We start from the raw sequence: 223,752 nt of genomic DNA, 5'->3' as shown, positions 1-223,752 counted from the left end.
CGCGTACGGCCCCGCCCGGGCGGGCGGGGCCGTACGCGTGCGTGCCCGTGCTCAGCGGCCGGCGGTCTCCAGCACCGGGGCCGACCCGGAGGAGCCGGACTGGGCGGCGTCCGTCGCGTCCGCCGCGTTCCCTGCGGCGCGGCGTCCGGCCGGGATCACCAGGGCGGCGATTCCGGCGAGGGCCACGACCGCCGAGCCGGTGACCAGCGCGGGCCGCAGTCCGTCCACGAAGGCCTGGCCGGACTCGTATCCGCCCTGGGCGGCGAAGATCGACGACATGATGGCGACACCGAGCGCGCCGCCCACCTCGCGGAGCGCGTTGTTGGCGCCCGAGGCGATGCCCTGCTCCTGCGGCCGGACGCTGGACATGACCAGGTTGGCCGCCGGGGCGAAGTACAGCGCCATGCCGACACCGCTGATGATCAGAGCGGGCAGCTGAGCACTGTACGAGGCGTGGGCGGTGGCCACGACGGCCATGTAGCCGAGGCCGACGGCCTGGAGGAAGAGGCCCGCCGCGACGACCGGGCGGCCGCCGATGCGATCGGACAGGATGCCCGCGATCGGCGCGACCAGCATCGGCATACCGGTCCAGGGGAGCATCCGCAGCCCCGCCTCGGTCGGCGAGTAGCCGAGCACTCCCTGCATGTACTGGCTGAGCAGGAAGATCGAGCCGAACATCCCGAGGAACATCAGCAGGCTGGCCGCGTTGATGCCGGCGAAGGCACGGGAGCGGAAGAGCCGCATCGGGAGCATCGGATTCTTCGCCCGGGTGCCGTGGACGACGAAGCCGACGAGCAGGGCGCCGCCCGCGATCAGCCCGGTCAGGACGAACCCACTGGTCCAGCCGTCGGCGGGCCCGCGGACGAGGCCGTAGACGATCCCGAAGAGGCCGCCGCTGGCCAGCAGGGTGCCGGGGAAGTCCAGCCGGGATCCGGCGCCGAACGACTCGGCCAGACGCAGCCGGGCGAGCGGGAGCACCGCGAGACCCAGCGGAACGTTCAGCCAGAAGATCCAGTGCCAGGAGACGTGCTCGGTGAGGCTGCCGCCGATGAGGGGCCCCGAGGCGACCGCGAGACCGTTGACGGCGCCCCAGATCCCGTACGCCATCCCGCGCCTGGCCGCGGGGACCGCGGCGGTCAGCAGGGTCAGGGTCAGCGGCATCATGATCGCCGCGCCGACGCCCTGGACCGCGCGGGCGGCGATCAGCGAGTCGATGCCGGGGGCCATGGCCGCGGCGGCCGAGGCACCGGTGAAGATGCTCAGACCGACCAGGAAGAGCCTGCGGCGGCCGAACCGGTCACCGAGCGCCGCGCCGAACATGAGCAGGACGGCGAAGGTGAGCGTGTAGGCGCTCACGGTCCATTCCAGGTCGCCGAGCGCTCCCCCGAGATCCTTGCGGATGGACGGCAGGGCGGTGGTGACGACGAGGTTGTCGAGAGCCGCCATGAACCCGGCGACGCTCGTGATGAGAAGGGCCCAACCAGCGCCACCGCGACGCGCGGCCGGTTCCGCTGCCGGTGCTGCTTTCTTTGCCGTCTGCTGAGACATCGCTCCCCCAGAGCATGATGTGATCGCCATTGACGATTAGTTATTGATGACTAACTTTTGTGGACATGAAAAGGCGCCGAACTCCGCCTTCTCCCTCGCGCTACTTCTCCAGCCGGCCCGTGACCCGCGCCGACGGGTAGAGCCCTTCCCAGACCCGGTGCTCGGGCGGGAAACCCATCGCCACCAGGCAGTTGACGAGCATTCCGTACGCCATGAAGGTCGTCGTCTCGCTGGTCTCGGCCCCGAGCGGCACGTGCACGGCGTCCCACAGCCGCATCCAGCCGGCCCGCACCGCCTCGCCGAACTCGTGATCGCCGGCCTCCTCGGCCGCCGCCACCGCTACGTACGTCTGCATCTGCATGAGCAGCCGCTCCGGGTGCTCCGCGATCACCTTGACGTAGGCGTTGGCCATGGCGTGCAGGGCTTCCTCGCCCTCCAGCCCTTCGGCGGCCTCCACCATGGTCTGCCGGGCGAGCTCCATGCAGCGCTCGGTGGCCGCCAGGAAGATCGCCTTCTTGCCCGGGAAGAGCCTGAAGAGATACGGCTGCGAGACGCCGACGCGGCGGGCGATCGCCTCGGTGGACGTGCCGTGGTAGCCACCGCGGGCGAACTCGCTCATCGCCGCGCGGATGACGCTCTCGCGCCTCTCCTCTGCGCTCATCCTGACCATGTAGCTAAGTTAGTACTCAATCACTAACTGCGTCAAGGGTGGGTGTGCGGGTGTGGGCGGGCGTCGGCCCTGGGGGCGATCCACGGCAGGCGTCGGCCCTGGGGGCGATCCACGGCAGGCGCCGGCTCTGGGGCGATCCGGGGTGGGCGCCGGTCCTGGGGACGATCCAGAGTGACCGCCGGTCCTGGAGGTCGGTCCATGGCGGGCGCCGATGCGTAAGGGGCGCCCGCCATGGACGGACGCCCCTTACGAGACTTGCGTGGGTCACGGGGCAGGGATGCCCGTGCTCCGGTGAATTCCGCCGATCCGGGTCAGGCCAGCCGTACGACCGCGCGGGACATCCCCAGGACCTTCTGGCCGCCGCTGGTCGCCGTGAGGTCGACGCGGACGGTGTTGTCGTCGAGCTTGGCGGCGACCTTGCCGCCGACCTCGATCGTGGCGCCCTTGTCGTCGTTCGGGACGACGACGGGCTTGGTGAAGCGGACCCCGTACTCGACGACGGCGGCCGGGTCGCCGACCCAGTCGGTCACCACGCGGATCGCCTCGGCCATGGTGAACATGCCGTGCGCGATGACGTCCGGAAGGCCCACCTCGACCGCGAACTTCTCGTTCCAGTGGATCGGGTTGAAGTCGCCGGAGGCCCCCGCGTACTGAACGAGCGTGGCCCGCGTCACGGAGAACGTCTGGGGCGGCAGTTCGGTGCCGACCTCGACGTCCGCGTAAGAGATCTTCGCCGCCATGTCAGCCCACCTCCGCCGCGCGGGACACGAGCTTCGTGACAGCCGTCACGACGTGCTCGCCCGCCTCGTCGTGGACCTCGCCACGGACGTCCAGGATGTCGTTGCCCGCGAGGGACTTGATCGACTCGATGGTCGAGGTGACCGTGAGCCGGTCGCCCGCGCGCACCGGGCGCGTGTAGGCGAACTTCTGGTCGCCGTGCACCACCCGGCTGTAGTCGAGACCCAGTTGCGGGTCCTGCACGACCTGGCCCGCGGCCTTGAACGTGATGGCGAACACAAAAGTGGGCGGGGCGATCACATCGGGGTGACCGAGAGCACGTGCGGCCTCGGGGTCCGTGTACGCAGGGTTGCTGTCCCCCACGGCCTCCGCGAACTCGCGGATCTTCTCCCGACCGACCTCATAGGGGTCGGTGGGCGGGTAGGACCGCCCTACGAAGGACTGGTCGAGCGCCATGGGCTCGGCACCTCCTGGTTGTGTTCGCTGCGCTGATGGTCTTCGCTGCGCGCCTGATGTCTTCGCCGCGACGGCCGCCTTCGCCACCACGTCGCACGCCTTCGGTACGCCGGGTGCCTTCGGCACACCGGACGTCTTCGGCGGACGGACGGCTCGACCGCGCCGGCTGTCCTCGGTGCGCCGAGTGCCCTCGGTGCGCCAGGTGTCACGGTTGCCGCGGCGGGACCGGCCGTTTTGGCCGGACGGCCCATCTTCGCTCGAAAACGCCCGTACGCCTATGACACCCCGGTCCGCGCCGGACATCGGTTCCACAACGACGCGAGGCCGCCCCCCGTGAAGGGGACGGCCTCGTGTACGAGCCTGAATTATCGCGTTTCGCGGTGCGCGGTGTGCGCGTTGCAACGCGGGCAGTGCTTCTTCATCTCCAGTCGGTCCGGGTTGTTACGCCGGTTCTTCTTGGTGATGTAGTTCCGCTCCTTGCACTCCACGCAGGCCAGCGTGATCTTCGGGCGGACGTCGGTGGCAGCCACAGGAGTGCTCCTTGACGAACGGATGGGACATTAACGCATAGAAGAGTAGCCGATCGAAGGACCGACCCCACAATCGGCTACTGTCAGTAGCGGTGACCGGACTTGAACCGGTGACACAGCGATTATGAGCCGCTTGCTCTACCGACTGAGCTACACCGCTTTGATGGGTTCGGTCCCCGCCTCGCGACGGGAACCTCCCTCACCAGAGCCCCAATACGGAATCGAACCGTAGACCTTCTCCTTACCATGGAGACGCTCTACCGACTGAGCTATTGGGGCGAGCGATGAAGACATTACACGGTCCTCCGCCGATCGCCCAAATCCGTTTCGCGGCACCTGCCCGGGCCTGATCACGAGCGGTTTCCCGGCCGTTCCCACAAGCCTTCGGACGCCTCTCCGGACTCCTGGATCACAGGTGGTGACGGCTTTCGGGCCGCCCAGGGGGCACGGACCTGCGCCGGGCCGGGTGGTGTGCCGGGGCGGCCGCGTGCCGGGCCGGGTGGCGCCTGCGCCGGACCAGATGATGCGCTGCGGCGGGCAACCCCGCACGGAGCCGCCTGGCGGCCCTCGCCGGGCCGGGTGATGTGCTGAGGCCGGAGTGCTCGCCGCAGGCCAGGTGGCGGCACGCGCCGGAGCAGCCCACGTACGAGCCGAGTGTCGGCCCGCACCGGATGGCCCGCACCGGGCCAGGCGAGGGCACGCGCCGGATCGTCCAGGCGACGGCACGCGCGGGAGCGGCCACGCACGGGAGCGGGTGGCGGCACGCGCGGGAGCGGCCACGCACGGGGCCGGGCAACGGCACGCGCGGGAGCGGCCACTCACGGGGGCGGGTGACGGTCCTCGGCGGAGCGGCCGCACCCCCGGCCGGTCGGAACCCGGTCAGCAAGCGGCCCGTTGTGGAACCCTCCCGAAGGGGGCCGGTCTCGGCCGGTCAGCGGACCACGCCGGTACGACTATTGCGCTCCTCCCTGACGTCGACGGGTCGCCGCCCTAGGCTCGACCCACGCTGCGTGATCTTGTGTCCCCACGCCCGCAGTCGTCCCTCCGCAGCCGCCCCCGAGCCACAGGAGCGCGATGCCCGACAGTCAGCAGCAGCCGCCCCACTCCCCCTCGGGACAGACCGACCCGGCCGCGCTCCTGCTGTGCGGGGCGCGGCTCACCGACGGCCGGACCGTGGACGTACGGCTCGGCGGCGGCCGTATCGAGGCGGTCGGCACCGCGGGAAGCCTGGCGGCGGGTGCCTCGGGGGCTCGCGCCGCACGGGTGGACCTCAGTGGCTACCTCCTCCTGCCGGCCCCCGCCGAGGCCCACGCGCACAGCGACACCGCCCTGACGGCCGACGGCGAGGGGCCTCTCGCGTACGACGACCTGGCGGTCCGGCGCCGCGCCACCGAGGCGGCCCTGCTGCAACTCGGGCACGGGGCCACGGCGTTGCGGTCCCATGTTCGCGTCGGTGACGTCCAAGGGCTGGACGCGCTGGCGGCGGTGCTCGAGGTACGGCGGTCGTTGCGGGGGCTCGCCGAACTGACGACGGTGGCGATGCCGCGGGTGCTGACCGGGGCGGCCGGCGCCGACGGGCTCGCGATGCTCCGGGACGCCTTGAAGATGGGCGCATCCGTAGTGGGCGGCTGCCCGGACGCCGACCCCGATCCGACGGGCTACGTCGAGGCCGTCCTGGAACTCGCCTCCGAGCACGGCTGTCCGGTGGATCTGCACACGGACGCCGCCGATCCCGCCCGGCTGGCCCGGCTCGCCGCGATGGCGGGCGGGCTGCGGCCCGGGGTGACCCTCGGCCCGTGCGGAGGGCTCGGCCGGCTGCCCTCCGAGGTGGCCGCCCGCGCCGCGGACCAACTCGCCGCCGCCGGGGTGACGGTGGTGTGTCTGCCGCAGGGCGGCTGCGGCTCGGCCGACGGGCGCGACACGGCTCCCGTACGGCTCCTGCGCGCGGCCGGGGTGCGGGTCGCCGCGGGCGGCGGCGCCCTGCGAGACGTGTCCAACCCGGTGGGACGCGGAGACCCTCTGGAGGCCGCGTACTTGCTCGCCTCCCGGTACGGACTGCACCCCGAGGAGGCCTACGACGCCGTGAGTTGTGCCGCCAGAGCCGTCCTCGGGCTGCCCGAAGTGCGCGTGGAGGCGGGGTTCCCGGCCGAGTTGCTCGCCGTCCGCGGGGACGGTCTGGCGGGGGTGCTGTCCCTCTCGTACAGCCGCATCGTGATCCACCGGGGGCGCGTGGTGGCGCGTACGAGCGCGGTACGGGAGTACTGCGACTCGGCGACCGACACCGGTCTCGAACTGCCCCGGCAAGGACGGGAAGAGCCGTCCTGGCCGGGGTTCTGAACACACTTCCGGCGCCCGGGAACCCACCTCAGGGGCCGGGCTTCGCCCACTACGCCTGCTGGGCCTGCCGGGCCTGCCGGGCCTGCTGCGGTACTAGAACCCACCGCCCATGAAGGCGGTTCCCAGCGGGCTGGAGCCGGGGACCTTGTCGACGGGGATCTCGGTGGCCCCGGCCGGCGCGCTGACGTCACCCGCGGCGGAGAACTTCAGGACGAGAGGCAGCTTGGCCTTCTGCGGGCTGTCGGCGAGGACGGCCAGGTCGACCCTGATCTGCCGGAGGTCGCCGTTCTTCAGGGTGAAGTCGACGGCGGCCTTCCTGTTCGGCGCGTCCTTGAGGTCCTTGGCGGAGGGGAGTTCCGCTCCCGCCGGCAGGTCGCCCTGCAGCGGGCGGAGCTTGTCGAAGACGCCGGTGAGCAGGTCGCGGACGTTGCCCGTGGCGACGACGTGCTCGACCCCGTCGGCGCCGGCCTTGGTCCGGAAGGTGACCTTGTGGCCGATGACACCGCGCACGGCGTCGAGAACCTTCTTCTGGGTCTTCGCGTCGATCTCCCCGTCGCCGGCGGCCCCCTTCGAGCCACCCCCGGCGGCCTTCCCCGCCCGCTCCAGCTCCTTGGTGTTCACCTTCACCCAGTCGCCTTCGAGGACCTTCTTGAACTCCTTCTGGCTCGGCGGGAGCTCGTCGGGCGACGGCATGGGAACGCCCATCGCCCGGCCGATGGCCTTCATGTCGGTGCGGTAGTACATGAAGTCGCCGATGATCCGGTACTCGACCAGGACGCCGTCGGTGCCCGTGATCCGCATGCTCGTACCGACGAGGTCCTTCTCGCCCGAATCGGCCAGTGCCTTCCTGGACTTGACGGAGACGTCGACGCGCAGGCCGCTGACGAACTTGGCGAACTCCGGCGGAAGGGACTCGTCGGAACCGTCCTCGCCCGCGACGGCGTCGATCGCGGCCGCGTCGGCGTCCAGGTCCAACTGGAAGGCGATCGACTTCTGTTCGCCCAGCCGGGAGACGGCGTGGTCCACCTTCTGCCCGGCCGTGAGGTTCTGGACCGTGCCGCAGGCGGCCGCCGCGGTGAGAAGGACAGCGGTGCAGCCGACAGCCGTGGCGGTCTTGCGTATGGCGGTGATGATGGTCTCCTCTTGCAACGCCGTACAGGTCCGCACGGCGTTCCCTCGTTTCGCGTGTTCACTCGTTCCGACGCGTTCTCGCGGTGATCACCCACGCGTTCACAGTGATCACCCATGTGACTCATGAGTTGTCCACAGGGTTGTGCGGCGAACGCGGTCATCCGGGCGTACGGTCGGAAACATGCGCATTGTCATCGCTGGTGGTCATGGTCAGATCGCGCTGCGGCTGGAGCGGCTGCTCTCCGCGCGCGGGGACGAGGTCGCGGGGATCATCCGCCGTGCCGAGCAGGGGGACGATCTACGGGCGGCCGGCGCCGAGCCCGTCCTGTGCGATCTGGAATCGGCATCGGTGGAGGAGGTCGCCGCGCATCTGCAGGGCGCGGACGCGGCCGTCTTCGCGGCGGGCGCCGGACCCGGCAGCGGTGCGGACCGCAAGCAGACGGTGGACAAGGGCGCGGCGATCCTGTTCGCCGACGCCGCCGAGCGCGCGGGCGTGCGTCGGCACGTGGTCGTCTCCTCCATGGGCGCGGACCCGGCCCACACGGGTGACGACATCTTCGACGCGTACCTGCGCGCCAAGGGCGAGGCCGACGAATACGTACGCGGCCGTACGGGCCTGGACTGGACGATCCTGCGCCCCGGCGGCCTGATCGACGACGCCGGAACGGGCCTCGTACGCCTGGAGGCCTCGACCGGCCGCGGCATGATCCCCCGCGACGACGTCGCCGCGGTCCTCGCCGAACTGGTCGACACCCCGGCCACCACCGGCCTGATCCTGGAAGCCGTCAGCGGCTCGACCCCGATCTCGGTGGCGGTGAAGGCGGTGGCGGGCAACTAGCCTCGGGGCTGCCGTGGTGGAGGTCTCTTCGGGGTCTGCTCAGAAGAGGGGGAGCTGGCCGGGGAAGTCGGGAAGGGCGTACCCGTCCAGCGTGGGCTGCGCCGCCCCGATGAACGCCTCCCGGCGCGAACCGGCGCACGAGACCAGCTCCCCGGTCCCCCGCGCGCCGGGCGGATCATGCCGGGCGAACCGCCCCGCGACGACGGCGATCTCCCGACGGCACTCGGGGCAGTTTCTGCGACGCGATGACATGTGATCAGTGTGCCCCGCGACCGCGATTCCGCCCCCACCGGCCACCGACCGAGGCCGGACCTTCCCACCACAAGCCCTAAATTTCCCCCTGCACCGACGGAGGAAAGGTCACCAACGAGAAATTCGCCGCACGAACCCGAACGGAGAACAGACCGAACAGGAAATGCCGGGGTAGAGGGATAGGGATAGGGATAGAGAAATGGGTGGGGAAATAGAGCGGACCGAAACGATCGCACCGGAGAAGCAGTAGCACCATCGCACCCCGCGAAATCAAGGCACCGGCAGCACGCGACGACGGACCACCGCTGGGCTCCTAGGCCTCTAGGTCTCGCTCGCGCCCTCCCCGCAACTCACCGCCCTCACGCGGGCAGTTCATCCACGTACCGCTTGGCCCACACGAGCGAGACGTCGGGATACTCCTCGCGGACCGCCTTGATGGCAGCGACATCGCCCTTGGCCCTGCGGACCCCCAGGATGCGCTCCGCGTCGACCTGGTCGCGGAACCCTTCGAAGGATCCGTACCGGTCCCAGAAAGCCTTCTCGCGCTTCTTCGCGGCCCTGTTCCCGGCGACACCGACGGCAACCGCGATACCCATCACGATGAAACCCACTATTCCCCCGAGCATGGCTCTCCTTCGTCGCTCCTACGTGCGTCACTGAGTACGCCGCCCAATTTACCCACCCCCGGACGGGAGCCACGCAGGAGCAGGCATCCCTTTCCGGCCCACGATTTCCGGCCGGCGCATTCACGGCACCCCGGCCGACCCGACGGGAGGCCCCCGAGAACAAGTACGCCCGCAAGCCCACCGAATGACGCCGGGTCACACCCCACGCCCCTACCTGCGAGGCGGGGGCTCCCCCGGAGGCCGGACCTCAGGTACAGGCACCCCCTGGACCCCTGGCAACCCCCTGGACCCCAGCTACCGGGACGCCCTCATCGGGGGACGCCGGCGCATTTCAGCCCCCGCACCAGGCGCCATGGACAACCACCCAGGCCAAGGGCGACACCGCCGCGGCCACCGGGCCGCGCGCCCAACAAAAAGAAACCCCCTCCGATCTACGTTTCCGCAGATCGGAGGGGGTTCACCTTCATGTGGCGGCGCCAGGATTCGAACCTGGGAAGGCGAAGCCGGCAGATTTACAGTCTGCTCCCTTTGGCCGCTCGGGCACACCGCCGGGGTTGCTGCCCCTGAGCCTCGCTTGCGCGGTGCTCCCTGGCAACGACGTAAACGATACCTGATGCTCGGGGATGCTTCGCCACCCAATTGATCGACGCTTGGGGGGAGGGGGGTGGCTAGGCTTATGCGGATGCGGCCGGTGGCCTACGCCGGGCTCGACGGCCGCCCCTACGCACCCCGATACAAGGAGCCACAGGACATGGCCGACTCCAGTTTCGACATCGTCTCGAAGGTCGAGCGGCAGGAGGTCGACAACGCCCTCAACCAGGCCGCCAAGGAGATCTCGCAGCGCTACGACTTCAAGAACGTCGGCGCCTCCATCTCCTGGTCCGGCGAGAAGATCCTCATGGAGGCGAACTCCGAGGAGCGGGTGAAGGCCATCCTCGATGTGTTCGAGACCAAGCTGATCAAGCGCGGCATCTCGCTGAAGTCGCTGGACGCCGGTGAGCCCCAGCTCTCCGGCAAGGAGTACAAGATCTTCGCGACCATCGAGGAGGGCATCTCCCAGGAGAACGCCAAGAAGGTGGCGAAGATCATCCGCGACGAGGGCCCCAAGGGCGTGAAGGCCCAGGTGCAGGGCGACGAGCTTCGCGTCAGCTCGAAGAGCCGCGACGACCTGCAGGCCGTTCAGGCCCTCCTCAAGGGCAAGGACTTCGACTTCGCCCTGCAGTTCGTGAACTACCGCTAGAACGCCCGGCAGGCGCCATGCGCCGGCGGCCGGCACGGTCGCTGGTACGAGGAAGGGTGGGCACCCGGGGTGTCCACCCTTCTCGTCGTGCCGGCCACGGTCCCGGCCACGCGGGCTCAGCGGCGCGAGTCGCCGAACAGGATGCGGTAGAGGATCAGCAGGACGAGCGAGCCGCCGATGGCCGCGACCCACGTGGCCCCGTCGTAGAAGTGCTTGCTGACGGGGTGGTCGAGCCAGCGGGCCGATATCCAGCCGCCGACGAACGCGCCCACGACACCGATCACGGTGGTGCCGACGAAGCCTCCCGGGTCACGCCCCGGCAGCAGGAACTTGGCGATGGCGCCTGCCAGCAGCCCCAGAATGATCCAGCTGATGATGCCCATGTTCTGAGCCTGCCCTTCCGTCCTGTACTCACGCTGTCGCGGCCCTGTGAATCCGCTCCGCGCGGGTCCTGTCCGCGCTGTCCGTATGCGGTGCGGATCACGTGCACCGAAACGCCGTCTCGGTGCCGTGCCGATGAACAGGACGTCGCTGCGGCTCCCGCCGGTTGCGTCGATCAGTAAGGTGCGGCGCATGACGACGACCGGTCCCGAACTGCGCCGCACGCTGGGCGTCGGAGACGCCGTGGTCATCGGGCTCGGCTCGATGATCGGTGCCGGCATCTTCGCCGCGCTCGGCCCCGCCGCGCGGGCGGCCGGATCCGGGCTCCTGCTCGGCCTCGCCGTCGCCGCGGTCGTCGCCTACTGCAACGCGATGTCGTCGGCCCGGCTGGCCGCCCTGTACCCCGCTTCCGGCGGCACGTACGTCTACGGGCGCGAGCGGCTCGGGGTCTTCTGGGGTTGCCTGGCGGGCTGGTCGTTCATCGTCGGCAAGACGGCCTCCTGCGCGGCGATGGCACTCACCGTGGGCGCGTACGTCTGGCCCTCGCAGGCCCACGCGGTGGCGGTCGCCGCGGTGGTGGCGCTGACCGCCGTGAACTACGGCGGCATGCAGAAGTCGGCCCGGCTGACGCGGGTGATCGTGGCGGTGGTCCTGGCGGTCCTCGCTTCCGTGGTGGTGGGGTGTCTCGGTTCGGACGCCTCCGACGCCGGGCGGCTGGGCATCGGTCTGTCGGACGGCGCGGGCGGGGTGCTTCAGGCTGCCGGGCTGCTCTTCTTCGCGTTCGCCGGGTACGCGCGGATCGCCACGCTCGGCGAGGAGGTCCGCGATCCGGCACGCACCATTCCCCGCGCGATCCCGCTGGCTCTGGGCATCGCGCTCGCGGTCTACGCGGTGGTCGCTGTCGCTGTCCTTTCAGTGCTCGGAACGGAGGGGCTGGGGCTTGCTCCGGCGCCGCTGGCGGACGCCGTACGAGCGGCGGGGCTGCCGGGGCTCGTGCCGATCGTGCGGGTGGGGGCCGCCGTGGCCGCGCTCGGCTCTCTGCTCGCTCTGATCCTGGGTGTCTCACGGACCACGCTGGCCATGGCCCGCGACCGTCATCTGCCGCACGCACTGGCCGCCGTCCATCCGCGCTTCCAGGTCCCGCACCGGGCGGAACTGGCCGTCGGCGCGGTCGTCGCCGTGCTGGCCGCGACGCTGGACGTGCGCGGCGCGATCGGTTTCTCCTCCTTCGGCGTGCTGGCCTACTACGCGATCGCCAACGCCTCCGCCTGGACGCTGAGTCCGTCACCGGCATCGCGTGCCGTGCCGGCGCTGGGCCTCCTCGGCTGCGTGACGCTGGCCTTCGCCCTGCCGGGGGTATCGGTGGTCGTCGGAGCGGCCGTCCTGGCGGTCGGGGCGGTCGTGTACGGCGTACGGCTGTGGGCGGCTTCGCGCTGAGCGCTGTCCTGCGACAGTCCTGCGACAGCGGGGATCAGCTTTGGGTGCGTGTTTCTTGCGTGGCCGGTCGACGGAGGGCGTCCGTGGGCGCTCTGGCGATCGGAAGGTCGGGCGGTCGGGCGGTCGGGCGGTCGGGCGGAGCAGGAAGCCCGGGTCGCCGGGCGGGTCAGGAGGCCCGAGTCGCCGTCGCGCGTATGGAGAAGTCGGGCCAGGCAGGGAGGTCCGCGCCGTCGTTGGACTCCTCGTACCAGCCCGTTCCCTCCAGCCACGCGAGCAGCCAGGTCGCGAGGTCGGGCGCGTCCACGTACCAGGCGTGGTCGGCGCGGTGGGCGTTCGGCTCGAAGAGCAGGACCTTGCCGTCGGGGCTCTGGCAGTCCACGCACGCGTACATTCCGCAGCCCCAGTGGGATATGGGCAGGACGCCCTCGGGCCATGGCCATTCGGGGTCCTTGCGGCCGCTCTCGCGGCTGGCGAGGTACTGCGGAACGGCCGCCGGTTCGCCCGACGGCGCGCCGTCGAGCAGGGGCAACAGGCCGTACTCCGGACCGAATCCGCCGTCCCCTATCCGGAGGTAGAGGGCGGCGAGCAGCGCGGGCAGGGGGAAGCCGAGGACGGCCTCGGCGCGGGCGACCTCGGCCGGGCCCACGGGCGCGGGAAGCGAAGGCCAGCCCCACGGGCGGGTGTTACGGGCCTCCGTGGCGACCCGTGCCAGCAACTGCTCGATTTCGGTCATGGATTCATGATGCAGCGCACCACCGACAATCGGGCAGCCTGTGGAAAACCCTCATGCGAGACGGAGTCGCCCCTGTCTCGCGTGAGGAATGCGGGGAAGTGGTCCGCTTCGGCTAACGCCCGGCGAACGGCTCGTCCGTGCGCACGATTTCGCGTCCCAGCGGGAACAGCGAGATCGGGATGAGCTTGAAGTTGGCGATGCCGAAGGGAATGCCGATGATCGTGATGCACATGGCGATGCCCGTGACGATGTGGGCCAGCGCGAGCCACCAGCCCGCGAGGACGAGCCACAGGACGTTGCCGATGCAGGACGGGGCGCCCGCGTCGTGGCGCTCCACGGTCGTATAGCCGAAGGGCCACAGCGCGTAGATGCCGATGCGGAACGCCGCGATGCCGAACGGAATTCCGATGATCGTGATGCACAGGATGAGGCCTGCGGCGAGGTACCCGAGGAACAGCCAGAAGCCGCTCAGGATGAGCCAAATGACGTTCAGAATTGTCTTCACTGCTGACGACCTGCCATCTGCTCGAGCCGGGCGATGCGCTCCGCCATCGGCGGATGCGTAGAGAACATCTTCGACATTCCCTGTCCCGGGCGGAAGGGGTTAGCGATCATCATGTGGCTCGCGGTCTCGATGCGCGGCTCGGGAGGCAGCGGGAGCTGCTTCGTGCCCGCGTCGAGCTTGCGCAGCGCGCTCGCGAGGGCGAGGGGGTCGCCGGTGAGCTGGGCACCGGAGGCGTCCGCCTCGTACTCTCTGGAGCGGCTGATGGCGAGCTGGATGAGGGAAGCGGCGATCGGGCCCAGGATCATGACCAGGAGCAGTCCGAGGATGCCGGGACCGTCGTCGTCGTTGGACCGGCCGACGGGGATCAGCCAGGCGAAATTGACCAGGAACATGATCACGGAGGCCAGGGCGCCGGCCACGGACGAGATCAGGATGTCGCGGTTGTAGACGTGACTGAGCTCGTGGCCGATGACACCGCGCAGCTCGCGCTCGTCCAGGATGCGCAGGATCCCCTCGGTGCAGCAGACGGCCGCGTTGCGCGGGTTGCGGCCCGTGGCGAAGGCGTTCGGCGCCTCCGTCGGCGAGATGTACAGGCGCGGCATGGGCTGCCGGGCCTGCGTCGAGAGATCGCGGACCATGCGGTACAGGGCCGGGGCCTCGAACTCGCTCACCGGGCGGGCGCGCATCGCGCGTAGAGCCAGCTTGTCGCTGTTCCAGTACGCGTACGCGTTCGTGCCGATCGCGATGAACAGCGCGACGATCAGGCCGGTGCGCCCGAAGAAGCTGCCGATGACGATGATGAGTGCGGACAGTCCCCCGAGAAGTACGGCTGTCCTGAGCCCGTTGTGCCGGCGGTGCACGGTAGCCCTCCAAGTCGTGCGGCGGGGGAACCCTTTGCTTGCTGATGCTCTGCTTCCACTCTTCAGTGGACCCTCCCGTACTGGTCAACGCCAGACGGGAGGCACTAGTTCCCTTGTGCGCACTGCCTGGCGCGTGGGCCGTCCGGGTGATTCGGACGGCCGTTCACACGCGCGCGTGCGCCTCGAAGAGGCCCTCGGGGAGTGGTGCTTCGCAGGAGTGCTTCAGAAGAGCGCGGTCTCCGAGAAGCGGAGGATGATCTGGGGCGCCCCGGACAGGACGACGCCGAGGACGGCCGTCAGGGCGATGGCCGCGGTGAGCGGGACCGGAGCGCGGTGCGTGCCCGGCTCGCCTTCGGGAGCGCGGAAGAGCAGCGCCGTCCACTGCAGGTAGTAGAAGAGCGCGACCACGACGTTCACCGCCATGACGACGGCCAGCCAGCCGAGCCCCGCGTCGACGGCGGCCGAGAAGACGGTCACCTTGGCGAAGAGGCCGATGATGCCCGGCGGCAGGCCGGCGAGGCAGAGCAGGAAGAAGCCGAGGACCAGTGCGGTGAGCGGGCTCTCGGCGTACAGGCCCCGGTAGTCGCTGACGCGGTTCAGGGGGCTCCGGCGGGCCACCAGGGCGGCCACGGCGAAGGCGCCGAGGTTCACGGCGGCGTACATGAGGGCGTACGCGACCGTGGAGCCGATGGCCTGCTGGGCGTCCTTGGAGTAGGCGGCGGCCGCGATCGGGACCAGGAGGTAGCCGGCCTGGCCGACGGACGACCAGGCGAGCAGCCGTACCGCGCTGTACGCGCGCGTGGACCGCTGCCGCAGGGCGCCGACGTTGCCCACCGTCATGGTGAGGGCTGCCAGGGCCGCCAGGGCCGGGCCCCAGACGTCGGCGTACGAGGGGAAGGCGACGACGGTGACGAGGATGAGCCCGGAGAAGCCGACCGCCTTCCCGACGACCGACAGGTACGCGGCGATCGGCAGGGGCGCCCCCACGTAGGTGTCGGGCACCCAGAAGTGGAAGGGCACGGCGGCCGTCTTGAAGGCGAAGCCGACGAGGGTGAGGACGACGCCCGTCTGGGCGAGGGTGTGGAACTGCCCGTCGACGTGCTGGATCCGGTCCGCGATCCGGGTGAGGTAGAGGGTGCCTGTCGTCGCGTAGACGAAGCTGACGCCCATCAGGCTGACCGCGGTCGCGGTGACGGAGGACAGGAAGAACTTGAGGGCCGCTTCCGAGGACTTCTTGTCGCCGCGCTTGATGCCGACGAGCGCGAAGGCGGGCAGCGAGGCGACCTCCAGGGCGACGATGAGGGTCGCGAGGTCGCGGGAAGCGGGCAGGAGGGCGGCGCCGGCGGCCGAGGAGAGCAGCAGGAACCAGTACTCCCCCTCGGGGAGTTCCCGGTCGGCGTCCTTCAGCGCGGTGACCGACAGCAGGGCGACGAGGAGCGCGCCGCCGAGAACCAGGAGCTGGATCACCAGGGTGAAGCGGTCGGCCACGTAGCTGCAGGTGTCGGTCGCGCCGGTCAGGCAGAACGTGGCCCGGTCGCCGTCGCGCAGAGGCAGCAGCAACAGCCCCGACGCGGCGAGGCCCGCCACGGACGTCCAGCCGAGGACGGCCTTGCGCGCTTCGCCGATGAAGAGGTCGGCGACGAGGACGACGAGTCCGACGACCGCCGCGAGGGTGGGCGGCGCGATGGCGAGCCAGTCGACGGACTGGACCAGGGAACTCATCGGGTGCCTCCTGCGAGGAGCTGCTGGACGGCCGGGTCGGTCAGACCGAGCAGGGCCCGGGGCCACAGACCGGCGGCGACGGTGAGGGCGACGAGCGGCGTCCAGGCGGCGAACTCGTAGGTCTGGACGTCGGCGAGCTTCGGCGCCTCCCGCGGTGTCGCGCCCATGCAGACACGGCGTACGACGATGAGCATGTACGCGGCGGTGAGCAGCGTGCCGAACGCGGCGATCGTCATGAACGTCAGATAGGCGCCACGGCTGAGGCCGGCCGCGGGTTCGAAGGCGCCGAACATCGCCAGCATCTCGCCCCAGAACCCGGCGAGGCCCGGCAGTTCGAGCGAGGCCACGGCGGCGAAGGCCAGGAGGCCGCCGAGGCGCGGTGCCTTGCCGTAGAGAGCGGCGCCGGACTCCTCGGCGAGGCTGTCGAGGTCGGTGGTGCCCGTGCGGTCCTTCAGCGCTCCGACGAGGAAGAAGAGGAGGCCGGTGATGAGGCCGTGGGCGATGTTGGCGAACAGCGCGCCGTTCACGCCGGTCGGGGTCATGGTCGAGATGCCGAGCAGGACGAAGCCCATGTGGCCGACGGAGGAGTAGGCGATGAGCCGTTTGAGGTCGCCCTTGGCGCCCTGCTTGGCGAGGGCCAGGCAGGCCAGGGAACCGTAGATGATCCCGACCACGGCGAACGCGGCGAGGTAGGGGGCGAAGGTCCGGAAACCGTCGGGTGTGATGGGCAGCAGGATCCGGACGAACCCGTACGTGCCCATCTTCAGCATGACGCCGGCCAGCAGGACCGAGCCGACGGTCGGGGCGGCGGTGTGGGCGTCGGGCAGCCAACTGTGCAGCGGCCACATCGGCGTCTTCACCGCGAGCCCGAGGCCGATCGCCAGAACGGCGGTGACCTGCACGGATGTGCTCAAGCTGCGGCCGTTGTCAGTGGCGAGTGCCACCATGTCGAATGTGCCCGCCTTGATTCCGATCAGGAGCAGGCCCAGCAGCATGACGACCGAACCGAGCAGGGTGAAGAGGATGAACTTCCAGGCCGCGGCCTGGCGCTGGGCGCCTCCCCACCGTGCGATGAGGAAGTACATCGGGATGAGCACCGTCTCGAACGCGAGGAAGAACAGCAGCAGATCGAGGACGGCGAAGGTCGCGAGTGTGCCGGACTCGAGGACGAGCAGCAGGGCGACGAACGCCTTCGGGGTCGGGCCCGCGGGCATCTTGAAGTAGGAGTACAGCGCGCAGAGGAAGGTCAGCAGCGCGGTCAGGACCAGAAGGGGGAGGGAAATGCCGTCGACGCCGAGGTGGATCCGCACGTCGAGTGCGGGGATCCAGCTGATGTCCGTCGTGGCCTGCATCTTCGACGGGTGGTCGTGGTCGAAGCCCAGCGCGAGGACGATCGCGGCGATGAGGACGACTCCCGTGACGATCACACCGTGCCGCAGCACCGCCTGCTCGGGCGACTTCCCCTTCAGCCCGGGCGGGGCCGGGAGGAGGGCGGCGGCGGCCCCGATGAGCGGGCCGACCACGATCAACGCGAGAAGAATCTGCATCACGGATTCACTGATATCGATCACGCCTGCTCACGCTCCCGTGGCGACGAGGACGGCGGCGACCACCAGGACGACGGTGCCGGCGAGCAGCGCGCTCACATAGGTCTGCACATTGCCGGTCTGCGCACGCCGTACGGCGGTGCCGAGCCAGCGGGGTAGGGCGCCCGCGCCGCGTACGTAGGTGTCGACGACCTCTCGGTCGAGGAACCGGACGAGTGTGGCTCCGGCCTGGACCGGGCGGACGAACAGCACGGAGTACACGGTGTCGAGGTGGAACCCGACGGCCGCGTGCCGGTGCAGCGGGCCGAGCAGCAGCCGGCCCGGGTCCGCCGGGTCGGTGGCCTGGGCGACGTCTCCGTAGGCGGGTTCGTGGGAGGCGATGGCCTCGGCCTCCACCCGTCCGGCGTCGGCGTCCGGGTGAGCCGCGACCGCGCCCAAGGGGACGCGGGACGCCAGGGCCGTGGTGTGCCGCCAGGCTCCGTAGGTGACGATCCCGCCGACCAGAGCCAGTCCCGTGCCGAGCACCGAGGTGGCGAGGACCGGCGTCAGGTCACGTCCGTCGAACCAGTCGGGCAGCGGGCCGAAGGCCAGGCCGAACGCGAGCGAGGGGATGGCGAGCACCCACAGGACGGCCGTCATGGTGACCGGCTGCCTGCCGTGGTCGGGGGCCTCGGCCCCGTGGCCGCGGAAGGCCAGCAGCCACAGCCGGGTCGCGTACGCGGCGGTGAGGACGGCGGTGACCAGACCGGTGACCAGGACGATCCAGCCCGAGGCACCGGGGGCCTGCTCGGTGTGACCGGTGGCGACGTGCTCGGCGGCGCCGAGGACGGCCTCCTTGGAGAAGAAGCCGCTGAAGGGCGGGATCGCGGCGAGCGCGAGCAGCGCCACGGTCATCGTCCAGAAGGCGTCGGGGACGCGCAGGCGCAGGTCCTTCATACGGGACATGGCGGCCAGCGAGTTGGTGCCGGAGGCGTGGATGATCACGCCGGCGGCGAGGAACAGCAGCGCCTTGAAGGCGCCGTGCGCGAGGAGGTGGAAGACGGCGGCACCGCGGTCGCCGACGGCGAGGGCACCGGCCATGTAGCCGAGCTGACCGATCGTCGAGTAGGCGAGGACCCGCTTGATGTCGTCCTGGGCGAGTGCCGCGAACCCCGAACCGACCATCGTGACGCCGGCCATGACGGCGAGGACGACCATCGCGGCCGCGGAGGCCTGGAAGACGGGAAGGAGACGGGCGACGAAGTAGATACCGGCGGCGACCATCGTCGCGGCGTGGATCAGCGCGGAGACGGGTGTGGGGCCCGCCATCGCGTCGGGCAGCCAGGTGTGGAGCGGGAACAGCGCCGACTTGCCCGCCACGCCCGCGAGGAGCAGGAGGGCGACGACGGTCGGGTGGTGCAGTCCGCCGCTCGCCACGGTGCCGAGGACCGCGGTGATCCGGAACGAGCCGGCGTCGGTGGCCAGCGCGAACAGACCGATGAGGAAGGGGACGTCGCCGAGCTTGGTGACCAGGAAGGCTTTGAGCGAGGCGGCGCGGGCTTCCGGGGTCTCCCAGTAGTGGCCGACCAGGAAGTACGAGCAGATGCCCATGATCTCCCAGCCGACCAGCAGCACCATCAGGTCGCCGGAGTAGACGACGAGCAGCATCGCGGAGGTGAACAGGGAGACGAGGGCGGCGTACGAGGGGTAGCGCGGGTCGTCGCGCAGGTAGCCCGTCGAGTAGATCTGCACGCAGGTGGCGACGACGCCGACGAGTACGGCGACGAGGGCGGCGAAGCCGTCGATGTGCAGGCCCAGTTCGATGGGGACCGAGCCGGTCGGGGTGAGTTCGGTGTGCGAGGTGATGGCCAGGCCGCCGCCCTGGTCGACCGCGACCGTCACGGCGAGGGCGAGCGAGGCGAGGACGGGCAGGACGGCGAGCGGGCGCACGAAGCCCGGGGCCGTGCGGCCGAGGAGGAGTCCGGCGACGGCACCGAGGAACGGAAGGAGGGGGACGAGGACGGCGAGAGTGGTCGTGGTCACGCGGTGGCCTCAGCCTTCTCGGCCGCGGGGGCGTCGGGGTCGTCGGGGCCGTGGCCCTCGGCGGTGTCGCGGAGCTTGTCGATGTCCGAGGTGCCGCGGTTGCGGTACACGGCGAGGACGATCGCCAGGCCGATGCCGATCTCGGCGGCTGCGATGGCGATGGTGAACAGGGTCAGGGCCTGGCCGGAGTGCAGGGTGTCGCGGGCGGCCTTGGAGAGCCAGACGTCGAAGGCGACGAGGTTCAGGTTGACGGCATTGAGCATCAGCTCGACCGACATGAGGACCAGGATCGCGTTGCGGCGCGCCAGAACTCCGTACAGGCCCGTGCAGAACAGGAGGGCCGCGAGCACGGCGGGATAGGCGAGGTGCATCAGCGGACACCTTCCTTGTCCTGCTTGCCGTCGCGGCTTCCGGGGACGCGCGGGCCGGCGGCCGACGTGGTCGCCGCGGCGGTGTCCGCCTTCGCCTTGCGGGAGAGGACGATCGCGCCGACCAGGGCGGCGAGGAGGAGGACGGACAGTGCTTCGAAGGGGAGGACCCAGTTCTGGAAGAGGCTGGCGCCGGTCACCTCGGTGGAACCGGCGGCGGCGCCGTCGAGATCGACCCAGGTCGTGCGGAACGCGTCGACGACGACCCAGACCAGGGTGCCGGCCGAGGCGACGGCGACGGCCAGGGCCGCCCAGCGGTTGCCGGAGTCGGCGTCCGGGGAGCGGCCGATCGGGGCCCTGGTGAGCATCAGACCGAACAGAAGGAGGACGACGACGGAGCCGACGTAGATGAGGACCTGTACCCAGGCGATGAACTCGGCCGTCAGCAGGAGGTATTCGACGGCGAGGCCGCCGAGGGCGACCACCAGCCACAGTGCGGCGTGCACGAGCTGCTTGGTGGTGACGGTGACGATCGCGGCGCCGAAGGTGAGCAGGCCGACGAGGAGGAAGGCGATCTCGACACCGGTCGGGGAGAGGAAGCCGTGGTGCTCGGCGGCGACGGTGGTGGCCGTGCGGGCCGCCGTGGCCGTGGCTGCTGCGAGGGTCACGACTGTCCCTCCTGCGGGCCGGACGCCTCGGCCTGGGCCGCCTGTTCGGCCGCGAGTTTGTCGGCGGTCTTGCGGGCGGCGGCGATCTCCTTGGGCTCCTCGGCACCGGGGTCGAGGGCGGGCGGGGCCGGGACGGTCCACATCCACTCGCGGAGCTTGTCGCGTTCGTGGGTGAGTTCGTGGATGTCCGTCTCCGCGTACTCGAACTCCGGAGTCCAGAACAGCGCGTCGAAAGGACAGACCTCGATGCAGATACCGCAGTACATGCACAGGGAGAAGTCGATGGCGAAGCGGTCGAGGACGTTGCGGCTGCGCTCACGGCCGCCCGGGGCGGCGGGCGGGACCGTCTCCTTGTGGGAGTCGATGTAGATGCACCAGTCCGGGCACTCGCGGGCGCACAGCATGCAGACGGTGCAGTTCTCCTCGAAGAGGGCGATGACACCACGGGTGCGGGGCGGGAGTGCGGGCTGGACGTCCGGGTACTGCGCGGTGACGGTCTTCTTCGTCATCGTGCGGAGGGTGACGGCCAGGCCCTTGGCGAGGCCGGAGCCAGGAATGGGGGCCATGGTTACGCGATCACCACCTTGACGATGCCGGTGAGGGCGATCTGGGCGAGGGACAGGGGGACGAGGAGGGTCCAGGAGAGCTTCTGGAGCTGGTCCTCGCGCAGACGGGGGTAGGTGACGCGGAGCCAGATGACGACGAAGGCGAGGATCGCGGCCTTCAGCAGGGTCCACACCCAGCCGAGGCCGTCCGCGCCCCAGGGTCCGTGCCAGCCACCGAGGAAGAGGACGGTGGTCAGACCGCACAGGACCACGATCCCTGCGTACTCGGCGAGCAGGAACAGGGCGAAACGCAGGCCCGTGTACTCGGTGTACGCGCCGAAGATGATCTCGGAGTCGGCCACGGGCATGTCGAAGGGGGGCCGTTGGAGCTCGGCGAGGCCGGCGACGAAGAACACGATCGCGCCGACGATCTGCCAGGGCAGCCACCACCACTGGAAGGCGTCCACGATGCCGGGGAGCGAGACCGTGCCCGCGGCCATCGCGACCGAGGCCGCGGTCAGGAGCATCGGGAGCTCGTACGCGAGGAGCTGGGCGGCGGTGCGCAGGCCGCCGAGGAGGGAGAACTTGTTGGCCGACGCCCAGCCCGCCATGAGCGAGCCGAGGACGCCTACGCCCATGACGGCGAGGACGAAGAAGATTCCCGCGTCGACGACCTCGCCGACCGCGCCCTCGCCCGGGCCGATCGGGATGGCGAGGAGGACCAGGAGGTACGGGAGCAGGGCCACCGCGGGAGCGAGCTGAAAGATACGCCGGTCCGCGCCCGCGGGGACGATGTCCTCCTTCTGCGCGAACTTCACGCCGTCCGCGACGAGCTGGGCCCAGCCGTGGAAGCCGCCCGCGTACATCGGGCCGAGGCGGCCCTGCATGTGGGCCATCACCTTGTGCTCGGTCTGGCCGACGATCAGGGGGAACGTCAGGAACACGACGAAGACGACGAGGAGGCGGAGGGCGACGTCGAGAGCGTCGTTCACTGCGTACCTCCGGAGGGGTCGTCGGGGCTGGGGGCGGGCTTCGATCCCGGTTCGGGCTTCGTCTCGGGGGCTGGAGCGGTCGCGGCCTCGGGCTCCGGTTCACTCTTCGTCTCAGGGGCCGGAGCGGCCCCCGCCTCGTGCTCCGACTCAGGCGCCGGTTCCGGCTTCGGCTTCGGCTCGCGGGCCGGACCAGTCCCAGCCTCCGGCTCAGACTCGGACGCCGGTTCGGTCTTCGCCTCAGGCGCCGGAGTGGCCCCGGCCTCGGCCTCGGGCTCAGACGCCGGTTCCGGCTTCGGCTCGGGCGCCGGAGCGGTCCCCGCCTCCGGCTCGGACTCAGGCGACGGTTCCGGCTTCGGCTCGGGCTTCGCCTTCGGCTGGGGCTCCGGCCGGTCCGGTTTGGGTTCCGAGTTGTCGAACGCGGGCTTCGGCTGGTGCCACGGCGCGTCCGAGCTGCGCGGTGCGGCGGACCTTCCGACGGGCGGTGTGGCCGGAGCGGTCGGCTCGCCCTCGGTCGCCGGCGAGTTCGGAGACAGGGTCGGGGTCGGAGCAGAGGTCGGAGACGGCTGCTGCTCGGTGCGCTGGCTGGCCGAGCCCTGGCTCACGCTGCGGGACCGGCGGGCGGGTCGAGCGGTCTCGGCACCGGAGGCCGCACCCGCCGCGACGGGCCCCGCGGCCGCTCCCGTGGCGCCCGCGCCGGCACCTGCGGCCGTTGGCGCATCGGCCGGAGCGGCGGGCGTCTGGCTCGCCGAGCCCTCCCCCGCCGTGCGGGTCCTGCGGACCGGGCGGTCGCCGGCGGGGCGGGCGGCGCCACGGGCCGGGCGGGACGGAGCCGGGGGGAGCTGGCCCTTGAGAGGGCCCCACTCGTTGGGGTCGGGAACGCCGGGCGGCAGCATCTGGCGGCGCTTCGGGCCGCCGTGCTCGGACTCGCCGGGCTCCTTCGCGCCGGGCCAGGCCTTGGCGACACGGGCGGCCAGGACAAAGTCCTTGCGGAGGGGGTGGCCCTCGAAGCCCTCCGGCAGGAGCAGGGGGTCGAGGCCGGGGTGGCCCTCGAACGTCACGCCGAACATCTCGTGGGTCTCGCGCTCGTGCCAGGCGGCACCCGCGTAGACGGAGACCGCCGACGGGAGCGCCGGGGCGGTGTGCGGGACGGTCGTGCGGACGAGGAGGCGGTGGAGCGGGGACAGGGCCACGACGTGGGCCGAGACGCGGAAGCCCGTGCCGGGTTCGTCGACGGCGCTCAGCCAGTCGAAGTAGGTGCAGCCCAGGGTGTCGCGGGCCGTCTCCAGGGCCGCGATCCAGGAGGCCGGCGGCACGTCGACGGTCAGGACCTCGTACGACTCCTCGGCGGTGGCGTCGGGGCCGAAGAGGTCCTCGGCGGGGCCGGGAAGCCAGCCGACGGTCATCGGTCCTCCTCGCCGGGGGCGGCCGGATCCGTGCCCGGGACGTTCGTCGCGGAGGGGGCCGGCGGTTTCACCAGGCCGCTCTGGAGCGCGGCGGTGGAGGGGCGCGCGGTGTCGGTGCCGTAGCGCTCCCCCAGCGATTCCCGGGCGATCTTCTCCTGGAGCTTGAGGATGCCCTGGAGCAGGGCCTCGGGGCGGGGCGGGCACCCGGGGACGTAGACGTCGACGGGGATGATCTGGTCGACGCCCTTGGTGACGGAGTAGGAGTCCCAGTACGGGCCGCCGCAGTTGGAGCAGGCGCCGAAGGAGATGACGTACTTCGGCTCGGGCATCTGCTCGTACAGGCGCTTGACGGCGGGCGCCATCTTGTCGGTGACCGTGCCGGAGACGACCATCAGGTCGGCCTGGCGGGGGCCCGGCGCGAACGGGATCACGCCGAGGCGGATGAAGTCGTGGCGGGCCATCGACGCGGCGATGAACTCGATCGCGCAGCAGGCGAGGCCGAAGTTGAAGACCCAGAGCGAGTAGCGGCGGCCCCAGTTCAGGACGACCTTCATGGGCTCGGGCGCGAGGCGGGCGAGCGCGCCGAGCCGCTTGGGTTCGGGCAGCGGCACCGGGGCCGGCTGCCCCGGGGCGGTGGGGGTCACGTCCATGTCAGGACGCCCTTCTTGTATGCGTACAGCAGGCCCACGGCCAGGAAGCCGAGGAAGATGAACATCTCGACGAGCGTCGCGGCACCGTAGCCGGGAGCGGCGAAGACCGTGGCCCAGGGGAAGAGGAAGATCGAGTCGACGGCGAAGATGACGTAGAGGAAGGCGTACACGTAGTAGCGGACCTGGGTGTGGGCCCAGCCCTCGCCGACGGGGTCGACGCCGCACTCGTACGTCAGGAGTTTCTCGGGGGTCGGGACGACGGGGCGCAGCAGGCGGCCCGCTCCGAAGGCGACGGCGACGAACAGCACGCCGACGACGGCGAGCAGTCCGACGACCGAGTAGGACTGGAAGTAGTCCGCCGCCACGACGGCCCCGGTCGCCGTGACAACGGTCGGTTCCGGCACGTCAGCCCCTCACTCCCTGACCTCGTTGCGCCCCGTCGTGCGCCGTCGCGCACTCTGTGATGCGCCATGTTCGACGATCTGTACGGACGGGAGTCTAGGGCCTGCTAAAGAGAGCGTAAGCAGCCCGTCACGCCTCGACCATCCCTCGGCCGCCGGTGACGTGTTCACGTCTCACGGTGTGAACACGTTCCTCCTGAGGGTGGGGTTATCCCCAGTGCATCGCGGCGGCCCACCTCATGGCGCGGCGGCGCGCCGCCGGGCAGGCTAGCGGATATGACCGAACGCATCCCGCCCGCCGCTCCGCCGGACGCCCCGTCCGACGGTGACCGGCCGCCCGCCGTACGCCCCGCCCTGGACCCGGGGACGTGGAGGGAGATCGCCCATCTCCTGGCGAATCTGCCGGCCTCGATCATCGGGTTCGTGTACGTGGTGACGATGCTCGCCACAGGTGCGGGGCTCGCCGTGACCGTCGTGGGACTGCCGCTGCTGGCGGCGGGACTGCGGGGTTCGCGGCAACTGGGCAAGCTGGAGCGGGGGCGGGCGCGGCGGCTGCTGGGGCTGCGGATCGACGAGCCGAGCCCGTTGCCGGTGCGCCGGACCGGCTTCTTCGGCTGGCTGTGGTCGAGCCTGAAGGACCCGGTGGGCTGGCGGGCGGTGCTGTACGACCTGATACGGCTGCCCTGGGGCATCGCCACCTTCACGGTGACGCTCGTGTCGCTGATCGTGCTGTGGCCGGTGCTGCCGTTCATCGCGCGCGGGCTGACGAACGTGGACCGGGCGATGGTGCGCGGACTGCTGTCGCCCTCCGACGAGTTGGAGCGGCGTATCGCCGAACTGGAGTCGGACCGCGGGGTGGTGGTCGACACGGCGGCCGCCGATCTGCGCCGTATCGAGCGCGATCTGCACGACGGGGCGCAGGCCCGGCTCGTCAATCTCGCGATGGGGCTCGGCCTGGCGAAGGAGAAGCTCCTGGAGGACCCGGACGCCGCGGCGTCGATGGTGGACGAGGCGCACGGCGAGGTGAAGCTCGCCCTCCAGGAACTGCGCGATCTGGCCCGTGGCATCCACCCGGCGGTCCTCACCGACCGGGGTCTGGACGCCGCCCTGTCCGCGATCGCCTCGCGGTGCACCGTGCCCGTGAAGGTGACCACCGAACTGGAGTCGCGGCCGGCCGCCGCCATCGAGGGCATCGCGTACTTCACGGTCTCCGAGCTGCTCCAGAACGTCAGCAAGCACAGCGGGGCGAGGTCGGCCTCGGTGGACGTCTGGCGGACGGACGAGCGCCTGCTCATCCAGGTGCGGGACGACGGCCGCGGCGGGGCCGGTGTCGACGGCGGTACGGGCATGGCGGGGCTCGCGGACCGGCTCGGCGCGGTGGACGGGCTGTTCGTCGTCGATTCGCCGGTGGGCGGCCCGACGGTCATCACGGCCGAACTGCCGTGGCGGGACCGCCAGGACGAGGCCGTCCGGTGAGCGTCCGTACGAGCCGAGGTTCACTCGATGGAGATCCTCGGCCGCCGGGGTCGGCGGGGTCGCCGGGGTCGCCGGGGTAGGGAAAGCCCCCCGTTCAAGACGCCGATCCGCCGCATGTCCCCCGGGCCTGCCGAACGGCACGCTGGAAGAAGAGGAAGCAGCCGGCTCGCGGAGCAGGTCGAGGCGCAGGACGAGACGAGAGAACGGACGGACCGATGGCCACGGAGTACGGACACGGATACGGGCACCGCGGCGGGTCCCGGTTCGACGAGGCGGGCGCCGCCGGGCCGCGGCACCGCCTCCCGGCCCCGCTGCGGGCGCCGTTCGAGGCCCGTACGTGGCGCGAGTTCGGCTACGTGCTGCTGGGGCTGCCGCTCGGGATCCTCCTGTTCACGTTCGCCGTGACGATGGTCTCGCTCGGCGCGGGCCTGCTGATCACCTTCCTGGGCGTTCCGGTGCTCGCCGCCGCGCTGGCCGGCTGCCGCGGTCTCGGCTCGCTGGAGCGGGCGCGGGCGCGCGCCCTGCTCGGTGTCGAGGTGGCCGAGCCCGAGCCGCTGCGGGTGCAGAAGCACGGGGCCATGGCGTGGATGGGCGCGGTGCTCAAGAGCGGCACGTCGTGGCGGCATCTGCTGTACGCGGTGGTGCAGTTCCCGTGGTCGGTGTTCTCCTTCGTCGTCGCGGTGACCTTCTGGGTGTACGGCTGGGCGCTGCTGACGTATCCGCTGTGGTTCTGGGTCTTCCCGATGTACGGCGGCCAGGACGGGCTCCAGTTGTACGGCGACAGCACGCACTCGATCTATCTGGACAACCCGTTCGAGATCACGGTGACCGCGCTGGTGGGGCTGCTCTTCACGATGGCGACGCCGTGGATCGTGCGGGCGCTGACGACCGTGGACCGGGTGATGGTGACCGGGCTGCTCGGTCCCTCGCGGCTGGCCACGCGCGTGGTGGAGCTGGAGTCCGACCGCGGGGTCGTGGTCGACACGGCCGCCGCCGATCTGCGCCGTATCGAGCGCGATCTGCACGACGGGGCGCAGGCCCGGCTCGTCGCCCTGGCGATGGATCTGGGGCTCGCGAAGGAGAAGCTGGCCGAGGACCCCGAGGCGGCGGCACGGATGGTGGACGAGGCGCACGGCGAGGTCAAGACGGCGTTGCAGGAGCTGCGGGATCTCGCGCGGGGGATCCATCCGGCGGTGCTGACCGACCGCGGGCTCGACGCCGCGCTGTCCGCGGTGGCCTCGCGGTGCACGGTTCCGGTGCAGGTGGAAGTGGATCTGGCGGTGCGGCCGGCGCCGGCGATCGAGGGGATCGCCTACTTCACCGTCTCCGAGCTGCTGCAGAACATCAGCAAGCACTCCCGTGCGACGCGGGCGACCGTGGATGTGTGGCGGGTGGAGAACCGGCTGATGATCCAGGTCGGCGACAACGGGGTCGGCGGGGCGGACGTCACCGAGGGGTCGGGCCTGGCCGGGCTCACGGAACGGCTCGACGCGGTGGACGGGATCCTGGTGGTGGACTCGCCTCCGGCCGGTCCCACCCGGATCACGGCGGAGCTGCCCTGGCGGGGCTGAGACTCCACGGCACGCGCGCGGGGACCCCGGTGCACTCCACCGGGGTCCCCGCGCGCCGCGAGGTCCGTGCCGGCCCGGGCAACCCCACGGGTGCCGCCGGACGTCCGCATGTACACCACCGGGGCGAGACCGGATCGCGCCGGTTCCGCTCCGGGACGAGTCCCGGACCGCCCAGTTCCGCTCCGGGACGAGGCGGGATCACCCCAGTTCCGCCCCGGGGCAAAGCCGGACCGCCCCAGTTCCGCTCCGGGGCGAGGGGGGATTGCCCCCATGTACCCCACTGGGGTGAAGAAGTCGGATCGCCTCGCGTACCCCACCGGGGTGCAGCGGGATCGTCGCCTACCCCACCGGGGTAGGCGACGCGCCTCTTCCCGTCGCCCGGGCGCATCCGGATCCGAATGCTGGAATGCTGGGGGCTGTCGTACGAACGGGCACGAACCCGGTGGAGCCGGGGGCGGCCGGGGGCGGGCTCTGGGGGGACCGAGAAATCGTGGAGGACAGGGTGCGGGTGGTCATCGCCGAGGATTCAGTGCTGCTCAGGGAGGGCCTGACCCGGTTGCTGACCGACCGCGGGCATGATGTCGTGGCAGGGGTCGGGGACGGCGACGCGCTGATCAAGACCATCACCGACCTCGCGGCGCAGGACGCGCTGCCGGACGTCGTCGTGGCGGACGTACGGATGCCGCCGACGCACACCGACGAAGGCGTGCGGGCGGCCGTGCAGCTCCGCAAGGCCCATCCGGGACTCGGTGTGCTCGTGCTGTCGCAGTACGTGGAGGAGCGGTACGCCACCGAGTTGCTGGCCGGATCGAGCCGTGGCGTCGGCTATCTGCTCAAGGACCGGGTCGCCGAGGTCCGCGAGTTCGTGGACGCGGTGGTGCGGGTGGCCCAGGGAGGCACCGCGCTCGACCCGGAGGTCGTGGCGCAGTTGCTGGGCCGCAGCCGCAAGCAGGACGTGCTGGCCGGGCTGACGCCCAGGGAGCGGGAGGTCCTCGGGCTCATGGCCGAGGGCCGGACGAACTCCGCCGTCGCCCGCCAGCTCGTGGTCAGCGACGGAGCCGTGGAGAAGCACGTCAGCAACATCTTCCAGAAGCTGGGCTTGTCACAAAGTGACGGGGATCATCGGCGTGTTCTGGCCGTCCTCACATACCTGAACTCATGACGACCTGACAGTCTGTCAGTTGTCGAGCAGAACCAAAGGGTGAGCGGGGAACGTCTTTCGAGGAAGGGGCCAGGGGCGGGAAAAATCGTGACACATCAGTATGTCAGGACGTCTCACCACAGCGTCCATCATGCGAATGGCCTAAGGAAGGCGACCCTTACCGACGTAGGGTTGAAAAAGGAAGGGTCTGCGGGAAGGCCACTCCCGGACAGCCGCCTCAAAGGAGGTCCAGTTCAGTGACGAGCAAGGTCAGCAGCCCAACGGAACAGGCCGACGAAGCCGTCGTAGGAGAACAGCGCAAACCGCCGGGGGCGAAGGACGTCCGCCGGCTCGACCGGGTCATCATCCGGTTCGCGGGGGACTCCGGTGACGGTATGCAGCTCACCGGCGATCGCTTCACCTCGGAGACTGCCTCCTTCGGCAACGACCTCTCGACCCTGCCGAACTTCCCCGCCGAGATCCGCGCGCCCGCAGGCACACTGCCGGGCGTTTCGTCGTTTCAACTGCATTTCGCCGACCACGACATCCTGACGCCGGGCGACGCGCCCAACGTCCTCGTGGCCATGAACCCGGCGGCCCTGAAGGCGAACATCGCCGACGTGCCGCGCGGAGCCGAGATCATCGTCAACACGGACGAGTTCAACAAGCGGGCGATGCAGAAGGTCGGCTACGCGACCAGCCCGCTGGAGGACGGCTCGCTGGACGGCTACAACGTCCACCCCGTCCCGCTCACGACGATGACCGTCGAGGCGCTGAAGGACTTCGAGCTCTCCCGCAAGGAGGCCGAGCGCTCCAAGAACATGTTCGCGCTGGGTCTGTTGTCGTGGATGTACCACCGGCCGACCGAGGGCACCGAGAAGTTCCTGCGGACCAAGTTCGCCAAGAAGCCCGACATCGCGGCCGCCAACCTCGCCGCGTTCCGGGCGGGCTGGAACTTCGGCGAGACGACAGAGGACTTCGCCGTCTCCTACGAGGTCGCGCCCGCGTCGACGGCCTTCCCGACCGGCACCTACCGCAACATCTCCGGGAACCTCGCCCTGTCGTACGGCCTCATCGCCGCCTCCCGGCAGGCCGATCTGCCGCTGTACCTGGGCTCCTATCCCATCACGCCGGCCTCCGACATCCTGCACGAGTTGAGCAAGCACAAGAACTTCGGGGTGCGCACCTTCCAGGCCGAGGACGAGATCGCGGGCATCGGCGCGGCGCTGGGCGCGGCGTTCGGCGGCTCGCTCGCCGTGACGACGACGTCCGGTCCCGGTGTGGCGCTGAAGTCGGAGACGATCGGGCTCGCCGTCTCCCTCGAACTGCCCCTGCTCGTCATCGACATCCAGCGCGGCGGCCCCTCGACGGGCCTGCCGACCAAGACCGAGCAGGCCGACCTGCTCCAGGCGATGTACGGGCGCAACGGCGAGGCCCCGGTGCCGATCGTCGCGCCGCGCACCCCGGCCGACTGCTTCGACGCGGCGATGGAGGCGGCCCGGATCGCGCTGACGTACCGGACGCCCGTCCTGCTGCTGTCGGACGGCTACCTGGCCAACGGCTCCGAGCCGTGGCGCATCCCCGAGACCGACGAACTCCCGGATCTGCGCGTGCAGTTCGCCCAGGGACCGAACCACACGCTGGACGACGGCACCGAGGTCTTCTGGCCCTACAAGCGCGATCCGCAGACCCTCGCCCGCCCCTGGGCCGTCCCCGGAACTCCCGGTCTCGAGCACCGTATCGGCGGCATCGAGAAGCAGGACGGCAGCGGCAACATCTCGTACGACCCCGCCAACCACGACTTCATGGTCCGCACCCGGCAGGCCAAGATCGACGGCATCGACGTCCCGGACCTGGAGGTCGACGACCCGACCGCGGGCACCGAGGCGGCGGCCGACACCCTTGTCCTCGGCTGGGGTTCGACGTACGGGCCGATCACCGCCGCGGTCCGCCGGCTGCGTACCGCCGGGGAGCACATCGCGCAGGCGCACCTGCGCCACCTCAACCCCTTCCCGCGGAATCTGGGCGCGGTGCTCGGGCGTTACGACAAGGTGGTGATCCCCGAGATGAACCTCGGCCAGCTCGCCACCCTCGTGCGGGCCAGGTATCTGGTGGACGCGCACTCGTACAACCAGGTCAACGGCATGCCCTTCAAGGCTGAGCAGCTCGCCACAGCTCTCAAGGAGGCCATCGATGGCTGACACGTCAACGGAAGGCCCGGGCACGATCGAGGCGCTTTCCCTGGTCCCCAAGGCCGACGCCAGGCAGTCCATGAAGGACTTCAAGTCCGATCAGGAAGTGCGCTGGTGCCCCGGCTGCGGTGACTACGCGATCCTCGCCGCCGTCCAGGGCTTCATGCCCGAACTCGGCCTGGCGAAGGAGAACATCGTCTTCGTCTCGGGCATCGGCTGCTCGTCCCGCTTCCCGTACTACATGAACACCTACGGGATGCACTCCATCCACGGCCGCGCGCCCGCCATCGCGACCGGCCTCGCCTCCTCGCGCCGCGACCTGTCCGTATGGGTCGTCACCGGCGACGGCGACGCCCTGTCCATCGGCGGCAACCACCTCATCCACGCGCTGCGCCGCAACGTGAACCTGAAGATCCTGCTCTTCAACAACCGGATCTACGGTCTCACCAAGGGCCAGTACTCCCCGACCTCCGAGGTCGGCAAGATCACCAAGTCGACGCCGATGGGCTCCCTGGACGCGCCCTTCAACCCGGTGTCGCTGGCGATCGGCGCGGAGGCCTCGTTCGTGGCCCGGACCGTGGACTCCGACCGCAAGCACCTGACCGACGTGCTGCGCCAGGCAGCCGCCCACCCCGGCACCGCCCTGGTGGAGATCTACCAGAACTGCAACATCTTCAACGACGGCGCCTTCGAGGTCCTCAAGGACAGACAGTCCGCGGAGGAGGCGGTGATCCGCCTGGAGCACGGACAGCCCATCCGCTTCGGCGCCGACGGCTCCCGCGGTGTGGTCCGCGACCCGCGCACCGGCGACCTCCAGGTCGTCACCGTGACCCCGGAGAACGAGGCCGACGTCCTGGTCCACGACGCGCACACCGCGTCGCCGACCACCGCGTTCGCGCTGTCCCGGCTCGCCGACCCCGACACCCTGCACCACACCCCCATCGGGGTGTTCCGCGCGGTCGACCGGCCGGTCTACGACACACAGATGGCCGACCAGCTCGACGCCGCCATCGAGCAGAACGGCAAGGGCGACCTCGCCGCGCTCCTCGCCGGCGGCGACACCTGGACGGTCGTCGGCTGACCCCGTCCGCGGACGGTTCTACGAGGCCCGGGGCGCGCGTCCCCGGGCTTCGTCGTACGCGCCGCGGGCCCGCTCGACGTCGGCCATGCGCTCGCTGGTCCACAGCGCCAGCGACCGCACCTGCTCGGCGGCCTCGCGGCCCAGGTCGGTCAGGGAGTAGTCGACGCGCGGCGGGATGACCGGCTTGGCGTCGCGGTGGACGAGCCCGTCGCGCTCCAGGGTCTGGAGGGTCTGGGTGAGCATCTTCTCGCTGACGCCCTTCCCGACCCTGCCGATCGCGCGGCGCAGCTCGCTGAAGCGGTACGAACGCTCCAGGAGCTCGATCAGGACGAGGACGCCCCAGCGGCTGGTGACGTGCTCCAGGACCAGGCGGTAGGGGCACATCGCCTCGTCGGCGTCGTACCCGTCCGTTGCCTTCACGCTGCTTACGGCCATGCCGAAACCTTACTCGAAAGTGGGTACCTTACGTCGAGGTGGGCACCTTACTTCAAGGTGGGTACTTTCCAACAGTTAGTGCAGCTCCTAGGGTGAGTGACATCCGCACCCCACAAGGAGATGTACGCCATGAGCATCGTCGTCACCGGAGCCACCGGACACCTCGGCCGTCACGTGGTCGAGCAGTTGCTGGAGAAGGTCCCCGCCGAGGAGATCACCGCCGTCGTGCGGGACGAGTCCCGGGCCGCCGACCTCGCGGCCCGCGGCGTACGGCTCGCGGTCGCCGACTACAACACCCCCGAGACCTTCGACGGCCTCTTCGCGGCCGGTGACAAGGTCCTGCTGATCTCGGGCAACGAGTTCGACAAGGGCCGCGTGGGACAGCACCGCGTCGTCATCGACGCGGCCGGGGCCGCCGGGGTCGCGCTGCTCGCCTACACCAGCGCCCCCGGGAGCCTGACGGCCGCGCTCGTCGACGACCACCGCGCCACCGAGGAGGTCCTGCTCGCCTCCGGAGTGCCCTACACGCTGCTGCGCAACGGCTGGTACCACGAGAACTACACCGAGAACCTCGCCCCGGTGCTCGCACACGACGCCGTCGTCCAGGCCGCGGGCGAGGGCCGGGTCGCCTCCGCCGCGCGCGCCGACTACGCCGCCGCCGCGGTCGCGGTCCTGACCGGCGAGGGGCACGAGAACAAGACGTACGAGCTGAGCGGCGACGAGGCGTGGGGCTTCGCCGAGTACGCCGCCGAGCTGAGCCGCCAGACCGGCAAGGAGATCGCCTACAACCCCGTCTCCCCCGAGGCCTTCGCCTCCATCCTGACCGGCGCCGGGCTGCCCGAGGCCTTCGCCGGGATCCTCGCGGGCGTCGACGCCTCCATCGAGAAGGGCGAGCTCGCCGGCACCCCCGGCGACCTGTCCCGGCTCACGGGCCGTCCCACCACGCCGATCGCCGAGGCGGTCGCGGCGGCACTGAAGGGCTGAGACCTGGGCGACGCCCGGCGCCCTCCCCGGTGCCGGGTTCCCGGAACGGGCACCCCTGCCTGTCATGACCGTATGGCGATACGGGCATGACAGGCAGGGGTGTGCGGCGCTACCTTCTTTCATGCTGCACGGAAGTTCCCCGACCGCACGGGAGCTCCGGGCCGCGGGACGCGGCAGACGTCCGAGACCGTGGGAGAAGGAGACGCCGGTGGCCGGGAAGTCGAGAGGCGAGCAGCACATAGGACTGCTGAACGGCTTCGCGGCATATGGGATGTGGGGGCTCGTCCCCCTGTTCTGGCCGCTGCTGAAGCCCGCCGGAGCCATCGAGATCCTCGCCCACCGGATGGTGTGGTCCCTCGCGGTGGTCGGGGTCCTGCTGCTGGTGATGCGGCGCTGGGCCTGGGCGGGCGAACTGGTGCGGCAGCCGCGCAAGCTCGCGCTGATCACGGTGGCGGCGGCGGTCATCACCGTCAACTGGGGCGTCTACATCTGGGCGGTCAACTCCGGGCACGTCGTCGAGGCCTCGCTCGGCTACTTCATCAATCCCCTGGTCACCATCGCGATGGGCGTGCTGCTCCTCAAGGAGCGGCTGCGGCCGGTGCAGTGGGCCGCCGTGGGTGTCGGCGCCGCGGCCGTCCTGGTCCTGACGATCGGCTACGGCCGCCCGCCGTGGATCTCCCTCTGTCTCGCCTTCTCCTTCGCCACGTACGGCCTGGTGAAGAAGAAGGTCAACCTCGGCGGCCTCGAATCGCTCGCCGCCGAGAGCACGATCCAGTTCCTGCCCGCGCTGGCGTATCTGGTGTGGCTGGGCTCGCGGGGCGACGCGACGTTCGCCGCGCAGGGGCCGGGGCACGGCGCGCTGCTCGCGGCGACCGGTGTGGTCACCGCGATCCCGCTGATCTGCTTCGGCGCCGCCGCGATCCGCGTGCCGCTGTCCACCCTGGGCCTGCTCCAGTACATGGCGCCCGTGTTCCAGTTCCTGCTCGGCATCTTCTACTTCCACGAGGCCATGCCGGCCGAGCGGTGGGCCGGGTTCGCGCTGGTGTGGCTCGCGCTGTCGCTCCTGACGTTCGACGCGCTACGGAACGCGCGCCGGGGCGCGCGGGTCCTGCGGGAATCGGCCCTCGCGGCGAAGCCCCAGGGACTCTCCGAGGTCCAGGGACTTCCCGAGGTCCAGGGGCCTGCCGCCGAGGTCACGGAGATCGCCGCCGTCGCCGCGGGTACCGCGACCGAGGCCGCGGGGATCGCCGCCGGCACCGTCGGCTCCGCCGGCACCGTCGGCTCCGCCGGCCGGACGGGTGCACACGGCACCTCGTGAGGAACGGACGGCCGCGCCGGGGCTGAGCCGGAGGGCTCGCCCCGGTGCGCGGTGAGGGCCGGCACCGCTCGTACGAGCGGTGAGGGCGGCCCGGCCTGTACGAGCCGGGAAGGCCGGCCCGGCTCTCACGAGCGGTGAGGGCCGGCCCGGCTCGTACGACACGAGGGTGGTCCGGCGAGTGACCTTGCCCCTGTGGCCGGGCAGCCACTATGAGTGGGTCATGACGCCGAATCCCGTGCCCGCACCCGCACCCGTCCACTGGAAACTCGTCATCGACGCCGCCGATCCGCACGCGCAGGCCGACTTCTGGTCCGCCGCGCTCGGCTACACGGTCGAGGACAACAGCGCCTTCATCGAGGGGCTGCTGGGCCTCGGCGCCCTGCCGGCCGACGCCACCGTCGACTTCCACGGCCGCCCGGCCTTCCGGGACCTGATCGCCGTACGGCATCCCGAGGACCCGTACGACAAGGAACGCGGCACCGGCCTCGGGCGGCGCCTGCTCTTCCAGCGCGTGCCCGAACCCAAGACGCAGAAGAACCGGCTCCACCTCGACCTGCACCCCGGCGAGGGGCGCCGCGCCGACGAGGTCGAGCGTCTCAGGTCACTGGGTGCCGGAGTACTGCGCGAGGTGAAGGAACCGGCGGGCGAGTGGGTCGTGATGACGGACCCCGAGGGGAACGAGTTCTGCGTCCACTGAGGCGGGTGGCCTGACCGGCCGGGCGATCGGGCGAGTGGCCCGGGCGAGCGTGCGGCTGACCGCCGGGCGGACGGCCGGGCACCCCGACGACCAGGCGGCCGGGACCCTTGCACGGGGGCCCGACCGCCACTCTCCTCACTCGCCGTGTGCCCGGGGCGTCCGGGTGTACGGGTTGTCCGCTGCGAGACGGGCGCGTTCCGCGAGGCGGACCATGCGGGTGCGGGCCGATTCGAGTTGTTCGAGGTCGTCGGCGGCGGGACCGTCGTCGGCCGCGAGCTCGGTCCACAGTCCGATCAGGTCCCGCCCGAGGTGCAGGCCCTGGAGGGGATCCCGGACGGCGCGCCACGCGGCGGCCGCGCTCTGGACGTTGCCGTAGGCGGCCCCCGCGTCCCGGTGGCGCCGGCGGACCCTCGCGAGATCCAGCGACAGATGGAACGACCTGAGCGCGTCACCGGCCAGGTAGGCGATGTACGCGGTCAGCTCGCGCAGCTTCAGCACCTCGGGGTGTTCCTGGCCCAGCGACTGCGCCGCCTCCGCGACGGCACGCTCCGCCATCCCCGCGGCGGCCTCGATACGGCCCATCTTCACGGCCTCGTTGATCCGCGCGACGGGCTCGGCGAGGAACGCCGACGCGGCGTCCCGTTCCGCGGCCGGCCCCTGAGGACTTGGGGCGAGCACCGCCTCGGCCACGGCGTCGAAGCCGCGGGCGGGAGTGGGGTTGGGGTCCGGTTCCGGGTCCGGGCCCAGCAGCGACAGGGCCTCCGCCGCGGAGGCCCGCTTCCGTTCCGGGGCGACCGCCTCGGGTTCGGGGGCGCGCTCCGGCTCCGGCGCGGAACCGCTCACCGGGGCCGGGCCGAACTCCCCCGTCGGGGCGGGCACATCGGCGGCCGCCGATTCCGGCACCGCCCGCAGAACCCGCGTCGACGCGGCCCCGGGCAACGGCCTCGGTTCCGGTACGGCCCGCAGGACGAAGGTGGACGGCGTGGGAGCACCGGGCTCGGCGGCCTCGGCCGCGGGCACCGGAGCGGGGCCGGCCGCGGGGGCGACAGGACCGCCGCTCGCCGGACCGGTCCCGGCGCCCGTGCCCGAATCCGCAGGGGCGGGGGCAGGAGCGGGAGCGGGAGCAGGGGCGGCCTGCGGCACGCCGGGCGCGGACGCCGGGGGCGCCTGCGGCACGGACCCGGGCTGGCTCTGTGACTGCGGCTGCGGCTGCGGATGCGGCTGCGGCTGCGGATGCGGATGCGGCACGACGAACTCGGCGGTCACCGCCGGTTCCGGCCTGCGCACGGGCGCGGGCCGCGACTCCGGGGCGAACTCCGGACGTACCGCCGGCTCGTGCTTCCACGCCGGTGCGGGCTGCGAGTCCGGGCGAGCCTGCGGCGCGGGCGCAGGCGCGGATTGAGGTACCGGCGCGGGCTGCGAGTCCGGGCGGGTCTGGGACTCGGGCGCGGGCTGGGGTACGAACTCCGCCGTCACCGCCGGTTCCGGCCTGCGCACGGGCGCGGACTGCGGCTCCGGGGCGAACTCCGGGCGGGCCTGCGGCGCGGGTGGTGCCGTGGGCGGGTACGCCGGTGCGGGCGCGGGTGCCGCCTCGGACGTCGTCGCCGGGGTCGACGGGGTCTCGCCCTCCGATCCCGGGATCGGTCGCGCTTCCGGGTCCGGCACCGCACGCAGAACGTACGTCGCCTTGTCCCGGCGCGGAGCGGACGGCGCCTCGGTGGACACCGGGGCGGACGGAACCGGCGGAGCCGGAACCTCCGGACGCCGCGGAGCCGGAGGCTGCGACGCTCCCTGGACCGGCGCCCGCGGAACATCGGCGACCGGATGTCCCGGGCGCTCCTGAATGGGCGGCTGCGGACGCTGTCCCGAGGTCGGCGCCTGCGGGCGCTGCCCCTGGACCGGCGGCTGGGACTGCGGGTGCTGCTCCGGAGTCCGGGGTTCCGGGCGGTACTCCGAGACCGGAGACTGCGGGTGCCGCGGCGGTGCCGGAGGCTGCGGGCGGCGCTCCTGGGCCGGGGCCTGGAAACGCCCCTCCGGAGCCTGGCCCTGGAAACGCCCCTCCGGAGCCTGGGGCTGGGAGCGCTGCTCAGGAGCCTGGGGCTGGGAGTGCTGGGCCGGAGCCGGGGGTTGCGAGGGGCGGCTCTGGGTCGGGAGGCTCGGGCGCCCCTCGGGGTGGGCCGGGGGTGCCACGCGGACCGGCTCCGCCGTGTAGCGGCTGGAGCCGTCGACGTGGACCTGGAGCGGTACGACGAAGCCGATGCGTTCGTCGTGGATGCTGGCCAGCACCGGGTGGCCGGTGGCCAGGGCGAGGCGGTGGAGGTAGTTCAGGATCGCGCCCTGGACCGTCTCGCCGGGCGCGGCCACGACCGGCATCCCGCCGACCGTGGCACAACCCTGCATCCCCGCCACCCCCGCGGTGCCCGGGGTGCCCGCAGCACCCGGCGCCGCCCCGGCGTCCGCGGACGCCGGCACGTGTACCTCGATCGGCGTCATCCCCGCGGCCGGCTGCCCCCCGGCACCGGCCGTCGAGCGCTGCCGCTTGAGTTCCCGCTTCTGTTCGCGGCTGAGTCGAGACATCGGTTCCCTCACGAAGGGGTGTTCGAGGACGGGTTGGAGGACATCATCGAGGCCGAGCCGGAAGGCGACATCGGCGTCGAGGGCGAGACCGACGGCAGCGGAGGCGGATCGGCCGCTTCCACGGTCGTCACTTCGGCGACGCGCCAGGGACGGCCGCCACTCGCCCGGGTGAGCTTGAGGTAGACGTTCGCGCGCGGCCCCGTACCGGTCCAGCCGTCGCGGCCCTGAGCCGTGCCCTCCACGTAGAGGGCACGGTAGGCCAGGACGGCCGTGTCGGCGGGCCCGTCGGCGTCGTCGTCCGGGGTCACCTTCACCGTGGTCCAGGCCCGGTGACCGGCCCAGGTGTTCCACTCGGCGCCCGCCCCGCTCGCCGGGTGGTACGACCGCTCGGCCGCGGCCTTGGCCGGGGTGAACCAGCGGGCGGACCGCAGTATGGCGTCGTGGGGACCGTAGTCGTACTTCGTGTCATAGCCGTACGCCACCTCCGCCCACGCCTCCGATACTTCCGTCGCGTCCGTCCCGTCGACACCCGACGGGCTCGGCACATGTGCGTCCGTGCCCAGCGGCCTGCCCGGCGGGAGCGAAGCCTTCGGTGCCACGGACGGCACCGAGGAGGGCGACGAACCCGGCGCGCCCACGTCTTCACGATGGTCCCGCAGGCCACAGCCCGTCAACGCCAGGATCCCGGCCACGGACACGACCGTCAGCGCGGTGAAGTTCCCGCGCGTCGCGGTGCGGGCCGGTGTACCCGTCCGTGTCGTCCTCATCCTCGCCTCCCTCCTCACTTCAGTCCCAGCCAGGGTGCCGGATCCACGTACGTGCCGTTCCGCTGGACCTCGAAGTGCGCGTGCGGTCCTGTCGAGTAGCCGGTGGAGCCCACCTCGCCGACCTTCTGGCCGACCTGCACGTGCTGGCCGACGTGCACGCTGAGGCTCCGCATGTGGTTGTAGGTCGTCGAGATGCGGGCGCCGTCGATGGTCCCGTGCGAGATGACCACGCGGTTGCCGTACCCGTTGGACCAGCCCGCGAACGTGACCGTGCCGTCCCGGGCCGCCTTGAACGGCGTACCGGCCGCGGCGCCGAAGTCGATCCCGGTGTGCAGCTTGTAGACGTGCAGGATCGGATGCATGCGCATGCCGAAGGGCGAGGTCACCCGCGGGTTGCCGGAGAGCGGCATCGCCATCTGCTGCCCGGCGGGGATCGTGCCCGGCGGGTCGTCCACCGATTCGTACTTGGGTATCAGGGACTTGATGCGGGCGACGTAGTTCCGGGTCTCGGTGTACGGGGGCATGCCGTGGTACTGGTGCACCGCGCCCGGTCCCGCGTTGTACGCCGCGAGCGCGAGGTCGAGGGTCTCGCCGCTCGCCTCGCCACGGTTCTTGTATCCCTCGACCGTCTTGGCGAGGGCGCAGTCGTAGCGGCCCTGCGCCATGATCGCGTCACCGGGATCGAACGGCGAGGCCCGGCCGTTGCCGTCGTCGTCCTTGCCCCAGTTCGGCCAGGTCCCCGGCATGAACTGCGACAGCCCCTCGGCACCCACCGGAGAGCGGGCGTTGGGGTTCCAGCCCGACTCGGCCTCGATCTGCGCCGCGATGACCGCCGGCTTGATGACGTCGCACATGGCGCCCGCCTTGAGCACCCACGGAACGTAACTCGCGGGCACGGCACCGTCCTTCAGTCCCCCGCCCGCGCCCGACCCCGGATCCTCCTCGCTCGACGCCCCACTCACCGCGACCATCATGACCACCGGCAGGATCACGGCGGCCAGGCAGCCACCGACCACCCAGGTCGTGGTGGATCCGCCCCCGTTGGACATCGGCCCCCCTCAGCCTCATGTTCCGGTCGTGTACATGCAGTCGAGTCTCTCGGTTCCCACCCGATTCCCGCGTCACCACGGCGTCACAGGCTCGTCCCAGGAACTCACGCCCCGTTACCCAACCCGCCCGGACGCCGGGAGGATCGGTGCACCGACGAGGAGGGAGAGCACCCATGCAGGGGATCGAGGGGGTGGCGATGCGGGCGGACGAGAGCCAGGCCGTGCGCGGGAGCGCGGGAGCACCGCAACATGGAAGCGGAGGCAGGGTGCCGCACGGGAACGGGTCACGCGGCCCGGCCGGGCCCGAGATATGGATACGCGGGACGGTCGGGGAACCGGAGGGGTCGTCGCGGGGGTACGAGGATGAGCACCAACCCGTCGTACAGGCACGGCGGTTCTCCTGGATCGCCACGCACGGCGGAGCCGGTTCCTCGACGCTCGCCACCGTCTTCGGCGGCCACGACGCGGGCCGCGACTGGCCCCGCCCCGACCGGGGCGAGCCGGCCTCGGTCCTGCTCGTCGGGCGTACGCACGCGGCCGGCCTGGACGCCGTGTCGCACACCCTCGACATCTTCCGCCGGGGCGACGCGCCGCCGGGACTCGAGCTCGACGCCATCGTCCTGGTCGCGGACGCGCCCGGCCGGCTGCCGCGCCAACTCGCCCAGCGCATCAAGGTGATCAACTCGGTCGTCGACGTCTACCGGGTGCCGTGGATGTCGGCATGGCGCACCGGCGACCTCGCCGGGCCGCTGCCGCGCGAGGCCGCCTCCCTGGCCCGCCTGACGGGAAGGACCGCGCCGTGACCGCCCTGCACACGCTCGCCGCGACGCCGCTGGCCGTGGACGCGAAGGTCACCGGCCAGCTCGACTACGTCCTCGGCATCATCGCCTGGCTCGTCACCGCCGCCGGCGTGGCGGGCCTGATGATGGTGGGCTCCCGGATGGCCCTGGCCGTCAAGTCCGGTGAGTTCGAGGAGCACTTGAGCCAGTTCCTGATGGTGCTGGGTGCCTGCGTGATCGGCGCCACGGCGGGCCCCATCGTCGGCTTCGTGCTCTGAGCCACCCGCCGCCCTTCACCTATCAACTAGCCACTGGCGCATGCCGGTTGCGCATCCGTCATCCGTCACCCGCCGGACATCGTCCGCCGCCCGCGCGGTGCGGCGATCCTTCGAGGCACCATCACATCTGATGGTGCCTCAGCTCTTTCCCGCGCCTCCCACCTCGTCTTTCATGACGGTCTCTTCCCGTCTGTCACGGACACGTCACCGACAGGTGCTGGTCTCCTACATCGCTTGGCCCCGGCCCACAGGAGTCGCCAAGCTCACTGTGCACCGGGAACACGGGGCGTCCCACGGATCTTCATCGCCCCCAAGTACCGCTCTCGGCAAGCACGTACCGCTCGTACCGAGCAAGTGCCGCTCAGACCCGGCGAGTTCCGCATCCGTCCCGGACGGGGCGCGCGAGCCGCCGGCCATATCGGGGAGAAACCATGTTCAAGGCGATAGCAGCCCAGGCCCACCAGTACATCTACCTGGCGGACGGCAAGATCCCCAACCCCGACCGTGACGCGCCGGGTGCGCTGACCGGCAAGGTCGACACCGTCCTCGGCATCCTCGCCTGGGCCGGCACCGCGGCCGGCGTCGCGGGTGTGCTCATCACCGGCGCCATGATGGCGATCTCGATGCGCCGCGGCGAGGGCTCGGAGCACATGGGCCGCCTCGGCATGGTGCTCGGCGGCTGTGTCCTGGTGGCCACCGCGGGCCCCGTCGTCACGTTCGTCTTCGCCTGACCGACGCTCCGTCCGAGCCTGAGCGAAGGGAGCGCAACCATGCTGAACTCCGGTCGGCCCCAAGGGGGCAGCGGAGAGTGGGAACAGCCGTTCTGGCAGCAGCGAAGCTGGATCCTGTCGGCCGGGTTCCTGCTGGTGCTGCTCGTGCTCGCCGTCTTCACGATGATCGGCGGGGGCAAGGGGACGCCGACGACCGCGTCGGGCGGTGACGGGCCCACCCCGTCCGCCGATCCGGGCCGGGACCGCGGCGGCCGGCCGGACACCCGCCCCGCCGGCTGCCGCACCGACGACAGCGACCAGGCCAAGCCCGCCCGGGCCCCCAAGGACTTCACGTGGAAGGCCGACGGGACCGGTCTGGTCCCGGTCTCGCGAACGGCCGGCCCGCTCGCGTTCGACGGACCGGTCTGGTCCTGCTTCGCCCACACGCCGACGGGCTCCGTCATGGCCGCCCACTCCATCACCGACCACCTGAGCTACCCGGGCTGGCGGAAGGTCGTCGACCGGCAGGTCGTCCCCGGCGCGGGCCGCGACGCACTCGTCGCGAGCCGTGCCGCGGCGGGCGACAAGCCGACCTCGGGAGCGCCCGACGGGGGCGGCTACGCCGGCTTCACCGTCCTGTCGTACGACAAGGAGAAGTCGACCGTGATGTTCGTCGTGCGGGTCCCCGGCAAGAACGCCTACGGCACCGCCTCGGTGACCCTGCGCTGGCTGGACGGCGACTGGAAACTCGCGCCCGACGCCGACGGGACCGTCTATTCGGGCATGTCGCAGATCAGCGGCACCAAGGGCTTCGTCACCTGGGAGGTGTGAGATGTCGTGTTCCTGGCGGGTGTACGACTGTGTGATCGACGAGGTCGGCACGCAGCTCACCGACAGTGCCGTGGTGGCCTTCGCCAAGGCGATCGGCGACGCGACCGCGGCCGTGCTCAAGGCGCTCAACGGCGTGTGGATGCACGTGGACGTGGGAGACGCCTCCGGGCCCATCGCCAAGATCGACGCCGAGGTCGACTGGCTCGTCGGCTACGTGGCGGTGGCCTCGCTGCTGATCGCGGCGATCCACATGGCGCTGGAGCGCAAGGGCCAGCCCATGAAGCAGGCGTTCATGGGGATGTGGAAGGTCATCCTCGTCGGCGCGGTCGCCGTCCCGGTGGTCCAGGCGCTCACCAGGGCCTCCGACCTGTACGCGCAGGACGTGTACGCGAAGTCCGACCTCGGCGACCAGGCGTCGACGATGCTCGGTGTACTGACCCTCGACCAGCCGGGCCTCATCCTCATCTTCGGCCTGCTGGTGATGCTGTCGAGCTTCGTGCAGATCTGTCTGATGTACATCCGCATCGGCGTCCTGATCATGCTGGTCGGCACCCTGCCGCTGGCCGCCGTCTCCTCGATGACCGGGTGGGGAGAGGGCTGGTGGAAGAAGCACGTCGGCTGGCTCGCCGCCTGGCTGCTGTACAAACCGGCGGCCGCGCTCATCATCTACTCGGCCACGTCGATGACCAAGGACACCAAGAACCTCGACCAGACCATCGCCGGCCTGGGCATGCTGATCATGGCGGTGTTCGCCCTGCCCGCCCTGCTCAAGCTGATCGTCCCGGCGACGGCGGCCCTGGGCGGCACCTCCGGCGGCACGGTCACCCTGAACGCGGTCAACAACGTCGCCACCGGTGCCGTCAGCATCGCCGCGGGCGGTGCCGGCGGTGGCGGCGGCGCGGCCGGTCCGCAGGGCTCGCCGTCCGCGGGCGCCGGAGCCCCGGCGAGCGGTGGCGCGGGCGGCGCGGGTGCGGCCGGAGGCGCCGCTGCGGCGGGCGGCGCGGCCGCCGCGGGCGCGGCCACGGGCGGCGCGACCCTCGCCGTGCAGGCCGCTGCGGTCGCCGTGCAGACCGGTGTCGCCGCGGCGAGCGAGGTGGCCAACTCCCTGAACGACAACGACGGGATGAAGGGCCACAACCAATAGCGGCCACGCGGCCGAGGAGCGACAGAAGCCTCAGGAGCCACAGCGCTCAGCGAGTTCCGGGGCGGCGCACGAGCCGCCGTCACCGGGCCGGCCACCGCCCCGGAACTCCACCCCCGTCACGTATCCAGCGCTTCGAGCCGGAAGAAGGAACCCCATGTCCACCGACGCCATGACGCGTCCCACGTACGGGAACTGGCGCAGGCCCCGCCGTCCCGGACTCGGTCCGCTGGGCCTGCTCGGCACCGTCGTCGCCTTCGGCGGACTGCTGGTGGCGCTGCTGGCTTCGCTGGTCTCGCTGGCCGCCGCGGTCGTCGTCCTCGTACCGGTGAGCCTCTTCCTCGCCCCGCTGGCGCTGCGCACGGTCGACGGCCGCAACGTCTACCAGGTCCTCGCCATCCGCGTCGGCTGGGCGCGGCGCAGGTCGACCGGCTCGCACACCTACCTCTCCGGACCGCTGTCCAAGCGCCCCGGCGGCCGCTACCAGCCGCCCGGACTGCTCGCGCGCACCCGCATGCACGAGGGCCGCGACGCCTACAACCGTCCCTTCGGCGTGCTGCACCACCCGGGCCGCGGCCTGTACACGGTGGTGCTGGCCTGCGAACCGGACGGCGGCTCGCTCGTCGACCCTTCCCAGGTCGACATCTGGGTAGCCTCCTGGGGCGACTGGCTCGCACGGCTCTCGCACGAGCCCGGCCTGCGCGGCGCCCAGGTGGTCGTGGAGACCGCCCCGGACACCGGGACCCGGCTCGCGGCCGAGGTGCTCCCCCGGATCTCCCCCGACGCGCCCGCCGCCGCGCGCGCCGTGATGGAGGAGGTCGTCGAGCGCTATCCGTCGGCGTCCTCCGAGATGCACACGTACATCGCCCTGACCTACGGCCCGACGGGCGGCCCCAAGCGCGGCACGGACGACATCGTCACCGATCTGTCGATGCGGCTGCCCGGACTGCTGTCCGGGCTGGTCGCGGCGGGCGGCGGCAGCGCCTACCCGCTGCCGGCCGACCGGCTCGCCGAGATCGTCCGGGTGGCGTACGACCCCGCCATCGCCCCCGATGTGCTCAGCGCCCGCGCCGAGCACGCCACGACGGGGGTCGAGTGGGGCGACGCCGGCCCGGCCGCGGCCGTGGAGACCGTCACCTCGTACAAGCACGACTCGGGTGTCTCGCGCACCTGGATGCTGACGCTCGCGCCGCGCGGCACGGTCCGTTCCAGCGTGCTGCGCGGGCTCCTCGAACCGGCTCCGGGCACCCGGCGCAAGCGGGTCTCCCTGATCTACCGGCCCATCGACCCGGCGACCTCGGCCCGCATCGTCGAGTCCGACCGGCGCACCGCGCACTTCATGGCGGGCTCGAAGCGCGGTCTCGTGCAGGCGCGGGCCAGTTCGGAGATGCAGGCCGCCGAGCAGACCGCGGCCGAGGAGGCGGCGGGCGCGGGACTCGTGGAGTTCTCGCTGATGGTGACGGTCACCGTGGACGACGAGGAGCAGTTGCAGGACGCGGGCATCACGGTGCGCAACCTCCAGGCGTCCTCGCGCATCCTGATGCGCCCGGCGGACCGGATGCAGGCCGCGGCCTTCACCTGCACGCTGCCGGTCGGCCTTCTCCCGTGGGAGCACACCCTCGTCCCGTACCAGATCAGGGAGGCACTGTGAACGCCCGGCAGCCGCAGGGGAATCAGTTCACCGCACCGCCGCGCGGCTGGTACGGCCCCGCGGGCGGCCAGGTCGGGCACGTCGACCCGCCCGCGCTGTGGCGCGCGACCACCGTGCAGGCGTGCGGGCTGTGGCCGTTCGCGGCCGGCTCCGGCGCGCCGATGACCGGGGTCCCGCTCGGACAGCATCTGCACACCGGGGCGACGGTGTGCGGAGACCCCATCTCCTGGTTCACCCGGGCCCGTTACATCTCCAACCCGTCGCTCTTCATGCTCGGCATGCCGGGCCTCGGCAAGTCCACCCTGGTCAACCGCATGCTCATCGGCATGTCCGCGACGGGCATCACGCCCCTGGTCCTCGGCGACCTGAAGCCCGACTACGCCGACACCGTACGGGCGCTCGGCGGCCAGGTCATCTCCATCGGGCGCGGGGTCGGCGGCATCAACGTCCTCGACCCGGGCGCGATGGGCGAGGCGGCGGCCCGCATCGGCGGCGAGCGCGGCCGGATCCTGGCCGCGGAGGCCCACGGCCGGGTGCTGAACATGGTCGCGGCGCTGATCACCATCGTGCGCGGACGTCCGATGGACGACCACGAGCAGTCGGTGCTGTCCGCCTGTCTGCACCATCTCGCCGAGCGTACGAAGCCGGGGCGGGCGCCGCTCCTGCCGGATCTGCTGAAGGTGCTGGACGAGGGTCCCGACCGGGTCCGCGCGGTGACGCTGGACCGCGGGAACGTGGCCCGCTACCAGGAGGCCGTGGACCCGCTGCACCGCTCGCTGCTCGGCGTGCTCGACGGCCCGCTCGGCGACACCTTCGCGACCGAGACGTCCACCCGGATCAACCCGGCGTCGCCCGCCGTCTGCGTGGACATCTCCCGCATCGGCGAGGCGGACACCCAGCTCACCGCCGCGGCGATGCTGGCGGCCTGGTCGGACGGCCTCGGCACGGTCGCCGCCGCGCACGCCCTCGCAGACGCCGGACTCGCCCCGCAGCGCTGGTTCTTCACCGTCCTGGACGAGCTGTGGCGGCCGCTGCGGGCGGCCTCCGGCATCGTGGAGCGGATCGACGCGCTGACCCGGCTGAACCGCTCGCTCGGCCTCGGCGACGCGAAGATCACCCACACGCTCAAGGACGCCGAGGCCCTCGGCAGCGAGGCCGACCGCGCGAAGGCCCGCGGGTTCGTGGAGCGGGCGGGCATGGTCGTCTGCGCCGGGCTGCCGCGGTCGGAGATGCGGGAACTGGGCGAGATCGTCGGCATGTCCGAGCGCGAGATCGAGCTCGTGTCGTCCTGGTCGTCGCCGCCCGGCTGGGCGAGCACCGGCGGCAACGAGGAGCCGCCGGGCCGCGGACGCTTCCTGATCAAGGTGGGCGGCCGTCCCGGCATCCCGATCAAGGTCTCCATCACCGACACCGAACGGGCCCTGCACAACACGAACACCCGCTGGTCGGAGGCCGGCAAACCGTCCCTGCACAAGAATCCCGGCACGGGCTTCAGCCCGTCCGGCGTTTGAGGACGACGGGCACATACCAGCCCGTCCGGCGTTTGAGGACCCGCGCGGAGCGCGGCCGGGGGGTCCGGGGGCACCACCCCGGGACGGGACGGGCAGGGGCGGCGGGGGCGAGAAACATCCAACGGGGGGAGCAGAGTTGAGCAGCACACGCAAGACGGGACCCGGGGCAGGGGAGGACCTCCTCCCCTGGATCGTGCCGGGAGCCGCGTTCCTCATCGGCATCGCGTTCTTCGGCGCCTGGCTGGGCGGCACCCTGGGCGCGGCGGCGACCGGCGCCGGCTGGCACCCGCCCCCCTTCGCCCTGTCCACCCTCTCGACCCTGGTCAAGGAGGGCCCAGGACCGCTGTGGCCGACGGCCTCCCCGACCGCGCTCACCGCCGGCATGGCCGCCGTCCTCGGCACGGTCGTGGCGGCGATCACCGTCCTGATCGCCCTCGGACGACGCCGGCTCACCGCGCCCACCGGCCTCGCCGGCCGCAAGGAGCTGGCCGCCCTCCTGCCCAAGGGCGCCGCCCGCCGCGCCCGCGAACTCCGCCCGGCCCTGGCCAAGCTCGGCAAGGTCACCCCGGACGACACCGGGAACCTGCTGGGCAACCTGGAACCCCGCGGCCCGGAACTGCGCTCCAGCTACGAGGACGTCGAGCTCGACCTGATGGCACCCCGCGCGGGCAAGTCCACCGGCATCGCGGTCCCGCGCGTCCTGCGCGCCCGCGGCAGCGTGCTGCTGACGTCCAACAAGGCGGACGTGTACAGCGTGACGCGGGCGGAACGCGAACGGGTGGGCCGGGTCTGGACGTTCGACCCCCAGGGCATCGCCCACACCCCGCGCGGCCTGTGGTGGGACATGCTCGCCGAAGCGGCCACGATCGAGGGCGCCCGCCGACTGGCCGGGCACTTCGTCGGCGCCGTCAACGACGACGCGTCCCGCCGCGACTTCTGGATCTCGGCCGCCCAGAACACCCTCACCGCCCTCTTCCACGCGGCCCAGCGCGGCGGGCGGCCGATCGGCGAGGTCCTCGCGTGGCTGGCCGACCCGGCCGACCGCACCCCCGTCGACCTGCTGCGCGACGCCGGGATGACCGCGCTCGCCGACCAGTTGCAGGGCACCGTGCAGGGCGCGGTGGAGACCCGGGACGGCATCTACGAGACCAGCCGCCAGTGCGTGGCCTGTCTGCTCGACCCCGCGATCGCCGCCTGGGTGACCCCGGATCCCGCGCTGCCGCAGTTCTTCCCCGACCGCCATGTGCTGTCCGCCGACACGCTCTACCTGCTCTCCAAGGACGGCGGCGGTTCGGCGGCCGGTGTCGTCGCCGCGGCCGCCGACGCCGTCCTGCGCGCGGGAGTCGTCGCCGCCGAACGGATGGGCGGACGCCTCGAACCGCCGATGACGGCGGTCCTGGACGAGGCCGCCAACGTCTGCCGGATCTCCGATCTCCCCGACCTGTACTCCCACTTCGGCTCCCGGGGCATCAACATCGTGACCCTGCTCCAGAGTTACCGGCAGGGCGCACGGGTCTGGGGCGAGGCGGGCATGGACGCGCTCTGGTCGGCCGCGACCATCAAGCTGCTCGGCGCGGGACTGGACGACGCCGACTTCGTGGAGAAGGTCTCCCGGCTGGTCGGCGAGCACGACGTGTCGACGGTGAGCTGGTCCAGGAGCAGGGACGGACGGTCCCGGTCGACGTCGTACCGCCTGGAACGCATCCTGCCCGCCGACCGCATCCGCGCGCTGCCCAAGGGCACCGCCCTGCTCCTGGCCACCGGCATCCGCCCCGCCCTGGTCCGGCTCCGCCCCTGGTACGCGGAACCCGGCGCCGACCGCATCGCGACGGCGGCCCAGGCCGAGGTGAAGGCCATCACCGCCCGCGCGACCGAGAGGATCACGTACCGATGACATCCGCGCCCACGGCCGGTCGGGGAAGCCGAGGCCGGGTGAAGTCCGCCGCCGAAGCGGCCCGACGCGGCCGACGCCCTGTGCCGCCCGTCGCTGAAAGGAAGCCTTCTCGATGACGATCGACGCGGCCGAGCAACAGCCCGCCGGTGCACCGCCGTTCATCCTCTTCCTCGACGGCCTCGAGTACGCCGGGGAGATGAGCCGGCTGGCCGTCTGGGTGAGCGACCTGCTCCTTCCCGTCTACGGCCGCGAGGTCACCTCGCAACAGCCCTGGTGCCCCCGCTGGTGGGAACACCCGGAGGCCGTCGCCCGGCTGCACGGGCTGTGGCTGGCCTGGCAGGAGCACACCGACCCGGCGGCCGGGGCGTCCGGCCCCGCCGTCTGGCACCGGGACCACCTCGGCGCCGTACTGTCCGAACTGCGTTCCCCCAGCGGCCCCTTCGCGGGTTGCAAGGGCGGAAGCCACCGCCCGAAGACGCCACCCGCGGTCGAGCCGTACGAGGACGCCGCCGCCGCGTCCGCCCACCGGCCCGACCCGGATCCGTACGAGACCAGTCTCTGGTAAGCGAGGAATACTCCGCCCATGAACGACACCCCCGCACCCGACGCGTCCGCGGCCGACTCGGCCCCTTCCCTGCGTGCCTATCTGGGGCTCTACGCCGCCGGCTTCGTGGAACGCGAGCAGATGATCGCGACCGTCGCCGGCTGGCCCTTCGAGGACGAGGAGGGGCAGGACGAGGGACATCCCGAGCCGACCCATCAGGACAACACCCTGTCCGTGCTCGCCGCGGCACGGCTGCTCGGGCAGGTGACCCGCGAGGACGTGGCCGAGATCCAGCGCAGGATCGACAGCCGGTCCGACGGCCCGGCCGACGGCCCCGAGCACCGGCCATGACCGCGGGCGAGCGGCCGGAGGCGGGGCTCAGACCCGAATACCGCGCGTTGTACCGGGAGTTGCAGAACCGGATGTCACCGGGCGGCGATCTCGCGCCGGGCGACGGGGACACGTTCGCCCGCTTCCGGCGCGGCGCCCTGTGGACGCCGGACCGCGAGCGGATGCACTCCGCGATCCTTGAGGAGTTCGCCGCGCGCTGCACCGGCCTGCCGCGCGACGGCCATGCCGCTCTGCTCACCGCCGGGGCTCCCGGCGCCGGGAAGGGCGGCGCGCTGCGCGGGCTCGGCGAGTGGCAGGGGCGCGACGACGAGCTGGGGCACGCGCTGAGGCGGGTGCACGGCATCGACGTACGCGACTACGTGGTCCTGGATCCGGACCAGTTCAAGGTGGCGATCTTCGAGCACGGTGGATCGCCCCATCTTCCGTACCCCGCCCGCGTGTTGTCCGACGGGCGACCGGTCGCGCCGTCCGAGACGGCCTCGCTCACGCACCGGGAGTCGGCCTTCCTCCAGGAGGTCTTCGAGCAGTGGGCACGCTCCGAGGGCTACAACCTCCTCTACGACGCCACGCTGCGCGACCAGCGCTGGAACGAGAAGCTCCTCGGCGATCTGCGCCGCGACGGCTACGACCGGCGCGTCCTGCTGTCGGTCGAGGTCCCCGTCGAGCAGTGCCTCGCCCAGAACGCCGGCCGCTGGCAGGACGGCCGCGCCGCGTTCGACGCGGGCCGCGACCCGTACGGCGGGCGCATGGCCCCCGAGGTCATGATCGAGGACCTGTACGCGCGGGCCACCTCGGGGCGCGGGTTCTCCGTCGGCCGGGAGAACGCGGAGAAACTGGTCGAGGGAGGGCTGGCCACCGCGCTGATCACCTCGGATCGGGGGGTGTTCCCCGCCGGGCGGGGGGCGGGGGCGGCCCCGGTGCCGGGGCTCGGCGCCTCGGAGGGGGCGGTGTCGGGGCCGGGGGTTTCGGCTGGTTCTGTGCCGGGGCCGGGGGGTGCGGCCAGTGCCGTGTCGGGGGCCGGTGTCTCGGCGGGTGCAGTGTCGGGGGCGGGCGTCTCGGCCGGATTCCGGCAGGGGGATGCCACGGTCCGCGTCGCATCGGCGGCACGTCTGCGGTCCGGGGGCGGGAGTGCCTCCCCTACTGCCGGACGGACGACGGCCGTTCCGGGCGGCGGCTCTCCGGCCGCCGCGGCCGTCCCGCGTCCGGCACCCCGGACGCCGTGAGCGCCGGGAGCGCCGGGAGCGCCGTGCAGGGCTTACGTGTTCTGGTGCGGGCCCACGGGGGCGATGCTCTCCAGGATGCGGCGCTTGCGGGCGACGTTCTCCTCGAGCGCGGCGCGCACGAAGCGGTGCGGGGTCCTGTCGTACACCTCGCGGCCGCGCTCCGAGGTGAACAGCTCCTCGGGGACGCTGTCGACGCCCCGCGGAAGGAACTTGAGGACTTCCTCGACCGCCGCCAGCGCGAACGCGGAACCCTCGCGGTGCGCATGCCCCTCGGCGTACGGGGTGTGCAGCAGCCTCAGCCCCGTGTCCGTGGCGACCTGGTCGCTGACCCACAGGAACTCCCCCGGATCGATGATCCGCGAGGGCTCCGACCCGCCGAACGCCGGTGGTGCGGGCGGGAGTTCGTCGGCGAGCCGGAACGCGAAGGAACGGGCGCGGCCGCACTGGGGGCAGACGCCCTCGTACACCGCGACCAGGACACCGTCGCGCTCGTCGAGACGGTGCTCGCGCTCGAAGCTCTCCGCCCCGCACGCGCACGCGTGCAGGTCCATGTAGAGGTGTGCTTCCTGCGTCGAACGGGCGATCAGCATGCCGAGATCTTACGTGCCACGAGGCCGTTCAAGGGGGAAAGTGCCAGTGGAGCAGGAACCGCTCGACCGCGGGAACGGCGGCCGTTCCGACCGGGCGGACGCCCGGCGCGACGCCCGGGAAAACGGCCGGGAGAACGCCGAGCCCGTCGTCATCACCGCGACCGACGTCGCGGGCAGCCGCTTCGTCTCGGGCACCGGCGCCGCGCCCGACCCCGGACGGCAGGCGGCCCTCGTCGCACAGGCGGAGAGCACCCTGCCGATGGTGGTACGGAGCCTGTACGCGCCGCGGCTGACCTCCGTCGAGCAGCGGTCCGGCGCCGCCGGCGACCGCTTCTTCGCGCTCACCGACGACCGGGGCCGCGACCTCACCCTGCGTCTGGACGCCGTACCCCTCCCCTCCGGCACCGTCGCGCGGACCCACGTCAACACCACCTCCGACCAGCACGTCGTCCAGCTCTCCGACCGGATGGACCCGCGCCAGGTGGGCCGGGCCCTGAGTCACGAGGTCGGCGAACTGATCGCGGTGCGCGACCGGGCGACCCGTGCCGCCGCCGGTGACCCCGAGGTCGCGGGCGTCGCCCCGAACCGCCAGGACCTGCTGGCCCGCGGCGGGCTCGGCGGCGCGGACCGGCGGCTGAGCCTCACCGAGGAGGACCTCGGCCGGGTCGGCGAACTGAACCACCTGGCCGCCCGCATGAACGACGTCACCCTCGACGCCTCCCAACGCGCCGAGTCCCGAGGCGAGTTGTCGGCCCTCATCGACCACGTCGGGCTGCGGCCGCAGGCCCCCGCCGACTCCGACCGCTTCACCCCGGAGCTGCGGGCCGCCGACATCCGCCGCGATGTCATCGACCCGCATCTGACCCCGATGGCGGCCGACGCCCTGCGCGAACTGGCCGTTCCCGTCGAGCGGTTGAGCGCGGCCGACGCCGGCGAACTGCGGGAGTTCCGGTCCCGGGCCGAGCACGCCCGGCCCCTCGGGGCCACCGTCGAGGCTCCTCCCCTGCCGGGGTTCCGGCCCGACGGCTCGCCCGTCCCCCGCGAGGAGCTCGCCGCGGCGGCGGCCCAGGCGGCCGACCAGCGCACCCGGGCCGGTGCCGCCACCCTGGAGCAGCTCCGCGCGGAGATCGCCGCGACCGGTGAGTGGCCCACCCGCCAGGTCGTCGTCGGCGGTGGCGCCAGCCTCGTCGGACGCGACCCCGGGGCCCTGCTCGTCGACGCCCGCGGCCGCTGGCACCTGGACCCCGGCCAGGGCATCGTCCAGTCCCCCGACCAGACGCGGGACATGCGCGCCAACGGGATGGGCGACGCCCACCAGTTCGCCGACCCGACCGCGCGGGTTCCGCGTGACGCCGTACGCCTGTGGGAGGACCAGCTCGCCATGCGCGGACCCGTCGTCGACGGCACCGCGGCCCTGGTCCCGGGCCAGGACGGCCATCTCTACGCGCACATCCGGCCCGGTGACGGGTCCCCCGACCTCTACGTGAAGGTCGAGGGCACGCCGACCGTGGCCACCGGGCTGCCGCCGGAGATGGTGCCGGGCGTCGACCGCCGGGACGCGGTGAATCTGCCGGAGGCCCTCGACGCCGTACGCGGACGACTGCCCGCCGGCTCGCCCGCGCACGCCCGGCTGGCCGGGGAGGTCACCGCGGAGCGGGCGCTTCAGGTGCTGCGGGAGGAAGGGGTGCTGGACGGGCTGCGGTCGGGCGGCGGGGCGCGGGCCGCGCTCCAGACACTCGACGCGACCGCCCAGTGGGAGCGGGCGCGGGCCGCCGCGCCCGGACGCGTCTTCATCGGGGACGAGATCGCCGAGGGCAGGTTCGACGCGCGGGCCGCCGCGGCGGAGGGGGCCCCGAAGACGTGGCTCGTCGCGGGCGCCGGCGGCACCGGGGTCGCCAACGCCGAGATCATCCTGGAGGCCGACCCCGAGGCGCGGGTCACCATCTACGGGCCGAACCTTCCGCCGGCGCTGGAGAACCAGGTGCAGTTCACCGCGCTGCGGGAGCGGTTCGTGCGCGAGTACGGCGGGGACGGGCGGCTCACCATCGACATCCACCCCGACAACCGGGTCGGTGCCGTGCAGATGCACCTCGGGTCGGACGGGAGGCCGCGGTTCCGGGAGGGGCGGGTGGAGGCGGACGCGTATGTGGCGAGTCTCGGGCGGACGGCGCCGATGCCGGAGGCTCTTCGGGAGCTGGGTGAGCGGACGCGGGAGGGGGGTGGGCGGGTGCGGGGGGATCTGATGTTCGACCGGGACCGGCAGTACCTCGGGTACGGCGTCACCTTCGAGTCCGGGGGCGGGCAGCACCGGGTCGAGGTGACCGGTGCGGCCTCGCAGTTGCTGCCCCGGGACGTGTTCCCCCGTGACACCCAGGCCGCTCTGGGGGCCATGGCTGTCCGGCAGGTGCCTTCGCAGAGCGGCAACGCGGCGCCGGGGTTCGCTCCCGTGGCCGAGCAGGCGGCTCGGCTGGCGGAGGCGCGGGCGCGGGGTTCCGTGGAGCGGCACGCTTCGGTTCCGGAGAGCTGGCGCCGGCCGGCGGTGGCGGGCGCGACGGCCTCCGGCGGACCCGTGAACCCCGTGGCGAACGCGGCCCGGCTTCAGTCCGGCGGCGGGCGGTCCGCCTCCCCGGGCGGAGCCGTTCCCGGCGCGGGCGCGGGCGTGCCCGGGCAGGTGCCTCGGGTCCAGCGGCCGCCGCAGCCGCCGCAGCCGCCGCGGGCGGCCCGGTGACACCGGTGGGTGGGTCGGGGCCGTGCCGGTGCATCAGCCCGTCGCCGTCGGGTGAGGAGTGACCGTCGGTGGCGACGGCCATTGATGTACCGGCACGGCCCCTCGCGCCGGATCCCGTCTGCGGGCGCAGGGGGGTTCAGCCCCTCCGGCGTTTGAGGAGCGGGGTCTGGGGCGGAGCCCCAGGGGTGATGGGGGTCCCCCTGGTCGAGCGAAGCCGAGACCTTGGGGGAGGGTAGGGGCGGAGGGGGCGAGACAAGCTTGGGGCGGGACAGTCTCACGGGGGGCCATCCCTGTGGACAGGTAGATGCGTGTGCATATATTGTTCGTGCAAGTGATAGAGGCGTCGCATCTCAGGGGGACCCATGAACCGCCGATTCCTGTTCGTGCTCGGCAGCAGCCGGGCCGACGGCAACACCGAGACCCTGGCCCGCAGGGCAGCCGACCAACTCCCCGCGGGCGTGGAGCAACACTGGCTGTCGCTCGCGGAGCACCCCCTCCCCGACTTCACGGACCTCCGCCGGGACGGCGACCACGTACGCCCACCCGCCGCCGGAACGGAGGGCACCCTGCTGGACGCCACCCTCGCCGCCACGGACATCGTGATCGCCTCCCCCCTGTACTGGTACTCGGTGTCAGCCCTGACCAAGCGCTACCTGGACCACTGGTCCGGCTGGCTCCGTACGCCCGGCGTCGACTTCAAGGCCACCCTGTCCGGCCGCACCCTCTGGGGCGTCACCGCGCTCGCGCACGAGGAGCCGGAGGTCGCCGACCCGCTGATCGGCACGCTGAACCACACGGCGGCGTACATGGGAATGCGCTTCGGCGGCGTCCTGCTCGGCAACGGCAGCCGACCGGGCGACGTACTGAACGACACCGCGGCACTGACCCGCGCGAAGACCTTCTTCGCCCAGGAGGCACCGTTCGCGCGCTTCCCCTACGAGGGGTGACGCGCCCGCTCAGGCGGTGATGTCCTTCGTCGTGAACCGCGCCCACGCGGCCGACCCGAACACGGCGACGTACAGGCCCTGGAGGCCGAGGTCGCGGACGAGGTCGTCCCAGTACACGGGGTCGCGCATGAGGTCGGCGAAGGACAGCCAGTAGTGGGAGAAGAAGTACGGCTGGAGTGCGTGGAGCTGGGGGATCTGGTCGAGGATCTGGACGGTGATCAGGAGGCCGACCGTCGTCGCCATGGCCGCGATGCCGCTGTTGGTGAGGGTGGAGACGAACAGGCCGAGCGCGGCCACCCCCGTCAGTGACGCCGCCACGACCAGCGCGATGAGCAGCGCTCTGCCGAGCCCCTCGGCGAATCCGATGCGGGTCCCGGAGATCGTGGTCAGGTCGCCCAGCGGGAACAGCAGGGCACCCACCGCGAACGCCGAGACCGCCACCACCAGGGTCGCCACCAGGCAGAACGTCATCGTCGTCGCGTACTTCGTGAGCAGCAGCCGCGTACGGCCCGCGGGCGCGACCAGGAGATAGCGCAGGGTTCCGGCGTTGGCCTCGCCCGCGATCCCGTCGCCCGCGATGACACCGATCGCCATCGGCAGGAAGAACGGCAGGGTCGCGGCGAGCCCGGTGAACACCAGGAACAATCCGTTGTTGGTGATCTGCGCGATGAAGGCGGGGCCCTCGCCGCCACCACCGCCCGCGGCCGAGCCGCCCTTCGTCTCGATCCTGACGGCCACGCCGATGAGGATCGGCACCGCCGCGAGCACGCCGAGCAGCGCGATCGTGCGCCAGCGGCGGAAGGTGGTGACGAGTTCGTCGCGGAAGAGTCCGAGTGTCCACAGGGGGCGCAGGGGGCTGGGGTGGCGGGTGGTCTCCCGTTCGGCTGTCGCTCCCCCGCGTGGCGCTGTACGGGCCGTCGGCAGCGTCGTGTCGTCTCCCGGCTTCGTCGGTGTCGCTCGCTCCCCGCGCTTCGCCTGGGGGGCAGTGGTTTCTTCCGTGCGCGCCTCCGGCGCGCCTTCCCGCTTCGGCAGACTCTCAGCCCGCGACATCGAAACCCTCCCCGGTCAGCGCCACGAACGCGTCCTCCAGCGAGGCCCGTTCCACTCCGAAGCCGCGGACCCGGACGCCCGCCATGACCAACGCCGCGTTCAGCTCGGCCGGTTCACCGGTGGGTGGTTCCGCGCTCACCCCCGTCTCGGTCACGACGAGATCCGTGACGCCCCGCTCCTTGAGGATCCGTGCCGCGTCCCCGGTGTCCGGTGTGGTCACCACCAGGCGGCCCCGGGCACCGGCCGCGAGGTCGGCCACCGGGCCCTGGACGATGAGCCGTCCCTGGGCCATCACGGCCGCGTGGGTGCAGACCTGCTCGATCTCGTCGAGGAGGTGCGAGGAGAGGAAGACGGTCGTGCCGTCGGAGGCCAGCTCCCGGACCAGTGCCCGGATCTCGCGCATGCCCTGGGGGTCGAGACCGTTGGTCGGCTCGTCCAGGACGAGCAGCCGGCGGGGCTGGAGCAGCGCGGCCGCGAGTCCGAGCCGCTGTTTCATCCCCAGGGAGTAGGCCCTCGCCTTCTTCCCCGCCGCGCCGGTCAGTCCGACCCGGTCCAGCGCGGTTCCGACACGGGTCCGCCGGGTGCGGGGATCGGCGGTCGGGTCCGCGGCGTCGTACCGGAGGAGGTTGTCCCGCCCGGAGAGGAAGCCGTACAGGGCGGGGCCCTCGATCAAGGTCCCGACGTGCGGGAGCACGGCGCGCGCGGACCGGGGCATGGGCCGCCCCAGCACGCTCGCCGTGCCCGAGGTCGGCTCGATCAGGCCCATCAGCATGCGGATGGTGGTGGTCTTGCCCGAGCCGTTCGGGCCGAGGAAGCCGAAGACGCTGCCCGCCGGGACGGTCAGGTCCAGGCCGTCGACGGCGAGCTGTCCGCCGCGGTACCGCTTGCTCAACGCGCGGGTCGCGATCACCGCGTCCTCGGCGGACGCGGCGACGGCGCGCGTCGGATCGGGCTCGTCGGCGGACAGCTCCTGCATGGGCTCCCTCGGTTCGGTTCGCCTGGTCGCTCTACTGGGCCGCGTCGGCCGCCTTCACCAGCGCGGCCTTGGTGACGGCACCGGCGTACACCTTGCCGTCGTCCGTGATCAGCGCGTTGACCAGGCGGGTCGAGAAGACCGTGCCCGAGCCGAACGTGCCCTTGACGTGGTCGCCGAGGGAGTTCAGGAAACCGTCGACGTCACTGTTGCCGGTCGAGCCGGACCCGCCGGACGGCATGCCCTTGCCACCGGTGTCGAGGACGAGGATCGCGTTCCAGCCCTCGCCGATGGTCTTCGAGCCGCCGAGGCCGTCGGGCGTGCCCTCGTGGCCCTTCGGCAGCGCCTTCTCGAAGTCCTTCGGCTCGCCGCCCTTCGCGCCCTTCGCGCCCTTCACGTCGTCGCCCTCGGTGACCTTCGCGCCCTTCGGCGGGGTGAAGGCGAACGTCGAGGCGGCCGGCCGGGAGAAGTCGACCTGGGTGAATCCCGCGTCCACGACGGCCGCGCCGCCGCTCGCCGGGGTCAGGGTGAACTTCAGCGGCAGCCCCGTCTTCGCGTCCACCGCGATGCTGATCGCGCCGACCGTGGTGCCGGACTGCCGGGGCTTGATCACCAGCTTGTAGGCGTCGCGGCCGGCGACGTGGGCGGTGCCGTCGACGGTCACGGAGGTCGTGTCGTCCACGGACTTGAGGACCTCGTCGGCGAAGTCCTTCGGGGTGGCCGGGACATCCCGCGGCGCCTTGCCCTTGGCACCCTCTCCGGCGTGCCCGGACTCGGCGGACGTCGAGTGGAAGACCTCGTTCGACTTGCTGTCGTACCCCCACACGTCCTTGCCGTTGTGGATGACGCTGTACTCGGCGGCGTTGTCGAGCAGGGAGACCTTGCCCCTGTCCGGGCCGTCGGCCGCGACCCGCAGGGTGTGCGTGCCCGAGGCCAGTTCGAGGAGCTTGGACTGCGGGTCGGCGGAGGAACCGTCGTGTCCCCCGGCCGCGCCGGACAGCAGGCCGCTCTCCAGACCGCCCAGGTCGGGCAGCCCCAGATCGGTGCTGATCTTGACGGTGCCGGACAGTCGCTGGACGTCCGACTGGGCGATCTTCTCGATGAGTTGCTGTGCGGTGACCTTCGGCAGGTCGGGGTCTCCGGAGTCGGCCAGCGCCGGGACGAGACCGATCGTCGCGGCCGCCACCCCCACCACCGCGACCGGAACGACGTACCGAGCGGCCTTGCGTCGCCCGGCGAGACTGTCGTCGGCCTCCTGGGCCCTCGCGCTGTCGTCGGATTCGTACGGTGCCATGTGTGCCTTACCTCCGTCGTCGGCGGCGGCCCTGCCCTCGTTTCCGCTCCACTCCTAAGCCGCCATTCTCACCCGGACCGGTGAGGAGTGGTGTTCTCCATCTGACCAAATACGCCGGATGCACGCGTCAACCCGGGGGCTCAACTCCGCGTAGTCCTGCGGTATGACGTGAGAGGGCGGTGCCTCCCCCGGACCCGTAGGGGTCGCTCGCGGGGGGAGGCACCGCCCTGGCGGCGTGTCGGCCGGTGCCCCGCCGGACCGGCCGGAGACCGGCCGGACCGGCGGCTCGGCTCAGCGCTGCACGAACACGTAGTCCGCGTGGTAGGGAACGCCCACCACCGCGCCCGGCGCGCACGGGCCCGACGGGGCCACGCCGCCCACCGTGTTCAGGCGCAGGATCTCCTGCGTGCCCGCCAGCAGACCGTGCTCCCTGCCCGACTGCGTGGCCCTGAGGTCGAGCTCGGGGATGTTCGCCGCGCCGTTCGGGGTCTTCGCGATCAGTGCGCCGGTGACGGCGCTGCGGTCGGGCGCGATCCACTGCGGCGTACCGGAGTTGGGCTTCACGAACGAGTGAGCGATGTGACCGTCGAGCCGTGCGGAGACATCACGTTGGGCGAAGGCGTAGCCACCGCCGTCGGCCGGCTTGCACTCGTAGATCTGCTCGCCCTCGACCACGGACGCCTGGAAGTTGTGCAGGGCGTCGCGGAAGTCGAAGGTGCCCGTCACCTTGTGGAGCTGTCCGCGAACCGCTCCGCCCGGGAACCTCGTGGTGTGCAGGTTGGCGTAGAACGAACCGGGGTCGGTCTTCAGCGTGTCGAGCAGGTCCGGATCCTCGACCTTCACGGTTCCGACGGCGCTGTGGCCCTTGATCCGGCCGAGCAGTCCACTGAAGTCGATCTTCACGCCGCCGTTCGCCCCCTTCGCGCCCTGGTGGATGTGGAGCAGGGTGGGCCGGCCGGTACCGCGCCATTTCACGGCGACGGACACCTTGTCGCCCTCGACCTTGATGAACTCCAGCGCCGCGCCGTCCGGGTCGCCGACGGCGGGGCCGCCCTCGACGGGCACCTCGGCGGCACCGCGCAGGCTCGCGGCGAGGACGGTGCCTCCGCTGCCGCCCATGACCGCGTGACTGGTCACCGCCGTCCCCGCGTCGCTCCCGGAGTGGTGCGCCCCGCCGCTCCGGCTTCCGCTCGTGCTCCCGGTGTGCGCGCCGTGGTCGGCGGCGGCCGCCGGGACGACGGCGGCGGCGACTCCGGCCGCGGCGGCCATCGCGACGCCGCTCAGGATCAGGCTCTGGCGACGCGTCGTGCGCATGGCGTTCGATCCCATGATTCCGTTTTCTCCCCGTAACCCGGCCGACGCCCCCTGCGTCAGCTTCCGCGTGGAATTACGGACCCGGTCCGGCCCGGACTCACCCTCACCCTGTGGCGCCGGTCACATCACTCCGAATCGCTCAGAAGCGGTCAAATGTGGCGAGAAATATGGCGACTATTCGAGCAGAAATCGGCTCGAATCCGTACCTACGGGTGGCAGCGACCGGAGCGTCCAGTACTCCGGGATCACAGGATCGAGGGATCGCCATGGTTGCCATCAGGCATGTCACGGGATACGCCGCCACGGGCGCCGCCGTCCTGGCGCTCACGCTCGCCGGATGCGGAGGGGGAGGCGGTGGCAGCGGCGGCAGCGGGACCAGCACCCCGCAGAAGAGCGACTCCGCGCAGAGCGGCGGCTCGACGCCCAGCGCCGCCAAGGGGTCCGCGACGTCGACGCTGACCACCGCCAAGGTCGCGAAACTGGGCACGGTCGTGACCGACGGCAAGGGGTACGTCCTCTACCGCTTCGACACCGACTCGGCGAACCCGACCAGGGTCAGTTGCTACGACACCTGCGCCGCTCTCTGGCCCGCGGCCACGACCACCGCCAAGAGCGCGGTGACCACGAAGGGCATCGACAAGAGCCTGGTCTCCACGGTGAAGCGCAACGACGGCACCACCCAGATCACCCTCGCGGGCTGGCCCCTGTACCGGTACGCCAAGGACGACGAGCCGAAGGAGCCGTACGGCCAGGGAGTGGACGGAACGTGGTGGGCCGTCACGCCGAGCGGAGCGAAGATCACCACACCGGTCGCGACGAACACCGGCGGCGGAGGCTACTGACGACCACCCCACGCACGGGCCGGTCCACGACCGGGCCCCCACGCCTCGGTCTCCCGGCCGGCCCGTGACCCGTAGCCCTGGCAGCGGCGACCGGTGACCCCGGGTCGGCTCAGCCGGCCCGGTGCACCACCGCGTCCACCAGCTCGACCAGCGCGGCCTTCGCGTCGCACTCGCGCAGCGGGGCCAGCGCGGCGCGCGCCTCCTCCGCGTAGCGCACGGTGTCCCGGCGCGCCTGCTCCAGCGCGGGGTGCTCCCGCAGCCGGGCCAGCGCCTCCGCGTGCCGCGCGTCGTCCGTCAGGTCGGATTCGAGCAGCTCGCACAGCGCGATGTCCTCGGCGAGACCCAGCCGCTCGGCGCGCTCGCGCAGTCGCAGCACCGGCAGCGTGGCGATGCCCTCGCGCAGATCGGTCCCCGGCGTCTTGCCGGACTCGTGCGAGTCGGACGCGATGTCGAGGACGTCGTCCGCGAGCTGGAAGGCGACACCGAGGCGCTCGCCGTACTGCGTGAGCACGTCCACGACGGTCTCGTCGGCGCCCGACATCATCGCGCCGAACCGGCACGCGACCGCGACCAGCGAGCCGGTCTTGCCGCCGAGCACGTCGAGGTAGTGGTCGACCGGGTCGCGGCCGTCGCGCGGCCCCGCGGTCTCCAGGATCTGCCCGGTCACCAGCCGCTCGAACGCCTCGGCCTGGATCCGGACGGCCTCGGGCCCGAGGTCCGCCAGGATGTACGAGGCGCGGGCGAAGAGGAAGTCACCCGTGAGGACGGCCAGCGAGTTGCCCCAGCGCACGTTGGCGCTGTCCACGCCGCGCCGGACCTCGGCCTCGTCCATCACGTCGTCGTGGTACAGCGTGGCGAGGTGCGTCAGCTCGACGACCACGGCCGAGGGCACGACACCCGGCGCGTAGGGGTCGCCGAACTGGGCGGCGAGCATCACGAGCAGCGGCCTGAACCGCTTCCCGCCGGCCCGCACGAGGTGCTGGGCGGCTTCCGTGATGAACGGGACCTCGCTCTTGGTGGCTTCGAGCAAACCCTCCTCGACAGCCGCCAATCCGGCCTGGACATCGGCTTCGAGAGCCTGGTCCCGCACGCTCAGCCCGAACGGCCCGACGACGGTCACGAGAGGTTCTCCTGTCTGCTGACGATCACATGGCGAACTCGGTCGATCATTCGGTCGATGACACGGTTTGTCGATGTGTCGCTGCCATCACTCAAGTCAGCGTATCCGGTCACGTTTCGATCACCGCGAGCGCCCACCGTCCCCCGGCCCACTTCGCTCCGCCAGGAGGTATGCGGGAGTACACCCGGAAGGCACACGGGAAGCACCTGCGTGCCCCAACGACGGGTACCCCCGCTCACGGGCGCCACCCGATCACCGGCGGTATGTTCATGATCAGACGATGTGACCCGACTTGCGACGACATGCGGCGAAGCACCCGGAAGAGGCCACCATGTCCCACAGCCGTGCCCGACCCGCGTACGGCCGGGACCCGACGGTCCCCGCCCTTCCGGCCGTGCCGCACGACGCGTTCCGTCCACCGAGGTGACACTCATGCGCATCCGTACGTCCTTTCCCTACGAGACCACTCACGAGGACGTCCTCGTCCCTCTCTCGGACGGCACCCGTCTGTACGCCCGCATCTGGCGGCCGGTGACCGAGGAGCCCGTACCGGCGCTCCTGGAGTACGTCCCGTACCGCCTGACCGACTGGACGGCCCCGCGCGACCAGCAGCGCCACCCCTGGTACGCCGGGCACGGCTACGCCTCCGTCCGCGTGGACGTGCGCGGGCACGGCAATTCGGAGGGCGTGCCGGGCGACGAGGGGGCCCGGACCGAGACGGACGACGGGGTGGAGGTGGTCTCCTGGCTGGCCGGCCGGCCCTGGTGCAGCGGCCGGGTCGGCATGTTCGGGATCTCGTGGGGCGGCTTCAGCTCCCTCCGTGTCGCGGCCCGCGCGCCCGAGCCGCTCAAGGCTGTCGTCACGGTCTGCTCGACCGACGACCTCTATGACAACGAGACACACCACGCGGGAGGTTCCGTCCTCGCCGTCGACACGCACGCCCGGTCGGCCCGTCTGCTCGCCTTCGCCGCCCGTCCGCCGGACCCAGCGCACGTGGGCGAGGGGATGTGGCGGGACATGTGGGAGAAACGGCTGGAGGCGGTCAGCCCCCGCGCGCACACCTGGCTGGCCCACCAGACCCGGGACGGGTACTGGCGCGAGGGCGGCGTCCGCGAGGAGTACGGAGCCGTCCGCGCGGCGGTCCTCGCGGTCGGCGGCTGGCACGACCCGCACCGCGACACGGTGCTGCGCCTGGTGGAGAACCTGCCGCCGGATCGCGTACGAGGCATCATCGGCCCCTGGTCCCGCCAGTACCCGGACCGGGGCCTGCCGCCGGGACCGGCGATCGGCTTCCTCCAGGAGACGCTGCGCTGGTGGGACCACTGGCTCCGGGACGAGGACACGGACGCGCTCTCCGTCCCCCTTCTGCGCTCGTACGTGATGGACGCACACCCTCCGGCCACCGTGTACGAGCGGATCCCGGGCCGATGGGTGGGCGACCCCGCCTGGCCCTCACCCTCGGTGACCCCGGTCGCGTACGCGCTCCAGGGCGCCCCGCTGCCGGTGCGCTCCCCGCAGCACACGGGGGTCGACGCGGGCCGGCTCTTCCCCTCGGGCGACGACGCCGACCTGCCGCCGGACCAGCGGGAGGAGGACGCCCGGTCGGCCTGCTTCGAGTTCGAGGTGACGGAGGAGATCTGGGTCCTGGGCCGCCCCCGGGTCACTCTGCGGCTGACGTCCGCGTCGCCCCGGGGCCAGGTGATCGCCCGGCTGTGCGACGTGGCCCCGGACGGGGCGTCCACGCTCGTCACCCGGGGCGTCCTGAACCTGTCGGCGCGTCGGGGCCCCGACCAGGCGGTTCCCTGGCGGCCGGGCGACACGGAGCACGTGGTCCTCGACCTGCACGCCATCGGCTACGCGTTCCCGGCGGGCCACCGCATCCGGCTCGGCGTCTCCTCCGCCTACTGGCCCTGGATCTGGCCGCAGCCGGGCTCGGAGGCCGGCTTCACCCTGGAGCCGGTCGGCAGCGTCCTCGAACTCCCGGTGCGGGCGAGGGAGTCGGACCCCTCGGTCGCCTTCGGGGAACCGGAGGAGGCCGAACCCCTCGGCGTGACCGTCTCGGCGACCCTGGACGAGCCCCGCCCGCCCCGCCTGGTCCTGCGCGACGTGGCCGCCGGGACCTGGAGCGTGGAGGTGGACCCGGGGCGCGGCGGGACCCGGGTGTTCCCCGACGGCCTCGAATGCACGGAGGAGGCCCGGGAGACGTACACGATCGGTACGTCGGACCCTCTGTCCGCCCGCGCCCGTTCGGTGTGGTCCATCCGGCTCCACCGGCCCGAGCTGCCGTGGGACGCCCGCGTCGAGACGGTCTCCGCCATCGCCTGCGACGCCGAGGACTTCATCACGACCGACGAGCTCGTCTGCAGGAACGGCGACGAGGTCGTCTTCCACCGGACCTGGGAGAAGCGGATCCCGCGCACGGCCGGCTGACCGGGCCCGCCGGGACGGGAGTTGGCCGTCGACGGGGCGAACTCGGTTGGCATTGAGTCCACTTGACCGCGGCCGCCCGCCCCGGTCCGGCGTGCCGGCCTCCACCTGGGACCTGTCGCGTCGACCCGACGCGGCCCGCCGCCCCTGCCGCTCCCTACTGTGTCCCGCGCCACAAATCCCGCCGCGCCAGGGGCCGCTCGACGCCTTTCGAGGGTCCCGGGAGCGCCCGCCGACGCAGGCACAATGTCCGAATTGGCCCCTCATGGAGCCTTGATGCTCTTTGGTCTCGTGAGTTGGGTCACCGGCCGGACACCCCTCCGCCGGGCGCCCCTTATGGATCAACCCGTTTGCGAAAGGCAAGTTGAGGATCCAATTCCGGCACAATCGGACTTTTTACCCTCGCCTTAACCAGGCCAAAGCGATCTTCGCGGTCAAATCTCGTCTTGTTTCGGACATGTGCTCTCGCATACGTTCTGGTCGACCCCGGGCGGATCGCCGAATCCTGCCGCCGCCCGGCAACCCATCGACCCACGCACGGCAGGAGCGGGGGAACCACAGGTAAGCCGCCGGTCCGGACACATCCGGAACGGCTTGGGGTGAAGCCGCGCCCAGAGCGCGGCCGGGCATCTCCCGCCCGAACCCGACAGCTCACCTCGCAGGCGTCGGAGAGGACATTTCGCCATGCCCGTACGAGCCAAGCACCGCCGCATGAAGACCAACGTCATCACCCGGGGCATGATCGCCGCCGGAACGGGTGGCATCGCCCTCGCCCTCCCCCTCGTGAGCGCGACCGGCGCCAGCGCCGCCACCCCGGCGCAGGCCCCCCAGGTGGCCAAGACCGCCCACACCGCGGTCGTCCCCAACGTGCAGCTCGTCACCTACAAGGTGGTCGCCGGCGACACCCTGTCCAAGGTGGCGAAGAAGTACCCCAAGAGCGGTGGCTGGAAGAAGCTGTACGCGGCGAACCGCGCGATCATCGGCGACAACCCCGCGATGATCCGTCCGGGCATGAAGCTCACCGTGGGCACGAAGACGCTGAAGTCGACGACCGTCCGCACCACGGCGAACGCGACCGCCGCCGTCGCCAAGTCCAAGACGACCACCGTCACCCAGGCCGTCGCCAAGACGTACACCAACAACCTCGACGGCTGGATCAAGGAATCCCTGGACGTCATGGCCAAGGCCGGCATCCCGGGCAGCTACGACGGCATCTACCGCAACGTGATGCGCGAGTCCTCCGGCAACCCCAACGCCATCAACAACTGGGACTCCAACGCCGCCGCGGGCATCCCCTCCAAGGGCCTGCTCCAGGTGATCGACCCCACGTTCCAGGCGTACCACGTCGCCGGCACGTCGTCGAACATCTACGACCCGGTCGCCAACATCACCGCGGCCTGCAACTACGCGGCCGACAAGTACGGCTCCATCGACAACGTCAACGGCGCCTACTGATCCACCCCGCACCACCCGCTTCACCCGCACCCGCCGACGGCGCCCTCCGGCCCGTCGGCGGGTGCGTCGGTGTCGCTAGAAGCCGAAGAGGCGCTCCAGGACGACCGCGATCCCGTCGTCCTCGTTCGACAAGGTGACCTCGTCGGCCACCGCCTTCAGTTCCGGGTGGGCGTTGGCCATCGCCACCCCCCGGGCCGCCCAGTCGAACATCGGGATGTCGTTGGGCATGTCACCGAAGGCGAGCGTCGCACTCGGCGTGAGCCCGAGATGCGCCGCGGCCAGAGCGAGGCCCGTCGCCTTGGTCACCCCGCATGGCTGGAGTTCGACGGTGCCGGGCCCGGACATGGTGACCGTCGCCAGCGAACCGACCACTCCCCGTGCCGCCGAGGCCAACTCGTCGTCCGACAAAGACGGGTGACGGAGCAACACCTTGCTGATCGGCTCCGCCCAGAGGTCGTCCCGACGCGGCACCCGCACGGCCGGCAGCGTCGGATGCGGCATGACGTACCCCGGCTCGATGAGCGTCAGCCCGTCCACGCCGTCCTGGTCGACCGCCGCGTACAGCAGCCCGACCTCCGCCTCGATCTTGCCGAGCGCCGTCTCCGCCAACTCCCTGTCCAGGGTCACCGACCACAGCATGCGGTCCGTGCCCGCGTCATAGAGCTGCGCCCCCTGACCGCACACCGCCAGTCCCTCGCCGCCGAGTTCGTCAAGAAGTGGTCGCACGCGCGGTGCCGGTCGGCCCGTGACCACGAGATGCCGGGCACCTGCCCGGGTCACTTTCGCCAACGCGGCGCGTGTCCGGTCGGAGAGTGTGTCGTCGCCGCGCAGCAGCGTTCCGTCCAGGTCAGTGGCGATGAGTGAATATGCAGTCGGAGCGGCCATGATCCGAAGAATACGGATCGAACGACTCAACGGCCCGGCCTGAACCGGACGACGTCCGGTATCCCGTCAGCAACGCCGTTCACCGCACGGTGGTAAGCGCGTTGCGACCGCTTCGGATCACCGAGGCTCCGCTTCCGCCCACACTCACTTTCCCGCACAGGACCACCCACAACTCCCCAACACCCCTTCCATCAAGGCCCACTGGGCCCGGCATGAGAGTCGCGTGTCACCAAGTCCGTTACGCATCAACTCTGTTGAGGAGAGGTACGGCGAACTTCCTCATCCATCGAAACGCACTCCAGGACCGTGCGCGGCATCCGCTCGGCGTCACGGACAGCCGCCACGGGGGCTCAGATCAGCGGGCGGGAGCGCGGGGCAGCGGACAGTCGCGGGCGGGGGCGCGGGCCGGGCGGACAAGAGCGGGCAGGGGCAGGCACGAACGACGCACGAGCGCACGTGAGCGGGACGAAGGCGCGGAGTGAGGCGAAAGGAGCGGTGGGGGGAGTGCGCGGCGCGAAGGGAAGGGGTGCGACGAGAGCGGGATGAGGGCGCGGTGCGAGGGGAAGGCGCGACGAGAGCGCGACGAGCACGGTCCAAAGCCGGGTGATGCGGCGCCTGTCGACCCGCTTCCGCCCACCGCGGCTCGCAGCCGCCCGCTCCACACCAGGCCAATTCGGACATTGCAACCCCTTTAGGCCCTGCCGTAGTGGGGACACTCCCCCGTAACGTGTGCTCCGACCACATCAAACGCGTGGAACGCATGGCTCACATGGCGAGTACGAATCCGAAAGCGAGGCACCTACCGATGCCCCCCTTCGATGTCCCCGAGGGCGATCCCTTCGGCCCGCACAACCTGCCGTACGGCGTGTTCTCCCTGACCGACCCGGCCGGCGACTCCGAACGACGCGTCGGCGTACGGCTCGGCGACCACGTGCTCGACGCCGGTGCCGCGGCCCGCTCACTCGGCTCCCCCTACGCCGGGCTGCTCGCACAGCCGACCCTCGACCCGCTGCTCGCCGCGGGCCGCACCGCCTGGTCCGACGTCCGGCGCGCGCTGACGGCCTGGGTGACCGTCCCGGCCCACCGGGAAACCCTCGCTCCCCATTTCCACCCTCTCTCCGACGTGACGCTGCACCTCCCGTTCACCGTCGCGGACTACGTGGACTTCTACGCCTCCGAGAACCACGCCCGGAACGTCGGCCAGATCTTCCGCCCCGACGCCGCCGACTCCCTCACGCCGAACTGGAAGCACCTGCCGATCGGCTATCACGGCCGCTCCGGCACGGTCGTGGTCTCCGGCACGGATGTCGTCCGCCCGTCGGGCCAGCGCAAGGCCCCCGCGGACGCCGCCCCGGTCTTCGGCCCCTCGGTCCGCCTGGACATCGAGGCGGAGGTCGGCTTCGTGGTCGGCGCTCCCTCGGAACAGGGCCGGCCGGTGCCCCTGGGCGACTACCGCGACCACGTCTTCGGCCTCTGCCTGCTCAACGACTGGTCGGCGCGCGACGTCCAGGCCTGGGAGTACGTCCCGCTCGGCCCCTTCCTCGGCAAGTCCTTCGCCACGTCCGTGTCGGCGTGGATCACCCCGCTGGACGCCCTCGACGACGCCCTGGTGGCCCCGCCCGAGCGCACGCACCCCCTCCTCCCCTACCTCGACGACGCCTCCGAGGAACCGGGCGGCTACGACCTCCGGATCTCCGTGGCCATCAACGGCCACGTCGTCTCCGAACCCCCCTTCTCCACCATGTACTGGACGGCCGCCCAGCAACTGGCCCACATGACGGTCAACGGCGCCTCCCTGCGCACCGGTGACCTCTACGGCTCCGGAACCGTCAGCGGCCCCACCGAGGGCGAGCGCGGCTCGCTGCTCGAACTCACCTGGAACGGCCGCGACGCCCTCGAACTCCCCGACGGCAAGCGAACGTTCCTCGAGGACGGCGACGAGGTCACCCTGACGGCCTGGGCCCCGGGCCCGGGCGGAACCCGCGTCGGCCTCGGCGAGGTCCGGGGCCGCATCACGCCGGCTGTTTCCCTGTAGAGGTCGCTGAGAGAGCTCTAGGGAGAGGCCCCGGGAGGCCTCCGGAGAAGACGCCCGGGAGCGTCCGGGAGACGTCCGGGAGACGGCTTCGGGAGGCCTCTCCCGGAAGGGACCTCCGGGAGGAACGGGGTCCGTGTCACGGTGACCGGCGGCCTGGCCGGCGGCCCGGCTCGCATCCCGGTCGGCGTCCCGGTCGGCGTCCCGGCTGGCGACCTGGCCGCGTCCGGCCAGCGTGCCCGGCGCAGGCCGGCACGGCCCGGCACCGCCGGTGGGGACCACGGAGCCCGGCGGGCCCCAGCCGGAGTCGGCGGTCCGGCGGGGCCGAGCCGGGATCCGCGGCCCGGCGGCGGCCTAGCCGGGATCGGCGGCCCGGCGGAGTCAGCGGCACCCGGCGGAGTCAGCGGCACCCGGCAGGGTCGGCGGCACCCGGCAGTGTCAGCGACACCTGACGGAATCTGCATTGCCCGGCCGGGCGTCTCCCCTCGTCCCCGGTCTCCCGGTGTCGGGCCCGCTAGGGCTCGCTACATCCAGTCCTCGGGCTCCGGCTCTTGGTCCAGCTCCGGCCAGTCCGGGTCCGGTCCCGGCGCTGCCGCCGGAGCCGCCGGGGCCGGGGCCGCCTCGGGTCTGGTGCCGGACCCCGGGGCCGCGGGCGCACCGCCGGTCAGCGAGGCGAGCACCCCGATGACGCCCTCGCCGTACGTCGCCAGCTTCTTCTCGCCCACCCCGCTGATACCGCCCAGGTCCTTCACGGAGGTGGGCCACACCGTGGCGATCTCCCGCAGCGTGGCGTCATGGAAGATGACGTACGCCGGGACGCCCTGCTCGCGCGCCTGCTCACCGCGCCAGGCACGCAGCGCCTCGAACGCGGGCACGAGCTCGGCGGGCAGTTCGGCCGCCGCCGCCTTGGCCTTGCGGTCTCCCTTGGGTGCCGACGACCGGGACGTGGCCGGCTTCGGCGCCTCCTTGCGCAGCGGCACGTCCCGCTCGCGCCGCAGCACGGTCCCGCTCGCCTCGGTCAGCACCAGCGTGCCGTACTCGCCCTCGACCGCGATCAGCCCCTGGGAGAGCAACTGTCTTACGACGCCGCGCCATTCGGACTCGGCCAGTTCCTCGCCGATGCCGAAGACGGACAGTTGGTCGTGGTCGAACTGGATGACCTTGGCGGTCTTCCGCCCGAGCAGGATGTCGACGATCTGACCGGCGCCGAACTTCTGTCCCCGCTCGCGCTGGAGGCGCACCACCGTGGACAGCAGCTTCTGTGCCGCGACCGTGCCGTCCCAGGTCTCCGGGGGTGTCAGACAGGTGTCGCAGTTGCCGCAGGCCGGGGTGTCGGGGTCCTGGCCGAAGTAGGCGAGGAGCTGGGACCGCCGGCACTGGGCCGTCTCGCACAGGGCGAGCATCGCGTCCAGATGGGCAGCCGCCCGGCGTCTGAACGCCTCGTCGCCCTCCGATCCCTGGATCATCTTGCGCTGCTGGACGACGTCCTGAAGGCCGTAGGCCATCCAGGCCGTGGAGGGCAGTCCGTCACGGCCAGCGCGGCCCGTCTCCTGGTAGTAGCCCTCGACGGACTTCGGCAGGTCGAGGTGGGCGACGAACCGGACGTCCGGCTTGTCGATGCCCATGCCGAAGGCGATCGTGGCGACGACCACGAGGCCCTCCTCCCGCAGGAAGCGGGACTGGTGCGCGGCACGGGTGCCCGAGTCCAGGCCCGCGTGGTACGGCACGGCCTCGATGCCGTTGCGGGAGAGGAACTCGGCGGTCTTCTCGACCGAGTTGCGTGAGAGGCAGTACACGATGCCCGCGTCGCCCGCGTGCTCCTCGCGCAGGAAGGACAGCAACTGCTTCTTCGGGTCCGCCTTGGGAACGATCCGGTACTGGATGTTGGGCCGGTCGAAGCTCGCCTCGAAGTGGCGGGCCGTGGGCATGCCCAGCCGTTGAGTGATCTCCTTGTGCGTCGCACGGGTGGCGGTGGCCGTCAGCGCGATGCGCGGGACGTCCGGCCAGCGTTCGCCGAGCAGCGAGAGCGCCAGATAGTCGGGACGGAAGTCGTGGCCCCACTGGGCGACACAGTGCGCCTCGTCGATCGCGAAGACGGAGATCTTCCCGCGGGACAGCAGATCCAGCGTGCTGTCGAGACGCAGTCGCTCGGGGGCCAGGTAGAGAAGGTCGAGCTCGCCGGCGAGGAACTCCGCCTCGACCACGCGCCGCTCGTCGAAGTCCTGCGTCGAGTTCATGAACCCGGCCCGCACGCCCAGCGCCCGCAGCGCGTCCACCTGGTCCTGCATGAGCGCGATGAGCGGGGAGACCACAACGCCCGTACCCGGTCTGACCAGGGAGGGGATTTGGTAGCAGAGGGACTTTCCGCCGCCGGTCGGCATCAGGACGACGGCGTCACCGCCCGCCACCACATGCTCGATGATCGCCTGCTGCTCGCCACGGAAGGCGTCGTACCCGAAGACCCGGTGGAGGGCGGCCAGCGCCTCGCTCCCGCCCAGTGTCTCCGTCGCGTCCGCTTCGGTCATCACACCCGTCCCGCCCATCGTTCCGTCCCCCGTACGTCGCGCCTCGACCACTGCGTCCACGATAGGGGTCCGCGCCGACAGTCCGAGAGTTGTCCACAGGCTGCGAGGGGCCGGCTTCCCTACGTATCGGCGCCCGTCCCGTCTCACCCTGCTGCACGGCGCGCCCCGGCGGGGTTCAACCCGTTGGCCCCGCTTGCATGGCGGCGCTTCGGGGCCGAGGGCCATGCTGCTCGGGCGGGAGGAGGGGGCCCGCAGCCGACGGACCCGTGCAGTCCGTACGCCTCTCTCGTGTCTCTAGGAGCCTTCGCATGCCCCAGCGTCCCCTCAGGACCGTCATCACCCTCGTGACAGCCGCCACCGCGTCGCTCGCCCTGTCCGCCGGCCCCGCCCCGGCGGCGGAGGGCCCGATCGACCCGAAGGCCTTGCGCGATCTGGTCAAGGCCTACCTCGCCAGCGTCAAGTACCTCGACGAGAAGGTCGCCCTCGCCGACGGATACGTGCCCCGCCAGTGCTCCTCGGACCCCGCGGGGCACGGCAGCATGGGCTACCACTACTTCAACGAGTCCCGCTACGGCTCGCTCGATCCGAGGAAGCCCTCGGCCCTGCTGTTCGAGGACGGCAAGGACGGAAAGCGCAGGCTCGCCGGGGTCGAGTGGATCGTGCTGGACTCCGACCAGAACATGAAGACCAGCAAGGACCGGCCGTCGATGTTCGGCGGGCAGAAGTTCGACGGTCCGATGCCGGGCCACTACCCGGGCATGCCGATCCACTACGACCTGCACGTCTGGCTGTGGAAGCAGAATCCCAACGGGCTGTTCGACCGCTGGAACCCCAGGGTGAAGTGCCCGCCCGCCCCGGCCCACACCGGCAAGACGGACACCGGCAAGACGGACACCGGCCACACGGGCATGACGGGCTCGGGCATGACGGGCACGGGCACGGGCAAAACGAGTACGGGGAAGACGAGCACGGGGAAGACGAGCACGGGCCACAGCGGCAAGACGCCCGGCGCCCACCACGGCTCGTCCGGCACGGCGCACACCGGGTCCGCGGGCGCTGGCCGCACCGCCCACTGACAACGGCTCGGGCCCCGCTCCCTTCGAAGGGAGCGGGGCCCGAGCCGCGTGCGGAACCTCTCAGCGCACGAAGACCCCGGCCTGGCCGGCCAGGTTCAGGAAGTACTGCGGCGCCACACCGAGCACCAGCGTGACGACCACACCGGCGGCGATCGCCGTCATGGTCAGCGGCGACGGCACGGCGACCGTCGGCCCCTCGGGCTTGGGCTCGCTGAAGAACATCAGCACGATCACGCGGATGTAGAAGAACGCCGCGATCGCCGACGAGATCACACCGACCACGACGAGCGCGCCCGCGCCGCCCTCGGCCGCCGCCTTGAACACGGCGAACTTTCCGGCGAATCCCGAGGTGAGCGGGATGCCCGCGAAGGCCAGCAGGAAGACCGCGAACACCGCGGCCACCAGCGGCGACCTGCGTCCGAGACCCGCCCACTTGGACAGGTGCGTGGCCTCTCCGCCCGCGTCCCGTACGAGCGTGACGACGGCGAAGGCACCGATCGTCACGAAGGAGTACGCGCCCAGGTAGAAGAGGACCGACGAGACGCCGTCCGGCGAGGTCGCGATGACACCCGCGAGGATGAACCCGGCGTGCGCGATCGACGAGTACGCCAGGAGCCGCTTGATGTCGGTCTGGGTGATCGCCACGATCGCGCCGCCCAGCATGGTGACGATCGCCACGGCCCACATGACCGGCCGCCAGTCCCAGCGCATGCCCGGCAGGACGACGTAGAGCAGGCGCAGCAGCGCGCCGAACGCCGCCACCTTCGTCGCCGCCGCCATGAAGCCGGTGACCGGGGTCGGCGCGCCCTGGTAGACGTCGGGCGTCCACATGTGGAAGGGCACCGCGCCGACCTTGAAGAGCAGGCCCATGACGACCAGGGCCATGCCCATGAGCAGCAGCACGTCGTTGCCCATGGTGCCGGCGAGCGCCGGGTCGACGTTCGTGACCGTGCCGTCGACGACGTGCGCGATCGTCGCGTACGACACCGATCCCGCGTAGCCGTAGAGCAGGGCGATGCCGAAGAGCGTGAACGCGGAGGCGAAGGCGCCGAGCAGGAAGTACTTGACCGCCGCCTCCTGCGACATGAGCCGCTTGCGGCGGGCCACGGCGCACAGGAGGTAGAGCGGCAGGGAGAAGACCTCGAGGGCGACGAACAGCGTCAGCAGGTCGTTGGCCGCGGGGAAGACGAGCATGCCGCTGATCGCGAAGAGCAGCAGCGGGAACACCTCGGTGGTGGTGAACCCGGCCTTCACGGCGGCCTTCTCGCTGTCGCTGCCGGGCACCGAGGAGGCCTGCGCGGCGAACGCGTCGACCCGGTTGCCGTGCGCCAAGGGGTCGAGGCGCCGCTCAGCGAAGGTGAAGACGCCGAGGATCCCGGCGAGCAGGATCGTGCCCTGGAGGAACAGGGCCGGTCCGTCGACCGCGACCGCGCCCATCGCCGCGATGTGCGCCTTGGTGGTGCCGTATCCGCCCGCCGCGAGCGCGACGACCGCGGAGAAGGCCGCGGCCAGCGCCACGACGGCGACGAAGACCTGTGCGTAGTAACGGGACTTGCGCGGCACGAAGGCCTCGACCAGCACCCCGATGACCGCGGCACCGAGAACGATCAACGTGGGCGACAATTGCCCATATTCGATCTTAGGTGCATCGATCTTGGAGATCGGCTCGGCGGCTGTCGCCGCGGTTGTCCACAGGCTGTGGACGGCTGATGCGCTCACTTGGCCGCCTCCACCTCGGGCTTGGGGTCCGTCTTGTGTACATCTGACATGGTCTGCTTGACCGCCGGGTTGACGATGTCGGTGAGCGGCTTCGGGTAGACGCCCAGGAAGATCAGCAGAGCGATCAGCGGGGCGACGACCAGGAGCTCGCGCACCCTGAGGTCCGGCATCTCGGCGACCTCGGCCTTGACCGGGCCCGTCATCGTCCGCTGGTAGAGGACGAGGGTGTAGAGCGCGGCGAGGACGATGCCGAAGGTGGCGATGATGCCGACCACCGGGTAGCGCGTGAACGTGCCGACCAGGACCAGGAATTCACTCACGAAGGGCGCGAGCCCCGGGAGCGAGAGCGTCGCGAGGCCGCCGATCAGGAAGGTGCCCGCGAGCACCGGGGCGACCTTCTGCACCCCTCCGTAGTCGGCGATGAGACGCGAGCCGCGGCGCGAGATCAGGAAGCCGGCCACCAGCATCAGGGCGGCGGTCGAGATCCCGTGGTTGACCATGTAGAGCGTCGCGCCCGACTGCCCCTGGCTGGTCATCGCGAAGATGCCCAGGATGATGAACCCGAAGTGGGAGATCGAGGCGTAGGCGACCAGCCGCTTGATGTCCCGCTGCCCGACCGCGAGCAGCGCTCCGTAGACGATGCTGATCAGCGCCAGGACGAGGATCGCGGGCGTCGCCCACTTGCTCGCCTCGGGGAAGAGCTGGAGGCAGAAGCGGAGCATCGCGAAGGTGCCGACCTTGTCGACGACCGCGGTGATCAGCACGGCGACCGGGGCGGTCGCCTCGCCCATGGCGTTGGGCAGCCAGGTGTGCAGGGGCCACAGGGGCGCCTTCACCGCGAAGGCGAAGAAGAAGCCGAGGAACAGCCACCGCTCGGTGCTGGTCGCCATGTGCAGGGAGCCGTCGGCCCGCGCGTGGACGATCTCCTGGAGCGAGAAGCTCCCGGCGACCACGTACAGACCGATCACGGCGGCCAGCATGATCAGACCGCCGACCAGGTTGTAGAGGAGGAACTTCACCGCGGCGTACGAGCGCTGCGTCGCCGCCGCCTCGTCGCCGTGCTCGTGGGCCCGGTCCCCGAAGCCGCCGATGAGGAAGTACATCGGGATCAGCATGGCTTCGAAGAAGACGTAGAAGAGGAAGACGTCGGTGGCCTCGAAGGAGATGATCACCATCGCCTCGACGGCCAGGATCAGGGCGAAGAAGCCCTGGGTCGGACGCCAGCGCCTGCTTCCGGTCTCCATCGGGTCGGCGTCGTGCCAGCCCGCCAGGATCACGAACGGCATCAGCAGCGCGGTGAGCGCGACGAGCGCCACCCCGATGCCGTCCACGCCCAGTTGGTAGCTGACCCCGAAGTCCGGGATCCAGGCGTGGGATTCGGTGAGCTGGTAGCGGGCACCGCCGGGGTCGAAACGCACCAGGGTGACCACGGCGAGCGCCAGCGTGCCCAGGGAGACGAGCAGCGCCAGCCATTTCGCGGCGACGCGCCGCGCGGCCGGCACGGCGGCCGTGGCGATCGCCCCGAGGGCCGGGAGCGCCGCCGTCGCTGTCAGCAGAGGAAAGGACATCGGTATCAGACCGCCCTCATCAGCAGGGTCGCGGCGACGAGGATCGCCGCACCGCCGAACATCGAGACCGCGTAACTGCGCGCATAGCCGTTCTGGAGCTTGCGCAGCCGCCCGGAGAGGCCGCCCACGGAGGCCGCCGTCCCGTTGACGACTCCGTCGACCAGCGTGTGGTCGACGTACACCAGGGAGCGGGTGAGGTGCTCACCGCCACGTACCAGCACGACGTGGTTGAAGTCGTCCTGGTACAGGTCGCGCCGGGCGGCGCGGGTGAGCAGGGAGCCGCGCGGGGCGACGACCGGGACGGAGCTGCGTCCGTACTGGAGGTAGGCGATGCCGGCGCCGACGACGAGCAGCACCATGGTGGCCAGGGTGACGGTCAGGGCGCTCACGGGCGAGTCGCCCTCGGAGTGTCCGGTGACCGGCTCCAGCCAGTGCAGGAAGCGGTCGCCGACGCTGAAGAAGCCACCCGCGAACACCGAGCCGAAGGCCAGCACGATCATCGGGATCGTCATGGACCTGGGCGACTCGTGCGGGTGCGGTTCGTGGCCCTCCGCGTCCGGCTGCCAGCGCTTCTCACCGAAGAAGGTCATGATCATCACGCGCGTCATGTAGTACGCGGTGATCGCGGCGCCCAGCAGGGCCACGCCGCCGAGGATCCAGCCCTCGGTGCCTCCCTTGGCGAAGGCCGCCTCGATGATCTTGTCCTTGGAGAAGAAGCCGGACAGGAAGGGGAAGCCGATGATCGCGAGATAGCCGAGGCCGAAGGTCACGAACGTGATCGGCATGTACTTCCTGAGGCCGCCGAACTTCCTCATGTCGACCTCGTCGTTCATGCCGTGCATGACCGAACCGGCGCCGAGGAAGAGCCCGGCCTTGAAGAAGCCGTGCGTCACCAGGTGCATGATCGCCCAGACGTAGCCGATGGGGCCGAGGCCCGCGGCCAGCACCATGTAGCCGATCTGCGACATCGTCGAGCCGGCGAGCGCCTTCTTGATGTCGTCCTTCGCGCAACCGACGATCGCACCGAACAGGAGCGTGACCCCGCCCACGACGGTGACGACGAGCTGGGCGTCGGGCGCCGCGTTGAAGACGGCGGCCGAGCGCACGATCAGATACACGCCCGCGGTCACCATGGTGGCGGCGTGGATGAGGGCCGAGACCGGGGTCGGGCCCTCCATCGCGTCCCCGAGCCAGGACTGCAGCGGCACCTGGGCCGACTTGCCGCAGGCCGCGAGCAGCAGCATCAGCCCGATGGCCGTGAGCTTGCCCTCGGTGGCGTCCCCGGCGATCCCGGAGTGCCCCTCGGTGCCGAGCAGCGGCCCGAAGGCGAAGGTCCCGAAGGTGGTGAACATCAGCATGATGGCGATGGACAGGCCCATGTCGCCGACACGGTTGACCAGGAAGGCCTTCTTGGCGGCGGTGGCCGCGCTGGGCTTGTGCTGCCAGAAGCCGATCAGCAGGTACGAGGCGAGACCGACGCCTTCCCAGCCGACGTACAGCAGAAGGTAGTTGTCGGCGAGGACGAGCAGGAGCATCGCCGCCAGGAACAGGTTCAGATAGCCGAAGAAGCGGCGGCGGCGCTCGTCGTGCTCCATGTACCCGATCGAGTACAGGTGGATCAGCGAGCCGACGCCGGTGATCAGCAGGACGAACGTCATCGACAACTGGTCGAGCTGGAAGCCGACGTCCGCCCGGAAGTCTCCGACGGCGATCCAGCTGAACAGGTGCTGGGTGAAGGTCCGGTCCTCAGGACCCTTCCCCAGCATGTCGGCGAAGAGCACGACGGCGACCACGAAGGAGGCCGCCGCGAGCACCGTGCCGATCCATTGGCCGACGGCGTCCAGCCGGCGTCCGCCGCACAGCAGTACGGCCGCTCCGAGCAGAGGCGCCGCGATGAGCAGCGCAATCAGGTTCTCCACGATTCAGCGACCCCTTACAGCTTCATCAGGCTGGCGTCGTCGACCGAGGCCGAGTGGCGGGAACGGAACAGCGACACGATGATCGCGAGCCCGACCACGACCTCCGCGGCGGCGACGACCATCGTGAAGAACGCGATGATCTGGCCGTCGAGATTGCCGTGCATGCGGGAGAAGACGACGAAGGCGAGGTTGCAGGCGTTGAGCATGAGCTCGATGCACATGAACACCACGATCGCGTTCCGTCTGATCAGGACACCGGTGGCGCCGATCGTGAACAACAGAGCGGAGAGGTAGAGGTAGTTGACCGGATTCACTTGGACGCCTCCTCCGGCTTCGTGCGCTCCAGGCGCTCCTCGGCACGCTGCTCCAGCGCCTTCAGGTCGTTCAGCGCGTCGGCCGACACGTCACGGATCTGCCCGCGGTCGCGCAGCGTCTTGCTGACGGTCAGCTCGGACGGAGTGCCGTCCGGGAGCAGGCCCGCGATGTCCACCGCGTTGTGCCGGGCGTAGACACCCGGCGCCGGCAGCGGCGGGATGTGCTTGCCCTCGCGCACCCGCTGCTCGGACAGCTCGCGCTGGGTCCTGGCACGCTCGGTGCGCTCGCGGTGCGTCAGCACCATGGCCCCGACGGTGGCCGTGATGAGCAGGGCGCCGGTGATCTCGAAGGCGAACACGTACTTCGTGAAGATGAGGGCGGCGAGGCCCTCCACGTTGCCGTTGGCGTTCGCCTTCGCCAGACCGTCGAAGTCCTGGATGGACGCGTTGCCGATGCCGGCGAACAGCAGGATGCCGAAACCGGCTCCGCACAGCAGGGCCAGCCAGCGCTGGCCCTTGATGGTCTCCTTCAACGAGTCCGCCGCGGTGACACCGACGAGCATGACGACGAAGAGGAAGAGCATCATGATCGCGCCGGTGTAGACGACGACCTGGACGATGCCCAGGAAGTAGGCGCCGTTGGCGAGGTAGAACACCGCCAGGACGATCATGGTCCCGGCGAGGCACAGCGCGCTGTGCACGGCCTTGCGCATGAACACGGTGCACAGGGCGCCGATCACCGCGACGGTGCCGAGAACCCAGAACTGGACGGCTTCTCCGGTGGAGGTGGAGTACGCGGCCAGGTTGGCAGTCATGCCTCCGCCCCCTCTCCGGCGGACGTGCCCGACGGACTGGCCGAGGGGTGCAACTCGCCCTTGGAGACGGCCACCTGGCGCTCGGTGCCGGGTGCCGCCTCGGTCACCAGACCTCGGTAGTAGTCCTGCTCGTCGGTGCCCGGGAAGATCGAGTGCGGTGTCTCGACCATGCCTTCCTGGAGTCCGGCGAGCAGTTGCTCCTTGGTGTAGATGAGGTTGGCGCGGCTGCTGTCCGCGAGCTCGAACTCGTTCGTCATCGTCAGCGCGCGCGTGGGGCACGCCTCGATGCACAGCCCGCACAGGATGCAGCGGGCGTAGTTGATCTGATAGACGCGGCCGTAGCGCTCGCCCGGGGAGTAGCGCTCCTCCTCGGTGTTGTCCGCGCCCTCCACATAGATGGCGTCCGCGGGACAGGCCCAGGCGCAGAGTTCACAGCCGACGCACTTCTCCAGGCCGTCCGGGTGGCGGTTGAGCTGGTGCCGGCCGTGGAACCGCGGTGCGGTGGTCTTCTGCTGTTCCGGGTACTGCTCGGTCAGCCGCTTCTTGAACATGGCCTTGAAGGTCACGCCGAAACCGGCGACGGGGTTCTGGAAACCGGGCTTGGTCTCCTTCGGCTCCTCAGCCATCGGACCCCTCCTTTCCGTCACGAGATCCGGTAACCGGTCCATCACTCGCAGTATCGGACCCGCCACTGACAATCAGCTCCCGCTCACGGCGCGGACGGCGCCGCGGTACCGGCGGCAGCTCCTGTCCGGGCAGCGGGGGCACGGGGAATCCGCCGGCCATCGGGTCGAAGGCGGCGGGCTCGGCGGGCGTCTCCTGGCCCTTCCTGTCGCGGAAGATGTCCGCCACGAACGACAGCAGCAGGAGGACGAGGACGCCTCCGCCGACGTACAGGGCGATGTCCGCGAAGTCGTAGTTCTCGTTGCGCAGCGTCCGCACCGTCGCGACGAGCATCAGCCAGGCCACGGAGACCGGGATGAGCACCTTCCAGCCGAGCTTCATGAGCTGGTCGTAGCGGACGCGCGGGAGCGTGCCGCGCAGCCAGATGAAGAAGAACAGCAGGAGCTGCACCTTCACCACGAACCAGAGCATCGGCCACCAGCCGTGGTTGGCGCCCTCCCAGAAGCTGCTGATCGGCCAGGGCGCACGCCAGCCGCCCAGGAAGAGCGTGGTGGACACGGCCGAGACCGTCACCATGTTCACGTACTCGGCGAGCATGAACAGCGCGAACTTGATCGACGAGTACTCGGTGTTGAAGCCGCCGACCAGATCGCCCTCGGACTCCGGCATGTCGAACGGGGCCCGGTTGGTCTCACCGATCATCGTCACGATGTAGATCAGGAACGAGACCGGCAGCAGGAGGATGTACCAGCGGTCCTGCTGCTGCTCGACGATCGTCGAGGTCGACATCGACCCGGAGTAGAGGAACACCGAGGCGAACGCGGCACCCATGGCGATCTCGTACGAGATCATCTGCGCGCAGGAGCGCAGACCGCCGAGGAGCGGATAGGTGGATCCGGAGCTCCAGCCCGCGAGCACGATCCCGTAGATGCCCACCGAGGCCACCGCGAGGATGTAGAGCATCGCGATCGGCAGGTCGGTGAGCTGCATCGTGGTGCGCTGGCCGAAGATCGAGACCTCGTTGTCCGCGGGCCCGAAGGGGATCACCGCGATCGCCATGAAGGCCGGGATGGCCGCGATGATCGGCGCGAGGACGTAGACGACCTTGTCCGCGCGCTTGACGACGAGGTCCTCTTTGAGCATCAGCTTCACGCCGTCGGCGAGCGACTGGAGCATGCCCCAGGGCCCGTGCCGGTTGGGGCCGATGCGGAGCTGCATCCAGGCGACGACCTTGCGCTCCCACACGATGGAGAAGAGCACGGTCACCATCAGGAAGGCGAAGCAGAACACCGCCTTGATGACGACCAGCCACCAGGGGTCGTGGCCGAACATCGAGAGGTCTTCAGCGGCGAGGTACGGCGTCATGCCTCCACCTCCTTGGGGGCCTCGGCGGCGATCGTCGCCGGGCCGATGCGGACGAGTGCGCCGGGCAGCGCCCCGGTGTCGGAGGCGACGCCCCCTCCGGTCGAGTTCAGCGGGAGCCAGACCACACGGTCGGGCATCTCGGTGATCTGCAGCGGGAGTTCGACCGCCCCGGCGGGACCGGTCACGGCGATGAGGTCGCCGTCCTTGACCCCGGCCTCGGCGGCGGTGGCGGCCGACACACGCGCGCGTGCCGCGTGCCGGGTCCCCGCGAGCGCGGTGTCGCCCTCCTGGAGACGCCCCTGGTCGAGCAGCAGCCGGTGTCCGGCCAGGACGGCCTCACCGGCGGCCGGACGGGGCATCTGCACCCCGGTCTCGCCGGGTTCGCCGGCCCGCTGTCCGTCCCAGGCGCCCAGCCGGTCGATCTCCCCGCGCGTGGTGCGCAGGTCCGGCAGCCCGAGGTGGACGTCCATCGCGTCGGCCAGCATCTGCAGGACCCGCGCGTCGGCGGGCGCGAGGCGCCGGGTCATCTGGTCCGGCTTGAGAGCCGCCTCGAAGGAGCGGACCCTGCCTTCCCAGTTGACGAAACTTCCGGCCTTCTCCGCGACCGCGGCGACCGGCAGGACGACGTCCGCGTGCTCGGTGACCTCGCTGGGCCGCATTTCGAGCGACACCAGGAAGCCGACCTCGGACAGGGCCTCACGCGCGCGTGCCGGGTCGGGGAGGTCGGCGACCTCCACGCCCGCCACCACCAGGGCGCGCAGCTCGCCGCCGACGGCGGCCTCCACGATCTGGCCGGTGTCACGGCCGTAGCGGTGCGGGAGTTCGGAGACGCCCCACGCGGCCGCGACCTCGTCCCGCGCGCGCGGATCGGTGGCCGGACGGCCGCCCGGCAGCAGCGACGGAAGCGCGCCGGCCTCGATCGCACCGCGTTCCCCGGCCCGGCGCGGGATCCACACCAGGCGGGCACCGGTGGCGGTGGCGGTCCGCACGGCGGCGGTCAGCCCTCCGGCCACGGAGGCCAGCCGCTCACCGACGACGATCACGGCGCCCTCGGCGCGCAGCGCCTCGGCGGCCTTCGCTCCGTCGCCCTCCAGCCCGACGCCGCTCGCGAGCGCGTCCAGCCACTCGGTCTCGGTGCCGGGGGCGGCCGGCAGCAGCGTGCCGCCCGTCTTCGTCAGACCGCGCGTGGCGTGCGTGGCGAGGGAGAAGGTCTTCTGACCGTGCCCGCGCCAGGCTTTGCGCAGCCGCAGGAAGACGCCGGGCGCCTCCTCCTCGGACTCGAAGCCCGCCAGCAGGACGGCGGGCGCCTTCTCCAGAGAGGTGTACGTGATGCCGGTGCCGTCGAGGTCCCGGCCGCGTCCGGCGACCCGAGCGGCCAGGAAGTCGGCCTCCTCGGAGCTGTGCACGCGCGCGCGGAAGTCGATGTCGTTCGTGTCGAGGGCCACGCGCGCGAACTTGCTGTACGCGTAGGCGTCCTCGACGGTGAGCCGGCCGCCGGTGAGGACACCAGCCCGGCCGCGGGCGGCGGCCAGTCCCTGGGCGGCGGCCTCCAGGGCCTCCGGCCAGGACGCCGGTTCGAGGACGCCGTCGGCGTTGCGCACCAGGGGGGTGTCGAGGCGGTCGCGCTGCTGCGCGTACCGGAACCCGAACCGGCCCTTGTCGCAGACCCATTCCTCGTTGACCTCGGGGTCCGGCGCCGCGAGACGCCGCATCACCTTGCCGCGCCGGTGGTCGGTGCGCGTCGCGCAGCCGCCGGAGCAGTGCTCGCACACGGAGTGCGAGGAGATGAGGTCGAAGGGGCGTGAGCGGAAGCGGTAGGCCGCCGAGGTGAGCGCGCCGACCGGGCAGATCTGGATCGTGTTGCCGGAGAAGTACGACTCGAAGGGGTCGCCGTCACCGGTGCCGACCTGCTGGAGCGCGCCCCGCTCGACCAGCTCGATCATGGGGTCGCCAGCGATCTGGTTCGAGAAGCGGGTACAGCGGGCGCACAGCACGCACCGCTCGCGGTCCAGGAGGACCTGGGTGGAGATGGGGACCGGCTTCTCGTACGTCCGCTTCTTGCCCTCGAAGCGGGATTCGGCGTTGCCGTGCGACATCGCCTGGTTCTGCAGGGGGCACTCGCCGCCCTTGTCGCAGACCGGGCAGTCCAGCGGGTGGTTGATGAGCAGCAGCTCCATCACACCGTGCTGAGCCTTCTCGGCGACCTGGGAGGTGAGTTGAGTCTTGACGACCATCCCGTCCGTACAGGTGATCGTGCAGGACGCCATGGGCTTGCGCTGGCCCTCGACCTCGACGATGCACTGGCGGCAGGCGCCGGCCGGGTCGAGGAGCGGGTGGTCGCAGAACCGGGGGATCTCGATGCCGAGTTGCTCGGCGGCCCGGATGACCAGGGTGCCCTTGGGCACGCTCATCTCGACGCCGTCGATCGTCAGCGAGACGAGGTCCTCCGGCGGGACCGCCGCTTCCCCGCCTCCGGAGGGAGCGCTGGTGGTCACTGTCATGCGTTCACCTCCGTGTGCTTGTCCGCCCAGACCGTGGACCTGGCGGGGTCGAAGGGGCAGCCGCGGCCCGTGATGTGCTGCTCGTACTCCTCGCGGAAGTACTTGAGCGAGGAGAAGATCGGCGAGGCGGCACCGTCGCCGAGGGCGCAGAAGGACTTGCCGTTGATGTTGTCGGCGATGTCGTTGAGCTTGTCGAGGTCGGACATGACGCCCTTGCCGGCCTCGATGTCGCGGAGCAATTGGACGAGCCAGTACGTTCCCTCACGGCAGGGCGTGCACTTGCCGCAGGACTCGTGGGCGTAGAACTCGGTCCAGCGGGTGACGGCGCGGACGACGCAGGTCGTCTCGTCGAAGCACTGGAGTGCTTTCGTGCCGAGCATGGAACCCGCGGCGCCCACTCCTTCGTAATCAAGAGGGACGTCGAGATGCTCGTCGGTGAACATCGGGGTCGAGGAGCCGCCCGGCGTCCAGAACTTCAGCCGGTGGCCGGGGCGCATCCCGCCACTCATGTCGAGGAGTTGACGCAGGGTGATGCCGAGGGGTGCCTCGTACTGGCCGGGGCTGGCGACATGGCCGCTGAGCGAGTAGAGCGTGAAGCCCGGAGACTTCTCGCTGCCCATCGACCTGAACCATTCCTTGCCTTTTTGGAGAATTGCGGGAACTGACGCGATGGATTCGACGTTGTTCACAACAGTTGGACACGCATAAAGGCCCGCGACAGCAGGGAAAGGGGGGCGGAGCCGCGGTTGACCACGGCGGCCTTCGAGCGAGTCGAGCAGCGCGGTCTCCTCACCGCAGATGTACGCGCCCGCGCCCGCGTGCACGGTGAGCTGGAGGTCGAGTCCGCTGCCCAGGATGTTCTCGCCGAGGTAGCCCGCCGCGTAGGCCTCTCGTACGGCCTCGTGCAACCGCCGCAATACGGGGACGACTTCACCGCGGAGATAGATGAAGGCATGCGAAGACCGGATGGCGTAGCACGCGATCACGATGCCCTCGATGAGGCTGTGCGGGTTCGCGAAGAGGAGCGGGATGTCCTTGCAGGTTCCCGGCTCCGATTCGTCGGCGTTGACAACTAGATAGTGAGGTTTGCCGTCTCCCTGGGGAATGAACTGCCATTTCATTCCGGTCGGGAAGCCGGCGCCGCCACGGCCCCGCAGCCCGGAGTCCTTGACGTACGCGATCAGGTCGTCCGGTGACATGGCGAGTGCCTTGCGCAGGCCCTCGTACCCCTCGTGCCTTCGGTAGACGTCCAGCGACCAGGACCTGTCCTCGTCCCAGAAGGCCGACAGCACGGGTGCGAGCAGCTTTTCCGGACTTGTCTCGTTGATCTCGGCTGCCAAGGTCATCACTCCCCCTCCTCTGCCACGGGACCCGCCGGGTGGGACGGGTCGGAGGCCGACGTGTCCTGCGGCGCGTCGTGCGAGCTCGGGTGCTCGGCGGGCCGCTGGTTCTGAGGTGCTCCTCCGCCGCGCGGATGCACCACGCGCGCGGGGGCGCTCTCCCCCTTGGCCAGGCGCAGGCCCACGAGGGACGCGTGGCCCGCGCTGCCGCCGGCCTCCACCGCGCCCTCGCGCTCGTCGGGGAAGCCCGCCAGGATCCGGGCGGTCTCCTTGAAGGTGCACAGCCGGGCGCCGCGGGTCGGCTCGACGTCGGCGCCCGCGCGCAGGTCGTCGACGAGGCGCTTGGCGGAGTCCACGGTCTGGTTGTCGAAGAACTCCCAGTTGACCATCACGACCGGCGCGAAGTCGCAGGCCGCGTTGCACTCGATGTGCTCCAGGGTGACCTTGCCGTCACCGGTGGTCTCCCCGTTGCCGACGCCCAGGTGGTCCTGGAGAGCCTCGAAGATGGCGTCGCCGCCCATGACGGCACACAGGGTGTTGGTGCAGACACCCACCTGGTAGTCGCCGCTCGGCTTGCGCCGGTACATCGAGTAGAAGGTCGCGACGGCGGCGACCTCGGCCGTCGTCAGGCCCAGTACCTCCGCGCAGAACCGCTGTCCCGTGCGCGTGACGTGGCCCTCCTGCGACTGCACGAGATGCAGCAACGGAAGGAGAGCCGAGCGGGAGTCGGGGTAGCGGGCGATGATCTCGCGCGCGTCCGCCTCCAGCCGGGCCCGGACGTCGGCCGGGTAGTCGGGCGCGGGCAGTTGGGGCATGCCCAGGCTGACGCCCTCGGGGGTGGTGGTCACCGGTCGACGCCTCCCATCACGGGGTCGATGGACGCGACGGCGACGATGACGTCGGCGACCTGGCCGCCTTCGCACATCGCCGCCATGGCCTGCAGGTTGGTGAAGGACGGGTCGCGGAAGTGGACCCGGTAGGGGCGGGTGCCTCCGTCGGAGACGACGTGCACCCCGAGTTCGCCCTTGGGCGACTCGACCGCCGTGTACGCCTGTCCCGGCGGCACGCGGAAGCCCTCGGTCACCAGCTTGAAGTGGTGGATCAGGGCCTCCATGGAGGTGCCCATGATCTTCTTGATGTGGTCGAGGGAGTTGCCGAGACCGTCGGGGCCGAGCGCGAGCTGGGCGGGCCAGGCGATCTTCTTGTCGGCGACCATGACCGGGCCGGGCTGGAGCCGGTCCAGGCACTGCTCGATGATCCGCAGCGACTGGCGCATCTCCTCCAGGCGGATCAGGAAGCGCCCGTAGGAGTCGCAGGTGTCGGCGGTCGGGACCTCGAAGTCGTAGTTCTCGTAGCCGCAGTACGGCTGGGACTTGCGCAGGTCGTGCGGCAGGCCGGCCGAGCGCAGGATCGGGCCGGTGGCGCCGAGGGCCATGCAGCCGGCCAGGTCGAGGTAGCCGACGTCCTGCATGCGGGCCTTGAAGATGGGGTTCCCGGTGGCGAGCTTGTCGTACTCGGGAAGGTTCTTCGTCATCTTCTTCACGAACTCGCGGATCTGGTCCACCGCGCCCGGGGGCAGGTCCTGGGCGAGTCCGCCGGGGCGGATGAACGCGTGGTTCATCCGCAGGCCCGTGATCAGCTCGTAGATGTCGAGGATGAGCTCACGGTCACGGAAGCCGTAGATCATGATCGTGGTGGCGCCCAGCTCCATGCCTCCGGTGGCGATGCACACCAGATGGGAGGAGAGTCGGTTCAGCTCCATCAGGAGCACCCGGATGATGGAGGCGCGGTCGGGGATCTGGTCGGTGATCCCGAGGAGTTTCTCGACGCCGAGACAGTAGGCCGTCTCGTTGAAGAACGGCGTCAGGTAGTCCATGCGCGTGACGAACGTGGTGCCCTGGGTCCACGTGCGGAACTCGAGGTTCTTCTCGATGCCGGTGTGGAGGTAGCCGATGCCGCAGCGGGCCTCGGTGACGGTCTCGCCGTCGATCTCCAGGATGAGCCGGAGCACGCCGTGGGTGGACGGGTGCTGCGGGCCCATGTTGACGATGATGCGCTCGTCGTCGGACTTGGCCGCGGACTGGGCGATCTCGTCCCAGTCGCCGCCGGTGACCGTATATACGGTGCCCTCGGTCGTCTCGCGGGGCGAGGCGGCCGATGCCCCGGAAGGGGTCTGCGTGCTCATGAGTACGACCTCCGCTGGTCCGGAGCCGGGATCTGGGCGCCCTTGTACTCGACGGGGATGCCGCCGAGGGGATAGTCCTTGCGCTGCGGGAAGCCCTGCCAGTCGTCCGGCATCATGATCCGCGTCAGCGCGGGGTGGCCGTCGAAGATCAGGCCGAAGAAGTCGTACGTCTCGCGCTCGTGCCAGTCGTTCGTCGGGTACACGGTGACGAGCGAGGGGACGTGCGGGTCCGCGTCCGGGGCGCTGACCTCCAGCCGGATCAGCCGGTTGTGGGTGATCGAGCGCAGGTGGTAGACGGCGTGCAGCTCGCGGCCCTTGTCCTGCGGGTGGTGGACGCCGGAGACGCCGGTGCACAGTTCGAACCGCAGGGCCGGGTCGTCGCGCAGGGTCTGGGCGACGGGGAGCAGGTACTCGCGTTCGACGTGGAACGTGATCTCGTCGCGGTCGACGACCGTCTTGTCGATGACGTTCTCGGGGACGAGTCCCTGTTCCTCGAGAGCCCCCTCCAGTTCGTCGGCCACCTCGTCGAACCAACCGCCGTAGGGGCGGGTGGCCGCGCCGGGCAGCCGGATCGAGCGGACCAGGCCGCCGTAGCCGGAGGTGTCGCCGCCGTTGTTGGCGCCGAACATGCCGCGCTGGACGCGGATCTCCTCGCCCTTGTCGCCTCGCTGGCCGGGAAGGTTGGAGGCGCTCAGGTCCTTCTCGGGGTTGGCCCCGTTGCCGTTCGCGTCGCTCACCGCAGCAGGCCCTTCATCTCGATGGTGGGAAGCGCCTTGAGCGCCGCTTCCTCCGCCTCGCGGGCCGCTTCCTCGGCGTTCACACCGAGCTTGGAGCTCTGGATCTTCTGGTGGAGCTTGAGAATCGCGTCCATCAGCATCTCGGGCCGCGGCGGACATCCGGGCAAATAGATGTCGACCGGGACGATGTGGTCGACTCCTTGCACAATGGCGTAGTTGTTGAACATTCCGCCCGATGAAGCACAAACCCCCATGGAAATGACCCACTTGGGGTTGGGCATCTGGTCGTAGACCTGCCGCAGCACCGGCGCCATCTTCTGGCTCACCCGGCCGGCCACGATCATCAGGTCGGCCTGGCGAGGCGATCCGCGGAACACCTCCATACCGAAGCGGGCCAGGTCGTAGCGCCCGGCGCCGGTCGTCATCATCTCGATGGCACAGCAGGCGAGTCCGAATGTCGCGGGGAAGACGGACGCCTTGCGCACCCAGCCCGCGGCCTGCTCGACGGTCGTCAGCAGGAATCCGCTCGGCAGCTTTTCTTCGAGTCCCATGTCTTAAAGGCCCCTCAGTCCCATTCCAGGCCGCCGCGCCGCCATACGTACGCGTAGGCGACGAAGACGGTGAGCACGAAGAGCAGCATCTCCACGAGCCCGAAAACACCCAGGGCGTCGAAGGTGACGGCCCAGGGGTAGAGGAAGACGATCTCGATGTCGAAGACGATGAAGAGCATCGCCGTCAGGTAGTACTTGATGGGAAAACGCCCGCCGCCGACCGGCGTGGGGGTCGGCTCGATGCCACACTCGTAGGCGTCGAGTTTGGCGCGGTTGTACCGCTTCGGACCGATCAGCGTGGCCATGACCACGGAGAAGATCGCAAAGCCTGCCCCGAGGGCTCCCAGTACGAGGATCGGCGCATACGCGTTCACGCTCCTCGCTCCTCTCAGTCGGCACTGACTGGTGGCGGTTTTCGGCGGGCCCGCACCCCTGCCTCGTCAGCACCGCGAACCCCACCCGTCCCGGCGAAGATCGCGGACATGTGAAGCAGGTCACAAGCCCAACTGCCTCGCATCTTATGCCCGGCGGTCTGTGATCTGCGACACGGGGTATTGCCTTAGCTTTGTGATCTCCACCACCTGACGAACGATCATGAAGTCGGATGAGCAGTGATCTTCACACGCGAAGCGTCAGGTCGATCACCAGACGTGACATTTTCGCTCATCACCGCAGGCCCAGGGGGTCGTCTCCATATCAAGAGACTTCCGCTGCATGCAAATTCGCGCTGGACGCACCCCCTTGATAGAGGACCGCGTTCACACGTCGGGGGGATCAACGGGACCGATGTGGACACGTGCACGCGTTCACGAGCGGGCGCGACGACGAGGCGACGAGGGTTCACGCGCGGGACGCGGGCGCCCGGGTGACCGTTCCGTGACCTGCGCCACATCTACCTATGGGTCAGATAAACCGGGCTTGGCCATCCGCTTCAACCGGTGGTAGGTGGCGGGCAATTCGGACGTAATACTGAAAGGCCATGATCACGGGCCTGGTGGACAGTGTCCGCAATGCCCGTTACGGCGTCAATAAAGAGTGACGCGCGACGAATTCGGCGGCCGATTGAACAACTGTGGCGCACCACACGTTTCTTGAAGGTATGGAGGAGCCCCTGGTACCGCTAGTACCCATGTCCCACACCGCACACATACGAAGCCACCGGAAGCCCCGTCGCAACGCTCCGTCGCTCGCGATGCGCGCCGGAGTTGCCGGTGGCGTCCTCAGCACCCTCGCCGTGGCCGCGGCCGCGGGTTCGGCGAGCGCCGCCGAGCCCGTCACGCAGACCATGGAGCTGCCGACCCTGACGGCCGACCTGGCCAACCAGGTCGCCCAGTCCGCGGACGCCACCCAGCAGGCGGCGGCCGACTACCAGCTCCAGGCGGAGCGCGACGCGGCGGCCGCCAAGGCCGCCAAGCAGGCCAAGGCCGACCTGGCGGACGCCAAGAAGAAGGCCGAGGCCAAGAAGAAGGCAGAGGCCGCGCGCAAGGCCGCGGCGGCCGACGCCGTCTCGCGTTCCTCGGCGCGGACCACCCTGTCGGCGAGCGCGTCCACGTCCACGAACGTCGCGGCCCCGGCCAGCGGCAGTGTCGCGACCGTTGTCGCCTTCCTCAAGGCGCAGGTCGGCGACGCGTACGTCATGGGCGGCACCGGACCCAACGCGTGGGACTGCTCGGGTCTGGTGCAGGCGGCGTTCAAGCAGGTCGGCGTCGACCTGCCGCGTGTCTCGCAGGACCAGTCGGTGTCCGGTACGCCGGTTTCCCTGTCCAATGTCCAGGTCGGCGACATTCTGTACTGGGGCTCGGCGGGTTCGGCCTACCACGTCGGTGTGTACATCGGTAACGGCCAGTACCTCGACGCGGCCAACCCCTCCAAGGGCGTCGTGATCCAGGACCTGTCGGGCTACCCGGCCACGGGCGCGGTGCGCGTGCTCTGACCCCCGGGTGAACAGCCGAAAGGACCGCTTCCTGTGCGGGGAGCGGTCCTTCGGGCTGTTCCGGACCCGGCGGCGGTGCCGACGGCGTCAGGAGCCGCCCCGGTGAGCACCGGGGCGGCGCGTGCGGGTCAGGCCTTCGGGGCGACCTTCGAGAGGCCGTTGATGATGCGGTCCATCGCGTCGCCGCCCGTGGGGTCGGTGAGGTTCGCGAGCATCTTGAGGGTGAACTTCATCAGCATCGGGTGGGTCAGACCGCGCTGCGTGGCGATCTTCATGACCTTCGGGTTGCCGATGAGCTTCACGAAGGCGCGGCCCAGCGTGTAGTAGCCGCCGTAGGTGTCCTTCAGTACGCGCGGGTAGCGGTGGAGGGCCAGTTCGCGCTGGCCCGGGGTGGCGCGGGCGTGGGCCTGGACGATGACGTCGGCCACGATCTGGCCGGACTCCATGGCGTAGGCGATGCCCTCGCCGTTGAAGGGGTTCACCAGGCCGCCGGCGTCACCCACGAGCAGCAGGCCCTTGGTGTAGTGAGGTTGACGGTTGAAGGCCATCGGGAGGGCCGCACCGCGGATCGGGCCGGTCATGTTCTCGGGGGTGTAGCCCCAGTCCTCCGGCATCGAGGCGCACCAGGCCTTCAGGACCTCGCGCCAGTCGAGCTCCTTGAAGGAGTCGGAGGTGTTGAGGACACCGAGGCCGACGTTCGAGGTGCCGTCGCCCATGCCGAAGATCCACCCGTAGCCGGGCAGCAGCCGGTCCTCGGCGCCCCGGCGGTCCCACAGCTCCAGCCACGACTCCAGGTAGTCGTCGTCGTGGCGCGGCGAGGTGAAGTACGTACGGACGGCGACGCCCATCGGGCGGTCCTCGCGGCGGTGCAGGCCCATCGCGAGCGAGAGGCGGCTGGAGTTGCCGTCCGCCGCCACCACCAGCGGGGCGTGGAAGGTCACCTCCCGCTTCTCCTTGGAGTCGGCGTCGCCCAGCTTGGCGTGCACGCCGATGATCCGGCCGGTGCGCTCGTCGAGGATCGGGGCGCCGACGTTGCAGCGCTCGTACAGCCGCGCGCCCGCCTTCTGCGCCTGGCGCGCGAGCTGCTCGTCGAAGTCGTCCCGCTTGCGCACGAGTCCGTAGTCGGGGAAGGAGGCGAGATCCGGCCAGTCGAGCTGGAGGCGCACGCCGCCGCCGATGATGCGCAGGCCCTTGTTGCGCAGCCAGCCGGCTTCCTCGGAGATGTCGATGCCCATCGACACGAGCTGCTTGGTCGCGCGCGGGGTCAGTCCGTCACCGCAGACCTTCTCGCGCGGGAAGGCCGTCTTCTCCAGGAGCAGGACGTCGAGCCCCGCCTTCGCCAGGTAGTAGGCGGTGGTGGAGCCGGCTGGCCCGGCCCCGACGACGATGACGTCGGCGGTGTTCTCGGAGAGTGGCTGGGACTCGGTCACGGCGGGGTCTCCCCAAGACTCGAAATCAACGTGCCGACGGGCACTGGACATGGGCAGTCTATGCAGCGGTACCGATCACCCGGCTGAAGGGCTGCCCCGTGAACCGAGCTCTCCCCGATGTACGCCTGCGTGTCCCCACCGACGAGGACGCTCTCGAGTGGCACCGGGTCTTCGACGACCCCGAGGTCATGGAGTTCCACGGGGGCCGGGCGGCCGAGCGGTCCGTCTACGAGGAACTCACGGCGCGCCAGCGGCGGCACGACGCGGAGTACGGGTTCTGTCTGTGGACGATGGTCGGCCCCGGGGACGAGGTGCTGGGCTTCACGGGCGCGCAGCCCTGGCCGCACGCCTGGGGCCCGGCCGGGAAGATCGAGATCGGCTGGCGGCTGGGGCGGGCGCACTGGGGCAAGGGGTATGTCACGGCGGCGGCGCGGACCACCCTGGAGCGGGTCCGCGCGGCGGGCGTCACGGACGTCGTCGCCATGGTCAACGCGGGCAACACCCGGTCCATCGCGGTGACGAGACGGCTCGGCATGGAGCTCGCGGAGCGGTTCACGCTGCCCTCGTCGCGGCAGGAGGGCCACCGCTACCGGCTGGCCCTGTGACCCCTGCCGGTACCGGCCCCGCACCGGAACCCCGAGCGTCTCCTCATGGCTTTCGGACGGAGTCCCCCGGGTCTCCTCAAGGCCTCCGGACGGAGCCCCTCGCGTCTTCTCATGGCTTCCGGAAGGGCACGGGCGAGGCTTACCCTTCCGGTACCGCTGGGGGTGACGTCTGTGCGCATAACACCCAAGACACCCGAAGTGCGCGTGCCGCGGCTCGTCGGTCTGATGGCCGTGGACGCGCGTGAGACGGCTGAGGCTCGCGGTGTTCTGCTCGCCGCGCCCGACCGGCCCGATTTCCATCGGACGGTCGTCGACTACGTCGTACGGCAATTTCCGCAGCCCGGGGCCGAGGTGCCGCGCGGAGCCGTCGTGACGGTGTGGTTCGACCTGGGGGACGCGGAGGGCGGCGCAGGGGTGCGTGAGCCCCGTCCGCCCCGCCCGCCGTCGGGCGGGCTGCGGCGTGAACTCGACCTGCCCGGCGACCCGTTCGTGGTCCTCAGGTAGCCGGCTCCGGAGTGCCCCCGGGCGCCGAGCGGGGTCAGGCCGTCTTGTAACCCCGGTGGAGGGCCACGATGCCGCCGGTCAGGTTGCGCCACGCCACCTTCGACCAGCCGGCGCCGATCAGCCGCTGGGCCAGTTCCGGCTGGGTGGGCCAGGCGCGGATGGACTCGGCGAGGTAGACGTACGCGTCGGGGTTGGAGGAGGCGGCGCGGGCGACCGGGGGCAGCGCGCGCATCAGGTACTCGGTGTAGACCGTGCGGAACGGCGCCCAGGTCGGGTGCGAGAACTCGCAGATCACGACGCGTCCGCCCGGCTTGGTCACGCGGTACAGCTCGCGCAGCGCGGCGTCGGTGTCCTGGACGTTGCGCAGCCCGAAGGAGATCGTGACGGCGTCGAACGTGTCGTCCTTGAACGGCAGCTTCGTCGCGTCACCGGCGGTCAGCGGCAGCCAGGGGTGGTTCCGCTTGCCGACGCGGAGCATCCCGAGGGAGAAGTCGCAGGGGACGACGTACGCGCCGGTGCGGGCGAAGGGGAGCGAGGAGGTCGCGGTGCCGGCCGCGAGGTCCAGGATCTTCTGCGCGGGGCGCGCGTCGACCGCCTTCGCGACCTCTCTGCGCCACGCCCGGTCCTGTCCGAGCGACAGCAGGTCGTTCGTCAGGTCGTACCGTTCCGCCACGTCGTCGAACATCGAGGCGACTTCGTGCGGCTGCTTGTCCAGGGATGCGCGGATCACGGTCCCCATTGTGGCAGTACGGGCCCGACGGCTCTTCGGCGCCCGGCCGGGAACCGGTCGCCGATCCCGCGCACGGGAAGGCGCCGCGCCCGCCCCCGTGAACCGGGGAGGGTACGGCGCCGTTCCGAGGCCGACGTGTTCCGAGGCCGACGTGTTCCGGCGCGCGCCGGGTGCCGCGTGTCGGGTGCCGCGCGCCGGGTACTGCGTGCCGCGTGCCGGGTGCCGGGTGCCGGGTGCTGGGTACTACCGCGCGGGCTAGGGGACCTCCGCGAACACCGCGTTGATGGTGTGGTTGGCGTTCATGGTGATCGTGTAGTTCGGCGTGGTGTCCGTCTGGCGCACACCGTCGACGTCCCAGCCGACGAGCTGGAAGCCCGGGCTCACATCGGCGGTGACGGTGACCTGCGTGCCGGGGTCGTACGGTCCGTACTCGCTCGGGCTGAGGCTGCCCCCGGCGGGCGGGGAGGAGGTCATGGTGAGGGAGACCCGGTTGGTGACCTGGGAGGCCCGGTAGCCCGCCAGGAACTCGGCGGCCCGCGTCGCGTTGGCGGCGTTGTTGTTGTTCTCGTCGCCGAGGGCCTGGCCGCCCAGCAGGTTCACGGTGTTGGAGTACTGGTTGACGACCGCGCACGGCTGGGTGCAGGCGCTGGAGTAGGCCATGATCGTGTGGTGCCGCTGGTCGGCGGTGACCCACCCGTAGTTGTCGGTGCCCACGGGAGTCGTACCGCCCTGGGACACCACCGTCTTGCGGTCGTGCTTGAGACCGAAGTTGTGCCCGATCTCGTGCGCGAGGTTCTCCCACGCGGTGATGGAGAAGGCGCTGGTGACCGAGAACGCGTTGTTGCTGGTCCCCGGGCCCGCCGGGGTGGGCAGGTTGGCCTGTCCGGAACTGTCCTCCGCCGGGATGGAGGCGATGAGCGCCACCAGGTCCGCGCTGTACGCGAGCCGCTGGGCGGCGGCCGGGGCTCCGAGCGTCACGTTCAGGGGGTTGCTGATCATGCTCAGCAGGGTTCCGGCGTTCTCGCGGGCGACGCCGGTCGCCGCGGTCTCGTATGTGTTCACGACGTGCACGCTGGCGGGCACCTGGCTGGTCGCGAGGGCCCTGTTGAGCTGGTTCACGCCGTACCGGATCCGGCTCTGGACGGCGGCGGTGGAGCCGAGTTCGGTGACGGTGGCCGGGGTGTAGGCGACGACGATGTCGATGGCCGCGGGATTGTCGGGGGTGGCGATCCGCCGCCCCGGCTCGTGCGGCCTGACCGACCTGGTCGGCGGCACGGTCACCGTGTCGACGCCCTGGCCGCTCGGCGGCAGTTTCAGCGCGTCGATCTCCTGCAGCAGGTACCTGCCCGGCCGCTTGGCCACCGGCTTGTACAGGTACTGGCGGAAGCCGGCCTCGATCTCGCCGGACAGCGTGACCGGTCCGGCCGTGCACGCTCCGATGATGGACACGGAGATCGTGTTGTCCGGGTTCTTCGGGTCGTGGCCGGACCAGAACACCGTGCCGTCCGGGTCCTGGCGCTTGAAGTCCTCGATCGCCGTGAAGCCCTTCTGGTGCTCGAAGAGCGGGAAGGTGCGGCGCTCGGGCACGCCGTCGCGCTGTCTGCGGCACAGTGAATGGAAGTCCTTGGGATTCGCGCGCATCACCGCGCTGCGCTTCACCCAGGGCTCGGGGTCGTGGCTGGGCCCGGGTCCGGCGGCGGCGGGTGTGTTCACGGCCAGCGACAGCGCGGCGGCGAGTGCGGTCGCCGCGGTGGACGCGGCGATCAGGGAACGACGCATGAGGAACGTCAGCCTCTCTGTGGGGGTTTCTCCCATGCTCCGTAACCAAGATCGCGCCCGGCTCGTTGTACACGTCCACGCACGGCCAACCGGGGTGAGGTTCACCCTTCAAGCCGCTACGGCAGCAGCCGGGGCCGCTTCCGGGCGGCCACGTCCTCGACCCAGCCGAACAGCGGGATCGCGATCCAGATCAGCAGCCAGCCGACGGCGAACATGAACCACTGGCTCTCCAGAGGCAGCCATTTCTCGAAGGCCGGCACGTTCCAGAACCGGTCGATCAGCGGGACGGCCAGGATCAGTGCCACCTCGTGCCAGAGGTAGATCGTCACCGCCCGCCCGTTGAAGATCGTCACCGTGCGGTCGAGCCTCCTGAAGCGGGCCAGCCAGGCGAAGTCGACGTCGTGACGGGCCTTGAAGTACATCAGCGCCGTCACGAAGCCCGCCGACCAGAAGGCCTGTGCGAGGGGGATGTCGTCCAGGTCGTAGGTGCCGTACTCCGCCTGGTGCGCGAGGGCGTACCAGGCGCCGTAGGCGAGGGCGGCCGCCGAGGCGAGCACCACCGCGGCCGGCTTCAGGCGCCGGAGGGTCCCCTCCCGGTGGGCGAAGCCGAGGAGCCAGCAGAAGAGGTAGGTGGCGAGGTCCGTGAGGGCGCTGCCGAGGCGGCCGTCCGGCGGCTGCCATCCGTACTGGAACACCACGATCGGGACGAGGGAGAGGAGCAGCACCGGTATCGGGGCCCGGCGGAAGGTGTTCAGCAGCAGCGGGGAGAGCAGCACGAACCACAGGTACGTCCGCAGGTACCAGAGGATCTCCCAGGCCTGTTCGCCCCACCGACTGCCCGGAGGGTCGCCGACCGGGACGATCCAGAACACGATCTGCCATCCCGGCATCCAGCCGTGGATCAGCATCGCCATCACGACGAAGAGACCCCAGAACCAGAACGGCGGCAGCAGTCGCCGCAGCCGGCCGCGGACCACCGCGAGCGCGGGGCGCTCCAGGGACTTGGCCATCAGGGTGCCGGCGAGCGCGAACATCACGCCCATCGACGGGAAGACCAGCCCGGCCCAGGCCCAGCCGAAGGTGTGGTACGTCACGACACGGACCAGGGCGACGGCCCTGAGCGCGTCGAAGTAACGGTCGCGGCCGCCCGATCTCCCTCGCGGGGCCGGAGGGGCCGCCACGGCCTCCTCCCCGTCACCGGCCGGCGGCACCTCCGTCGCGACCGTCCCCGGCTCCTCGGGGACGTACGGGCTCGACTCCTCCGGGACGTACGGCCACTGCTCCTCGTACGGGATCGCCTCCGCGTACGGCACCGGCTGCTCGTACGGCGACTGCTCCGCGTACGGCACCGACTGCTCGTACGGCGGCTGCTCGTACTGCTGCCGGTATCCGGGGTCCACCTGGTGCCCGTATTGCCCGTACTGCCAGTGCTGCCCGCCCTGCCCGTACTGCCCGTCCTGTCTTTGCTGTTCGTGTTCCGGCGTCCAGCTCATCTAGCTCACTCCTGCCGGGGTTCCGACCTCGCCCGTGCGTTTGAGCTTCTGCCAGCGGAGGCGGCCGCCGGTCAGGGCCGTGACGCAGGAGTGGATCAGGACCAGGTACATCATCTGGCGGTAGGCGAGTTGCTGCAGCGGCAGCATCGCGAGGTAGCGGTACCTCTCCCGGTCGAGCCGGAACGCGTAGGCGGCGCAGACCAGTTGGATCGCGAGGACGGCCAGCCAGGCGAGCAGCGCGGCCCGGAAGTCCACGAAGATCATCGAGTAGGCGGTGAACACGTCGATGAGCGGCGCGAAGACCGGCGTGACGATCTGGAAGAGCACCACCAGCGGCATGCCCACGCGCCCGAAGCGGCCCGAAGGACCCTTGTCCGTGAGGGACTTGCGGTGCTTCCACAGCGCCTGCATGGTGCCGTACGACCAGCGGTAGCGCTGCGACCAGAGCTGTTGGAGCGAACCGGGCGCCTCCGTCCAGGCCTTGGCGTGCTCCTGGTAGACGACCCGCCATCCCGCGCGGTGCATGGCGATGGTGATGTCGGTGTCCTCGGCGAGCGTGTCCTCGCTCATGCCGCCGACCTCCAGCACCGCGTCCCGGCGGAAGGCGCCGATCGCTCCGGGGATGGTGGGCATGCAGCGCAGCAGGTCGTACATGCGGCGGTCGAGGTTGAAGCCCATCACGTACTCGATGTGCTGCCAGGCGCCGATCACGGTGTCGCGGTTGCCGACCTTGGCGTTGCCCGCGACGGCTCCGATCTCCGGGTCGGCGAAGGGCTGGACGAGCTGGTGCACGGCGTCCGGCTCGAAGACGGTGTCGCCGTCCATCATCACGACGATGTCGTGACGGGCGTGCCGGACACCGTTGTTGAGCGCGGCGGGTTTGCCGGCGTTCTCCTGCCGGATGACGCGGACGTTCGGCATGCCGAGCGATGCGGCGATCTCGGACGTGTCGTCCTCGGAACCGTCGTCGACCACGATGATCTCGATCGGATGGGTGCTCTTCGCCAGTGACCGCAGGGTGTTGGCGATGCATTCCTTCTCGTTGTACGCGGGCACGACGACCGTCACCGGCCGGGTGACCGCGGGTCCCCAGCTGAACCTCCCGCCCCGGCCGCGCCGGCGGTTGCGCTGCCGGTGGTGCCGTCGGGCGAGGACCAGCATCATCGCGAACCGGCCCATGACGGCGACGCCGACGACCACGAGGAACCAGGAGAGCGCCGGTACGACCCATTCGGCGACCGCCACGGCGTAGACGAGCGCCTTGCCCTCGTAGAGGGTCGCGCCGGTCGCCCTGCGCTGGCCCGCCTGCGCCTCGGCGCTCGCGACGGCACCCGCCGAAGGTCCGCCGGCCGTCGCCGCGGCCCCGGACCCGGCGCCGCCGCGGCTCGCCGCCGGTCCCGACCCGGCCTGGTCCGCCGCCGCCCCGGATCCGCCCCTGCCGGCCGCGGCCCGGTTCAGTTCGGCCTGGGCGCCGCTGACCGTGGTGAAGGTGTAGCCCTTCGCCTTCATCTTCTTGATGTACGCGTCGAGCGCCCGGACCGTCTGCGAGCGGTCTCCGCCCGCGTCGTGCATGAGGACGATGGCGCCCTTGTTCTTCTTCGGTGTCGCCCACCGGACGATCTTCGAGATGCCCGGCTTCTTCCAGTCGTCGCTGTCGGTGTCGACGAAGACGCTGGTGTAGCCGAGGCCGCCGAGCTCCTTGTAGACGGGCCAGCTGTAGTTGTCGACGGCGCTGATCTCCGAGGAGTACGGGGCACGGAACAGTGTGGTCTGGACGCCGGCCGCGCCGGCCAGGGCCAACTGAGTCTGTTTCAGCTCACGTTGGAGCCGCGCGGTGCTCTGGTAGGAGAGATCGACGTGGCTGAAGGTGTGGATGCCGACCTCGTTGCCCTGGTTCACCAGCTTCTTCACCACGTCCGGGTAGCGGGAGACCATCGAACCGACCACGAAGAAGGTGGCGTCGACGTCGTTCTTCTCCAGGACCTCCAGGATTTCGGGCGTCCAGGTGGGGGTCGGCCCGTCGTCGAAGGTGAGCACGATGGTCTTGTCCGGTACGGACTGCGTCTTCGCGGTTCCGCCGGTGAACGTCAGGATGGGCCCGCCGTCGAGGATCTTCTGGGGGACCTTGTCGTAGGCCGCGCCGTCGCGCACCCGGGCGTCGTTGCCGATCTCCGAGCGCAGGTAGCCGTCGAGCAGCATGACGCTGACGAGGGCGAGCAGGAGCGTCAGGGCGAGGATGACACGGGGTTTCTGCAGGGCCGCGGCCTTCCCGGCGGCCCGCTCCAGCTTGGAGGGGGCCCGCCGACGGCCGCGCGTGGGTGTCGTCGTGGTCATGGAGTGGGCGCGCCCCGTCACTCGGCGCCGGTGGACGCGGAGGCCCCGGCGGTGGTCGTGGGGGGCGCGGCGGGCGCGGACCCGGTGAGCGGGCCCGACGGCGGGGCGCCGGTGGGTGCCCCGCTGGGCGCGGTGCCGGCGCCGGGCCCGCCGTAACCCCCGCCGGGTGCGGCGCCGGAGCGGCCGCCGCCGAAGGGGAGGAGCGAGGACGGCGTCAGCGAGGTGCCCCAGCCCATGAAGGCCATGCCGAGCACGACGGCGTAGCCGAGGCAGACGACGCCGACGAGCATCCCGACTCTGCTCAGCAGCCGGGCACGGCGCCCGGAACTGTCGACGAACACGGGGCCGGCCTCGGCCCTCCTGCCGCGTTTGCGGCTACGGCCACGCACCTGGACATGGTTTTCGACGGCGGACTCGGATTGCATTCCCCAGACGGTAGGACGCGTTTATGTGTCGGAAACTCCGAGTTCCGTATGAACGGCCCATGAGAGATGCCCGAGCCTGTACTTTCCCTATGAGAATCGAGAAATGCCCGCGCGCCCCGGACCCGATGGATACGGGAGATATGCACCGCTGTAAAGCCCGACTCGTCCCGTTTGCCTGCACTCTTGCCCAGGATTCCCCCGTACGCTGCCCATTCGGTATTCGGCTCCGGATGTGACACATTTCCAGTCGGGGAACGGCTGTTTGTTTTCGATCCGAGACAGACATCACACGAGATCACGAATGATCACGAGAGTGGGTGCGTGCGGAATGCGGAGTTTCCTGAGGCCGGCCGTGGGGGTCGTCTGCCTGGTGGCCCTGGCCTGTACGGGGTGCTCCTCCGGCAGCGGTGACGCCTCGGACCGGACGTCCGCGGGGGCCGGCCGGACGACGGCCGCGGCGGCGTCACCGGAGGCGGGTGCGGCGAAGGCGTCGGCCACCTCGTACGCGCCGTACGTGAGCGCCACGACCGCCGCGGACACCGACTCGGCGGGGTCGCCGACCACGTACAACCTGGCCTTCGTGATCTCGGACGGCAGCGGCTGCACACCGACGTGGGACGGGGCGTACGCCATCGGCGACACGGCGGTGAAGTCCCGCGTCTCGGCGCTCAAGGCGTCCGGCGCGCGGGTGCGGGTGTCGTTCGGGGGCGCCTCGGGCAAGGAGCTGGCGTCGACGTGCGACAGCGCGAGCGACCTCGCCGCGGCCTACGGGGCGGCACTGGACGCGGCCGGGTCCACGCAGGCCGACTTCGACGTCGAGGGCGCCCAGTTGAGCGACTCCGACGCGGTCGCGCTGCGCTCCGAGGCCATCGCGCTGCTCCAGAAGAAGCGTCCGGGTCTGACGGTGTCCTTCACCCTGCCCGTGATGCCGTCCGGGCTCGACGCCGACGGCCTGGCCCTGCTGGAGTCCGCCAACGACCACTCCGTGGACGTCTCCACGGTCAACATCATGACGATGAACTACGGCAGTTCGTACGCCGGCGACATGGGCGACTACGCGATCACGTCCGCCGAGGCGGCCCACACCCAGTTGAGGAAGGTGTTCGGACTGTCCGGCGCCGACGCCTGGAAGGGGCTCGCGCTCACCTCGATGATCGGCGTCAACGACGTGGACAACGAGACGTTCGGGCTCGCGGACGCCGCGCAGGTGCGGGAGTTCGCCGAGAAGAAGAAGGTGGCCTGGGTGTCGATGTGGTCGACGTTCCGCGACAGGCAGTGCGAGAAGGGCAGCGCCACGGCGGACGACGCGGCGACCGACTGCAGCGGCGTGCAGCAGACCGCGGGGGCGTTCGCGAAGGCCCTCGCGGGCTGATCCGGCGTCACGGGGCCGGGAGCCGTACAAGGGCCCTCCGCGGGCCGAGCAGGTGCCACGTGTCGTGGCGCGGGCCCGGGAGCGCCCGTAAGGCCGGGCCGGGGTGCCAGGGTCAACGGGCCCGGGAGCGCCCGCGAGGCCGGGCCGGCGTCAGGTGCCGGGGTCAGCGGGCCCGGTACACCAGTCGGCCGCCGATCACGGTCGCGACGCAGGTGCCCGCGCCGCGGTGGACCAGTTCGGCGCGGTCCGCGACGTCGAACACGGCGAACCGGGCGGGCCCGCCCGGCACCAGTCCGGGCAGCAGGATCAGCGGGGCCGGGGACAGCGCCGGCGGACCGGGGAGCCGGTCCGGCCGCCGTCCCACGGCGAGGCCGGCCCTGCGCACCGCGTCGAGCACGGCTCGCGAGCGCAGCTCGCCCGCCACCGCCACCGTGCCGTGCGCCAGCATCCGCTGGACCCCGCGCCGCGCGCTCGCGCCGAGGCGTGCGGGGTCGGCGCGGAAGATCCGCTTGGCCCGCTCCCCGCCGATGGGCTCGGTGCCGAAGCCTTCGGCCTCGCGCGGGTCCGGGTGGTAGGTGGCTTCCAGAAGCTCCGGGCCGTACGGGTTCAGCAGTCCCGGCGTCAGGATGCCGGGCCAGCGCCGCACCTTGGCGTCCGGACGGACCTCGGCCAGGTCCTCGTAGGGGCCGATGGCGGCGACGGCCGCCCCGTCGACCAGGACCGCGGTCCCGGCCGACTCCTCGGCCACGTGGATCGTCAGCACGGGGGCGTCAGTTGGACGCGAGCAGCTTGAGCTCGGGGTGTGCCGTGCCGCCCTCGATCGCCGTCGAGGAGATGTGGGACATGACGCGCTCGTCCACCGGGTCGTTCGCCGGGTCGTCGTGGACGACGATGTGCTCGTACGTCGTGGTCCGCTGGGCGGGGACCCGGTCCGCCTTGCGGATCAGGTCGATGATCTCCATGCGGTTGGAGCGGTGCTTGGCGCCGGCGGAGGAGACGACGTTCTCCTCCAGCATGATCGAGCCGAGGTCGTCCGCGCCGTAGTGCAGGGAGAGCTGGCCGACCTCCTTGCCGGTGGTCAGCCAGGAGCCCTGGATGTGGGCGACGTTGTCCAGGAACAGACGGGCGATCGCGATCATCCGCAGGTACTCGAAGAGCGTCGCCTGCGTACGGCCCTTCAGGTGGTTGTTCTCGGGCTGGTAGGTGTACGGGATGAACGCGCGGAAGCCGCCCGTCCGGTCCTGTACATCGCGGATCATCCGCAGGTGCTCGATGCGCTCGGCGTTGGTCTCGCCGGTGCCCATCAGCATGGTGGACGTCGACTCGACGCCCAGGCCGTGCGCGATCTCCATGATCTCCAGCCACCGCTCGCCGCTCTCCTTGAGCGGGGCGATCGCCTTGCGCGGGCGGGCGGGGAGCAGTTCGGCGCCGGCGCCCGCGAACGAGTCCAGACCGGCCGCGTGGATCCGCTGGACGGCCTCCTCGACGCTCACCTTGGAGATACGGGCCATGTGCTCGACCTCGGACGCGCCGAGGGAGTGGATGACCAGCTCGGGGTAGGCGCCCTTGATCGCGGCGAAGTGCTTCTCGTAGTACTCGACGCCGTAGTCCGGGTGGTGTCCGCCCTGGAACATGATCTGCGTCCCGCCGAGCTCGACGGTCTCCGCGCAGCGGCGCAGGATGTCGTCGAGGTCGCGCGTCCAGCCCTTGGCGGTGTCCTTGGGGGCCGCGTAGAACGCGCAGAACTTGCACGCCGTGACGCACACGTTCGTGTAGTTGATGTTGCGCTCGATGATGTACGTCGCGATGTGCTCGGTACCCGCGTACCTGCGGCGGCGTACGGCGTCGGCGGCGGCGCCGAGCGCGTGCAGCGGGGCGTCGCGGTAGAGGACGAGCGCCTCTTCCGGAGTGATCCGCCCACCCTCGGCGGCGCGGTCCAGCACGGACTGAAGGTCGGCCTTCTCGGTCACCGGGAGCGTCCCTTTCGTAAGGGTTGTGGACAGACTCAACCACCCTACGCCAGCCCGCCCCACCGGCCGACGCCAGGCCCACCGGCCGACCGGAGTCAGGTCTCCTGGCCGACCGGCGTCGGACGCCCCGGCCGGCCGACATCCGGCGCCCCGACCCGCCGGCGCACGGCGCACTGCCCGACCTCCGCCGCGCCCCGGGTCGGACACCGTCCGTCCTCCGCCGCCCCGGGCCGGGGTCAGGCCGCGTAGGCGCCGATCAGCAGCCCCACGTACGCCCCCGCGATCAGGAACGGGCCGAACGGGATCGACGTCTTGCGCCCCGCGCGCCGGGCGATCACCAGCGCCATCCCGTACAGCCCGCCGAACAGGAACCCGGCGAAGGTGCCGAGGACGACCACGCTCCACCCGTACCAGCCGAGCACCGCGCCGAGGCCGAGGGCGAGTTTCACATCGCCGAAGCCCATGCCGTTCGGGTTGACGAGGAAGAGCAGGAAGTACCCGCCGCCGAGCGCCAGCGCCCCGAACAGCGCCGTCGTCCACTCCCCCGCGTGCTCGGGCAACGCGGCGGCCACCCCGAGCAGGACGAGCGCCGCCGCCGCGAGCGGCAGGGTCAGCGCGTCCGGGAGCCGCTGCACCCGGAAGTCGACCACGGCGAGCAGGACGCCGAGCGGCGCGAGCAGCAGCCAGACGCCGAGCTCCGGACGCGTACCGGTCGCGAGGGCGAGTCCCGCGCAGAGGAGGGCGGTGACCGGCGCGACGAGAAGGACGCTGGGGCCGTAGCGGGTGCCGCCCGGGGAACGGGCGAGTCCCAGCCATCCGCGCGCGAGCCCGGTGATGGGCCGCCCTTCCGGGCAGCGGTCCCGCCACGGCTCGTCGGGGTCGACGGCGAAGCGGTACGCGGGCCTGGGCACCAGAAGCCCCGCCGCCGCGCCCCAGAGCGCGGCGGCGACGACGAGCCAGAGATCGAGATTCACGCGTTCCCCCAAGAGTGCGGTGTACCGGCCGGGCCGACCGGCGGCCCGGTGACGAGCGCCCCGGCCGTCGGCCACGGCCACCGACGTCCGCTCCCGGTCGGCGACCGGAGGCCGGAGCGGCCGGTGACCGGAGCGACGGGCGAGGCCGGGCGGCGGGCCTGGCGGTGGGCGGAGCCGGGTGGTGGCCGCGCCGCCCGGCCGGAAGCGGTCGGTGTGCGGGCCGGGCCCGAGGCCCGACCTGTCGTTGTGCGGGCCGGGCCCGAGACCCGACCTGTCGTTGTGCGGGCCGGATCCGAGCTCCGACCTGTCGTTGTGCGGGCCGGATCCGAGCGCCGGCCGGTCGTTGTACGGGCCCGACCCGAGCGCCGGCCGGTCGTCGTGCGGGCCCGACCCGAGGCCCGACCGGTCGTCGTGCGAGCCCGACCCGAGGCCCGACCGGTCGTCGTGCGGGTCGGGCCGAGGCCCGGCCTCTCAGCCCACCGCCGCCGTGCCGCTGCGCCAGGTCGGGAGGAGTTCGTCGAGCAGCGCCTCCGTCCGGGGCGGCAGCCCCCGCGCCCCGCTGCGGGACACCAGGTCCGCGGCGAGTCGCTTCAGCTTGTCCTCGTCGCCCGTCGCGTGCGTCGCGCGCAGCAGTTCGTTCCACAGCCGCTCGTCCGCCGGCGCCGAGTTCATCGACGCGTTCAGCGCCTCGATCGCCTTCTCCGCCCGGTCCTTCTCCAGGTGGAACGCGGAGAGCGCCAGACCGATGTCCGCCACGAGCAGCGGCAGTTGGGCGTCGATGATCTCGTGGGTGAGCCAGCCGTAACGCCCCTCGGGACGGTCGGCGAGCAGCGGACCGCGGACGAGGACGAGCGCGTCGGTGAGCAGCCGCCCGCGCACCACCCGGCTGTCGACCCCCTTGCCCTGCGTCGCCTCGTGGTAGAGGGAGCGCAGCACGTCCAGGTCGGAGACGACGGACTTGGCGAGCGTGAGCCGCCCGGTCGCGTCGGAGCCGAGGCGGGGGGTGCCGTCGGGGTCGTCGCCGAGCCAGCCGCGCAGCCGCTCGACGAGCGCGTCCCGCACGTCGTCGGTGACGCCGCGCGGCCACAGCGCGGAGGACAGCACACGCGGGTGCACCCCTTCGCGGTGCAGCAGGAGCAGCGCCAGCGCCTCGTGCAGCAGCGGACTGCGTTCGCCCTCGGGCGTCTCCAGACCGATGATCTCGTACGGGCCCACGAGCCGCGCGTACACGGCGGGCCGCCCCTGCTCGCTGATGTCGACGAGGAACGGCGGGGAGTCGGTCGGACCGTCGGGCCCGCCCTCCGGGTCCGCCTCGACGAAGAGTTCCACGACCGCCCGCTGCTGGGCGACCGGCAGCAGCTGCGCGTCGAGTTCGAGGCCGAGGAGCGGCGCGAGCAGCTTGCCCTCGCGGGTGACCTCCATCTCCCAGGCGGCGCCCGGCAGTTCACCGCTCTCGGTGCCGACGAGATAGCCGATGCCCAACCGGCCCGCGTCGGACGCGAGTTCGGCGAGCTTGAGGGCGTCCACGGGGGACGGTTCGGCGGCCAGGAGGACGAGGTGCGGGGCCCAACGGGTGTGCTGGGCGGGCCCGGTACGGCCGGTGAGCACCGAGTCGTGCCCGGCGGCTCCCAGCGCGCCGCGCCGCTGCCGCGTCTCGGCCTCCATGGTCTCGACGAGGGCCTCGATGTCGTCGAGGTGGCGCAGCCGGTTGGGCGCGAGCGGCGTCAGGTCCTCGCCGAAGCCGACGAGGGTGATCGTCATGCGGTCCGACCAGCCGTTGGTGGCCAGTTCGGCGGCGACGGAGGCGAAGACGCCCGCGCGGTCGGCCGCGCTGCCGCTCAGGGAGACGATGCCGGGCACGGCCTCCAGGTTGAGCAGCAGCCGGGAGTCGTCCATGGTGCCGAGGCTGACGAGGCCCGGGTAGGGGGCGGCGGTGTCGACCTCCTCGTACCGCTCGGCGTCCGCCCGTGCCAGCATCCAGAACGTCTGGTCCTGGCCGAGCTGCCACGGCGTGGGCGGTTTCCCGGCCGGCTGGGCGAGCTGGAGGTGCAGATCGCCGTTGCCGCCGAGCCAGGCCGCGTAGACGGTCGGCAGCGGGCGGGACTCGGCGGCGAGGGCGGCCGCGAGGCCGCGCAGCGACAGGTCGAGGAGGCGTACGCCCTCGGGGTCGGCGCCGACGAGCAGCGCGTCCTGGGCGTCCGCAGCGGATCCGGTGGGAACCGGCGGCTCCATCCCCCGGCGTCCGCCGACCGCGCCGAGCGCCGACTGCCACAGGGCCTGGCGGCGGCGCCGGCCGAGGGCGCCGAGGAGACCGGCGGCGAGGAGGGGCGCGCCGACGAGGGCCTCGGGCAGCCCGAAGGAGGACCCGCTGTCCTCGGAGGCCGAGGGTGCGCTCTGTCCGTCACGGGAGTCCGGGGCGGTCTCGCCGGAGGAGGCGCGGTCGCCGTCCTGGCCCTGGTCGCCGCCGGCCCGCTGCTGGGGGACGCGGAAGTGCGTGGTGTCGCGGTCGCCCTGCTCGCCCTGCCGGCCGGTGGCGCCCCGCTGTCCGCCGGCCTGCTGGTGGTCGCCGGTCTTCGCGTAGTCGTGGATCTGCTGCTGGACCTGCTCCGGGATACCGGGCTTGGCCTCGGGCATCTCGACGAGCTCGCCGCCGTGCGCGTCGCCGGGCATCTCCATGATCCAGCCGGGCCGGATGAGGCTGGCCTCGGACAGCTTGGACCCGTCGGGCTGCGTACGGTCCTTGTTGAGCTCGTAGATCTCCTTGTACCGGCGCCCGTCGCCGAGGTGGCGCTGGGCGATCTCCCAGAGGGAGTCGTGGTGGCGGCCCTCGGGGGGCTGGATCCGGTAGTACTTCGTGTCGCCGTGCCGGGCGGTGGAGCCGCCGTCCGGCTGGGCGGCGGCCCGGGCCGCGGCGTCGGCGGCCTGTTCGGCGACGGCGGCGGCTCCCGCGGCGGTCTGCTCCCGCTGCTGCCCGAACAGCGTGCCCGGGGTCTGCTGAGCGGCGGCGACGGAGCCGTGCTGGTTGCCTTCCGGGCTCTGGCCGAGCTGGGAGAGGCCCGGGGTGAAGCTCGCGGCGGCGGCCCCGACGAGCAGGAGTGCCGCGACGAGCTGACGGGCCAGCAACTGGCTGGCCCCGGCGCCCGGTACGCGGTTGGGCAGCCCGACGCCCGACAGCGCGGCCTTCATCTCGACGAGGACGCACGCGGTGAACTGCGCCCACGCGAGCCACACGATGACCGTCAGCACGTGGATGAACGTGCCGACGGTGATCTCCTGCTGGAGCCAGTCCAGCGAGGGCGTCCCGTGCGGCAGCGGCCAGCCCACGGCGACCACCAGCGCGCCGGGCACGCCGACGAGCAGGACCAGCAGGGCGACGAACGCCCCGAACGCCTTCACGAAGTCCCCGAACGTCCGACGACGCCGGGGCAGGGGCTGCGGCGTCCGATTCCTCGGACCCGGCGAGCCGCCCGTCGAACTGGAGGTGGTGCGTCGCGCCATGGCGGGTGTCCTGGGGTCGTTTGGGGAGGGTGTGAGTCGGGGGTGCCCCGAGCCTACTGAGAGTCTAAGGAGCCTGTCGAAGGCCGAGCGGAGGGCATTGACGCCACCCCGCCCGATTCGTCACCAACCGCCCGGGACAACCGAGTTGGCACCCACCCCGGAGCCCGTCGGCCGTCCTCTGTCTCCGCGGCCCTTCACACCACTCGCGGGACGGTCCTCACGAACCCCGCACAATCACCCTCCGGGGCGTCGGAGAGTGACTTTCGCGCCACCGGACGTGAATCCGGTCATTCAGGTCTCACCAGGCGGTCGCATAATCTGCCCCGGACGGGTCAAGTTCACCGGCACGCCGAGAGGGGAACCCGATGGCACTGAGGCGTGACGCGACGGCACGTCAGACGCGTCTGGCGGTGGAATTGCGCCGACTCCGCGGAGCGGCCGGACTTTCGTCCCGCGAAGCGGCCACACTGCTCGGAGTGAGTCCCGCACAGATCAGTCAGATCGAGGCCGGCCTCGCGGGCGTGAGCGAGAAGCGGTTACGCCGGCTCGCGACGCAGTACGTCTGCACGGACGAGGCGTTCGTGGAGGCCCTGGTCGCCATGGCCACCGACCGGACGCGCGGGTGGTGGGAGCCCTACCGCGGCCTGCTGCCCACGCCGTTCCTCGACCTCGCCGAGCTGGAGCACTACGCCACCTTCCTGCGGGACGTCCAGTTCCTCCACGTCCCCGGCCTGCTCCAGACGGAGGAGTACGCCCGCGCCGTGTTCTCCTACCGCGTACCGGAACTTCCGGCCGAGGAGGTCGAGTTGCGTGTACGGCACCGCTTGCAGCGACAGGAACTCCTCGAAGGCCCCGCCCCCAAACGGTACGACGGCCTCGTCCACGAGGCCGCGCTGCGCATCATGGTCGGCGACCGCGCCGCTTCGAGGTCCCAACTCGCCCACGTGCTGGAGCTGTCCGAGGCCGAGCACATCACCGTGCGTGTCATCCCCTTCGACCTGGAGGGGTTCGGTGGCGCCGCGAGTGCCATGACCTACGCGGGCGGCCCCGTCCCCCGGCTCGACACCGTCGTACGCGACGCTCCCCAGGGCGCCGCGTTCATCGACTCCGAGGCCCAGCTCAACGCCTATCGCACGCTGTTCCACAAGGTCGAGGCGGTGTCGCTGGACGCCGGCCGGTCCCGGGACTTCATCCACAGATTGACGAAGGAGCTGTGAGAGTTGCCCACGAGCACCCCTGACAACTGGCAGAAGTCGTCCTACTCGGGGCCCGGTGACGGCGACTCCTGCGTCGAGCTCGCCTCCACCCCCGCCCTGCTCCACCTCCGCGAGTCCGACGACCCGGACACCGTCCTCACCACCACCCCACCCCCCGTCGGCCACCTGCTCCAGGCCATACGCACCGGCTCGTTCGACACCCCCGGCTCGTAACAGCCCCTCAACGAGGCCCGGTTCGTCATGACGCCACCGTCCTCGGGCTCGCCCCGAAGTCGGGTCGGCGGCCCGGACGTTCGGTGTGGAGGACGTGCCCGTCGCGCGGGGTGACACCCGTACCCTTCGTATGGTGCTGACCCAGACGTACATCCCGGTCCCGGGAACCGCCGGCCAGGTCGTCCTCGTCTCCGGAGCCAGCCCCGTGCTGGACCTGGCCGAGGCGTTCCACGACATCTTCGACGCGGTGACCGGCACGTTCCGGTTCGTCTGACCGGGACTTCGCGACGCGACAAGGGGGAACGGACATGAGTGGTGGCGGCAAGAGCGACCTCGCGCTCCCGCTGAGCGAGCTGGAGGACTACGGCGGGCGGCTGCGGGACATCAAGACCCGGCTGAACCACACCAAGAAGCTCTTCGAGTCGTATAAGGACGACCTGGGCGACCACACCGTCTACGACGCCCTGGACGACTTCGAGTCCGGCTGGGAGGACGGCCGCGAGGACATCGGCCAGGCCCTCGACGCCCTGGCCAAGATGTCCGACGCCGTGGTCCGCGAGTTCAAGAAACTCGACGACGACCTGGCCAAGAACGTCTCCGAGGGAGTGAAGACGGAGAAGAAGGACGGGGCGAAGTAGTGCGAGAACGGAACCAGGACGGAGGACCGGTACCGGTCCGGCCCGTCGGGTTCTTTTCCGAGCTTCGAGGCGGGTGGGGGTTCGCCGGCTGCGGGCTTCTGCGGGATGCCGTCAACGCCGTGGGCGAGCCGGACGAGGCCGCCGTCCTCGGGTATCTCCGAGGCGGGGCCGGGATCTGGTCCGAGACGAGTGCCGGGGCCGATGTCCTGGACCCCGGTGGACCCGTCATGACCGGGATCGGGTCCCTGTACACGGACGGGAGCTGGGTGTGGCGGCAGGATCTCGCGTACTACCTCGGCACGTACCACGTCTCGCTCCCCCCGGACTTCCTCGCACACGTCCGGGACTCCCGCCACCGGGTTCCACCCGTGCCGGAGGCACGGCTCACGGAGATCCTGACGCGGGATCTCGGCATCCCCATGAACTGAGGGGCCTCCGGCCCGGTTGGGCCGGGACTCCGGGCGGGGCCTGGACCGAGGGAACCCCGACCCAGGAGGAACCCGGGGCTCAGCCCACCTCGTTCTCCGCCACCGCCCGGCCGTGGACGGTCACGTCTCCGCCGTAGAACATGCCCGTGAAGACCGGCGAATAGGTCAACTGGACCTCCACCTCGACCTGTTCGGCGTCCGCGGTCACGCAGTGGGTCGCCGCGATGTCCGCGCCGGACATGCCCATCTCCCGGGCGAAGGCCTTCACCCGGGCGCCGCAGTTCTCGAAGTTGATGGGCGCCGGGCCGTTCTCGTTCTCGTAGAGGGATTCGAGGTCGATGTCCTGGGCCGCGTACCGGGCCGCCTGCTCGGCGATGTCGGCGGCCCTCTCCCGCTTGGAGATGGACATCCCGCCATCGATCACGAACGCCGAGAGGGAGAGGAAGACCAGCGCGAAGATGATGACCGCGCCGGCCCCCGAGCCCCGGTCGTCGAGCCGCTCCCGGCGCGCGGCGGCCCAGCCCCGGACGGCCGAACCCGGCCGCGGGCCCCGGGGCGCGGGGATCGGTGTCCCGTTCCGCCGGGCGGAGGCCGGCCTCGGGCGCCCCCGCCAGGAGCGCCTTACAGCGGAGTTCAGCTTCATGCCGTCCTCCGGAACGGGTCGAGCGGTGAACTGAAGGACGCGTCCAGGGTGGTGGGCACATCGAGGCCGATCATCGCCAGGCCCCGCACCTCGCAGCTCACCTCGACGGTGAACAGCGTGTCCGGCTCGAAGCCCGTACTGGTCTGGGTGACGGTCACCGGACCCGAGCACACGTCCGACAGATCCGCCTCGGCCGCCTTCCTCGCCTCGGCCATCGCGGTCGCGTGGTCCTTCTGGATCGAACCGGCCCGCGCCGCGTCCCGGGCCGCGCCGTCCAGCGCGCCCCGGCCGTCGACCAGTTGCCCGAAGGCCACCAGCACCAGAATGAAGAGGATCATCACCGGCGCGAGGATGACCACCTCGATGGTCGACAGCCCCCGGTCGCGCCGGAGCCCGGACACGCGGTCCAGGAGGGCGGCGAGCCGGACCCCCGGTCCCGTCACGGCGCCTCCTCCTTCACGAATCGCTCCACCGGCCCGGACGACTGCGCGTGCACCGTCAAGTCCAGGCCCGGGAAGACCGAGGGGACCCTCGCCCTGATCTCGACCCCGACAGTGTCCGGCTCCGGCTGGAGCATCGTCACGTCCGGGGACAGCACCAGCTTCGGACCGAGCTGGCTGATGTAGCTGTCGACGACGTCCCCCGCCTCGCCGCGCCAGGCACCCGGCTGCGCGTCCGCCGTGGCACGGGCCTTGCGGGCGCCCGCCTGGGCCGCCGCCTGGGCGACATGGTCCGCGAAGAAGTACAGCGCGAACTGCACCGTCGCGAAGATCATGAAGAACAGCACCGGAGTGAGCAGCACGAACTCGATCGCGGTCATGCCGGAGTCACCGCGGGCGGAGGCTGCCTCCACCCTGCGGCGCACCCAGCGTCGTACCCCTCGGCGTTCGCGCACTGGCATCCCCGCCGCTCAGCAGGTCTTGCCGGCGTCGGCGCCCTTGATGCAGTCGCCGACCTTGTTGGCGCCGTCGCTCAGCGCCGCGTTGATGATCGCCGCGACCACGCCGACGATGGCGACGACGACGGCGGAGATGATGACCCACTCGACCGCGGACGCGCCCCGGTCGAGTTCCCCGGAGCGGGCACGCTGCACCCGGCCCTGGAGAAAGGTGATCAGGAAGTCCACCCCCGGGATCCCGGTGCTGAAGTTCCGTCCGTTCATGGTGAGTTGTCCTCTCGAAGGAAAGTGTCGGCCGACTGGCGCCCCCGCGGGCACCGTGGAAGATCAGACCTGGAACACACGCATCGCCGCCGGGAAGATCAGGAAGACCAGGAACCCGGCGCACAGCAGGAGTTGGGCGACGAGCATCGACTGCGACTTCTCGCCCGCGCTGCCCTCGATCTCGGAGAGCTCTCGGTGGCGCATTGTCTCGGCACGCGAGGCGAGCGACTCCCGCACCTTGGCCCCGTCGTCCGCGACCAGCGCCAGGGACGCCGACAGGTCCTTCAGCTCCTCGACGCCGAGCTCCTCACCGAGCGAGCCGAGCGCCTGCCACTGGCTGATGCCCGTGATCCGGGCGTCGGCGAGCGCGTTGCGGATGCGCTGCGTGGCCCAGCCGTCGGAGATCTCGGCGGCGGCCATCAGCGCCTCCGGCAGACCGCGGCCGCCGGCCAGGCTCATCGACACCAGGTCCAGATAGGCGCCGATCACCCGCCGAAGGTCGCGCCGCTTGTCGACCGCGTCGCGCCGCACCTCCAGATCGGGCAGGAAGAAGAAGACGACCGCGAAGAGCAGCGCGAGCCAGACCGGGATGATCGGGCTGGTGCCGGCCCCGAGCGTCCAGACGACGGCGAAGAGGAACGGACCGAAGAAGACACCGGCTGCGGCCAGCAGCACCTTCGTCGCCAGGAACCTCTCCCAACTCCGGTCCAGGACCGCCAGATCGGCGCGGAGCGAGCGCTGTTCCCAGCCCTGCTGGAGGTACAGCTCGGCGACGCGCCGGCCGACCTCCGCGCGCAGACTGCCGAGGCGTCCGCTGTCCCGCTGCCCGTGGTGCGCGGACTCGTACGCCGCCCCGCGGGCCCGCATGGCGTCGATACGGGCGACCTGCGCGACCGCGCTGCGCCTCGACGGCATGAGGGCGCGGACGGCGACGTAGACGCCCAGGCCCAGGACGGCGCCGATCAGGATCGGCATGGTCAGGTTCATCGGCGTACCGCCTCATCCCCGGAAACCGGTGTACGGGGCCGCACGAACCGCACGGACGACTCGTCCCGTACCAGGAACCGCTCCGGCGTCTCGATCGTGGACAGCTTGCGCAGCCACCAGAAGCCGAGGCCGAACAGCCCGCAGACGCAGGCCAGTACGAGCTGGCCGACGGCCGTCCCGTACGGCTCGACGAACTCACGGTTGAAGATCGACAGACCGAGCACGAAGGCGATGGACACCGCGACGACGATCTGCACGGAGCGCCGCGTCGAGGCGCGCTGGGCCATCACGCGCTGCCGCATGTCGACCTCCTCGCGCGCCGACTTGGCGAGCGCGCCCAGCACTTGGCGCAGACCGGGGCCGCGCAGCCGCGCGTTGAGGATGAGCGCGGCCACGATGATGTCGGCGGACGCGTCGTCGATCTCGTCGGCCAGTTGCTGCAGGGCCTCGGGCAGCGGTGTCCGGGACCGCAGCCGGTCCACCAGCGCGTCCAGATGCGGCCGCAGCACGGGGGCGGAGGCGCGCGCCGAGGCCGGGATGGCCTGCTCAAGACCGACCGCCCCCGCGATGGTGTCGCGCAGCGACTCGGTCCAGGACGCCAGTGCCTCCACGCGGCGCATCGCGGCCTTCTCCTCGGAGGCGCCGCCGAAGAGCTTGTCCCAGAAGAAGACGAGGATGCCGGCCGCGAGACCGGCGACGGCCCAGCGGGTGAGGAGCAGGACGACCAGCCCGGCGATGGCGGCGATCGAACCGCGCTGTCCGGCGAACCGGATCAGCTCGGCCGCGCGCTCGCTCGCCCGCTGCTTCTCGTGTTCGGGCTTGGCGGGCAGTCCGCGTACGGCGACGGCGAACAGCGCGAGGCCGCCGCCGACGGCGATCCCGCAGGCGAGGGCGTACAGGACGGGCAGGGAGAACAGCCCGCCCATGGAGCCGAGCGAGTCGAGGGCCGCGAGCGAGGTCGTGCCGGAGGTCCCGGCCTGCGCCTCGGCCGGGGCCATGGCCGTCGTCATGTCCTGGATCATCGTCGTCACCAATTCCCGCTGCCGGGCAGCCGGTAGCCCTGCGCGACGAGGTCGTCGAGGCAGGAGATGGGCGCGTGCGGGACGATCCGGCCGTCCGGGGCCTCGGCGAACACCTCGCTGGACAGCACCCGTCCGTCGACGCCGTTGACCTCGCGCACGGAGGTCACCATGCGCTGGAGGCGGCCGCCGGTCTCGTAGTCGTTGCGCCGCTGGATGAAGACCACGAAGTTCACCGCGCCCGCGATGAGCATCTGACTGGCCTCGATGGGCAGTCGCTCGGACGCCTGGAGCGCGTACGTGGAGATGCGGTTGAAGACCTCGCTGGAGCTGTTCGCGTGGATCGTGGAGAGCGAGCCGTCGTTGCCCTGCGACATGGCGTTGAGCATCGTCACGATCTCGTCGCCGAGGACCTCGCCGACGATGACCCGCGAGGGGTTCATGCGCAGCGAACGGCGGACCAGTTCGGCCATGGTGATGGCGCCCTGGCCCTCGGAGTTGGGCAGCCGCTCCTCGAACGCCACGACGTTCGGGTGCAGTTCGGCGAAGGTGTCGAGGCCGAGCTCGAGAGCGCGCTCGACGGTGATGAGCCGCTCGTGCGGCGGGATCTCGTTGGCCAGTGCGCGCAGCAGCGTCGTCTTGCCGGCGTTGGTGGCCCCGGCGATCATGATGTTCTTGCGGGCCCGGACGGCGCAGGCGAGGAAGTGGGCGACCTCGGGGGCCAGGGTGCCGTTGCCCACGAGGTCGGACATGAAGACCTTGCCCAGGCGCGCGCGGCGGATCGACAGGGCCGGCCTGCGGGTCACGTCCATGACGGCGGAGAGGCGGGAGCCGTCCGGCAGCCGCAGGTCGAGCTGCGGGTTCGCGGAGTCGAAGGGCCGGGACGACAGGCCCGAGTACGCGCCGAGGACCTGGATCAGCTCGATGAGCTCCTCGTCGGTCTCGGCGACGGGGTCCCCCTTGGTCTCCCGGCCGTCGGCGTAGCCGATGAAGACCTCGTCGTACCCGTTGATGTCGATGTTCTCGACTTCCGGGTCGTCCAGGAGCGGCTGGAGGCGGCCCACGCCGAAGAGCGCGGCGTGGACGGCGGCCGCGTACTGCTCCTCGGTCTCCGCGTCGAGCGGGGTCCGGCCGAGGTTGATCTCGGTACGGGCGTGGTCCTCGAGTATCTGGGCGATGACGGCGCGGGCGTAGTGCCGTTCGTCCTCGCTGGACATCGGGGTGACGCCGCGGACCTGGTCCTCGCGGCGCTGTTCGGAGATGCGGTCGCCGGCGTCCTGCCGGAACCGCTTGACGAGCTGGTGGTCGACGGCGGTCATCGGCCGGCTCCGGCGGCGGGCCGGGGCTGCCCGGCGTTCGGCCCGTCGGCGGGTACGGACCAGGCGGCACCGTACTGCTGGTACAGGTCCGCGGTCACCTTGCGGGCCGAGCGGATGAGCAGCGACTTGTCGAGGCGCCCGCGGCGGCGGCCGGCCAACTGGGCGGCACCCGCGGGGTCGTCGGCGATGGTGCCCACGACCCGGGCTCCGGTCTGGGCCGCCACCAGCATGTCGTTGACCTGGTGGACGAGCTTGGCGGAGTCGCCCGGGTCGGCGACGAGGACGACGCCGATGAACGGGGTGGCGAGTCCGCCGGCGCCGCGCGGTCCGCCGTGCAGCTTGGCGGAGAGGGCGGCGGCCCGGTCGCGGACGCGGGCGATGGCCTCGGGCTCGGTGCGGGAGAGCAGGAGCACCAGGGACGCGTGCGGGAACAGTTCGGTCGCCGGGGTGTCCCCGCTGATGCGGCCGCAGTCGGCGATGACGTCGGCGGGCGCGTTCGGGGAGTCGGCGAGCTGCGCGAACGCCCGGCCCAGGGTGGGCCAGAGTCCGGCGAGACCGGCGGCCTGCTCGGCGATCCCGAGTCCGACGAGGACGTCGAGTCCGCCGCTGAGCGGCTGTACGTGGTCCCAGAGCTGGTCGGGGACGAGACCGCGCCGGGCGGTCGCCGCGATCGACAGCATGCCGGTGTTCGGGTTCAGCGGGCCGCCGTGGGCCGCCGCGCTGCGGTACACGAGGTCGCCGCCGGCCGGGTCGGTCTCGGCGAGCAGGACCCGGCGGGGCCAGACCGCCGCGAGCGCCACCGCTGCGGTGGTGACTCCCGGGGAACCCTTGTCTGCGGCGAGGGCGATGAGCGCCATGTCTGTCTACTCACTCGCCTCTAGTTGCCGGGGACGATGACGAGGGCGACCTGGCCCGCCGAGGCCGCGGCGGCGACGGCGGCCGCCTCGCCGCTGTCCACCATCAGGGTGACGGGCAGGTTGGTGCTGCTGATCGTGCTGTCCGAGTCACTCTTGACCGAAATGACCTTCGCCTGCTCGACGATGGGCGCGGCGTCCGCGCTCGACGAGCCGGAGCCGGAGGAGTTGGACGAGCCCGACGAGCGGCTGCCGCTGGTCGTGGTGTCGCCGACGCGGTAGACGGCCACCGTGTCACCGGACTTGATGCCCGAGGGGTACTGGCCCTCCTTGAGGGAGACACCCACGGAGGCCTTGCCGGCCGGAAGCTCGGCACCCTCGGCGAACATGTCGCCGATGACCACGGTCCCCTTGTAGATCGGGGACTTGGCCTTGAGCTTCTTGAGCGCGGCGAGCTGGTTCCACTTGACGTAGTTGATGGAGGTGTCGTCCGCGACCAGCACGGAGGTCACGTGGCCGCCCACGGACTCACCGGCCTGGATGTCGCTCGTCACCTTCACGACCTCGACACGGTCGCCGGCGCGCAGCACCAGCATGGTGGCGCCGAGCGCGCCGACGAGGACGAGGAGCACCGCGAGCGCGGCCAGCGCCGGTTTGCGCTCGCGAGGCGGGGTGGGAAGCCGCTCGCCCATCGCCGGCTGGGCCGACGTGGCGGAACGGTTGTTGCCCGCCCCCGTACGCTCTTGGATCCTCACGCGACCGCTCCCCGTACACCCAAGAAAATGTCTGTCAATTCACGAGCCAAGTAGGACACTTCACCCCCGAGACCCTTTACGGGACGGACCGTGCGACCTGGTCGAACTCCGGCGCCGGGGCGAGTGTCAAGCCATGGCACCGTATCAGCCGCACATAAGCCCCTCAAGGCGCGTCAAGACCCCTGAAGCGCACCCGACTCGACGTTGTCGACGCGCAACGACACCTGTTCGGTTCCGTGTTGAGCGCGGCGGTACGCCCTGTCCGTCACCTGTGCGCCAGCGAATCACCTGCGCCCGCCGGAACGGCCGTCACGGGCCGTGCACGAGGCCTGCACGAGGTGCTCACGGACGAAGGCGCCCGGAGCACCGGCCTCAGAACCCCCACGGGTTGGGATGAGGCCGGACGGCCGGGTCCTCCGACCAGACCGGGCGGGCCTCCAGGTCGTCCCCCAGGAGTTCGGTGAGGAGGTCGACGGCCCAGGCGTTCCAGTAGACGCCGCCGCGGAACTCGGGAACCCGGAAGGAGGCGAGCCCCACGGGCAGGGCCTCCGGGCGGAAGACGGCCTTGGTGATCTCGCCCGTGGTCTTCTTCGGCTTGGACGACCGGCGTGTGTCCAGGCAGTCGACGGTCTGCTTCACGAGGTGGAGGACGTAGTCGTCCGAGCCGCCGGCGTCCGCGTCGGCGGGGAAGGCCGGATCGGCTGCTTCGATGACGACCGGTACGAAGGGTCCCGATTCCGACAGGTCCGCGGCGAGCAGGTCCGCCACGCGTCTGCTCAGGACCGGAGCGCCCGGATAACCGCTCGGGAACTCGCCCTTGCGCCAGGCGGGATTGCCGTCCCACGACGCGCTGAACCAGGTCGGCAGATCCGTCGCGGATCCGGTGATCTGCCAGCGGATGAGTCGTCTGAGGGAACCGCCGAGGAGCAGGGTCCGGAACTCACCCCTGCGCGGAAGCAGGCGGTAGACGGCGAGGGGGTGCGAGGTGCTGTCGGTCATTCACGGTCCCGGGCAGACTGCGGTCGGGGAGGGCACGCCGGTCGCTCAGAACCCCCATGGGTTGGGATGAGGCCTGACGGCCGGGTCCTCCGACCAGACCGGGCGGGCCTCCAGGTCGTCCCCCAGGAGTTCGGTCAAGAGGTCGACGGCCCAGGCGTTCCAGTAGACGCCCACGGGGAACTGCGGGACGCGGAAGGAGGGCAGGGCCAGAGGGAGGGCGTCCGGGCGGAAGACGGTCTTCTGCATCTCGCCGGTCGCCTTCTTCGGCTGCGACGAGGCGCGGGTGTCCACGCAGTCGACGACCTGGTCCACGAGGTGGAGCAGGTAGGCGTCCGCGGGCGCCCCCTCGACGCGGACCGGAAGGAGGCTGCCGGACTTCTCCAGGTCGTCCCGCAGCCGGTCCGCGAGCGGGCCGGCGAGGATCGGAGCGCCGGGATAGTCGGACGCGAACTCGGCCTTGCGGGCCTTCGGATCGCCCGTCCACTCCGCCGCGAACGCGGTGGGCCGCGGCGCCCGTTCGCCCTGGAACTGCCAGCGCTTGAGATCGACGAGCGAGTCGTCCAGACGGAGGGTGCGCAGATTCCGGGTGCTCGGCATCAGCCGGTAGACGGCCAGGGGTTTCGAGTTCATGAAGGACATCATCACGCCGTCCAGTAGGCGGTGCTCGGCACCGCGGTGGTGACGCCGGACAGCTCGGACTCGATCTGCCGGCCGATACTGCGCAGTTCCCTCCGAAGCGTCGTGCGGATGGCACGGTCCCCGAAGCCCCGGGCGACACGGTCCGCGACGACGTTGTGCAGATGGGCGTCGAGACGGCCGAGGAACCGGTTGCTGTGCGTGAAGTTGTGCGGTCGCGGATGCCCCAGCGGGATGCCGTTCGCCGCGTCGTTGATGTCGACCTTGTACTTGGCCAGGAGTGACCGCATCCGCGGGCCGCCGCCGCGCGAGAACCCGGAGGGGACGATGTGGGCGGCCGCCTGGCCGGGTCCCACCGCGCGGCCCTCCTTCGCCATGTTCTCGCCGAGGATCTTGGAGCACTGCTTCAGGCCCAGATAGTCGGACCACAGCAGCGGGTTGACGACGTAGCGGCGCGGGTTGGGCCCGGCGTCCATGCCCAGCGGATCGGGGCTGAGGTAGACGGCCGAAGCCGGGTCGTAGTACCGGAAGCAGTTGTGGTGCAGCCCCGTCTCGGCGTCCTGGTACTGGCCGGGGAAGCGCAGCGGGGTGGACGCGCCGGATCCCGGCGCTGTGTCCGCCCCCGGGTCGGGGAAGGTGCCCAGGCCCCACAGCGTGGTGTCGCCGCGCCAGACGATCACGCCGGTCTCGTCGACGAGTTCGGTCGGGGTGCCGACCAGGTCCGTGACGATGGCGAAGAACCGTTCGTCGACGACGTCCTGGGACGCGCCGGACAAGGTCGTGCGCTCCGTCTGGGTCAAGGGCCGGGTGTCGTCGCGTTCCCAGGTGAGCGTCGTCTCGCGGTCGGCTCCCCCGTCCGTGCCGTTCACCCGGCCGGTCTGCTCGACGAGGTGCGGGCCGTCCCACACGAAGCGCGTCTCCTCGGCGACCGTGACCCCGTCCGCCGCGAGCCGCCGCTTGGCCACCCGGCGGCCGAGCGCGTCGTGGAGGTAGCGCCAGCGCGTGCCGTCCGGGGTGGTGACGCCGACGAGCCGGTCCTCGGCGTCCCAGGAGTAGCGCCAGATGTCCGGCTTGCGCGACAGCCTGGTGCGGCGGCGCAGGATCACGCGGCCAGCGTCGTCGTACTCGAAGTGGACGGAACCGGCACCGACAAGGCGGTTGCCCGTGTAGGCGCGCGCCCCCCGCGCCTCGGGCTGGTCGCGGTACCCGGGCCAGTCCGCGCTCGTCACGTTGCCCGTCCCGTCGTAGGCGTACGACTCGCTCCAGTCGGCGGCGCGCACGGCGGTGACCTGGCCCAGGACGTCGAGGTCGAAGGTGCGCCGGCCGGCGGCCGGGTCGTCGACCCCGGTCAGGTTCCCGTCCGCGCGGTAGGTGTACGTCCGGCGGGCCAACCGACGGGAGGAGCGGGTGTCCTCCAGTGTCTGGGAGCCGAGGCGGTCCCCGGCGTCCCATGCGAAACCGAGGGTGAGTCCCTGCCCGAACGCCCGCGCCGTCTCGCGTCCCGCGGCGTCGTACGAGGAGGTGAGGACGTGACCCGTGGCGCTGAGCGCCGTACGGTTCCCCGCGGCGTCGTAGGTGTACGTCGTCGTGGCACCGGCCGGTGTGACGCGGCGGACCGGCCGCCCCGCGGCGTCGTACGACGTGGCGAGCTCCCGTCCGTCCACCGCCTCTCCGGCGATGCGCCCGGCCTCGTCGTAGCGGAGCGTCAGGGTGGCGTCGGGGCTCACGGCGCGCAGCAGACGGCCGCCGGGCGCGTGCGTGAACACCGTGATCCGGCCGTCCACGGTCTTCTCGACCTGGTTGCCCACCGCGTCGTAGGCGAAGGCGGTGCTCTGCCCCAGCGGGTTCGTCCGGCCGGTGAGCCGGCGCGCGGCGTCGTAGGCGTAGCGGACGGTCCGCCCGTCGAAGTCGGTCTCGGACGTCGGGCTGCCCACCGCGTCGTAGGTGTAGTCCCAGGTCAGCCCCCGCGGATCGGTGACCTGGCAGAGGCGCAGCTCGCTGTCGTGACGGAACGAGTACCGCGCGCCGTCGGGGGTCGTGCGCGCCGTCAGCAGATCGAAGGCGCCGTACTCGAACCGGGTGACCCGGCCCAGCGCGTCGGTGTGCGTGAGCCGGTTCCCCTCGCCGTCGTACGTCCACGCCTCGGTCGCACCGTCCGGGCCCGTCCGGGCGGCGAGGTGTCCCTCCACGGTCCATTCCTGGCGGGTCACCTCCCCGAGGGGGTCGATGACGGCGCTGACCCGCCCGAGGGCGTCGTACCCGAACCGGGTCTCCGCCCCGAGGGCGTCGGTCGCGGAGACGATCTGGCCCGCGGGGTTGTTGACGAACCGCTGGACGGCCCCGAGCGGATCGGTCACGGAGGTGACGGCGCCGGTGCGGTCCCGGGTGAACTCCGTTGTGGTCCCGTCGGTGTCGGTGAGCGACGTGCAGTTGCCCCGCTCGTCCCACTGCTGTCGTACGACCGTGCCGTCGTATCCCGTGAGCTCGACGGTCAGGCCCAGCGCGTTGTAACGGGCCGCGGAAACCGTCCCGTCGGGCAGCCTGACCTCGGAGAGACGGCCGAGGTCGTCCCACTCCATACGCGTGACCTGCCCCACCTGGTCGGTCCGCGAGGTCGGTTGGTCGCGTCGGTTCCATTCGTGGAACACGGTGTGGCCCAGCGCGTCGGTCTCGGCGACCAGTTGGTAGGCGTCGTTGAACTGATAGGTGGTGGTGTGTCCGAGGGAGCTGAGGGCGTGGGTCAGGTGCCTCTCGTCGTCGTAGTCGAAGGTGTAGTCGAGGATTCCGTGCACACCGTTGACGGCGACACAGCGGCCCGCCTCGTCGTACGTGTACCGGTACCAGGCTCCGTTGCGGTCCTCCCAGCCGGTGAGACGGCCGCGGTCGTCGTAGGCCAGCTTCAGGGGCCGGCCCGAGGAGTTGCGGACCTCGGTGAGACGGCCGTGCGTGTCGTAGCCGTACGTCATCAGGGTCGGCCGCGCGGGGTCGCTGAGCAGGGTGAGGCTCACGATCCGCCCCGACGCGCAGGTCACGCCGACGCGATAGCCGCCCTGGTGGACGATCTCGGCCGGGCTGCCGTCGGCGGCGTACTCGACGGTGATCGTGTTGTCGTTCCGGTCACTGATCACGGCGAGCGGCAGTTCCTGCGACGGGCGGCCCCTCAGGGGCCGGAAGCTCAGCGTGCGGCCCGTCTCCGGCAGGCTGACCGTGAGGGTTCCTCCGGGGCCGCCGTCCCAGCTCAACGGCCAGTGCGGACCCTCCACAGGCAGGACGGGCACGTCCGGTTCGGGCACGGGGTAGGTGAGGATCATGCCGTCGGCGGCGAAGAACCGCACGCCCGTGGCGTCGAGGACCAGTCGCTGGTCGATCGTGGAGGTCCAGGCCCGCCCGAAGTGGCGGCCGGCGTTCAGGCCGGTGCGGTGGTGGCGTTCCAGCACCAGGGGCAGTACGCCGTCCAGCGCCACGTCCGTCTCGGACATCACCATCTGGCCCGTCGCCATGTCGATGGGGTCGCCGCAGGTGAAGAGCTTCTTCATCGGACGGCCCAGGGAGCGTGCGCTCTTGCCGAACCCCTTGGCCCCCAAGGCCAGGCCCTTGAGCCCGGTCTTGCCGAGGCCCTTCAGACCCTTGAGGCCCTTGGCGAGCTTGCCCAGGCTGGTGAGGCCCTTGCCGCCGGGTATGCAGTCCAGGGCGGCGAAGGCCACGTCCCAGAGGGACGCTTGGCCCTTCGCGTATTTGTTGAGGGTGTCGGCGAGGACGACCAGCGCGGCGATCAGCACGATCGCGCCGAGGATCGGCCCCCCGATGATCATCGCGATGATCCCCACCACCGCCACCACGACCTTGCACACCGCGACGATGGTGTCCCAGTTGTCGGAGAACCAGTCCCCGACCTCCTCCCACCACTTCCGATTGTGAATCCCCGCGTCCGACGCCTCATCGATCTTCGACTTCGCGTCCCGCGCCGCCTCCTCCCGCATCCTGCGGGCATCCGCGGCCATCTTCTTCGCCGCGTCCAACGCACCATTCGCATCCGTCACGTCCGACTGGGCGCTGCTCTGAGCCGACTGCGCGTGCTGCGCGTCCCTGGTGGCGGCACGGACCTTCGCCTCGTCCGGCTTCTCCGCGTCCTTGCTACCGGTCGGATCGTCCTTGTACTTGTCCGCTTCCCTGGTGGCCCGCGTCACCCACGAATCAGCCGACGACAGACGAGACTTCGCGGACGTCAGATCGGCCTGAGCCTCCCGCCCCTTGGCGAGTGCCTTGTCCGCCAGCGCCTGCGCCCGCTCCAGCTTCGGCCAGTAGTCCCCGAGCGCGTCCCCCGCCATCTCGTACGACTTCTTCAGCTTCTTCAACTGCTTGGGCACACCCGAGAACTCGGACTGGAACGCCTCCGCCGACTTCCCCGCCCACTGCAAAACGGCGTCCTCGTCCGCCATCCCCTTGATCAGCCGCAACGCATCCGACACGTCATCCGCGAAACCGAGCAGATCCTTCGACAGCTTCCGCACCCGGTCCGGATCACCCGGCGTCGGATCCCGCTCCAGATCCAGCACATGCCAGTCACCCGGCCGATTCCCCGCCATGCCGCAACCCCCGTCACGCCCACATCAACAACACCCGTACACACAAGCGAAGTTACTGGAGACGTCAGGGGGTGAGAAAGGGCAGCGGTCGCGGGAAGCCGCCGGGACGCGAAGTTCCCGTCCGTTTACCGGTCCGCGAAGCGGAACGTGGAGGTGACGGCGTCGAAGACGTCGAAGAAGGAGTCGGCGAGGTCGAGGACCTGGCTGCTGCCGGCCACCAGGGCGACCTTGCCGGCCTGGCCGGGCACCGGGATGAACGTCTGCATGAGCACGGCCCGGATCGTGCGCTGGAGGCTGTCGTCCGGGACGACGATGTCCTCGATGCCGTACGTCCGCGCGGCGGGACCGACGCCGGGTATCTCGACGGTGGTCACCTTGCGCCAGGCGTCGCCCTCCTTCTTCGCCTCCCGCACGGCGAGTTGTGCCGCGATGGCCTGCGGGTCCGTGGGAAGGGGCTCACCGTTCTGCGCCCGGCCGCCGACGATCGAGACGGTGACCGAGCCGGTGATCGGGGTGTCCCCGCCGAACGACTCCGCCATGCAGCCGCAGTAGAGGGCACCGGACTTCCAGGCGTCGGCGCTGGCCTTGCGCAGGAAGCCGATGTAGGTGTCGCGGTACCGCGCCAACTCCGGCTGTGCGTCGATCCGCTCGCTCACCATCCGCCGGATCGAGTCGTCCCGCGACTCCGGCCGCACGTCGAACTCCCACCACGATTCCGGCACCTTGATCCGGAATCCGCCGCGCTCGACGGTGAGAGTCTCGATGTAGCGGTCCATGGCGCCCCCGGGTGCGTCGTTCGTCTTCTGCCTTCTCTGCGCGAACCGGCCTGTGTGTTCGACCTGTTCGACTCGGGTCAGCGTACGAGGTGCGGTGGAGGCGGGGACAACACCCGGGGGACGAAGGAGCCGGCCACTCACGGGGCGCCTCATGTGAAGGTGTCGAACGCAAACCCTGGGTGGGACGTGGAAGCGGGTCCGTCTCCGCTCGAGCGGATGTGTCCCGGACCACGATCAGGCCACCACGGACCGCCACTTCACCCCGGAACGCCCCCGTATGCCCGCGTCCAACTCGGGGATTCCGCCTGGCGAAACCAAGAGCCCCATGGATACCGTCATTGCCCTTGACCGACTTCGCTCGACCGATGTCCTACGGGGAGTTCACCGTGAAGCGCCGCACTTTGCCCGTTGCTACCGCGTCGGCCGTGACAACAGCCCTGCTGCTGACGGCCTGCGGCGGCGGGGACGGCTCCCCGAAGGCGACGGACAGGACCGCGGAATCGGACCGCGCCGGCACGGCTGCGGCCTCCCCGCCCATGAGCGCACCGACCGACGCCGACCGGCCGGACATCACCCTCCCGAGCGACGTGAAGGACGAGTTCGAGGGCTGGAAGACAGGGGACGCGACGAAGAACGCGATCCTGGCGGACGCGGGGCGCGCGCAGACGGCCACCAACCACGCCATCATCAAGTCGAATCCCGATGACCCGGCCCTCGCCTTCTACCGGCAGGGCGACGCCCTCGTCGGCGGCGCTCGGTGGGTCAAGTCCTTCGTGGACGCCGGAATCACGTACACCGGCACCGTTCGGTACTTCCGTCCCAGCGTGACGCTCCACGGAACGACATCCGCGGGGGTCACGTTCTGCACGGACGAGAGCAAGGCGTTCAACAAGGACGTGAAGACGAAGAAGGTCGACAGAACTCCGGGGACCAAGAACTCCTTCGTCTACTACAACACTCACCTGAAGAGGGCCGAGAACGGCGTCTGGCAGACGACGCAGCTCGTCTCCGAACGGGGCAGCGCCAAGTGCACGCGCTGAGGCCCAAGGGCCGGACACTCACCGTCGGTGCCCTGGCGGCGACCTGCGTGCGGTCGCCCGGCCCGCCATCGCCGCTCGCGGCACCGGCACCGTCAAGGAGCTCCAGGCCGTCAAGCGGTGGCCTGTCGAAAGCACCCTCGCGAGATAGCCGGCGAACACGCGCCGCGTCGGCCGAACGCCCGGTCGACCGCGCCAGACGCACTCCCAACGTGCACTGCACGATGCCGCCATTCCCCCTGCTCGAGTTCACTCAACCGATGTCCCACGGGAGCCCACTGTGAAGCGCCGCACTTTGCCCGTCGCCACCGCGTTCGCCGCGACAGCAACCCTGCTGCTGACGGCCTGCGGCGGCGGGGACGACTCCCCGAAGGCGAACGACAAGATCGCGGGCGCGGATCAGGGAAGCACGGGTTCGGCCTCCCCCAGTACAAGCGCCTCGGACAAGGCCGACCGGCCGGACCTCACCCTCCCGAAGGACCTCAGCGACAAGTTCGAGAACTGGAGTACCGGCAACGCCGCCAAGGACGCGGTTCTCGCGGATGTCGGGCGCAGGGTCGATGCGACCAACTACGCCATCGCCGAAGGCAACGCCGAACTGCCGGCTCTCGGCTTCTACTACAGCGGCACCGCCCTGGCCGATGCCCGGGACTGGGTCACGTCCATCGCGAAGGACGGCTACTCGATCACCGGCGTGAACCGTTACTACAACGCCAAGATCGACCTCATCGGCTCCGCCTCGGCGGGGGTCGTGTACTGCGAGGACCAGTCCAAGGCCTTCGCCAAGGGCAGGAAGACGGGCAAGGTCATCAAGACGGCCGTCACCTCCAAGTCCTACGTCCTCTACACGACGCGACTCGAGAAGAACGGCAAGGGCGTCTGGCAGACGACGAAGCTCACCTCACAGAGGGCCGACAAGTCGTGCACTCCTTAGCCACGCCGGGCCGAATTCTTGTCACCGGAGCCACGGTCGACCGCCCGGAAACCGCCCTCGAGCGGCAACTCGCGACGACGCACCGCCTCGGCTGAACGCCCAGGCGAGCAACCGGACCCGCATTCAGCATGCACCACACCAACGCCGTCATTTTCCTTGATGGAGTTCACTCAACCGATGCCCCACGGGAGCCCACTGTGAAGCGCCGCACCTTGCCCGTTGCCACCGCGTTCGCCGCGACAGCAGCCCTGCTGCTGACGGCCTGCGGCGGCGGGGGCGACTCCCCGAAGGCGAACGACAAGATCGCGGGCGCGGACCAGGGAAGCACACGCTCGACCGCCCCCAGCGCGAGTCCTTCCGGCAACGCCGACCGACCGGACATCACCCTCCCGAGCGACGTGAAGGACGAGTTCGACGGGTGGAAGACGGGAGACGCGACGAAGGACGCGATCCTGGCGGACGCGGGGCGGGCCCAGACGGCGATGAACGACGCCATCATCAAGGGCACCTCGGACACCCCTGGCCTGGCCTTCTACTACAAGGGCAAGGCTCTGACGTCCTCCGTCAAGTGGGTCCAGAAGTGGCTGGACGTCGGAATCACGTACACGGGAACCACGCGGTACTACAGCCCCAAGGTCGAGATCTTCGACAGCAAGTCCGCCGGTGTCTCGTACTGCGCCGATGAGACCAAGGCGTACAACAAGGACCGGAAGACCAAGAAGGTCGACAGGACACCCGCCGGGAACGACGCCTACGTTCTGTACAACACGCGCCTGGAGAAGACCGCCGAGGGCGTGTGGCAGACCTCCGACGGCACGTCCGTACGGGGGAGCAAGACGTGCGTACGGTGACAGGGCACCGCACAGCCGTCACGGGCGGAGCGCTCGTGATCCCCTGCACGCTGGCCTGGTCGGCAACGGCCTTCGCGAGGGCTCTCGACAGCGCCCGAGCCCGGCCTCAGATCCAGCGCAAAGAGTGAGCCATGGCATCGCACAAGTCCCCCATCGGGCTGTCGGTGCCACTCAGTGGCATGGAGAACGCCAGGTGCAGGTAGCCGACACCGCCGGGCATGCACACGTGGTAGTCCATGGCCGTCCGTGTGATCGCTCGGACCGTCCCGCCCGCAGGCAGTACCCGGACATCCACCTCGGCATCGGAATCCATCCGTCGGGTCAGCTCCGAGGCGAAGTCGTCCGGCGTCGGCGCCAGTCCGCGAGGCGTCATGACCAACGAGATCAGGAGCGAGGCGGGGAGTGCCGAACCGGGCGACTCTGTCTTCAGGAAGAACTCCAGACCGCCCTGAGCAAGGCTGCCCTCGGCGGTGTTGCGGAGCGTTGCCCACACGTTTCGGGCAACCTCCGCGGGGACTCGGCTTCCCTCCGACTCCTTGTCCACGAAGGTCTTCAACTGGCGACGCCAACGCTCGTGCGTGAGATCGACACGGAACCAGTCCCGGGGTACGAGGAGCCGGTAGTCCGAAGGCGCCTGATCGGTGACGCTCACCGACCGGTCCCCGCGGTGATCAGCGGCGAGCCGTCGGCCGTGAAGAGGCGGATGCTGCTGACCGTGTTGCCGAACATGGTGGAGAACAGGTCCCAGCCCTCCATCGTGGGGGTGGACATCTCCATGGCGACCGTCGTGCCGTTCGGGAGGGGCACGTAGACACGGATGTATCCGGTCGGAAAGGCAAGGCTGTGACCCGACTCGGTCAGCTCACCTGTGAGTTTCGATTCCCGCGTTCCGATGCACACCGCGGCGGGTCCACAGGGGAGTTCCACCTCGGACACGTCCGCTCCGTCGAGCCGGCGGAACGTGGACGCGATCTCCCTCACCACAGCCTGGACACCCCCGTCAACCTCCGGGCTGTCCATCAGGGACGCGAATACCGTCGCGGTGCAGGGGGTCTCGTCGACGGCCGTCACGCAGATCCCTGCGTACTCGACGCCTGCGGCCAGCAGGTCGTCGAATCCGAGTGCGCAGATGACCGCGAACCTCGTCCTGTCGTCGTCCGCCGCGTCCGGGAGCGCCTTGTCGGCGAGTTCCTCCAAGAGTCGTACGGCCTCGTCGTCGTCCGTCTCATGGACCGGGATGTCATGGAAGATCTCCGGCATCACCCAACGGACGTGGATGTCGTCGGCACGCAGCGCGGGCGGCGCGGGGTGCGTCGGTATGAACGCCGACAACTCGATGTCGGTGGTCATGGAGCCTGTTCCTTCTCCGGGACGGGACGCTCAGGGGCATCGGGGTAGAACGTTCGCGACGTCGCGTACATCCCGTAGTACGGGTACAGGCGCGGAACGTCGGCACCGCCCTGGCGCGCGATCGCGGCGATCTTGCGATACAGGCGGGCCCTGCACCGTACGTTCCTGTCGGTCGGGTCAAGCAGGCTCCGGCGCCGCACCAGATAGGTCCCCACCAGCGACGAGCAGACGATCAGCGCGTCGAGCACGATGAACGCGATCTGGAACTGGCGGGACTTGCCGGAGGCGACCAAGTCCCAGAAGGGCCAGGCCCCGAGTCCGAATACAAAGAGCGGAATCGCGGCGAGACAGCCGAGAACACTGGCTTTCTCCGTGTCCTGGCGTCGCTGGAACAGCATCCAGTGGACGGCCCGGTCATCGAGAAAATCGAAGCGCACCTCTCGTCCGAACCGCTCGGCCGCAGCCTTGGCAGCGGGCACGGCAGCGATGACCTCCGAAGGGACCATGTCATGCACGGTCCCCCGGTCGTCGACGAATTGCCCGGGGCTGAGGGCGTGATAGTCACCCACGTGAATTCTCCCTATCCAGTAGGCGCCAGTGCAGCATGAAACGAAGTCGGGGAAGGGCTTGGCTGCGGAGCCGGCGACGGAGTTCCGGACGGGCCCGAAGGTCTGCGGCTCAGGTCCGGTGCGGGGGTGGGCCGCGTGTCACCTGGCGGCGGGCTCACAGGGTGCGTCGTGTCGTCCGCCCCGAACCTGCCGCGGAGCCGAATCAAACTCTGCACATACGCGTTGCCGAACGCGGCGCCCTTGATGAAGCGAGTGACGCCCTCGGGATCGAACCCGTTCGCGGGCAACTTCACCTTGGTGATGCCCTTCTTGGCCAGGTATTTGGAAGCGAGGCCGACCCCCCGGTTGATGCTCTTCACGGCGAAGCCGTTGGTGAAGCCCGCCCAGACGGCCTCCTGAGCGACGAGGAGCCGCGAGCCCTTGGCCGCCGCCGACAATCCCTTCACCGCGCCGAGGCCCGGGATGATCCCGAGGACATCAAACGTGATCTTCAGCCAGTCGAACTTCCCGCCCCGGGCGAAGACGTCGTACAACCGGCCCGACAGAGCCGTGGCGCTGGCCGCGGAAGCCAGCGCGACAAGAACGATGGCGAGCGTGCCGCCGGACAGGACGACTGCCGCGATCAGCGCCGCCACCGCCAGAACCGTGGCGGCGGTCGAGATCCAGTCCGCGTGGTCCGCGATCCAGTTCATGATGCCGCCAGGGTCATGCACCCCATCGTGATGAATCACGTTCTTGATCCGGTGGGCGGCCCGCTTCGCCGCATCGTCACGGATCTCCTTGGCGGACTCGATCTTGCTACGCGCCACCGCCATGAGATGCGCGGCGTCGTCCCGCTTCTTCTCCTGCTTCGTGCGCTCGACATGGTCGTCCTGGGACGGAACGGTGCCGGTGTACGGCTCCAGCACCTTGAGGGCCGCCTTGTGATCGACCTCCGCGGCGCGGAAATCGTCCAGGGCCCCGTCCGCCATGCGCTGGGCGCGGTGCAGTTCGCCGGCGTACTCGTCCGACTCACCGTCCCTGACCTGGGTTCCAAGTGCTTTCGAAGCCTCGTCGTAGCGGTCGTACGCCTGCTTCAGCCGCCCCGCCGTGTCGCCCGCGGTCTCGTGGAAGGCTCGGCCCGCGTCACTGTCCCAGCCGTCGACGGAAGCCAGCGCCCGAATGTTCCGGGCCTGCTTGTCGATCTCCTCGGCCATGCCGCGCAGCTTCTTGCCGAGCCGTGCCACCTCGTGCGGATCACCAGGCACGGGATCGGAGTCGTACATCGGCGTCCAGTCCCTGGGACGGGCTGTCACGGCTTCCCCTTCTGATCGCTCTTCTTGGCGTTCCTGAGCGCCTCCGCGAGCTGATGATCGATGTCCTCGTACGCCTTGGCCGCCTCGGCGGTGTACTTGGCCAGGTTCTCGATGTCCTTCATCAGCTTCTTGCGGTTCTTCTTCCAGGTGTCCGAGAAGTCGTCGAACACGACCCGGAGCCTGTCGCTGCCCAGGTCGTCGCCATAGCCGTCGGCGGGATTGCCGTGTTGGTCGAACTCACGGTGAATACGGTAGAGCGAGTCCGAGCAATCCTTGATCAGATCGAGGTCGTATCGGGTCCTGTCCGCCACGGTTTTCAGACTTCCTGCTCAGCAGTCGCTCGGTCTCCATCACTGCGAAGCGGACCGGACACGGGCGCGACCGGGCGCTGGCGCGCCCCGTCGCCCCGGTGCGGTCCGCGAGGTCCGGCTGTCAGCCCTTGACACCCTTCGCCAGCTGATCATCCAGGTCCTCATACGCCTTCGCCGCGTCCTCGAGGAACTTGGCCATCCCCTTGAGGCCCTCAAGGGTGTCCTTCATTCCCTTGGTGAACTCCTTGAAGGAGTCGTCGAAGGCCTGGGAGCCCTTGGACGTCGTGTAGCCGTCCGCGACGAGGCCGTCGATGTAGCTGTCGAGGCCGTGGAGCTTGTCCTCCATCTTCTCCTTCTCGTGGCCGAGTCGCTTCGCAGCGTGCCGCATCTTCTCGTAAGTGATGTCCGCGTCTTTGCCGCCGGCCATGTGGCGTCCTCCATGCTTCAACTCGCCCCAGGGCCAACCCCCGTGGCTCCCGATGCGGATGGTGCGATCGTCCGCATTGAGCATGCAGCTTACTTACGGCGCTTGCAGGCGCACACCCCGGTTGTGTCACGAGCGCGCACCAAGGGCCGTTCGCGGCCCGGGTCTTCGTCGTTCTCTCACAAGGGCCGTTGCCTGCGGGAAGCGGTGAGCGGATAGGCTCGAGAGCACTGTGGCCCGCGTTCCGGAAGCGGCCTTCGGTGTCTGGGGGAGGACGAGCGTGCGGCTGACTCTGACCGTCGTCGACCCGCTCGGCGGGGCCACCGCCGATGTGGTTCTCGACGCGGATCCCGAGTCCTCGGTGGGGGACATCGCCAAAGAGCTCGCGGCACACGTCGGTCACGGCGGCGGTGCGCAGATCATCCCCATCGGCCATCACCAGGGGGCCGCGGGCGGCGGCGCGCCGGTCGCGTACGTGGACGGACATCCCGTCGATCCGGCCGCGACCATCGCCACCTCGCCGCTGCGCGAGGGCGCGGTCGTGAGCCTGCACGACCCGGCCGGCTGTCTGCCCGGCGAGCCCACCGGGCTGGTCGAACTGCGGGTGGCGGGCGGTCCGTCTGCGGGTGCCGTGCACCGGCTCGGGATCGGCCGGTACGACATCGGCGCCGGGGCGGCCTCGTACATCCGGATCGACGATCCCGAACTTCCGCAAAGGGCGCTGACGTTGTCAGTCGCAACGGACGGAACCTGCGGCGTCACCGTGCACGGGGAGAAGAAGGGCGTCACCCTCGACGGCGAGCCCGTCGAGGAGCGCGAGAACGACGGCTGGCCCCTCGGCGGCCAGGTCGCGGTCGGCAACACCCTTCTCCAGCTCGACCGTTACACCCAGCCGGACGCCGCCCTGAAGTGGTCCGACGACGGCGCCGGCCTCGACTACAACCGGCCCCCGCGGCTGCACCCGCCCGAGCGGGAGACGAAGTTCCGGCTGCCGAACCCGGTACGGGACTACGAGGCCCGGCCGCTGCCCTGGCTGATGGCGCTGACACCGCTGGTCAGCGCGGTCGTCATGGTCCTGGTCTTCGGGCGCTGGTACTACATGATCATGGCCCTGCTGAGCCCGCTGATCATGCTCGGCAACTACTTCATGGACAAGAAGCAGGGCCGCAAGTCCCACGCCAAGCAGGTCAAGGAGTACAACGAGCACAAGGCCCGGATCGAGAAGGACGCCCAGGAGGCGCTGCTCGCCGAACGGCTCGACCGGCGCCGCGCGATCCCCGATCCGGCGACCGTGCTGTCGCTGGGCACCGGCCCGCGCACCCGGCTGTGGGAGCGGCGCCGCACCGACGCCGACCATCTGCTGCTGCGCGTCGGCACCGGCCAACTCCCCTCCGAGGTCGTGCTCGACGACCCCGAGCAGGACGACCACAAGCGCCAGGTCACCTGGACCATCGAGGACGCACCGGTCTCCCTCCCGCTCGCGGAACGCGGTGTCGTCGGCATCGCCGGACCCGGTGACTCGGCCCAGGCGCTGGGCCGTTGGGCCGTCGCGCAGACCGCGGTGCTGCACAGCCCGCTGGACGTCCAGTTCTACGTCCTGACGGAGAGCAGCGGCCAGGAGAGCTGGGACTGGGTGCGCTGGCTCCCGCACAGCAGGCCCGCCGGCGCCCAGGACGCCAACGTGCTCATCGGCACGGACGCCGAGACGGTCGGCGCCCGGATCGGCGAGCTGACCCAGCTCCTCGACGCCCGCCAGAAGGCCGCCAAGCAGAACGGCAACAAGGCCTCGTTCAGCGATCCGGACATCGTCGTCGTGTGGGACGGCTCCCGCCGGCTGCGGTCCATGCCGGGCGTGGTGCGGCTGCTCCGCGAGGGCCCGGCCATGTCCATGTACGCGATCTGCCTGGACGCCGAGGAGCGGTTCCTGCCCGGCGAGTGCCAGGCCATCGTCATCGCGGAGCCGAGGCCCGAGGAGCACACGGACGCGCAGGCGCCCGTGCGGACCGCGCCGGCCGCGCCCGGCGGCTTCCCCTCCTTCCACGCCTGGCACGCCACCGCGACCGACGACTCCGCCACCGGCACCTCGAAGGCCCTCGAACTGCGGCTGCGGGTGCAGCAGACGGGCGTCGCCCGCGTACGGGACGTACGGCCCGACTTCGTGTCGGCCGCCTGGTGCTCCCGGCTCGCCCGCGCCCTGTCCGCCCTGCGCGACATCAGCGGCGAGACCGAGGACTCGGCCCTGCCGGGCGCCAGCCGGCTGCTCGACGTCCTCCAACTGGAGCCCCCGACCGGGGCCGCGATCAGCGCGCGCTGGCGGATGGGCGGGCAGTCGACGACGGCGGTCATCGGTGAGTCGTACGACGGTCCGTTCGGCATCGACATGCGGCGCGACGGCCCGCACGGTCTGATCGCCGGCACGACGGGCTCCGGAAAGTCGGAACTGCTCCAGACGATCGTGGCGTCGCTGGCCGTGGCCAACACCCCCGAGAACATGACGTTCGTCCTCGTCGACTACAAGGGCGGCTCGGCGTTCAAGGACTGCGTCCAGCTCCCGCACACCGTCGGCATGGTGACCGACCTCGACGCCCATCTCGTCGAGCGGGCGCTGGAATCGCTCGGTGCGGAGCTCAAGCGGCGCGAGCACATCCTGGCCGCCGCCGACGCCAAGGACATCGAGGACTACCAGGACCTCGTACGCCGTGACCCCTCGCACGCGCCCGTGCCCCGGCTCCTCATCGTCATCGACGAGTTCGCCTCCATGGTGCGCGACCTGCCCGACTTCGTGACGGGCCTGGTCAACATCGCCCAGCGAGGACGTTCGCTCGGCATCCACCTGCTGCTGGCCACCCAGCGGCCGAGCGGTGTCGTGTCCCCCGAGATCCGCGCCAACACCAACCTGCGGATAGCGCTGCGCGTCACCGACGGAGGCGAGTCGAGCGACGTCATCGACTCCCCCGAGGCCGGGCACATCTCCAAGAGCACACCGGGACGCGCGTACGTCCGTCTCGGGCACGCCTCGCTCGTACCGTTCCAGTCGGGCCGCGTCGGTGGCCGCCGGCCCGGTGCCGCCGATCCGGCGGCGCTCGCGCCCTGGGCGGGCCCCCTCGACTGGTCGGACCTCGGCCGGGCCGCGCTGGTCAAGCCGAGGGCCGAGCAGCGCGAGGAGGAGGAGATCACCGACCTCAAGGTGCTGGTCGACGCGGTCCGCGAGGCCAACAGCGCCCTCGGCATCCCGCCCCAGCACAGCCCCTGGCTGCCCGCCCTCGCCGAGACGCTGCTGCTCGACGAGATCGCCGCGCCCGCGTTCTCCGGCGGTCCGGGCAGACTGCCGCCCGCCCCGTACGGCGTCGAGGACCTGCCCGCCGACCAGGCCCGCCGGCCCGTCGTGGTGGACTTCGCCTCCTTCGGGCATCTGCTCATCGGCGGCGCGCCCCGCAGCGGACGGTCGCAGATCCTGCGGACGATCGCGGGTTCGCTGGCCCGCACCCACTCAGCGGCCGACGTCCATCTGTACGGCATCGACTGCGGCAACGGCGCCCTCAACGCGCTGACCCGGCTGCCGCACTGCGGCGCCGTCGTCGGCCGCAACCAGACCGAACGCGTGGTCCGCCTCATCTCCCGCCTCAAGGGTGAACTGACCCGCAGACAGGACCTGTTGGCGGACAAGGGCTTCGCGGACATCGGCGAGCAGCGGGCCGCGTCCGGGGAGGACGAACGGCTCCCGCACATCGTGGTGCTGCTCGACCGGTGGGAGGGCTGGCTGCCGACGCTCGGCGAGTACGACCACGGCGATCTGACCGACCAGCTCACCGCGATGATGCGCGAGGGCGCGAGCGTCGGACTGCACCTGGTGATGACGGGCGACCGCCAGATCCTCTCCACCCGGATCGGCTCGCTCACCGAGGACAAGTACGCCCTGCGGCTCGCCGACCGCTCCGACTTCTCGCTGATCGGCGTCAACGCGCGCAAGATCCCCGAGGAGATCCCGCCCGGCCGCGGCTACCGCAACGAGCACGGCACCGAGACCCAGTTCGCCCTGCTCACGGAGGACTCCACCGGTCAGGGCCAGGCCGCGGCGCTCACCGCGATCGGCGAGGCCGCCGCGGCGCGGGACGCCGCACTGCCGCGCGCCCGGCGCCCGTTCCGGGTCGACGTGCTGCCCACCCGGATCGGTTTCGCCGACGCCTGGGAGATGCGCGACCCGGAGGCCTCCCGCTCCCGGCTGTGGAGCCTGGTGGGCATCGGCGGCGACGACGTCCAGGGCTTCGGCCCGGACCTCTCCCAGGGCGTGCCGACGTTCGTCGTCGCGGGCCCCGCCAAATCCGGCCGCAGTACGACGCTGATGAACATGGCCCGCTCGTACCTGGCCCAGGGCGTGCGTCTGGTCGTCGCGGCGCCCCGCCCTTCCCCGCTGCGCGAGCTGGAGGGCCAGGAGGGCGTGTTGAAGGTCTTCGACGAGGACGACATCGAGAGCGACGATCTGCGCGAGGCCATCGACTCGGCGACGCCCGAGGAACCGATCGTGGTGCTGGTCGACGACGGCGAGGTCCTGGAGGACTGTGACGCCGAGACCGTCTTCAAGCGGATCGTGCAGCGCGGCGGCGAACGCGGTCTCGGCCTGGTCATCGCCGGTGACGAGGAGGACGTGTGCAGCGGGTTCTCCGGCTGGCAGGTCGAGATGAAGAAGGGCCGCCGCGGGATCCTGCTGTCCCCGCAGGACTCCTCGGCGGGTGAGCTGATCGGCATCCGTACGAACCGCAGCATGGTCGGCGGTCCGGTCGCCCCCGGCAAGGGTCTGCTGCACCTGGGCGACGGGGAGCCGATGACGGTGACGACGCCGTTGTAGGCCGTCGGCCCGTCCGGGCAGGGCGGCGGGAGCGAGAGAGAGGGGGGCCGGTGGGCGGATCGGCGAGACCGAAGCGGCGGAGGGCCACGAAGGGCGCGCTGGGCCACGAGCACGTCCGGCGGCGGCCGTCCGCCGGACAGCAGGCACGGGAGAAGGCGTCCTGGAAGGACGCGGGCGGGGGCTGTCTGATCCTGCTGGCCGCCCTGGCCGTGATCGTCCCGTTCGCGATGGCCGCGGAGGCCTGGGGGCCGGACCTCTGGGGTGCTGCCGCTCCCGCCTCGCCCGGCGGCGGGTACGGCTTCGCGGCCGTGGTCGGTGCCGTACTGCCGCTCGGGCTCGGCGCCCTGATCGGGCCGCTTTCACGGATGAAGTGGAAGGAGAGGCCCCTGAGTTCGCTCGGCTGGGCGGTCGCCTCCCTGCCCGGTCTCGCCGCCTGTTCCTTCTGCGCGCTCGTGGTGTTCACGACCACGCGCCCGAGGTACCGCCGCGACTGGGACTCCGGGTGCTACAGCCGGGGCAACCCCTGCTGGGTGCACGTCGAGTACCCCTGGGTCTGGGCCGTCGGACTGCTCTCGACGGTGCTCGTCGCCGTCGGGCTGATCGTCGTGCTCGGCAAGAGGTCGGACTCCTCCGAGGACGGGGCCACCGGCTGAACGGCCCGCCGATCAGCCCACCTTGGTCATCCGGGCCACCGGGTCCCCCGCCTCGGCGTTGTCGGTCTCGTAGGTGAGGTCGCTGCCGACGGGCGTGAGGCGGACCTCGTGCCGGCCCTTCGTGCAGACGTCCCGGTTGGACTCCGAGGCCACGCTCGTGGCGACGAGCTGTTTCTTCGTGACCTTCTTCAGGACGAGGACGTCGTCGCAGATGCCGCCGATCTGGTCGGTCTGCCGGAACGTGCCCAACTCCTGCCCCACGGAGGCCTGGTGGACGGTGACGCGGAAGGTCCCCATGGGGAGGGTGCCGCTGAGTCCGAGGCCCTCGCCCTCCCAGGTGCCGACGTAGGAGGCGGGGACCGTGGACTGTCCGCCGCCCGGGTCGGACGCGCTGTTCGTCGGGGCCGGTTCCGGGGCGCTCGCCGTGGAGCCCGGCCGCGTGGCGCTCGCCGACGGATCCGAGCCGCCGACGCTCCGGCTCGCCGTGGCCGACGGACGCCCGCCCGCGACGTCGCTCCCCTCGTCGTCGGCGCCGCCGCCCGGCAGCAGGTCGAAGAGGAACGCGGACCCCACGGTCACCGCCGCCAGCGCTCCCGCGACGGCGAGGGCGACCGTGCAGCTCATCCTGCGGCCCTGTCCGCCGGCCCCGGGCGCCGAGGTGGCGGCCACGCTGACCGAGAGCTTGCCGGGCCGGCCGGCCGTGCGCGGGTCCGGCGTCCCCTCACGGTGTACGGCGTCCTGCGGCCCGGTGGAGACGGCGTCGCCCTGGCGCGGGACGTAGGGAGGCATCGTGGGCGGCGGCCCGAAGCCCGGCGGAGGCGGCCCGAAGCCCCCGCCCGGACCGGGCAGCCCGCCGAACCCGGCTCCCGTCCCGGCACCCGCACCCGTCCCGGCAGCAGCGCCGGCCCCCGTCCCGGCACCGACACCGGAACCAGCACCAGCACCGGTCCCGGCACCGGCCTCCACCCCTTGCCCCGCCCCGACCGACGGGCTGCTGAAGCCCAACGGCCCGGAGGGCGTGGCCTGCGCGGCCCCCGTCGCCTCGAGGTTCAGCAGTTGTACGGCACTTCGGCTCACCCGCTCGACCAGGGCGCCCGGCAGCCAGCCCGCCGACACCAGCCGGGCGGCGCCCTGCGGTGCGAGCCGGACGGCGACCTCGCCCGGGGTGGGCCGCGCCGTGGGCTCCTTGGCCAGGCAGGCCGCCACCAGCTCGCGCAACTCGCCTTCCAGGGAGTCGAGCCGAGGCTCCTCGTGCACCACTTTGTAGAGGAGGGAGGCGGAGGAGTCACCCGGGAAGGGCGGCTCGCCGGTGGCGGCGTACGCCAGGACCGCGCCGAGCGAGAACACGTCCGCGGCCCCCGTGACGCCCTTGCCGAGGATCTGCTCGGGCGACATGTAGCCCGGGGAGCCGACCGAGACGCCGGTCGAGGTCAGCGAGGCGGTGCCGTCCGTGGCCCGCGCGATGCCGAAGTCGATCAGGAGCGGGCCGTCGAGGGTGAGCAGCACGTTGGAGGGTTTGACGTCACGGTGGACGAGGCCCAGCGCGTGGACCGCGGTGAGCGCCTCGGCCAGACCCGCGCCGAGGACCCGCGCGGAATGGGCCGGGAGCGGTCCGCCGTCGGCGATCGCCTGCGTCAGGGAGGGGCCGGCCGCGTAGCCGGTGGCGACCCAGGGGACCGGCGCCTCCGGGTCCGCGTCCAGGACGGGCGCCGTCCAGGCGCCGCCCACCCGCCGCGCCGCCTCGACCTCGCGGCGGAAGCGGGCGCGGAACTCCTCGTCGAGCGCGAAGTGCGGATGCACGATCTTGACCGCGACCGTACGTCCGCCCGCGCTGCGTCCCAGATACACGCGCCCCATGCCGCCGGACCCCAGCCGGCCGAGCAGCCGGTAGGGCCCCACGGCCGTGGGTTCGTCGGCTCCGAGCGGCTGCATGGCACTCACGGTTCCCCCTCCCCCGTACACACTGCCCAGCAGCGTAGTGCCGTGCGCGCCCCCGGCCCCGAAACTACCGGGACCGGGTCGGCCGGCGTCTCACGGCTGGAGGAGCCGCACGTTCACATCCGCCGGGAACCCGGTGGTCGAACCGACCCGGCGCGCGAACTCCCGTACGGCCTCGAGCTGCGGGCCGCCGAAGCGGAAGTCGAGCGTCGTGAAGTACTGCTCCAGGACGGACTCGTCGAACTCCTCCCACCGGGCCGCCTGCTCGGCGACCTTGGAGACCTCGTCGAGGGAGAGGTCCCGGGAGGAGAGGAAGGCCTGGTGCACCTTGCGGGTGACGAGCGGCTCGCGCTCCAGGTAGTCGCGCCGGGCCGCCCACACCGCGAAGACGAACGGCAGGCCCGTCCACTCCTTCCACAGCGCGCCGAGGTCGTGCACCTGGAGCCCGTACTTCGGTCCGTCGAGCAGGTTGGCGCGCAGCGCCGCGTCACCGATGAGGACGGCGGCGTCGGCCTCCTGCATCATCAGGCTCAGATCGGGCGGGCACGTGTAGTACGAGGGGGTCACCCCGACCTTCTCGGCCAGCAGGAGCTGGGCGAGCCGCACGGAGGTGCGCGAGGTGGAGCCGAGGGCTACCCGGGCGCCGTCCAACTGGTCGAGGGGGACCTGCGAGACGATCACGCAGGACATCACGGGGCCGTCGCAGCCGACGGCGATGTCCGGAAAGGCGACGAGGTCGTCGGCGTGCTTGAGGAACTCGACGAGCGTGATGGGCCCGATGTCGAGATCACCTCGCACCAACTGCTCGCTGAGCTTCTCGGGGGTGTCCTTGGTGAGCTCGAAGTCGAGGAGCGTGCCCGTTCTCGCGAGCCCCCAGTACAGGGGCAGGCAGTTCAGGAACTGGATGTGGCCGACGCGCGGCCGGGTGCGAGAATTGTCCACATCGTGAGGCTAGACCCCGAGCGGTGGCATGCGGGCTCCAGGGTCGGCGTGTGCGGGTGGAAACCGTCGCGACGCCTCGTGTCAACGGTTGTGACACCTCGAAGTCGACGCACGTCAGACCCCTGACCCCCGCCGGGCCACCCGTCCGGATGACGTGATCTTCGCCTCTATTGCTTTCGGCTGCCTGCGTGCTAGGCTCGCCGCAAGTTGCAGTTTGGTTTCCCTTGCAGTACAGAGCCTGCGGAGCATGTGACCGCGGGCTCTCGTCGTTTTCAGACGTATGCAGTTGTTTACACAATCGCAGGTTCTGGAGCAGGGCAACCCTTTGGGCCCAAGGAGGGCTTATGGCTACCGGAACCGTGAAGTGGTTCAACGCCGAAAAGGGCTTTGGTTTCATTGCCCAGGAAGGCGGCGGCCCGGACGTCTTCGTCCACTACTCCGCGATCAACGCGAGCGGTTTCCGCTCTCTCGAAGAGAACCAGTCGGTTTCCTTCGACGTCACGCAGGGTCCGAAGGGCCCGCAGGCGGAGAACGTCACTCCGCTCTAAGCCTTCGGCTCCATGAGCCCAATGCTTTGATCCGGAACGGATAGCAGTACCCAAGGAGCCCCGCGCCAGTCGGCCGCGGGGCTCCTGCCTTTGTGCGCCCACCCGGCCCGGAGCGCGCACAAAGGGGCTATACGCCATACAGGGGCTATACGTCATACAAGGGCAATACGCCGCACAAGGGCTATACGTCGTACAGGGCCTCTATCTCCCTGCTGAAGTCCTTCTCGATCGCCGCGCGCCGCAGCTTCATGGACGGGGTGAGGTGGCCGGCCGCCTCGGTGAAGTCGACGGGCAGGACCGTGAAGCGGCGGATGGACTCGGGGCGCGAGACGAGCCGGTTGGCCTCGTTCACGGCGCGTTGCAGGATGCCCAGCAACTCCGGGTCGTCCATGACGAGTTCCGGGGGGACCGGGTGCTTGCCGTTCATCCGGCGCCAGTGGGCGATGCCCTCGGGGTCGAGGGTGATGAGGGCGGAGACGAAGGGGCGGCGGTCGCCCAGGACCATGCACTGGGCGATCAGCGGATGGGAGCGCAGCCAGTCCTGGAGGGGCGCCGGGGCGACGTTCTTGCCGCCCGCGGTGATCAGGATCTCCTTCTTGCGGCCGGTGATCGCGAGATAGCCGCCGTCGTCCAGCTCCCCGATGTCGCCGGTGGCGAACCATCCGTCCGGGGCGGCGTCGACGACACCGCCCGCGTGCGGGTCCCAGTAGCCGCGGAAGACCTGCGCCCCGCACAGCAGCACCTCCCCGTCGGCGGCGATCCGCACCCGGGTGCCCGGCAGGGGCCGGCCGACCGTGCCGAGGCGCGGCTTCTGCGGGGGCGTGACCGTCGCGGCGGCCGTGGTCTCCGTGAGCCCGTACCCCTCGAAGATCTCGATGCCGGCTCCCGCGTAGAAGGCGGCGAGCCGGCGGCCGAGCGGGGACCCGCCGCAGATGGCGTGCCGGACCCGGCCGCCGAGGGCGTTGCGGATACGGCGGTAGACCAGGGGGTCGTAGAGGGCGCGGGCGGTACGCAGGGAGCGGCTCGGACCCGGACCGGTGCCGTGCTGCCTGGCCTCGACGGCCTCGCCGTACTTCTGGGCGATCCGGGCCGCCCGGTCGAAGGACGAACCGCGGCCCATGCGTTCGGCGGTGGCGCGCCCGGTGTTGAAGACCTTCTCCAGGACGTACGGGATGGCGAGCAGGAAGGTCGGCTTGAACGAGGCCAGGTCCGCGAGGAGGTCCTCGGTCTGGAGGCTGGGCGCGTGGCCGAGCTTCACCCGCGCGCGCAGACAGGCCACGGCGACCATGCGGCCGAAGACGTGCGAGAGGGGGAGGAAGAGGAGGGTGGAGGCGGGGTCCTGGGAGCGGGCCTTGAAGATCGGGTAGAGCAGTTCGACGGCGTTGTCGACCTCGGCGAAGAAGTTGCCGTGGGTGAGGGCGCAGCCCTTCGGGCGGCCGGTGGTGCCCGAGGTGTAGATGAGGGTGGCGAGGGTGTCCGGCCCCAGCACCCCGCGCCGTACGGTCACTTCCTGGTCCGGGACGTCGCGGCCGAGTTCCGCGAGGCGCTCCACATGGCCCTTCTCGAAGACCCACATGTGCCGCAGGTCGGGGATGTGCTCGCGCTCGGGGCCGAGGGCGGCGGCCTGCGCCACGGACTCCACGGCGAGCGCGACGGCACCCGAGTCCTGGAGGATCCAGCGGGTCTGGAAGGCCGAGGAGGTCGGGTAGACCGGCACGGTGACCAGGCCGGCGGCCCAGGCGGCGAAGTCGAGGAGGGTCCATTCGTACGTCGTCCGGGCCATGATGGCGATCCGGTCGCCCGGCACCAGCCCCTCCGCGATCAGCCCCTTGGCCACCGCGTGGACCTCCTCGGCGAACCGGGCGGCGCTCACGTCGAGCCAGCCGTCGCCGTCCGGGGTCTTCCGGCTGAGGACCGGCTCCAGCGGGGCGGCGGCCGCGTTGTCGAACGGGATGTCGGCGAGGGAGCCGTGGGTGACCCGGCCCACGATCGGGGGCATCGCGACCTCGCGCACGACACCGTCCAGCCGCTTGATCTCGGGCTCCGGCAGAGGAGGGGCGGAGTCGGACGAGTAGGGGCTGGACACGGGGCGGCTCCTTGTCGGCCGGAAGGCCGGGGCGGGTGCAAGGCGTGTTCGGGCTCGGCGGAGCGCGCGGCGGCGCGAAATCTCATACGGCCCTGGGGAGTGGGGGGTTCAGGGGTCTCGGCAACCCGGTGAGACGGGGATCCTACGGCGCCGAGGTGTGGGGTTTGTGACGCTTTGCCGCAGGCGGAGTGCGGGTTACCCGGGGTAGCTGTGCCCTTGCCCGAGACCCGACTCCGCGCGTCCACAACGCGGCCGACCCCCGAATCCGGAACGCGATTCCGGGCACCCACAGCGCCACCGACCCCCGGGAGATCGCCGTACGCCATCTCGACCCCCGCCCTCCCCCTGACGTAGCCTTACCCCCGGTAACTTACTCCAGAGTCACCTCATGCCCACCCGGAAGCCGGCCAATCCCGCAGCCGCGTGAACCGCACCGCCCCGTCCGCCTGGAGACTCCGATGCGTACTCAGCCGCCCGTCCGCCCCGAGCCGCGGACGCACACCCTCGACGCCGCCCCCTCGCTCGTCCCGCTGCTGGCCCGCGGCGCCCTGCTCTCCCCCTTCAAGCGGCCCCGCCCGGACGCCCGCGTCCCCGCCACCCGGCTCCTCCTCTCCGGTGTGCGGATCGACCTCGCCCATCTCGCCGCGTACGAGCGGCTGTGCGGGTTCGCGACCGGAGCGGACGCCCTGCCGGTCACGTATCCGCACGTGCTCGCCTTTCCGCTGGCCATGCGGATCCTGGCGGGGCGCGCGTTCCCGCTTCCGCTGCTCGGGCTGGTGCACACCTCGATCGAGATCACCCGGCACCGGGAGTGCGCCGCGAACGCGGAGTACGAACTCGCGGTGCTGGTGGAAAAGTTGGCGCCGCACCGGCGGGGCACGGAGGCGACCGTGCTGACCGAGGCGCGGGTCCACGGCACGCCCGTATGGGAGTCGAGGAGCACCTACCTGGCCCGCCACAGCCCCCGGAACCCGGGCAAGGAACCCACCCGGGACCCCACCCCGGGGAACCCCCGCCCCCAGGTCCCGGCCCCGGCCCCCCGGCAGGACCCCCGGACGCTGCCCGCCCTCGCCGAGTGGCGGCTCGGGCCGGACGTCGGACGTCGCTACGGTGCCGTCTCGGGGGACCGCAACCCCATCCATCTGCACCCCCTCACCGCCCGCCTCTTCGGCTTCCCGCACGCCATCGCGCACGGGATGTGGACCGTCGCCCGCTGCCTGGCCGAGTACGGCCCGGGACAAGCGGTCGAGGTGCGGGCCGAGTTCAGGGCGCCGGTGCCGCTGCCGGGGACGGTGACGTACGCCGCGCGGGGGCCGGAGTTCGAGCTGCGCTCGGGTGGACGGATCCATCTGACCGGCGACGTACGCCCGACGCGACCGCGAGACGCGTGAACTTCGGGCGAACAGCGCATGGCGAAAGCCCCGGGCGCGGCTTCTCGCGTTCGTCAACTCGCAGGTGAGGGAGCGTCGTTGAGAAAGCTCTCACAGTTCACACCCAGTGCACCAAGGTGGCTTCAAGCAGCCCCTCATCCCACCCTCAGACACCGTTCCTAGCCTCGGTCCACCCCCGGCCGCCGCCAGGAAAGGCACCGAAGCATGCCCCCCAGACGAATCGCCGTCATCGCCGACTCCGACACCCGTTGGAAGTGGGGAGCGTCCGTCGCCCGGCAGATCGCTCCCGCGTACGCACTCGACGCGATCTTCCTGCGCACCCGGGCCACCCCGACGGAACGCCAACTGGCGGAGATAGGCGTCGTGCCGGACACCCGGCGCGACGTCACCGTGGCGGAACTGGTCGACGACGAGGAACTCGCCGCCGCCGACGTGCTCGTCCTGGCCACCGCGGGAGGTACGACCCTCGCGCTCACCCACGGCCTGGGCTTCGCGTGGGAGGGGCGGCAGCGGCGGCCGGTCACCGTCACCGGATACGTCGGGGTCGTGTACGAGAAGATGGTCGACGGGCTGATGACCCGGGCCGGCACCGACCTCGTCCTCGCCAACAGCGCCTACGACGCGGACCGTTTCCGCGAGGCGTTCGCGAGCGTCGGCGTCGACCCCGACTCGGTGGTGGAGTGCGCCCTGCCCTTCCTCGGCGGGGAGCCGTACGCGCCGTCCTCGGAGCGGCCCTTCACGCTCACCTTCGCCGTCCAGCCGTCGGTGCCCAAGGGCCGGGTGTCCCGGCTCGGGCTGCTGGAGCGGGCGGCGGCCCACGCGCGACGGCACCCCGACCGGCTGGTGCTGATGAAACTGCGCAGCCTCCCCGGCGAGCACACCACGCACGTCGAGGCCGATCCGTACCAGCTCCTCATCGAGAGGATGACCGAGCCGGCCCCGGACAACCTGCGCCTCGTCTACGGCAACATGGGCGAAGTCCTGGACCGTACCGACCTGTTGGTGACGGTCAGCTCGACGGCCGCCCTGGAGTCGATGCACCGCGGCATCCCGACCGCGATCCTCACCGACTTCGGGGTCCGCGAGGCGCACGGCAACCACTACTTCGTGCACTCGGGCTGCCTCGCCTCCTGGGACGACCTGGACGCCGGCGCGACGCCGCGCGTCGACCCGGCCTGGGCGGCCCGCCAGGGCGTCGGCAAGAGCGATCCGTACGCCGCCGCCCGCGCCCGGCTCTCCGCGCTCGGCTCGGCCGGCCGGCTGCCCGTGCTGCGGCCGTACTACTCGCCTCAGCGGGCGGGGGCCTATCTCGCCGGCATCCTGGAGCGCAACGGCCTCGACGAGAAGGGCAGGCCCCTGACGCCCGCGGCGGGCGCGAGCGGCGCGGGCCCGGTGCGCACGGTGATCCGCCGGGCCGCGCGCAGCGGCGCCAAGTCCCTCTACCGGGTGGGCCGTGAGCGGGTCGCCCCCGCACTGCGCCGCTGGGGCCAGGCCTGACCCCGCCCGGCCTGCGGCCACCGCCCGGCACGCACGGGCTGCCCTGCCCGGCACGCACGGGCCCCGTGGGCCGCAGGTGTCAGATCTCGGCGGTGCTCTGGGTGGGGATCGCCGCGGCCGGCGGGGACCAGGGGCGGCCCTGCATGAGCGTGCCGAGGCCCGTCCAGGCGAAGTTCATCAGGGTGGCGGCGGCCTGCCGGGCCGAGACGCCGGGGGTGGCGTTGGCCCACGCGGCCATCGATTCGGCGGCACCGACCAGCGCCTCCGCGAGACCGGCGACCTCCCGCGCGGGCAGGGACGGGTCGCGGTGTGCCTCACGCGCGGCGACGACGATCAACTGCGTGACGAAGTGGACCAGTTCCTCGCGCATCGCGAAGACCTCGGCGGCGAAGGGCTCGCCGTGCGTGCGGGCCTGGAGGTGCAGGACGGCCCAGCCGTCCGGGTTCTCGGCGGTGTGGGTGAAGAACGCCCGCAGCCCTTCCCAGAGCTGACGGTCGGCGGGCAGGTCGGGGCGGACGCCGGCGCGGACCGCGTCGGTGAGCGCCTTGGCCTCACGCCGGATGCACGCGGTGAACAGGTCTTCCTTCGAGTTCAGGTACAGGTACACCAACGGCTTCGACACACCCGCCAGTTCGGCGATCTCGTCCATCGACGCGGCCCGGTACCCGCGCTGCCCGAAGGTCCGTACGGCCGCGTCCAGCATCTGCTGCTCGCGTACCGCGCGGGGCATCCGCTTGTTCTTCACAGCACCCATGCGCCAAGCCTACGAGGGCTCCGGGCCCGGCCGGGCGCGCGGCGGTGTCAGGAGGCCTGGTGCGGGGTGCCCTGGGCGGGCTCGTCCAGGAGGGCGTCCTCCTGGTTGCGGTTGCGCTCCAGGTTGGCCTTGGCGCGGTCGACGCGGGCGACGACCTGCTCCGAGGCGCGGTCGCGCGCTCCGCGCAGGACGACGAAGCTGATCGGCGCGGAGATCACCAGGGCCAGCAGGACGACCCACATGTAGTTGGAGTCGCCGAGGCCGCGGGGGGCGACGCCCGAGTAGACGAGGCCCCAGACGACCACGAGGCAGCCCACGAAGATCCCAAGGCGCATCAGTGTGTAGCGGAGCATCTCAATCCACTCTTCCGTTCCGAACGGTCCCAAAGAACTCCGTCCAGTGAAGCACGCCCGGACAGCGATCTTGCAGCGGGTCCTCGGCCGCGGCCGGCCGGGGCCGGGCGGACGGGAACGGTCAGACCGGGCCGAGGGACAGCAGCATCGTGATGTCGTCCCGTTCCTCGCCGGGCGCGACCCGGATCGCGCCCGGTACCCGCCCGACCTCCTTGTAGCCGCAGGAGGTGTAGAAGCGCTCGAGGCCCTCGCCGCCCCGGCAGGTCAGCCGTATCGCCTCGATGCCGTCGAGACGGCCGGCGGCCTCCTCGACGGCGGCGAGCAGGTCCCGGCCGTACCCCTTGCCCTGGTGCCGCGGGTGCACCATCACGGTGTACAGCCAGACCCAGTGCCGCATCAGCCGGTGGGTGTTGTGCGTGAGGAAGGCGGTCGCGGCGACGCCGCCCTCCTCGTCCCGGCCGACCAGCAGCCGGGTGCGGCCCTCCGCCATGGCGACGAGGTGCTTCACGAGTTCGGGGCGGACGTCGTCGGCGGTCACCGGCGGCACGAAGCCGACGGAGCCGCCCGCGTTCGAGACGTCCGCCCACAGGGCGAGGACGCCGTCCCGGAGCGCGGGGGTGACCGCCGGGTCCAGTTCGAAGTCCAGTGCCACGTCAGACCCGCATGGCCTGCGGGGTCTCGCGGCGCGCCGCGTCCGGTCCGTCGTACTCGCGGATGATCTCGTACCGCGTGTTGCGCTCGACCGGGCGGAAGCCGGCGTCCCGGATGAGGTCCAGCAGGTCCTCGCGGGTGAGCTTGTTCGGCGTGCCGTAGTTGTCCGCGTCGTGCGTGATCTTGTACTCGACGACCGAGCCGTCCATGTCGTCGGCGCCGTGCTGGAGCGCGAGCTGGGCGGTCTGGACGCCGTGCATGACCCAGAAGACCTTGACGTGCGGGACGTTGTCGAAGAGCAGCCGGGAGACCGCGAAGGTCTTCAGCGCCTCGGCGCCGGTCGCCATCTGGGTGCGCGCCTGGAGGCGGTTCCTGACCTTGCCGTCCTTCATGTCCACGAAGTCGTGCTGGTAGCGCAGCGGGATGAAGACCTGGAAGCCGCCGGTCTCGTCCTGGAGCTCACGCAGCCTGAGCACGTGGTCGACCCGGTGCCGGGGCTCCTCGATGTGCCCGTACAGCATCGTGCACGGGGTCTTGAGACCCTTCTCGTGCGCGAGGCGGTGGATGCGCGACCAGTCCTCCCAGTGGGTGCGGTGGTCGACGATGTGCTGCCGCACCTCCCAGTCGAAGATCTCCGCGCCGCCGCCGGTCAGCGACTCCAGACCGGCCTCGATCAGCTCGTCGAGGATCTCCGAGGCCGACAGGCCCGAGATGGTCTCGAAGTGGTGGATCTCGGTGGCGGTGAACGCCTTCAGCGAGACGTCCGGCAGGGCCTTCTTCAGCTCGCTCAGCGAGCGCGGGTAGTAGCGCCAGGGCAGGCTGGGGTGCAGGCCGTTGACGATGTGCAGCTCGGTGAGGTTCTCGCCCTCCATCGCCTTGGCGAGGCGGACGGCCTCCTCGATGCGCATCGTGTACGCGTCCTTCTCGCCCGGCTTGCGCTGGAACGAGCAGTACGCGCAGGACGCGGTGCACACGTTCGTCATGTTGAGGTGACGGTTGACGTTGAAGTGGACGACGTCGCCGTTCTTGCGCGTGCGCACCTCGTGCGCGAGGCCACCGAGCCAGGCCAGGTCGTCCGACTCGTACAGCGCGATGCCGTCCTCGCGGCTGAGCCGCTCACCGGCCCGGACCTTGTCCTCCAGCTCGCGCTTGAGCCCGACATCCATGCGATTACCTCTCCCTGTGACGAACGCTGCCAACCGTACTCCCCGCCCTGTCGGCGAAAGGCCCCCACCTGGGCCGTTCGCCCCCGGGTGTCCCCGGGTGTCCCCGGTGCCGGGGTTCTAGCCCTCCGCGGGCAGCTCGCCCACCCGGTTCTCCCACTTCGTGGAGAGCACGATGGTCGTACGGGTGCGGGAGACGCCCTTGGTCCCGGACAGCCGCCGGATGGTCTTCTCCAGTCCGTCGACGTCGCTGGAGCGCACCTTGAGCATGAACGAGTCGTCGCCCGCGATGAACCAGCAGTCCTCGATCTCGCTGAGGTCGCGCAGCCGCCGGGCCACGTCCTCGTGGTCGGCCGCGTCGGACAGCGAGATGCCGATCAGGGCGGTGACGCCCAGACCGAGCGAGGCCGAGTCGACCGTCGCGCGGTACCCGGTGATGACACCGGCCGCCTCCAGCCGGTTGATGCGGTCGGTGACACTGGGTCCCGACAGACCGACGAGGCGCCCCAGTTCCGCGTAGGAGGCCCGGCCGTTCTCCCTCAGGGCCTGGATGAGCTGCCTGTCCACCGCGTCCATGCGATCGAGCCTTCCGCTGAAAAGGTCTGAGAAGTGGTGAGAGTTCGAGAGGTCGTGAGAGGTCAGGTGGTGGCGTCCCGGGAGCCGCTCCCGAGTTCGCCCTTCCACCGGCGGTACAGGCCGTGTTCGACGCCCGCCGAGTCGAGGGCCCGTCCGGCGACGAAGTCCACCAGGTCCTGGATGTGCGTGGCTCCCGCGTAGAACGCCGGCGAGGCGGGCAGCACGACCGCGCCCGCGTCGTCCAGGGAGACCAGGTGACGCAGTGTCTGCCCGTTCAGCGGGGTCTCCCGCACGGCGACGACCAGCGTGCGTCCCTCCTTGAGGGTGACGCTCGCGGCCCGCTGCAGCAGGTCCTTGGAGAGGCCGAGGGCGACTCCGGCGACACAGGCGGTGGACGCGGGCACGATCAGCATGCCCTTGGCCGGATACGAGCCCGAGGAGGGGCCCGCCGCCAGGTCGCCCGCGCTCCAGTGCCGTACGCGGTCGAGATGGTCCCCGGGGACGTCGAAGGTGCCGGGTTTGCCGTCGGCGCCCCGCTCCAGCCACGCGCGCAGGTCGTCCCGCCAGTGGGCGTCGCGGAACGGGAGGCCGGTCTCGTCGAGCAGCGTGAGCCGTGAGGCCCTGCTGACGACCAGGTCGACGCTCTCCCCCGCTTCCAGCAGCGAACGCAGCACCGCGGCCGCGTACGGCGTACCGGACGCGCCGGAGACCCCCACGATCCAAGGCCGGCGCTGCGTCTGTCCTGGCTTCATGATGTCGAGCCTATCCGGCCACCGGCCATGGTCAGACCGTCAGCCCGCGCACCAGCAGATCGAGCAGGGCGCATACGAACAGGGCGATCCCGATGAAGCCGTTGACCTGGAAGAACGCCCGGTTCAGCCGGCTCAGGTCGTGCGGCTTCACGATGGAGTGCTCGTAGAGGAACGCGCCCGCGACGATCACGAGGCCCAGCCAGAAGAAGGCGCCGGCGCCGGTGGCCACTCCGTACCAGACGAAGAGGCCCGTCGTCACGGCGTGGCAGACGCGCGCGCCCCGGATCGCGGCCGGGATGCCGAACCGGGCCGGCACGGACATCACACCGATCTCGCGGTCGGTCTCGACGTCCTGGCAGGCGTAGATCAGGTCGAAGCCGCCGATCCACACGCCGACGGCGAGGCCGAGGACGACCGCGTCCCAGGACCAGGTGCCGGTGACGGCGATCCAGGCGCCGACCGGGCCCATCGCCTGGGCGAGACCCAGGATGGCCTGCGGGAAGTTCGTGAACCGCTTGCCGTACGGGTAGACGACCATCGGGATGACCGCGATGGGCGCCAGCGCCAGGCACAGCGGGTTGAGCAGGGCGGCGGCGGCGAGGAAGACGACCAGCGCGACCAGCGCGCCCGTCCAGGCGTGCTTCACGCTCATCGCGCCGGTGACCAGTTCACGATGGGCCGTACGGGGATTGCGGGCGTCGATCTCGCGGTCGATGATCCGGTTCGCGGCCATGGCGAACGTGCGCAGGCCCACCATCGCGACGGTGACCAGGAGCAGCTTTCCCCAGTGGATGTTCTTGTCGACCTCGAACATCGCGGTCAGCGCCGCGATGTAGGCGAAGGGCAGCGCGAACACCGAGTGCTCGATCATGACGAGGCGCAGGAAGGCCTTGGTGCGGCCCGGCTGCGGAAGCGCCGCGGAAGCTGAACTCACAGCCCGTACTCCTTCCAACGGCGGTCGACCTTCGCCGCCGTCTGCGGGTCGGACAGCACCATCTCGGGCCAGCCGCCGTCCCGCGTGTAGCCCTCCTCGGGCCACTTCTTCGTCGCGTCGATGCCCGCCTTGCCGCCCCAGAACTGCTGGTAGGAGGCGTGGTCGAGGTGGTCGACCGGGCCTTCGACGACGGTGAGGTCACGTCCGTAGTCCGTGTTGCCGAGCGCGCGCCAGGCCACCTCGTGCAGATCGTGGACGTCGCAGTCCGCGTCGACGACCACGATGAGCTTCGTCAGGGACATCATGTGTGCCCCCCAGACGGCGTGCATCACCTTCTGGGCGTGCTTCGGGTACTTCTTGTCGATCGAGACGATCGCGCAGTTGTGGAAGCCGCCCGCCTCCGGCAGGTGGTAGTCCACGATGTCCGGGACGATGATCTTCAGCAGCGGGAGGAAGAACCGCTCCGTCGCCCGGCCGAGAGGCCCGTCCTCCGTCGGGGGCCGGCCCACGACGATCGACTGGAGCAGCGGCCGCTTCCGCATGGTGACGCAGTCGATGGTCAGCGCCGGGAACGGCTCCTGCGGGGTGTAGAAGCCGGTGTGGTCGCCGAACGGCCCCTCGGGCAGCATCTCGCCCGGCTCCAGCCAGCCCTCCAGGACGACCTCGGCGTTCGCGGGCACCTGGAGCGGGACGGTCTTGCAGTCCACCATCTCGATCCGCTTGCCCTGGAGGAACCCGGCGAAGAGGTACTCGTCGATGTCGCCGGGCAGCGGGGCGGTGGAGGCGTAGGTGACGGCGGGCGGGCAGCCGAAGGCGATCGCCACCGGAAGCCGCTCGCCCTTGCGGGCCGCGACCTGGTAGTGGTTCCGGCTGTCCTTGTGGATCTGCCAGTGCATGCCGATGGTGCGCTTGTCGTGCCGCTGGAGCCGGTACAGACCGAGGTTGCGGACGCCGGACTCGGGGTCCTTGGTGTGGGTGAGCCCGAGGTTGAAGAAGGAGCCGCCGTCCTCGGGCCAGGTGAACAGCGCGGGCAGCGCGTCGAGGTCGACGTCGTCGCCGCGCAGCACCACTTCCTGCACCGGCGCGTCCTTGACCTTCTTCGGCGGTACGTGCGTCATCGCGCCGAGCTTCCCGAAGGCCTCGCGCACGCCCACGAAGCCCTGCGGCAGCTCCGGCCTGAGCAGTCCGCCGATCTTCTCGGAGATCTCGCCGTACGACTTCAGCCCGAGGGCTTTCAGCAGGCGGCGGTCGGTGCCGAAGACGTTCATCGCGAGCGGCATCGCCGACCCGCGCACGTTCTCGAAGAGGAGCGCGGGTCCGCCGGACTTCTGCACCCGGTCGACGATCTCCCCGACCTCCAGGTACGGATCCACCTCGGCCTTGATGCGCTTGAGGTCTCCCTCGCGCTCCAGCGCCCTGAGCAGGGAGCGAAGATCGTCGTAAGCCATGTGTCCAAGTATCGGCCACCCGCTAATCTGTGCCCGTCACCGGGGGGCCCGTGCCGCCCCGCCGTCGCTCACTGGGGGATCGTTCGGCCATGCTCAGGTATCTGCCCTTCCTGCTGGTCCTGGCGCTGTGGATCTACGCCTTCATCGACTGCCTGAACACGCCGGAGGAGGAGGTCAAGGGCCTGCCCAAGGTGGTCTGGGTGATCATCATCCTGCTCTTCGGCGAGGTGCTGGTCGGTCCGGTCGCCTGGCTGGTGGCGGGCCGCAACCGCCGTGGTCCCGCGGGCGGCTCGACGCCGTCCGAGTGGCACCGCAACCACCGCACGGAGTTCGTCGCGCCCGACGACAACCCCGAGTTCCTCAAGTCCCTCAAGGCCGAGAACCGCAAGGACGAGGCGCTGCTGAAGGACTGGGAGGCGGACCTGCGCCGCCGCGAGGAGGAACTGAGGCGGCGCGAGGAGCAGAGCAGGTCCGACGAGGAGTCGTGACGTGGAGCTGCGCCTGCTGGTGACCTTCGAGAAGGTCGCGACCGTCCTGAGCTTCACCCGGGCGGCGGCCGAGCTGACGTACGCGCAGTCAAGCGTGACCGGTCAGATCCGGGCCCTGGAGTCCTCGCTCGGCACGGAGCTCTTCGACCGGCTGGGCAGCAGGATCCGGCTGACCGAGGCGGGTGAGCGGCTGCTGCCCTACGCCCGGCAGATCATCGAGCTGACGGAGGAGGCGCGGGCCGCGGTCGTCGGCGCCGAGGAGCCCTCCGGGGCGCTCACCATCGGCACGATGGAGTCCCTGACCTCGTACCGGCTGCTGCCGCTCCTGGAGTTCTTCCATCACCGCCACCCCCGGGTGCGGCTGTCGCTGCGCACGACCATCGGGGACGAGACCCGCCAGGCTCTGCGCCAGGGCACCTACGACGTCGGCTTCCTGATGGAGGAGGACACCGAGCACCCCGGACTGGACGTGGTGGTGCTCGCGCGCGAACCCCTCGCGCTGGTCGCCGCTCCCGGCGATCCGCTCGCCGGCACGGCACCGGACACGGCCGACCTCCCGGACCGCCCGTTGCTGGCCACGGAACCCGGCTGCGCCTACCGGGACCTGTTCGAGCGGGAGCTCAACTCCCGTCTGCCGGAGGGTTCCTCCGTCGACTTCACGGAGTTCGGCACGATCGAGGCGACCAAGCGCGCCGCGGCGGCCGGCCTCGGGATCGCGCTGCTTCCCGAGGTGACGGTCGCCGCCGAACTGGAGCGGGGCGAGCTCGTACGGCTCGACTGGGAACCGCCGTTCACGCTTTCGACGCAACTGGCCTGGCGGGCCGGGAAGCGTCTGCCGTCCCATGCGCGGCTGTTCGTGGAGCGGGCCCGGCGACTGGTGTCCGAGGAGTCCGGTCCGCGGGCGTGACCGGAGCGGCCCCGGCGACGCGAGGGGCCATGACGTTCCCGGCGCTCCCGGTGTTCCGGGTGCTCCCGGTCTTCCCGGCCTTCCCGGTCTTCCCGGTGTTCCGGGGAAGCGTCACCTTCAGACTGGCGGTCACGATCAGCGGGACGCCGAGCGCCTGGACGAGCCCGATGTGATGCCCGTACACCGCCCAGTCCATGACCATCGCGACGGCCGGGTAGGTGAAGGCGAGCACGGCGATCTTCGCGGTCGGGAGCTTGGCGTACGCGGCGTACATCAGGACGTACATCAGTCCGGTGTGGACGACTCCGAGCCCGATCAGCCAGCCCCAGTCCGCGCCGGTCCCCCGCATCGCGCCGAAGTCGGCGAAGGGGAGCAGCAGCGGGACGCCGACGAGGACCTGGACGAGCGCGATGAGGTGCGGGCGCACGCCGGTGATGCGCTTGGTGACCAGGGTGGACAGACCGTAGAGGAGCGCGGCGAGGAGTGCCTGTCCGACGCCGGTGAGATACGGGCCTCCGTGCGCGAAGTCGGCCGGGGAGACGCCCGAGACGAGGACCAGACCGGCGAAGGCCAGCCCGATCCAGCCGGCCTTGACGGCGGTGAGCCGTTCCCGGAAGAGCAGGGCGCCCAGCAGCACCACGTAGAACGGCTGGGTGTGGTAGACGACGGTGGCGACGGAGATCGAGGTGTTCTCGTACGACTGGAAGAGCAGGACCCAGTTGAAGACGATGAACACCCCGCCGAGGGCGGCGAGTCCGAGCGTGCGCGGGGTGAAGCCGTGGCCCCGGAAGTAGCCCCGGGCCAGCGCGTAGCCGCCGAGGGCGAGCGCCCCGAACAGGACACGGAAGAAGACGACGTCGAACGGTGAGGCTCCGGACTCGACGACGAAGACGCCGAGGGTCCCGGAGAGCATCATGGCGGCGGTGAGCTGGGCGGCGCCCTTGTTCTCGACCGCGGTGGTGGAGGTCATGCCCCGAAGGTAGGAGCGGCACCGCCCCGCGGGCCACGGCCCACCGGGGCGTCCTGCCGATGCCCCCATCGGCACCGTCGATGGGTACGGGCGGGAGGCGTCAGACTCCGGCCTGGAGGCGGAGGCCCGCCAGGGTCAGGTCCAGCGCGGCGAGGAACTGCTCCTTGTCGTCGTGCCCGTCGAACTCCTCGACGATCTCGTGCACGAACGGGAACTCCTTCGCGTCGAGCGCACGCCAGGTCTCGGTGTAGCGGCCGAGGAACTCGTCGCGGTCCATGACGCCGTCGAGCACCTCCGGGGGCGGCTCCTGCCCCATCTCGGCGGCGTTGCCGACGACGACGCCGACGATCGCCGACACGGCGTGGAACCGCTGGAGCGGCGTGAGGTCGAGCCGCAGGGTCTGCTGCCCCAGCTTCTCGTAGAGCCGCAGCGAATTGCCCTGGACGTCGGTGCGGCGCATGAAGTGTGCGCCCAGCCACGGCCGGTCCACGATCGCGTCGAACAGCGTCACGGCCATCACGCGCACGTCGTCGATCGGGTCGTCGCCGGCGGTCTGCCCTTCGATGGCGGTCAGCACCCCGCCGAGCACGTGGTCGATGGCGCGTTCGAGCAGGTCGTCCTTGCCCGAGACGTACCAGTAGATGCTGCCGACGCCGGTGCCGAGCCGGGTCGCGAGGGCGCGCAGTGTCAGCGCCGGCTCGCCCGCCTCGTCGAGCAGGGCCACGGCCGCGCCCAGAACGGCCTCGATGGAGTGCGAGGCCCGCTGACGTCCTCGGGAAGGGCGATCGGCGGGTCGTGGTCGCGGGCCTGTCATGACGTCCATCCAACCACAGCTTGCGCCATCATCGAACCTCGTTCTATTCTCGAACACCGTTCCATTGTCGAACGTCGTTCCATAGCGGACGGCGTTCCGAGAGGAGGCCCGCCATGACCACGACAGCCATAGCGCCCGCCGCGTCGCGCACCTATCCGTCCCTGCGCGCGGCGTGGATTCCCCTGGCCGCGCTCTGCCTGGCCTTCTTCGTCGAGATGGTCGACAACACCCTGCTCTCGATCGCGCTGCCCACGATCGGACGGGACCTCGACAGCAGCACGACCGCGCTGCAGTGGGTCACCGGCGGGTACGCGCTGACGTTCGGCGGCCTGCTGCTGACGGCGGGATCGATGGCCGACCGGCTCGGACGCCGGCGTGTCCTGCTGGTCGGCCTCGCGGTGTTCGGCCTGCTGAGCCTGGCCGTCGTCGCGGTCACCACCGCCGGCCAGCTCATCGCCCTGCGGGCCGGCCTCGGCATCGCCGCGGCGGCGATGGCCCCCATCACCAACTCGCTGGTCTTCCGGCTCTTCGACGACAAGGCGCTGCGCATGCGCGCGATGACCTTGATGATCGCCGTCGGCATGTCCGGCTTCGTCCTCGGCCCGCTGCTGGGCGGCACCGCCCTGGCGCACTTCCGGTGGCAGTGGCTCCTGGTCGTCAACGCCCCGATCGCGCTGATCGCGGCCATCGGCGTCCGCCTCGGCGTCCCGGCCGACCGGCCGCAGGACCTGACCAAGGACAAGCTCGATCTGCCCGGCGCGGCCCTGAGCGTCACCACCATCGGCCTCGCCTGCTACTCGCTGACCAGCGGCGTCGAGCACGGCTGGCTCTCCACGACCACACTCGTGTCGGTCCTCGGCGCCGTCGCCGCGGGGATCGCGTTCGTGTGGCACGAGCGCCGCAGCGCATCGCCGATGCTCGACCTCCGCCTCTTCTCCGACGGCACCGTCCGCGGCGCCGCCATCGCGCAGATCGGCACGGCCATCGCGATGGCCGCCGTGATGTTCGGGCTGATCCTCCACTTCCAGTACGCCTACGGGTGGAGCCCCGTGCGGGCCGGCCTGGCGAACCTGCCGATGATCGTGACCATGGTCCTCGCGACCCCTCTGTCCGAGTGGCTCGCGGGACGGTTCGGCCACCGCGTCGCCTGCCTGGTCGGCGCGGCCTGCCTGGCCGTCTCACTGGCCGGCCTGTCCTGGGGCGTCGACCACGGCTACGGCGCGATCGCGGCCTGCATGGTCGTGATGACCGTCGGACTGCGCACCGTCATGACGATCTGCGCCATCGCGCTCGTCGACGCGATGCCGGGCAACCGCACGTCGATCGGCACGGCGCTCAACGACACCGCCCAGGAGGTCGGGAGCAGCATCGGCACCGCCGTGGTCGGCACCCTCATCGCCGCGCTGGTCACCACCCATCTGCCCGCGGGCACGTGGAGCGACTCCCTGGTGGCGTCGTTCTTCCACGGCGAGCGGATCACCTACGGCGTGCTGGCGGTCGTCGTCGGCCTGATCGCGGCCGGCGGCGCACTCACGCTCACCGACTCCCACGCCACCGAAGAGCCCGCCTGAGACGTCCGCGCCAGGGTCGCCGGGTGCCTCCGCGGCGCGGCCGAGGCCCTTGGCCGAGACCGCTCAGCGGGGCGGCTCCTCGCGCAGGACGAGCGCGAGGAGACCGGGGAAGCGGGCGTCGAACTCGTCCCGGCGCAGCCGGTTGACGCGCCGGGGCCCCTCGTCGCGCTGCTCGACGAGACCGGCGCCGCGCAGTACGGCGAAGTGATGACTGAGAGCCGCCTTGCCGACGGGCACGTCGAAACTGCCGCAACTGCGGCTCCACTCCGCGGACCCGGCCAGCTCCCTGACGAGCCGGATGCGTACGGGATCGGCGAGGGCGGCGAGCGCGGCCGGCACGGGGACCTCGTCCGGGTGGGTGTGCTCGGGCGCCGCCCGGTGACTGCTGCGCTCCGCCACGCCGACCTCCCCGGGTTTCCTGATCCGCTTGCCGAGTGTTCGATGAAAACCATACACTCCCGAGTGTTCGCTTTTCATTGAACAGTCGAGCGCCGACCAGGAGTGTGCCATGCGTACGGTCGAATTCCAGGAGTACGGCGGACCCGAGGTCCTGCGGGTCGCCGAGGCCAAGGTCCCCGACCCGGGTCCGGGGCAGGTGAGCATCGACGTGGTCTACGCGGGCGTGAACTTCGCCGACCTCAAGGCCAGGTCGGAGGGCTACCGCGTCCCCGGCCTCCCCTTCGTGCCCGGGCTCGAGGTCTCCGGCCGCGTCCGGGCCCTCGGTCCGGACGTCACGGGACTGCGGGTGGGCCAGGAGGTCGCGGCGCTGACGGAGGGCGGGGCGTACGCGGAGGTGGCCGTGGCCGACGCCGTGACGGTCTTCCCGCTGCCCGACGGAGTCGGCCTGCGCACCGGGGCCACGCTCCCCACCGTCCTGCCCACGGCGTACGCGCTGCTGCACACGGTGGGGCGGCTCCAGCCCGGCGAGACCGTGCTCGTGCAGGGCGCGGCGGGCGGGGTGGGCACGGTGCTCGGCCAGCTCGCGCGGGCGGCCGGGGCCGGCGCGGTGTACGGCGTGGTGTCCGGCGCGCCGAAGGCCCGATACGCCCTCGGCAACGGCTACGACGAGGTGTTCGTGGGGTCCTTCCGGGACGAGGTGCGCGCGGCGACCTCCGGCCGCGGGGTGGACCTGGTCCTGGATCCGGTGGGCGGCGAGACCCTCCGCGGCGGCCTCGCCTCCCTCGCCCCCTTCGGCCGGCTGGTCTCCTTCGGCAACGCGAGCTCGGCGGAGCCCTGGACCGTGGGCCAGCCGGAGCTCTACCCGACCGGCCTGTCGGTGTCCGGGTTCTCGATCCTCGGCCTGGCCGCGACGGACCCGGCCGCCCTCCGCGCCATCGCCTCCCGCGCGTTCGGGACGGTCGCCGACGGCACGGTGACCCTGCCGGTGACGGCGGAGTTCACCCTGGAGTCGGCCGCGGAGGCGCACGCCCTGATGGGTTCACGGACGAGCACGGGAAAGCTGCTCCTGCGAGTGGCCGCTTCCGGGCTGTAGGCGTCCCCGCTGTCGGACCCCTGCCCTACCCTGCACCGCCATGACGTCTCGCCTCCACGCCACCCGCGCCTCCTACGACACCGTCGCCGCCGACTACGCGGAACTGCTCAGGGACGAACTGGACCGGAAGCCGCTGGACAGGGCGATGCTGTCGGCGTTCGCCGAACGGGTGCGGGCCGGCGGGGGCGGGCCGGTGGCGGACCTCGGCTGCGGGCCCGGGCGGGTGACCGTCCGTCTGGAGCGGCTCGGGCTCGACGCGTTCGGGATCGACCTGTCGCCGGGGATGGTGGAGGTGGCCCGCGGGGCGTATCCCCGGCTGCGGTTCGAGGTGGGGACGATGACGGCCCTGGACCTCCCGGACGCCGGTCTCGGCGGAGCGCTGGTCTGGTACTCCACCGTGCACACACCGGTCGGCGAACTGCCGGGGATGTTCACCGAGTTCCACCGGGTCCTCGCTCCCGGCGGCCATCTGCTCATCGCCTTCAAGGCGGGCGACGAACAGGTGCGTCTGGAGCGCGCGTACGGCCACGACGTGGACCTCGACGTCCACCGCTTCCCCCCGGAGCGGGTCGCCGGACTCCTGCGGGCGGCCGGTCTGTCCGAGGTCGCCCGTCTCGTGCGCGAGGCCGAGCCCGACGAGGCCACCCCGCAGGCCTTCGTCCTGGCCCGCAGGACCGGGGATCCCCAGCCCTCCGCGACACCCCGGTGAGCACTTCCTCGCGCCGCCCTCGTGTTCCGGCGACGCGAGAGGGGCCTCCGGGGGACAGTGGAGTCATGGAGCGCATCGATCAGGCACAGGCCCGCGCGTGGCTCGCGACGGCCCTGGAGGAGGCACGCGCCGGACTCGCCGAGGGCGGCATCCCCATCGGGGCCGCGCTGTACGGGGCGGACGGCACCCTGCTCGGCCGCGGCCACAACCGCCGCGTCCAGGACGGCGACCCCTCGGCGCACGGCGAGACGGCCGCCTTCCGTGACGCGGGACGGCAGCGGTCGTACCGCGGCACGACCATGGTGACCACGCTGTCGCCGTGCTGGTACTGCAGCGGGCTCGTCCGGCAGTTCGGGATCTCCCGGGTGGTCGTCGGCGAGGCGGCCACCTTCCACGGGGGACACGACTGGCTCGCCGAGCACGGTGTGCGGATCGTGCTGCTCGACGACCCCGAGTGCACCGCGCTGATGCGCGACTTCATCGAGAAGAATCCGGCCCTGTGGAACGAGGACATCGGTGAGTGACGCGACCGCACGTCCGGCGGGGTCCGGGGTCCCCACCGTGGATCTGGGCCCCTGGCTCTCCGGGGACCGTGACGCCCGTGCCGCGCTCGCCCGTACCGTCGACGGCGCCCTGCGGACGGCCGGCTTCCTGCTCGTCACCGGGCACGGCGTGGACCCGGAACTGCGCCGCCGCGTACGGGACGCGGCCCGCGCCTTCTTCGTCCTGCCCGCCGCGGTCAAGCAGCCGTACGCGGCCCGGGTCGGCGGGCGCGGCTGGCTCGGGCCCGGCGCCGAGGCCAACGGCTACGCGGAGGGCACCGAGACACCGCCGGACCTCAAGGAGTCGCTGACGTTCGCGACGCACGAGCCGTTCGAGGACCCGGTGGTCAACGCGCAGTGGTACGCGCCGAACGTCTGGCCCGCCGAGGCCCCGGAGCTGCGGGCGCTCTGCGAGGAGTACCTGGCGGAGATGGCACGGCTGGAGAACCTGCTCCTGGAACTGCTCGGACGGGCGCTCGGCCTCGAACCGGACTTCTTCACCCGCCACATGGACCATCCGACGTACGGCTTCAACATCAACTGGTATCCGGGCACGGAGGTCGTCGGGGAGCCGCGGCCGGGCCAGTTCCGCATCGGGCCGCACACCGACTTCGGCACGGTCACCATCCTCGACCGGCAGGCGGGCAAGGGCGGGCTCCAGGTGTTCACGGACGCGGACGGCTGGACGGACGCGCCGTTCGACCCGGCGGCGCTCACGGTCAACATCGGTGACCTCATGGCCCGTTGGACCGGAGACCGGTGGCGTTCGGGACGGCACCGGGTGCTGCCGCCACCGGCCGACGCCCCCGCCGAGGAGCTGATCTCGCTCGTGTACTTCGGCGAGTGCACACCGGGGACGCTGGTCGAGTCGGTGCCCGCCCCCGTCGGCCGCGTCGTGTACGAACCGGTGGATTCCCACGTCTATCTGCGCCGGAAACTCGATTCGATCACTGTCGGTTGAACGGTTGAACGTTTTCGTAACTGAACGGACACCGGACGCTCTATCCCGAACCAACCCCCCCTTCTTAAACTGTTGTTGATACACCTCACAGCAGCACATATGGAATGGACCGGACCGCGGACCAGGGGGAGATGCGGTGCACACAGGGCTGCACGGCCGGGGGGCGCTCTTCGACACCGATCCGCCCGGACTCGCGTCACGGCTGGTCGGCCTGCGCCCGTACCAGCTCCGCGCCACACCCTACGAACACCCCGACGAACCGCCCTTCGTGGTCTTCACCGGCGGCCGGGGACTGGGCAAGACCGCCGTGCTCCTCGCCCTGCGCGAGGCCTATCGCGGACACACGCCGGTCGCCCTGATCGACGGCGAGGAACGGCAGTTCGGCGCACCGCCCCCGGACCGCCCGCCCGAGTCCTGGTCCCCGGTCGGGCAGGCGCTCACCACGGCCGCCGAACAGCTCGCCGGACCGGTCAAGGGCGCCGGACGGATCGGCTTCCCACGGCTGTCGTCCGGGCTGCTGGCCGTGGCGGCGGGCGGCTGGAGCGACCGCGACGTGCCCCGCATCCGGCAGGAGGCGGAGCGCATCCTGCTGCTGAGCGAGACGGAGTCCTGGCTGTCGGGATTCGCCGGGCGCTGGGTGAGCAAGGTGATCTCCAAGCTCGTCGCGTCGATGAGCGGCACCGGCCCGGTCGTCGAACCCATCATCGAGGCCACCCTGGAGGCCTTCACGGAGGGCGTCTCCCCGGCCCACCGCCGGCTGCGCAGGGCCGCGACCTGGTACCGCGACTACCCGAACGCGGGCGGCAGCCCCAAGCTCGCGCTGATCCTGCTCTCCCGCCACTTCCGGGCGGGCGGCGACTCCCGCAGACACGCCGAACGCCATCTCGTACGGGCCCTGCTGGCCGACCTGGACGACGCCTACGCGGGCGTCGTCCAGCGCTCCCACCGGCGCGGACGCCCCATCCTGCTGATCGACAACGTCCAGGAGCCCGCGGGCCTCGGCCTCCTGGAGCCGGTCCTGCGCGACCGCGCCGACGGCATCAAGGACCAGGCCGTGTTCTTCACCGCGCTACGGGGCTACGCGCATCCGGCACTGCGCAACGCCGGCCGCCTCGCGCTGCCCGAGACGGCCCGCGGCACCGACTGGCGGCCCGGCGCCTCCCCGTCCTCGCGGGCCCTGCTCGTCCCGCTGCCGCCGCTGACCCCCGACGACACCCTGCACATCATGGACACCGCCTCGGGCGGCCCCGGCGCCGGACCCGCCGCCCCGGCCGTCGTGCCGCCCCAACTCCCGCACGCCACGCACAGGCTGACCGGAGGCAGTCCGCTCGGCATCACCCTGCTGGCCGCCTCGGTCCGGCAGAACCTGCCCCAGGGCGCCGACTCGCTCGGCACGCTGCTGACCGCCGACATCGCCCCGCACGAGGACCAGGCGGGCCGCCCCGCCTACCAGGAGCTCCTCGGCCGGCTCGTCCCCGGCGGCCGGCTGGACGAACTGACCGTGCTGGCCGCGGCGCACGACCGCGACTCCGCCTGCTCGCTCGCCCAGTCGCGGCTGCCGGAGGACTTCGGCGCCTCCGGCGTCCTGGACCTGGAGGAACGTCTCGCGTCGGAGGGCTGGGCGACCGCGGCCGGGCAGTTCGTCGGCGACCCGTTCCTGCGCGCGCTCCTCCTGCTCAGGCTCCACCACCACGACTCCGGCCACGAACGGTGGCGGGCGGTGCACCGCACCCTCGTCGACCACTACCAGGACCTGGGCGACACCGCCCCGGCCGACGGCGACCGCTACCGGCTGCACCACGAACTCGCCCTCGGGAAAGCGGACTTCGCCGTGGCGCGACTGCGCGACACCTTCCCGGGCTCCGACACCCGCGCATGGCTCTCCGCGCTGCTCTTCATCGCCTCCGCGCCCTACTACCACGCCCACGATCCGGACGGCCGCGACTTCGAGGGCCCCGACCACCGTGCCTCCGTCGCGCTCGGCGGCACGGACGCCACGCACCGGCCGCCGGACGGCGTGGACGCCGTCCTGCACCTGCGGGTGAGGCGGTTGCTGCACGCGGTGTGGCAGCTCACTGACCCCCTCGTGCTGCCGGACCCGAGGGTGGCCGAGCGGCTGCGCTTCGAACTGGAACAGCTCTCGAACCTGCGGCCCGCGGGCAACGCCCTGCTGTGGCGGGCCTCGCGGGACTGGCCCTCGGACGCCCTGGCCGGCCGGCCGCTGCGCGTCCCGGACGACGAGGACGGAGGACGGTGATGGCGCGCTTATGGCTCTGGCTGCGCGAGGACATCTGGGAGATTCGTTTCCGCAGGTATGTCGCGCTCACCCTCGCCGCCGCCCTCGTGGGCCTCGGCGTCTGGGGCGGCATGACGGCCGCCAAGGTGGACCGCTCGTGCGCGCCGGGCGTCGTCCAGCCGAAGGACGGCGACGAGTGCGTGGGCGTCTCCTCGACGGCGTACGCCTTCGGACGGGCCCGGTTCGCCGAGACCGTACGGGCCATCAACCGGGAGAACCACCGTCTGACCCCCGGCAGTTACGTCACGGTCGCCCTGCTCGAACCCTTCACCGCCACCGACGCCGACAACCTCGCCGACGTCCTCCACGAACTCCAGGGCGCCTATCTGGCGCAGTACCAGGCCAACCACGACACGACCGGGCTGAAGCCGAAGATCCGGCTCGTGCTCGCCAACCCCGGCGCCACCGGGGCCTCCTGGCGTCACACCGTCGACCAGCTCGACCGGATGACCGCGGCCCCGGACCGGCTGCGCGCGGTGACCGGTGTCGGGGTGAGCACCGACAACAACAAGAAGGCGGTCGCGGAGCTCACCAGGCGCGGCATCCCGGTGATAGGGAGTTCGATCACCGCCGACAGCCTCGCCAACGGACAGGACGGCAAGGACCCCTTCCCCGGCCTCGCCCGCGTCTCCCCCACCAACACCGACGAGGCACGCGCCCTCGCCTCCTTCGCCAAGGTGTCGGCGGCCGACGCCTTCCTGGTCTACGACCGGACCGGCGACCCCTACACCCGCACGCTCCAGGCGTCCTTCGAGAAGATGCTGAAAGGCGCGCGCTACGAGGCCCAGCCGTTCACCCCGCCCGCCGACCGCAGCAAGGAGGGAAGCACCGCCAACGTCTTCGCGCAGATCGCCAACATCCTGTGCAACACCCCGAAGACCACGAACACCGTCCTGTTCGCCGGCCGGCACACCCAGTTGCGGCAGTTCATCAACGCGCTGGGCGCCCGGGGCTGCTCCGACCGCCGCTTCACCGTGCTCACCGGCGACGAGGGCTCGTACCTCGCGGGCGACAAGGACCTCGACCCGGCCGCCCTGAAGGACCCGCTGCTGACCGTGCGCTACACCTCCCTCGCGCACCCCGACGCCTGGGTGAAGGACGGCGCGCGGACCGGCGGCAGCGCGGCCGACGCGAAGGTGCTCCGGCGGCTGCTGGCCGACGCCGCGCGCGAGCCGGCCGGGCCCATCGGCCGGGTCTCCCTCGACGACGGCCAGTTGATCATCGCGTACGACGCCATGCGGCTGGCCGTGCGCGGCATCCGCGGGGCCTCACCGACCGGGCGCGTCCCCGCGCTCGCGGACGTCGGCCTGCAGTGGCCCCAGGTGAAGGGCGCGCAGCTCCGGGTGAACGGGGCGAGCGGGTGGATCTGCCTGGACGCCCACGGGAACCCGTACGACAAGGCCGTACCGATCGTGGAACTGACCCACGACAGCCGCGCCCGCTTCGTGCGGATCGCCTGGCCGGACGGCAGGCCACCGGCCGCCCAGTGCCTGCCGCCGTCCTAGGTCGTGGTGTTCCGGGCCGGTCAGACGCCCGCGTAGGAGTGCTTGCCGCCGACGAAGATGTTGACGCCGTAGTAGTTGAACAGCCAGCAGCCGAACGCGATCAGGGCGATGTAGGCGGCCTTGCGGCCCTTCCAGCCGGCCGTGGCCCGCGCGTGCAGGTGGCACGCGTAGGCGACCCAGGTGATGAACGCCCAGGTCTCCTTCGGGTCCCAGCCCCAGTAGCGGCCCCAGGCGTCGCCCGCCCAGATCGCGCCCGCGATGATCGTGAAGGTCCACAGCGGGAACACGGCCGCGTTCACGCGGTAGGAGAACTTGTCGAGCGAGGCCGAGGCGGGCAGCCGCTCCATGACGGAGGTGGCGAACCGGCCGGGCTTCCCGCCCTTCTCCAGCTTGTTCTCGTACGAGTCCTTGAAGAGGTACAGCACCGTGCCGACGGCGCCCACGTAGAAGACGGCGCCGCACAGGATCGCGGTCGAGACGTGGATGTACAGCCAGTACGAGTGCAGCGCCGGGACGAGCTGGTCGCTCGCGGTGTACAGGACGGTGACCGCGAGACCGAGGTCGAGCAGGACCGTGGTGATCAGCGGCAGGCCGAGCCAGCGCACGTTCTTCTTCAGCGCGAGCAGGACGAGGAAGACCCCGACGGCCACGGTGGAGAAGGTGATGTTGAACTCGTACATGTTGCCCCAGGGGGCCCGCCGCACCGACATGGCGCGGGCGAGCACACCGGCCGCCTCGACGCCCCAGGCCAGCACGCTGAGGGACACGGCGATCCGCCCGTAGAGGTCGCCCTGTTCGTCCCCGCCGTGCGCGCCGGGACCGTCGGGCACGTCCCGCGCTCCGGCCGCGGACCGGGTGACGACCTTCGGCCGCTCCAGCACGGTGGTCCCGCCGGCCTTGCGGACGGTGACCTCGGGGGCCGCCGCGGCCGCCTGCGCGCCGGTCGCGGTGAGCGCGCTGGCGGTACGGGCGACCTTGCTGCGGCTGCCGAAGAGCCACTCGGCGATGAAGGCGAAGAAGGCCAGGGTGTAGACGGCCATCGCGGAGTAGATCAGCGTGTTGCTGATGTTGGCGAGGTGTTCGTTGGTCGCGGTGGCCAGTTCGGTCACGGCGCCCAGGTCGTGTGCGGTGGCGAGCGTCACTGCTTCTTGGACCCTTCAGCGGCGGGTACGGGGGGTTCGGCGTCGGCGTCGGTGGGTGCCGCGTCTTCGTCGGGCTTGGTGGGGGCCTGTTCGTGCACGAGCGCGGCCAGGTCGCCGAGCTCCTCGGGCAGCTTCGCGGACTCGCTGCGGCCGAGCCCGGCCATCTCGACGACGGTGACCCCGTCGTCGCCGGTGGTCGCCCGCACCCAGACACGGCGGCGCTGGATGAACAGCGAACCGGCGAGTCCGAAGATCGCGGCGAACGCCCCGGCCAGCGCCCAGTCACTGCCGGGCTGCTGGGTGACCTGGAAGTTCGCCCACTCCTTGATGTCCTTGTCGAAGGTGATCGAACCGGCGCCGTCCGGCAGCGCCATCGTCTCGCCGGGCCGCAGCCGCGCCTTGACGATCTCGCCCTTGGCGTCCTTGAACTGCTTCATGTGGGCCGTGTCGAGCTGGTACACGTTCTGCGGGAGGCCCGCGTCGACCCCGAGGCTGCCGTGGAAGCCGCTCAGCGCGAGCACGGGATAGTCGAGCGCGGGGAACTGGGAGAACATGTCGCCCTTGCCGGCCCCGGCGAAGGTCGGCACGAAGAACGCGGAGAAGCCGAGCTGTTCGCTCTTGCCCTGCGCGTTCTTGTAGCCGTCCATGACCTTGATGGCGCCCTGCGAGGTGACGTTCGAGTCGAGCGGCAGCAGCGGCACGGCGTCGTGGAAGACGACCTTGCCCTTGCCGTCGCGGACGGTCACGGTGGGCGCGTAGCCGTGGGCGGTCAGATAGACCTTCGTGTCGCCGATCTCGAGCGGTTCGTTGACCTTGACGAGCGTCTTGCGCTGCTTGCCGTAGGCGCCCTCGCTGTAGGTGATCGCCGCCTGGTAGGTGCGGGCGGTGCCCTTGTTGGGGCCGGTGCGCTCGTAGGTGCCGGTGAAGTTCTTCAGGTCGAAGCTGAACGGTGTCAGGTCGTCGGTGCTGAAGAGGTTGCCGGACTTGAAGTCGTCGTAGGACAGCAGTGTGTTGGAGAAGCCGTCGCCCTCGACGATCAGCTTGTCGCCCTCGGACTTGAAGAGCTGGCCCCAGGCGAAGGCGACGAGCATCACGATCAGCGCGATGTGGAAGAGCAGGTTGCCGGTCTCGCGGAGGTAGCCCTTCTCGGCGGCGACGGCGTCCTTGTCGACGTGCGCCCGGAACCGCTTCCGCCTGAGCACCTCCAGCGCGATCTCACGGACCTGCTCGGGCTCGGCCGCGGTGCGCCAGGTCGTGTACGCGGGCAGCCGGGTCAGCCGCCGGGGGGCGCCCGGCGGACGGCCGCGGAGCTGTCCGACGAACTGCCAGGTGCGGGGCACGATGCAGCCGATGAGCGAGACGAACAGCAGGATGTAGATCGAGGAGAACCACACCGAGCTGTACACGTGGAACAGGCCGAGCCGGTCGTAGAGCGGGCCGAGCACGCTGTGCGCGTCCTTGAACGCCTGCACCTTCGCGGCGTCGGTGCCGGACTGCGGGATCAGCGATCCGGGGATGGCGCCGAGCGACAGCAGGAAGAGCAGGATCAGCGCGACCCGCATCGAGGTGAGCTGGCGCCAGATCCAGCGGACCCAGCCGGTGACCTCACGGCCGGTCCAGGCGATCCATCCCAGGGCGCCGGGGGTGCGCGTGCCGCCGAAGGAACCGGGCATCGCCGTCTCCACGGGCGCGGTGGAGAGCTGCGACCCGGCCTCGCCGATCTCGCGGGCGTCCCGTGTCTCCCGGGAGGCCTTCGTCTCCTCGTCGGCCGGCTCCCCGGCGCCGGCCGGGCCGTTCGTCCTGCCGGTGTCAGTGCTGCTCATGGATCAGATCCCTACCGTGAAGCCGTCGGACCAGGTCTGCATCTGCTGCACGATGCCGTCCCAGGCACCGGTCAGCAGGAGAAGGCCGGTCACGATCATCATTCCGCCGCCGATCCGCATCACCCAGGTGTAGTGACGCTTCACCCAGCCGAACGCGCCGAGCGCCTTGCGGAAGGCGACCGCGGCGAGCACGAAGGGCACCCCCAGACCGAGGCAGTAGGCGACCGTCAGTATGGCCCCGCGCCCGGCGCTCGCCTGGTCCATGGAGAGCATGTTGACGGAGGTGAGCGTCGGGCCCAGGCACGGCGTCCAGCCGATGCCGAAGAGCGCGCCCAGTATCGGCGCCCCCGCGAGCCCGGTCACCGGCCGCTTGTGGAAGCGGAACTCGCGCTGGGTGAGCCAGGGCATCAGCCCCATGAAGAACACGCCGAGGGCGATCATCAGCGCGCCGAGGACCTTGCTGAGCGTGCCGTTGTACTCGTGCAGCGTCGAGCCGAAGTAGCCGAACAGCGCGCCGCCGGAGACGAACACGGCGGTGAAGCCGAGCACGAACAGACTGGCGCCCGCGACCATCCGTCCCCGTCTGGCCTCCGCCAGGTCGGTGCCGCTGACTCCGGTGACGTACGACAGGTAGCCGGGAACAAGCGGCAGGACGCACGGCGAGAAGAAGGACACGAGGCCGCCGAGCACGGCGATGGGCAGCGCGAGCAGCAGCGCGCCGCTGTAGACCGTGGTGTTCATGTCGGTCGAGGCGGCGAGCTGTGTGGACGTCTGGAGAAGGGACACGTCGGTCACTTCTCCGCGAGGACGGGGTCGAGCATCTCGCGCAGTTTGTCCTCGCTGAGCGCCTGCAGCGTGCGGGCCGCGATCTTCCCGTCCCGGTCGATGATGATCGTGGAGGGGATCGTCTGCGGGTTGAGCGTGCCCTTCTTGAAGCGGAGCATCAGCTTGCCCGTCGGGTCGTACAGGCTGGGGTACGGGACGCCCTGCTGCTCCTCGAAGGCCTTGGCCGGGGAGGTGCTGGGGTCACGGGTGTTGATGCCGACGAACTGCACGCCCTGCGCGGCGGTGTCCTTGGCGACCTTGACGAGGTTCGGCGTCTCGGCGCGGCACGGCGGGCACCAGGATCCCCACACGTTGAGGACGACGACCTTGCCCTTGTAGTCGGCGACGTCGAGCTGCTTGCCGTCGACGGTCTTGCCGGAGAGGTCGGGGGCGGCGTCCCTCGACCCCTTCGCGACGGTGGAGATGCCGTCCTTGCCGCGGACGAAGTTGCTGTTGTCCGAGCCGCCGGAGGTGCCGCCGGAGGTGCACGCGGACAGCAGGAGCGCGGCGACGGCGGCCCCCGCGGTGTACAGGGCGGCGCGGGGGCGGTTCGGGCGCTGGTCTGCGCGGCAGGCGGCACTCATGTGAAAAGTTTCGCATGCCCGTTTCGGGGATCTTCCGCACCCCCCTTGCGGGTGGAAACCCGCATTTCAGGCGGCCTGTCCCCGAAGGTAGCGGTGCCAGCCGCCGGCGGGCTCCTCGGCCACGTCCATCGCCTGGAGTTTCGCCAGCACCTCGGGCCGCTGGACGTCGAGCCAGTCCACGAACTGCCGGAAGGAGACCATGCGCACGTCGGCGCCGCTCTGCTTCTGCTGGGCGATGTGCGTGAAGACGTGCTCGACGGCGTCCATGTAGATGCCGCCGTTCCACTCCTCGAAGTGGTTGCCGATGAAGAAGGGTGCCCGGTTCGTCTCGTAGGCCCGCTTGAATCCGGCGACGTACGACGCGGACGCCTGGGTGCGCCAGCCCGGGTAGTTGTACGAGGGGGCCCGGGTGGTGGCGATCGACTGGTTGGCGAGGATGTTGTAGTCCATCGAGAGGACCTCGAAGCGGTGCCCGGGGAAGGGCATCGCCTGCAGGGGCAGGTCCCAGAGCCCTTCCTTCTTCTGCGGCCAGCGCTGGACGCCGCCGGGCGAGGAGGCGTCGTAGCGCCAGCCGAGCTCCTTCACCGCGGGCAGCAGGTTGTTCTGCCCGAGCAGGCACGGCGTGCGGGCGCCGATGAGCTCCTTCTCGTAGTCGAAGGGCAGCGGGGGCAGGTCGGTCCAGCCGGTGTTGGTGCGCCATTCGGTGACGAAGGACTTGGCCTGCTCGATCTCGCTGGTCCACTGCCGGGGCGTCCAGTTGCCGACCGAGCCGGAGCCGCCGCAGAAGTGGCCGTTGAAGTGGGTGCCGATCTCGTGGCCGTCGAGCCAGGCCTGACGGATCAGCTTCAGGGTGGAGCGGACGTGTTCGTCGCTGAGGTAGCCGATGTCCGAGGCGCCGCGGGGGTTGTTCGGCGGATCGTAGAGGCGCTTCTTCGACTCGGGCAGCAGGTACAGGCCGGAGAGGAAGAACGTCATGTGCGCGTCGTTCTGCCGGGCGAGCTGGAGGAAGCGGTCGAAGAGACCGGTGCCGACCTCTCCGGCCCCGTCCCAGGAGAAGACCACGAACTGCGGCGGGGTCTCACCGGGCTCCAGCGGCACGGGGGCCTGGGGCTGGCGCGGCTGCTTGCCGGTGTAGGCGGTGGAGCCGTCGCCGATGAGACGCACGGCCGGCTTCTTCGGGGCGCCGGGCCTGCCGGTGCCCGCGGTGGCGGAGGGGTCGGGATGCCGCGTGGCGTCCTTGCCCGAGGTGGTGCCGCACGCGGCGAGTCCGAGCGCGGCCGCCGCACCCGCACCGAGGCCGATCATTCCCCTTCGGCTGACGTCCCGCATACGGACCTCTTTTCATCGCACCCTCTCAGCTGGCTCTCAGCTGGCATCCCATGAGAGGGCACGATGAAGTCCGAGGTTCCGATAAACGCGCGATGATTTATATGATTTTACGAAGATGCGCTCGTTTGGCCCGGGTTTGGGAACGGTCCGTCAGGCCCGGACACCCGCCCCCGGCACCCGGCATCAGGCCCCGAACGCCTTGCTCTTGCCCGGCACCGGCTTCGCGCCCGCCAGGAGATGAGCCGGAACCAGATCGCGCGCGGGCTCGGTGTAGCCCACGGACACGATCTTGTCGCCGCGATAGGTGAACGTCGTCAGCGAGGCCAGCGTGCACTGCCGCTTGCGCGGGTCGTGCCACAGCCGCCGCTTCTCCGCGTAGCTGCGGACGATCCAGATCGGGAGCTGATGACTCACCAGCACCGCCTCGTGGCCGCGCGCGGCGTCCTTGGCGGCGTCCAGCGCACCCATCATGCGGACGACCTGGTCCACGTACGGCTCGCCCCAGGACGGCTTGAAGGGGTTGACCAGGTGCTTCCAGTTCTCCGGCCGCCGCAGCGCGCCGTCCCCGACCCCGAAGGTCTTGCCCTGGAAGACGTTGTCGGCCTCGATGAGCCGCCCGTCCGTCGCCAGGTCCAGCCCGTGGGCCTTCGCGATCGGCGTCGCCGTCTCCTGCGCCCGCTCCAGCGGCGAGGCCACGACATGCGTGACATCGCGCGTGCTGAGGTGCTCGGCCACCCGGTCGGCCATCTGCCGCCCCAGCTCGGACAGGTGATACCCGGGCAGCCGCCCGTAGAGCACCCCGTCCGGGTTGGCGACCTCGCCGTGCCGCATCAGATGGACGACGGTGATGTCGCCCGCGCCGTCACTGCCGGTGCTCTCGCTCATGCCGTGGCCTCCGCCGCTGCCCGTGCCGCCGCCGGAAGGGCGTCGGCGATCCTCTGAACCGCCTCGTCGTCATGGGCCGTCGACACGAACCACGACTCGAAGGAGGACGGCGGCAGGTAGACGCCCTGCGCCAGCATCGAGTGGAAGAACGCGGTGTAGCGGAAGGACTCCTGCGCCTTCGCGTCCTCGTAGTCGCGGACCTCGCGCCCCGTGAAGAAGACGGAGAACATGTTGGAGGCGCTCTGCAGACGGTGGGTCACACCCTCCTTGGTGAGCGCCTCGGTCACCAGCGTCCGGATCCGCTCCGACACCGCGTCGATCCGGTCGTACGCGGCCTGGTCGAGCAGCCGGAGCTGCGCGAGCCCGGCGGCGGTGGCGACGGGATTGCCCGAGAGCGTGCCCGCCTGGTACACCGGCCCGGCCGGCGCGAGGTGCGCCATCACGTCCGCGCGGCCACCGAACGCGGCGGCCGGGAAGCCGCCGCCCATCACCTTGCCGAAGGTCATCAGGTCGGGACGTACGCCGTCGATCCCGTACCAGCCGGCCCGGCTCGTGCGGAAGCCCGTCATGACCTCGTCGGAGATGAACAGGGCGCCGTTCTTCGCGCAGGCGTCCTTCAGACCCTGGTTGAAACCGGGCGCCGGCGGCACCACGCCCATGTTGCCGGGCGAGGCCTCGGTGATCACACAGGCGATCTCGCCGGGGTGCGCGTGGAACGCGGCCTGCACGGATTCGAGGTCGTTGTAGGGCAGGACGATGGTGTCGGCGGCCTGGGCACCGGTGACACCGGGCGTGTCGGGCAGCGCGAAGGTCGCGACCCCGCTGCCCGCCGCCGCCAGCAGCGAGTCGACATGGCCGTGGTAGCAGCCGGCGAACTTGATCACCTTCGTGCGCCGGGTGAACCCGCGGGCGAGCCGGATGGCCGACATGGTCGCCTCGGTGCCGCTGGAGACGAGCCGGACCTGCTCGACGGGCTCGACGCGGGCGACGATCTCCTCGGCGAGAGCCACCTCCCCCTCACCGGGCGTGCCGAAGGACGTACCGCGCGCGACGGCCTCCTGAGCGGCGGCGACGACCTCGGGACGGGAGTGCCCGAGGATCATCGGACCCCAGGAACAGACGAGGTCGACGTACTCACGGCCGTCGGCGTCGGTCAGATACGGACCGGTACCGGACACCATGAACCGGGGCGTACCGCCCACGGCACGGAAGGCGCGCACCGGAGAATTCACGCCACCTGGTGTGACGGCCGCCGCGCGGTCGAAAAGCGACTGCGAGACTGGGGCTTCGTAGGGATAAGGCAGTTCGGTCATGACCTGCGACGTCTCCGACTCCGGGGGGCTAGTGACCTCCTCAGGGTAGGCCAGGGGCCCCGGTGGGCCGTGAGGGGAACAGCGGGGCGCCGTGAACGGACGGCCCCGGCCCGACGTACGGCTCCACAGAGGAAAGATCCCGGCCATCGCCGGGCCGGTGTGACGGAGCCCTGGACGACAACCGGGTCCCTTCCCCCGGCCATCTGCGAAACTGGGACCACGAACGGACAGCTCACATGAACGACGGTGTTCAGGGGCCGCGAAGATCCCGCGGACAGGTGTTTCGGCGTACGTTTCGGCGTGCGACCGTGGGGGAGGTCACTGTCACGATGATCGGGTTGCGTGGCGGGGGTCGCGCGACTTAGAAAAGCAGTCGGGTGGAGATATGCATCGCGGTGGCGGACTGGGCGAGGGGACCGATGACCTCAACCCTCGGCGTGCCCGGCGGGGGAAACACCGGCGTGAGGCGGAGGAAGCGGCGGCCGGAAGAGCCGGTCACGTACAGGGCTCGCAGGGTGACCCCGACGAGCGGATCGATCGCGCGGTCGAACGACTGCGGGCGGAGAGCGGGAATGGTGGCCGAGTGGGGGTGACGTACAAATATTTCGGCGCGCCGGACGGCGCGACGGCCGCCAGGGTCCCGATCTCGATGCGCCCCGAGGAACTCGGCGGCGACGAACTCGGCATGAACGGCATGTTCACCAAGATCAAGCCGGAGACGATGGCCGCGATGGTCCTCACCGGCATAGAAGGCGTCCCCCTGAACAAGGTGCCGCCGCTGGAGCTCGTCGTCCTGCACCCCGACTACGCCGTGGTGAAACTCCCGATGACCGTCGTCGACCCGCTGCGCGGGATAGGCGAGGAGGCCGTGGGCGCGGCCGCCTTCATCTGGTCCACCGTCCCCGACCGCGGCGGCCCGCGCGACGCGTTCAACGTCTACCAGCTCCTGCACGAGTGGCAGGACTTCTCCCACCGCCTGCACGAGGCGGGGCACCAGCCGTACTGCCTGGTGTGGCCCTGATCCCGGGGCTCTGAGGCAGCGGGCGGGGTTTCCGGACCCCGCCTTTCCCATGCCGGGGGACGATCGCCGCCGACCGTGCCGGACGATCACCGGCACGCGGCACGGACCACCGGAGCGCGCCCGACCGCCGCCCGAAACCGTCGGAGACGGCCGGCTCGCAGCCCGGGGCTCCCGGGACCGACGGCCCGGTCGCGGAATCTCCGGAGGCCGTCGGCTACAGGCCTCCCGCGACCCGCAGGACCGCCCCCGTCGTGTACGAGGCGTCGTCCGACAGGAGCCAGGCCACCGCGCCGGAGATCTCCTCGGGTCGGCCGGCCCGGCCCATGGGGACGACCGCGGCCACCCGGGCCGGACGCTGCGGGTCCTCGTGGAAGTCGGTCCAGACCGTGCCCGGGGCGACACCGTTCACCCGGATTCCGTCGGCCGCCACCTCCTTGGACAGGCCCACGGTCAGGGCGTCGACGGCCGCCTTCGCCGCCGCGTAGTGGACGTACTGCCCCGGACTCCCGAGCGTGGCCGCGGCCGACGAGATGTTGACGATCGCGCCCCCGCCGGACGCGGCCATCTCCCGTACGGCACGGCGGGCGCAGAGCAGATAGCCGAGGACGTTCACCGCGAGGGCGTCCCGCATGCCCTCGGGGTCGGCGTCGGCCAGCGGTCCGTTGGGCCCGCTGACGCCCGCGTTGTTCACCAGCCCGGTGACCGGTCCGAGTTCGGCGCCCGCCGCGTCGAAGAGCCCGTCGACCGCCGCGGGGTCGGAGGTGTCGACGGCCACCGCAAGACAGCGCCGGCCCGCGTCCGTGACGGCCTCCGCCACCTTCCGCGCGGCCGCGTGGTCGGACCGGTAGCCGACGACGACGTCATGGCCCTCCAGGGCCAGCCGTCGGCAGACCGCGGCCCCGATCCCGCGGCTGCCGCCGGTCACCACCGTGATCCTCCGCCCGTTCGGCATGATCACCCCTCTTCGCGATCTGGACCACCAGTGTGGCGGCGGAGGGTGCCGGTCCCGCTTCTCCCACGCCCTCGGCCGGGCGCCCCAGGACATGACTCGCCCATGGATCCCCCATGGCCGCACCAAGACAAGAGCCTTGAGGGCAACGGGATCTGACGGTGAGGGCCCCGCACGGCCCATCCGGGCGCAGCAGACGTGTCGCCGCCGATCGGGTCATGCGTGAAGCACCGCTGACGGCGACCCCACGCGGGTCCGGCCCGGCAAATCGGCAGGTCAGAGCCGTCGGGTCGGCGGCGGGTGGGCGCCAGGGCCACCGCCGGACGGAGTCCTCGCCCTGGGCCGTGCGAGCTCCCCGGGTGGTGCGCCGCGCACTTCGGATTGACGGTGGATCACGTCGCACCGGGTTTTCGGCTGCTGACAACAGGTCAGCTACCTGGTTCTGACGGAAGGACTCCGACAAATGCGATCTGCCCGCATGATCCTGGCCGCCGCGACGGCCACCGCCGCCCTCGCGATCGGCGCCCCCGGCGCCTACGCCGCCGCGACCGGCGACTGGGACCACAGCGACTCCTCTTCCTCTTCTTCTTCCAGCAAGGAGGACTCCGGCTACGGCAAGGAGCACGAAGACTCCGGCTACGGCTCGGACCACGGCAAGGACGAAAGCGACCACGGCAAGCCGAGCTGGCACCACGAGAAGCCGGAAGGCGGAGTGCACACCGGCGGCGGCGCCCTGATGTCCGTCAAGACGGACGACTCCTCGAAGGGTGACAAGAAGTACGACCCGGAGACCTACAAGGACAAGGACTCCTCGAGCTCCGACAGCAGCGGCTCCTGGAGCTCCGGGACCGAGAAGGGCTCGGGCTCCTGGGACTCGAGCAGCAAGGGCTCGTGGGACTCGGGCAGCAAGGAGTCCGAGGACAGGCCGCACGGCGGCATGCACACCGGTGGTGGCGGTCTCGCCACGTCGTCGGGCGTCACGGCCGGCGGAGTGGGCGTCCTGGGTCTCGCGGCCGCGGGCGTGTACATGCTGCGTCGTAGGAGCAGCCAGGGTGGTGTGGCCTGACCATGCCTGACGACATAGCGGTCCGGGCCGCCGCCCCTCACCCCGTGGCGGCCCGGCCGGTCCCTCCACCGGCTTCCGCGGCTCCCGCCGCTTCGCCGTCCCCTGTCCCGCTTCCCGCTCCTGCCTCCGGTGCCGGTCTGGTCGATCCAGCCGGTCCTGCTTGCGTTGCACGTGTCGCCCGTCCTGCTTGCGTTGCACGTGTCGCCCGTCCTGCTTGCGTTGCACGTGTCGCCGGTCCTGCTTGCGTTGCACGCGTCGCCCGTCCTGCTTGCGTTGCACGTGCCGCCGGTCCTGCTTGCGTTGCATGTATCGCTGGTCCTGCTTGCGTTGCGCGTGTTGCCGGTCCTTCGCCCGGTGACCGTCTGAACGTCCTTGCTGATCTTGCTTCTGTCCCCCGTCCCGCTGTCCCCGCCCCTTCCGCCCAGTGCTCCGCTGCCCCGACCCGAAGAGGTGGTGCCCGATGGCAGCCCGGTTGTCCTCTCCCGCCAAGAACCCGAACCCGTCCCCTCAGCGGACCTTCCGGCGCCGTGCGACGTGGGTCGTGTGGTGCGCCGGTATCGCGGTCCTGCTGACCACGAACGTGCTCCACCGCCAGGACGAGTCGTCCGGCCCCTCCCCCACCACCCCCGCCGCCGCGGCCCCCGCCCACTCGCACGCGCCCGCGTCCTCGGCCTCCCCCTCGAACGACCGCCCGGCCGCGAAGCATCTCCCGCGCGCCGAGCCGACCCGGCTGCGCATCCCGAAGATCTCGGTGAACGCGCCCTTCACCGAACTCGCCCTCGACGCCTCGGGCAAGCTCCAGCCTCCGCCCCCGGACGACACGAACCTGGTGGGCTGGTACGCCAAGGGCGTCTCCCCCGGCGAGGTGGGGACGGCGATCATCGCCGGGCACGTCGACACGAAGACCTCCGCCGCCGTGTTCGCCGGTCTCGGAGACCTGAAGAAGGGCGACAGGTTCAGCGTCGAGCGGTCCGACGGACGGACGGCGTCCTTCGTGGTCGACAGCGCGGAGACCTACGCGAAGGACGCCTTCCCCGACGACAAGGTGTACGCCGACACCCCCGACGCCGAGGTCCGCCTCATCACCTGCGCCGGCACCTACGACCGCTCCGTCAAGGACTACACCGACAACCTGGTGGTCTTCGCCCACCTCGTCTGACCGGGCGAGCGAGCCATGCGGCTAGCGCGTCACGAGCGAGTCGCCGTAGACGTTGTAGACGGTCACCGAGACCTCCTTGCCCGCGCCCTTCGCGTAGGCGCGGTAGGCCGCGGCGACCTTCTCGGCCTTGCCGATCGCGTCGTCCTCGGACCCGATGTCGGTGGAGATCAGGGCGTGGCCGTCGGTACGTTCCTGGATGCGCTCGACGTCGTCGGTGACCCGCACGAGGCTGTGGTCCTTGCCGTAGTCGCGCAGCGCCTTCGCGTTGGACTTCATGTCCGCGCTGTCACCGGTCGCGGGGAACTTCTCGGGGATCGCCGACTCCTTGGGGGCCTCGCTGGTGCAGGCCGTGGCCAGCAGGGACACGGCGAGGACGGGAAGGGCCAGGAAGGCGGCGGCACGGCGGATGATCACGATCGTCTCCTTGTCGGGGGGAGACGGCGGGGGCCCGGTCGGGCCCCCGCCGTCCGTCAGAGATGGGTCGTCGGGTCAGGTCAGTACTTGATGGCGTCGACCTTGTCGTTCCAGTTGCCGCCACCCGAGATCCAGGGGTAGCCGTAGCTCTTGAAGTTCTTGTAGAGCGAGTACCCGGCGCCCAGGAACAGGTGCGGGTCCGGCATTCCGGTGCGGATGTCGTAGCACTCGACACCGCGCTGCGGGCGGTTGACGTACGCGCTCGACGTCTGGTCCCGGAAGCCCCACTCGGACAGGTGCCGGGTCTTGGCGGTGTCGTGGGTCGGGAACTTCAGCATGCGGCCCTTGTAGCCGGCGTCCGCCCAGAGGCACACGTTGCCCGCCGGGCAGGCCGTGTACAGCTTGGAGATGATGCCCGAGCCGGGACCTGCCGGCTCCGGCTGGTCGGGGGTCGCCGTGGTGCTGCCGCCGTCGCCGGTGGCGTCGTCGGTGTAGTCGTCGCCCCCCGTGTCGCCGCCGGTGTCACCGTCGGCCGGGGCGGCGGCCGGAGCAGTGGTACGGGCCGCGGCGGCCGTCGCCGTCTTCTTGCCCTGCGCGGTCTTCTTACCGCTCGCGCTCAGCGAGGCGTGCGCCGAACCGGCCGCGTCGCGGTTGGAGTCCTCGACGGAGTCCCAGCACTTGGCCTCGCCCGTGTCCGGGTCCTCCCCGCAGACCTGAGCGCCCTGCCAGCCCTCGGCAAGGTTGATCTTCTTTCCGTTGTAGTCGGCGACAACGCCCCCGCGCGTCTCGTCGTCCGTGGCGACGGCCTCGTGCAGCCGGGTTTCCTCACCCGGGGTCAGCAGGCCGGACACCGGCTTCTTCCCGGCGGACGGCGCGATGCCGTGGCCGAGAGTGCCGGCGGTGGCCGGCGTGGAGACGAGAGCCGCGGTCACGGCGGCTATCCCGACATAGATCATTTTATGCATGCGCCGACTATATGGTCATGAACATGACGCTTTTCCAGAAAAGGGCACAAAATCGAGTGATCATCCTCACTCGGGACATTCACGCCCCCACCGGACATCCACCCGGCAGCCGCGCCGACCCTCCGCCCACCCACGCAAGACGGACCGACGCGCCGTCAGGTCACCGTGAGAGTCTGTGAGTTGGGTCACCGGACCGTCACCCTGCGGGGCGGGGCCGCCCGACGACCGACCCCCGGAGCGCAGCTCCGATAAGGGCACGACCGACCGGACCCCGAGCCGGCGGGACCTCGGGCCGACCTACACCTGAACGGGCGACGAACACCGCCCCCTTGGCGCTCCCGTGATGCGCGACCGGCCGGTCTTAACGCAAGCTTGACGCCTGAGGCCCCTGGACGCTCGGGCCCGGGGATCACTCTCTGCATACGCTGATGGGCGCCGTCTCCTCGATGGCCGGAACCGTTCGACGAGACGTACGTACAGGAGAGTCATCGATGGCCAGCACCGAGCCCGCCCCACCGAGCCGCTTGCGGGCGTGGATGCTGGAAGGCCTGTCCGACATGGGCAAGAGCAAGGGCCGCCGGCTCCCGACCCAGGCCGCCGAACCCGCGCCCGTCCACAAGGGGCAGCGCTGGTGGCGCGTCATGTGCCTGACCGGTGTCGACTACTTCTCCACCCTCGGCTACCAGCCCGGCATCGCCGCCCTCGCGGCCGGACTGCTGTCCCCCGTGGCGACCATCGTGCTCGTCATCGTCACCCTCGCGGGCGCCCTGCCCGTCTACCGCCGGGTCGCGGAGGAGAGCCCGCACGGCGAGGGCTCCATCGCGATGCTGGAACGCCTGCTCTCCTTCTGGAAGGGCAAGCTGTTCGTCCTCACCCTGCTCGGCTTCGCCGCCACCGACTTCCTGATCACCATCACCCTCTCGGCGGCCGACGCCTCCACCCACCTGGTGGAGAACCCCCACCTGAACAGCGCCCTGCACGACAAGCAGATGGTGATCACCCTGTTCCTGGTGGCCCTGCTCGGCGCGGTCTTCCTCAAGGGCTTCCTGGAGGCGATCGGCGTCGCCGTCGTCCTGGTGGGCATCTACCTCGGACTCAACGTCGTGGTCGCCGTGTCCGGTGTCTGGGAGGTCATCACCCACGAGCACCTCGTCACCGACTGGACCACGGCCCTGACCGCCGAACACGGCAACGTCCTCGCCATGATCGGGGTGTCCCTGCTGGTCTTCCCGAAACTCGCGCTCGGCCTGTCCGGCTTCGAGACCGGAGTCGCGGTCATGCCGCACGTCGAGGGCGACCCGGCCGACACCGAGGAGAAGCCCGCCGGACGGATCCGCGGCGCCAAGAAGCTCCTGACCACCGCCGCCGTGATCATGAGCGTCTTCCTCATCGTCACCAGCTTCATCACCACCGTGCTGATCCCGGAGAAGGAGTTCGAGCCGGGCGGCCAGGCCAACGGCCGCGCCCTCGCCTACCTGGCCCACGAATACCTCGGCAACGCCTTCGGCACGGTCTACGACGTCTCCACCATCTGCATCCTGTGGTTCGCCGGAGCCTCCGCCATGGCCGGACTGCTCAACCTCATGCCGCGCTACCTCCCGCGCTACGGCATGGCCCCGCACTGGGCCCGCGCCGTCCGCCCCATGGTGATCGTCTTCACCCTGGTCGCGTTCCTGGTCACCTGGATCTTCGACGCCGACGTCGACGCCCAGGGCGGCGCGTACGCCACCGGTGTCCTCGTCCTGATCAGCTCCGCCGCCATCGCCGTCACCATCGCCGCCCGCAAGGCCCGCCAGAAGCACTGGACCATCGCCTTCGCGGTCATCTCGGTCGTCTTCCTCTACACGACCGTCGTCAACATCATCGAGCGCCCCGACGGTGTGAAGATCGGCGCCTGCTTCATCGCCGGCATCATGCTCGTCTCCTTCCTCTCCCGGCTCGCCCGCGCCTTCGAGCTGCGGGTCACCAGCGTGACCCTGGACGACATGGCCGAGCGGTTCGTACGGGACATCGCGAGCCGGCGGATACGGTTCGTCGCCAACGAGCCCGACAAGCGCGACATGACCGAGTACCGCGAGAAGATCGAGCAGATCCGCGCCGACCACGACCTCCCGCCCCAGGAGGACTTCGTCTTCCTGGAGGTCACCGTCCGTGACCCCTCGGAGTTCGAGTCCGTCATGAACGTACGCGGCGAGGTCCTGCACGGCCGCTACCGCGTCCTCACCCTGGAATCCGCCTCCATCCCCAACGCCCTCGCCGCCCTGCTGCTCTACGTGCGCGACAGCACCGGCGGCATCCCGCACGTCTACTTCGAGTGGACCGAGGGCAGCCCCTTCACCAACTTCCTGCGCTTCTTCCTCTTCGGCCAGGGCGAGGTCGCCCCCGTCACCCGGGAGGTCCTGCGCGAGGCCGAACCCGACCGGGCGCGCCGGCCACGGGTGCACGTCGGCTGACGCCTCCGGTGAGATCCTGACGTACGGGTCCGGACCTCAGGGTCCGGACCTTTCCGGGCACGTCCGACACACCGGAAACGAGTGAGAGGCCGGTAAGAAGGTCCGTCGCGGAGCCGCTCACCAGGTCGCACGCCGCCGCGGGCTTGGCAGACTGGTCGAGTGCCCCAGAACGTACTGCTCGCCGAGGACGACCGCGCCATCCGCCATGCCCTGGAGAGGGCACTGACCCTGGAGGGCTACGCGGTGACCGCCGTCGCCGACGGCGTGGAAGCGCTGGCCCAGGCCCACCGCACCCCACCGGACGTCCTGGTCCTCGACGTCATGATGCCCGGCATCGACGGCCTCCAGGTGTGCCGCGTGCTGCGCGCCGAGGGCGACCGCACCCCGATCCTGATGCTCACCGCGCTCGTCGAGACCGCCGACCGCATCGCCGGCCTCGACGCCGGTGCCGACGACTACGTCGTCAAGCCGTTCGACGTCGAGGAGGTCTTCGCCCGGCTCCGCGCCCTCCTGCGCCGCACCGGGAACGGCTCCTTCGACGAGGACGCACCCGCACCCGCTCCCCGCGAACCCCAGACCTCCGGGGCGCAGATCTCCGCCGCCGGGCTGCGCATGGACATCCAGGCCCGCCGGGCCTGGCGCGGCCGGCGCGAGCTGGAACTGACCCGCACCGAGTTCGAACTCCTCGAACTGCTCGTCCGCAACGCGGGCATCGTCCTCGACCACTCCACCATCTACGACCGGATCTGGGGCTACGACTTCGGCCCCGGCTCCAAGAACCTCGCCGTGTACGTCGGCTACCTGCGGCGCAAGCTCGACGAGCCGGGCGCTCCGGCGCTGATCCACACCGTGCGGGGCGTGGGGTACGTCCTGAGGGAGGACTGAGTGCGAAGACGGCTGCGGCAGGTGTCCTCGCTGCGGGCCACCTTCACCGTGTCCTTCGCGGCCGTCGCCGCCGCCGTCACGGTCCTCGTCGGCTTCCTGAGCTACGACGCCGCCGCGCGGCTGGTGCGGGTCGACCAGCAGACCGTCTTCGCCGAGGTCGTGCAGGACCTGCGCGACCAGGTCCGTGAACATCCCCTGCACACCAGCGACTTCGCGTCCTCGGACCCGGACCACGACGGGCCTCTCGACGACATCATCCGGCCCAGCCGCACCGACGTCCAAGTGCTCGGACCGAAGGGCGTGATCGTCGACCACGGTGTTCCGCCGCTGCCCGTGGACGGCCGCGACCGCGTCGTCGCCGACCACTCCAGCGCGGGCGGGCTCGTGGAGCACAAGGACGTCTACGTCGCCGGGGACCGCTACCGCATCGCGACCGTCTCGCTCGGCGGCGGACGCGGGGCCGTGCAGGTCGCCCAGCAGTTCAGCGACACCGAGGATCTGCTCCGGGAACTCCAGCAGCGGACCGTCCTGCTCGTCGGGGCCGTCGTGATCGCCGCGGGGCTGTTCGGCTGGTGGCTGGCCCGGCGCATCACCCGGCGCCTGGTGCGGCTGGCGGGGGCCGCCGAGGACGTGGCGCGCACCGGTCGGCTCGGCATCCAGGTGCCGGTCACCGGATACGACGAAGTGGCCCGGCTCGGACGCTCCTTCGACCGGATGCTCGGCCGGCTCGCCCAGTCCGAGGAGGACCAGCGGCGCCTGGTGCAGGACGCGGGGCACGAACTCCGTACGCCGCTGACCTCCCTGCGGACGAACATCTCGATGCTCCGCCGGATCGACGAACTGCCGCCCGACGCGCGTGAGGAACTCGTCGCCGATCTGGCGCTGGAGTCCCGGGAGCTGACCGACCTGGTCAACGAGCTGGTCGCCCTCGCGGCCGGGCAGTCGGACACCGAGCCGGTGCGGCGGCTCGACCTCGCCGAACTCGCCGAGGACGTGGCGGTCGTCGCGCGGCGGCGCACCGGGCGGGACATCACCGTCCGGGCCACCGGCGACACGGCGGTCGACGGCCGGCCGACCGCCCTGCAGCGCGCCGTCTCCAACCTGGTGGAGAACGCCACCAAGTTCGACCGGGCGGGAACGGAACCGATCGAGGTCGAGGTGACGGGGCCGGCCTCCGCGGGCCCGGCGAACCCGGCCGGCTTCGCGGGGCCCGGGGGTTCCCCGGGTTCCTCGGGTTCCGGCGGGGGCCGTCACCGACAGGTGCGGGTCGAGGTGCTCGACCGGGGGCCCGGCATCGGTGACGACGACCTCGTGCGGGTCTTCGACCGCTTCTACCGAACCGCCGACGCCCGCAGCCTGCCCGGCTCGGGTCTCGGCCTGTCGATCGTCCGCGAGGTCTCCACGGCCCACGGCGGCACCCCGTTCGCCCACCCCCGCAAGGGCGGCGGCACGGTGATCGGCTTCACGGTGGAAGCCACCGAGGCACCCGACTGACCGGCCCGGGCCCCGGGTCCGGCCGGCGAAATTTTCAGCCCCGGCCGGCAGGATCCAGCCCCTCCGGCGTTTGAGGAGCGGGGGTCCGGGGGCAGCGCCCCCGGGTACGGGACGGGTAGGGGCGGAGGGGGCGAGAAAACCCGCTACGGCCGAAGCGCGGCGAGCTGTTCCGCGAACGGGACCACGTGGAACCCGTCCGCCCGGCCGGACAAGGGCTGGGTGGGCGAGGACTCGGCGGGCGAGGACTGGGCGGGGACGGTGGCGCCGGGCCCGGGCTCGGCCGAGGCCGAGGGAGCCGACACCGTCGGGCCGGGCGCCGCGCCGGACAGGGCCGTCATCAGACCGGCCAGCTCACCCCCGGCCCTCTCGACCCGCTCGGCCAACCCCTCCACCCCCCAGTCCTCCGAAGCCGCGTACACCCCGGTCGGCACGACCACGGCCCGCAGATAGGCGAACAACGGCCGCAGCGCGTGCTCGAGGACGAGCGAGTGCCGCCCGGTCCCCCCGGTCGCCCCGATCAACACCGGCTTGCCCGCCAACACGTCCTTGTCGAGCACGTCGAAGAACGACTTGAACAGCCCGCTGTACGAAGCCGAGAAGACGGGGGTGACGACGATCAGGCCGTCCGCGGAGGTCACGTCGTCGATCGCGGCGGACAACGCCCGCCCCGGAAACCCGTTGGTGAAGTTGTGGGCGATCTCGACGGCGAGGTCGCGCAGTTCGACGACCCGCAGATCCACCCCGCCGGACACCCGGCCGGCGGTCGCGGCCGCCAGCCGGTCGGCCAGCAGCCGCGTGGACGACGGAACACTCAGCCCCGCCGAGACGACGACGAGCTTCATGCGCGGCTCACCTCTTCCTTGGCCGCGGCCACCCGGGCCGCGTGGGTCGGCGCGTCCGGCACGTCGGCCGGACGGTTCTTGGCGAACTCCTCGCGCAGCACCGGCACGACCTGTTCGCCGAGCAGGTCGAGCTGCTCCAGGACGGTCTTGAGCGGCAGCCCGGCGTGGTCCATCAGGAAGAGCTGACGCTGGTAGTCACCGGCGTACTCGCGGAAGGCCAGCGTCTTCTCGATGACCTGCTGCGGCGAGCCGACGGTCAGCGGTGTCTGCTCGGTGAAGTCCTCCAGGGAGGGCCCGTGCCCGTAGACCGGCGCGTTGTCGAAGTACGGACGGAACTCCCGTACGGCGTCCTGGGAGTTGGGCCGCATGAACACCTGGCCGCCGAGGCCGACGATGGCCTGCTCGGCCGTGCCGTGCCCGTAGTGCGCGTACCGCTCGCGGTACAGCTCGACCATCCGCTTGGTGTGGTCGGCGGGCCAGAAGATGTTGTTGTGGAAGAAGCCGTCGCCGTAGTACGCGGCCTGTTCGGCGATCTCGGGCGAGCGGATGGAGCCGTGCCACACGAACGGCGGCACGTCGTCCAGCGGACGCGGGGTCGAGGTGAACGACTGGAGCGGCGTACGGAACTTGCCCTCCCAGGTCACCACGTCCTCGCGCCACAGCCGGTGCAGCAGCGCGTAGTTCTCGACGGCGAGGTTGATGCCCTGCCGGATGTCCTGCCCGAACCAGGGATAGACCGGCCCGGTGTTGCCGCGGCCCATCATCAGGTCGACCCGGCCGTCCGCGAGGTGCTGGAGCATCGCGTAGTCCTCGGCGATCTTCACCGGGTCGTTGGTGGTGATGAGGGTGGTGGAGGTGGACAGCACCAGCTTCTCGGTCTTCGCCGCGATGTAGCCGAGCATCGTCGTCGGTGACGAGGGCACGAACGGCGGGTTGTGGTGCTCACCGGTGGCGAAGACGTCGAGGCCGACCTCCTCGGCCTTCAGCGCGATGGCGACCATGGCCTTGATCCGCTCGCGCTCGCTCGGCTCCCGGCCCGTGGTGGGGTCCGGTGTCACATCGCCGACGCTGAAGATCCCGAACTGCATGGTGGCTCACCCTCCATCTTGTTGATTGTTCAACTATACCCACGAACCACCACCCCTCCCCAGGTATTCCGCCACCCCTCTCGCATCCGACGGACCGCCGCCCACTATCCACTTGACCGCACCGCGACCCATGCCCCACATTTATCTGCGTGACACAGATACTGCACGACACAAACGAATCCTCCGGACAGCCCTCCGGCCAGCCCTCCGGACAATCCTCAGGACACCCTCCCTCCCGCATCCGCTGGGCGATCCTCGGCGTCGTCCTCGCCGCCGACGTCCTGGACCTCCTCGACGGCACCATCACCAACATCGCCGCCCCGACCATCGCCCACGACCTCGGCGGCGGCACCGCCCTCATCCAGTGGCTCGGCGCCTCGTACGCCCTCGCGCTCGGGGTCCTGCTCGTCCTCGGCGGGCGGCTCGGCGACAAGTACGGCCGCCGCCGGCTCTTCCTGACCGGACTCGCGGGCTTCACCGCCGCCTCACTCGCCTGCGGCCTCGCGCCGACGCCCGGAACCCTCGTCGCCGCCCGTCTCGTCCAGGGCGCGTTCGGCGCGCTCGTCATCCCGCAGGGCTTCGGCATCCTCGGCGCGACCTGGCCCCGGGACCAGATCGGCAAGGCCTACAGCCTGTTCGGACCGGTGATGGGCCTCTCGGCCGTCGGCGGCCCGGTCCTCGCCGGCCTTCTGATCGACGCCGACCTCGCCGGCCTCGGCTGGCGCCCGATGTTCCTCGTCAACCTCGTCCTCGGCGGCGCCGCGCTCCTCGCCGCCGCCCGCCTGCTCCCCCGCGACACCGGCGACCGCGCGACCACCGTCGACATCCCCGGCTCCGCCCTCCTGGGCGCCACCATGCTCGCCCTGCTCACCGGCCTCATCGAAGGCTCGGCCCACGGCTGGGGCCTACTCCCCGGCCTGCTCCTGCTCGCCGGCCTCGGGCTCTTCGCGGGGTTCTGCCACCGCCAGCGCACCGCGCCCAGCCCCCTGATCAAGCCCTCCCTCCTGCACAACCGCGGCTTCACCTCGGGACTGCTCATCGGCGTCGTCTTCTTCGCCGCGGTCGCCGGCCTCCTCTACGTCGTCTCCCTCTTCCTCCAGCAGGGCCTCGGCCGCTCCCCCGCGGCCGCCGCGCTCGCCCTCACGCCCCTGTCCGCGGGCATCGTCATCGCCTCGATCGCCTGCTACCGGCTGATCGCCCGCCTGGGCCGCCGCCTCGTCCTCATCGGCTTCCTGGTCACCCTCGCCGGAACGGCCCACCTCCTCGCCCTGGTCACCGTCTCCGGCACGCACACCGCGGGATGGGCCCTGGTCCCCCCGCTGCTGGTGATCGGACTCGGCATGGGCGCCTGCTTCGGCTCGCTCTACGACGTCACCATCGGGGACATCGAGCCCGCCGAGGCCGGCAGCGCGGGCGGCTCGCTCGGCGCGGTCCAGCAGCTCGCCAACGCCCTCGGAGCCGCCGCCGTCACCACCGTCTACTTCCGGACCGACGGCGGCGGGACCCACGCCACCACCGTGAGCCTCACCGTCGTGGCCGCCGTCACGCTCCTGTGCTGTCCCCTCGTACGCCTGCTCCCCCTCAAGGCCCCGGAGCAGCACCACTGACCCTCCACCGGGGCTAGGGCACCAGCACCAGCCGGCCGCGCAGTCCGCCCTCGGCGAGCCGCGCGTGGGCCTTGACCGCCTCGTCGAGGGCGTACGTCCCGGCCACCCGGGTCGTCAGCGCGCCCGCGTCGACGAGCGCCACCAGCTCCGCGAGCCGGGCCCCGTCGGCGGCGACCTCCACGGCACCGGTCCGCACCCCGCGCACGGACGCCGGGTGGGCCCCCGGGATGACCCCCATGAAGGCACCCCCGTCCCGCACCCACTCCAGGGCGTCCGCGCCCAGGATGGCCGCGTCCAGCACGGCGTCCACGCTCCGCGGGGCCACCCCGTCCGACACGAACTCGTCCGCCCCCAGGGACCGTACGAGCTCCTCGTCGCCCTCGCGGGCCAGAGCGGTCACGCTCACCCCGAGCCGGGCGGCGAGCTGCACGGCGTATCCGCCGACCGCGCCCGCGGCCCCGGTGACCAGCAGACGCCGCCCCGGCTCCAGGCCCAGCCCGTCCAGGGCCTGGGCCGCGGTCAGCGCGTTGAGCGGCAGACTCGCCGCGTGCGCCGCGTCGACCGAGCGGGGAGCCACGGCCACCGCGTCCGCGTCGACGACCACAAGGTCGGCGTGCGTACCGAGGTGCTTGGCGGTCCCGTAGGCCAGCGCCACCACCTCGTCGCCCACGTTCCACCCCGAGGCGACCCCGACCGCCTCCACCACACCCGCGACGTCCCAGCCGAGCCCCAGCCGCTTCCCGGCGCCCCCGAAGACACCGGCGCGCACTCCGGCGTCCACCGGATTGACGCCGGCGGCCGCCACCTTGATCCGCACCTGGCGGGCCCCCGGCTCCGGCAGGGCGACCTCGACGATCTCGACGGCTTCCGGACCACCGAACGACGTCACAACCGCTGCACGCATCCCGACTCACCCCATCTGTAGGTCATCCGCGGGTCTCTCACCCGCCACAACAACCCTAGGAAGAGCTACTATCCATTGGTAAGTAGGCACCTGAAGGTGCGTACGTCACCCGGAGGTGAGTCATGGCGACCACGACGGCGGCCGAGCGGCGCCACCAGGCCCGCGTCGAGTACGACGCGTTCCTCAAGAGCTGCCCCACCAACCAGCTCCTGGACCGCATCAGCGACAAGTGGGTCAGCCTGATCGTGAGCGCGCTCGCCCAAGCGGGCGGACCGATGCGCTACAGCGACCTCGGCCGCAAGATCGCCGGAGTCAGCCCCAAGATGCTGACGCAGACCCTGCGCTCGCTGGAGCGCGACGGCATCCTGTCCCGCACGGTCACCCCGTCCGTACCGGTCCGCGTCGACTACGAACTCACGCCGCTGGGCACGAACCTGAGCTGCCTGCTCACCGCCGTCAAGGACTGGGCGGAGCACCACATCGAGGAGGTCGTCGAGGCCCGCGAGCGCTACGACGCCTCGTCCGAGGTTTCCTGAAAGTCGCCGGACCGCAGCCGGGCGACCTGCTCGGCACTGAAGTCGACCGTGCGTCGCATGTGCCCGATAATCAGGGCCACCTCGTCGTCGTCGAGCCCGTCGAACAGGCCGTACCAGCCGGCGCCCAGCCGTTCCCACATGCGCCCGAACTCGGCGATCTTCTCGGGCACGGTGGCCACCAGCACCCTCCGCCGGTCGACCACGTCGCGCTCGCGCACCACGTAACCGGCCTTCTCCAGCCGGTCCACCAGACGCGTGGCCGAGCCGGTGGTCAGCCCCGTCATCTCGGCGATCCGCCCGGTGGTCACCGGCCCGTCCTCCAGGCTGAGCAGGTTCACGCACTGCACGTCCGTCGGGTGCAGGCCGACGTGGTCGGCGAGGGCCTGGTTGAACAGGGCGTACGAGGCCATGTACCGCCGCGAGACGACCGCCAGCTCCCCCAGCAGCCGCTCGCGAGAATCCCCGCCGATGGCCATACGGCCCCTTTCCACCAGCCCAGCCAGAATCGTACGCCGCCCGACCCTCACCCCCGGAAACCCGGAAGCCCCGGAACCCCGGAAACGAGTACCGCTCGTCAGGCACCGCTCCCCAAGCGTTTCCTCGCCCCCTCCGCCCCTACCCGTCCCGTACCTGGGGCTCCGCCCCAGACCCCGCTCCTCAATCGCCGGAGGGGCTGAAAATTTCGCCGGCCGGAGCTGAAGGCTCTGGCCGGTCGGAGCTGAAAGCTTGGAGCGGCCGGCGTTGGAAGCTTGGAGCGCCCGGCGTTGGAAGTTTGGACCGGCCGGGGTTGGAAGCTTGGACCGGCCTGGGCTGAAGGCTTTGGCCGGTCGGGGTTGGATGCTTGGAGCGGCCGGGGCTGAATCCTGCTGGAACCGTCTGGATCGCGCACCCGCAGCCGGGATCCGGCGCGAGGGGACGTGGCGGTACATCAATGGCCGTCGCCACCGACGGTCACTCCTCACCCAACGGCGACGGGCTGATGCACCGGCACGGCCCCGACCCACCACCGGACGGGAACCGCGCCCTGAAACAGTGTCCCCATGCTGATCGCCCGCTCCGCGCTCCTCTTCGCCCTGGCCGCACTCCTGGAGATCGGCGGCGCCTGGCTCGTCTGGCAAGGCGTACGCGAACACCGGGGCGCCCTCTGGATCGGCGCCGGCGTGATGACCCTGGGCCTGTACGGCTTCGTCGCCACCCTCCAGCCGGACGCCGAGTTCGGCCGCGTCCTCGCCGCGTACGGCGGAGTCTTCGTCGCCGGCTCCCTCGCCTGGGGCGTCGTCGCCGACGGCTACCGCCCCGACCGCTGGGACATCACCGGCGCCCTGATCTGCCTGGCCGGAGCCGCCGTGATCATGTACGCCCCCCGAGGGGGCAACTGACCCCCGCCTATCCTGGCCGGAGACCGCAGACACGCAGACCCGCCAAGGAGCAGCCGTATGACCCCCGCCGCCGCGTCCCGTATCGCCGTCATCACCGGTGCAAGCAGCGGAATCGGCGCCGCGACGGCCCGACAGCTCGCGGCCGAGGGCTACCGCGTCGTCCTCACGGCCCGCCGCAAGGACCGCATCGAGGCGCTGGCGGAGGAGATCACCGCGGCGGGCGGCCAGGCCACCGCGTACGCCCTGGACGTCACGGACCGCACCGCGGTCGACGAGTTCGCGACGGCGTTCAAGACGGTCGGCGTGCTGGTCAACAACGCCGGCGGCGCACTCGGCGCCGACCCGATCGCGACGGGCGACCCGGCCCAGTGGCGCCAGATGTACGAGACGAACGTCATCGGCACCCTGAACATCACCCAGGCCCTCCTCCCCGCGCTCACCGCCAGCGGCGACGGCACGGTCGTGGTCCTGTCCTCCACGGCGGCCCACGCCACGTACGAGGGCGGCGGCGGCTACGTGGCCGCCAAGCACGCCGAGCACGTGCTCGCCGAGACGCTGCGCCTGGAGATCGTCGGCACGCCGGTACGGGTCATCGAGGTGGCCCCCGGCATGGTCAAGACGGAGGAGTTCGCGCTCACCCGCTTCGGCGGCGACACCGAGAAGGCCGCCAAGGTCTACGCGGGCGTGGCCCAGCCCCTGACCGCCGACGACGTGGCCGAGACGATCACGTGGGCGGTCACCCGCCCCAGCCACGTGAACATCGACCTCCTCGTGGTCCGCCCCCGGGCCCAGGCGTCGAACACGAAGATCCACCGCGAACTGTGACACCGGACGGGACACTCACGCCCCAGCCGCCCGCGACCGGCGAACAGGCCCGCCTGGCCCTGGAGAAGAAGCGCGAACGGTACGTCTGGTACTACCTCGCGTACTTCCTCTTCGGCATCCACATCGTGGCCTTCGTGATGATCTGGGCCGTCCTGAGCACGAAGTGAACGCGAAGGGCCCGAGCCGTCAACGGCTCGGGCCCTCAAGGCAGTCGGACTACAGACGCCACGCGGCAGACGGCGGACGGCGGACCGCCCACGCACCTCACCCCTTCACACAGACAACCTGCTTCAGCTTCGCCACGACCTGCACGAGGTCACGCTGCTGCTCGATGACCTGCTCGATCGGCTTGTACGCACCCGGGATCTCGTCCACGACGCCGGAGTCCTTGCGGCACTCCACGCCCTGCGTCTGGTCCTCCAGGTCCTTCGTCGAGAAGCGCCGCTTGGCCGCGTTGCGGCTCATGCGCCGACCCGCGCCGTGCGAGGCCGAGTTGAAGGACTTCTCGTTGCCGAGCCCCTTCACGATGTACGACCCGGTCCCCATCGAGCCCGGGATGATGCCGAACTCTCCGGACCCCGCGCGGATGGCGCCCTTGCGGGTGACGAGCAGGTCCATCCCGTCGTACCGCTCCTCCGACACGTAGTTGTGGTGGCAGGAGATCTCCGGCTCGAAGGCGGGCTTCGCCTTCTTGAACTCCTTGCGGATCACGTCCTTGAGGAGCGCCATCATGAGCGTCCGGTTGTTCTTCGCGTACTCCTGGGCCCAGAACAGGTCGTTGCGGTACGCCGCCATCTGGGGCGTGTCCGCGACGAAGACGGCGAGGTCCCGGTCGACCAGACCCTGGTTGTGCGGGAGCTTCTGCGCGACCCCGATGTGATGCTCGGCCAGTTCCTTGCCGATGTTCCGGGAACCGGAGTGCAGCATCAACCAGACAGAACCCTCCGAATCGATACAAACCTCAACGAAGTGATTCCCCCCGCCGAGCGTCGCCATCTGCTTCACGGCCCGGTCCTGACGGAACTTGACCGCGTCCGCCACCCCGTCGAACCGCGCCCAGAAGTCGTCCCAGCCGGCGGTGGCCAGGCCGTGGAAGCCGTCCGGGGTGACCGCGGAGTCGTGCATGCCGCGGCCGACCGGGATCGCCTGCTCGATCTGCGAGCGGAGCCGCGAGAGGTCGCCCGGGAGGTCGTTGGCGGTGAGGGAGGTCTTGACGGCGGACATTCCGCAGCCGATGTCGACGCCCACCGCCGCCGGGCACACGGCGTCCCGCATCGCGATGACGGAGCCGACCGTCGCGCCCTTGCCGTAGTGGACGTCCGGCATGACGGCGAGGCCCTTGATCCAGGGCAGGGTCGCCACGTTCTGGAGCTGGCGGAGCGCGACGTCCTCGACGGAGGCGGGGTCGGCCCACATGCGGATGGGAACCTGCGCCCCCGGCATCTCTACATACGACATATCGTCCTCTTCCCCCACAAAACCAACAGAAGTCTTAAATCGCAAAACCGGCGCCTAGGTCGACGTATAGGACAACGGACCGGCGTCCACGGCTGTGCGTGCGATACACATTGTCTCCAGGGGTCGCCCCCGTGCGGCAACCCAATAACCACAGGACACCCGGGCCGAAGCGCCGACGGGAACCGTCGAGAGGAGCCTGACCGTGCAGCGGAAGGCGTACGTATCTGGCGCCGCCGTGCTCCTCGCGGCAGTGCTGGCGGGCTGCACGGGCGGTTCCGGTGTGGGCGGTCCGGCCCCCGACTCCAAGGGCGGCGACACCGGCACGACGGCCGCGGCGGCCCAGCCGGGCAAGTACCGCACCCTCCCGGAGGCGTGCGGCGCCGCGGATCGCGACACGCTCGACACGCTGCTGCCCGGCATCCAGGAGACGACCGACGAGACCCAGCAGGAGAAGGCGTACGCGGGCGAGGCGACGCTCACGTACGACACGGACCGGCGCGACGGCTGCGACTGGAAGGTGGCCTCCGCCGCCGCCACCGATCACCTCTCCCTCGACTTCGAGCGCGTGGTCTCGTACGACAACACGGTGAGCGACGAGGCCAAGGCGGAGGAGCTCTACGCCACCAGGCAGACCGCGGCCGACCTCCCCGAGCCCGCCGCGTCCGCGTCCGACGAAGCAACCGCGAGCCCGAGCGCCGGCGCCGGCGCCGGCGCCACGGCCGACGGCGACAACGGCGCAGGCACGGAGACCGGCGACCCCTCGGGCGCCCCCTCCACTCCCTCCGCCTCCGCCTCGCGAACCCCGGCCGATCTCCAGCCGCGCGTCCTCGACGACCTCGGCGACGAGGCGTTCCTCGACGACAAGCTGAGCACCGGCTCGTCGACGGCTCAGCAGCGCACGGTGACTGTGGTGTTCCGCACGTCCAACGTGATCGTGAGGATCGAATACTCCGAGCAGCCGACGGCTTCCACGGACGCCCCCGACAGCAAGGAAATGCAGGACAGGGTGCAGAAACTGGCCCAGGAGCTGGCCTCCCGCCTCAACGGCTAGCGGCCCCGCGGCCGATGGGGGCGCCCCGGCGCAAACCACCCGAACGGGAACCGCCCCCACGCCCCACCGCGTACCGTGGCCCCTTGGAATCGACCGGCCGCACACCCCATGTGCGGCCGTACCACGAGCGCCACGAGTGAAGGAACCATGCACCGACCAGTACAACGAGCAGGCCGAGCACAGCGACTCCCCCGCATCCTTGTCAGCGCGGCCGCCGTCCCGGTGATGCTCGTCGCCGCGGGCTGTTCCTCGGACTCCGGCTCCGGTGACGACGCGCAGAAGGACGCGAGCGCGGGCCCGGGAGCGACGGTGTCCGCGAGCAGCGCGGCCCCCACCGTCCAGCCCGCCGCGTACACGACGTTGCCCAAGGCGTGCTCGGTGCTGTCGAACAAGACACTGGGCGAACTGATACCGAAGGGCTCGAAGTCGGGCAAGTCCGGCAAGCTGGACGAGCCGAAGCAGCGCGGCAACTGCAACTGGACGAGTCTCGACAACAACGGGGTGAAGGGTTCTCAGTTCCGCTGGCTGAACGTGGCGCTGCTCCGCTTCGACTCGGACGCGCGCGGCTCGGGCGACGAACAGGCCCACGCCTACTTCCAGAAGCAGGTCTCGGCCGCGCAGACGGTGGAGGGCGCGCTGGACGCCAAGTCGGCGCCGGTCTCCGGTACGGGCGACGAGGCGACGGCCGTGCACTACGGCCTGAAGAAGAAGGAAGGCACCTTCAAGCAGCAGACGATCGTCGCGCGCGTCGAGAACGTGGTCGTGACGCTCGACTACAACGGCGCCGGGCTCGCGGGTGAGAAGACCCCGGACGCGACCACGCTGCAGAAGGCCGCCGAGAAGGCCACGAAGGAAGCGGTGGCCGCGGTGGCCGCCGCGAACGGCGACGGCGGCGCTGCGGGTTCGGGCTCGCCCGACCCGGGCTCCTCGTCGAAGGACTCCTCGAAGGGGTCGTCGAAGACCTCGTCCGCGCCGTCGGCCTCGCCGTCCAGGAGCGCCTCCGGGGGCACGTCCAAGACCGGCTCCAAGAGCGCCTCGCCGTCGCAGTCGGCGGCGAAGAAGAGCTGACCCGGTCTCGACCGGACACGGGGCCCGACCCGGGGCTCCGGCAGACAGTTCACGGGGCCCGGTTCCGTCCGGAACCGGGCTCCTTCCATACCGCGCATCCGTACGCCACACACATGTGCCACTCTGTTGCGCGCAACAACACGCAAGGGGAGGGGAGTACAGGTGGCCGCGCCCATACAGCTCACACGGATGCACAAGATTCTCATCGGCGTGGTCGTCGCCGGTGCGCTCATCATCGCCGGCATCGGCTTCGCCGGTTCGTACGCGGCGGTCCGTGAGCTGGCGTTGCAGAAGGGTTTCGGGAACTTCAGTTACGTCTTCCCGATCGGCATCGACGCGGGTATCGGCGTCCTGCTCGCCCTCGACCTGCTGCTGACGTGGATCCGTATCCCGTTCCCGATGCTGCGCCAGACGGCCTGGCTGCTGACGATGGCGACGATCGCGTTCAACGGCGCGGCGGCCTGGCCGGACCCGCTGGGCGTGGGCATGCACGCCGTCATCCCGGTGCTGTTCGTGGTCTCGGTCGAGGCGGCCCGCCACGCGATCGGCCGCATAGCCGACATCACGGCCGACAAGCACATGGAGGGGGTCCGCCTCACCCGCTGGCTGCTCTCCCCCATCCCGACCTTCCTGTTGTGGCGCCGCATGAAGCTGTGGGAGCTGCGCTCCTACGAGCAGGTCATCAAGCTGGAGCAGGACCGGCTGGTCTACCAGGCCCGTCTGCACTCCCGCTTCGGCCGCGCCTGGCGCCGCAAGGCCCCCGTGGAGTCGCTGATGCCGCTGCGGCTGGCCCGCTACGGCGTGCCCCTCGCGGAGACCGCCCCGGCGGGTCTGGCGGCGGCGGGCATCGAGCCGGCGGTACTGCCTCCGGCACCCGCTCCCACGCCGGCCCTGGCGCCGGCCGACGCGTCCGGGGGCGGTCGCACCCCCGAGCCCGCGGCCGCCCTCCAGCCCCAGCCCATCGAGCAGCGCCCCGCTCCCGAGGGCGGCGAACGCCCCGAGTCGCCGGGCTACGCCGAGCCGCAGAATCCGTGGCTCCAGGCGCGGAACCCGGAGTCCGTCGAGTACCAGGGCGGCTACGACCCGGACGCGGCGTACCAGCAGTGGTTCGCGGAGCAGCAGCAGGCCGAGCTGTTCCAGGAGCAGCAGCAGTTCTGGGCCAGTCAGCAGCTCCAGGAACAACAACGGTTCGAGGAGCAGCAGAGGTTCGAGCGGCAGCAGTACGAGGAACCGTCGGCCCCCGACCCCGCCCCGGAGGACACCGGTACCTTCCCGATCCCGTCCGGCCCGGGCCGTACCCGTGACCTGGGTTCGGGCGGCAGCACGGAGCCGACCGAGGAGGACTACTACCTGGTCTTCAAGAAGTCGATAGACGGCAGTTACCCGACCTCGGGCCAGTTCAGGGGTGATGTGGAGGCGACGTACCGCGTCACGCTCCCGCAGCGTGAGGCCGACCGCATGGTCCACCGCTTCACCAACCGCCACACGGCGGAGCTCCAGGAGGACCACATCGCCTAGGCGCGTCGGTGAACGAGCGCGACAGCGTGTACGAGGAAGGGGCGCCCGGTGATCACCGGGCGCCCCTTCCTCGTACGGCCGGGGCCGCTACGCCGCGAGCAGCTTGCGCACCCGGTCCTGTCCCACGGCCAGCAGCAGCGTGGGCAGACGCGGGCCGGTGTCGCGGCCGACGAGCAGGTGGTAGAGCAGGGCGAAGAACGTGCGCTGGGCGACCTTGATCTCGGCGGGGAGTTCCTTGGCGGTCGCGTCGGCGGGGAAGCCCGCCTGGACCTTGGGAACGCCGTAGACGAGGTGGGTGAGGCCGTCCAGGGACCAGTTCTCCTCCAGTCCGTCGAGGAGCAGGCGCAGCGACTCGCGGCCCTGGTCGTCGAGGGACTTCAGGAGCTCGGCGTCGGGCTCGTCGCGGACGACGGTGCGCTCCTCGGCGGGGACCTGGGTGTTGATCCAGGTCTCGGCCTTGTCGAGGCGGGGCCGGACCTCGTCCAGGGACGCGAGCGGGTTCTCGGGGTCGAGTTCGCTCAGGATGCGCAGGGTCTGGTCCTCGGCGCCGGCGGTGATGTCGGCGACGGAGGCGAGGGTGCGGTACGCCATCGGGCGGGGGGTCGGGGGCAGCTCGCCGGCGGCGGTGCCGACGGCGCGGCTGTACGCGGCCGCGTCGGCCGGCAGGACCGAGCCGTCGGCGACCTTGCCGGCGAGCTTGTCCCACTCGTCGTAGAGCCGCTGGATCTCCTGGTCGAAGGCGATCTTGAACGACTGGTTGGGGCGGCGGCGGGCGTACAACCAGCGCAGCAGTTGCGGCTCCATGATCTGGAGCGCGTCGGACGCGGTCGGGACCCCGCCCTTGCTGCTGGACATCTTGGCCATGCCGGAGATGCCGACGAAGGCGTACATCGGGCCGATGGGCTGCTCGCCGCCGAAGATCCCGACGATCTGGCCGCCGACCTGGAAGGAGGAGCCCGGGGAGGAGTGGTCGACGCCGCTGGGCTCGAAGATCACGCCTTCGTAGGCCCAGCGCATGGGCCAGTCGACCTTCCAGACCAGCTTGCCGCGGTTGAACTCGCTGAGCAGGACGGTCTCGGCGAAGCCGCAGGCGGAGCAGGTGTACGACAGCTCGGTGGTCGTGTCGTCGTACGAGGTGACGGTGGTCAGGTCCTTCTCGCACCGCCCGCAGTAGGGCTTGTACGGGTAGTACCCGGAGGTGGAGCTGCCGTCGTCCTCGGCGGCGGCGCCGGAGCCCTCGGCCGCCTCCAGCTCGGCCTCGTCGACCGGCTTCTGGCCCTGCTGCTTCTTGGCGGGGGCCTTCTTGGTGCGGTACTGCTCCAGGATCGCGTCGATGTCGCCGCGGTGCTTCATCGCGAACAGGACCTGCTCGCGGTAGGTGCCCGCGGTGTACTGCTCGGTCTGGCTGATCCCGTCGTACTCGACGCCGAGCTCGGCCAGGGCCTCGGTCATGGCGGCCTTGAAGTGCTCGGCCCAGTTCGGGTAGGCGGAGCCGGCGGGGGCCGGGACGGAGGTCAGCGGCTTGCCGATGTGCTCGGCCCAGGACTCGTCGATGCCCGCCACGCCGTTCGGGACCTTGCGGTAGCGGTCGTAGTCGTCCCAGGAGATCAGGTGGCGCACGGTGTGCCCGCGGCGGCGGATCTCGTCGGCGACGAGGTGCGGGGTCATGACCTCGCGGAGGTTGCCGAGGTGGATCGGGCCGGACGGGGAGAGTCCGGACGCTACGACGACCGGTTTGCCCGGGGCCCGACGCTCCGACTCCTCGATGACCTCATCCGCGAAACGGGAGACCCAGTCGGTGGTCTCGGTGCTCTGAGCCACGATCGGCACGTCCTTCTTCCTCAAACGCGAGTACGGCTGACGCGACCATTCTCCCAGCTCGGGCCTCAACCGCGAAAACGGCTTTTCACCGCGTGGGATACTGGCTTTCCTTGTACTCGGAGTCTCCGTACTCAGAGTCTCCGGAACCCGAGCAGAAACGGCAGCCTCTTCATGGCCTCGGTCACGTCCCTCACCGCTTCCGTCCATCAGCGCCTCGCGGACGCCCTCTCGGCAGCTCTGCCGGAGGCCGGTTCCGCCGACCCGCTGCTGCGACGAAGCGACCGGGCCGACTTCCAGGCCAACGGGATCCTGGCCCTCGCCAAGAAGGCGAAGGCGAACCCGCGCGAGCTGGCGACGCAGGTCGTGGCCGCGGTCGAGTCGGGTGACGTGATCAAGGACATCGAGGTCTCCGGGCCCGGCTTCCTGAACATCACGATCACCGACCGGGCGATCGTGTCGAACCTGGCGGAGCGGTACGCGGACGGTGAGCGCCTCGGGGTGCCCCTCGCGGCGAACCCGGGCACGACGGTGATCGACTACGCGCAGCCGAACGTGGCCAAGGAGATGCACGTCGGGCATCTGCGGTCCGCGGTGATCGGTGACGCGGTCGTGCAGATCCTGGAGTTCACGGGCGAGTCCGTCGTGCGCCGGCACCACATCGGCGACTGGGGCACGCAGTTCGGCATGCTCATCCAGTACCTGATCGAGCACCCGCACGAGCTGGACCACAAGGGCGGCGAGGTCTCCGGCGAGGAGGCCATGTCGAACCTGAACCGGCTCTACAAGGCGGCGCGGACCGTCTTCGACTCCGACGAGGAGTTCAAGACGCGGGCGCGGCGCCGGGTGGTGGACCTCCAGGCGGGTGAACCCGAGACGCTGGCCATGTGGCAGAAGTTCGTGGACGAGTCGAAGATCTACTTCTACTCGGTCTTCGACAAGCTGGACATGGAGATCCGGGACCCGGACGTGGTCGGCGAGTCCGGCTACAACGACATGCTGGACGAGACGTGCCGCCTCCTGGAGGAGTCGGGCGTGGCGGTCCGTTCGGACGGCGCGCTGTGCGTGTTCTTCGACGACGTGAAGGGCCCGGACGGCAACCCGGTGCCGCTGATCGTGAAGAAGTCGGACGGCGGCTACGGCTACGCGGCCACCGACCTGTCGGCGATCCGCGACCGTGTCGTCAACCTGAAGGCCGACAGCCTGATCTACGTGGTGGACGCGCGGCAGTCCCTGCACTTCAAGATGGTCTTCGAGACCGCGCGCAGGGCCGGCTGGCTGAACGACGACGTGAAGGCCCACCAGCTCGCGTTCGGCACGGTGCTGGGCAAGGACGGCAAGCCGTTCAAGACCCGTGAGGGCGAGACGGTGCGGCTGGTCGACCTGCTCGACGAGGCGATCGACCGGGCGACGACGGTCGTGCGGGAGAAGGCCGAGAAGGTGGGCCTGAGCGAGCGGGAGATCGAGGAGAACGGCCGGTACGTCGGCATCGGCGCCGTGAAGTACGCGGACCTGTCGACCTCGGCGGTGCGGGACTACAAGTTCGACCTGGACCAGATGGTCTCGCTGAACGGTGACACGTCCGTGTACCTCCAGTACGCGTACGCCCGTATCCGGTCGATCTTCGGCAAGGCGGGCGAGCGGACGCCGCTGGCCCACCCGGAGCTCGAACTGGCCCCGGCGGAGCGGGCGCTGGGCCTGCACCTGGACCGGTTCGGCGAGACGCTGGAGGAGGTCGCGGCCGAGTACGCCCCGCACAAGCTGGCGGCGTACCTGTACCAACTGGCCTCGCTGTACACGACGTTCTACGACCAGTGCCCGGTCATCAAGCCCGCCCCCGAGCAGGAGGTCGCCGAGAACCGCCTGTTCCTGTGCGACCTGACGGCCCGCACCCTCCACCAGGGCATGGCCCTGCTGGGCATCAGGACGCCCGAGCGGCTCTGACGGCTCCGGCCGCTCCGACACGCCTGTCGCGGGCCCCGTCCTCCTCGTGAGGACGGGGCCCGCGGCGCGTTGTCAGTGCCTGGTCCTACAGTCACCGGCATGGCGACCCTTCCCAATCCGCTGCCGCGGCTGACGGCAGACCCGAGCGGGCGCGCGCTCGGGCTCGATCTCCCGCCGGGGAGACTGATCGACGCGACGCACGACGGCCCGTGGCACGAGCCCCTGCTGTGGCACGCCGGGGACCGGGCGGTTCCCGGCGGGTGGGCGGTCCTGAGCGCGGCCCGGACCGTGGGGCTGCTGCCGGTGCTGCTGGACGTGGGCGGCCCGCAGAACGGCCCGGAGGACTGGGAGTTGCTGCCCGACGAGATGTCGTATCCCGGGGATCACGACGCCGAGGAGGTGCTGGCGGAGTTCTGGGAGGACTACGCGGCCGACGAGCCCGGCCCGGACCAGGACTACCCCGGCAAGGAGAAGGTCGTCGAGGTCTTCGGGGAGCAGCCGGCCTTCGAGGAGACGATCGCGCCGTACGGGCCCGTCTGGCCGGGCCCGGCCGCCGCGCCCCCGCTCCAGGCGGATCCGGAGGCCCGCGCCGCCGAGATCGCCGACTCCCTGACGCGGTCCGGCTCCTGGCTGAAGGAGCCCCGGCTCGCCCTGGTCCCGGCGCGCCGCAGCGCCGACATCCCGGCGGCCATCGGCTGGCCCGGCCCGTTGAACCACGAGAGCGACGTGGCGCGTCTGTGCGCCGTGCTCCGCTCGTGGGAAGACCGCTTCGGCATACGCGTGGTGGCCCTCACCTTCGACCAGTTGGTCCTCTCGGTGGCGGCCCCGCCGTCCACCGCGGCCGAGGCCGAGGCGGTCGCGGCGGAGCACTTCGCCTTCTGCCCGGACAACATCACCCAGGGCCACCACGAGAGCCTGCGCGCGTACGCCGAGCAGGAGGTGCTGAACGGGCGGGTGTGGTCCTTCTGGTGGGACTGAGCCCGTCCGGAGGCCACCGGGAATCCCGGTGGTCCGGGTCGGGAACTCGATCGCGGGCTTCGGCGGACAGTGGGTGAACCGCCCCCGTCTTCGAGGAGATCCATGAGCTTGAGAGGCGACCGATGACCCTCTCACCGGGCGTCGGAGTCCAGCGTCCGCCCACCACCACCGGCACCGGCCCTGACGCCGGTCCCGGTGGCGGTGCGGGCGAGGACGGCGACTCCGACGCCGCGGTGATCGAGCGGTCCTGGGCCGAACCCGACGTGTTCGCCGAGCTGTTCCACCGCTACGCCGACGACATCCACCGGTACGCGGCCCGGCGGCTGGGCACCGAGGCGGCCGACGATCTGATGGCCGAGACCTTCGTGATCGCCTTCCAGCGGCGGCGCCGGTACGACCTGTCACGCCCGCACGCGCGGCCCTGGCTGTACGGCATCGTCACGCGGCTGATCGGCGGTCACCGGCGGGCCGAGGCGCGGCGGCTGCGCGCGCTGTCGCGGGTCGCGTCCGCGGATCCCGCCGACGGTGGCGGCGCCGAGCCGCTGGCGGAGCGGGTGGCCGCCCGGATCAGTGCCGAGAACACGCGCGGGGCCCTGTCGGCTGCCCTGGCGACGCTGCCCGCGCGCCACCGGGACGTCCTGCTGGTCGTCGCCTGGGGAGATCTCGAGTACGCGGAGGCCGCCGAGGCCCTGGGCATACCGGTGGGCACGGTGCGCTCACGGCTGCACCGGGCCCGCAAGAAGCTGCGCGAAGCACTGGGCGGGGCGGATCCCACAGCCTTTCGAGAGGAACAGGAGGAACCCCGCCGTGGATGACCTCACCCGTGTACGCGAGCTCGCGGCCGACCAGGCCGGACCGACCGACCGGGCGCGCGCCGTCGCCTTCGCCCGCCTGCGGAGTGCCATCGGCGAGGAGACCGGCGACGCGGGCGGAGCGCTCGCGCGGCAGCGTCCGCTGTCCCGGCGGCTGGTGTTCCGGGCGGCGATCGCGGCCACCGGCACCGCGGCGGTGGCGGGCACGACGCTGCTCGTGGCCGGCGGCGAGGACGGCGCGGGACCGCGGTTGCCGGCGCTCAACGCCGCCCAGGTGCTGCGCAGGGCCGCGGACAGGTCACGCGCCGACACCGGCGGTATGCCGATCCCGCGCGACGACCAGTACATGTACTCCAAGGAGGTCACCCATCGGACCTACGACAGGGGCGCGCGGAAGCTGCGGCTCGTCGACGAGTACTGGCTGTCGGTGGACGGCTCGAAGACCTCCCGGTACGTCTACAACGGCAGGGTCAAGGACGAGGTGCCGGACAAGCACTCGGTGATCTGGCCGCCCCTCCAGTACGCGAAGCTCGAGAAGTGGCCGACCGACCCCGATGAGCTCCTGAAGCTGTTCGGACACGGGAGGACGACGGGCAAGGACGCGGAGGCGGACATGTTCGCGTACATACAGGCTTGCATCTTCCTGCGCGGCCCCCGGGTCTTTCCGCCGGGGTTGCAGGCCGCCGCGTTCGAGGCCGTCGCGAAGCTGCCCGCCGTCAAGATCGACCACGACCGGGTGGACGCGCTCGGCCGGCACGGCATCGGGATCTCGTACCCCAGGATTGCGTTCGGTCTCGTCTTCGACCCGGAGACCTATGCCTACCTCGGCATCTTCGAGCGGGGACACTCGGACAAGAACGGCGGGTTCTCGCAGGTCAGAGCCGTGGTGTCGCAAGGGGTGGTGGACCGGATCGGCCGGCGGCCGACCGGCCGGGACACGGCCGGGACGACTCCCTCGGCCTCCGCGACCCCGTCCCCGTCGCCGTCGGACCCGTCCCCGTCCCCGTCCCCGTCCGCCGGCTCCGCGAGCCCGTCCTCCACGTCCGCGGTCCCGTCCCCGACCTCCGTGCCCCCGTCCCCGGGCTCCGCGTCCCCGTCCGCTACGTCAGCAACCCCGTCGCCAAGCGGCGCAGACCCTCGGTGATCTCCTCCGGGGTCTGGGTGACGAAGCACAGGCGCAGGGTCGACGGGTCCGGGGTGCCGGCGTGGAACGGGGCGCCGGGGACGTAGGCCACGCCCCGCTCCACCACCGGGCGGAGCAGGGCCGTGGTGTCGTACGACGCGGGGAGGCGGGCCCACAGGAACATGCCGCCTTCCGGGCGGGTCCAGGTGGATCCGGCCGGGAGGGCGGCACCGATGCCCGCGAGCATGGCGTCCCGCCGCTCGCGGTAGACGGCCGCGACCTGGGCCACGTGGGAGTCCAGGTCGCGGTCGGCCAAGTAGCGTGCGGCGGCGAGCTGGTTGACGGTCGGGGTGTGCAGATCGGCGGCCTGCTTGGCGACGGTGCAGGCGCGCCGCAGGGCCGCGGGTGCCCGCAGCCAGCCCAGCCGCATGCCGGGTGCCATCACCTTGGAGAAGGAGCCAAGGAGGACCGTGCGGTCCTCGGCTCCGTCGTGGGAGGCGATCCAGGGGACCCGCTCGCCCTCGAAGCGCAGCTCTCCGTACGGGTCGTCCTCGACGATCCACAGGCCGTGCGCGGCGGCGGCGCGGGCGACGGCGGCCCGTCGTCCGGCCGGCAGGGTGCGGCCGGTGGGGTTCTGGAAGGTCGGCACGGTGTAGAGGAGCTTCGGGCGCTCGCGGGCCACCAGGTCGCCGAGGGCGTCGGGGTCGAGGCCGTCGTCGTCGCCCGGGACGGCCAGGACGCGCGCTCCGGCGAAGGCGAACGCCTGAAGTGCCGCCAGATAGCAGGGACTTTCGACCAGGACGGTGTCGCCGGGTTCGAGCAGGGCGGTGGCGAGCAGCGACAGGGCCTGTTGCGAGCCGGTGGTGACCAAAACGTCGTCGGGCCCGGTGGGCAGTCCGCGGGTGCTCATGCGGTCCGCGAGGGCCGCGCGCAGCGACGGCTCGCCTTCGGTCGTCGAGTACTGCAGGGCCCGTCGGGGCTGCTCGGCGAGGACGTCGCGGTACGCGGCCGCGATGCCGTCGGTGTCGAACAGTTCCGGGGCGGGCAGCCCGCCCGCGAAGTTGATCACTTCGGGGCGGGCGGTGATGGCGAGGATGTCCCGTACGGGCGAGCCGCCGATCGCGGTGGCCCGGGCGGCGAGCGGGGGCACGGGGGCGGCTTGGGCGGCGGCGGGTTCGGCGACGGTCACGGTGGCGGCTCCTTGTCCTTGCGGGCGGCGGACCCTTCGAGGGCGTCCTCGCGGGCGGCCCCGTCGTGCCGGGGCCGCCCTGCCCGCACCCTAGGGCGATGCGTGGCCTCTACACCCGTCAATTCCGGGATGCGGACGGACCGCAACCGGGCGCAGGCGCCTAGGGCTTGACGCCTGTGGCGACGTAGACGTTGATGTCCGCGTCCGTGACGTCGTTGATGTCCAGGTAGCGGACCTTGTCGATGGCGTCGAGCGTGGCCAGGAAGGCCGGGTCGGCGGACTCGGGGGCCGGGGCGTCGCCGTCGGGCCGCCAGTGGTGGGCGGGGACGACACCGGGCTCGTCGATCACCAGTCCGTTCTCGGTGAAGAAGCGCTCGACCTCGGCCCTGGAGCGCAGCACGAAGGTGAACCCGCGTTCGGTGTAGGTCCGTTGGACGGCGCGGATGTTCTCGGCGTTCAGGTCCTCGGTGAGGTGGCTGAGGACGACCCGGCTCCCGGACGGCAGCGCGTCGATCAGCCCGCGCACGATGGGGTACGCCTCCGCGTCCTCGACGAAGTGCAGGATGGCGACCAGGACCAGGGCGACGGGCTGCTCGAAGTCGATGGTCTCGGCGGCCTGTTCGAGGATCTGCTTGGGCTCCTTGAGATCCGCGTCGATGTAGTCCGTACGGCCCTCGGGTCCGCTGGTGAGCAGGGCGCGCGCGTGGGCCAGGACCACCGGGTCGTTGTCCACGTACACGACGCGCGCGTCCGGGGTGATCCGCTGGGCGATCTGGTGGACGTTCTCCTGGGTGGGCAGGCCGGTGCCGATGTCCAGGAACTGGCGGATGCCGCCCTCCGACGCCAGCGCGGTCACGGCGCGGCGCAGGAAGTCGCGGTTGTGCCGGACGTCGAGGTAGCCGCGCGGGTTCGCGGCGAGCGCGGCGGCGGCCGCGTTCCGGTCGACGGGGTAGTTGTCCTTGCCGCCGAGGAAGACGTCGTAGACCCGGGCGGGGTGCGCCTTGGTGGTGTCGATCCTCCTTCTCAGCTCGGCGGGGTCCTGACCGAGGGCGTCACCGGACATGGGGCATCTCCCTGGAGGGTCGTGTCGATCGACGGTCAACACCCTAACTCCCGGGCCGACTTGGCGGTGCGCTTCAGCCACCGCGAGGTGCCGTCTGCCATTCGCTGCCGCCCAGTGGGTAGTTGTAGGCGGGCCGCCCGACGTTGCCGCTCGTCCGGAACGGCTGTCCGTGGTCGTCGACGCGTACGGTGCCGCTCTTCGCCCCGCTGGACCAGTCGAGTTCGAGGTACCAGCTCACGTCGTGCGCCTGCGCGTCCGCGATGACGTAGAAGACCTCGGGGTCGGACTCGCTGACCTTGTAGGGGAAGTTCCGCTGCCCGCCCCTGACCGCGACCGCCGGGCGCCCCGCGTCGAGGTCGACGGTGAACGACTTCGTCCGCACCCCGCCGCCGCAGCCCACGCCCATGGCGTAGTCGTTCCAGGCGAGCGGCGCGCTCTTGTCCAGCACCCGTACGTGCAGCGCCTTCAGGACGACGGTCGCCTTCCCGGTGCCCTGCACGGTGAGCGCGATCATCTGCTCCCCGCCCGGGACGCCGCCGAGTGCGGTGACCCAGCCCCGCGCGTCCGACTCGCCGGGCGGCGGGGGCACTTGGGGTGCGGGCCGGTTCACCAGGTAGTGCTGGCTGCACGGGTCCTCGTACGTGTACGGGTCGGTGACGACGGTGGGAGCGCCCGCTCCGTCGGCGGCCGTTCCCTGGCCGGCCGTCGCGTCGCCGCCGTCCCCGGCCGGGTCGACAGCTCCGCCGATGGAGGAGACGGACGCCTTGGGACGGCCCTTGGGCGAGGCGGACGGCGAGGGCGATCCGTGCTTCGCGCCGGTGGCCGCTCCGGTCCTCGGCAGGCCGGTGGTGTTCGGTACGCCGAGGGCCACCGCCTTGCCGCCGGTGTCGTCGTCACCGCCGCCGGACCCGATCCGCGCGCCCAGGGCGCCGGCCACGACGGCGGTCGCGACGACGGCGCCGACCGCGGCGAGGACCATGGTCCGCCGTCCGCGCAACCGGCCCGCGCCCACCGCCCCGGCCTCCTCGGTCTCCCCGGCGTCGACCGCCCCGCCGTCCGCGGTCTCCCCGGTCCCCCGGCCACCGTCCGCCGGACGTTCCGCCCGCGGGTCCGGCTCCGCGCCCGGCAGCGCACCACCGGAGCCGCTGCCCTCGCCCTCGGCCTCGGCCTCCGGACCGGCAACCTCCGGAGCGCCGCCCTCCGGAGCGGCGCCCGCGCCCTTCCTTGCGCGCAGCCCGTCCGCGAGGACCCACCGCCGGTGCAGCTCCACCAGCTCCTGCGGGGTGGCCCGGCACACCCGCGCCATCCGTTCGACGGGCGCGTAGTCCGCCGGTACGGCATCCCCGTTGACGTACCGGTGCAGTGTGGACGTACTCACGTGAAGCCGTTTGGCGAGCGCCCCGTAGCTGAGACCGGACCGCTCCTTCAGCTCCCGGAGCAGTTCCGCGAACTCGTCCCCCGCCACCGTTCCCCCATCCCCCGTGTCCCGGACCGCGTTCCAGGGGAGCATTGTTTCCCCAGGTCAGACGGCATTTCGGCGTTCCAGCGTCCCGCGTTGCCCGCCGGGCGTGGCGCCCGGGACGGATCACCGCCCAAGCTGTGGCCATCCAAGCACGCCGCCCTCACCGACCGGCCGGGCGGCCGTTCCATCAGGCCACCTCACACGAACATCCACAGGGGGATCACTCATGTCCGCACGCACCACCCGCACCACCCGCACCCGTCTGCTCGCCGCCTCCGCGATCGCGCTCACCGCGCTCTCGCTCACGGCGTGCGGCAGCGGGAACGGCGTCCGCGACGAGGGCTCGTCCGCCCCGGCCCGCCCCTCGGCGGGATCCGACAGCCCGGCGGCCGGCGCGGGCACGACGGCGAAGCCCGCGGGCACCGGCACCACCACGGGCTCGGCGAACGGTTCGAAGAACACCGGCACCACCACGGGCGGCACGGGTTCCGGCTCCGCCGGCACGAGCGGCAAGGGCTCGGCGGGCGGCTCCACGGGCAAGACCGGCACCGGCACCAGGAACGTCGCGTGCAACAGCTCCAACACCCGTATGAGCGCCACGGCCGTCTCCCGGCCGCTGAACCACATCCTGCTCACCGTCACCAACACGGGTTCCCGGAACTGCGACCTGACGGGCTACCCGATCGCCCGCTTCGGTGAGGCCCAGTCCGTCCCGCCGGTCGCGGAGGAGACCCACCCGCAGGCGGTCGTCACCCTCACTCCCGGCGAGTCCGGCTACGCGGGCGTGCTGCTGTCGGCGGCCGACGGCAGCGGCGGCAACGGCTACACGGCCAGGACGCTGGAGGTCGGCTTCACCGGCCGGGGCGGGACCGCGCGTCCCGCCCTCCCCGCGAAGGGCGTCTTCGTCGACGACAAGCTCACGGTGACGTACTGGCAGCAGGACCTGGACACCGCGCTGTCGTACTAGGGCCGGGCGGACGGGAATCGTCGGACCGGCCCTGGTGGCGCCGCACTAGCGCAGGCTGCGGGCCACCTCGGTCGCCCAGTACGTGAGGATGTTCTGCGCGCCGGCGCGCTTGATCCCGGTCAGGGACTCCAGGATCGCCCGGTCGCGGTCGATCCAGCCCTTCTCGGCGGCGGCCTCGACCATCGAGTACTCGCCGGAGATCTGGTAGGCGACGACCGGCACGTCGGACTCGTCGGCGACGCGGGCCAGGATGTCGAGGTAGGGGCCGGCGGGCTTCACCATCACCATGTCGGCGCCCTCCTCCAGGTCCAGCGCCAACTCCCGCAGCGCCTCCCGCGCGTTGGCCGGGTCCTGCTGGTACGTCTTGCGGTCGCCCCTCAGGGACGAGCCGACGGCCTCGCGGAAGGGGCCGTAGAAGGCGGAGGCGTACTTGACGGTGTAGGCGAGGATCGCCACGTCCTCGCGGCCGATCTGGTCGAGGGCGTCCCGGATGACTCCGATCTGGCCGTCCATCATGCCGCTGGGGCCCACGACATGGGCACCCGCGTCGGCCTGCACCTGGGCCATCTCGGCGTACCGCTCCAGGGTCGCGTCGTTGTCGACCCGGCCCTGGTCGTCGAGCACACCGCAGTGCCCGTGGTCCGTGGTCTCGTCGAGGCACAGGTCGGACATCACGAGCAGGTCGTCGCCGACCTCGGCGCGCACATCGCGCAGGGCGACCTGGAGGATCCCGTCCGGGTCGGTGCCGGGCGTCCCGACGGCGTCCTTCTTCTCGTCCTCGGGAACCCCGAACAGCATGATCCCGGAGACCCCGGCCTCGAGCGCCTCCACGGCGGCCTTCTTCAGGCTGTCCCGCGTGTGCTGCACGACCCCGGGCATCGAGGAGATCGGCACCGGCTCGCTCACACCCTCGCGCACGAACGCGGGGAGGATGAAGTCGGCGGGGTCCAGCCGGGTCTCGGCGACCATCCGACGCATGGCGGGCGTGGTGCGCAGCCGCCGCGGACGCGTACCGGGAAAGGATCCGTACTTCGTCATGACGTCTACGCTACGCCCGTCACAGAGGCACCTTTACCGACGATTCGTCGGAGCCCGGGCGGCGCGGCGGCCGGGCCGCACGGCCACGGAACGCGGCACGCCCCGCCGTCTCCCGTAGGAGACCGCGGGGCGTGCCCACCTCTGCGCGGGTCAGGTGGTGCGGCGCCTGCGCGAGCCCGGACGGCGCTCGCTCGGGCGGGTCACCGGGTCGCCGGCGTCCAGCGCGGCGGCACGGCGGCGCAGGCCGAACTCGGCCAGTGCCTCCGCCAGCTTGTGCACGGACGGCTCGGGGGCCATGACGTCGACCCGCAGCCCGTGCTCCTCGGCCGTCTTGGCCGTGGCGGGACCGATGCAGGCGATCACCGTCACGTTGTGCGGCTTGCCCGCGATGCCGACCAGGTTGCGGACCGTGGAGGACGACGTGAAGAGCACGGCGTCGAAGCCGCCGCCCTTGATCGCCTCGCGGGTGTCCGCCGGCGGCGGCGACGCGCGCACGGTGCGGTACGCCGTGACGTCGTCGACCTCCCAGCCCAGCTCGATGAGCCCGGCGACGAGGGTCTCCGTGGCGATGTCCGCCCGGGGCAGGAAGACACGGTCGATCGGGTCGAAGACCGGGTCGTAGGGCGGCCAGTCCTCGAGGAGGCCCGCGGCGGACTGCTCGCCGCTCGGCACCAGGTCCGGCTTCACGCCGAAGGCGACGAGCGCGTTCGCGGTCTGCTCGCCGACCGCGGCGACCTTGATGCCCGCGAAGGCGCGCGCGTCGAGGCCGTACTCCTCGAACTTCTCCCGGACCGCCTTGACGGCGTTGACCGAGGTGAAGGCGATCCACTCGTAACGGCCGGTCACCAGGCCCTTGACCGCGCGCTCCATCTGCTGGGGCGTGCGCGGCGGCTCGACGGCGATCGTCGGCACCTCGTAGGGCACGGCCCCGTACGACCGAAGCTGGTCGGAGAGCGAAGCCGCCTGCTCCTTCGTGCGCGGTACGAGCACCTTCCAGCCGAACAGCGGCTTGGACTCGAACCACGACAACTGGTCGCGCTGGGCGGCTGCGGAACGCTCACCGACCACGGCTATGACCGGGCGTCCGCCGTCCGGGGACGGCAGCACCTTCGCCTGCTTCAGCGTCTGCGCGATCGTGCCGAGGGTGGCCGACCAGGTGCGCTGGCGGGTCGTCGTGCCGGCGATCGTCACGGACATCGGGGTGTCGGGCTTGCGGCCGGAGGCCACCAGCTCACCCGCGGCCGCGGCCACGGAGTCGAGCGTCGCCGACACCACGACGGTGCCGTCGGAGGCGCCGACCTCGGTCCAGCAGCGGTTGGACGCGGTCCGCGCGTCGACGAACCGTACGTCCGCGCCCTGCGCGTCCCGCAGCGGCACACCCGCGTAGGCGGGCACACCGACGGCGGCCGCGATGCCGGGCACGACCTCGAACGGAACGCCCGCGGCGACGCAGGCGAGCATTTCCTCGGCCGCGTACGTATCAAGTCCCGGGTCCCCGGACACCGCACGCACGACCCGCTTGCCGCCCCGTGCGGCCGTCATGACAAGATTGGCAGCGTCCCTCGACGCGGGGTCACCAACGGCTGTTGACGCGCTGTCAACAACCGTCAGCTGAGGCGTGCCTGTGCCCTGGTACGGAACCGGCGAAGTGTCCGGATCCGTGTTCAGAACAGCGACGCCTTGTCTGGCGTGAACGCGCACCACGTCGAGCACGTCGTGCTCGGCGACGAGGACGTCCGCGTTCGCCAGCGCCTCCACGGCGCGCAGTGTCAGCAGCCCTGGATCTCCGGGTCCGGCACCCAGGAAGGTGACGTGCCCGTGGACCGGACCGGCGGGAAGGTTGGTGGGGCTCACAGTGCTCGCTCCCCCATCAGACCGGCCGCGCCCTTGGCAAGCATCTCGGCGGCGAGTTCACGGCCGAGCGACATCGCCTGGTCGTGTGTCTCGGGCACGGGACCGGTGGTGGACAGCTGCACCAGCGTCGAGCCGTCGGTCGTGCCGACGACGCCGCGCAGGCGCATCTCCTTGACAATCTGCCCGTCGGCCAGCAGGTCGGCGTACGCGCCCACGGGAGCGCTGCAGCCGGCCTCCAGGGCGGCAAGCAGGGATCGCTCGGCGGTCACGGCGGCCCGGGTGTACGGGTCGTCGAGCTCGGCGAGCGCGGCGACGAGGTCCGCGTGATCCGCGGCGCACTCGATCGCCAGTGCCCCCTGGCCGGGGGCGGGCAGGACGGTGTCGACCGACAGGAAGTCGGTGACCTCGTCGATCCGGCCGAGCCGGTTGAGTCCGGCGGCGGCGAGCACGACGGCGTCGAGCTCCCCGGCGTGGACGTACCCGATCCGGGTGTCTACGTTGCCGCGGATGGCGACCGTCTCGATCGTCATGCCGTGGTTGCGGGCGTACGCGTTGAGCTGGGCCATGCGGCGCGGCGAACCGGTGCCGACGCGCGCGCCGTCCGGAAGCCGCTCGAAGGTCAGCCCGTCGCGGGCCACCAGCACGTCGCGGACGTCCTCGCGCACCGGCACGGCGGCCAGCGCGAGCTCCTCGGGCTGCGTGGTCGGCAGATCCTTGAGCGAGTGCACGGCGAAGTCGACCTCGCCGCGCACCAGTGCCTCCCGCAGCGCGGTCACGAAGACGCCCGTGCCGCCGATCTGCGCGAGGCTCTCGCGCGAAACATCGCCGTACGTCGTGATCTCAACGAGCTCGACGGGCCGTCCGGTCACCCGGCTCACGGCATCCGCCACCTGCCCGGACTGGGCCATGGCGAGTTTGCTTCGCCTGGTCCCCAGCCTCAAAGCCTGCTCACTCATGCTCGCCCTCGGTTCTTGGCGTTCTCGGTGTTGTTCTCGGCCCGCGAGACGGCGGCGACCGTCTCCGGGTCCAGGTCGAACAGGGTCCGCAGCGCGTCCGCGTACCCGGCACCGCCGGGCTCGGCGGCGAGTTGCTTGACCCGTACGGTCGGCGCGTGCAGCAGTTTGTCCACGACGCGCCGCACGGTCTGGGTGATCTCGCCGCGCTGCTTGTCGTCGAGGTCGGGCAGCCGTCCGTCCAGGCGAGCGATCTCGTTCGCGACGACGTCGGCGGCCATGGCGCGCAGCGCGACCACGGTCGGGGTGATGTGCGCGGCCCGCTGGGCGGCGCCGAACGCGGCCACCTCGTCGGAGACGATCCGGCGCACCTGGTCCACGTCGGCGGCCATCGGCGCGTCCGCGGAGGCCTCGGCGAGCGTCTCCAGGTCGACGAACCGCACACCGAGCAGCCGGTGCACGGCCGCGTCGATGTCACGGGGCATCGCGAGGTCGAGCAGCGCGAGCACCGGCGCGGGGCGGAACGCCTCGGCGACGGGTTCGGGCCGGCGGCGCTCGGGGATGCGGCCGGCGGTCGCCGCGGTGGCGGCCAGCGCGGCGATGAGCTCGGCGTCGGCCTCGGCGTCCTCGGCGGGCGTACGACGGCCGTCACGGCGCTCGACGGTTCCGGTGCCCTTGTCCACCCAGGCCGCGTGCTGCTCCAGGGTGGCGGCGTCCATGCCGGCGACGGCGGCCTCGCCCATGACGGAGAAGCCGGTGGCGCCCTGCACGGCGGACAGGTCCAGCGGGCAGGCGTCCTCGGCGGCGTCGGCGGGCGCGAGGTGACCGGCCGGTCCGGCCGCCCGCTCGCGCAGGGCCGCGGGCGTTCCCGTACGTCCTTCGACGGCGGCCGCGACGGTGTCGGCCGTCAGGACGAGTCCGGTGGCCCCGGTGCACGAGACGGCGATGTCGGCACGTGTCAGCTCGACCGGCACCGAGTCCATCGGTACCGCGCGGGCCAGCACGTCCGTGTCGTCGCCGCCGGTGAGGATCTCGGCGAGGCGCTCGGCGCGGTCGGGGGTGCGGTTGGCGATCACGATCTCGCCGACGCCGGCGCGCGCGAGCGTCGCGGCGGCCAGCGAGGACATCGAGCCCGCGCCGATGACGAGGGCCTTCTTGTCCTTGGCCCAGGCCTCGACGGCCCGTCCGGCGGAGAGCTGCTCCAGGCCGAAGGTGACCAGGGACTGTCCGGCCCGGTCGATGCCGGTCTCGGAGTGGGCGCGCTTGCCGACCCGCAGAGCCTGCTGGAACAGGTCGTTCAGGAGGCGGCCCGCGGTGTGCAGTTCCTGCGCGGTGGCCAGCGCGTCCTTGATCTGGCCGAGGATCTGGCCCTCGCCGACGACCATCGAGTCGAGGCCGCAGGCCACCGAGAAGAGGTGGTGGACGGCCCGGTCCTCGTAGTGCACGTAGAGGTGGGGGGTGAGCTCCTCCAGGCCGACGCCGCTGTGCTGGGCGAGGAGCGTGGACAGCTCGGCGACGCCCGCGTGGAACTTGTCCACGTCGGCGTACAGCTCGATGCGGTTGCAGGTGGCGAGCACCGCGCCTTCGGTGGCGGGCTCGGCGGCGAGGGTGTCCTGGAGCAGCTTGACCTGCGCGTCCGCGGACAGCGCGGCCCGTTCGAGGACGCTGACCGGGGCGCTGCGGTGGCTCAGCCCGACGACGAGGAGACTCATGCCGGCATCACCGCTGGGAGGTCCCCGTCGGGACCCTTGCCGTCGTTCCCCCGCTCGGCCGGGGCGGCGGCGGCTCCGGCCTGGGCCTCGGCCTCCTCGCCGGCCTTGCGCTGCTCGTGGAACGCGAGGATCTGCAGCTCGATCGAGAGGTCGACCTTGCGCACGTCGACGCCGTCCGGGACGGACAGGACGGTCGGCGCGAAGTTCAGGATGGAGGTGACACCGGCGGCGACCAGGCGGTCGCAGACGGGCTGGGCGGCGCCGGCCGGGGTCGCGATGACACCGATCGAGACACCGTTCTCGTCGATGATCTTTTCCAGGTCGTCCGTGTGCTGCACCGGGATCCCGGCGACGGGCTTGCCGGCCATCGCGGGATCGGCGTCGATGAGCGCGGCCACACGGAATCCGCGCGAGGCGAACCCTCCGTAGTTGGCCAGTGCCGCGCCGAGGTTGCCGATACCGACGATCACAACCGGCCAGTCCTGGGTCAGGCCCAGTTCGCGGGAGATCTGGTACACGAGATACTCGACGTCGTACCCCACACCACGCGTTCCGTAGGAACCGAGGTAGGAGAAGTCCTTGCGAAGCTTCGCGGAGTTGACCCCCGCGGCGGCCGCGAGCTCCTCGGAGGAGACCGTGGGCACCGAGCGCTCCGACAGAGCGGTGAGGGCTCGGAGGTACAGCGGAAGCCGGGCGACAGTGGCCTCGGGAATTCCTCGGCTGCGGGTCGCCGGTCGGTGAGTTCGGCCAGTTGCCACGGTGCTCCTGCGGGTAGAGCGGGGCTGCAGGCGGTCACACGTCCCCAGACCGCCCCGTCGAATGCAGGCTATGTCTTTGTGAACGCGTGCACAAAGATGGTGTCCGATTTGCCCGGCCAACGTGACCGGGGTCACGCATGCCCGGCACGCCGGTATGCAACCGGCGCGCGGACGACTCCGCTCCGCACACGAAGGGGGCAAAACCGCACACTCTCCTCAACGAATCCCGCCCCCGAGACCAATCGCCGTCGATCCTAGGCGACTTTCCGGACGCTTTGGACTGCTCGGGCAGGTCACAAGTCGGGATACATCACGGGCACCCCCGGCCCCACGGGGCACGGCTCACCCCGTGAGGGCTTTGCGAAGGCGTTCCTCGTTCACGCGCCAGAAGGTGTGCTGCGCGCCGTCCACCAGCACGACCGGGATCTGCTCCCAGTACTGGCGGTGCAGCTCCTCGTCCTCGGTGATGTCCTTGCCCTCCCAGGGGACCCCGAGATCGGCGCACACCTTCTCGATCACCTCCTGTGCGTCATCACACAGATGGCACCCGGGCTTCCTGATCAGAGTGACCAGGTGCTCCGCGGGCGCCTTCGTCTGCGTACGGCGGTCGCTGCGCCGGAAGATGGGACTCATACCCGCCATTCTCCCGCCCCGGACGGCCCGGAGGCACCCCGCGTCCGCGCACGGTGGCGAGGCTCGCGTCGGTCCGCCGCGCCGTGGGTGCGGTGCGGGGGCGGTGTCCGTACGGGGTGTTCGGAGCGCTCGTTTAACGGCGTGGCCGCGGAGAGTTCACAGCACCGAATCCTGTCGACTCCGGAAGCGCCGAACAGACTGGCTATGCTCACGACATGGCCGCTCTCGGATGGCTCACTCCCCGTAGGCGCTCCGCGACCGCGCGGAGCGTGTTGGCAGGCGAGGCCTCTGCGGAGGCAGCGCGCAAGTCCTCGCAGGAACTGCAGGAACTCGAAGAACTGGCGCCACCGGACGCCGTGGAGGAACCCGACTTCCCGGTGCTCGGCGACGACAGGGCCGCCGCGTTCTTCGATCTCGACAACACCGTGATGCAAGGTGCCGCCCTCTTCCACTTCGGACGCGGGCTGTACAAGCGGAAGTTCTTCGAGACCCGCGACCTCGCGAAGTTCGCCTGGCAGCAGGCGTGGTTCAGGCTGGCCGGGGTCGAGGACCCCGAGCACATGCAGGAGGCGCGCGACTCCGCCCTGTCCATCGTGAAGGGCCACCGGGTCTCCGAGCTGATGTCGATCGGCGAGGAGATCTACGACGAGTACATGGCCGAGCGGATCTGGCCCGGGACCCGGGCGCTCGCCCAGGCGCACCTGGACGCCGGCCAGAAGGTGTGGCTCGTCACGGCGGCGCCGGTGGAGATCGCCACGGTGATCGCGCGGCGGCTCGGCCTCACGGGTGCGCTCGGTACCGTCGCGGAGTCGGTGGACGGGATCTACACCGGCAAACTGGTCGGTGAGCCGTTGCACGGGCCGGCGAAGGCGGAGGCCGTGCGGGCGCTGGCGTCCGCGGAGGACCTGGACCTGTCGCGCTGCGCCGCGTACAGCGACTCGCACAACGACATTCCGATGCTCTCGCTGGTCGGACACCCTTACGCGATCAACCCGGACTCGAAACTGCGCAAGCACGCGCGGGACTTCGACTGGCGGCTGCGGGACTACCGCACGGCGCGCAAGGCCGCGAAGGTCGGGATTCCCGCCGCGGCCGGGGTCGGAGCGGTGGCCGGCGGCACGGCCGCCGCGATCGCGCTGCACCGGCGCCGCCGGTAGTTCGTCCGTTCGGTCGCGGATCCGGTCCGGCGGTGGGTCGGGGCCGTGCCGGATCCCGGCTGCGGGCGCGCGGTCCACATTCCACAGACCAACCCCGGTCGGCGACGCCTGCTCACCCTCCAACCCCGGCCGGCGAAAGTTTCAGCCCCTCCGGCATTTGAGGAGCGGGGTCCGGGGCGGAGCCCCAGGTACGGGACGGGTAGGGGCGGAGGGGGCGAAAACCTGTCCGGACCTGGGACGGGGCCCCGGCCGCGGGGGCAAATCACATGGTCCTACCCACGTCTTGGGCGACTCAGTCGCACTCTCCGCAGGCGGGCACAACACGCCCTGCACTCAGACGGAACACGAACCGATGCGATCAACAAGCGGTCACCGACCGGTACTTGAACGGGCACCGATCCGTGCGAAAAGCGTCGTAATCGATGATTTTAGCAACTGGGTGTAGTGCTGCCTGTACGAAGCGTTATTCTCCTCAGACGCAAACCGGTACCCCTCCGTCGTCACGACGGGTGAAAGGTCCCGCACTGCACGTGATGGAAGCTCTGCCTCTGGGAGTCCCGTGTACTCACACGTCGGGGTTGACGCCTCGGGCCTGGCTACGCTGCGCGCAACGGTCCTGGACCGTTTGCGCGGCTTCGTCCCCACCGCGTACGCCGTCCCCGCCTTCGCCCTCCCCGCGCCCGTCGGACCTTGCTATGCCCTGGCCGACGGCAACGCGGCGGTCGGCAGGCGTGGCCGCTCAGGCTCGGCCACCACCGCACGCCGTCCGGCCGCCGACAGTGACAGCGCCCGGATGATGGATCTCGTGGAGCGCGCCCAGGCCGGCGAGGCCGATGCCTTCGGACGGCTCTACGACCAGTACAGCGACACCGTGTACCGCTACATCTACTACCGGGTCGGAGGCAAGGCGACCGCCGAGGACCTCACGAGTGAGACCTTTCTGCGGGCGCTGCGCCGGATCGGCACGTTCACCTGGCAGGGCCGTGACTTCGGCGCCTGGCTGGTGACCATCGCCCGGAACCTGGTGGCCGACCATTTCAAGTCCAGCCGCTTCCGGCTGGAAGTGACCACCGGGGAGATGCTCGACGCCAACGAGGTCGAGCGCTCCCCCGAGGACTCCGTCCTGGAGTCGCTTTCCAACGCCGCGCTCCTTGACGCCGTGCGACGGCTCAATCCGCAGCAGCAGGAGTGCGTGACACTCCGCTTCCTCCAGGGGCTCTCGGTCGCCGAGACCGCCCGGGTGATGGGCAAGAACGAGGGTGCCATCAAGACCCTCCAGTACCGGGCCGTGCGCACGCTGGCCCGGCTCCTGCCCGAAGACGTGCGCTGAGCAAGCTTTCGACCACAGTGGTCCCGCACGCTCAGCGACGTCCAACTCACCTTCTGTAAAAGTCGGTTGACTTTGCGGTCCGTGCATCCGCCGTCCGTAACCGAAGTGCCGTGACGCTCGTTGTGCGGGATACAGGCTCCCTGTGGTCACGCCTTGGCCAGCGCCGATCACCCGATCGTGTGCACACGGCCAGGGGGTGCAACCCTCAGGACCCCCTGGGGAGTCGACCGTCATGACGAGAGGAGGTGCCGCCAGTGATCGCGAACGTATCGGCACACCGGCGGGCGAACGCCTTCGCCCAGGCCCTGGAGGAGATCGACCAGGGCACGGCGGCCGAGCAGCCGGATGGGGCGGCACCGTCCCGGGCTGCTGCGGAACAGACCGAGCAAGGGCTGCTGTTGGCCCTCGCCACCGGTCTCGGCGAGCTGCCCGAACCGGAGCTGGACCCCGAGGTCAAGATCGTGCAGCGAGCCCAGCTCGTCGCCGCGATGGAGGCCATGCTCCAGGAGGGCACGGCCGCCGGAGGCGAGGGGCCGGGCCGCGCGCTGCCCGAGCAGCGGTCCCATCGGGCCAAGGGCGCGCACCGGGCGACCGGACTGGGGAAGCTCCGCCCCCGGTCCCGGCTGTCCAAGGGGCTGGCCGCGGGCGGACTCACCGTCGGCGTGGCCGCCGGAGCCTTCGGCGGTGTCGCCGCCGCGAGCTCCGACGCCCTGCCCGGTGACTCGCTCTACGGGCTCAAGCGCGGCATGGAGGACATCAAGCTGGGGCTGGCCCACGGCGACAGCGACCGGGGCGAGCTCTATCTCGACCAGGCCTCGAACCGCCTGAGCGAAGCCCGCCGGCTGATGGAGCGGGGCCGCTCGGGACACCTCGACCACGAGTCCCTGGGCGAGATCCGCCGCGCCCTGTCCGGCATGCAGCACGACGCCTCCGAGGGGCACCGCCTGCTGCACGAGGCCTACGAAAGGGACGGCTCACTGGGCCCCATCCAGACTCTGTCCGCCTTCTCCCAGTCCCACCGCGAGGCCTGGGGCGCCCTGCGCGACCGGCTGCCCGTGCAGCTCGGTGACGTCAGCGACCAGGTCTCGTCGGTCTTCGAAGCCATAGACGAAGAGGTCGACCCGCTGCGCTCGCTGCTGCCCAGGACACCCGCCCCCGAGGGCACCGGCCGTCACCGGGGCAAGAGCGAGGAGGCCACCGGCTCGCCGGGCACGGACACCCCGGCGCCCAGCGCCAGCAGCAAGGGCAGCACGGGCGAGAGCCACAGCAGCGGCAAGCCCAGGCCATCCAGTTCCGGCAGCAGCAGCGAGGGCCTGCTCGGCGGCGGCACCGGCGGTCTGCTCGACCCGCCGCAGGACGACACCAGCTCCACCCCGTCGTCCAGCGCCGGCAGCAAGGGCAGCGCCACGAGCGAACCCGACGTCACCCTGCCGCCCCTGCTCCCCGGTCTCCTGCCGGGGCTCGGGATCGACACGCAGGACAGCGGCTGACGAGGCCACCGCGGTACGTCGATGGGGGCGCCCTCCTCGGGGAGGGCGCCCCCATCGACGTACCGGCATATCAGGACATGATCAACAGAATCGTATTTGCATGATCAGAAGAACACGGACCTGCGCTGCACCAGCAGCTTGTACAGCGTGTGCTGGATCTGCTCCCTGACCTGGTCGGTCAGGTTGAACATCAGCATCGGGTCGTCGGCCGCCTCCGGCGGATAGCCGTCCGTGCGGATCGGCTCGCCGAACTGGATCGTCCACTTGGTGGGCAGCGGGATCGCACCGAGCGGGCCCAGCCACGGGAACGTCGGCGTGATCGGGAAGTACGGGAATCCCAGCAGCCGCGCGAGGGTCTTCGCGTTGCCGATCATCGGATAGATCTCCTCCGCCCCGACGATCGAGCACGGAATGATCGGGGTGCCCGCGCGCAGCGCCGTCGAGACGAAGCCGCCCCGGCCGAACCGCTGGAGCTTGTAGCGCTCGCTGAACGGCTTACCGATGCCCTTGAAGCCCTCCGGCATCACCCCGACCAGTTCCCCGCGCTCCAGCAGCCGTTCGGCGTCCTCCGAGCAGGCCAGGGTGTGACCGGCCTTGCGGGCCAGCTCGTTGACGACCGGCAGCATGAACACCAGGTCGGCGGCGAGCAGCCGCAGATGCCGGTTCGCGGGATGGTTGTCGTGGACGGCGACCTGCATCATCAGGCCGTCCAGCGGAAGGGTGCCCGAGTGGTTGGCGACGATCAGGGCGCCGCCGTCCGACGGGATGTTCTCGACACCCTTCACCTCGACGCGGAAGTACTTCTCGTACACCGGCCGGATCAGGGACATCAGGACCTGGTCCGTCAGCTCCTGGTCGTAGCCGAACTCGTCGATCTCGTAGTCGCCGGTGAGCCTGCGGCGCAGGAAGGACAGGCCTCCCGCGATGCGCTGCTCCAGGCTCGTACCCGTAGCGCCCTGCCGGGGCGGCTGTTCCTCCTGCGTCACCGGAACATCATCCTGCGGAAGGGCAAGTCCCGGCATGGGCTGGACCTCGCGTACGACCACGGGATCGCCCTTGCGCCGGCTCCCCGCGGCCCGGCGCCTCGCCGGGCGCTGCACCGCAGCCCCGCGCGAGCGGTCGTCGTCGAACGGAATGACCTTGGCGTCCGCCATCGTTGATGCGCTCCTCAGTTGGCGCTCTGCGTCGGGGGGTGGCCGCCGCCCAGAACAGGCAGCGCGGCGATCTTGTCCACGGCCCCCGCAAGGGCCTCCGGGGGCAGGAGTCCGGGACCCCTGCTCTGGGCGAAGTCCGCGAAGGTCTCCGCCGTCGTGTACTTCGGCCGATAGCCCAGGGTTTCGCGCATCTGGACCGTCGCGACGACCCTGCCGTGCGTGAGCAGCCGTAGCTGCTCCGGCGAGAAGTCCGTCACCCCCAGGGTACGCACGGCCGTGCCGGCCCAGCTCAGGGCCGGCAGCAGCAGGGGCACGGTGGGCCGGCCGAGCCGCCGCGCGCACTGCGAGAGCAACAGGACGCCGTCCCCGGCGATGTTGAACGTGCCGCTGTTGAGCGTGCCCCGCTGCGGCTCGTGCGCGGCGAGCCGCAGCACCTCGATGACGTCGCTCTCGTGGACGAACTGGAGCCGCGGGTCGTAACCGAACACCGTCGGCAGCACCGGCAGCGAGAAGTAGGAGGCGAGCGGTGAATCCGCGCTCGGTCCGAGGATGTTGGCGAACCGCAGCACGCACACCGCGACATCGGGCCGCCGGCGCGCGAAGCCGCGTACGTAGCCCTCGACCTCGACCGTGTCCTTCGCGAAGCCGCCGCTGGGCAGCGACTTGGGCGAGGTGGTCTCGGTGAAGACGGCGGGGTCGCGCGGCGCGGAGCCGTAGACGTTGGTGCTGGACTTCACGACGAGCCGCTTGACCGTCGGGGACTTCTGGCAGGCGCCGAGGAGCTGCATGGTGCCGATGACGTTGGTCTCCTTGACCGTGGTCCGGCTGCCGGAGGCCAGCGCCGTTCCCGTCACGTCCATGTGGACGACCGTGTCGACGGAGTACTCGGCGAGCACCCGGGCGATGGTGGGCTGGCGGATGTCGGCCTGCACGAAGTCGGCGCCGCCGATGTGGTGCTCGGGCGGCACCGCGTCCACGGCGATCACCCGGTCCACCTGCGGGTCACGCTGGATCCGTCGGACGAACCGGCCCCCGAGCTGCCGGGCCACCCCGGTCACGAGCACGACCTTCCCCAAGATCAGCGCCTTCCTTCCAGAACTGGACGTAGCTCCGCTCGTACCTGCCGCGTTCCCCGTGTGCGCCAACTTAGCGGGTTGATGTTGCGCTGTGATGACCGCCCGATGCACGAAGTGACGACAGCCATGGACGTGCGACCAGACCCAGCCATTCGGCCCACAGCCGCGTGGGGCCGGTGTGGCCGAAGACGTTCGACGGTCGAGCGGTCATTCGGGGTGGTCCGGCACGGCCGCCCCGGGCCGAAGTCGGCTCGATCACCGCCGGGCCGCATTCGGCTCGGCCGCCGTCACACCGGAGGTGGGTGGGTCGCCCCGTCACGCCGGAAGTCCCCTGTCGCCGTCACAGGGCCCCCGCAGACGCCGGTGCGGCTTTCCCCGACCGGATACGCCTGTGGCCTCCCACCCGCTGGTGAGAGGCCACAGTACGCGTTTCCGCGCGTCGCTTACTTCTTGTTGCGACGCTGAACGCGAGTGCGCTTGAGCAGCTTGCGGTGCTTCTTCTTCGCCATCCGCTTGCGCCGCTTCTTGATAACAGAGCCCACGACTACCCTCGCTCACTTCTCTTTACTCGGTGCTGGGCTGCATGGGCCCACACGACCTATGAGGGGCCAGCCTACCCGCCCGAGGGCTGAGGTCGTAATCGAGGTGTTTTCCGGGAGATCGCGAACGGTCTCCCGGAACGCCGTCAGGCGGTCTCCACCCCCACATAGCTCTCGCGGAGGTACTCGTGAACCGCTTGCTCCGGCACCCGGAAGGACCTCCCCACCCGGATCGCCGGCAGATGACCGCTGTGCACCAGGCGGTACACGGTCATCTTCGACACTCGCATCACCGAGGCGACTTCCGCCACGGTAAGGAACTGAACCTCGTTCAGAGGCCTCTCGCCTGCAGCCATGTCACACCTGCACCTTCCGCACTCGACGGCCACCGGCTTCCCCTTCCGGTGACTCTTCGTCGCTGCGCACTCACTCCCCAATGTAGGGGCGTGTGATGCGAGTGGGGAAGAGGGGATGCCATCGGCCGCCTACTGTGACAGACACGCTCGATTGAGTACATAGCGAGTAAGCGGTCGGTAGTAATCAGACCGCACAGCGTCATCTAGCGGAACGACGACGGACACGCGCCCCTCTGCCTCTCCGACGAACAGCGCGGGGTCGTCCGTATCGGCGAGACCGATGGCCTCGAACCCCAGTTGACCTGCTCCGCAGACCCATCCGTGGTCTCCGACGACCAGTTCCGGGAGGGGGCCTCCAGCCTCGGCGGCGGCCGCCAGAACGGTCCTGACCGGGAGGGGTGAATGGGTGTGTGCGCCGGTCGCACGACCGGCGTCCTCGGGCTCCGGTTCACGCACGAGCGCGACACCTCGTACGTAGTCGATGTTGTATGTGCGTAGACCGAACCGGGTCGTTATGTCGATAGAGCTACCCTGCGCGGGGGTGAGGACGGTACACCCCGCCGCCGACAGGGCGTCCGCGAGCGCGGCGTAGAAATCGATCAGACGGTGCGGGTGACCGGTACCGAGAAGCACGGGGTGACGGCGTCGGGCGGCTTCGCCGAGCCGTTCGGCGAAGGCGTCGAGGGCCGCGAGGGTCCGCTCCGGGTCGATCACATCATGCCCCGAAGTGTGTGACGGATCGGCCGAGACCCCGCATTTGTCGGCCATCAACTCGATCAGATCCCGCTGGCACCACGACCATTCGGGATCGAGTCCGAGCAGCAGACGGGGGTCGCGGGCGGCGAAGAGCCGGTAGCTGCGCAGGCTCTCCTCGCGCGACGTGGCCACGGGTCCGGCGAGCCGGGCGGCCAGCAGATGTGCGCGCAAAGCTCCGGTGCTCAACACGTCAGCGATGCTGGCGCATCCACCGATGCCCTATGCCCACAATGCGGAATATGCCCCACAGTTGGCCTAAGGTCCGGTGTCGTCCCCTGCCGCCCCCTGTCGGCGCCCGCGGACCGAGCGGACCAGGCGGACCAGGCGGACCAGGCCTACGGGAGCATCCCCCGCAGCGGGAACACGGCCTTGCGCGTCGCCACGATCGCCTGGTCGAGACGGTCCGCCGGGTCGTACCCCGACTCCCAGTCCTTGAAGGACACCGGCCACCGCCCGTCGGTCATCCGCATCGGCGCCAACTGCCGTGTGCGGGCGAAGACCTCCTGCCGCCAGCTCTCCGGGACGACCGTCTCCGGCTCCACGGGACGGCCCGCCGCCACGGCCACGAGGTGCGTCCACGAACGCGGTACGACCTCCACCACCGCGTAGCCGCCGCCTCCCAGCGCGACCCAGCGCCCGTCGGCGTACGTGTGCGCCAGGTCGTGACAGGCCACCTGCACCGCCCGCTGCGCGTCGAGCGAGACCGCCAGGTGCGCGAGCGGGTCCTCGAAGTGGGTGTCCGCGCCGTGCTGGGTGACCAGCACCTGCGGCCGGAAGTCGGCGATCAGCTCGGGCACCACGGAGTGGAACGCCCGCAGCCAGCCCGCGTCCCCGGTGCCCGCCGGCAACGCGAGATTCACGGCCGTGCCCTCCGCGCTGCCCGCCCCGGTCTCCTCGGGCCACCCGGTCTGCGGGAACAGCGTCCGCGGATGCTCGTGCAGCGAGATCGTCAGGACCCGCGGATCCTCCCAGAAGGCCGCCTGGACACCGTCGCCGTGATGCACGTCGACATCGATGTACGCGACCCGCTCGGCGCCCAGTTCCAGCAGCCGGGCGATCGCCAGAGCGGCGTCGTTGTAGACGCAGAACCCGGAGGCGGCGCCGGGCATCGCGTGGTGCAGCCCGCCGGCGAAGTTCACCGCGTGCAGCGCCTCGCCGCGCCACACCGCCTCCGCGGCCCCCACGGACTGCCCGGCGATCATCGCGGACACCTCGTGCATCCCGGCGAACGCGGGATCGTCCATCGTTCCGAGGCCGTACGCCTGGTCGGCCGAGGCGGGATCGGCGGACGCGGCCTTCACGGCCGCCACGTAGTCCTCGCGGTGCACCAGCCGCAGCGTCGAGTCTCCGGCGGGCTTCGCCGCGACCACCGCGACGTCCCGGTCGAGCCCGAAGGCGTCGACGAGCCCCCTCGTCAGCCGGAGCCGGACCGGATCCATCGGATGGTCCGGACCGAAGTCATACCCCGTTACTGCCTCGTCCCACATCAGCTGTGCGCGGCCGCTCATGCACGTCACCGTATCGGTCCGGTTGAGCCTCGAACGACCGGGCGTACCCCAGCGTCGCCAGGACCAGCACCATCGGTACGAGCATGGCCCCGCGGTAGTTCCACGCGTCACCCAGCGCGCCCACCAACGGGGACCCGATCAGGAAGCCGACGTAGTTGAAGATGTTCAGCCGCGCGATCGCCGTGTCCGAGGCCCCGGGGAACAGCCTCCCCGCCGCCGCGAAGGTCTGCGGCACGATCACGCACAGCCCGAGCCCCAGCAGCGTGAACCCCAGCATGCCCACCCCGGCGCCGGGTGCGACCGCCACCACCCCGAACCCGAGCGCGGCCACCACGGCACCCAGCCGCACCACCGCCACGGCCCCGAACCGCCGCACCCCGAGGTCTCCGACAGCCCGCCCCACCAGCGTCATCACCATGTAGACGTTGTACGGAACGGTCGCCATCTGCTCCGAGCTGCCCAGCACGTCCTTGAGGTACTTCGCGCTCCAGTTGGAGACCGTCGAGTCCCCGATGTAGGCGAACGTCATCACCAGGCACAGCGGCAGCAGGAGCTTGAAGACGAGGGGACCCGCGCCCGCACCGGCCTGCGCGTCCTCCTTCCCGCCCGCGTCCGCGCCTCCGTCGACGTACCACCGGCTCCCCACCAGGGCGAGCGGCAGCAGCATCAGTACGGCCGGCAGATACGACACGAAGAGCGACAGGTGCCAGTGCGCCCCGGCCCACGCGAGCGAGGCGCCCACGATCCCGCCCAGGCTGTACGCGGCGTGGAAGCCGAGCATGATGCTGCGCCCGTACGACCGCTGGAGACTCACGCCGAGCATGTTCATCGAGGCGTCGAGACCACCGACCGCGAGGCCGAAGGCGCCGAGGGCGACGGCCACCTCGACGAGCTGGTCGCCGGCGCCGACTCCGAGCAGGGCCAGCAGCACGACCGGCTGCGACCACCGCAGGATCCGGCTGGGGCGTATGCGCTTGACGAGATGCTCGGTGGTGACGCTGCCCAGTCCGGCGAGGACCGGGACGGCGGCCAGGAACACCGGCAGGAGCGCGTCGGAGATCCCGTAGCGGTCCTGGATGGCCGGGATACGCGTCACGAGCAGCGCGAAGGCGGCACCCTGAGCGAAGAAGCTGAACGCCAAAGAGGCCCTACCGCGCCGCAGCACATCTGTCATGGCGGCGAGCGTAGGGCCCCGGCTTACCGGTGGGTAGATCAAGCCGAAGATGAATTTTGCTCAGCTCTTCGGGGGTGGGGGTGGAGAGGGACTGCCGCGGTCCTCGCGGCGGACCCGTCCCCGTCCTCGGTGCGGGGTCCGGGGTCCTCGGCGCGGGGCCGTTCAGCGCCGCGGCCCGGCCTCGGCGGCGAGCTCGTGCTCCAGCATCTTCTGCATCGGGACGACGGCGAACCGGCCGCTGAGCAGGAAGGCGAGGACCATCGATGCGATCGTGACGACCGTGCCGAGCCAGACCATGGTGTCGATCGGCAGCGTGTAGGCGCCCACGGCCTTCACGACGCACTCGCTGAGCAGGACCGTGCCCCACACCAGCGAGAACGTCCGCTCGGCCTTCCGGAACGCCTCCGAGCCCGCCGCCAGCCGGTCCCAGGCCGCGGCCCGCGCCGCGTCGCCCTTCACGAGGAACGGCTTCATCCCCTGCGTCATCATCGGCCGGCCGAGCCTGACGGACACGAGGACACCGATCCCGATCACGCTGCTGACGCCGCTGTCCTTCGCGAGCATCAGCCGCGGGTCACCGGCGACGAGGCTGAGCGAGAGCCCCACCACGTTGACGAGCAGGATGAGCGCGGCCAGGGCGTTGGCCTTGCGCTCCTTCACCACGCTCCACACGGTCCGCACGGCCGGCACGACGCTGCTCCAGCCGAGGGCGGCCATCGTGCTCATCCCGAACCCGTTCTTGAGCAGGTAGTACGACCCGACGGGCACCGCCACGTCCACGATCAGCGGCAGGAAGCTCGGCCGGGGGCCGGCGGTCTCCGGCGTGGTGGCCGCTTCCGCCCGGGCAAAGCCGGTGGTCTCTCCGGTGCTGATCTCGGTGGCCGTGATGCTCATGATCGGGTCCCTCCGTCGTAGCTGTGTACGTCCCGTTTCGATGTACTCAGCTTCGCGGTCGGCCCCCGCCCTCCGACAGAAACGATCGTCCGGAGCTCGGCATGACAAATGTCAGCGCCCGCCGATGGGAGCCGTCATACCAGCAGGTCAGCCAACTCCCCCATGTCGGAGAAGAGTTGGGTGGCCCCGGTGAGCCGGTCGGCCGGTGTCATGGCGGTGAACCCGTACACGTCCATCCCGGCCGCGTTGGCCGCCTGCACCCCCAGGGGACTGTCCTCGACGACAGCGCACTTCTCCGGCCGCACGCCCATGCGCTCGGCGGCGTGGAGGAACAGATCGGGGGCCGGCTTGCCCCGCCCGACGTCCTGCGAGCTGAAGATCCGGTCCTCGTCGAACCACCGGTCCAGCCCTGTCGTCCGGTGTCCGACCCGGATCCGCTCGTGGCTCCCGGAGGAGGCGACGCAGTACGGCACTCCATCGGCGGCCAGCTTCTCCAGGACCTGGGCGGCCCCGGGAACCGGCTTCAGCTCCCGTTCGAACGCGGCGAAGACCCGTGCGTGGAAGACGTCGTCGAAGTCGTCCGGCAGCCGCCGGCCGGTGCGCTCCAGGACCAGGTCGTGGATGCGGTGCATCGCGGAGCCCATGTAGTCACGCAAGGAGTCCTCGTACGAGGTGGGGTGCCCCAACTCGGTGAGGTAGGCGGCCAAGTGGGTATTGGAGATCGGCTCGCTGTCGACGAGGACTCCGTCATTGTCGAAAATAATCAGGTCGTAGCGCATGACAAAGACCCTAAACGCAGAAGACCCCCGGACCGGTATCCCCGGTCCGGGGGTCTTCTCACAATTTGTTCGGCGGCGTCCTACTCTCCCACAGGGTCCCCCCTGCAGTACCATCGGC

Annotated in this window: 203 protein-coding genes, 3 tRNA genes, 1 pseudogene and 1 riboswitch; of the genes and pseudogenes, 79 read left to right on the top strand and 128 right to left on the bottom strand. The window is 71.1% G+C overall.

All coding sequences use genetic code 11. From position 1 onward, the window contains the following. Positions 1-51: 51 nt before the first annotated feature. The 7 genes from ACFRIC_RS34060 to ACFRIC_RS34030 all read right to left on the bottom strand — a co-directional run bounded on the left by ACFRIC_RS34060 (position 52) and on the right by ACFRIC_RS34030 (position 4,221). Positions 52-1,548, bottom strand: coding sequence for a DHA2 family efflux MFS transporter permease subunit (locus ACFRIC_RS34060; protein ID WP_382794033.1), 1,497 nt, complete (start codon positions 1,546-1,548; stop codon positions 52-54). Positions 1,549-1,648: 100 nt separating this feature from the next. Next, positions 1,649-2,218, bottom strand: coding sequence for a TetR/AcrR family transcriptional regulator (locus ACFRIC_RS34055; RefSeq protein WP_382794030.1), 570 nt, complete (start codon positions 2,216-2,218; stop codon positions 1,649-1,651). 311 nt (positions 2,219-2,529) lie between these two features. After that, a complete protein-coding gene (locus tag ACFRIC_RS34050; protein WP_382794027.1) occupies positions 2,530-2,958 on the bottom strand; it encodes a MaoC family dehydratase in 429 nt (142 codons plus the stop codon). 1 nt (position 2,959) lies between these two features. Next, positions 2,960-3,412, bottom strand: a complete 453-nt coding sequence (locus ACFRIC_RS34045; protein ID WP_261705289.1) for a MaoC family dehydratase N-terminal domain-containing protein — start codon at positions 3,410-3,412, stop codon at positions 2,960-2,962. A gap of 365 nt (positions 3,413-3,777) precedes the next feature. Then, a complete protein-coding gene (gene rpmG / locus ACFRIC_RS34040; protein WP_003948671.1) occupies positions 3,778-3,942 on the bottom strand; it encodes a 50S ribosomal protein L33 in 165 nt (54 codons plus the stop codon). A gap of 87 nt (positions 3,943-4,029) precedes the next feature. Continuing rightward, positions 4,030-4,102 (bottom strand) — tRNA-Met (locus tag ACFRIC_RS34035). 46 nt (positions 4,103-4,148) lie between these two features. Continuing rightward, positions 4,149-4,221: transfer RNA gene (locus ACFRIC_RS34030), tRNA-Thr, on the bottom strand. Positions 4,222-5,016: 795 nt separating this feature from the next. Between ACFRIC_RS34030 and ACFRIC_RS34025 the strand changes: the two genes are divergently transcribed. Continuing rightward, positions 5,017-6,279 carry an amidohydrolase family protein gene (locus ACFRIC_RS34025; protein ID WP_382794024.1) on the top strand — a complete coding sequence of 421 codons (1,263 nt, stop codon included), beginning with the start codon at positions 5,017-5,019 and terminating at the stop codon, positions 6,277-6,279. Between the two features lie 93 nt (positions 6,280-6,372). On the opposite strand, the gene ACFRIC_RS34020 is transcribed toward ACFRIC_RS34025, so the two are convergent. Beyond that, positions 6,373-7,446 (bottom strand): hypothetical protein, encoded by a 1,074-nt coding sequence (locus tag ACFRIC_RS34020; protein ID WP_382794022.1) that lies wholly within the window; start codon positions 7,444-7,446, stop codon positions 6,373-6,375. A gap of 145 nt (positions 7,447-7,591) precedes the next feature. On the opposite strand from ACFRIC_RS34020, the gene ACFRIC_RS34015 reads away from it, so the two are divergent. Continuing rightward, the gene (locus tag ACFRIC_RS34015; protein WP_382794019.1) at positions 7,592-8,248 is read left to right on the top strand and encodes an SDR family oxidoreductase; all 657 of its coding nucleotides are present in this window, start codon (positions 7,592-7,594) and stop codon (positions 8,246-8,248) included. A 39-nt stretch (positions 8,249-8,287) separates the two neighbouring features. Here the strand turns inward: ACFRIC_RS34015 and ACFRIC_RS34010 are convergent, their stop codons facing one another. The 3 genes from ACFRIC_RS34010 to ACFRIC_RS34000 form a co-directional block, all read right to left on the bottom strand. Then, positions 8,288-8,500 (bottom strand): hypothetical protein, encoded by a 213-nt coding sequence (locus ACFRIC_RS34010; protein ID WP_355760785.1) that lies wholly within the window; start codon positions 8,498-8,500, stop codon positions 8,288-8,290. A gap of 359 nt (positions 8,501-8,859) precedes the next feature. Then, entirely contained in the window at positions 8,860-9,126 is a 267-nt protein-coding gene (locus ACFRIC_RS34005; protein WP_382794015.1) for a hypothetical protein, read from the bottom strand. Positions 9,127-9,594: 468 nt separating this feature from the next. Continuing rightward, a tRNA-Tyr gene (locus ACFRIC_RS34000) sits at positions 9,595-9,676 on the bottom strand. 201 nt (positions 9,677-9,877) lie between these two features. Between ACFRIC_RS34000 and ACFRIC_RS33995 the strand changes: the two genes are divergently transcribed. Next, positions 9,878-10,366, top strand: a complete 489-nt coding sequence (locus ACFRIC_RS33995; RefSeq protein ID WP_037627493.1) for a YajQ family cyclic di-GMP-binding protein — start codon at positions 9,878-9,880, stop codon at positions 10,364-10,366. Positions 10,367-10,482: 116 nt separating this feature from the next. On the opposite strand, the gene ACFRIC_RS33990 is transcribed toward ACFRIC_RS33995, so the two are convergent. Next, complete coding sequence (locus ACFRIC_RS33990) at positions 10,483-10,749, bottom strand: GlsB/YeaQ/YmgE family stress response membrane protein (RefSeq protein ID WP_103554853.1); 267 nt, start codon at positions 10,747-10,749, stop codon at positions 10,483-10,485. 190 nt (positions 10,750-10,939) lie between these two features. Here ACFRIC_RS33990 and ACFRIC_RS33985 point away from each other — a divergent pair, with 190 nt between their 5' ends. Continuing rightward, complete coding sequence (locus tag ACFRIC_RS33985) at positions 10,940-12,184, top strand: APC family permease (RefSeq protein ID WP_382794010.1); 1,245 nt, start codon at positions 10,940-10,942, stop codon at positions 12,182-12,184. A 166-nt stretch (positions 12,185-12,350) separates the two neighbouring features. Here ACFRIC_RS33985 and ACFRIC_RS33980 read toward each other — a convergent pair whose 3' ends face one another. From ACFRIC_RS33980 to ACFRIC_RS33920, 13 genes are all read right to left on the bottom strand, one after another. Continuing rightward, positions 12,351-12,917, bottom strand: a complete 567-nt coding sequence (locus tag ACFRIC_RS33980) for an SMI1/KNR4 family protein (RefSeq protein ID WP_382794007.1) — start codon at positions 12,915-12,917, stop codon at positions 12,351-12,353. A gap of 112 nt (positions 12,918-13,029) precedes the next feature. Beyond that, a complete protein-coding gene (locus ACFRIC_RS33975) occupies positions 13,030-13,422 on the bottom strand; it encodes a YccF domain-containing protein (RefSeq protein WP_355760773.1) in 393 nt (130 codons plus the stop codon). Beyond that, positions 13,419-14,282: a zinc metalloprotease HtpX gene (gene htpX, locus ACFRIC_RS33970; RefSeq protein ID WP_103548377.1), complete on the bottom strand. Its 864-nt coding sequence runs from the start codon at positions 14,280-14,282 to the stop codon at positions 13,419-13,421. Before htpX ends, ACFRIC_RS33975 begins: the two co-directional genes overlap by 4 nt. Before the next feature lie 222 nt (positions 14,283-14,504). Continuing rightward, positions 14,505-16,004, bottom strand: coding sequence for an NADH-quinone oxidoreductase subunit N (locus ACFRIC_RS33965; protein ID WP_382794003.1), 1,500 nt, complete (start codon positions 16,002-16,004; stop codon positions 14,505-14,507). Beyond that, positions 16,001-17,575 (bottom strand): NuoM family protein, encoded by a 1,575-nt coding sequence (locus tag ACFRIC_RS33960; RefSeq protein WP_382794001.1) that lies wholly within the window; start codon positions 17,573-17,575, stop codon positions 16,001-16,003. Before ACFRIC_RS33960 ends, ACFRIC_RS33965 begins: the two co-directional genes overlap by 4 nt. Before the next feature lie 6 nt (positions 17,576-17,581). After that, entirely contained in the window at positions 17,582-19,573 is a 1,992-nt protein-coding gene (locus tag ACFRIC_RS33955) for an NADH-quinone oxidoreductase subunit L (protein ID WP_382793998.1), read from the bottom strand. Then, the gene (nuoK, locus tag ACFRIC_RS33950) at positions 19,570-19,944 is read right to left on the bottom strand and encodes an NADH-quinone oxidoreductase subunit NuoK (RefSeq protein ID WP_266761664.1); all 375 of its coding nucleotides are present in this window, start codon (positions 19,942-19,944) and stop codon (positions 19,570-19,572) included. The genes ACFRIC_RS33955 and nuoK (ACFRIC_RS33950) overlap by 4 nt, the downstream gene beginning before the upstream one ends. Beyond that, complete coding sequence (locus tag ACFRIC_RS33945) at positions 19,944-20,609, bottom strand: NADH-quinone oxidoreductase subunit J (protein ID WP_382793994.1); 666 nt, start codon at positions 20,607-20,609, stop codon at positions 19,944-19,946. The genes nuoK (ACFRIC_RS33950) and ACFRIC_RS33945 overlap by 1 nt, the downstream gene beginning before the upstream one ends. After that, entirely contained in the window at positions 20,606-21,175 is a 570-nt protein-coding gene (locus ACFRIC_RS33940; protein WP_382793991.1) for a NuoI/complex I 23 kDa subunit family protein, read from the bottom strand. Before ACFRIC_RS33940 ends, ACFRIC_RS33945 begins: the two co-directional genes overlap by 4 nt. Before the next feature lie 2 nt (positions 21,176-21,177). Continuing rightward, positions 21,178-22,146: an NADH-quinone oxidoreductase subunit H gene (locus tag ACFRIC_RS33935; RefSeq protein ID WP_382793988.1), complete on the bottom strand. Its 969-nt coding sequence runs from the start codon at positions 22,144-22,146 to the stop codon at positions 21,178-21,180. Continuing rightward, entirely contained in the window at positions 22,143-23,549 is a 1,407-nt protein-coding gene (locus ACFRIC_RS33930) for an NADH-quinone oxidoreductase subunit C (protein ID WP_382793984.1), read from the bottom strand. Before ACFRIC_RS33930 ends, ACFRIC_RS33935 begins: the two co-directional genes overlap by 4 nt. Continuing rightward, on the bottom strand, positions 23,546-24,199 hold the full coding sequence (locus ACFRIC_RS33925) for an NADH-quinone oxidoreductase subunit B (RefSeq protein ID WP_382793980.1): 654 nt from the start codon (positions 24,197-24,199) through the stop codon (positions 23,546-23,548). Before ACFRIC_RS33925 ends, ACFRIC_RS33930 begins: the two co-directional genes overlap by 4 nt. After that, entirely contained in the window at positions 24,190-24,603 is a 414-nt protein-coding gene (locus ACFRIC_RS33920; protein WP_095936005.1) for an NADH-quinone oxidoreductase subunit A, read from the bottom strand. Before ACFRIC_RS33920 ends, ACFRIC_RS33925 begins: the two co-directional genes overlap by 10 nt. Before the next feature lie 273 nt (positions 24,604-24,876). On the opposite strand from ACFRIC_RS33920, the gene ACFRIC_RS33915 reads away from it, so the two are divergent. From ACFRIC_RS33915 to ACFRIC_RS33895, 5 genes are all read left to right on the top strand, one after another. Beyond that, entirely contained in the window at positions 24,877-26,076 is a 1,200-nt protein-coding gene (locus tag ACFRIC_RS33915; protein ID WP_382793976.1) for a sensor histidine kinase, read from the top strand. Between the two features lie 215 nt (positions 26,077-26,291). Further along, positions 26,292-27,647 carry a sensor histidine kinase gene (locus ACFRIC_RS33910; RefSeq protein ID WP_382793974.1) on the top strand — a complete coding sequence of 452 codons (1,356 nt, stop codon included), beginning with the start codon at positions 26,292-26,294 and terminating at the stop codon, positions 27,645-27,647. Positions 27,648-28,149: 502 nt separating this feature from the next. Continuing rightward, the gene (locus tag ACFRIC_RS33905; protein ID WP_351863173.1) at positions 28,150-28,809 is read left to right on the top strand and encodes a response regulator transcription factor; all 660 of its coding nucleotides are present in this window, start codon (positions 28,150-28,152) and stop codon (positions 28,807-28,809) included. Between the two features lie 236 nt (positions 28,810-29,045). After that, positions 29,046-30,989, top strand: a complete 1,944-nt coding sequence (locus ACFRIC_RS33900) for a 2-oxoacid:acceptor oxidoreductase subunit alpha (RefSeq protein WP_382793971.1) — start codon at positions 29,046-29,048, stop codon at positions 30,987-30,989. After that, positions 30,982-32,061, top strand: a complete 1,080-nt coding sequence (locus tag ACFRIC_RS33895) for a 2-oxoacid:ferredoxin oxidoreductase subunit beta (protein WP_382793968.1) — start codon at positions 30,982-30,984, stop codon at positions 32,059-32,061. The genes ACFRIC_RS33900 and ACFRIC_RS33895 overlap by 8 nt, the downstream gene beginning before the upstream one ends. Positions 32,062-32,079: 18 nt before the next feature. On the opposite strand, the gene ACFRIC_RS33890 is transcribed toward ACFRIC_RS33895, so the two are convergent. Next, on the bottom strand, positions 32,080-32,496 hold the full coding sequence (locus ACFRIC_RS33890) for a winged helix-turn-helix transcriptional regulator (RefSeq protein WP_382793965.1): 417 nt from the start codon (positions 32,494-32,496) through the stop codon (positions 32,080-32,082). A gap of 129 nt (positions 32,497-32,625) precedes the next feature. Here ACFRIC_RS33890 and ACFRIC_RS33885 point away from each other — a divergent pair, with 129 nt between their 5' ends. The 3 genes from ACFRIC_RS33885 to ACFRIC_RS33875 all read left to right on the top strand — a co-directional run bounded on the left by ACFRIC_RS33885 (position 32,626) and on the right by ACFRIC_RS33875 (position 35,495). Next, complete coding sequence (locus ACFRIC_RS33885) at positions 32,626-33,480, top strand: SDR family oxidoreductase (RefSeq protein WP_382793962.1); 855 nt, start codon at positions 32,626-32,628, stop codon at positions 33,478-33,480. A 208-nt stretch (positions 33,481-33,688) separates the two neighbouring features. Further along, positions 33,689-34,798 (top strand): EamA family transporter RarD, encoded by a 1,110-nt coding sequence (rarD, locus tag ACFRIC_RS33880; RefSeq protein WP_382793959.1) that lies wholly within the window; start codon positions 33,689-33,691, stop codon positions 34,796-34,798. Between the two features lie 220 nt (positions 34,799-35,018). Further along, a complete protein-coding gene (locus ACFRIC_RS33875; RefSeq protein ID WP_382793955.1) occupies positions 35,019-35,495 on the top strand; it encodes a VOC family protein in 477 nt (158 codons plus the stop codon). Between the two features lie 135 nt (positions 35,496-35,630). On the opposite strand, the gene ACFRIC_RS33870 is transcribed toward ACFRIC_RS33875, so the two are convergent. The 3 genes from ACFRIC_RS33870 to ACFRIC_RS33860 are packed head-to-tail and all read right to left on the bottom strand — an operon-like array spanning position 35,631 to position 39,888. After that, positions 35,631-38,072 carry a hypothetical protein gene (locus ACFRIC_RS33870; RefSeq protein ID WP_382793952.1) on the bottom strand — a complete coding sequence of 814 codons (2,442 nt, stop codon included), beginning with the start codon at positions 38,070-38,072 and terminating at the stop codon, positions 35,631-35,633. A gap of 8 nt (positions 38,073-38,080) precedes the next feature. Beyond that, on the bottom strand, positions 38,081-38,839 hold the full coding sequence (locus ACFRIC_RS33865) for a hypothetical protein (RefSeq protein WP_382793949.1): 759 nt from the start codon (positions 38,837-38,839) through the stop codon (positions 38,081-38,083). Positions 38,840-38,853: 14 nt separating this feature from the next. Next, positions 38,854-39,888 (bottom strand): peptidoglycan DD-metalloendopeptidase family protein, encoded by a 1,035-nt coding sequence (locus tag ACFRIC_RS33860; protein ID WP_382793946.1) that lies wholly within the window; start codon positions 39,886-39,888, stop codon positions 38,854-38,856. Between the two features lie 173 nt (positions 39,889-40,061). On the opposite strand from ACFRIC_RS33860, the gene ACFRIC_RS33855 reads away from it, so the two are divergent. From ACFRIC_RS33855 to ACFRIC_RS33805, 11 genes are all read left to right on the top strand, one after another. Further along, positions 40,062-40,691 carry a hypothetical protein gene (locus ACFRIC_RS33855; protein ID WP_382793943.1) on the top strand — a complete coding sequence of 210 codons (630 nt, stop codon included), beginning with the start codon at positions 40,062-40,064 and terminating at the stop codon, positions 40,689-40,691. Beyond that, entirely contained in the window at positions 40,688-40,945 is a 258-nt protein-coding gene (locus tag ACFRIC_RS33850) for a hypothetical protein (RefSeq protein ID WP_382793940.1), read from the top strand. The genes ACFRIC_RS33855 and ACFRIC_RS33850 overlap by 4 nt, the downstream gene beginning before the upstream one ends. Positions 40,946-41,376: 431 nt before the next feature. Beyond that, positions 41,377-41,676: a hypothetical protein gene (locus ACFRIC_RS33845; RefSeq protein ID WP_382793937.1), complete on the top strand. Its 300-nt coding sequence runs from the start codon at positions 41,377-41,379 to the stop codon at positions 41,674-41,676. A gap of 39 nt (positions 41,677-41,715) precedes the next feature. Further along, positions 41,716-42,486, top strand: a complete 771-nt coding sequence (locus tag ACFRIC_RS33840; protein WP_382793935.1) for a hypothetical protein — start codon at positions 41,716-41,718, stop codon at positions 42,484-42,486. Position 42,487: 1 nt separating this feature from the next. Next, entirely contained in the window at positions 42,488-43,630 is a 1,143-nt protein-coding gene (locus tag ACFRIC_RS33835; protein ID WP_382793932.1) for a hypothetical protein, read from the top strand. Positions 43,631-43,784: 154 nt separating this feature from the next. Next, complete coding sequence (locus ACFRIC_RS33830; protein ID WP_382793929.1) at positions 43,785-45,278, top strand: SCO6880 family protein; 1,494 nt, start codon at positions 43,785-43,787, stop codon at positions 45,276-45,278. Then, a complete protein-coding gene (locus tag ACFRIC_RS33825; protein WP_382793926.1) occupies positions 45,275-46,789 on the top strand; it encodes an ATP/GTP-binding protein in 1,515 nt (504 codons plus the stop codon). Before ACFRIC_RS33830 ends, ACFRIC_RS33825 begins: the two co-directional genes overlap by 4 nt. 136 nt (positions 46,790-46,925) lie before the next feature. After that, positions 46,926-48,683, top strand: coding sequence for a type IV secretory system conjugative DNA transfer family protein (locus tag ACFRIC_RS33820; RefSeq protein WP_382793923.1), 1,758 nt, complete (start codon positions 46,926-46,928; stop codon positions 48,681-48,683). 112 nt (positions 48,684-48,795) lie between these two features. Beyond that, a complete protein-coding gene (locus ACFRIC_RS33815; protein WP_382793920.1) occupies positions 48,796-49,248 on the top strand; it encodes a DUF4913 domain-containing protein in 453 nt (150 codons plus the stop codon). 18 nt (positions 49,249-49,266) lie between these two features. After that, positions 49,267-49,578, top strand: a complete 312-nt coding sequence (locus ACFRIC_RS33810; protein WP_382793917.1) for a hypothetical protein — start codon at positions 49,267-49,269, stop codon at positions 49,576-49,578. Next, positions 49,575-50,801: a zeta toxin family protein gene (locus ACFRIC_RS33805; RefSeq protein WP_382793914.1), complete on the top strand. Its 1,227-nt coding sequence runs from the start codon at positions 49,575-49,577 to the stop codon at positions 50,799-50,801. Before ACFRIC_RS33810 ends, ACFRIC_RS33805 begins: the two co-directional genes overlap by 4 nt. A gap of 32 nt (positions 50,802-50,833) precedes the next feature. On the opposite strand, the gene ACFRIC_RS33800 is transcribed toward ACFRIC_RS33805, so the two are convergent. After that, positions 50,834-51,391, bottom strand: a complete 558-nt coding sequence (locus tag ACFRIC_RS33800; RefSeq protein ID WP_382793911.1) for a hypothetical protein — start codon at positions 51,389-51,391, stop codon at positions 50,834-50,836. Between the two features lie 46 nt (positions 51,392-51,437). Between ACFRIC_RS33800 and ACFRIC_RS33795 the strand changes: the two genes are divergently transcribed. Both ACFRIC_RS33795 and ACFRIC_RS33790 read left to right on the top strand, forming a co-directional pair. Then, complete coding sequence (locus ACFRIC_RS33795; protein ID WP_382793908.1) at positions 51,438-54,119, top strand: hypothetical protein; 2,682 nt, start codon at positions 51,438-51,440, stop codon at positions 54,117-54,119. A 362-nt stretch (positions 54,120-54,481) separates the two neighbouring features. Then, a complete protein-coding gene (locus tag ACFRIC_RS33790) occupies positions 54,482-55,066 on the top strand; it encodes a flavodoxin family protein (RefSeq protein WP_382793905.1) in 585 nt (194 codons plus the stop codon). Positions 55,067-55,075: 9 nt separating this feature from the next. On the opposite strand, the gene ACFRIC_RS33785 is transcribed toward ACFRIC_RS33790, so the two are convergent. The 4 genes from ACFRIC_RS33785 to ACFRIC_RS33770 form a co-directional block, all read right to left on the bottom strand. Next, complete coding sequence (locus ACFRIC_RS33785; protein WP_382793902.1) at positions 55,076-56,116, bottom strand: ABC transporter permease; 1,041 nt, start codon at positions 56,114-56,116, stop codon at positions 55,076-55,078. After that, positions 56,103-57,092, bottom strand: a complete 990-nt coding sequence (locus tag ACFRIC_RS33780; protein ID WP_382793899.1) for an ABC transporter ATP-binding protein — start codon at positions 57,090-57,092, stop codon at positions 56,103-56,105. The genes ACFRIC_RS33785 and ACFRIC_RS33780 overlap by 14 nt, the downstream gene beginning before the upstream one ends. 31 nt (positions 57,093-57,123) lie before the next feature. After that, positions 57,124-58,383, bottom strand: a complete 1,260-nt coding sequence (locus tag ACFRIC_RS33775) for an outer membrane lipoprotein carrier protein LolA (RefSeq protein ID WP_382793896.1) — start codon at positions 58,381-58,383, stop codon at positions 57,124-57,126. Between the two features lie 291 nt (positions 58,384-58,674). Then, positions 58,675-59,712 carry a CHRD domain-containing protein gene (locus tag ACFRIC_RS33770; RefSeq protein WP_382793893.1) on the bottom strand — a complete coding sequence of 346 codons (1,038 nt, stop codon included), beginning with the start codon at positions 59,710-59,712 and terminating at the stop codon, positions 58,675-58,677. Between the two features lie 251 nt (positions 59,713-59,963). Between ACFRIC_RS33770 and ACFRIC_RS33765 the strand changes: the two genes are divergently transcribed. After that, positions 59,964-60,539 (top strand): hypothetical protein, encoded by a 576-nt coding sequence (locus tag ACFRIC_RS33765; RefSeq protein ID WP_382793890.1) that lies wholly within the window; start codon positions 59,964-59,966, stop codon positions 60,537-60,539. Between the two features lie 109 nt (positions 60,540-60,648). Here ACFRIC_RS33765 and ACFRIC_RS33760 read toward each other — a convergent pair whose 3' ends face one another. Beyond that, positions 60,649-61,659, bottom strand: a complete 1,011-nt coding sequence (locus tag ACFRIC_RS33760; RefSeq protein WP_355761912.1) for a polyprenyl synthetase family protein — start codon at positions 61,657-61,659, stop codon at positions 60,649-60,651. A gap of 432 nt (positions 61,660-62,091) precedes the next feature. Between ACFRIC_RS33760 and ACFRIC_RS33755 the strand changes: the two genes are divergently transcribed. Together ACFRIC_RS33755 and ACFRIC_RS33750 are read left to right on the top strand one after the other, a co-directional pair. Continuing rightward, entirely contained in the window at positions 62,092-64,089 is a 1,998-nt protein-coding gene (locus tag ACFRIC_RS33755) for a CocE/NonD family hydrolase (protein ID WP_382793887.1), read from the top strand. Positions 64,090-64,572: 483 nt separating this feature from the next. Continuing rightward, positions 64,573-64,766: riboswitch (cyclic di-AMP (ydaO/yuaA leader) on the top strand. A 4-nt stretch (positions 64,767-64,770) separates the two neighbouring features. Next, positions 64,771-65,541, top strand: a complete 771-nt coding sequence (locus ACFRIC_RS33750; protein WP_382793884.1) for a transglycosylase SLT domain-containing protein — start codon at positions 64,771-64,773, stop codon at positions 65,539-65,541. A gap of 75 nt (positions 65,542-65,616) precedes the next feature. Here ACFRIC_RS33750 and ACFRIC_RS33745 read toward each other — a convergent pair whose 3' ends face one another. After that, positions 65,617-66,426, bottom strand: a complete 810-nt coding sequence (locus tag ACFRIC_RS33745) for an HAD family hydrolase (protein WP_382793881.1) — start codon at positions 66,424-66,426, stop codon at positions 65,617-65,619. Positions 66,427-67,231: 805 nt separating this feature from the next. Here ACFRIC_RS33745 and fahA point away from each other — a divergent pair. Further along, entirely contained in the window at positions 67,232-68,461 is a 1,230-nt protein-coding gene (fahA, locus tag ACFRIC_RS33740; RefSeq protein WP_382793878.1) for a fumarylacetoacetase, read from the top strand. A 521-nt stretch (positions 68,462-68,982) separates the two neighbouring features. On the opposite strand, the gene recQ is transcribed toward fahA, so the two are convergent. Further along, the gene (gene recQ / locus ACFRIC_RS33735) at positions 68,983-71,001 is read right to left on the bottom strand and encodes a DNA helicase RecQ (protein WP_382794045.1); all 2,019 of its coding nucleotides are present in this window, start codon (positions 70,999-71,001) and stop codon (positions 68,983-68,985) included. A gap of 290 nt (positions 71,002-71,291) precedes the next feature. Between recQ and ACFRIC_RS33730 the strand changes: the two genes are divergently transcribed. Beyond that, positions 71,292-72,059: a hypothetical protein gene (locus tag ACFRIC_RS33730; protein WP_382793875.1), complete on the top strand. Its 768-nt coding sequence runs from the start codon at positions 71,292-71,294 to the stop codon at positions 72,057-72,059. Between the two features lie 60 nt (positions 72,060-72,119). On the opposite strand, the gene nuoN is transcribed toward ACFRIC_RS33730, so the two are convergent. The 14 genes from nuoN to ACFRIC_RS33660 are packed head-to-tail and all read right to left on the bottom strand — an operon-like array spanning position 72,120 to position 88,071. After that, positions 72,120-73,778, bottom strand: coding sequence for an NADH-quinone oxidoreductase subunit NuoN (gene nuoN / locus ACFRIC_RS33725; protein ID WP_382793873.1), 1,659 nt, complete (start codon positions 73,776-73,778; stop codon positions 72,120-72,122). Continuing rightward, entirely contained in the window at positions 73,775-75,346 is a 1,572-nt protein-coding gene (locus tag ACFRIC_RS33720) for an NADH-quinone oxidoreductase subunit M (protein WP_382793870.1), read from the bottom strand. Before ACFRIC_RS33720 ends, nuoN begins: the two co-directional genes overlap by 4 nt. Before the next feature lie 5 nt (positions 75,347-75,351). After that, positions 75,352-77,265, bottom strand: coding sequence for an NADH-quinone oxidoreductase subunit L (gene nuoL, locus ACFRIC_RS33715; RefSeq protein ID WP_382793867.1), 1,914 nt, complete (start codon positions 77,263-77,265; stop codon positions 75,352-75,354). A 14-nt stretch (positions 77,266-77,279) separates the two neighbouring features. After that, complete coding sequence (gene nuoK, locus ACFRIC_RS33710; protein ID WP_103548331.1) at positions 77,280-77,579, bottom strand: NADH-quinone oxidoreductase subunit NuoK; 300 nt, start codon at positions 77,577-77,579, stop codon at positions 77,280-77,282. Then, positions 77,576-78,394: an NADH-quinone oxidoreductase subunit J gene (locus ACFRIC_RS33705; RefSeq protein ID WP_382793864.1), complete on the bottom strand. Its 819-nt coding sequence runs from the start codon at positions 78,392-78,394 to the stop codon at positions 77,576-77,578. Before ACFRIC_RS33705 ends, nuoK (ACFRIC_RS33710) begins: the two co-directional genes overlap by 4 nt. Continuing rightward, positions 78,391-79,020 carry an NADH-quinone oxidoreductase subunit NuoI gene (gene nuoI, locus ACFRIC_RS33700; protein WP_382793862.1) on the bottom strand — a complete coding sequence of 210 codons (630 nt, stop codon included), beginning with the start codon at positions 79,018-79,020 and terminating at the stop codon, positions 78,391-78,393. The genes ACFRIC_RS33705 and nuoI overlap by 4 nt, the downstream gene beginning before the upstream one ends. Next, entirely contained in the window at positions 79,013-80,383 is a 1,371-nt protein-coding gene (gene nuoH / locus ACFRIC_RS33695; protein WP_382793860.1) for an NADH-quinone oxidoreductase subunit NuoH, read from the bottom strand. Before nuoH ends, nuoI begins: the two co-directional genes overlap by 8 nt. After that, positions 80,380-82,884: an NADH-quinone oxidoreductase subunit G gene (locus tag ACFRIC_RS33690; RefSeq protein WP_382793857.1), complete on the bottom strand. Its 2,505-nt coding sequence runs from the start codon at positions 82,882-82,884 to the stop codon at positions 80,380-80,382. Before ACFRIC_RS33690 ends, nuoH begins: the two co-directional genes overlap by 4 nt. Beyond that, positions 82,881-84,233: an NADH-quinone oxidoreductase subunit NuoF gene (gene nuoF, locus ACFRIC_RS33685; RefSeq protein WP_365493855.1), complete on the bottom strand. Its 1,353-nt coding sequence runs from the start codon at positions 84,231-84,233 to the stop codon at positions 82,881-82,883. Before nuoF ends, ACFRIC_RS33690 begins: the two co-directional genes overlap by 4 nt. Then, entirely contained in the window at positions 84,230-85,072 is an 843-nt protein-coding gene (nuoE, locus tag ACFRIC_RS33680) for an NADH-quinone oxidoreductase subunit NuoE (protein WP_382793854.1), read from the bottom strand. The genes nuoF and nuoE overlap by 4 nt, the downstream gene beginning before the upstream one ends. Beyond that, positions 85,069-86,409: an NADH-quinone oxidoreductase subunit D gene (locus tag ACFRIC_RS33675; RefSeq protein WP_382793851.1), complete on the bottom strand. Its 1,341-nt coding sequence runs from the start codon at positions 86,407-86,409 to the stop codon at positions 85,069-85,071. Before ACFRIC_RS33675 ends, nuoE begins: the two co-directional genes overlap by 4 nt. Further along, positions 86,406-87,146, bottom strand: a complete 741-nt coding sequence (locus ACFRIC_RS33670; RefSeq protein ID WP_382793848.1) for an NADH-quinone oxidoreductase subunit C — start codon at positions 87,144-87,146, stop codon at positions 86,406-86,408. The genes ACFRIC_RS33675 and ACFRIC_RS33670 overlap by 4 nt, the downstream gene beginning before the upstream one ends. Next, positions 87,143-87,697, bottom strand: coding sequence for an NADH-quinone oxidoreductase subunit B family protein (locus ACFRIC_RS33665; protein WP_007383964.1), 555 nt, complete (start codon positions 87,695-87,697; stop codon positions 87,143-87,145). The genes ACFRIC_RS33670 and ACFRIC_RS33665 overlap by 4 nt, the downstream gene beginning before the upstream one ends. A 14-nt stretch (positions 87,698-87,711) precedes the next feature. Continuing rightward, positions 87,712-88,071 carry an NADH-quinone oxidoreductase subunit A gene (locus tag ACFRIC_RS33660; protein WP_037627175.1) on the bottom strand — a complete coding sequence of 120 codons (360 nt, stop codon included), beginning with the start codon at positions 88,069-88,071 and terminating at the stop codon, positions 87,712-87,714. Positions 88,072-88,796: 725 nt separating this feature from the next. Between ACFRIC_RS33660 and ACFRIC_RS33655 the strand changes: the two genes are divergently transcribed. Continuing rightward, positions 88,797-89,630: a C40 family peptidase gene (locus tag ACFRIC_RS33655; protein WP_382793845.1), complete on the top strand. Its 834-nt coding sequence runs from the start codon at positions 88,797-88,799 to the stop codon at positions 89,628-89,630. Positions 89,631-89,758: 128 nt separating this feature from the next. On the opposite strand, the gene ACFRIC_RS33650 is transcribed toward ACFRIC_RS33655, so the two are convergent. Next, positions 89,759-91,111: a geranylgeranyl reductase family protein gene (locus ACFRIC_RS33650; protein ID WP_382793842.1), complete on the bottom strand. Its 1,353-nt coding sequence runs from the start codon at positions 91,109-91,111 to the stop codon at positions 89,759-89,761. Between the two features lie 47 nt (positions 91,112-91,158). Between ACFRIC_RS33650 and ACFRIC_RS33645 the strand changes: the two genes are divergently transcribed. Both ACFRIC_RS33645 and ACFRIC_RS33640 read left to right on the top strand, forming a co-directional pair. Further along, positions 91,159-91,665: a GNAT family N-acetyltransferase gene (locus tag ACFRIC_RS33645; RefSeq protein ID WP_382793839.1), complete on the top strand. Its 507-nt coding sequence runs from the start codon at positions 91,159-91,161 to the stop codon at positions 91,663-91,665. A gap of 171 nt (positions 91,666-91,836) precedes the next feature. Continuing rightward, positions 91,837-92,169, top strand: coding sequence for a PASTA domain-containing protein (locus tag ACFRIC_RS33640; RefSeq protein WP_361676983.1), 333 nt, complete (start codon positions 91,837-91,839; stop codon positions 92,167-92,169). Between the two features lie 34 nt (positions 92,170-92,203). Here ACFRIC_RS33640 and ACFRIC_RS33635 read toward each other — a convergent pair whose 3' ends face one another. From ACFRIC_RS33635 to ACFRIC_RS33615, 5 genes are all read right to left on the bottom strand, one after another. After that, the gene (locus ACFRIC_RS33635) at positions 92,204-92,899 is read right to left on the bottom strand and encodes a demethylmenaquinone methyltransferase (RefSeq protein ID WP_382793835.1); all 696 of its coding nucleotides are present in this window, start codon (positions 92,897-92,899) and stop codon (positions 92,204-92,206) included. 255 nt (positions 92,900-93,154) lie between these two features. After that, entirely contained in the window at positions 93,155-94,678 is a 1,524-nt protein-coding gene (locus ACFRIC_RS33630) for a reprolysin-like metallopeptidase (RefSeq protein ID WP_382793833.1), read from the bottom strand. 116 nt (positions 94,679-94,794) lie between these two features. After that, positions 94,795-96,171: an acyltransferase gene (locus tag ACFRIC_RS33625; RefSeq protein ID WP_382793831.1), complete on the bottom strand. Its 1,377-nt coding sequence runs from the start codon at positions 96,169-96,171 to the stop codon at positions 94,795-94,797. After that, positions 96,172-98,505: a bifunctional polysaccharide deacetylase/glycosyltransferase family 2 protein gene (locus ACFRIC_RS33620; protein ID WP_382793828.1), complete on the bottom strand. Its 2,334-nt coding sequence runs from the start codon at positions 98,503-98,505 to the stop codon at positions 96,172-96,174. It lies immediately after the preceding gene. 17 nt (positions 98,506-98,522) lie between these two features. Continuing rightward, positions 98,523-98,930, bottom strand: coding sequence for a hypothetical protein (locus tag ACFRIC_RS33615; protein ID WP_382793825.1), 408 nt, complete (start codon positions 98,928-98,930; stop codon positions 98,523-98,525). A gap of 328 nt (positions 98,931-99,258) precedes the next feature. Here ACFRIC_RS33615 and ACFRIC_RS33610 point away from each other — a divergent pair, with 328 nt between their 5' ends. Next, entirely contained in the window at positions 99,259-100,302 is a 1,044-nt protein-coding gene (locus tag ACFRIC_RS33610; RefSeq protein WP_382793822.1) for a chitinase, read from the top strand. Between the two features lie 163 nt (positions 100,303-100,465). Here the strand turns inward: ACFRIC_RS33610 and ACFRIC_RS33605 are convergent, their stop codons facing one another. The 4 genes from ACFRIC_RS33605 to ACFRIC_RS33590 all read right to left on the bottom strand — a co-directional run bounded on the left by ACFRIC_RS33605 (position 100,466) and on the right by ACFRIC_RS33590 (position 106,744). Beyond that, positions 100,466-101,065: a hypothetical protein gene (locus ACFRIC_RS33605; RefSeq protein ID WP_382793819.1), complete on the bottom strand. Its 600-nt coding sequence runs from the start codon at positions 101,063-101,065 to the stop codon at positions 100,466-100,468. A 7-nt stretch (positions 101,066-101,072) separates the two neighbouring features. Beyond that, positions 101,073-102,272 carry a cyclic dehypoxanthinyl futalosine synthase gene (gene mqnC / locus ACFRIC_RS33600; RefSeq protein ID WP_351863092.1) on the bottom strand — a complete coding sequence of 400 codons (1,200 nt, stop codon included), beginning with the start codon at positions 102,270-102,272 and terminating at the stop codon, positions 101,073-101,075. Between the two features lie 236 nt (positions 102,273-102,508). Then, complete coding sequence (locus tag ACFRIC_RS33595) at positions 102,509-103,246, bottom strand: prepilin peptidase (protein WP_382793815.1); 738 nt, start codon at positions 103,244-103,246, stop codon at positions 102,509-102,511. A gap of 471 nt (positions 103,247-103,717) precedes the next feature. Next, positions 103,718-106,744, bottom strand: a complete 3,027-nt coding sequence (locus ACFRIC_RS33590) for a BTAD domain-containing putative transcriptional regulator (protein ID WP_382793812.1) — start codon at positions 106,742-106,744, stop codon at positions 103,718-103,720. A 365-nt stretch (positions 106,745-107,109) separates the two neighbouring features. Here ACFRIC_RS33590 and ACFRIC_RS33585 point away from each other — a divergent pair, with 365 nt between their 5' ends. The 5 genes and pseudogenes from ACFRIC_RS33585 (at position 107,110) to ACFRIC_RS33565 (ending at position 109,240) form a co-directional block, all read left to right on the top strand. Next, positions 107,110-107,961: a helix-turn-helix domain-containing protein gene (locus ACFRIC_RS33585; RefSeq protein WP_382793809.1), complete on the top strand. Its 852-nt coding sequence runs from the start codon at positions 107,110-107,112 to the stop codon at positions 107,959-107,961. A 3-nt stretch (positions 107,962-107,964) separates the two neighbouring features. Beyond that, complete coding sequence (locus ACFRIC_RS33580) at positions 107,965-108,174, top strand: DUF397 domain-containing protein (protein ID WP_382793806.1); 210 nt, start codon at positions 107,965-107,967, stop codon at positions 108,172-108,174. Between the two features lie 52 nt (positions 108,175-108,226). Then, positions 108,227-108,448: pseudogene (locus ACFRIC_RS33575) on the top strand (hypothetical protein); the annotation flags it as partial. 34 nt (positions 108,449-108,482) lie between these two features. Further along, positions 108,483-108,812 carry a hypothetical protein gene (locus ACFRIC_RS33570; RefSeq protein WP_382793804.1) on the top strand — a complete coding sequence of 110 codons (330 nt, stop codon included), beginning with the start codon at positions 108,483-108,485 and terminating at the stop codon, positions 108,810-108,812. Between the two features lie 119 nt (positions 108,813-108,931). Beyond that, a complete protein-coding gene (locus ACFRIC_RS33565) occupies positions 108,932-109,240 on the top strand; it encodes a hypothetical protein (RefSeq protein ID WP_382793801.1) in 309 nt (102 codons plus the stop codon). A 79-nt stretch (positions 109,241-109,319) separates the two neighbouring features. Here the strand turns inward: ACFRIC_RS33565 and ACFRIC_RS33560 are convergent, their stop codons facing one another. From ACFRIC_RS33560 to ACFRIC_RS33500, 13 genes are all read right to left on the bottom strand, one after another. After that, a complete protein-coding gene (locus ACFRIC_RS33560; RefSeq protein ID WP_382793799.1) occupies positions 109,320-109,883 on the bottom strand; it encodes a Tad domain-containing protein in 564 nt (187 codons plus the stop codon). Next, entirely contained in the window at positions 109,880-110,326 is a 447-nt protein-coding gene (locus ACFRIC_RS33555) for a TadE/TadG family type IV pilus assembly protein (protein WP_382793797.1), read from the bottom strand. The genes ACFRIC_RS33560 and ACFRIC_RS33555 overlap by 4 nt, the downstream gene beginning before the upstream one ends. Then, positions 110,323-110,784 carry a TadE family protein gene (locus tag ACFRIC_RS33550; protein ID WP_382793795.1) on the bottom strand — a complete coding sequence of 154 codons (462 nt, stop codon included), beginning with the start codon at positions 110,782-110,784 and terminating at the stop codon, positions 110,323-110,325. The genes ACFRIC_RS33555 and ACFRIC_RS33550 overlap by 4 nt, the downstream gene beginning before the upstream one ends. 9 nt (positions 110,785-110,793) lie before the next feature. Beyond that, a complete protein-coding gene (locus ACFRIC_RS33545; RefSeq protein WP_028805786.1) occupies positions 110,794-111,045 on the bottom strand; it encodes a hypothetical protein in 252 nt (83 codons plus the stop codon). A gap of 63 nt (positions 111,046-111,108) precedes the next feature. Continuing rightward, positions 111,109-112,032 (bottom strand): type II secretion system F family protein, encoded by a 924-nt coding sequence (locus ACFRIC_RS33540; RefSeq protein ID WP_382793792.1) that lies wholly within the window; start codon positions 112,030-112,032, stop codon positions 111,109-111,111. After that, a complete protein-coding gene (locus ACFRIC_RS33535; protein ID WP_382794043.1) occupies positions 112,029-112,958 on the bottom strand; it encodes a type II secretion system F family protein in 930 nt (309 codons plus the stop codon). Before ACFRIC_RS33535 ends, ACFRIC_RS33540 begins: the two co-directional genes overlap by 4 nt. 101 nt (positions 112,959-113,059) lie before the next feature. Continuing rightward, the gene (locus tag ACFRIC_RS33530; RefSeq protein ID WP_382793789.1) at positions 113,060-114,370 is read right to left on the bottom strand and encodes a CpaF family protein; all 1,311 of its coding nucleotides are present in this window, start codon (positions 114,368-114,370) and stop codon (positions 113,060-113,062) included. After that, complete coding sequence (locus ACFRIC_RS33525; protein ID WP_382793786.1) at positions 114,367-115,227, bottom strand: hypothetical protein; 861 nt, start codon at positions 115,225-115,227, stop codon at positions 114,367-114,369. Before ACFRIC_RS33525 ends, ACFRIC_RS33530 begins: the two co-directional genes overlap by 4 nt. 20 nt (positions 115,228-115,247) lie before the next feature. Then, positions 115,248-115,979, bottom strand: coding sequence for an RcpC/CpaB family pilus assembly protein (locus ACFRIC_RS33520; RefSeq protein ID WP_382793783.1), 732 nt, complete (start codon positions 115,977-115,979; stop codon positions 115,248-115,250). Between the two features lie 372 nt (positions 115,980-116,351). Beyond that, the gene (locus ACFRIC_RS33515) at positions 116,352-116,978 is read right to left on the bottom strand and encodes a hypothetical protein (RefSeq protein ID WP_382793781.1); all 627 of its coding nucleotides are present in this window, start codon (positions 116,976-116,978) and stop codon (positions 116,352-116,354) included. Between the two features lie 45 nt (positions 116,979-117,023). Next, positions 117,024-117,608: a hypothetical protein gene (locus ACFRIC_RS33510; RefSeq protein ID WP_382793778.1), complete on the bottom strand. Its 585-nt coding sequence runs from the start codon at positions 117,606-117,608 to the stop codon at positions 117,024-117,026. Positions 117,609-117,619: 11 nt separating this feature from the next. Continuing rightward, positions 117,620-122,200 carry a DUF6531 domain-containing protein gene (locus ACFRIC_RS33505; RefSeq protein WP_382793775.1) on the bottom strand — a complete coding sequence of 1,527 codons (4,581 nt, stop codon included), beginning with the start codon at positions 122,198-122,200 and terminating at the stop codon, positions 117,620-117,622. A 125-nt stretch (positions 122,201-122,325) separates the two neighbouring features. Beyond that, the gene (locus ACFRIC_RS33500; RefSeq protein WP_382793772.1) at positions 122,326-122,976 is read right to left on the bottom strand and encodes a hypothetical protein; all 651 of its coding nucleotides are present in this window, start codon (positions 122,974-122,976) and stop codon (positions 122,326-122,328) included. 425 nt (positions 122,977-123,401) lie between these two features. Between ACFRIC_RS33500 and ACFRIC_RS33495 the strand changes: the two genes are divergently transcribed. From ACFRIC_RS33495 to ACFRIC_RS33485, 3 genes are all read left to right on the top strand, one after another. Then, positions 123,402-124,016 carry a hypothetical protein gene (locus tag ACFRIC_RS33495; RefSeq protein ID WP_382793770.1) on the top strand — a complete coding sequence of 205 codons (615 nt, stop codon included), beginning with the start codon at positions 123,402-123,404 and terminating at the stop codon, positions 124,014-124,016. A 277-nt stretch (positions 124,017-124,293) separates the two neighbouring features. After that, entirely contained in the window at positions 124,294-124,947 is a 654-nt protein-coding gene (locus tag ACFRIC_RS33490; RefSeq protein WP_382793768.1) for a hypothetical protein, read from the top strand. 197 nt (positions 124,948-125,144) lie between these two features. Then, positions 125,145-125,798: a hypothetical protein gene (locus ACFRIC_RS33485; protein ID WP_382793765.1), complete on the top strand. Its 654-nt coding sequence runs from the start codon at positions 125,145-125,147 to the stop codon at positions 125,796-125,798. Between the two features lie 106 nt (positions 125,799-125,904). Here the strand turns inward: ACFRIC_RS33485 and ACFRIC_RS33480 are convergent, their stop codons facing one another. The 6 genes from ACFRIC_RS33480 to ACFRIC_RS33455 all read right to left on the bottom strand — a co-directional run bounded on the left by ACFRIC_RS33480 (position 125,905) and on the right by ACFRIC_RS33455 (position 129,750). After that, positions 125,905-126,450, bottom strand: a complete 546-nt coding sequence (locus tag ACFRIC_RS33480; protein WP_382793763.1) for a hypothetical protein — start codon at positions 126,448-126,450, stop codon at positions 125,905-125,907. Continuing rightward, positions 126,447-127,148 (bottom strand): hypothetical protein, encoded by a 702-nt coding sequence (locus tag ACFRIC_RS33475; RefSeq protein WP_382793761.1) that lies wholly within the window; start codon positions 127,146-127,148, stop codon positions 126,447-126,449. The genes ACFRIC_RS33480 and ACFRIC_RS33475 overlap by 4 nt, the downstream gene beginning before the upstream one ends. After that, positions 127,145-127,717 (bottom strand): hypothetical protein, encoded by a 573-nt coding sequence (locus tag ACFRIC_RS33470; RefSeq protein ID WP_382793759.1) that lies wholly within the window; start codon positions 127,715-127,717, stop codon positions 127,145-127,147. Before ACFRIC_RS33470 ends, ACFRIC_RS33475 begins: the two co-directional genes overlap by 4 nt. Before the next feature lie 11 nt (positions 127,718-127,728). Then, positions 127,729-128,982: a putative T7SS-secreted protein gene (locus tag ACFRIC_RS33465; RefSeq protein ID WP_382793757.1), complete on the bottom strand. Its 1,254-nt coding sequence runs from the start codon at positions 128,980-128,982 to the stop codon at positions 127,729-127,731. 26 nt (positions 128,983-129,008) lie between these two features. Then, positions 129,009-129,323 carry a hypothetical protein gene (locus ACFRIC_RS33460; RefSeq protein WP_382793754.1) on the bottom strand — a complete coding sequence of 105 codons (315 nt, stop codon included), beginning with the start codon at positions 129,321-129,323 and terminating at the stop codon, positions 129,009-129,011. Between the two features lie 121 nt (positions 129,324-129,444). Then, complete coding sequence (locus ACFRIC_RS33455; RefSeq protein ID WP_078943692.1) at positions 129,445-129,750, bottom strand: WXG100 family type VII secretion target; 306 nt, start codon at positions 129,748-129,750, stop codon at positions 129,445-129,447. A 277-nt stretch (positions 129,751-130,027) separates the two neighbouring features. Between ACFRIC_RS33455 and ACFRIC_RS33450 the strand changes: the two genes are divergently transcribed. Continuing rightward, positions 130,028-134,593: an FtsK/SpoIIIE domain-containing protein gene (locus ACFRIC_RS33450; RefSeq protein ID WP_382793751.1), complete on the top strand. Its 4,566-nt coding sequence runs from the start codon at positions 130,028-130,030 to the stop codon at positions 134,591-134,593. 50 nt (positions 134,594-134,643) lie between these two features. Then, positions 134,644-135,246 carry a hypothetical protein gene (locus ACFRIC_RS33445; RefSeq protein ID WP_382793749.1) on the top strand — a complete coding sequence of 201 codons (603 nt, stop codon included), beginning with the start codon at positions 134,644-134,646 and terminating at the stop codon, positions 135,244-135,246. Positions 135,247-135,258: 12 nt separating this feature from the next. Here ACFRIC_RS33445 and ACFRIC_RS33440 read toward each other — a convergent pair whose 3' ends face one another. Together ACFRIC_RS33440 and ACFRIC_RS33435 are read right to left on the bottom strand one after the other, a co-directional pair. After that, positions 135,259-137,178 (bottom strand): serine/threonine-protein kinase, encoded by a 1,920-nt coding sequence (locus ACFRIC_RS33440; RefSeq protein WP_382794040.1) that lies wholly within the window; start codon positions 137,176-137,178, stop codon positions 135,259-135,261. A gap of 99 nt (positions 137,179-137,277) precedes the next feature. Continuing rightward, positions 137,278-138,126: a menaquinone biosynthetic enzyme MqnA/MqnD family protein gene (locus tag ACFRIC_RS33435; RefSeq protein WP_382793747.1), complete on the bottom strand. Its 849-nt coding sequence runs from the start codon at positions 138,124-138,126 to the stop codon at positions 137,278-137,280. Positions 138,127-138,470: 344 nt separating this feature from the next. Here ACFRIC_RS33435 and ACFRIC_RS33430 point away from each other — a divergent pair, with 344 nt between their 5' ends. Further along, complete coding sequence (locus ACFRIC_RS33430) at positions 138,471-138,674, top strand: cold-shock protein (RefSeq protein WP_010986243.1); 204 nt, start codon at positions 138,471-138,473, stop codon at positions 138,672-138,674. A 181-nt stretch (positions 138,675-138,855) separates the two neighbouring features. Here ACFRIC_RS33430 and ACFRIC_RS33425 read toward each other — a convergent pair whose 3' ends face one another. After that, positions 138,856-140,760 (bottom strand): AMP-dependent synthetase/ligase, encoded by a 1,905-nt coding sequence (locus tag ACFRIC_RS33425; protein ID WP_382793744.1) that lies wholly within the window; start codon positions 140,758-140,760, stop codon positions 138,856-138,858. A 458-nt stretch (positions 140,761-141,218) separates the two neighbouring features. Between ACFRIC_RS33425 and ACFRIC_RS33420 the strand changes: the two genes are divergently transcribed. Continuing rightward, positions 141,219-142,151, top strand: a complete 933-nt coding sequence (locus ACFRIC_RS33420) for a MaoC/PaaZ C-terminal domain-containing protein (protein ID WP_382793742.1) — start codon at positions 141,219-141,221, stop codon at positions 142,149-142,151. 204 nt (positions 142,152-142,355) lie between these two features. Further along, the gene (locus ACFRIC_RS33415; protein ID WP_382793739.1) at positions 142,356-143,648 is read left to right on the top strand and encodes a DUF6716 putative glycosyltransferase; all 1,293 of its coding nucleotides are present in this window, start codon (positions 142,356-142,358) and stop codon (positions 143,646-143,648) included. A gap of 79 nt (positions 143,649-143,727) precedes the next feature. Here the strand turns inward: ACFRIC_RS33415 and ACFRIC_RS33410 are convergent, their stop codons facing one another. From ACFRIC_RS33410 to ACFRIC_RS33375, 8 genes are all read right to left on the bottom strand, one after another. Beyond that, positions 143,728-144,402, bottom strand: coding sequence for a TetR/AcrR family transcriptional regulator (locus tag ACFRIC_RS33410; RefSeq protein WP_382793736.1), 675 nt, complete (start codon positions 144,400-144,402; stop codon positions 143,728-143,730). A 47-nt stretch (positions 144,403-144,449) separates the two neighbouring features. Further along, positions 144,450-144,755, bottom strand: coding sequence for a DUF4229 domain-containing protein (locus ACFRIC_RS33405; RefSeq protein WP_382793733.1), 306 nt, complete (start codon positions 144,753-144,755; stop codon positions 144,450-144,452). A gap of 121 nt (positions 144,756-144,876) precedes the next feature. After that, positions 144,877-145,407 (bottom strand): GNAT family N-acetyltransferase, encoded by a 531-nt coding sequence (locus ACFRIC_RS33400; protein WP_382793730.1) that lies wholly within the window; start codon positions 145,405-145,407, stop codon positions 144,877-144,879. A gap of 1 nt (position 145,408) precedes the next feature. Continuing rightward, positions 145,409-146,572 carry an aminofutalosine synthase MqnE gene (gene mqnE / locus ACFRIC_RS33395; protein ID WP_382793727.1) on the bottom strand — a complete coding sequence of 388 codons (1,164 nt, stop codon included), beginning with the start codon at positions 146,570-146,572 and terminating at the stop codon, positions 145,409-145,411. A 117-nt stretch (positions 146,573-146,689) separates the two neighbouring features. Next, a complete protein-coding gene (locus tag ACFRIC_RS33390) occupies positions 146,690-147,145 on the bottom strand; it encodes an Lrp/AsnC family transcriptional regulator (protein ID WP_382793725.1) in 456 nt (151 codons plus the stop codon). Positions 147,146-147,207: 62 nt separating this feature from the next. Beyond that, positions 147,208-147,897: a UbiX family flavin prenyltransferase gene (locus ACFRIC_RS33385; protein ID WP_382793722.1), complete on the bottom strand. Its 690-nt coding sequence runs from the start codon at positions 147,895-147,897 to the stop codon at positions 147,208-147,210. 31 nt (positions 147,898-147,928) lie between these two features. Further along, entirely contained in the window at positions 147,929-148,831 is a 903-nt protein-coding gene (gene mqnP / locus ACFRIC_RS33380; RefSeq protein ID WP_382793719.1) for a menaquinone biosynthesis prenyltransferase MqnP, read from the bottom strand. Continuing rightward, a complete protein-coding gene (locus tag ACFRIC_RS33375) occupies positions 148,828-150,279 on the bottom strand; it encodes a menaquinone biosynthesis decarboxylase (protein WP_382793717.1) in 1,452 nt (483 codons plus the stop codon). The genes mqnP and ACFRIC_RS33375 overlap by 4 nt, the downstream gene beginning before the upstream one ends. Positions 150,280-150,368: 89 nt before the next feature. Here ACFRIC_RS33375 and ACFRIC_RS33370 point away from each other — a divergent pair, with 89 nt between their 5' ends. Beyond that, positions 150,369-150,767, top strand: coding sequence for a PLD nuclease N-terminal domain-containing protein (locus ACFRIC_RS33370; RefSeq protein ID WP_382793714.1), 399 nt, complete (start codon positions 150,369-150,371; stop codon positions 150,765-150,767). 1 nt (position 150,768) lies between these two features. Next, positions 150,769-151,674: a LysR family transcriptional regulator gene (locus ACFRIC_RS33365; RefSeq protein ID WP_382793711.1), complete on the top strand. Its 906-nt coding sequence runs from the start codon at positions 150,769-150,771 to the stop codon at positions 151,672-151,674. On the opposite strand, the gene ACFRIC_RS33360 is transcribed toward ACFRIC_RS33365, so the two are convergent. Both ACFRIC_RS33360 and ACFRIC_RS33355 read right to left on the bottom strand, forming a co-directional pair. Then, positions 151,559-152,644: a DMT family transporter gene (locus tag ACFRIC_RS33360; protein ID WP_382793709.1), complete on the bottom strand. Its 1,086-nt coding sequence runs from the start codon at positions 152,642-152,644 to the stop codon at positions 151,559-151,561. The two genes, ACFRIC_RS33365 and ACFRIC_RS33360, sit on opposite strands and share 116 nt — an antisense overlap. 100 nt (positions 152,645-152,744) lie before the next feature. After that, a complete protein-coding gene (locus ACFRIC_RS33355) occupies positions 152,745-153,392 on the bottom strand; it encodes a TetR/AcrR family transcriptional regulator (protein ID WP_382794037.1) in 648 nt (215 codons plus the stop codon). A 179-nt stretch (positions 153,393-153,571) separates the two neighbouring features. On the opposite strand from ACFRIC_RS33355, the gene ACFRIC_RS33350 reads away from it, so the two are divergent. Then, a complete protein-coding gene (locus tag ACFRIC_RS33350; protein WP_382793706.1) occupies positions 153,572-155,029 on the top strand; it encodes an MFS transporter in 1,458 nt (485 codons plus the stop codon). 63 nt (positions 155,030-155,092) lie between these two features. Here the strand turns inward: ACFRIC_RS33350 and ACFRIC_RS33345 are convergent, their stop codons facing one another. Next, positions 155,093-155,428, bottom strand: coding sequence for an ArsR/SmtB family transcription factor (locus ACFRIC_RS33345; RefSeq protein ID WP_382793703.1), 336 nt, complete (start codon positions 155,426-155,428; stop codon positions 155,093-155,095). Between the two features lie 109 nt (positions 155,429-155,537). Here ACFRIC_RS33345 and ACFRIC_RS33340 point away from each other — a divergent pair, with 109 nt between their 5' ends. The 6 genes from ACFRIC_RS33340 (at position 155,538) to ACFRIC_RS33315 (ending at position 162,534) form a co-directional block, all read left to right on the top strand. After that, positions 155,538-156,521 (top strand): zinc-binding alcohol dehydrogenase family protein, encoded by a 984-nt coding sequence (locus ACFRIC_RS33340; RefSeq protein WP_382793701.1) that lies wholly within the window; start codon positions 155,538-155,540, stop codon positions 156,519-156,521. Between the two features lie 40 nt (positions 156,522-156,561). Continuing rightward, positions 156,562-157,230, top strand: coding sequence for a class I SAM-dependent DNA methyltransferase (locus ACFRIC_RS33335; protein ID WP_382793698.1), 669 nt, complete (start codon positions 156,562-156,564; stop codon positions 157,228-157,230). A gap of 65 nt (positions 157,231-157,295) precedes the next feature. Continuing rightward, on the top strand, positions 157,296-157,754 hold the full coding sequence (locus ACFRIC_RS33330; RefSeq protein WP_382793694.1) for a nucleoside deaminase: 459 nt from the start codon (positions 157,296-157,298) through the stop codon (positions 157,752-157,754). Next, complete coding sequence (locus ACFRIC_RS33325) at positions 157,747-158,733, top strand: isopenicillin N synthase family dioxygenase (RefSeq protein ID WP_382793692.1); 987 nt, start codon at positions 157,747-157,749, stop codon at positions 158,731-158,733. Before ACFRIC_RS33330 ends, ACFRIC_RS33325 begins: the two co-directional genes overlap by 8 nt. Before the next feature lie 136 nt (positions 158,734-158,869). Beyond that, entirely contained in the window at positions 158,870-160,990 is a 2,121-nt protein-coding gene (locus ACFRIC_RS33320) for a hypothetical protein (protein WP_382793689.1), read from the top strand. Continuing rightward, positions 160,990-162,534, top strand: a complete 1,545-nt coding sequence (locus ACFRIC_RS33315) for an ABC transporter substrate-binding protein (protein ID WP_382793687.1) — start codon at positions 160,990-160,992, stop codon at positions 162,532-162,534. The genes ACFRIC_RS33320 and ACFRIC_RS33315 overlap by 1 nt, the downstream gene beginning before the upstream one ends. A 20-nt stretch (positions 162,535-162,554) precedes the next feature. On the opposite strand, the gene ccsB is transcribed toward ACFRIC_RS33315, so the two are convergent. The 7 genes from ccsB to hemL all read right to left on the bottom strand — a co-directional run bounded on the left by ccsB (position 162,555) and on the right by hemL (position 170,435). Further along, complete coding sequence (ccsB, locus tag ACFRIC_RS33310; RefSeq protein WP_382793684.1) at positions 162,555-163,676, bottom strand: c-type cytochrome biogenesis protein CcsB; 1,122 nt, start codon at positions 163,674-163,676, stop codon at positions 162,555-162,557. Then, the gene (locus tag ACFRIC_RS33305; RefSeq protein ID WP_382793681.1) at positions 163,673-165,499 is read right to left on the bottom strand and encodes a cytochrome c biogenesis protein ResB; all 1,827 of its coding nucleotides are present in this window, start codon (positions 165,497-165,499) and stop codon (positions 163,673-163,675) included. The genes ccsB and ACFRIC_RS33305 overlap by 4 nt, the downstream gene beginning before the upstream one ends. 3 nt (positions 165,500-165,502) lie before the next feature. After that, complete coding sequence (locus tag ACFRIC_RS33300) at positions 165,503-166,240, bottom strand: cytochrome c biogenesis CcdA family protein (RefSeq protein ID WP_382794035.1); 738 nt, start codon at positions 166,238-166,240, stop codon at positions 165,503-165,505. 50 nt (positions 166,241-166,290) lie between these two features. Continuing rightward, positions 166,291-166,908 carry a TlpA family protein disulfide reductase gene (locus ACFRIC_RS33295; protein WP_382793678.1) on the bottom strand — a complete coding sequence of 206 codons (618 nt, stop codon included), beginning with the start codon at positions 166,906-166,908 and terminating at the stop codon, positions 166,291-166,293. A gap of 66 nt (positions 166,909-166,974) precedes the next feature. After that, entirely contained in the window at positions 166,975-168,237 is a 1,263-nt protein-coding gene (locus ACFRIC_RS33290; RefSeq protein WP_382793676.1) for a hypothetical protein, read from the bottom strand. A gap of 183 nt (positions 168,238-168,420) precedes the next feature. After that, positions 168,421-169,122: a histidine phosphatase family protein gene (locus ACFRIC_RS33285; RefSeq protein WP_382793673.1), complete on the bottom strand. Its 702-nt coding sequence runs from the start codon at positions 169,120-169,122 to the stop codon at positions 168,421-168,423. Beyond that, positions 169,119-170,435: a glutamate-1-semialdehyde 2,1-aminomutase gene (hemL, locus tag ACFRIC_RS33280; RefSeq protein WP_382793670.1), complete on the bottom strand. Its 1,317-nt coding sequence runs from the start codon at positions 170,433-170,435 to the stop codon at positions 169,119-169,121. Before hemL ends, ACFRIC_RS33285 begins: the two co-directional genes overlap by 4 nt. 583 nt (positions 170,436-171,018) lie before the next feature. On the opposite strand from hemL, the gene ACFRIC_RS33275 reads away from it, so the two are divergent. Further along, positions 171,019-171,456, top strand: a complete 438-nt coding sequence (locus ACFRIC_RS33275) for a hypothetical protein (protein ID WP_019061278.1) — start codon at positions 171,019-171,021, stop codon at positions 171,454-171,456. 214 nt (positions 171,457-171,670) lie between these two features. On the opposite strand, the gene ACFRIC_RS33270 is transcribed toward ACFRIC_RS33275, so the two are convergent. Next, positions 171,671-172,408: an SDR family NAD(P)-dependent oxidoreductase gene (locus ACFRIC_RS33270; protein ID WP_382793668.1), complete on the bottom strand. Its 738-nt coding sequence runs from the start codon at positions 172,406-172,408 to the stop codon at positions 171,671-171,673. A gap of 460 nt (positions 172,409-172,868) precedes the next feature. Here ACFRIC_RS33270 and ACFRIC_RS33265 point away from each other — a divergent pair, with 460 nt between their 5' ends. The 3 genes from ACFRIC_RS33265 to ACFRIC_RS33255 all read left to right on the top strand — a co-directional run bounded on the left by ACFRIC_RS33265 (position 172,869) and on the right by ACFRIC_RS33255 (position 174,630). After that, entirely contained in the window at positions 172,869-173,471 is a 603-nt protein-coding gene (locus ACFRIC_RS33265) for a hypothetical protein (protein ID WP_382793665.1), read from the top strand. A gap of 129 nt (positions 173,472-173,600) precedes the next feature. Further along, complete coding sequence (locus ACFRIC_RS33260) at positions 173,601-173,837, top strand: hypothetical protein (RefSeq protein ID WP_382793662.1); 237 nt, start codon at positions 173,601-173,603, stop codon at positions 173,835-173,837. Between the two features lie 94 nt (positions 173,838-173,931). Beyond that, positions 173,932-174,630 carry a class F sortase gene (locus ACFRIC_RS33255; RefSeq protein ID WP_382793660.1) on the top strand — a complete coding sequence of 233 codons (699 nt, stop codon included), beginning with the start codon at positions 173,932-173,934 and terminating at the stop codon, positions 174,628-174,630. Positions 174,631-174,651: 21 nt separating this feature from the next. Here the strand turns inward: ACFRIC_RS33255 and ACFRIC_RS33250 are convergent, their stop codons facing one another. Both ACFRIC_RS33250 and ACFRIC_RS33245 read right to left on the bottom strand, forming a co-directional pair. Then, positions 174,652-175,044, bottom strand: a complete 393-nt coding sequence (locus ACFRIC_RS33250; protein ID WP_382793657.1) for a hypothetical protein — start codon at positions 175,042-175,044, stop codon at positions 174,652-174,654. An 80-nt stretch (positions 175,045-175,124) separates the two neighbouring features. Then, positions 175,125-176,009 carry a peptidase inhibitor family I36 protein gene (locus tag ACFRIC_RS33245; protein WP_382793654.1) on the bottom strand — a complete coding sequence of 295 codons (885 nt, stop codon included), beginning with the start codon at positions 176,007-176,009 and terminating at the stop codon, positions 175,125-175,127. Between the two features lie 491 nt (positions 176,010-176,500). On the opposite strand from ACFRIC_RS33245, the gene ACFRIC_RS33240 reads away from it, so the two are divergent. The 3 genes from ACFRIC_RS33240 (at position 176,501) to ACFRIC_RS33230 (ending at position 180,841) form a co-directional block, all read left to right on the top strand. Beyond that, positions 176,501-178,462 carry an amino acid transporter gene (locus ACFRIC_RS33240; RefSeq protein ID WP_382793651.1) on the top strand — a complete coding sequence of 654 codons (1,962 nt, stop codon included), beginning with the start codon at positions 176,501-176,503 and terminating at the stop codon, positions 178,460-178,462. Between the two features lie 159 nt (positions 178,463-178,621). Then, positions 178,622-179,347 (top strand): response regulator transcription factor, encoded by a 726-nt coding sequence (locus ACFRIC_RS33235; protein ID WP_382793648.1) that lies wholly within the window; start codon positions 178,622-178,624, stop codon positions 179,345-179,347. Continuing rightward, a complete protein-coding gene (locus ACFRIC_RS33230) occupies positions 179,348-180,841 on the top strand; it encodes an ATP-binding protein (protein WP_382793645.1) in 1,494 nt (497 codons plus the stop codon). A 143-nt stretch (positions 180,842-180,984) separates the two neighbouring features. On the opposite strand, the gene ACFRIC_RS33225 is transcribed toward ACFRIC_RS33230, so the two are convergent. Together ACFRIC_RS33225 and ACFRIC_RS33220 are read right to left on the bottom strand one after the other, a co-directional pair. Continuing rightward, positions 180,985-181,683: an FMN reductase gene (locus ACFRIC_RS33225; RefSeq protein WP_382793642.1), complete on the bottom strand. Its 699-nt coding sequence runs from the start codon at positions 181,681-181,683 to the stop codon at positions 180,985-180,987. After that, positions 181,680-182,771 carry an LLM class flavin-dependent oxidoreductase gene (locus ACFRIC_RS33220; RefSeq protein WP_382793641.1) on the bottom strand — a complete coding sequence of 364 codons (1,092 nt, stop codon included), beginning with the start codon at positions 182,769-182,771 and terminating at the stop codon, positions 181,680-181,682. Before ACFRIC_RS33220 ends, ACFRIC_RS33225 begins: the two co-directional genes overlap by 4 nt. A 149-nt stretch (positions 182,772-182,920) precedes the next feature. Here ACFRIC_RS33220 and ACFRIC_RS33215 point away from each other — a divergent pair, with 149 nt between their 5' ends. Then, on the top strand, positions 182,921-184,378 hold the full coding sequence (locus tag ACFRIC_RS33215) for an MFS transporter (protein WP_382793638.1): 1,458 nt from the start codon (positions 182,921-182,923) through the stop codon (positions 184,376-184,378). Positions 184,379-184,391: 13 nt separating this feature from the next. Here ACFRIC_RS33215 and ACFRIC_RS33210 read toward each other — a convergent pair whose 3' ends face one another. After that, entirely contained in the window at positions 184,392-185,282 is an 891-nt protein-coding gene (locus ACFRIC_RS33210) for an NADP-dependent oxidoreductase (protein WP_382793635.1), read from the bottom strand. Positions 185,283-185,404: 122 nt separating this feature from the next. Here ACFRIC_RS33210 and ACFRIC_RS33205 point away from each other — a divergent pair, with 122 nt between their 5' ends. After that, positions 185,405-185,818, top strand: coding sequence for a winged helix-turn-helix transcriptional regulator (locus ACFRIC_RS33205; RefSeq protein ID WP_382793632.1), 414 nt, complete (start codon positions 185,405-185,407; stop codon positions 185,816-185,818). Here ACFRIC_RS33205 and ACFRIC_RS33200 read toward each other — a convergent pair. Then, complete coding sequence (locus ACFRIC_RS33200) at positions 185,791-186,294, bottom strand: MarR family winged helix-turn-helix transcriptional regulator (protein ID WP_382793629.1); 504 nt, start codon at positions 186,292-186,294, stop codon at positions 185,791-185,793. The genes ACFRIC_RS33205 and ACFRIC_RS33200 overlap by 28 nt on opposite strands. A gap of 564 nt (positions 186,295-186,858) precedes the next feature. On the opposite strand from ACFRIC_RS33200, the gene ACFRIC_RS33195 reads away from it, so the two are divergent. From ACFRIC_RS33195 to ACFRIC_RS33185, 3 genes are read left to right on the top strand one after another with little or no spacing between them, the layout of a single operon-like run. Continuing rightward, on the top strand, positions 186,859-187,197 hold the full coding sequence (locus tag ACFRIC_RS33195) for a YnfA family protein (protein ID WP_365493604.1): 339 nt from the start codon (positions 186,859-186,861) through the stop codon (positions 187,195-187,197). Between the two features lie 57 nt (positions 187,198-187,254). Further along, positions 187,255-188,022 carry an SDR family NAD(P)-dependent oxidoreductase gene (locus tag ACFRIC_RS33190; protein WP_382793627.1) on the top strand — a complete coding sequence of 256 codons (768 nt, stop codon included), beginning with the start codon at positions 187,255-187,257 and terminating at the stop codon, positions 188,020-188,022. Next, positions 188,019-188,189, top strand: coding sequence for a hypothetical protein (locus ACFRIC_RS33185; protein WP_382793624.1), 171 nt, complete (start codon positions 188,019-188,021; stop codon positions 188,187-188,189). Before ACFRIC_RS33190 ends, ACFRIC_RS33185 begins: the two co-directional genes overlap by 4 nt. A gap of 97 nt (positions 188,190-188,286) precedes the next feature. Here the strand turns inward: ACFRIC_RS33185 and ACFRIC_RS33180 are convergent, their stop codons facing one another. Then, a complete protein-coding gene (locus ACFRIC_RS33180; protein WP_382793622.1) occupies positions 188,287-189,480 on the bottom strand; it encodes an RtcB family protein in 1,194 nt (397 codons plus the stop codon). 202 nt (positions 189,481-189,682) lie between these two features. Between ACFRIC_RS33180 and ACFRIC_RS33175 the strand changes: the two genes are divergently transcribed. The 3 genes from ACFRIC_RS33175 (at position 189,683) to ACFRIC_RS33165 (ending at position 193,117) form a co-directional block, all read left to right on the top strand. Then, positions 189,683-190,531, top strand: coding sequence for a DUF3558 domain-containing protein (locus ACFRIC_RS33175; RefSeq protein WP_382793619.1), 849 nt, complete (start codon positions 189,683-189,685; stop codon positions 190,529-190,531). A gap of 147 nt (positions 190,532-190,678) precedes the next feature. After that, positions 190,679-191,599, top strand: coding sequence for a DUF3558 domain-containing protein (locus ACFRIC_RS33170; protein ID WP_382793616.1), 921 nt, complete (start codon positions 190,679-190,681; stop codon positions 191,597-191,599). Positions 191,600-191,788: 189 nt separating this feature from the next. Next, positions 191,789-193,117, top strand: a complete 1,329-nt coding sequence (locus tag ACFRIC_RS33165) for a DUF2637 domain-containing protein (RefSeq protein ID WP_382793612.1) — start codon at positions 191,789-191,791, stop codon at positions 193,115-193,117. 87 nt (positions 193,118-193,204) lie between these two features. Here ACFRIC_RS33165 and lysS read toward each other — a convergent pair whose 3' ends face one another. After that, entirely contained in the window at positions 193,205-194,947 is a 1,743-nt protein-coding gene (gene lysS / locus ACFRIC_RS33160; protein WP_382793609.1) for a lysine--tRNA ligase, read from the bottom strand. A 162-nt stretch (positions 194,948-195,109) separates the two neighbouring features. Between lysS and argS the strand changes: the two genes are divergently transcribed. The 4 genes from argS (at position 195,110) to ACFRIC_RS33140 (ending at position 199,813) form a co-directional block, all read left to right on the top strand. Beyond that, on the top strand, positions 195,110-196,879 hold the full coding sequence (argS, locus tag ACFRIC_RS33155; protein WP_382793607.1) for an arginine--tRNA ligase: 1,770 nt from the start codon (positions 195,110-195,112) through the stop codon (positions 196,877-196,879). A gap of 99 nt (positions 196,880-196,978) precedes the next feature. Further along, positions 196,979-197,857 (top strand): DUF4253 domain-containing protein, encoded by an 879-nt coding sequence (locus ACFRIC_RS33150; RefSeq protein ID WP_382793604.1) that lies wholly within the window; start codon positions 196,979-196,981, stop codon positions 197,855-197,857. Between the two features lie 122 nt (positions 197,858-197,979). Beyond that, entirely contained in the window at positions 197,980-198,672 is a 693-nt protein-coding gene (locus ACFRIC_RS33145) for an RNA polymerase sigma factor (protein WP_382793602.1), read from the top strand. Then, positions 198,665-199,813, top strand: coding sequence for a CU044_5270 family protein (locus tag ACFRIC_RS33140; protein ID WP_382793599.1), 1,149 nt, complete (start codon positions 198,665-198,667; stop codon positions 199,811-199,813). The genes ACFRIC_RS33145 and ACFRIC_RS33140 overlap by 8 nt, the downstream gene beginning before the upstream one ends. Here ACFRIC_RS33140 and ACFRIC_RS33135 read toward each other — a convergent pair. The 3 genes from ACFRIC_RS33135 to ACFRIC_RS33125 all read right to left on the bottom strand — a co-directional run bounded on the left by ACFRIC_RS33135 (position 199,770) and on the right by ACFRIC_RS33125 (position 203,509). Next, positions 199,770-200,981, bottom strand: coding sequence for a PLP-dependent aminotransferase family protein (locus tag ACFRIC_RS33135; protein ID WP_382793597.1), 1,212 nt, complete (start codon positions 200,979-200,981; stop codon positions 199,770-199,772). The two genes, ACFRIC_RS33140 and ACFRIC_RS33135, sit on opposite strands and share 44 nt — an antisense overlap. 160 nt (positions 200,982-201,141) lie before the next feature. Then, positions 201,142-202,044 (bottom strand): SAM-dependent methyltransferase, encoded by a 903-nt coding sequence (locus ACFRIC_RS33130; RefSeq protein WP_382793594.1) that lies wholly within the window; start codon positions 202,042-202,044, stop codon positions 201,142-201,144. Positions 202,045-202,117: 73 nt separating this feature from the next. After that, positions 202,118-203,509 (bottom strand): helix-turn-helix domain-containing protein, encoded by a 1,392-nt coding sequence (locus ACFRIC_RS33125; RefSeq protein WP_382793592.1) that lies wholly within the window; start codon positions 203,507-203,509, stop codon positions 202,118-202,120. A gap of 223 nt (positions 203,510-203,732) precedes the next feature. Between ACFRIC_RS33125 and ACFRIC_RS33120 the strand changes: the two genes are divergently transcribed. Further along, positions 203,733-204,473, top strand: a complete 741-nt coding sequence (locus tag ACFRIC_RS33120) for a DUF4232 domain-containing protein (RefSeq protein ID WP_382793589.1) — start codon at positions 203,733-203,735, stop codon at positions 204,471-204,473. 45 nt (positions 204,474-204,518) lie between these two features. Here ACFRIC_RS33120 and hemB read toward each other — a convergent pair whose 3' ends face one another. The 6 genes from hemB to ACFRIC_RS33090 form a co-directional block, all read right to left on the bottom strand. Beyond that, positions 204,519-205,511 carry a porphobilinogen synthase gene (gene hemB, locus ACFRIC_RS33115; RefSeq protein WP_382793586.1) on the bottom strand — a complete coding sequence of 331 codons (993 nt, stop codon included), beginning with the start codon at positions 205,509-205,511 and terminating at the stop codon, positions 204,519-204,521. Between the two features lie 150 nt (positions 205,512-205,661). Further along, the gene (locus tag ACFRIC_RS33110; protein ID WP_382793583.1) at positions 205,662-207,365 is read right to left on the bottom strand and encodes a uroporphyrinogen-III synthase; all 1,704 of its coding nucleotides are present in this window, start codon (positions 207,363-207,365) and stop codon (positions 205,662-205,664) included. After that, positions 207,362-208,321: a hydroxymethylbilane synthase gene (gene hemC, locus ACFRIC_RS33105; protein ID WP_382793579.1), complete on the bottom strand. Its 960-nt coding sequence runs from the start codon at positions 208,319-208,321 to the stop codon at positions 207,362-207,364. The genes ACFRIC_RS33110 and hemC overlap by 4 nt, the downstream gene beginning before the upstream one ends. Further along, positions 208,318-210,030 carry a glutamyl-tRNA reductase gene (locus ACFRIC_RS33100; RefSeq protein ID WP_382793576.1) on the bottom strand — a complete coding sequence of 571 codons (1,713 nt, stop codon included), beginning with the start codon at positions 210,028-210,030 and terminating at the stop codon, positions 208,318-208,320. Before ACFRIC_RS33100 ends, hemC begins: the two co-directional genes overlap by 4 nt. Beyond that, entirely contained in the window at positions 210,027-210,788 is a 762-nt protein-coding gene (locus tag ACFRIC_RS33095) for a redox-sensing transcriptional repressor Rex (RefSeq protein WP_382793573.1), read from the bottom strand. The genes ACFRIC_RS33100 and ACFRIC_RS33095 overlap by 4 nt, the downstream gene beginning before the upstream one ends. Positions 210,789-211,130: 342 nt before the next feature. Continuing rightward, positions 211,131-211,430, bottom strand: a complete 300-nt coding sequence (locus ACFRIC_RS33090) for a glutaredoxin family protein (RefSeq protein WP_382793571.1) — start codon at positions 211,428-211,430, stop codon at positions 211,131-211,133. Positions 211,431-211,636: 206 nt separating this feature from the next. Here ACFRIC_RS33090 and ACFRIC_RS33085 point away from each other — a divergent pair, with 206 nt between their 5' ends. The 3 genes from ACFRIC_RS33085 (at position 211,637) to ACFRIC_RS33075 (ending at position 215,398) form a co-directional block, all read left to right on the top strand. Next, positions 211,637-212,578: an HAD-IB family hydrolase gene (locus ACFRIC_RS33085; RefSeq protein WP_328449658.1), complete on the top strand. Its 942-nt coding sequence runs from the start codon at positions 211,637-211,639 to the stop codon at positions 212,576-212,578. A 559-nt stretch (positions 212,579-213,137) separates the two neighbouring features. After that, complete coding sequence (locus ACFRIC_RS33080) at positions 213,138-213,908, top strand: ECF subfamily RNA polymerase sigma factor, BldN family (RefSeq protein WP_382793567.1); 771 nt, start codon at positions 213,138-213,140, stop codon at positions 213,906-213,908. A gap of 254 nt (positions 213,909-214,162) precedes the next feature. Next, complete coding sequence (locus ACFRIC_RS33075; RefSeq protein ID WP_382793564.1) at positions 214,163-215,398, top strand: DUF5667 domain-containing protein; 1,236 nt, start codon at positions 214,163-214,165, stop codon at positions 215,396-215,398. A 104-nt stretch (positions 215,399-215,502) separates the two neighbouring features. Here the strand turns inward: ACFRIC_RS33075 and ACFRIC_RS33070 are convergent, their stop codons facing one another. The 9 genes from ACFRIC_RS33070 to ACFRIC_RS33030 all read right to left on the bottom strand — a co-directional run bounded on the left by ACFRIC_RS33070 (position 215,503) and on the right by ACFRIC_RS33030 (position 223,634). After that, on the bottom strand, positions 215,503-216,552 hold the full coding sequence (locus ACFRIC_RS33070; protein WP_382793561.1) for a lysophospholipid acyltransferase family protein: 1,050 nt from the start codon (positions 216,550-216,552) through the stop codon (positions 215,503-215,505). 14 nt (positions 216,553-216,566) lie between these two features. Beyond that, positions 216,567-217,628 carry an NAD-dependent epimerase/dehydratase family protein gene (locus tag ACFRIC_RS33065; RefSeq protein ID WP_382793559.1) on the bottom strand — a complete coding sequence of 354 codons (1,062 nt, stop codon included), beginning with the start codon at positions 217,626-217,628 and terminating at the stop codon, positions 216,567-216,569. 443 nt (positions 217,629-218,071) lie between these two features. Then, positions 218,072-218,170, bottom strand: coding sequence for a 30S ribosomal protein bS22 (locus tag ACFRIC_RS33060; RefSeq protein ID WP_003948845.1), 99 nt, complete (start codon positions 218,168-218,170; stop codon positions 218,072-218,074). A 143-nt stretch (positions 218,171-218,313) separates the two neighbouring features. Beyond that, positions 218,314-218,523, bottom strand: coding sequence for a helix-turn-helix domain-containing protein (locus ACFRIC_RS33055; protein WP_093781815.1), 210 nt, complete (start codon positions 218,521-218,523; stop codon positions 218,314-218,316). Positions 218,524-218,652: 129 nt separating this feature from the next. Next, positions 218,653-219,468, bottom strand: coding sequence for a phosphatase (locus ACFRIC_RS33050; protein ID WP_382793556.1), 816 nt, complete (start codon positions 219,466-219,468; stop codon positions 218,653-218,655). Positions 219,469-219,614: 146 nt separating this feature from the next. Then, complete coding sequence (locus ACFRIC_RS33045; RefSeq protein ID WP_382793554.1) at positions 219,615-220,787, bottom strand: acetoin utilization protein AcuC; 1,173 nt, start codon at positions 220,785-220,787, stop codon at positions 219,615-219,617. Continuing rightward, complete coding sequence (locus tag ACFRIC_RS33040; RefSeq protein WP_382793551.1) at positions 220,738-221,961, bottom strand: MFS transporter; 1,224 nt, start codon at positions 221,959-221,961, stop codon at positions 220,738-220,740. Before ACFRIC_RS33040 ends, ACFRIC_RS33045 begins: the two co-directional genes overlap by 50 nt. 162 nt (positions 221,962-222,123) lie before the next feature. Further along, positions 222,124-222,855, bottom strand: coding sequence for a VC0807 family protein (locus ACFRIC_RS33035; protein ID WP_382793549.1), 732 nt, complete (start codon positions 222,853-222,855; stop codon positions 222,124-222,126). A gap of 134 nt (positions 222,856-222,989) precedes the next feature. Next, positions 222,990-223,634 (bottom strand): HAD family hydrolase, encoded by a 645-nt coding sequence (locus ACFRIC_RS33030; protein WP_382793546.1) that lies wholly within the window; start codon positions 223,632-223,634, stop codon positions 222,990-222,992. Positions 223,635-223,752 lie beyond the last annotated feature (118 nt).

The sequence above is a fragment of the Streptomyces sp. NPDC056738 genome (genome assembly GCF_042790435.1).
Classification (GTDB): Bacteria; Actinomycetota; Actinomycetes; order Streptomycetales; family Streptomycetaceae; genus Streptomyces.
This window is presented reverse-complemented; position numbering and strand designations above follow the sequence as displayed.

What these genes read in the sequence shown, in the direction of transcription:
- ACFRIC_RS33245 (WP_382793654.1), bottom strand. Translation starts at nt 176,009, where the DNA reads ATGCATAAAATGATCTATGTCGGGATAGCCGCCGTGACCGCGGCTCTC.
- ACFRIC_RS33350 (WP_382793706.1), top strand. Translation starts at nt 153,572, where the DNA reads ATGACCACGACAGCCATAGCGCCCGCCGCGTCGCGCACCTATCCGTCC.
- ACFRIC_RS33510 (WP_382793778.1), bottom strand. Translation starts at nt 117,608, where the DNA reads ATGAACTCGAAACCCCTGGCCGTCTACCGGCTGATGCCGAGCACCCGG.
- ACFRIC_RS33750 (WP_382793884.1), top strand. Translation starts at nt 64,771, where the DNA reads ATGCCCGTACGAGCCAAGCACCGCCGCATGAAGACCAACGTCATCACC.
- ACFRIC_RS33690 (WP_382793857.1), bottom strand. Translation starts at nt 82,884, where the DNA reads ATGACAGTGACCACCAGCGCTCCCTCCGGAGGCGGGGAAGCGGCGGTC.
- ACFRIC_RS33570 (WP_382793804.1), top strand. Translation starts at nt 108,483, where the DNA reads ATGAGTGGTGGCGGCAAGAGCGACCTCGCGCTCCCGCTGAGCGAGCTG.
- ACFRIC_RS33415 (WP_382793739.1), top strand. Translation starts at nt 142,356, where the DNA reads ATGCCCCCCAGACGAATCGCCGTCATCGCCGACTCCGACACCCGTTGG.
- recQ (WP_382794045.1), bottom strand. Translation starts at nt 71,001, where the DNA reads ATGGGCGGGACGGGTGTGATGACCGAAGCGGACGCGACGGAGACACTG.
- ACFRIC_RS33190 (WP_382793627.1), top strand. Translation starts at nt 187,255, where the DNA reads ATGACCCCCGCCGCCGCGTCCCGTATCGCCGTCATCACCGGTGCAAGC.
- ACFRIC_RS33665 (WP_007383964.1), bottom strand. Translation starts at nt 87,697, where the DNA reads ATGGGACTCGAAGAAAAGCTGCCGAGCGGATTCCTGCTGACGACCGTC.
- ACFRIC_RS34025 (WP_382794024.1), top strand. Translation starts at nt 5,017, where the DNA reads ATGCCCGACAGTCAGCAGCAGCCGCCCCACTCCCCCTCGGGACAGACC.
- ACFRIC_RS33200 (WP_382793629.1), bottom strand. Translation starts at nt 186,294, where the DNA reads ATGGCCATCGGCGGGGATTCTCGCGAGCGGCTGCTGGGGGAGCTGGCG.
- ACFRIC_RS33755 (WP_382793887.1), top strand. Translation starts at nt 62,092, where the DNA reads ATGCGCATCCGTACGTCCTTTCCCTACGAGACCACTCACGAGGACGTC.
- ACFRIC_RS33940 (WP_382793991.1), bottom strand. Translation starts at nt 21,175, where the DNA reads ATGGCCCCCATTCCTGGCTCCGGCCTCGCCAAGGGCCTGGCCGTCACC.
- ACFRIC_RS33885 (WP_382793962.1), top strand. Translation starts at nt 32,626, where the DNA reads ATGAGCATCGTCGTCACCGGAGCCACCGGACACCTCGGCCGTCACGTG.
- ACFRIC_RS33220 (WP_382793641.1), bottom strand. Translation starts at nt 182,771, where the DNA reads ATGCAGTTCGGGATCTTCAGCGTCGGCGATGTGACACCGGACCCCACC.
- ACFRIC_RS33305 (WP_382793681.1), bottom strand. Translation starts at nt 165,499, where the DNA reads ATGAGCAGCACTGACACCGGCAGGACGAACGGCCCGGCCGGCGCCGGG.
- ACFRIC_RS33315 (WP_382793687.1), top strand. Translation starts at nt 160,990, where the DNA reads ATGGCGCGCTTATGGCTCTGGCTGCGCGAGGACATCTGGGAGATTCGT.
- ACFRIC_RS34010 (WP_355760785.1), bottom strand. Translation starts at nt 8,500, where the DNA reads ATGTCATCGCGTCGCAGAAACTGCCCCGAGTGCCGTCGGGAGATCGCC.
- ACFRIC_RS34060 (WP_382794033.1), bottom strand. Translation starts at nt 1,548, where the DNA reads ATGTCTCAGCAGACGGCAAAGAAAGCAGCACCGGCAGCGGAACCGGCC.
- nuoI (WP_382793862.1), bottom strand. Translation starts at nt 79,020, where the DNA reads ATGGCTGAGGAGCCGAAGGAGACCAAGCCCGGTTTCCAGAACCCCGTC.
- ACFRIC_RS33205 (WP_382793632.1), top strand. Translation starts at nt 185,405, where the DNA reads ATGGCGACCACGACGGCGGCCGAGCGGCGCCACCAGGCCCGCGTCGAG.
- ACFRIC_RS33360 (WP_382793709.1), bottom strand. Translation starts at nt 152,644, where the DNA reads ATGACCTCCACCACCGCGGTCGAGAACAAGGGCGCCGCCCAGCTCACC.
- ACFRIC_RS33515 (WP_382793781.1), bottom strand. Translation starts at nt 116,978, where the DNA reads ATGACCGACAGCACCTCGCACCCCCTCGCCGTCTACCGCCTGCTTCCG.
- ACFRIC_RS33800 (WP_382793911.1), bottom strand. Translation starts at nt 51,391, where the DNA reads ATGCTGATCGCCCGTTCGACGCAGGAAGCACACCTCTACATGGACCTG.
- ACFRIC_RS33615 (WP_382793825.1), bottom strand. Translation starts at nt 98,930, where the DNA reads ATGCAATCCGAGTCCGCCGTCGAAAACCATGTCCAGGTGCGTGGCCGT.
- ACFRIC_RS33180 (WP_382793622.1), bottom strand. Translation starts at nt 189,480, where the DNA reads ATGTCGTATGTAGAGATGCCGGGGGCGCAGGTTCCCATCCGCATGTGG.
- ACFRIC_RS33045 (WP_382793554.1), bottom strand. Translation starts at nt 220,787, where the DNA reads ATGAGCGGCCGCGCACAGCTGATGTGGGACGAGGCAGTAACGGGGTAT.
- argS (WP_382793607.1), top strand. Translation starts at nt 195,110, where the DNA reads ATGGCCTCGGTCACGTCCCTCACCGCTTCCGTCCATCAGCGCCTCGCG.
- ACFRIC_RS33385 (WP_382793722.1), bottom strand. Translation starts at nt 147,897, where the DNA reads ATGAAGCCAGGACAGACGCAGCGCCGGCCTTGGATCGTGGGGGTCTCC.
- ACFRIC_RS33930 (WP_382793984.1), bottom strand. Translation starts at nt 23,549, where the DNA reads ATGACCGTCGGCTGGCTTCCCGGCCCCGCCGAGGACCTCTTCGGCCCC.
- ACFRIC_RS33370 (WP_382793714.1), top strand. Translation starts at nt 150,369, where the DNA reads ATGCTCAGGTATCTGCCCTTCCTGCTGGTCCTGGCGCTGTGGATCTAC.
- ACFRIC_RS33035 (WP_382793549.1), bottom strand. Translation starts at nt 222,855, where the DNA reads ATGAGCATCACGGCCACCGAGATCAGCACCGGAGAGACCACCGGCTTT.
- ACFRIC_RS33330 (WP_382793694.1), top strand. Translation starts at nt 157,296, where the DNA reads ATGGAGCGCATCGATCAGGCACAGGCCCGCGCGTGGCTCGCGACGGCC.
- ACFRIC_RS33550 (WP_382793795.1), bottom strand. Translation starts at nt 110,784, where the DNA reads ATGCCAGTGCGCGAACGCCGAGGGGTACGACGCTGGGTGCGCCGCAGG.
- hemC (WP_382793579.1), bottom strand. Translation starts at nt 208,321, where the DNA reads ATGAGTGAGCAGGCTTTGAGGCTGGGGACCAGGCGAAGCAAACTCGCC.
- ACFRIC_RS33890 (WP_382793965.1), bottom strand. Translation starts at nt 32,496, where the DNA reads ATGGCCGTAAGCAGCGTGAAGGCAACGGACGGGTACGACGCCGACGAG.
- ACFRIC_RS33285 (WP_382793673.1), bottom strand. Translation starts at nt 169,122, where the DNA reads ATGAGCGAGAGCACCGGCAGTGACGGCGCGGGCGACATCACCGTCGTC.
- ACFRIC_RS34005 (WP_382794015.1), bottom strand. Translation starts at nt 9,126, where the DNA reads ATGCTCGGGGGAATAGTGGGTTTCATCGTGATGGGTATCGCGGTTGCC.
- ACFRIC_RS33585 (WP_382793809.1), top strand. Translation starts at nt 107,110, where the DNA reads ATGGCACTGAGGCGTGACGCGACGGCACGTCAGACGCGTCTGGCGGTG.
- ACFRIC_RS33865 (WP_382793949.1), bottom strand. Translation starts at nt 38,839, where the DNA reads ATGAGGACGACACGGACGGGTACACCGGCCCGCACCGCGACGCGCGGG.
- ACFRIC_RS33630 (WP_382793833.1), bottom strand. Translation starts at nt 94,678, where the DNA reads ATGCGTCGTTCCCTGATCGCCGCGTCCACCGCGGCGACCGCACTCGCC.
- ACFRIC_RS33090 (WP_382793571.1), bottom strand. Translation starts at nt 211,430, where the DNA reads ATGGCGGGTATGAGTCCCATCTTCCGGCGCAGCGACCGCCGTACGCAG.
- ACFRIC_RS33170 (WP_382793616.1), top strand. Translation starts at nt 190,679, where the DNA reads ATGCACCGACCAGTACAACGAGCAGGCCGAGCACAGCGACTCCCCCGC.
- nuoK (WP_266761664.1), bottom strand. Translation starts at nt 19,944, where the DNA reads ATGCACCTCGCCTATCCCGCCGTGCTCGCGGCCCTCCTGTTCTGCACG.
- ACFRIC_RS33780 (WP_382793899.1), bottom strand. Translation starts at nt 57,092, where the DNA reads ATGCAGGAGCTGTCCGCCGACGAGCCCGATCCGACGCGCGCCGTCGCC.
- ACFRIC_RS33810 (WP_382793917.1), top strand. Translation starts at nt 49,267, where the DNA reads ATGAACGACACCCCCGCACCCGACGCGTCCGCGGCCGACTCGGCCCCT.
- ACFRIC_RS33965 (WP_382794003.1), bottom strand. Translation starts at nt 16,004, where the DNA reads ATGAGTTCCCTGGTCCAGTCCGTCGACTGGCTCGCCATCGCGCCGCCC.
- ACFRIC_RS33455 (WP_078943692.1), bottom strand. Translation starts at nt 129,750, where the DNA reads ATGGCCGGCGGCAAAGACGCGGACATCACTTACGAGAAGATGCGGCAC.
- ACFRIC_RS33655 (WP_382793845.1), top strand. Translation starts at nt 88,797, where the DNA reads ATGGAGGAGCCCCTGGTACCGCTAGTACCCATGTCCCACACCGCACAC.
- ACFRIC_RS33840 (WP_382793935.1), top strand. Translation starts at nt 41,716, where the DNA reads ATGCTGAACTCCGGTCGGCCCCAAGGGGGCAGCGGAGAGTGGGAACAG.
- fahA (WP_382793878.1), top strand. Translation starts at nt 67,232, where the DNA reads ATGCCCCCCTTCGATGTCCCCGAGGGCGATCCCTTCGGCCCGCACAAC.
- ACFRIC_RS33290 (WP_382793676.1), bottom strand. Translation starts at nt 168,237, where the DNA reads ATGCGGGACGTCAGCCGAAGGGGAATGATCGGCCTCGGTGCGGGTGCG.
- ACFRIC_RS33855 (WP_382793943.1), top strand. Translation starts at nt 40,062, where the DNA reads ATGCAGGGGATCGAGGGGGTGGCGATGCGGGCGGACGAGAGCCAGGCC.
- ACFRIC_RS33530 (WP_382793789.1), bottom strand. Translation starts at nt 114,370, where the DNA reads ATGACCGCCGTCGACCACCAGCTCGTCAAGCGGTTCCGGCAGGACGCC.
- ACFRIC_RS33150 (WP_382793604.1), top strand. Translation starts at nt 196,979, where the DNA reads ATGGCGACCCTTCCCAATCCGCTGCCGCGGCTGACGGCAGACCCGAGC.
- nuoH (WP_382793860.1), bottom strand. Translation starts at nt 80,383, where the DNA reads ATGACGCCGTACCTCGCCGCTGAAGACCTCTCGATGTTCGGCCACGAC.
- ACFRIC_RS33730 (WP_382793875.1), top strand. Translation starts at nt 71,292, where the DNA reads ATGCCCCAGCGTCCCCTCAGGACCGTCATCACCCTCGTGACAGCCGCC.
- ACFRIC_RS33990 (WP_103554853.1), bottom strand. Translation starts at nt 10,749, where the DNA reads ATGGGCATCATCAGCTGGATCATTCTGGGGCTGCTGGCAGGCGCCATC.
- ACFRIC_RS33430 (WP_010986243.1), top strand. Translation starts at nt 138,471, where the DNA reads ATGGCTACCGGAACCGTGAAGTGGTTCAACGCCGAAAAGGGCTTTGGT.
- ACFRIC_RS33410 (WP_382793736.1), bottom strand. Translation starts at nt 144,402, where the DNA reads ATGGGTGCTGTGAAGAACAAGCGGATGCCCCGCGCGGTACGCGAGCAG.
- ACFRIC_RS33295 (WP_382793678.1), bottom strand. Translation starts at nt 166,908, where the DNA reads ATGAGTGCCGCCTGCCGCGCAGACCAGCGCCCGAACCGCCCCCGCGCC.
- ACFRIC_RS33375 (WP_382793717.1), bottom strand. Translation starts at nt 150,279, where the DNA reads ATGGCTTACGACGATCTTCGCTCCCTGCTCAGGGCGCTGGAGCGCGAG.
- ACFRIC_RS33910 (WP_382793974.1), top strand. Translation starts at nt 26,292, where the DNA reads ATGGCCACGGAGTACGGACACGGATACGGGCACCGCGGCGGGTCCCGG.
- ACFRIC_RS33145 (WP_382793602.1), top strand. Translation starts at nt 197,980, where the DNA reads ATGACCCTCTCACCGGGCGTCGGAGTCCAGCGTCCGCCCACCACCACC.
- ACFRIC_RS33055 (WP_093781815.1), bottom strand. Translation starts at nt 218,523, where the DNA reads ATGGCTGCAGGCGAGAGGCCTCTGAACGAGGTTCAGTTCCTTACCGTG.
- ACFRIC_RS34055 (WP_382794030.1), bottom strand. Translation starts at nt 2,218, where the DNA reads ATGGTCAGGATGAGCGCAGAGGAGAGGCGCGAGAGCGTCATCCGCGCG.
- ACFRIC_RS33590 (WP_382793812.1), bottom strand. Translation starts at nt 106,744, where the DNA reads ATGGCGCGACGCACCACCTCCAGTTCGACGGGCGGCTCGCCGGGTCCG.
- ACFRIC_RS33030 (WP_382793546.1), bottom strand. Translation starts at nt 223,634, where the DNA reads ATGCGCTACGACCTGATTATTTTCGACAATGACGGAGTCCTCGTCGAC.
- ACFRIC_RS33070 (WP_382793561.1), bottom strand. Translation starts at nt 216,552, where the DNA reads ATGGCGGACGCCAAGGTCATTCCGTTCGACGACGACCGCTCGCGCGGG.
- ACFRIC_RS33225 (WP_382793642.1), bottom strand. Translation starts at nt 181,683, where the DNA reads ATGAAGCTCGTCGTCGTCTCGGCGGGGCTGAGTGTTCCGTCGTCCACG.
- ACFRIC_RS33130 (WP_382793594.1), bottom strand. Translation starts at nt 202,044, where the DNA reads ATGTCCGGTGACGCCCTCGGTCAGGACCCCGCCGAGCTGAGAAGGAGG.
- ACFRIC_RS33040 (WP_382793551.1), bottom strand. Translation starts at nt 221,961, where the DNA reads ATGACAGATGTGCTGCGGCGCGGTAGGGCCTCTTTGGCGTTCAGCTTC.
- ACFRIC_RS33995 (WP_037627493.1), top strand. Translation starts at nt 9,878, where the DNA reads ATGGCCGACTCCAGTTTCGACATCGTCTCGAAGGTCGAGCGGCAGGAG.
- ACFRIC_RS33830 (WP_382793929.1), top strand. Translation starts at nt 43,785, where the DNA reads ATGTCCACCGACGCCATGACGCGTCCCACGTACGGGAACTGGCGCAGG.
- ACFRIC_RS33265 (WP_382793665.1), top strand. Translation starts at nt 172,869, where the DNA reads ATGCGATCTGCCCGCATGATCCTGGCCGCCGCGACGGCCACCGCCGCC.
- ACFRIC_RS33270 (WP_382793668.1), bottom strand. Translation starts at nt 172,408, where the DNA reads ATGCCGAACGGGCGGAGGATCACGGTGGTGACCGGCGGCAGCCGCGGG.
- ACFRIC_RS33815 (WP_382793920.1), top strand. Translation starts at nt 48,796, where the DNA reads ATGACGATCGACGCGGCCGAGCAACAGCCCGCCGGTGCACCGCCGTTC.
- ACFRIC_RS33980 (WP_382794007.1), bottom strand. Translation starts at nt 12,917, where the DNA reads ATGACCGAAATCGAGCAGTTGCTGGCACGGGTCGCCACGGAGGCCCGT.
- ACFRIC_RS33240 (WP_382793651.1), top strand. Translation starts at nt 176,501, where the DNA reads ATGGCCAGCACCGAGCCCGCCCCACCGAGCCGCTTGCGGGCGTGGATG.
- ACFRIC_RS33535 (WP_382794043.1), bottom strand. Translation starts at nt 112,958, where the DNA reads ATGGGCGGGCTGTTCTCCCTGCCCGTCCTGTACGCCCTCGCCTGCGGG.
- ACFRIC_RS33785 (WP_382793902.1), bottom strand. Translation starts at nt 56,116, where the DNA reads ATGTCGCGGGCTGAGAGTCTGCCGAAGCGGGAAGGCGCGCCGGAGGCG.
- ACFRIC_RS33805 (WP_382793914.1), top strand. Translation starts at nt 49,575, where the DNA reads ATGACCGCGGGCGAGCGGCCGGAGGCGGGGCTCAGACCCGAATACCGC.
- ACFRIC_RS33745 (WP_382793881.1), bottom strand. Translation starts at nt 66,426, where the DNA reads ATGGCCGCTCCGACTGCATATTCACTCATCGCCACTGACCTGGACGGA.
- ACFRIC_RS33390 (WP_382793725.1), bottom strand. Translation starts at nt 147,145, where the DNA reads ATGGACGCGGTGGACAGGCAGCTCATCCAGGCCCTGAGGGAGAACGGC.
- ACFRIC_RS33195 (WP_365493604.1), top strand. Translation starts at nt 186,859, where the DNA reads ATGCTGATCGCCCGCTCCGCGCTCCTCTTCGCCCTGGCCGCACTCCTG.
- ACFRIC_RS33870 (WP_382793952.1), bottom strand. Translation starts at nt 38,072, where the DNA reads ATGTCTCGACTCAGCCGCGAACAGAAGCGGGAACTCAAGCGGCAGCGC.
- ACFRIC_RS33915 (WP_382793976.1), top strand. Translation starts at nt 24,877, where the DNA reads ATGACCGAACGCATCCCGCCCGCCGCTCCGCCGGACGCCCCGTCCGAC.
- ACFRIC_RS33165 (WP_382793612.1), top strand. Translation starts at nt 191,789, where the DNA reads ATGCACAAGATTCTCATCGGCGTGGTCGTCGCCGGTGCGCTCATCATC.
- ACFRIC_RS33860 (WP_382793946.1), bottom strand. Translation starts at nt 39,888, where the DNA reads ATGTCCAACGGGGGCGGATCCACCACGACCTGGGTGGTCGGTGGCTGC.
- ACFRIC_RS33925 (WP_382793980.1), bottom strand. Translation starts at nt 24,199, where the DNA reads ATGGACGTGACCCCCACCGCCCCGGGGCAGCCGGCCCCGGTGCCGCTG.
- ACFRIC_RS33675 (WP_382793851.1), bottom strand. Translation starts at nt 86,409, where the DNA reads ATGAGCACGCAGACCCCTTCCGGGGCATCGGCCGCCTCGCCCCGCGAG.
- ACFRIC_RS34050 (WP_382794027.1), bottom strand. Translation starts at nt 2,958, where the DNA reads ATGGCGGCGAAGATCTCTTACGCGGACGTCGAGGTCGGCACCGAACTG.
- hemL (WP_382793670.1), bottom strand. Translation starts at nt 170,435, where the DNA reads ATGACCGAACTGCCTTATCCCTACGAAGCCCCAGTCTCGCAGTCGCTT.
- ACFRIC_RS34015 (WP_382794019.1), top strand. Translation starts at nt 7,592, where the DNA reads ATGCGCATTGTCATCGCTGGTGGTCATGGTCAGATCGCGCTGCGGCTG.
- ACFRIC_RS33720 (WP_382793870.1), bottom strand. Translation starts at nt 75,346, where the DNA reads ATGTCCTTTCCTCTGCTGACAGCGACGGCGGCGCTCCCGGCCCTCGGG.
- ACFRIC_RS33895 (WP_382793968.1), top strand. Translation starts at nt 30,982, where the DNA reads ATGGCTGACACGTCAACGGAAGGCCCGGGCACGATCGAGGCGCTTTCC.
- ACFRIC_RS33475 (WP_382793761.1), bottom strand. Translation starts at nt 127,148, where the DNA reads ATGACCACCGACATCGAGTTGTCGGCGTTCATACCGACGCACCCCGCG.
- ACFRIC_RS33405 (WP_382793733.1), bottom strand. Translation starts at nt 144,755, where the DNA reads ATGCTCCGCTACACACTGATGCGCCTTGGGATCTTCGTGGGCTGCCTC.
- ACFRIC_RS33525 (WP_382793786.1), bottom strand. Translation starts at nt 115,227, where the DNA reads ATGGCGCTCATCGCCCTCGCCGCAGACAAGGGTTCCCCGGGAGTCACC.
- ACFRIC_RS33420 (WP_382793742.1), top strand. Translation starts at nt 141,219, where the DNA reads ATGCGTACTCAGCCGCCCGTCCGCCCCGAGCCGCGGACGCACACCCTC.
- ACFRIC_RS33120 (WP_382793589.1), top strand. Translation starts at nt 203,733, where the DNA reads ATGTCCGCACGCACCACCCGCACCACCCGCACCCGTCTGCTCGCCGCC.
- ACFRIC_RS33505 (WP_382793775.1), bottom strand. Translation starts at nt 122,200, where the DNA reads ATGGCGGGGAATCGGCCGGGTGACTGGCATGTGCTGGATCTGGAGCGG.
- ACFRIC_RS33845 (WP_382793937.1), top strand. Translation starts at nt 41,377, where the DNA reads ATGTTCAAGGCGATAGCAGCCCAGGCCCACCAGTACATCTACCTGGCG.
- ACFRIC_RS34045 (WP_261705289.1), bottom strand. Translation starts at nt 3,412, where the DNA reads ATGGCGCTCGACCAGTCCTTCGTAGGGCGGTCCTACCCGCCCACCGAC.
- ACFRIC_RS33610 (WP_382793822.1), top strand. Translation starts at nt 99,259, where the DNA reads ATGCGGAGTTTCCTGAGGCCGGCCGTGGGGGTCGTCTGCCTGGTGGCC.
- ACFRIC_RS33545 (WP_028805786.1), bottom strand. Translation starts at nt 111,045, where the DNA reads ATGAACGGACGGAACTTCAGCACCGGGATCCCGGGGGTGGACTTCCTG.
- mqnE (WP_382793727.1), bottom strand. Translation starts at nt 146,572, where the DNA reads ATGGATGTCGGGCTCAAGCGCGAGCTGGAGGACAAGGTCCGGGCCGGT.
- ACFRIC_RS33500 (WP_382793772.1), bottom strand. Translation starts at nt 122,976, where the DNA reads ATGGACCGCTACATCGAGACTCTCACCGTCGAGCGCGGCGGATTCCGG.
- ACFRIC_RS33335 (WP_382793698.1), top strand. Translation starts at nt 156,562, where the DNA reads ATGACGTCTCGCCTCCACGCCACCCGCGCCTCCTACGACACCGTCGCC.
- ACFRIC_RS33625 (WP_382793831.1), bottom strand. Translation starts at nt 96,171, where the DNA reads ATGAGCTGGACGCCGGAACACGAACAGCAAAGACAGGACGGGCAGTAC.
- ACFRIC_RS33255 (WP_382793660.1), top strand. Translation starts at nt 173,932, where the DNA reads ATGGCAGCCCGGTTGTCCTCTCCCGCCAAGAACCCGAACCCGTCCCCT.
- ACFRIC_RS33340 (WP_382793701.1), top strand. Translation starts at nt 155,538, where the DNA reads ATGCGTACGGTCGAATTCCAGGAGTACGGCGGACCCGAGGTCCTGCGG.
- ACFRIC_RS33705 (WP_382793864.1), bottom strand. Translation starts at nt 78,394, where the DNA reads ATGACTGCCAACCTGGCCGCGTACTCCACCTCCACCGGAGAAGCCGTC.
- ACFRIC_RS33790 (WP_382793905.1), top strand. Translation starts at nt 54,482, where the DNA reads ATGAACCGCCGATTCCTGTTCGTGCTCGGCAGCAGCCGGGCCGACGGC.
- ACFRIC_RS33560 (WP_382793799.1), bottom strand. Translation starts at nt 109,883, where the DNA reads ATGAAGCTGAACTCCGCTGTAAGGCGCTCCTGGCGGGGGCGCCCGAGG.
- ACFRIC_RS33620 (WP_382793828.1), bottom strand. Translation starts at nt 98,505, where the DNA reads ATGACCACGACGACACCCACGCGCGGCCGTCGGCGGGCCCCCTCCAAG.
- ACFRIC_RS33300 (WP_382794035.1), bottom strand. Translation starts at nt 166,240, where the DNA reads ATGAACACCACGGTCTACAGCGGCGCGCTGCTGCTCGCGCTGCCCATC.
- ACFRIC_RS33835 (WP_382793932.1), top strand. Translation starts at nt 42,488, where the DNA reads ATGTCGTGTTCCTGGCGGGTGTACGACTGTGTGATCGACGAGGTCGGC.
- ACFRIC_RS33465 (WP_382793757.1), bottom strand. Translation starts at nt 128,982, where the DNA reads ATGTACGACTCCGATCCCGTGCCTGGTGATCCGCACGAGGTGGCACGG.
- ACFRIC_RS33770 (WP_382793893.1), bottom strand. Translation starts at nt 59,712, where the DNA reads ATGGGATCGAACGCCATGCGCACGACGCGTCGCCAGAGCCTGATCCTG.
- ACFRIC_RS33085 (WP_328449658.1), top strand. Translation starts at nt 211,637, where the DNA reads ATGGCCGCTCTCGGATGGCTCACTCCCCGTAGGCGCTCCGCGACCGCG.
- ACFRIC_RS33775 (WP_382793896.1), bottom strand. Translation starts at nt 58,383, where the DNA reads ATGGCACCGTACGAATCCGACGACAGCGCGAGGGCCCAGGAGGCCGAC.
- ACFRIC_RS33540 (WP_382793792.1), bottom strand. Translation starts at nt 112,032, where the DNA reads ATGAACCTGACCATGCCGATCCTGATCGGCGCCGTCCTGGGCCTGGGC.
- ACFRIC_RS33100 (WP_382793576.1), bottom strand. Translation starts at nt 210,030, where the DNA reads ATGAGTCTCCTCGTCGTCGGGCTGAGCCACCGCAGCGCCCCGGTCAGC.
- ACFRIC_RS33875 (WP_382793955.1), top strand. Translation starts at nt 35,019, where the DNA reads ATGACGCCGAATCCCGTGCCCGCACCCGCACCCGTCCACTGGAAACTC.
- ACFRIC_RS33650 (WP_382793842.1), bottom strand. Translation starts at nt 91,111, where the DNA reads ATGTCCAGTGCCCGTCGGCACGTTGATTTCGAGTCTTGGGGAGACCCC.
- ACFRIC_RS33440 (WP_382794040.1), bottom strand. Translation starts at nt 137,178, where the DNA reads ATGCAGCCGCTCGGAGCCGACGAACCCACGGCCGTGGGGCCCTACCGG.
- ACFRIC_RS33210 (WP_382793635.1), bottom strand. Translation starts at nt 185,282, where the DNA reads ATGCGTGCAGCGGTTGTGACGTCGTTCGGTGGTCCGGAAGCCGTCGAG.
- ACFRIC_RS33985 (WP_382794010.1), top strand. Translation starts at nt 10,940, where the DNA reads ATGACGACGACCGGTCCCGAACTGCGCCGCACGCTGGGCGTCGGAGAC.
- ACFRIC_RS33765 (WP_382793890.1), top strand. Translation starts at nt 59,964, where the DNA reads ATGGTTGCCATCAGGCATGTCACGGGATACGCCGCCACGGGCGCCGCC.
- hemB (WP_382793586.1), bottom strand. Translation starts at nt 205,511, where the DNA reads ATGACGAAGTACGGATCCTTTCCCGGTACGCGTCCGCGGCGGCTGCGC.